The organism is Thermoflavifilum thermophilum, assembly GCF_900116565.1.
GTDB classification, from domain to species: Bacteria; Bacteroidota; Bacteroidia; order Chitinophagales; family Chitinophagaceae; genus Thermoflavifilum; species Thermoflavifilum thermophilum.
In genome coordinates this window covers 1,266,697-1,497,382 of sequence record NZ_FPCJ01000001.1, presented here as the reverse complement: position 1 = coordinate 1,497,382, position 230,686 = coordinate 1,266,697, and the positions used below count along the sequence as shown (strand labels likewise).

General features: G+C 48.4%; 189 protein-coding genes and 3 tRNA genes (2 of these 192 running past the window's edge). 82 read left to right on the top strand and 110 right to left on the bottom strand.

The window, feature by feature from the left end:
• The 9 genes from hemW to BM367_RS06315 all read right to left on the bottom strand — a co-directional run.
• Positions 1 to 564: the 5' end (the start) of a radical SAM family heme chaperone HemW gene (gene hemW / locus BM367_RS06355; protein ID WP_092460942.1), read on the bottom strand. Its footprint begins 588 nt before the window's first position; 564 of the gene's 1,152 nt are visible here — the first part of the coding sequence; the start codon lies at positions 562 to 564; the stop codon falls past the left edge of the window.
• Between the two features lie 127 nt (positions 565 to 691).
• The gene (locus BM367_RS06350; RefSeq protein ID WP_222842578.1) at positions 692 to 1,711 is read right to left on the bottom strand and encodes a glycosyl hydrolase family 18 protein; all 1,020 of its coding nucleotides are present in this window, start codon (positions 1,709 to 1,711) and stop codon (positions 692 to 694) included.
• A gap of 107 nt (positions 1,712 to 1,818) precedes the next feature.
• Entirely contained in the window at positions 1,819 to 3,606 is a 1,788-nt protein-coding gene (locus BM367_RS06345) for a glycoside hydrolase family 9 protein (protein WP_222842577.1), read from the bottom strand.
• 10 nt (positions 3,607 to 3,616) lie between these two features.
• Positions 3,617 to 5,386: an alpha-L-arabinofuranosidase gene (locus BM367_RS06340; RefSeq protein WP_092459050.1), complete on the bottom strand. Its 1,770-nt coding sequence runs from the start codon at positions 5,384 to 5,386 to the stop codon at positions 3,617 to 3,619.
• 381 nt (positions 5,387 to 5,767) lie between these two features.
• Complete coding sequence (locus BM367_RS06335; protein ID WP_143103972.1) at positions 5,768 to 6,997, bottom strand: glycan-binding surface protein; 1,230 nt, start codon at positions 6,995 to 6,997, stop codon at positions 5,768 to 5,770.
• A 21-nt stretch (positions 6,998 to 7,018) separates the two neighbouring features.
• On the bottom strand, positions 7,019 to 8,647 hold the full coding sequence (locus tag BM367_RS06330; RefSeq protein WP_092460940.1) for a RagB/SusD family nutrient uptake outer membrane protein: 1,629 nt from the start codon (positions 8,645 to 8,647) through the stop codon (positions 7,019 to 7,021).
• Positions 8,648 to 8,673: 26 nt separating this feature from the next.
• A complete protein-coding gene (locus BM367_RS06325) occupies positions 8,674 to 11,901 on the bottom strand; it encodes a SusC/RagA family TonB-linked outer membrane protein (RefSeq protein ID WP_092459046.1) in 3,228 nt (1,075 codons plus the stop codon).
• Positions 11,902 to 11,936: 35 nt separating this feature from the next.
• Positions 11,937 to 14,828 (bottom strand): TIM-barrel domain-containing protein, encoded by a 2,892-nt coding sequence (locus tag BM367_RS06320; protein ID WP_177224132.1) that lies wholly within the window; start codon positions 14,826 to 14,828, stop codon positions 11,937 to 11,939.
• Positions 14,829 to 14,963: 135 nt separating this feature from the next.
• Positions 14,964 to 19,193, bottom strand: coding sequence for a hybrid sensor histidine kinase/response regulator transcription factor (locus BM367_RS06315; RefSeq protein WP_245759919.1), 4,230 nt, complete (start codon positions 19,191 to 19,193; stop codon positions 14,964 to 14,966).
• Between the two features lie 46 nt (positions 19,194 to 19,239).
• On the opposite strand from BM367_RS06315, the gene BM367_RS06310 reads away from it, so the two are divergent.
• Positions 19,240 to 20,691: an MBL fold metallo-hydrolase RNA specificity domain-containing protein gene (locus BM367_RS06310; RefSeq protein WP_317039278.1), complete on the top strand. Its 1,452-nt coding sequence runs from the start codon at positions 19,240 to 19,242 to the stop codon at positions 20,689 to 20,691.
• A 12-nt stretch (positions 20,692 to 20,703) separates the two neighbouring features.
• Entirely contained in the window at positions 20,704 to 21,810 is a 1,107-nt protein-coding gene (locus tag BM367_RS06305; RefSeq protein WP_092459040.1) for a glycoside hydrolase family 130 protein, read from the top strand.
• Here the strand turns inward: BM367_RS06305 and uvrC are convergent.
• From uvrC to BM367_RS06285, 4 genes are all read right to left on the bottom strand, one after another.
• Positions 21,771 to 23,603, bottom strand: coding sequence for an excinuclease ABC subunit UvrC (gene uvrC / locus BM367_RS06300; protein WP_092459038.1), 1,833 nt, complete (start codon positions 23,601 to 23,603; stop codon positions 21,771 to 21,773). The genes BM367_RS06305 and uvrC overlap by 40 nt on opposite strands.
• A gap of 51 nt (positions 23,604 to 23,654) precedes the next feature.
• Entirely contained in the window at positions 23,655 to 24,161 is a 507-nt protein-coding gene (locus BM367_RS06295) for a hypothetical protein (RefSeq protein ID WP_143103971.1), read from the bottom strand.
• Between the two features lie 288 nt (positions 24,162 to 24,449).
• Positions 24,450 to 25,802 carry a hypothetical protein gene (locus BM367_RS06290; RefSeq protein WP_092459034.1) on the bottom strand — a complete coding sequence of 451 codons (1,353 nt, stop codon included), beginning with the start codon at positions 25,800 to 25,802 and terminating at the stop codon, positions 24,450 to 24,452.
• The gene (locus BM367_RS06285) at positions 25,799 to 26,386 is read right to left on the bottom strand and encodes an RNA polymerase sigma factor (protein WP_245759918.1); all 588 of its coding nucleotides are present in this window, start codon (positions 26,384 to 26,386) and stop codon (positions 25,799 to 25,801) included. Before BM367_RS06285 ends, BM367_RS06290 begins: the two co-directional genes overlap by 4 nt.
• A 197-nt stretch (positions 26,387 to 26,583) precedes the next feature.
• On the opposite strand from BM367_RS06285, the gene BM367_RS06280 reads away from it, so the two are divergent.
• The 4 genes from BM367_RS06280 (at position 26,584) to BM367_RS06265 (ending at position 29,369) form a co-directional block, all read left to right on the top strand.
• Positions 26,584 to 26,982, top strand: a complete 399-nt coding sequence (locus tag BM367_RS06280) for a DUF4783 domain-containing protein (RefSeq protein WP_177224131.1) — start codon at positions 26,584 to 26,586, stop codon at positions 26,980 to 26,982.
• Between the two features lie 30 nt (positions 26,983 to 27,012).
• Positions 27,013 to 27,975 (top strand): carboxylating nicotinate-nucleotide diphosphorylase, encoded by a 963-nt coding sequence (gene nadC / locus BM367_RS06275; protein ID WP_245759917.1) that lies wholly within the window; start codon positions 27,013 to 27,015, stop codon positions 27,973 to 27,975.
• Between the two features lie 16 nt (positions 27,976 to 27,991).
• Complete coding sequence (locus tag BM367_RS06270) at positions 27,992 to 28,924, top strand: diacylglycerol/lipid kinase family protein (RefSeq protein ID WP_092459029.1); 933 nt, start codon at positions 27,992 to 27,994, stop codon at positions 28,922 to 28,924.
• A 109-nt stretch (positions 28,925 to 29,033) separates the two neighbouring features.
• Positions 29,034 to 29,369 (top strand): translation initiation factor, encoded by a 336-nt coding sequence (locus tag BM367_RS06265; protein WP_092459027.1) that lies wholly within the window; start codon positions 29,034 to 29,036, stop codon positions 29,367 to 29,369.
• Here BM367_RS06265 and BM367_RS06260 read toward each other — a convergent pair.
• Positions 29,353 to 30,111, bottom strand: coding sequence for a biotin--[acetyl-CoA-carboxylase] ligase (locus BM367_RS06260; protein WP_092459024.1), 759 nt, complete (start codon positions 30,109 to 30,111; stop codon positions 29,353 to 29,355). The genes BM367_RS06265 and BM367_RS06260 overlap by 17 nt on opposite strands.
• A gap of 174 nt (positions 30,112 to 30,285) precedes the next feature.
• On the opposite strand from BM367_RS06260, the gene rsfS reads away from it, so the two are divergent.
• The 5 genes from rsfS to BM367_RS06235 are packed head-to-tail and all read left to right on the top strand — an operon-like array spanning position 30,286 to position 35,116.
• Positions 30,286 to 30,693, top strand: a complete 408-nt coding sequence (rsfS, locus tag BM367_RS06255) for a ribosome silencing factor (protein ID WP_092460937.1) — start codon at positions 30,286 to 30,288, stop codon at positions 30,691 to 30,693.
• A 39-nt stretch (positions 30,694 to 30,732) separates the two neighbouring features.
• The gene (ftsH, locus tag BM367_RS06250; RefSeq protein WP_092459022.1) at positions 30,733 to 32,760 is read left to right on the top strand and encodes an ATP-dependent zinc metalloprotease FtsH; all 2,028 of its coding nucleotides are present in this window, start codon (positions 30,733 to 30,735) and stop codon (positions 32,758 to 32,760) included.
• A complete protein-coding gene (locus tag BM367_RS06245; RefSeq protein ID WP_092459020.1) occupies positions 32,757 to 33,422 on the top strand; it encodes a LutC/YkgG family protein in 666 nt (221 codons plus the stop codon). Before ftsH ends, BM367_RS06245 begins: the two co-directional genes overlap by 4 nt.
• A gap of 52 nt (positions 33,423 to 33,474) precedes the next feature.
• Complete coding sequence (locus BM367_RS06240; protein ID WP_245759916.1) at positions 33,475 to 34,269, top strand: UDP-2,3-diacylglucosamine diphosphatase; 795 nt, start codon at positions 33,475 to 33,477, stop codon at positions 34,267 to 34,269.
• Between the two features lie 10 nt (positions 34,270 to 34,279).
• Positions 34,280 to 35,116, top strand: a complete 837-nt coding sequence (locus tag BM367_RS06235) for an NHL repeat-containing protein (RefSeq protein WP_092459016.1) — start codon at positions 34,280 to 34,282, stop codon at positions 35,114 to 35,116.
• Here BM367_RS06235 and recO read toward each other — a convergent pair.
• Positions 35,089 to 35,832 (bottom strand): DNA repair protein RecO, encoded by a 744-nt coding sequence (gene recO / locus BM367_RS06230; protein WP_177224130.1) that lies wholly within the window; start codon positions 35,830 to 35,832, stop codon positions 35,089 to 35,091. The two genes, BM367_RS06235 and recO, sit on opposite strands and share 28 nt — an antisense overlap.
• 91 nt (positions 35,833 to 35,923) lie before the next feature.
• Between recO and BM367_RS06225 the strand changes: the two genes are divergently transcribed.
• The 3 genes from BM367_RS06225 (at position 35,924) to BM367_RS06215 (ending at position 41,278) form a co-directional block, all read left to right on the top strand.
• Entirely contained in the window at positions 35,924 to 38,380 is a 2,457-nt protein-coding gene (locus BM367_RS06225) for an efflux RND transporter permease subunit (RefSeq protein WP_092459012.1), read from the top strand.
• 38 nt (positions 38,381 to 38,418) lie between these two features.
• Positions 38,419 to 39,873, top strand: coding sequence for an Asp-tRNA(Asn)/Glu-tRNA(Gln) amidotransferase subunit GatB (gatB, locus tag BM367_RS06220; protein WP_245759915.1), 1,455 nt, complete (start codon positions 38,419 to 38,421; stop codon positions 39,871 to 39,873).
• A gap of 247 nt (positions 39,874 to 40,120) precedes the next feature.
• Positions 40,121 to 41,278, top strand: a complete 1,158-nt coding sequence (locus BM367_RS06215) for a TlpA disulfide reductase family protein (RefSeq protein ID WP_177224129.1) — start codon at positions 40,121 to 40,123, stop codon at positions 41,276 to 41,278.
• A 246-nt stretch (positions 41,279 to 41,524) separates the two neighbouring features.
• Here the strand turns inward: BM367_RS06215 and BM367_RS06210 are convergent, their stop codons facing one another.
• Positions 41,525 to 45,184, bottom strand: a complete 3,660-nt coding sequence (locus BM367_RS06210) for a VCBS repeat-containing protein (protein WP_092459005.1) — start codon at positions 45,182 to 45,184, stop codon at positions 41,525 to 41,527.
• Positions 45,185 to 45,596: 412 nt separating this feature from the next.
• Here BM367_RS06210 and BM367_RS06205 point away from each other — a divergent pair, with 412 nt between their 5' ends.
• Both BM367_RS06205 and BM367_RS06200 read left to right on the top strand, forming a co-directional pair.
• On the top strand, positions 45,597 to 47,387 hold the full coding sequence (locus BM367_RS06205; protein ID WP_092459003.1) for a polymer-forming cytoskeletal protein: 1,791 nt from the start codon (positions 45,597 to 45,599) through the stop codon (positions 47,385 to 47,387).
• Between the two features lie 220 nt (positions 47,388 to 47,607).
• Positions 47,608 to 52,104, top strand: a complete 4,497-nt coding sequence (locus tag BM367_RS06200) for a beta strand repeat-containing protein (RefSeq protein WP_092459001.1) — start codon at positions 47,608 to 47,610, stop codon at positions 52,102 to 52,104.
• Here BM367_RS06200 and BM367_RS12105 read toward each other — a convergent pair.
• Together BM367_RS12105 and BM367_RS12100 are read right to left on the bottom strand one after the other, a co-directional pair.
• On the bottom strand, positions 52,059 to 52,433 hold the full coding sequence (locus tag BM367_RS12105; protein WP_143103969.1) for a hypothetical protein: 375 nt from the start codon (positions 52,431 to 52,433) through the stop codon (positions 52,059 to 52,061). The two genes, BM367_RS06200 and BM367_RS12105, sit on opposite strands and share 46 nt — an antisense overlap.
• Before the next feature lie 93 nt (positions 52,434 to 52,526).
• Entirely contained in the window at positions 52,527 to 52,832 is a 306-nt protein-coding gene (locus BM367_RS12100; protein ID WP_143103968.1) for a hypothetical protein, read from the bottom strand.
• On the opposite strand from BM367_RS12100, the gene BM367_RS12095 reads away from it, so the two are divergent.
• From BM367_RS12095 to BM367_RS06145, 12 genes are all read left to right on the top strand, one after another.
• Entirely contained in the window at positions 52,803 to 53,750 is a 948-nt protein-coding gene (locus tag BM367_RS12095) for a T9SS type A sorting domain-containing protein (protein WP_143103967.1), read from the top strand. The two genes, BM367_RS12100 and BM367_RS12095, sit on opposite strands and share 30 nt — an antisense overlap.
• Positions 53,751 to 53,778: 28 nt before the next feature.
• Positions 53,779 to 54,153, top strand: a complete 375-nt coding sequence (locus BM367_RS12165; protein WP_177224128.1) for a hypothetical protein — start codon at positions 53,779 to 53,781, stop codon at positions 54,151 to 54,153.
• Positions 54,101 to 54,940: an ABC transporter permease gene (locus BM367_RS06190; RefSeq protein WP_177224127.1), complete on the top strand. Its 840-nt coding sequence runs from the start codon at positions 54,101 to 54,103 to the stop codon at positions 54,938 to 54,940. The genes BM367_RS12165 and BM367_RS06190 overlap by 53 nt, the downstream gene beginning before the upstream one ends.
• A gap of 21 nt (positions 54,941 to 54,961) precedes the next feature.
• Positions 54,962 to 56,209, top strand: coding sequence for an ABC transporter ATP-binding protein (locus tag BM367_RS06185; protein ID WP_092458995.1), 1,248 nt, complete (start codon positions 54,962 to 54,964; stop codon positions 56,207 to 56,209).
• A complete protein-coding gene (locus tag BM367_RS06180; protein WP_092458993.1) occupies positions 56,199 to 59,141 on the top strand; it encodes a glycosyltransferase in 2,943 nt (980 codons plus the stop codon). The genes BM367_RS06185 and BM367_RS06180 overlap by 11 nt, the downstream gene beginning before the upstream one ends.
• On the top strand, positions 59,122 to 60,138 hold the full coding sequence (locus BM367_RS06175) for a polysaccharide deacetylase family protein (protein WP_092458991.1): 1,017 nt from the start codon (positions 59,122 to 59,124) through the stop codon (positions 60,136 to 60,138). Before BM367_RS06180 ends, BM367_RS06175 begins: the two co-directional genes overlap by 20 nt.
• Positions 60,139 to 60,186: 48 nt before the next feature.
• Positions 60,187 to 61,074, top strand: coding sequence for a glycosyltransferase family 2 protein (locus BM367_RS06170; RefSeq protein ID WP_177224126.1), 888 nt, complete (start codon positions 60,187 to 60,189; stop codon positions 61,072 to 61,074).
• Between the two features lie 6 nt (positions 61,075 to 61,080).
• Complete coding sequence (locus BM367_RS06165; RefSeq protein WP_092458987.1) at positions 61,081 to 62,079, top strand: glycosyltransferase family 2 protein; 999 nt, start codon at positions 61,081 to 61,083, stop codon at positions 62,077 to 62,079.
• Positions 62,069 to 63,064, top strand: a complete 996-nt coding sequence (locus BM367_RS06160) for a glycosyltransferase (protein WP_092458985.1) — start codon at positions 62,069 to 62,071, stop codon at positions 63,062 to 63,064. The genes BM367_RS06165 and BM367_RS06160 overlap by 11 nt, the downstream gene beginning before the upstream one ends.
• Positions 63,049 to 64,086 (top strand): glycosyltransferase, encoded by a 1,038-nt coding sequence (locus BM367_RS06155; protein WP_092458983.1) that lies wholly within the window; start codon positions 63,049 to 63,051, stop codon positions 64,084 to 64,086. The genes BM367_RS06160 and BM367_RS06155 overlap by 16 nt, the downstream gene beginning before the upstream one ends.
• 137 nt (positions 64,087 to 64,223) lie before the next feature.
• Positions 64,224 to 65,480, top strand: coding sequence for an MFS transporter (locus BM367_RS06150; protein ID WP_092458981.1), 1,257 nt, complete (start codon positions 64,224 to 64,226; stop codon positions 65,478 to 65,480).
• 47 nt (positions 65,481 to 65,527) lie between these two features.
• On the top strand, positions 65,528 to 66,721 hold the full coding sequence (locus tag BM367_RS06145; RefSeq protein WP_092458979.1) for a Gfo/Idh/MocA family protein: 1,194 nt from the start codon (positions 65,528 to 65,530) through the stop codon (positions 66,719 to 66,721).
• Between the two features lie 145 nt (positions 66,722 to 66,866).
• On the opposite strand, the gene BM367_RS06140 is transcribed toward BM367_RS06145, so the two are convergent.
• The 4 genes from BM367_RS06140 to BM367_RS06125 all read right to left on the bottom strand — a co-directional run bounded on the left by BM367_RS06140 (position 66,867) and on the right by BM367_RS06125 (position 73,694).
• Complete coding sequence (locus tag BM367_RS06140) at positions 66,867 to 70,376, bottom strand: efflux RND transporter permease subunit (protein ID WP_092458977.1); 3,510 nt, start codon at positions 70,374 to 70,376, stop codon at positions 66,867 to 66,869.
• Between the two features lie 82 nt (positions 70,377 to 70,458).
• The gene (locus BM367_RS06135) at positions 70,459 to 71,589 is read right to left on the bottom strand and encodes an efflux RND transporter periplasmic adaptor subunit (RefSeq protein ID WP_177224125.1); all 1,131 of its coding nucleotides are present in this window, start codon (positions 71,587 to 71,589) and stop codon (positions 70,459 to 70,461) included.
• Between the two features lie 33 nt (positions 71,590 to 71,622).
• Positions 71,623 to 73,029, bottom strand: a complete 1,407-nt coding sequence (locus BM367_RS06130) for a TolC family protein (RefSeq protein ID WP_092458973.1) — start codon at positions 73,027 to 73,029, stop codon at positions 71,623 to 71,625.
• Positions 73,026 to 73,694 carry a TetR/AcrR family transcriptional regulator gene (locus BM367_RS06125; RefSeq protein ID WP_092458971.1) on the bottom strand — a complete coding sequence of 223 codons (669 nt, stop codon included), beginning with the start codon at positions 73,692 to 73,694 and terminating at the stop codon, positions 73,026 to 73,028. The genes BM367_RS06130 and BM367_RS06125 overlap by 4 nt, the downstream gene beginning before the upstream one ends.
• A gap of 132 nt (positions 73,695 to 73,826) precedes the next feature.
• Here BM367_RS06125 and BM367_RS06120 point away from each other — a divergent pair, with 132 nt between their 5' ends.
• The 7 genes from BM367_RS06120 to BM367_RS06090 all read left to right on the top strand — a co-directional run bounded on the left by BM367_RS06120 (position 73,827) and on the right by BM367_RS06090 (position 81,530).
• Entirely contained in the window at positions 73,827 to 74,450 is a 624-nt protein-coding gene (locus BM367_RS06120) for a DUF502 domain-containing protein (RefSeq protein ID WP_092458969.1), read from the top strand.
• Complete coding sequence (locus BM367_RS06115) at positions 74,447 to 75,421, top strand: zinc dependent phospholipase C family protein (protein WP_143103966.1); 975 nt, start codon at positions 74,447 to 74,449, stop codon at positions 75,419 to 75,421. The genes BM367_RS06120 and BM367_RS06115 overlap by 4 nt, the downstream gene beginning before the upstream one ends.
• 215 nt (positions 75,422 to 75,636) lie before the next feature.
• A complete protein-coding gene (serC, locus tag BM367_RS06110) occupies positions 75,637 to 76,707 on the top strand; it encodes a 3-phosphoserine/phosphohydroxythreonine transaminase (protein WP_092458965.1) in 1,071 nt (356 codons plus the stop codon).
• 45 nt (positions 76,708 to 76,752) lie between these two features.
• Positions 76,753 to 78,102 (top strand): DUF1015 domain-containing protein, encoded by a 1,350-nt coding sequence (locus BM367_RS06105; RefSeq protein ID WP_092458964.1) that lies wholly within the window; start codon positions 76,753 to 76,755, stop codon positions 78,100 to 78,102.
• A gap of 135 nt (positions 78,103 to 78,237) precedes the next feature.
• Positions 78,238 to 79,287, top strand: coding sequence for a tetratricopeptide repeat protein (locus BM367_RS06100; RefSeq protein WP_177224124.1), 1,050 nt, complete (start codon positions 78,238 to 78,240; stop codon positions 79,285 to 79,287).
• 60 nt (positions 79,288 to 79,347) lie between these two features.
• Complete coding sequence (locus BM367_RS06095) at positions 79,348 to 79,629, top strand: 2TM domain-containing protein (RefSeq protein ID WP_092458960.1); 282 nt, start codon at positions 79,348 to 79,350, stop codon at positions 79,627 to 79,629.
• 116 nt (positions 79,630 to 79,745) lie between these two features.
• Complete coding sequence (locus BM367_RS06090; RefSeq protein ID WP_092460936.1) at positions 79,746 to 81,530, top strand: AMP-dependent synthetase/ligase; 1,785 nt, start codon at positions 79,746 to 79,748, stop codon at positions 81,528 to 81,530.
• A 662-nt stretch (positions 81,531 to 82,192) separates the two neighbouring features.
• Here the strand turns inward: BM367_RS06090 and porN are convergent.
• From porN to BM367_RS06045, 7 genes are all read right to left on the bottom strand, one after another.
• A complete protein-coding gene (gene porN, locus BM367_RS06075; protein WP_092458954.1) occupies positions 82,193 to 83,227 on the bottom strand; it encodes a type IX secretion system ring subunit PorN/GldN in 1,035 nt (344 codons plus the stop codon).
• Between the two features lie 22 nt (positions 83,228 to 83,249).
• Positions 83,250 to 84,782, bottom strand: coding sequence for a type IX secretion system motor protein PorM/GldM (gene porM / locus BM367_RS06070; RefSeq protein WP_092458952.1), 1,533 nt, complete (start codon positions 84,780 to 84,782; stop codon positions 83,250 to 83,252).
• A gap of 71 nt (positions 84,783 to 84,853) precedes the next feature.
• Positions 84,854 to 85,675, bottom strand: coding sequence for a type IX secretion system motor protein PorL/GldL (gene porL / locus BM367_RS06065; protein WP_092458950.1), 822 nt, complete (start codon positions 85,673 to 85,675; stop codon positions 84,854 to 84,856).
• A gap of 59 nt (positions 85,676 to 85,734) precedes the next feature.
• Positions 85,735 to 87,021, bottom strand: a complete 1,287-nt coding sequence (gene porK / locus BM367_RS06060) for a T9SS ring complex lipoprotein PorK/GldK (RefSeq protein ID WP_092458948.1) — start codon at positions 87,019 to 87,021, stop codon at positions 85,735 to 85,737.
• Positions 87,022 to 87,323: 302 nt separating this feature from the next.
• A complete protein-coding gene (locus tag BM367_RS06055) occupies positions 87,324 to 88,118 on the bottom strand; it encodes a uroporphyrinogen-III synthase (protein ID WP_092458946.1) in 795 nt (264 codons plus the stop codon).
• Between the two features lie 26 nt (positions 88,119 to 88,144).
• Complete coding sequence (locus BM367_RS06050) at positions 88,145 to 89,230, bottom strand: DUF4271 domain-containing protein (protein ID WP_092458944.1); 1,086 nt, start codon at positions 89,228 to 89,230, stop codon at positions 88,145 to 88,147.
• Positions 89,231 to 89,288: 58 nt separating this feature from the next.
• Complete coding sequence (locus BM367_RS06045; protein WP_092458942.1) at positions 89,289 to 91,121, bottom strand: BamA/TamA family outer membrane protein; 1,833 nt, start codon at positions 91,119 to 91,121, stop codon at positions 89,289 to 89,291.
• Between the two features lie 230 nt (positions 91,122 to 91,351).
• Here BM367_RS06045 and BM367_RS06040 point away from each other — a divergent pair, with 230 nt between their 5' ends.
• Entirely contained in the window at positions 91,352 to 92,689 is a 1,338-nt protein-coding gene (locus BM367_RS06040; protein WP_245759914.1) for a peptidoglycan DD-metalloendopeptidase family protein, read from the top strand.
• Between the two features lie 90 nt (positions 92,690 to 92,779).
• Here BM367_RS06040 and obgE read toward each other — a convergent pair whose 3' ends face one another.
• The 6 genes from obgE to BM367_RS06010 form a co-directional block, all read right to left on the bottom strand.
• Positions 92,780 to 93,772 carry a GTPase ObgE gene (gene obgE, locus BM367_RS06035; protein WP_092458938.1) on the bottom strand — a complete coding sequence of 331 codons (993 nt, stop codon included), beginning with the start codon at positions 93,770 to 93,772 and terminating at the stop codon, positions 92,780 to 92,782.
• 12 nt (positions 93,773 to 93,784) lie between these two features.
• Positions 93,785 to 94,405 carry an adenylate kinase gene (locus BM367_RS06030; RefSeq protein WP_245759913.1) on the bottom strand — a complete coding sequence of 207 codons (621 nt, stop codon included), beginning with the start codon at positions 94,403 to 94,405 and terminating at the stop codon, positions 93,785 to 93,787.
• Between the two features lie 118 nt (positions 94,406 to 94,523).
• Entirely contained in the window at positions 94,524 to 95,525 is a 1,002-nt protein-coding gene (gene recA, locus BM367_RS06025) for a recombinase RecA (RefSeq protein ID WP_092458936.1), read from the bottom strand.
• A 149-nt stretch (positions 95,526 to 95,674) separates the two neighbouring features.
• Complete coding sequence (locus tag BM367_RS06020) at positions 95,675 to 96,373, bottom strand: hypothetical protein (protein WP_092458934.1); 699 nt, start codon at positions 96,371 to 96,373, stop codon at positions 95,675 to 95,677.
• Between the two features lie 2 nt (positions 96,374 to 96,375).
• The gene (gene rpoN / locus BM367_RS06015) at positions 96,376 to 97,884 is read right to left on the bottom strand and encodes an RNA polymerase factor sigma-54 (protein WP_092458932.1); all 1,509 of its coding nucleotides are present in this window, start codon (positions 97,882 to 97,884) and stop codon (positions 96,376 to 96,378) included.
• Between the two features lie 67 nt (positions 97,885 to 97,951).
• Complete coding sequence (locus tag BM367_RS06010) at positions 97,952 to 98,590, bottom strand: ribonuclease HII (RefSeq protein WP_222842576.1); 639 nt, start codon at positions 98,588 to 98,590, stop codon at positions 97,952 to 97,954.
• A 67-nt stretch (positions 98,591 to 98,657) separates the two neighbouring features.
• On the opposite strand from BM367_RS06010, the gene BM367_RS06005 reads away from it, so the two are divergent.
• Positions 98,658 to 99,707 (top strand): COX15/CtaA family protein, encoded by a 1,050-nt coding sequence (locus BM367_RS06005; RefSeq protein WP_245759912.1) that lies wholly within the window; start codon positions 98,658 to 98,660, stop codon positions 99,705 to 99,707.
• Positions 99,708 to 99,846: 139 nt separating this feature from the next.
• The gene (locus BM367_RS06000) at positions 99,847 to 102,072 is read left to right on the top strand and encodes a hypothetical protein (RefSeq protein ID WP_092458928.1); all 2,226 of its coding nucleotides are present in this window, start codon (positions 99,847 to 99,849) and stop codon (positions 102,070 to 102,072) included.
• Positions 102,073 to 102,088: 16 nt separating this feature from the next.
• On the opposite strand, the gene BM367_RS05995 is transcribed toward BM367_RS06000, so the two are convergent.
• From BM367_RS05995 to BM367_RS05985, 3 genes are all read right to left on the bottom strand, one after another.
• Positions 102,089 to 103,813, bottom strand: a complete 1,725-nt coding sequence (locus tag BM367_RS05995; protein ID WP_092458926.1) for a M3 family oligoendopeptidase — start codon at positions 103,811 to 103,813, stop codon at positions 102,089 to 102,091.
• Positions 103,814 to 103,818: 5 nt separating this feature from the next.
• Positions 103,819 to 104,343 carry a DUF5606 family protein gene (locus BM367_RS05990; protein WP_092458924.1) on the bottom strand — a complete coding sequence of 175 codons (525 nt, stop codon included), beginning with the start codon at positions 104,341 to 104,343 and terminating at the stop codon, positions 103,819 to 103,821.
• Between the two features lie 100 nt (positions 104,344 to 104,443).
• Positions 104,444 to 105,286 carry a hypothetical protein gene (locus BM367_RS05985; RefSeq protein ID WP_092458922.1) on the bottom strand — a complete coding sequence of 281 codons (843 nt, stop codon included), beginning with the start codon at positions 105,284 to 105,286 and terminating at the stop codon, positions 104,444 to 104,446.
• Positions 105,287 to 105,419: 133 nt separating this feature from the next.
• Between BM367_RS05985 and uvrB the strand changes: the two genes are divergently transcribed.
• A complete protein-coding gene (uvrB, locus tag BM367_RS05980; protein ID WP_092458920.1) occupies positions 105,420 to 107,453 on the top strand; it encodes an excinuclease ABC subunit UvrB in 2,034 nt (677 codons plus the stop codon).
• A gap of 187 nt (positions 107,454 to 107,640) precedes the next feature.
• Positions 107,641 to 109,050 carry an ammonium transporter gene (locus BM367_RS05975; protein ID WP_092458918.1) on the top strand — a complete coding sequence of 470 codons (1,410 nt, stop codon included), beginning with the start codon at positions 107,641 to 107,643 and terminating at the stop codon, positions 109,048 to 109,050.
• Positions 109,051 to 109,143: 93 nt separating this feature from the next.
• Here BM367_RS05975 and BM367_RS05970 read toward each other — a convergent pair.
• The 7 genes from BM367_RS05970 to hemN all read right to left on the bottom strand — a co-directional run bounded on the left by BM367_RS05970 (position 109,144) and on the right by hemN (position 118,927).
• Positions 109,144 to 109,216: transfer RNA gene (locus BM367_RS05970), tRNA-Phe, on the bottom strand.
• A 98-nt stretch (positions 109,217 to 109,314) separates the two neighbouring features.
• Entirely contained in the window at positions 109,315 to 111,612 is a 2,298-nt protein-coding gene (gene recQ, locus BM367_RS05965; RefSeq protein ID WP_092458916.1) for a DNA helicase RecQ, read from the bottom strand.
• Between the two features lie 155 nt (positions 111,613 to 111,767).
• Positions 111,768 to 113,888 carry a ferrous iron transport protein B gene (feoB, locus tag BM367_RS05960; RefSeq protein WP_092458914.1) on the bottom strand — a complete coding sequence of 707 codons (2,121 nt, stop codon included), beginning with the start codon at positions 113,886 to 113,888 and terminating at the stop codon, positions 111,768 to 111,770.
• Positions 113,889 to 113,976: 88 nt separating this feature from the next.
• Positions 113,977 to 115,659, bottom strand: coding sequence for a PspC domain-containing protein (locus BM367_RS05955; protein WP_092458912.1), 1,683 nt, complete (start codon positions 115,657 to 115,659; stop codon positions 113,977 to 113,979).
• A gap of 35 nt (positions 115,660 to 115,694) precedes the next feature.
• Complete coding sequence (locus tag BM367_RS05950; RefSeq protein WP_092458910.1) at positions 115,695 to 116,024, bottom strand: PadR family transcriptional regulator; 330 nt, start codon at positions 116,022 to 116,024, stop codon at positions 115,695 to 115,697.
• A 139-nt stretch (positions 116,025 to 116,163) separates the two neighbouring features.
• Entirely contained in the window at positions 116,164 to 117,531 is a 1,368-nt protein-coding gene (hemG, locus tag BM367_RS05945; protein WP_177224123.1) for a protoporphyrinogen oxidase, read from the bottom strand.
• A gap of 13 nt (positions 117,532 to 117,544) precedes the next feature.
• Positions 117,545 to 118,927: an oxygen-independent coproporphyrinogen III oxidase gene (hemN, locus tag BM367_RS05940; RefSeq protein WP_092458906.1), complete on the bottom strand. Its 1,383-nt coding sequence runs from the start codon at positions 118,925 to 118,927 to the stop codon at positions 117,545 to 117,547.
• A gap of 200 nt (positions 118,928 to 119,127) precedes the next feature.
• Between hemN and BM367_RS05935 the strand changes: the two genes are divergently transcribed.
• A complete protein-coding gene (locus BM367_RS05935; RefSeq protein WP_092458904.1) occupies positions 119,128 to 121,203 on the top strand; it encodes a ComEC/Rec2 family competence protein in 2,076 nt (691 codons plus the stop codon).
• A 2-nt stretch (positions 121,204 to 121,205) separates the two neighbouring features.
• A complete protein-coding gene (purH, locus tag BM367_RS05930; protein ID WP_092458902.1) occupies positions 121,206 to 122,720 on the top strand; it encodes a bifunctional phosphoribosylaminoimidazolecarboxamide formyltransferase/IMP cyclohydrolase in 1,515 nt (504 codons plus the stop codon).
• Here the strand turns inward: purH and BM367_RS05925 are convergent.
• The 8 genes from BM367_RS05925 to mutY all read right to left on the bottom strand — a co-directional run bounded on the left by BM367_RS05925 (position 122,714) and on the right by mutY (position 130,346).
• Entirely contained in the window at positions 122,714 to 124,018 is a 1,305-nt protein-coding gene (locus BM367_RS05925; protein WP_092458900.1) for a DUF7033 domain-containing protein, read from the bottom strand. The two genes, purH and BM367_RS05925, sit on opposite strands and share 7 nt — an antisense overlap.
• 40 nt (positions 124,019 to 124,058) lie before the next feature.
• A complete protein-coding gene (locus tag BM367_RS05920; RefSeq protein ID WP_222842575.1) occupies positions 124,059 to 124,544 on the bottom strand; it encodes a DUF4399 domain-containing protein in 486 nt (161 codons plus the stop codon).
• Between the two features lie 34 nt (positions 124,545 to 124,578).
• Positions 124,579 to 125,964 (bottom strand): LutB/LldF family L-lactate oxidation iron-sulfur protein, encoded by a 1,386-nt coding sequence (locus BM367_RS05915; RefSeq protein ID WP_092458898.1) that lies wholly within the window; start codon positions 125,962 to 125,964, stop codon positions 124,579 to 124,581.
• Between the two features lie 44 nt (positions 125,965 to 126,008).
• On the bottom strand, positions 126,009 to 126,590 hold the full coding sequence (locus BM367_RS05910) for a DUF3109 family protein (RefSeq protein WP_092458896.1): 582 nt from the start codon (positions 126,588 to 126,590) through the stop codon (positions 126,009 to 126,011).
• 27 nt (positions 126,591 to 126,617) lie between these two features.
• Positions 126,618 to 127,229 (bottom strand): gliding motility lipoprotein GldD, encoded by a 612-nt coding sequence (gene gldD, locus BM367_RS05905; protein WP_245759911.1) that lies wholly within the window; start codon positions 127,227 to 127,229, stop codon positions 126,618 to 126,620.
• The gene (gldE, locus tag BM367_RS05900) at positions 127,222 to 128,610 is read right to left on the bottom strand and encodes a gliding motility-associated protein GldE (protein WP_092458894.1); all 1,389 of its coding nucleotides are present in this window, start codon (positions 128,608 to 128,610) and stop codon (positions 127,222 to 127,224) included. Before gldE ends, gldD begins: the two co-directional genes overlap by 8 nt.
• 101 nt (positions 128,611 to 128,711) lie before the next feature.
• Positions 128,712 to 129,146, bottom strand: coding sequence for a single-stranded DNA-binding protein (locus BM367_RS05895; RefSeq protein ID WP_092458892.1), 435 nt, complete (start codon positions 129,144 to 129,146; stop codon positions 128,712 to 128,714).
• A gap of 108 nt (positions 129,147 to 129,254) precedes the next feature.
• The gene (gene mutY / locus BM367_RS05890; protein ID WP_245759910.1) at positions 129,255 to 130,346 is read right to left on the bottom strand and encodes an A/G-specific adenine glycosylase; all 1,092 of its coding nucleotides are present in this window, start codon (positions 130,344 to 130,346) and stop codon (positions 129,255 to 129,257) included.
• 160 nt (positions 130,347 to 130,506) lie between these two features.
• Between mutY and BM367_RS05885 the strand changes: the two genes are divergently transcribed.
• The 4 genes from BM367_RS05885 to BM367_RS05870 all read left to right on the top strand — a co-directional run bounded on the left by BM367_RS05885 (position 130,507) and on the right by BM367_RS05870 (position 134,704).
• Positions 130,507 to 130,791, top strand: a complete 285-nt coding sequence (locus BM367_RS05885; protein WP_092458888.1) for an HU family DNA-binding protein — start codon at positions 130,507 to 130,509, stop codon at positions 130,789 to 130,791.
• A gap of 131 nt (positions 130,792 to 130,922) precedes the next feature.
• Positions 130,923 to 131,669 (top strand): tetratricopeptide repeat protein, encoded by a 747-nt coding sequence (locus tag BM367_RS05880; RefSeq protein ID WP_143103964.1) that lies wholly within the window; start codon positions 130,923 to 130,925, stop codon positions 131,667 to 131,669.
• Between the two features lie 217 nt (positions 131,670 to 131,886).
• The gene (locus tag BM367_RS05875; RefSeq protein ID WP_092458884.1) at positions 131,887 to 133,437 is read left to right on the top strand and encodes an Rne/Rng family ribonuclease; all 1,551 of its coding nucleotides are present in this window, start codon (positions 131,887 to 131,889) and stop codon (positions 133,435 to 133,437) included.
• A 22-nt stretch (positions 133,438 to 133,459) separates the two neighbouring features.
• Positions 133,460 to 134,704 carry a TlpA disulfide reductase family protein gene (locus BM367_RS05870; protein ID WP_092458882.1) on the top strand — a complete coding sequence of 415 codons (1,245 nt, stop codon included), beginning with the start codon at positions 133,460 to 133,462 and terminating at the stop codon, positions 134,702 to 134,704.
• A 64-nt stretch (positions 134,705 to 134,768) separates the two neighbouring features.
• On the opposite strand, the gene BM367_RS05865 is transcribed toward BM367_RS05870, so the two are convergent.
• The 10 genes from BM367_RS05865 to BM367_RS05820 all read right to left on the bottom strand — a co-directional run bounded on the left by BM367_RS05865 (position 134,769) and on the right by BM367_RS05820 (position 146,454).
• On the bottom strand, positions 134,769 to 135,845 hold the full coding sequence (locus tag BM367_RS05865; protein WP_092458880.1) for an outer membrane beta-barrel protein: 1,077 nt from the start codon (positions 135,843 to 135,845) through the stop codon (positions 134,769 to 134,771).
• A 58-nt stretch (positions 135,846 to 135,903) separates the two neighbouring features.
• The gene (gene nhaA, locus BM367_RS05860; RefSeq protein WP_092458878.1) at positions 135,904 to 137,127 is read right to left on the bottom strand and encodes a Na+/H+ antiporter NhaA; all 1,224 of its coding nucleotides are present in this window, start codon (positions 137,125 to 137,127) and stop codon (positions 135,904 to 135,906) included.
• Between the two features lie 98 nt (positions 137,128 to 137,225).
• Complete coding sequence (locus BM367_RS05855; protein WP_222842574.1) at positions 137,226 to 138,827, bottom strand: ammonium transporter; 1,602 nt, start codon at positions 138,825 to 138,827, stop codon at positions 137,226 to 137,228.
• Positions 138,828 to 139,164: 337 nt separating this feature from the next.
• Positions 139,165 to 141,141 carry an alpha-ketoacid dehydrogenase subunit alpha/beta gene (locus tag BM367_RS05850; protein ID WP_092458877.1) on the bottom strand — a complete coding sequence of 659 codons (1,977 nt, stop codon included), beginning with the start codon at positions 141,139 to 141,141 and terminating at the stop codon, positions 139,165 to 139,167.
• 14 nt (positions 141,142 to 141,155) lie between these two features.
• The gene (locus BM367_RS05845; RefSeq protein ID WP_222842573.1) at positions 141,156 to 141,509 is read right to left on the bottom strand and encodes a phage holin family protein; all 354 of its coding nucleotides are present in this window, start codon (positions 141,507 to 141,509) and stop codon (positions 141,156 to 141,158) included.
• Positions 141,510 to 141,608: 99 nt separating this feature from the next.
• Positions 141,609 to 142,907 (bottom strand): M16 family metallopeptidase, encoded by a 1,299-nt coding sequence (locus BM367_RS05840; RefSeq protein WP_177224122.1) that lies wholly within the window; start codon positions 142,905 to 142,907, stop codon positions 141,609 to 141,611.
• 34 nt (positions 142,908 to 142,941) lie between these two features.
• Positions 142,942 to 144,234, bottom strand: a complete 1,293-nt coding sequence (locus BM367_RS05835; protein ID WP_092458871.1) for a M16 family metallopeptidase — start codon at positions 144,232 to 144,234, stop codon at positions 142,942 to 142,944.
• Between the two features lie 44 nt (positions 144,235 to 144,278).
• Positions 144,279 to 145,226, bottom strand: a complete 948-nt coding sequence (locus BM367_RS05830; protein WP_092458869.1) for a retropepsin-like aspartic protease — start codon at positions 145,224 to 145,226, stop codon at positions 144,279 to 144,281.
• The gene (locus BM367_RS05825) at positions 145,223 to 145,780 is read right to left on the bottom strand and encodes a PDZ domain-containing protein (RefSeq protein WP_092458867.1); all 558 of its coding nucleotides are present in this window, start codon (positions 145,778 to 145,780) and stop codon (positions 145,223 to 145,225) included. The genes BM367_RS05830 and BM367_RS05825 overlap by 4 nt, the downstream gene beginning before the upstream one ends.
• Before the next feature lie 11 nt (positions 145,781 to 145,791).
• Positions 145,792 to 146,454, bottom strand: a complete 663-nt coding sequence (locus BM367_RS05820) for a retropepsin-like aspartic protease (RefSeq protein WP_092458865.1) — start codon at positions 146,452 to 146,454, stop codon at positions 145,792 to 145,794.
• 89 nt (positions 146,455 to 146,543) lie between these two features.
• On the opposite strand from BM367_RS05820, the gene mqnC reads away from it, so the two are divergent.
• Positions 146,544 to 147,665 (top strand): cyclic dehypoxanthinyl futalosine synthase, encoded by a 1,122-nt coding sequence (gene mqnC / locus BM367_RS05815; protein ID WP_092458863.1) that lies wholly within the window; start codon positions 146,544 to 146,546, stop codon positions 147,663 to 147,665.
• A gap of 28 nt (positions 147,666 to 147,693) precedes the next feature.
• On the opposite strand, the gene mnmG is transcribed toward mqnC, so the two are convergent.
• The 3 genes from mnmG to ybeY all read right to left on the bottom strand — a co-directional run bounded on the left by mnmG (position 147,694) and on the right by ybeY (position 150,817).
• Positions 147,694 to 149,556, bottom strand: coding sequence for a tRNA uridine-5-carboxymethylaminomethyl(34) synthesis enzyme MnmG (gene mnmG, locus BM367_RS05810; RefSeq protein ID WP_092458861.1), 1,863 nt, complete (start codon positions 149,554 to 149,556; stop codon positions 147,694 to 147,696).
• Between the two features lie 74 nt (positions 149,557 to 149,630).
• Entirely contained in the window at positions 149,631 to 150,278 is a 648-nt protein-coding gene (locus BM367_RS05805) for a CAP domain-containing protein (RefSeq protein ID WP_177224121.1), read from the bottom strand.
• Positions 150,279 to 150,337: 59 nt separating this feature from the next.
• The gene (gene ybeY, locus BM367_RS05800; RefSeq protein WP_222842572.1) at positions 150,338 to 150,817 is read right to left on the bottom strand and encodes an rRNA maturation RNase YbeY; all 480 of its coding nucleotides are present in this window, start codon (positions 150,815 to 150,817) and stop codon (positions 150,338 to 150,340) included.
• 53 nt (positions 150,818 to 150,870) lie between these two features.
• Here ybeY and BM367_RS05795 point away from each other — a divergent pair, with 53 nt between their 5' ends.
• Positions 150,871 to 151,119, top strand: coding sequence for a FeoA family protein (locus tag BM367_RS05795; protein WP_092458855.1), 249 nt, complete (start codon positions 150,871 to 150,873; stop codon positions 151,117 to 151,119).
• A 2-nt stretch (positions 151,120 to 151,121) separates the two neighbouring features.
• On the opposite strand, the gene BM367_RS05790 is transcribed toward BM367_RS05795, so the two are convergent.
• Positions 151,122 to 152,021 carry a helix-turn-helix domain-containing protein gene (locus BM367_RS05790; RefSeq protein ID WP_092458853.1) on the bottom strand — a complete coding sequence of 300 codons (900 nt, stop codon included), beginning with the start codon at positions 152,019 to 152,021 and terminating at the stop codon, positions 151,122 to 151,124.
• A gap of 162 nt (positions 152,022 to 152,183) precedes the next feature.
• On the opposite strand from BM367_RS05790, the gene BM367_RS05785 reads away from it, so the two are divergent.
• From BM367_RS05785 to BM367_RS05750, 8 genes are all read left to right on the top strand, one after another.
• Entirely contained in the window at positions 152,184 to 153,035 is an 852-nt protein-coding gene (locus BM367_RS05785; RefSeq protein ID WP_092460931.1) for an aldo/keto reductase, read from the top strand.
• On the top strand, positions 153,032 to 153,796 hold the full coding sequence (locus BM367_RS05780; RefSeq protein WP_092458850.1) for an SDR family NAD(P)-dependent oxidoreductase: 765 nt from the start codon (positions 153,032 to 153,034) through the stop codon (positions 153,794 to 153,796). The genes BM367_RS05785 and BM367_RS05780 overlap by 4 nt, the downstream gene beginning before the upstream one ends.
• Before the next feature lie 22 nt (positions 153,797 to 153,818).
• The gene (locus BM367_RS05775; protein WP_092458848.1) at positions 153,819 to 154,853 is read left to right on the top strand and encodes a zinc-dependent alcohol dehydrogenase family protein; all 1,035 of its coding nucleotides are present in this window, start codon (positions 153,819 to 153,821) and stop codon (positions 154,851 to 154,853) included.
• 6 nt (positions 154,854 to 154,859) lie between these two features.
• A complete protein-coding gene (locus BM367_RS05770) occupies positions 154,860 to 155,267 on the top strand; it encodes a DUF2255 family protein (RefSeq protein WP_092458846.1) in 408 nt (135 codons plus the stop codon).
• Positions 155,268 to 155,371: 104 nt separating this feature from the next.
• Entirely contained in the window at positions 155,372 to 155,770 is a 399-nt protein-coding gene (locus BM367_RS05765; RefSeq protein WP_092458844.1) for a (R)-mandelonitrile lyase, read from the top strand.
• Between the two features lie 26 nt (positions 155,771 to 155,796).
• A complete protein-coding gene (locus BM367_RS05760) occupies positions 155,797 to 156,786 on the top strand; it encodes an aldo/keto reductase (RefSeq protein WP_245759909.1) in 990 nt (329 codons plus the stop codon).
• Between the two features lie 117 nt (positions 156,787 to 156,903).
• Positions 156,904 to 157,689 (top strand): hypothetical protein, encoded by a 786-nt coding sequence (locus BM367_RS05755; RefSeq protein ID WP_092458842.1) that lies wholly within the window; start codon positions 156,904 to 156,906, stop codon positions 157,687 to 157,689.
• A 64-nt stretch (positions 157,690 to 157,753) separates the two neighbouring features.
• Positions 157,754 to 158,779, top strand: coding sequence for an SPASM domain-containing protein (locus BM367_RS05750; protein WP_092458840.1), 1,026 nt, complete (start codon positions 157,754 to 157,756; stop codon positions 158,777 to 158,779).
• Here BM367_RS05750 and BM367_RS05745 read toward each other — a convergent pair whose 3' ends face one another.
• From BM367_RS05745 to nadD, 4 genes are all read right to left on the bottom strand, one after another.
• Positions 158,780 to 159,088 carry a hypothetical protein gene (locus tag BM367_RS05745; protein WP_092458838.1) on the bottom strand — a complete coding sequence of 103 codons (309 nt, stop codon included), beginning with the start codon at positions 159,086 to 159,088 and terminating at the stop codon, positions 158,780 to 158,782.
• Between the two features lie 9 nt (positions 159,089 to 159,097).
• Positions 159,098 to 159,457 (bottom strand): phage holin family protein, encoded by a 360-nt coding sequence (locus BM367_RS05740; protein WP_092458836.1) that lies wholly within the window; start codon positions 159,455 to 159,457, stop codon positions 159,098 to 159,100.
• A 9-nt stretch (positions 159,458 to 159,466) separates the two neighbouring features.
• Complete coding sequence (locus BM367_RS05735; RefSeq protein WP_092458834.1) at positions 159,467 to 159,679, bottom strand: Z-ring associated ZapG family protein; 213 nt, start codon at positions 159,677 to 159,679, stop codon at positions 159,467 to 159,469.
• A 77-nt stretch (positions 159,680 to 159,756) separates the two neighbouring features.
• The gene (nadD, locus tag BM367_RS05730) at positions 159,757 to 160,329 is read right to left on the bottom strand and encodes a nicotinate (nicotinamide) nucleotide adenylyltransferase (protein WP_092458832.1); all 573 of its coding nucleotides are present in this window, start codon (positions 160,327 to 160,329) and stop codon (positions 159,757 to 159,759) included.
• 90 nt (positions 160,330 to 160,419) lie between these two features.
• On the opposite strand from nadD, the gene BM367_RS05725 reads away from it, so the two are divergent.
• Positions 160,420 to 160,496, top strand: a tRNA-Thr gene (locus BM367_RS05725).
• Between the two features lie 5 nt (positions 160,497 to 160,501).
• On the opposite strand, the gene BM367_RS05720 is transcribed toward BM367_RS05725, so the two are convergent.
• From BM367_RS05720 to nadA, 5 genes are all read right to left on the bottom strand, one after another.
• Complete coding sequence (locus tag BM367_RS05720; protein ID WP_092458830.1) at positions 160,502 to 161,584, bottom strand: mannose-1-phosphate guanylyltransferase; 1,083 nt, start codon at positions 161,582 to 161,584, stop codon at positions 160,502 to 160,504.
• Positions 161,585 to 161,597: 13 nt separating this feature from the next.
• Positions 161,598 to 162,599 (bottom strand): KpsF/GutQ family sugar-phosphate isomerase, encoded by a 1,002-nt coding sequence (locus BM367_RS05715; protein ID WP_092458828.1) that lies wholly within the window; start codon positions 162,597 to 162,599, stop codon positions 161,598 to 161,600.
• Positions 162,600 to 162,633: 34 nt separating this feature from the next.
• On the bottom strand, positions 162,634 to 164,205 hold the full coding sequence (locus BM367_RS05710) for a S41 family peptidase (RefSeq protein WP_177224120.1): 1,572 nt from the start codon (positions 164,203 to 164,205) through the stop codon (positions 162,634 to 162,636).
• A 98-nt stretch (positions 164,206 to 164,303) separates the two neighbouring features.
• Positions 164,304 to 165,821, bottom strand: a complete 1,518-nt coding sequence (locus BM367_RS05705; RefSeq protein ID WP_177224119.1) for a S41 family peptidase — start codon at positions 165,819 to 165,821, stop codon at positions 164,304 to 164,306.
• Between the two features lie 89 nt (positions 165,822 to 165,910).
• The gene (gene nadA / locus BM367_RS05700) at positions 165,911 to 166,900 is read right to left on the bottom strand and encodes a quinolinate synthase NadA (protein WP_092458822.1); all 990 of its coding nucleotides are present in this window, start codon (positions 166,898 to 166,900) and stop codon (positions 165,911 to 165,913) included.
• A gap of 467 nt (positions 166,901 to 167,367) precedes the next feature.
• Between nadA and BM367_RS05690 the strand changes: the two genes are divergently transcribed.
• A complete protein-coding gene (locus BM367_RS05690) occupies positions 167,368 to 169,485 on the top strand; it encodes a peptidylprolyl isomerase (RefSeq protein ID WP_092458818.1) in 2,118 nt (705 codons plus the stop codon).
• Positions 169,486 to 169,513: 28 nt separating this feature from the next.
• On the opposite strand, the gene BM367_RS05685 is transcribed toward BM367_RS05690, so the two are convergent.
• From BM367_RS05685 to rho, 8 genes are all read right to left on the bottom strand, one after another.
• The gene (locus tag BM367_RS05685) at positions 169,514 to 170,491 is read right to left on the bottom strand and encodes an ion channel (RefSeq protein ID WP_092458816.1); all 978 of its coding nucleotides are present in this window, start codon (positions 170,489 to 170,491) and stop codon (positions 169,514 to 169,516) included.
• A gap of 164 nt (positions 170,492 to 170,655) precedes the next feature.
• A complete protein-coding gene (locus BM367_RS05680; protein ID WP_092458814.1) occupies positions 170,656 to 171,231 on the bottom strand; it encodes a gluconate 2-dehydrogenase subunit 3 family protein in 576 nt (191 codons plus the stop codon).
• Between the two features lie 26 nt (positions 171,232 to 171,257).
• The gene (locus tag BM367_RS05675) at positions 171,258 to 172,961 is read right to left on the bottom strand and encodes a GMC oxidoreductase (RefSeq protein ID WP_092458812.1); all 1,704 of its coding nucleotides are present in this window, start codon (positions 172,959 to 172,961) and stop codon (positions 171,258 to 171,260) included.
• Positions 172,962 to 172,997: 36 nt separating this feature from the next.
• Positions 172,998 to 173,894 (bottom strand): hydroxypyruvate isomerase family protein, encoded by an 897-nt coding sequence (locus BM367_RS05670; protein WP_092458810.1) that lies wholly within the window; start codon positions 173,892 to 173,894, stop codon positions 172,998 to 173,000.
• 63 nt (positions 173,895 to 173,957) lie between these two features.
• On the bottom strand, positions 173,958 to 175,577 hold the full coding sequence (locus BM367_RS05665) for a carboxylesterase/lipase family protein (RefSeq protein ID WP_092458808.1): 1,620 nt from the start codon (positions 175,575 to 175,577) through the stop codon (positions 173,958 to 173,960).
• 141 nt (positions 175,578 to 175,718) lie between these two features.
• Positions 175,719 to 176,774 carry a selenide, water dikinase SelD gene (gene selD / locus BM367_RS05660; protein WP_092458806.1) on the bottom strand — a complete coding sequence of 352 codons (1,056 nt, stop codon included), beginning with the start codon at positions 176,772 to 176,774 and terminating at the stop codon, positions 175,719 to 175,721.
• A gap of 12 nt (positions 176,775 to 176,786) precedes the next feature.
• The gene (gene mnmH / locus BM367_RS05655) at positions 176,787 to 177,860 is read right to left on the bottom strand and encodes a tRNA 2-selenouridine(34) synthase MnmH (RefSeq protein ID WP_092458804.1); all 1,074 of its coding nucleotides are present in this window, start codon (positions 177,858 to 177,860) and stop codon (positions 176,787 to 176,789) included.
• Between the two features lie 14 nt (positions 177,861 to 177,874).
• Positions 177,875 to 179,485, bottom strand: a complete 1,611-nt coding sequence (gene rho, locus BM367_RS05650) for a transcription termination factor Rho (RefSeq protein WP_449649454.1) — start codon at positions 179,483 to 179,485, stop codon at positions 177,875 to 177,877.
• Between the two features lie 339 nt (positions 179,486 to 179,824).
• Here rho and asnS point away from each other — a divergent pair, with 339 nt between their 5' ends.
• Together asnS and BM367_RS05640 are read left to right on the top strand one after the other, a co-directional pair.
• A complete protein-coding gene (gene asnS / locus BM367_RS05645) occupies positions 179,825 to 181,261 on the top strand; it encodes an asparagine--tRNA ligase (RefSeq protein ID WP_092458802.1) in 1,437 nt (478 codons plus the stop codon).
• 59 nt (positions 181,262 to 181,320) lie between these two features.
• Positions 181,321 to 182,100 (top strand): hypothetical protein, encoded by a 780-nt coding sequence (locus BM367_RS05640; protein WP_092458800.1) that lies wholly within the window; start codon positions 181,321 to 181,323, stop codon positions 182,098 to 182,100.
• A gap of 4 nt (positions 182,101 to 182,104) precedes the next feature.
• Here BM367_RS05640 and BM367_RS05635 read toward each other — a convergent pair whose 3' ends face one another.
• The 6 genes from BM367_RS05635 to trmB all read right to left on the bottom strand — a co-directional run bounded on the left by BM367_RS05635 (position 182,105) and on the right by trmB (position 186,933).
• Positions 182,105 to 182,866 carry a LytR/AlgR family response regulator transcription factor gene (locus BM367_RS05635; RefSeq protein ID WP_092458798.1) on the bottom strand — a complete coding sequence of 254 codons (762 nt, stop codon included), beginning with the start codon at positions 182,864 to 182,866 and terminating at the stop codon, positions 182,105 to 182,107.
• A gap of 40 nt (positions 182,867 to 182,906) precedes the next feature.
• Positions 182,907 to 184,892: a histidine kinase gene (locus BM367_RS05630; protein ID WP_177224118.1), complete on the bottom strand. Its 1,986-nt coding sequence runs from the start codon at positions 184,890 to 184,892 to the stop codon at positions 182,907 to 182,909.
• A 219-nt stretch (positions 184,893 to 185,111) separates the two neighbouring features.
• Positions 185,112 to 185,348 carry a 4a-hydroxytetrahydrobiopterin dehydratase gene (locus BM367_RS05625; RefSeq protein ID WP_092458794.1) on the bottom strand — a complete coding sequence of 79 codons (237 nt, stop codon included), beginning with the start codon at positions 185,346 to 185,348 and terminating at the stop codon, positions 185,112 to 185,114.
• Positions 185,349 to 185,367: 19 nt separating this feature from the next.
• On the bottom strand, positions 185,368 to 185,820 hold the full coding sequence (locus tag BM367_RS05620) for an IPExxxVDY family protein (protein WP_092458792.1): 453 nt from the start codon (positions 185,818 to 185,820) through the stop codon (positions 185,368 to 185,370).
• A complete protein-coding gene (locus BM367_RS05615) occupies positions 185,817 to 186,188 on the bottom strand; it encodes an MGMT family protein (protein WP_092458790.1) in 372 nt (123 codons plus the stop codon). The genes BM367_RS05620 and BM367_RS05615 overlap by 4 nt, the downstream gene beginning before the upstream one ends.
• Positions 186,172 to 186,933 carry a tRNA (guanosine(46)-N7)-methyltransferase TrmB gene (gene trmB, locus BM367_RS05610; RefSeq protein WP_092458788.1) on the bottom strand — a complete coding sequence of 254 codons (762 nt, stop codon included), beginning with the start codon at positions 186,931 to 186,933 and terminating at the stop codon, positions 186,172 to 186,174. The genes BM367_RS05615 and trmB overlap by 17 nt, the downstream gene beginning before the upstream one ends.
• A gap of 624 nt (positions 186,934 to 187,557) precedes the next feature.
• Between trmB and BM367_RS05605 the strand changes: the two genes are divergently transcribed.
• Positions 187,558 to 188,061, top strand: a complete 504-nt coding sequence (locus tag BM367_RS05605; protein WP_092458786.1) for an Lrp/AsnC ligand binding domain-containing protein — start codon at positions 187,558 to 187,560, stop codon at positions 188,059 to 188,061.
• 8 nt (positions 188,062 to 188,069) lie between these two features.
• Here the strand turns inward: BM367_RS05605 and BM367_RS05600 are convergent, their stop codons facing one another.
• Positions 188,070 to 188,855 carry an SDR family oxidoreductase gene (locus BM367_RS05600; protein WP_092460928.1) on the bottom strand — a complete coding sequence of 262 codons (786 nt, stop codon included), beginning with the start codon at positions 188,853 to 188,855 and terminating at the stop codon, positions 188,070 to 188,072.
• A 101-nt stretch (positions 188,856 to 188,956) separates the two neighbouring features.
• Between BM367_RS05600 and BM367_RS05595 the strand changes: the two genes are divergently transcribed.
• From BM367_RS05595 to tatC, 6 genes are all read left to right on the top strand, one after another.
• Entirely contained in the window at positions 188,957 to 189,595 is a 639-nt protein-coding gene (locus tag BM367_RS05595; RefSeq protein WP_092458784.1) for a DUF4290 domain-containing protein, read from the top strand.
• A complete protein-coding gene (gene murA / locus BM367_RS05590; protein ID WP_092458782.1) occupies positions 189,592 to 190,899 on the top strand; it encodes a UDP-N-acetylglucosamine 1-carboxyvinyltransferase in 1,308 nt (435 codons plus the stop codon). Before BM367_RS05595 ends, murA begins: the two co-directional genes overlap by 4 nt.
• 5 nt (positions 190,900 to 190,904) lie before the next feature.
• Entirely contained in the window at positions 190,905 to 191,501 is a 597-nt protein-coding gene (gene gmk, locus BM367_RS05585; protein WP_092458780.1) for a guanylate kinase, read from the top strand.
• Between the two features lie 19 nt (positions 191,502 to 191,520).
• Positions 191,521 to 192,789, top strand: a complete 1,269-nt coding sequence (locus BM367_RS05580) for a hemolysin family protein (RefSeq protein ID WP_092458778.1) — start codon at positions 191,521 to 191,523, stop codon at positions 192,787 to 192,789.
• Between the two features lie 223 nt (positions 192,790 to 193,012).
• Positions 193,013 to 196,387: a trifunctional glycoside hydrolase family 18/polysaccharide deacetylase/glycosyltransferase family 2 protein gene (locus tag BM367_RS05575; RefSeq protein ID WP_092458776.1), complete on the top strand. Its 3,375-nt coding sequence runs from the start codon at positions 193,013 to 193,015 to the stop codon at positions 196,385 to 196,387.
• Between the two features lie 131 nt (positions 196,388 to 196,518).
• Positions 196,519 to 197,322: a twin-arginine translocase subunit TatC gene (gene tatC, locus BM367_RS05570; protein ID WP_245759908.1), complete on the top strand. Its 804-nt coding sequence runs from the start codon at positions 196,519 to 196,521 to the stop codon at positions 197,320 to 197,322.
• Here tatC and BM367_RS05565 read toward each other — a convergent pair.
• Positions 197,319 to 198,677 (bottom strand): sugar porter family MFS transporter, encoded by a 1,359-nt coding sequence (locus tag BM367_RS05565; RefSeq protein ID WP_092458772.1) that lies wholly within the window; start codon positions 198,675 to 198,677, stop codon positions 197,319 to 197,321. The genes tatC and BM367_RS05565 overlap by 4 nt on opposite strands.
• A gap of 213 nt (positions 198,678 to 198,890) precedes the next feature.
• On the opposite strand from BM367_RS05565, the gene BM367_RS05560 reads away from it, so the two are divergent.
• Entirely contained in the window at positions 198,891 to 199,655 is a 765-nt protein-coding gene (locus tag BM367_RS05560; protein ID WP_092458770.1) for a porin family protein, read from the top strand.
• Positions 199,656 to 199,719: 64 nt separating this feature from the next.
• On the opposite strand, the gene BM367_RS05555 is transcribed toward BM367_RS05560, so the two are convergent.
• Entirely contained in the window at positions 199,720 to 200,694 is a 975-nt protein-coding gene (locus BM367_RS05555) for a deoxyhypusine synthase family protein (RefSeq protein ID WP_092458768.1), read from the bottom strand.
• A gap of 93 nt (positions 200,695 to 200,787) precedes the next feature.
• Between BM367_RS05555 and BM367_RS05550 the strand changes: the two genes are divergently transcribed.
• The 5 genes from BM367_RS05550 (at position 200,788) to BM367_RS05530 (ending at position 205,354) form a co-directional block, all read left to right on the top strand.
• Complete coding sequence (locus tag BM367_RS05550; RefSeq protein WP_245759907.1) at positions 200,788 to 201,393, top strand: acyl carrier protein phosphodiesterase; 606 nt, start codon at positions 200,788 to 200,790, stop codon at positions 201,391 to 201,393.
• Between the two features lie 47 nt (positions 201,394 to 201,440).
• Positions 201,441 to 202,019 (top strand): DUF2911 domain-containing protein, encoded by a 579-nt coding sequence (locus tag BM367_RS05545; RefSeq protein WP_092460926.1) that lies wholly within the window; start codon positions 201,441 to 201,443, stop codon positions 202,017 to 202,019.
• 132 nt (positions 202,020 to 202,151) lie between these two features.
• Positions 202,152 to 203,573 (top strand): DUF5723 family protein, encoded by a 1,422-nt coding sequence (locus BM367_RS05540; RefSeq protein ID WP_143103963.1) that lies wholly within the window; start codon positions 202,152 to 202,154, stop codon positions 203,571 to 203,573.
• A 10-nt stretch (positions 203,574 to 203,583) separates the two neighbouring features.
• Complete coding sequence (locus BM367_RS05535; RefSeq protein WP_092458764.1) at positions 203,584 to 204,363, top strand: TIGR02757 family protein; 780 nt, start codon at positions 203,584 to 203,586, stop codon at positions 204,361 to 204,363.
• 52 nt (positions 204,364 to 204,415) lie between these two features.
• Positions 204,416 to 205,354, top strand: coding sequence for a DUF6263 family protein (locus BM367_RS05530; RefSeq protein ID WP_143103962.1), 939 nt, complete (start codon positions 204,416 to 204,418; stop codon positions 205,352 to 205,354).
• 153 nt (positions 205,355 to 205,507) lie between these two features.
• On the opposite strand, the gene BM367_RS05525 is transcribed toward BM367_RS05530, so the two are convergent.
• Complete coding sequence (locus tag BM367_RS05525; protein WP_092458760.1) at positions 205,508 to 206,872, bottom strand: efflux RND transporter periplasmic adaptor subunit; 1,365 nt, start codon at positions 206,870 to 206,872, stop codon at positions 205,508 to 205,510.
• A gap of 32 nt (positions 206,873 to 206,904) precedes the next feature.
• A complete protein-coding gene (locus BM367_RS05520) occupies positions 206,905 to 208,350 on the bottom strand; it encodes a TolC family protein (protein ID WP_177224117.1) in 1,446 nt (481 codons plus the stop codon).
• Positions 208,351 to 208,511: 161 nt separating this feature from the next.
• Between BM367_RS05520 and nadB the strand changes: the two genes are divergently transcribed.
• The 3 genes from nadB to BM367_RS05505 are packed head-to-tail and all read left to right on the top strand — an operon-like array spanning position 208,512 to position 211,610.
• Positions 208,512 to 210,107 carry an L-aspartate oxidase gene (nadB, locus tag BM367_RS05515; RefSeq protein ID WP_177224116.1) on the top strand — a complete coding sequence of 532 codons (1,596 nt, stop codon included), beginning with the start codon at positions 208,512 to 208,514 and terminating at the stop codon, positions 210,105 to 210,107.
• 12 nt (positions 210,108 to 210,119) lie between these two features.
• Positions 210,120 to 211,001, top strand: a complete 882-nt coding sequence (locus BM367_RS05510; RefSeq protein ID WP_092458756.1) for a lysophospholipid acyltransferase family protein — start codon at positions 210,120 to 210,122, stop codon at positions 210,999 to 211,001.
• Between the two features lie 33 nt (positions 211,002 to 211,034).
• A complete protein-coding gene (locus tag BM367_RS05505; protein ID WP_092458754.1) occupies positions 211,035 to 211,610 on the top strand; it encodes a DNA-3-methyladenine glycosylase I in 576 nt (191 codons plus the stop codon).
• On the opposite strand, the gene BM367_RS05500 is transcribed toward BM367_RS05505, so the two are convergent.
• The 3 genes from BM367_RS05500 to tsaB form a co-directional block, all read right to left on the bottom strand.
• On the bottom strand, positions 211,602 to 213,008 hold the full coding sequence (locus BM367_RS05500) for an MBL fold metallo-hydrolase (RefSeq protein ID WP_092458752.1): 1,407 nt from the start codon (positions 213,006 to 213,008) through the stop codon (positions 211,602 to 211,604). The genes BM367_RS05505 and BM367_RS05500 overlap by 9 nt on opposite strands.
• Positions 213,009 to 213,159: 151 nt before the next feature.
• Positions 213,160 to 213,534, bottom strand: a complete 375-nt coding sequence (locus tag BM367_RS05495; protein WP_092458750.1) for an ArsR/SmtB family transcription factor — start codon at positions 213,532 to 213,534, stop codon at positions 213,160 to 213,162.
• Positions 213,535 to 213,713: 179 nt separating this feature from the next.
• A complete protein-coding gene (gene tsaB, locus BM367_RS05490) occupies positions 213,714 to 214,397 on the bottom strand; it encodes a tRNA (adenosine(37)-N6)-threonylcarbamoyltransferase complex dimerization subunit type 1 TsaB (protein WP_092458748.1) in 684 nt (227 codons plus the stop codon).
• A gap of 134 nt (positions 214,398 to 214,531) precedes the next feature.
• On the opposite strand from tsaB, the gene BM367_RS05485 reads away from it, so the two are divergent.
• Positions 214,532 to 214,912: a RidA family protein gene (locus tag BM367_RS05485; RefSeq protein WP_092458745.1), complete on the top strand. Its 381-nt coding sequence runs from the start codon at positions 214,532 to 214,534 to the stop codon at positions 214,910 to 214,912.
• A 58-nt stretch (positions 214,913 to 214,970) separates the two neighbouring features.
• Positions 214,971 to 215,645 (top strand): DUF2461 domain-containing protein, encoded by a 675-nt coding sequence (locus BM367_RS05480; RefSeq protein WP_092458743.1) that lies wholly within the window; start codon positions 214,971 to 214,973, stop codon positions 215,643 to 215,645.
• On the opposite strand, the gene BM367_RS05475 is transcribed toward BM367_RS05480, so the two are convergent.
• Together BM367_RS05475 and BM367_RS05470 are read right to left on the bottom strand one after the other, a co-directional pair.
• Positions 215,642 to 216,634 (bottom strand): aspartate-semialdehyde dehydrogenase, encoded by a 993-nt coding sequence (locus BM367_RS05475; RefSeq protein ID WP_092458741.1) that lies wholly within the window; start codon positions 216,632 to 216,634, stop codon positions 215,642 to 215,644. The two genes, BM367_RS05480 and BM367_RS05475, sit on opposite strands and share 4 nt — an antisense overlap.
• Positions 216,635 to 216,780: 146 nt before the next feature.
• Positions 216,781 to 217,707: a PfkB family carbohydrate kinase gene (locus BM367_RS05470; RefSeq protein WP_092458738.1), complete on the bottom strand. Its 927-nt coding sequence runs from the start codon at positions 217,705 to 217,707 to the stop codon at positions 216,781 to 216,783.
• A 335-nt stretch (positions 217,708 to 218,042) separates the two neighbouring features.
• On the opposite strand from BM367_RS05470, the gene typA reads away from it, so the two are divergent.
• A complete protein-coding gene (typA, locus tag BM367_RS05465) occupies positions 218,043 to 219,851 on the top strand; it encodes a translational GTPase TypA (RefSeq protein ID WP_092458736.1) in 1,809 nt (602 codons plus the stop codon).
• Positions 219,852 to 219,984: 133 nt separating this feature from the next.
• Here typA and dnaN read toward each other — a convergent pair whose 3' ends face one another.
• The 9 genes from dnaN to BM367_RS05420 all read right to left on the bottom strand — a co-directional run bounded on the left by dnaN (position 219,985) and on the right by BM367_RS05420 (position 227,742).
• Positions 219,985 to 221,160 (bottom strand): DNA polymerase III subunit beta, encoded by a 1,176-nt coding sequence (gene dnaN, locus BM367_RS05460; protein WP_092458734.1) that lies wholly within the window; start codon positions 221,158 to 221,160, stop codon positions 219,985 to 219,987.
• 159 nt (positions 221,161 to 221,319) lie between these two features.
• A complete protein-coding gene (locus tag BM367_RS05455; RefSeq protein ID WP_092458732.1) occupies positions 221,320 to 222,060 on the bottom strand; it encodes a hypothetical protein in 741 nt (246 codons plus the stop codon).
• 23 nt (positions 222,061 to 222,083) lie between these two features.
• Complete coding sequence (locus BM367_RS05450) at positions 222,084 to 222,659, bottom strand: papain-like cysteine protease family protein (protein ID WP_177224115.1); 576 nt, start codon at positions 222,657 to 222,659, stop codon at positions 222,084 to 222,086.
• Positions 222,660 to 222,774: 115 nt separating this feature from the next.
• Positions 222,775 to 224,106, bottom strand: coding sequence for a hypothetical protein (locus BM367_RS05445; protein ID WP_092458728.1), 1,332 nt, complete (start codon positions 224,104 to 224,106; stop codon positions 222,775 to 222,777).
• Positions 224,107 to 224,328: 222 nt separating this feature from the next.
• Positions 224,329 to 224,592, bottom strand: a complete 264-nt coding sequence (locus BM367_RS05440) for a hypothetical protein (RefSeq protein WP_143103961.1) — start codon at positions 224,590 to 224,592, stop codon at positions 224,329 to 224,331.
• 28 nt (positions 224,593 to 224,620) lie between these two features.
• On the bottom strand, positions 224,621 to 224,911 hold the full coding sequence (locus tag BM367_RS05435; RefSeq protein WP_092458723.1) for a DUF1360 domain-containing protein: 291 nt from the start codon (positions 224,909 to 224,911) through the stop codon (positions 224,621 to 224,623).
• A 6-nt stretch (positions 224,912 to 224,917) separates the two neighbouring features.
• Positions 224,918 to 227,221 (bottom strand): hypothetical protein, encoded by a 2,304-nt coding sequence (locus tag BM367_RS05430; protein WP_092458721.1) that lies wholly within the window; start codon positions 227,219 to 227,221, stop codon positions 224,918 to 224,920.
• A gap of 210 nt (positions 227,222 to 227,431) precedes the next feature.
• Positions 227,432 to 227,614: a hypothetical protein gene (locus BM367_RS05425; protein WP_092458719.1), complete on the bottom strand. Its 183-nt coding sequence runs from the start codon at positions 227,612 to 227,614 to the stop codon at positions 227,432 to 227,434.
• A gap of 54 nt (positions 227,615 to 227,668) precedes the next feature.
• A tRNA-Ile gene (locus BM367_RS05420) sits at positions 227,669 to 227,742 on the bottom strand.
• Positions 227,743 to 227,895: 153 nt separating this feature from the next.
• On the opposite strand from BM367_RS05420, the gene BM367_RS05415 reads away from it, so the two are divergent.
• Positions 227,896 to 229,386 carry a hypothetical protein gene (locus tag BM367_RS05415; protein WP_143103960.1) on the top strand — a complete coding sequence of 497 codons (1,491 nt, stop codon included), beginning with the start codon at positions 227,896 to 227,898 and terminating at the stop codon, positions 229,384 to 229,386.
• Positions 229,387 to 229,498: 112 nt separating this feature from the next.
• Here the strand turns inward: BM367_RS05415 and BM367_RS05410 are convergent, their stop codons facing one another.
• Positions 229,499 to 229,756, bottom strand: coding sequence for a hypothetical protein (locus BM367_RS05410; RefSeq protein WP_092458715.1), 258 nt, complete (start codon positions 229,754 to 229,756; stop codon positions 229,499 to 229,501).
• 176 nt (positions 229,757 to 229,932) lie between these two features.
• Between BM367_RS05410 and BM367_RS05405 the strand changes: the two genes are divergently transcribed.
• Both BM367_RS05405 and nusA read left to right on the top strand, forming a co-directional pair.
• A complete protein-coding gene (locus tag BM367_RS05405; protein ID WP_092458713.1) occupies positions 229,933 to 230,397 on the top strand; it encodes a ribosome maturation factor RimP in 465 nt (154 codons plus the stop codon).
• 18 nt (positions 230,398 to 230,415) lie between these two features.
• Positions 230,416 to 230,686: the beginning of a transcription termination factor NusA gene (gene nusA, locus BM367_RS05400; RefSeq protein WP_092458711.1), read on the top strand. 983 nt of this gene lie beyond the right edge of the window; the window shows 271 of its 1,254 coding nt (coding positions 1-271); it begins with the start codon at positions 230,416 to 230,418; its stop codon lies off the right edge, out of view.

Below are 230,686 nucleotides of genomic sequence, written 5' to 3'. Positions count from 1 at the left end.
TGCATAACACGACAGATGCGGTATCTGCAGGGCAAGCAATTGCTTTATTTCATCCACCCAATAGGCATCTGTTAATCCCGGAATGCCATAAATCAGATCCGTTGAAATGTTTTCAAATCCTGCATCCAGAGCCAATTGTATGCTTGCAGTTGCTTGCTTTGCATCATGGCTGCGATGAAGTGCACGCAACAAATCGTTGGATAACGTCTGTACGCCTATGCTTAAACGATTGATACCGGCCTGTTTCCATAATCTTAGTTTATCAGAAGTCATATCATCCGGATTGGCTTCCAGAGTGATTTCGGCCTGCGGATCTATATCATAATTCGCATAAATGGTTTCCAGCAATGCATGCAAATGTTTTTCCGACAATAAGGAGGGTGTGCCCCCGCCAAAATACAGGGATTCAAAATGATGTTTGTTCCATGCAGATGCGTGCATGCGTATTTCCATCTGCATAGCCTGCACCATTTCATCCATGGCAGCAAGAGATGTACTGAAATGAAAATTGCAGTAATAACAAGCCTGCCGGCAAAAAGGAATATGCAAATAAAAACCTGCCATGCCCATTCCTTCTGTTTACGAAGATAAAAACAAGCCTTTCATGCTTTGCAGGACAATGCGTTTATGCGGATATATCATAACCCATTTATCAGCCCAACACCAGTGTTGAATGATTGAAAAGTTCGATTCAAGGATGTTGCTGATGAGATAGAAATTTCCAGATAGCCGGATCCTCGGCACCCAATACCCAGGCCGAGATGCCGCGCAGCCGATATTTCCTGGCCAGTTCCCATCTGGCTTCAAAAGCTCGGGCATCTTCAACAAACAACCAGTCAAACACGCCTCCATTTTCCCAGTAAGCCATGCTTTCTTTCTGATCCTCGAGCCATTGCGGATGCAATTGAAAACGCTGTACCAGATCCTGTACTGCTGCATAGCTGATTTCATCGCGCGTACTGCGGGACCCGTGCACCGGATCTCCTACGGGATACCAGTAATCTGAATACAAAGGCACACCCAACGAAAATTTTTCAGCGGGAATACCCAGGCTCAATACATACTGAATGATGCGTTCCATCCACGGATAACCTGCAACCGGCCCGGGTGGCGTTAATGCGGTATGTTGATCATAAGTCATGATGGATACGAAATCACTTATTGCTGCTATTGCCGGCAGATCGAAAGCACCAGACCAGTTTTCATACATATATCGTTCATACGAAGGATGTGCATTCATGGGTGTGGATTGCTCCGCTTTCACAATTGCACATGAAATTGAAAGGTTATGGGCATGAAGGCTGTCGGCCGTCTGTTGGTAAAATGAGGTATAAGCCTCGCGATCGGCAAGGGAAACATTTTCCAGATCAAATTGCCATCCGGCAAAACCAAATTGTTCAGCATACTGCAACATCAGGCGGATGGCTTCCAGTCGGGATTCCGGCCGGTTCAGCAATTCATGAATAGCATGCTGATCAAAAGAAGCAAATAGAGGAATCACACGAATATGTTTTTGCCGCGCCATATTCAAGATGCGCATATCCATTTCCCCGTATATTACGCCCAGGCTATCAATCTGATATACATCCGGACATACAACAGATATTTGATCGGCATGTTGAAAAAACGCTTGTTTGCTTTCCAGTGAATTGACCAGATAAAACAATCGTTCGCCCTGAAACGTCTGGGCAGAACTGGCATGGCAAAGCATGCAAGCAAGGCATACAGAAAAAACAATATTAAACCTCATGTTTACTTACATTCATCCGTAGCTAAGATACCATCCTTTTTCAGGAAAGCATGGAGGCTTGTATGATTTCAATGCGGTTCGGCCCGCAACATGTTTACGAGATATACCAGCGGAGCATTCCAGTTAATGGCAATTTCATTACAGGCATAAGCGCAGCTATCATCTACATAAGCCGCATCGGCTGCATGGGTGGGATAGCCATTGCAATGATCCTGCATGCCGGGGTTGGGGCCGCCTACCAGCAAGCCGGGAACAGGCTCGCGCACTCCATCCGCTATGGATGGTCTGTGATGCGGGTGCATGGGTGAGCGCGTACCAAAGCCGGTTACAAAACAATAGCCCGTGGCATTGCGCCCCAGCAGGTAATCCAGATTGCTGGCTGCAGCCTGCCGGTATGCCGGGTTGTGGGTTAATCTCCAGGCATACAGCATCACCATACCCTGATTGGCAGCCACGGCATTGCTGCCCCATACAAAATCGGATCGCCGGCCGCCCATCACCGTTGCAAAAGCAGCAAAGGGATGACGCAACAAGCTATCGGCCAGATGTAGGAATTGCTGCTGCAAACGGACATAAAAATTCGCATACTTGCCAGCATGCAAACGCTGAAACCTGAACAGGCTGAAATAAGCTAGTGTACGCACATCCGACCAGGTGGGCACGGTGGGTTGCAGATCAGCCAGGGCATACATGCGGGATTTGTAACGTTCATCTCCGGTTGTCAGCCAGAGCTCAGTAGCCGCCCAGCACCATTCATCGGTCAAATGTCGGTCGCCATAGGCGCCGGTTGTAATGGACGGATGAAAATGCTGGTTAAGCTGCTCCTGGTCATAGATCAGATCCGGATGCTGCAAAGCCCACTGCCAGGCTGTTTCGGCCGCATGCAAACAGCTGTCGGCCAGTCCCGGTAACCGGAGTTTAAAGGCCTGCAAGATGCGCGAAGCCTGCGCCATGACGGCTGCAAAGTCGAGCGTAGCAGCCGTGCTTTTGTGCACCACAAACCGGGGTGAATGATCGGCTGAAGGCATTTCAAATCCATCAAATTCGGCCGAAGTGAGTTTATGATAGACACCTCCATCTTGCGGATCCTGCATAGCCAGCATCCAGCGCAGGTTCCAGAGGATTTCATTTAAAATATCCGGTATCCCATTTCCGGTTTCGGGAATATGAGTAACAAGTGTATCCCAGTAACGGGGCATATCTTCATAAGCATCCATCAATGTGGCCATGGTGATGCCGCTGTTCACGATGTACTTGTTGTAATCACCGGCATCATACCATCCACCCGGAGCCGCTATGGTGTTCCCTACGGGCCTCCCCGCAGAAGCCGCCGAAGGATGGATGTACACCACTGTATCGGGATGGCCCGCTGCCCGTGCCCATTTCTCGGCATATTCAGGCAAAAGCGGCTCTGAACATCTCAAAAAATAATAGGCTTTTAATACCGCTGTTCCCAATTGTGCATAGGGATCTTTTGCCACCACAAAGGGCGCGGAACATCTGCCTGTGGAAAGACAAAGCCTGTATTTGCCAGCCCGATGAAAGCTGCTGAAATCAATGATTGCACAGGATTTGCCGGTGTAAATATCTGTTGCAAGCGGCCCGGAAGTTCCCTCCCAGAGCGTATCCTCCCCTTCAGCAGGAATCAGAAAAGCATGCACAGGTGATGATTTCCCCGAAACAGGTAATACCACAACAGCTATTTTCTTACCCTGCAATTCATATCCAACCTGATTGGTGCATATCAATGGCTGTAAGGTATCGGGCAGGGCTGAAGCAAAACCTGCTTGGAAAAAAACAAGCCCATACAAGGCAATAAATAACAGCATTTTGCTGGCGCAAGATTTCTTTATCATCTCTTACGTTTTATCCATGCCGGGCGGGAATCTGCAAAAAAACAACGGCTCTTGCAGGAAGCATCACCTGAATGTTGGGCGATGCGGTGGCACTGTAAGGAAGTATCTGATTGTAATTGACAGGTCCTCCTGATACGCCGGTCGGGCCATAGCCGTTGATATATACTTTTCGGGAAAATTCACCATTGTCATTGCCGCCGGTACAAGTAAACCAATAATACCGGTTAGCAGGAGCAAAATGATTGAGCAGCACCTGTACGGTTTGTGGCGTATTCCCGGTATTGATGAGCACCAATCCGGCTGCTGGCCCCTGTGCAAATGAAGAGGCATAACACAGCACATCGGGGCTACCCTGCACGGTGGAAGCCACCATGCGATCACCAAAACAGCGCTGAAAAAGCATCAGGTAATAAAATGCCGGGCGGGGATTCCATTTCGGAGCGCCGGGTTCATCACCGATATTGAATAAACCCATATCATTCCCATTGTCCCAACCGTTGGCCAGATCCCATCTGCTGGCCTCTCCAAACTGGTTTTTGATCAGTTCACCCAACACAATGGCCGCCTCTAAGCCAGCAATGTTAGATACCATTTGCATAGAACCCGTGGCAAATATGTTCCATTCGGTAAGGGCAACCGGTTTGGGTGCAACTCCATACTGGCTAAATTGCTGATTCAGATAGCGCATGATGCGACCCGGCACGGAAAGGCCACTGTCTATGATTTCAGCTGCTGAGGAATTTTTCTGATAGGGTGTAAAATAATCATGTACGATGAAGAAATCGGCGTTCTGCCCGGCTGTAGTCAACACGCCAGCATTCCAACCTTTATCGGTTTCCGTTTGCCAGGAAGCTGGAGGCGCATCCAGCAATTGGGCACCGATGTATATGGTGGCGCCTATCTCACGGGCTGCAGCCCGCATGGAATCGGCGAAGATGTTAAAATGCTGTCCATACAGCTGACCGGTGATGATAGCCGGCTGGCCATCCTGATTGGTGGCCGGATCAATTTGATAACTGGCTTCCCAGGTGCCATTGCTTTCATTGCCAATTTCCCAGAACCGGGTTCGGCCATGGTCATAACGTACCCAGTCGGCCGCCAGATGAGCGGCAGTTTGCACCGGATGAGGCCCCGTACCATAGCGGGCATACGCGTAATTGACGGTGAGAATGCCTTCATTGTGGGTTTGCTGCAACATTTGATAGTAATGATCAATGGATAAAGTCCAGCTCTGGGTATTCATGCCAAACCAATATCCGGCGGCCACTTTGTGACCACTCCCATCATACAGGCTGTCAGGCACATCGGGCGGAGGTGCAGACGACTGGTTCCAGAAATACACATCGCTGATGCTGCCGCCCGGCCCGCGAATGATATGCGGAGCCAGATCGGTGATATATTGCAGCAATACCGGTTCGTTGACCATCTGTCCCATCCAGGTATTGGCATTGTTGCCAAATACATAAGGAGATACTTTCGTGATCACCTGATTCATATCGACTTGAACCGTTACCGTGGCATTTCCTGCAGGAGCTGCCGTGTCACGGTATTGGGCAGGTACTACAAAGGTTTTGGGCTGCCAGTTGTTCAGAAACCAGCCTATGGTTGCGGCTACGGGCGGATCCACAGGTTGATAAACCGTATCAAGGGAAGTGCCTCCATTGTTGCCGCCTCCGGAGTTATTTCCGGGAGCAGGTGAGGATGATTTTTTGCAGGAAAAATATAAGACTGTGAAAACAAGGCTCGCAAATAATATCATCCAAACATTTGTCCGTTTCATGGTTACGATTTATAGAAGCATGAAATACTTGGTTTTGTATCGGCGGATGGATTTGTTTTGAGAAATATGCTCATGCTCAAGACCCTTTTGCATATCATGTGATTATATTCTATTATTTCCATGCATGCTTTTTATTGCATAAATGTGTAAATGATATCAAGCACCTGATACACAGTAAACCAGCGGGTTTATTTTTTAAAAATGAGACAATCTCTCAAAAAGATGGATGCGATATAATGGATATGATTGGCTGTTCATACAAACGGAATCACTTACTCATTTGTTACGCTAAGCAGGTAAAAATTTACCCGTTTGCTGCCCACCCCTGGCCAAGCCAGAGGTGAGCGAAACAAACAGGGTAGATGCACAGACAAAAAGATTTTATTTAACCTTTACAATTCGCACATTATCAAAAGCTGCATCGAAACCGGAAAGCGGTGTGCTGCTATCGTTGTACAGCATCAATTGCACGGCGGCTCCGGGGTTGCCGCCGGTTAAGCCACTCACCGTAGCCGGACTGTTTCCATTTCCATCTTTGATGTTGCTGAGGGGAATGCTAACGGTTATCCAGCCCGAGGTTTGAAAGGTTTTGCTGTCGGTTTGCTGCCAGGGCGCCCAGGTAGCCCAATAACTGAAATTCCCATTGATCACAATATGAATGGATCCGTTGCTCCAGGAATTTTTCACAAACACCTGAAATTTCAAAGCATAATTTGCGGGAGGATCACCAATGTTTACGTTTGTCCAGTTGGATGCAGCAATCATCACAGCCCGGTTATCGGTCCACCAGGAGCCATCGCCGGCAGGTATGGGGTTAGAAGGTTTGACTTCAATATAATTTCCCCAGTTGCCAGGGAATGCCGTGGCGTCGTTGCTGATGATACCACCCCACCATTGCCAGCCGAAATGCGGATCACCATATTCAAAATTGGCGATCATGCCCGTGGTATTGTAGAAAGCATATTTTCCAACACCACCCAGGGTGACCACGGCAAGAGAATCGGTAGCCGAAGTATCGGTGGTACTGAGGGTGTTGGGCACTACCACCTGCAACCAGCTTCCATCCTGCGGTCCGGTATACCCACTGGTTACACGCGCTCCGCCTGGAAAATCCACTTCCTGTACGGTGTACAGATAAGAACCCGTGAGGGTGATGGTATCGCCAGGTTGCGGAAATTCATTGCTCACAGCTGTGATGACCGGTGGTGGGGGAACGATGGGAATGGTATAGCTTGCCACACCATGGTTGGTAATTACTTTAACCTGATTCATATCTTGTTGTGCCACGCTATCAAAAATGATGTCGGGCACTGTTACAATGATATTTTCATTGGTCGTGAAATTGATATTGAAGCTGGCCGGAACACCGTCAAATGAAATCTGTTCGACGGTTTCCAGGTTTTTTCCCTGAATCACCACCAGTTGTCCGGGCTTCACCACTGTTAAGGTGCTATCTACATTTGAGCGATTCAGTGAACGCAAACCCGTAATAACCGGAGCAGCGGTTTCATTTTTCTTGCAAGCCTGCATGCCCATCATCAAGCCTAAGAGCAAACCGATGAAGGCTACCCCTGCATATTTTGTATGGTGAGCAACTATATGGCGTATCATAATCGTACATTTTTCAGGTGATTAATAATTGGGTAGTTTGCTGAAATCAAAAGGTACCGGCGGATCGTTCAGGCTCGGTGCATTGATGAGCTCCTGCTCGGGATAAGGCAAATACACCGTACTCGCATCAAATGAATAATGCGCCGGCGAATACGTCACGTTATATTGCCGGGGATTGCTGGTACCTGAAATATATTGTATCGTATAGGAGCCCCTATCCTGATTGGCGACATAAGCCATAGCTTTTTGCGGAGCGAAATAATACCAGCGCAGGATATCATACCAGGCCTCACCTTCCATGATGGTTTCAGCCCGTTTTTCCTGAAAGATATCATCGAATGTAATCACAGATTTGGGCGACAAACCTGCACGTTGGCGTACCGCATTGAAATATTTCAATGCCTCGGGATCGGAAGTGGAAGCATTATTGCCCAGGATGGCTTCCGCATAAATTAAATACACTTCGGCCAATCGGAGCATGTAAGTATTAATATAAGCCGCCATGAATGCACCATTGCCATTATTGTCTTTGGGTGAGCCAATCACATATTTTTTGATGTTCGAAATGCTGGTGACGGTGTAATGAAGGCCTCCATTGTCGGTTTCCAGGTCTGGATAATAATCACCATCAAACATGCAGGTGGCTTTGCGACGCAGGGAATCTTCGGGATGAGCCATGTAATAGCGCACTACGTCGGCCGATACACCCTGTGCTGCTCCCCAGCCATCGCCGGTTTCGGTGAGCTTGGGTTCAAAAGCCACATAGGCCTGGAATGAGTTGTTGACACCCCAGGGCTGGCTGAATGGCATCCATTCCAGCGAAAACAGGCTTTCAGGGTTGTTGTGTGCACTGTTGTTATTGGCACTGACAAACAGGCCATAATAGCTGGGGAAGAGCGTCATACCGCTGTTGTGAATCACATCGCCAGCCAGGATTTTTGCACTGTCCAGGTAGGTTTGATTCCGGTTACCTTCCGTGCGGCCATATCCGGCCAGGGTTAAATACATTTTGGCCAGCATGCCCTCGGCCGACCATTTGGTGATGCGCCCCTGGCCTGCTGCCTGATAAGGCAGGTACTTAACAGCATATTGAAAATCGCGGATGATGAATTGCCATACGCTTTCAATGGTGTTGCGGTGCACGCTGTCGTTGAGCTGGGCAAGGTTATCGTAAATAATGGGCACGGCGCCCCAGTTGCTCACCAGATAATAATAAGCCAGTCCCCGCATAAAATGACATTCACCCAGGGCCTCGTTACGAACTGCCTCTGATATATTGCCCTTGCTGTTATAAACGTTTTGCATGATCAAATTGCTCTGGGAAATGATTTTGTAAAACGATTTATAACCTGGCAACAGGGTACTCTGATCGGTGGCCGATACGGCAAACTGGATATAAGGTGTACGGTCATTCGACTGCAGGTTGCCGCCACGGGCCTCTCCAAAGGCCAGGAAGGCTTTGTCATTGTAGTCAAACCATACGATATTGTACAAAGCCGTTGTGGCGGCCAGTACTTCGTCGTCGTTGTTGTAAAAATTACCCGTGGTTAGCTGGTCAATCGGGGGCCGGTCCAAAAAACTTTTTTTGCAGCTGGCGCTCAGCACAGCTATCAGGATGATGCTCGAAAGCAGATGAAATATCTTTTTCATGTTTGGAATATTTTCAGGTGAAACCATTAAAAATCAGCTGTCAGGCTCACGGAATACATGCGCACGGAGGGGTAGCGCCCGGTATCCACACCCACCATCAGGGTTCCGCCATAGTTTACCATGCCCACTTCGGGGTCATACCCTTTGTAACCCGTGATGGTAAGCAGGTTTTGCACACTCACGGAAGCCCGCAACCCGGTCATGTACAAATGGGAAATCCATTTCTTAGGGAAGTTATACGATAAGGTTACATTCTTTACCCGGAGGTAAGAACCGTTTTCCACAAACCAGTTGCTCATGCGGTTATTCCCATTGGGATCACCGGGAGCTACACGGGGAATGTTATATCCTGGATTCAGCAGATACACCGAATTGCTATCAGCGGCGCTGTAGCTGCTGGGGCGGGCAAAATGGGCTACTTCTGCCAGATAGTTGCCATACACACCGCTGTTGCCGGGAATACTCAACAAATACCGGGGATAGTCGAGGATATCGTTCCCCACCGATCCCTGCATGAAAATATTCAGGTCAAAATTTTTGTAAGAAAAGCTATTGTTGAATCCGAAGGTGAATTTGGGCCAGGGGTTGCCAATGATGATCCGGTCGTTCTGGTCAATATATCCATCGCCGTTGATATCCTTGAATTTGATATCGCCGGGCCAGCTGCCTGTTGCAGGATTGATGGTGAGCTGACGGTTAGAGGTCTGAATGGCATGCGTAGCAATATCTTTGTAATCTTGAAACAGCCCTTCGGCAATGTATCCCGTAATCATGCTGGCGGGTTGGCCTACTTTGGAAATGAATTCCACTTGAGTAGCGGCCCAAACCGGATTGATGGTATTCATCAAGGATGTGATTTTATTCCGGTCGAGGGAAAAAGTCAGTCCGGTTCGCCAGCTGAAATCACGTTGATCGATGTTGACGGAGTTTACAGTCAGGTCGATACCCTTGTTCTCCATACTTCCGGCATTCACGGTAGGCCACTGGATATAGCCGGGAGAATAGGCGATATCGCCTCCGAGTGTAAAGGGATAAGTATTCACCGTAATCAGGTTGGTGCTTTTCTTGATATAGGCATCGGCCACGACTTCCAACCGGCTGTTGAACATATACAGATCGAAGCCGGCATTGAGGGTTTTATCCGTTTCCCATTTCAGGTTGGGATTGGGGAATTTCACGAGCAAAAATCCATTGCCCCAGGGAGTGGGAACAGCCTGCAGGGCAGCATATACGCCTCCGCCGCCGGCATTCCCCGATTCACCCCATTCCAGCCTGAGCTTCAGGTCGTTGATGGCACGCAGCGACTGCATGAAAGGTTCTTTGGAAATCCGCCAGGCCACCGAAACGGAAGGGAAGTAACCCCAACGGTAGTTGGGACCAAAATTGGAATTGCCATCGGCGCGATAGGTTGCCTGCAAAATGTATTTGTCGTTGTACATGTAGTTGATCCGGCCAAAATAGGATTCCTGCGCTCCGGAAGCCTTGTTACTGTTGTTGCTGATGTTGGACAGGGTACTGGCATCGCCGGCCGACAGTTCCTGGACATCGTTGGTGAGAAAGTTTTTCCGCGAACCGGATAGGGATTCATAGGTCCAGCTCTGCGCTTCATGAGCTGCCATCAGCGTAATATCGTGTTTACCTAATGCCAGATGATATTGCAGCCGGTTGTTTACTCCCCACCAATAGTTGTTGGTAGCCGTGCGGGTGGAAGTAGCATTGTCCTGGGTAACAATAAATCCGCCTGCCTGATATCCGGGATGGAAAGAGTAGTAATTGTAGTATTCGATACTGGTGTTGAATTCGTTGTGGAAGGTAAGGCCCTTGGCCAGATTCAGATCGGCATATACGCCGCCAATAATGGCCGCCCGTTTGTTGTAATCATTATAAATGCTGGCCAGCATCACGGGATTCGTAAACTGGAATTGGGTGCTGGTTGGGCCACCCCAGCTACCGTCAGGATTCTTCACCGGTACGCTCGGGTTCTGCTGCAGGGCCAACATAATGATGCCCCCATTGGTGGTGTTAACCCGCTCTTTGGTATAAGCCACATTCATGTGGGTGCCCACTTTCAGCCACTTGGTGGTTTGGTTATCCAGGTTCAGGCGCAGGGTGTAACGGGTAAAGCCCGAACCGGGGGCGATGCCTTGCTGATCAAAGTATTCACCAGACAGGTAATGCGTAGTTCGTTCGGTTCCTCCGCTGATGGAAAACTGGTGTTTTTGCAGCAGGGTGCGCCGATACAGGGCATTTTGCCAGTCAGTACCGGGTCCCAGGATGGAAGGATCGTAGAACTCGGGCTGGGTGGGCAACCCTCCGGCGCTATCCATCGCATTCCGGAACGAAGCATACTGCGGCAAGCTCATCACCGGAATGTGTTTAGGCTTATCCTGCACGGTAAACAGGGTGCTTACGGAAATTTTTGACTGGCCGGCCCTGCCCGATTTGGTGGTGATAATCACCACGCCGTTTCCGCCGGCAGCCCCATAAATAGCCGTAGCCGATGGCCCTTCCAGAATATTGATCGATTCAATATCATCTGGATTGATGGTAGAAAGCAGGTTGGAAAAACCCGTGGGATGGTTGTAAGGATCGTCGGCCGGATTTCCAGGCCTGATCTGCACCCCATCAATCACGTAGAGGGGCTGAGCATTTTGGGTGAGGGTAGCCAGTCCGCGAATAATCACGGATGGAGCTGCACCGGGCTGTCCGCTGGGCGAGGATACATACACCCCTGCTGCTCTTCCTTGCAAGGCCTGATCGAATGTGGTGTTGATGGTACGATCAATTTCGTCACTGCTCACGGTAACCTGCGAGCTGCTCAAGTCGCTTTTCTTCATTTGCCCATAACCCACAACCACCACTTGATCAAGCTGACTAAAACTTTTTGTGAGACGCACGGCCAGGCTGCTTTGCCCGGTTAAAACAACCTGCCGGGGGCTGTATCCGAGAAAAGTAAACAACAGGGTATCACCCGGGCTGGCGTGAATTACAAATTGACCCTGGGCATCACTGATCGTTCCTACGACCGTTCCTTTAACCCGAATCGTAACACCCGCCAGGGGCTCACCATTCTCCGCATCTCTGACCTGTCCGCTTATCTGATGAGCTGCCTGCTGGGCAGAAACAGGAAAGAAAAATCCCCCCAGCAACAAAAGGCCTATAGCCATGGCAAGCATGGGTATGGCAAAGGCAGGACTCCGAAATCGACCTACCTGCAAGGGGTTGTTGTGTAAATCGTACATCTGGTGTGGCATAACAAGGCGTTTTTAAGTGAAAAAATGGTGATTGATTATGAGGATGCTGATTGAGGTAAATGGAAGTTTCGGGGCATTTGTAGTTGGATGGCCCGACCGTCATACTCCACGAGTTGATCACCTTCATGTCCATACAGGTCAAACTTCCAGGTATGCGCCTGGTTTATCCATCGGATGATAAACACCCGCTTTTGCAACATCCCGGCAAAACTGCCTTCCCGCTGCCCGATGGTGAGGCGCTGGTGCTGATCATCATAGCGGATGGGAATCAGGCTGTAAGCTCCCTTCTCATAAGCATAGCTTCTCCCATCGTCTTCATACAGGGTAAATTGTGCATCCGCACCGGTATATACCTGCAACACAATTGTGTCGGCAGGCTTTTGATCGGTGTATTCCACTGCCGGTCCCAGAGGCAGAATGCTTCCTGCTTTCACAAATACCGGAATATGGTCGTAGGGAGCCCCGGCCTGGATGGTCTGGCCTCCTGTAAAGTATTTGCCGCTATAGAGGTCATACCAACCCGTATGTGCCGGCAGATACACATTTCGGCTTCTTGCCTGATAGGTATAAACCGGGTTGACCAGCAACGCCGGGCCAAACAGATATGCATCCGTGAGCTCACAGGCGGTGGAATCATCCGGAAAATCCATTGCCAATCCCCGCATCAGGGTGGAATGATGCAAATACACTTCTCCTGCAAGGGAATAGATGTAAGGTAACAGACGATAGCGGAGCCTGTCGGTAAACAAAATGGCGTTGTATGTGTCTGTGCCTGGAGCAGCGATAGTAAAGATTTCCCGATAAGGGGCCTGCCCATGCGCCCGGAACAGCGGACAGAAGGCACCAAACTGATACCATCGGGTCATGAGTTCCTGCCATTCGTGCTGAGCCGCAGTATCAGGGTGCTGGAAACGACTTTCAGTTGCAAATCCGCCAATATCCATGGTCCAATAGGGAATGCCCGACATGGAAAAGCTGACACCGGTGGCTATCTGATTTTTCATATCGGCCCAGGTAGCTCCAATATCTCCGCTCCAGGTGGCTGCTGCATAGCGCTGACTTCCACCCCAGGCCGAACGGGTTAGGATGAAAACCCGCTGATCGGGCGCCACCTGCCGTTGACCTTCGTAAAAGGCCTGTTCATTTACCAATGGATAAGCATTGAATACCTCATCCGCCGGACCGGCAGCCGTCGGGTTCATCAAAGCTTTCCGCTTGCCGATGGTAGCATTGGACAAAATATCGGGTTCGGAAGCATCGAGCCACCAGGCATCCACGCCCAGTTTAAACAACCGTTCATCTACCAGATTCCAGAATGCCTTGCGTACCCGGCCATTGAAAGCATCATAAAAGGTAGAAACATATCCTACCCAATCTTTTTGCTGATCCCAGATATTCTGCCGGTACAGCCACCCGCTGTCCCAAAACGACCGGAAAGTACTGGCTGTTTCATAAAATTTCGGCCATACCGAAATCATAAAATGCACATGATACCGGTTGTGAAGCGTGTCGATCATACCCCGTGGATCGGGATAACGCGCCGGATCGAATTGCTGGCTGCCCCACTGATCTTTTTTCCAATAAAACCAGTCTTGCACAATATTATCCAGCGGCACATGCTGCTGGCGGAAGCGCGCCACCATGTCTAGGATTTCCTGCTGCGAGGCATAGTGTTCCCGGCTTTGCCAGAAACCATAGGCCCACCGGGGAAACAAAGGAGCGCTACCGGTGAGATACCGATATCCGGTGATGAGGCTATCCGGGTTGGCTCCGTACACAAAATAATAGTCAATATTCCGGGCAGCTTCGGAAGCAAAGCGTAGCCGCTGCCGCTCGGCTTCAGAAATGGGGCGATGCCATTTGACGGAGAAAAACGACTCACTGCCATCGGGACGCCATTGAATCTTAATAGGATATGCTTCACCGGCCCTCATGTGCACTGGCATCAGCACAGAGGCCGGGTTCCAGCTTTGGCGCCACCGGTCAACCAGTAGCTTTCCATTCCACCACACCTTCAGATATCCCCCAACGGTAAACAAAAATGTATGCTCGCCGGTATAGGGTGAACGAATGGTTCCCTCCCAGGTAACCTGGGCATAGGGGTTCAGGGTAAACGCAGGGGGTAAATGTTTCAGATCGGGTAGGTAAGTATAGGCAATATGATTTTCCTGCCGGACGATAGGATCGCCCGTGCGACGGAAATCCTGCTCATAAGTGGCTGTCAGCGCACCCGGCTGCCCATCCGCATTGCGCAACTCCAGGCCATTCAGTTCACTGTAGCCGGTACAGGCTTCGGGTGAAAACAGGCTGATACCGTTGTTGTCCCAGAGCAAACCGCTATGATGGGTATTCCAGGCGAAGGGGACAAAGGCTTCGGTATTATGCTGTGCCAGCTCAATGATTTGTCCCTTGATATTTGTCAAACCCAGCTGGTTTTCTCCCAGGCCATACCAGGCATCCCGGGCTGTATCCACAAAAACCTGGCTTACCTGATAAAGCGGCTTCCCGCCAACAGTTACCGGTTTGAATTGCCGGCCTGTATAGGCTTTTTCTTCCAGCAACAACTGACCTTCGGCATCTAAGAATCGGATCTGATCCTTATCCGTATGAATCTGTACCTGCAGGGAATCTGTGGAAAAAATAACCAGAGGCGGGCGTGCCTGCACCTGACAGCGAAATGCAGCCGACGGCTGTGACACCACCATCAGGGAAGGAAAAACATCGAGCGTATCTTCAGTCGAAGCCTGCACATGGATAATGGTAGGAGAAACTGCTTCTACACGTATAACGCGTGTGGTAAAACGGGAATCTTGCAAATGAATTTCCACGCCATGAGTAAGCGGGTAGTAGGTCATACCCGATGTGCCCTGTTGCTGGGCACAGCTGCTCAGGGCAAAACCCATTACCCACATAAATGTCCATACCAAGGAGTACCTGTTCCGGCTGTGCATCTGTTAACTTTTGCCAGGCCAAAAATAGCTGCACAGCCACGGAAAGCCGGGACTCATTTCGTTACAAACAGGCTATGATTTGTTTCGACCCGGGGTATGATTTGTCTTTATTCACGGTATCATTTGATTTCCGGTGGGGGTGCTTTCAGACAGCGGTGCGGGTTGTGTGCGCATTTGTTGCTGATATTCAGAAGGAAGGATATGAAAGGCTTCCTTAAAATAACGGGTAAAATATTTGGGATTGTTGAATCCTACACTATACGCCACTTCAGCCACCGTCATCCGGGAATGGGCAAGCAGTTGCCTGGCGCGTTCCAGCCGAATTCTGCGAATAAACTCCAGCGGAGATTTTCCGGTCAGGGCTACAATTTTCTTGTACAAAGCGGCCCGGCTCATGTAGAGTTCCTGGCTGAATTTTGCAACTGAAAACTCGGGATCCTGCAAATATTTTTCAACCACTTTTCGGGCCCTGTCGAGGAACTCTTCATCTTCTGCGGGAAGTTGGACCATGGGTGGGGTGAGATCCACGGCTGGCGGGTGAAGTTTCTGCAAGCGACGCTTTTCCCGCAACAAATTGCGAATACGAGTTTGGAGGATTTCGAAATTAAATGGTTTTACCAGATAATCATTGGCGCCGGCTTCCAGGCCTTCAATTTGCTGTTCATCACCTGCTCGAGCGGTGAGTAGAATCAGGGGAATGGCTGCAGTCCTTGGATCGGCCTTTAGCTTTTTGGCCAGTGCAATGCCATCCATACCCGGCATCATCACATCACTGACAATCAAGGCAGGCTGCTCATGCAAAGCTGTTTCCCAGGCAGTCTGGCCATCGGCCGCCTCCAGAATGCGGTAGTGCAGCTGCAGGTTATCTTTCAGGTAAAACCGGAAATCTTCATTGTCTTCCACAAGCAAAATCGCAGGTTTATGCCCGCCGGATGGCGATTCGGAGGTTGCGGCAGGCAATTTCGGAGCGGGGACATGGGTAATCTGCCAACCTGCAGATGCAGCTTCCGCCGGAACTGATCGCACGGGCAGCCATACATCAAACCGGGATCCCTGCCCCGGTGTACTGCTTACCGTGATTTCCCCTCCATGCATCCGCACAAATTCCCGGGTAATGGACAGACCTATACCACTGCCTTGATTCATGATTTCCGGGGGCGCATCGTGCTGAAAAAAACGTTCGAAAATATAAGGCTGCTTTTCTTCAGGTATGCCAATGCCCGAGTCAATCACGCTCAGCAGAAAATAAGGCCGTTCATTTCCTGTTTCATCGGCACGCATCCTGTGTTCCATCCGAAGGGCTACGGTGCCTCCTGCAGGTGTAAATTTAAATGCATTGGATAGCAGGTTGAATACAATCCGCTCTAACTTATCGGCATCAAAAGCCATCAGAAGCGAGGAAAGATTGGTTTCTATGGTAAAGGCAATTTGTTTTCGATCGGCAATATCCATAAATGACATAGCAAGCTCCCGCACATAGGCCACCACATCGCCCTCGGAAAGATGCAGCGGAATGGATTGGGTCTCCAGTTTACGGAAATCAAGCAGCTGGTTGACCAGCAACATCAGCCGGCGGGCATTCCGGTAAATGAGGTGGAGTTGTTTTTGCAGCTCCGGGTAGGCATCCTGCTTGAGCAAACGTTCTAAAGGCGTTAAAATCAACGTTAAGGGTGTACGGAATTCGTGGCTTACATTGGTGAAAAAGCGAATCTTCATCATGTCCAGCTCATGCATGCGTTGGGCTTCCAGCTGTTGCTGCTGCAGCTGAAAATGCATGCGAGCCCGGTCCAGCAGTATTTTCCGGGCCAGCCAAAGACATCCGATCACAAAGGCAGCATACAGGAAATAGGCCCAGGGTGTGCGCCAGAATGGAGGTAAAATGGTAATCTCGAGGGTAGTACCCCGGGTATCCCATACACCATCATTGTTGGCTGCTATCACATGCAACACATAATGTCCGGGATTCAGATTGGTGTAAACCGCTTTGCGCTGGCTGCCGTTGGTATAAATCCAGTCTTGATTGAATCCTTCCAGTTTGTAAGCATACATGTTCCGGATGGAAGGGCTATAGCCCAGAGCTGCAAATTCAATGGAAAAATCATTGGCATTATAGGGCAATACCAGCGATCGCGTCTGGGTAAGGGCCTGTTTTAAAATCACATGACCCTTGATTTTTTCCCCCACTCCCACATCGTGGTTGAAGATCTGCAGATTGGTTAACACAATTGGCGGCGTTTCATGGCTGATCTGAATATGTGCCGGATCAAACAGGTTAAATCCATTGGGACCTCCGAAAGCCAGCAGGCCTTCCCGCAGGCGATAAGCCGCTTTTTCATTGAACTCCCGGCCCTGCAGGCCATCAAGTTCATCAAAGTTGCGGAAATGAAACTGCCATTTGCCTGCCTGGCGGCTAACCTGCAGGTTGCACAGGCCATTGGGCGTACCCATCCAGAGCTGATGGGAAGGATCTTCGAGGATGGTGAGAATGGCATTATCCGGCAACCCGTCTTTCTGATAAAAATGCCGGATATGCCCGGTGTGTGGGTCCAGCAAATTCAATCCTTCACGAGTGCCAATCCACATCCAACCTCTGCTGTCTTCACACAGGGCAATGACATTATCATTGCTCAGAGATAAGGGGTTCCCTTCCTGATAACCATAATGAGCCAGAATGCGACCGTTGTCAGGATCCATCACATCTACTCCCCCGGCCGTACCAATCCACAACCGCCCTTGCCGATCCTGCAGCAGCACGGAAATATATTTCATGGCCGTTGAAGCCGGATCGCTGAGGGGATAGTGAATGAAATGCCCGGTTCGTACATCCAGCCGATCCAGGCCCTGCCCCAGGGTACCGATCCAGAGCCGCCCCTGGCGATCCTGGAGAATATCCCACACCTTGTCGCCTGCAAGCGAATAGGGATCCCCATCCCGATGCCGGTAATGCACAAAACGATGCCCGTCAAAACAATCCAACCCGCCGTAGTAGGTGCCGATCCACAGTTTGCCCTGCTGATCGAGACACAAACTCACAATCACATTGTTGGAAAGTGAATGGGGATCATGGGGGCGATGGATATACTGCCGGAAGAGATTTTGCTTCCGGTCAAAATAAATCAACCCACCTCCGTTGGAACCGATCCATAAATTTCCTTTGGCATCTTCCACAAATCGATTTACATCATCATAGCCCAGTTCGGCCGGATGGGCAAACCAATGCTTATATAATGGAAACCGATCAAATCGTTCGTTGTAATAACAGAATCCCTTTTTGTACGTGCCCACCCAGATGATACACGATGAGTCGCGGAACAAAGCATATACGCTGTTCTGGCTCAGGCTCTTGTCGTCGTCCGGCTGATTGAGTATGTAGCTGATTTCGTAACCGGGTAAATGGATGATGTTGATTCCGCCATGATCGGTGCCTATCCAGATATTGCCCTTTCGGTCCTGGATAATGCCATACACAATGTCATTGTTTAACGGATAGCGGGGATTGCTTTTGCTGAAATGGATGAATTGCCGGTTGACTGGTTGGTAGTAAAATACACCGGCTGCATCCTGGGTGAGATATGCCCAGAGACCTCCCGAGCGATCCACAAACAGTCCGTAATTTCCGGGATGAGGAGCTGTCCCGGAAAATATATCGAGATGACGGGTTAACTGCAGGGTCTGGGCATTCACCTGCCCGATGCGTCCCTGCCAGTCAATGACCCAGATATTGCCCGCCCAATCCATTGCCATGCTGGTAATGCTATCGCTTAAAAAGCCCGATTGTGCCTGTTTTTTACCCCACACCAACCTGCTTTTGTGTGATTGCGAATCATAGCAATACAAGTTCCCCTCGGCAGGGGCATAAGCCGGATCATATAAAAACCAATAACGGCGCTGCTGATCCCTGACAATCTGGCTTATCGTGCCCGCCGGCAGCCCCAATTCATGCAGGTATTGTAAATAATCTCTGCGAAAGCGTTCGGTGCGCGGATCGTAAATATCTGCTCCGTTTCGTGTATTGATCCATAGCCTCTGATCAGGCAGCGGATAAATATTGGTGATGTAATTGTCGCTCAGGGAAGTGGTATCATTTACCTGATGCCGAAATACGGTGAAATGATAACCATCGTAACGATTTAAGCCCGACATGGTGCCAATCCACATAAAACCCTGATCATCCTTCCAGAAACAATTCACCTGGTTATGCGACAAACCTGCATCCATATCCACGCGGGAAAAGGACAACCGGGTCAATTGCGCGGGAGCAGCGAAACTACCGCCGAGGAGCACACAGCACAGCCCTATCCTGAACAGCAACATACGAGGCATAAGAGAAAAAGATTGCATGTTTTTCAAAACATGTTTTTCAAAATAGTAAGTTAATCAAAATCCTGTGAACCCAACAACGGGTTTGCCTATCTTTGACGATATGCAAATCGGTTTTCATGGCGCTGCCCGCACGGTTACGGGCAGCAAACATCTGATCACGCTCAAATCAGGCCGCCGCATTTTGCTGGACTGCGGCATGTATCAGGGCATGGGTGCCAGAGCCCGGCAACTGAATCAGGAATGGGGCTTTGATCCTTCATCTGTGGATGTACTTGTACTGAGCCATGCTCATATCGACCATTCGGGGCTTATTCCTAAACTGGTTCACGAAGGCTTCCACGGGCCGGTGTATTGCACCTCTCCCACCCGCAAGCTCACCGAGCTCCTGCTGCTTGACAGTGCTCATATCCAGCAAGAAGAGGCCGATTTTGAATATCGCAAAATCAGGCATTTTTCCCAAACCTCTGCCGATGAAAACAAACCCCTGTACACCGTTCCTGATGTAGCTCCGGCTATGGCCCTGTTCCATGAATTGCCCTATGATGAATGGCATCCCATTACGGAGGAAGCAGAACTCCTGTTTACCGATGCCGGGCATATCCTGGGCAGTGCCTGTGTGCATCTCCGCATCCGGGAAAACAATCAGACCTTTCATATCACCTTTTCCGGCGACGTGGGACGTTACCGCGATGTGATACTTCGTTCTCCAGCCACCTTTCCCCAGGCCGATTATGTGATTATGGAATCCACCTACGGCAACAGCCTGCATGAACCTGCCAGCGAGTCGGCCGACCTGCTGTTACATTGGATTCACCATACCTGTATCGAGAAAAAGGGTAAGCTAATCATCGCGGCTTTCAGCCTCGGGCGCACGCAGGAAATCCTTTATTACCTGAACCAACTGGAGCTGGAACGCCGACTGCCAGCGCTTACTTACTACCTGGACAGCCCGCTCAGCATCGAACTTACCGAAATTATCAAACAATACCCCGAATACTTTAACCCGCGTGTACAAAAACTTTTGCAACAGGATAACGACCCTTTTCTGTTTAATGGGTTGAAATATGTCAAAGAAGTGTCCGACTCGAAACTGCTGAACTTTGTGCGTGAGCCCTGTGTGATTATCAGCGCCAGCGGCATGGCCGATGCCGGACGTATCAAACACCATATCAGCAACAATATTGAAAATTCACGTAATACGATTTTGTTTACCGGCTATTGTGAACCCGAATCGCTAGGCGGCCGCTTACTGACCTATCCGAAAGAAGTACATATTTTCGGTGTGCCCCACGAAGTGCACGCCGAGATCGCGCAGTTGAAATCGATGAGTGCCCATGGCGATTATGAAGACCTGCTGCAATGGCTGGGCTGCCAGGATCCCCGACAGGTACGCCAGCTGTTTTTGGTGCACGGGGAATATGAGGTACAGCTGGCCTTCCAGCAGCGTTTGCAGCAAAAAGGCTTTCCCGAAGTGATTATTCCCGACCTGCACCAGTCTTTTTACCTGAGTCTATAAAAACTGCCTTGCATGCGCTTGCACAAAAGATGGATGCTGATAGGTATTTTCTGGTTTCGCATAGCTGCCGGACAATCTATATCCTGGCCCATGCTGCCTTTCCTGAAACAAGATAGCGTCAATCCCATCCTTCGGCCTGACAGTGCAAAAGAATGGAAAGATCCCATAAGCCGGCAGCCGGTCCGCTGGATGATGCATAATGTACTGAATCCTGCGGCCATCGTGCACGGAGGGCAAATCTGGCTGCTGTTCCGCGCCCAGGATGCATCGCCACTGGCTCCCACAGGCACTTCGCGCATCGGACTGGCTTCTTCTTCAGACGGACTGCATTTTCACATCCTTCCCGAACCCGTATTGTTTCCGGATACCGACTCCATGCACCCTTATGAATGGCCGGGTGGAATTGAAGACCCGCGGATTGTGGAACGTGAAGACGGGTTGTATGTAATGACCTATACAGCCTATGACGGCCACACCGCCCGGTTGTGCATCGCCACCTCCCGCGATCTCATCCATTGGAAAAAACAGGGACTGGCTTTTCCCCTTCAGCCCAGCCGCTGGTCAAAATCAGGTGCCATCATCACAGAATTGAAAAACGGAAAGTTAATCGCCAAAAAAATCAACGGACAATACTGGATGTACTGGGGCGACACCCATATTTTCATAGCTACATCTCCGGATCTGCTGCACTGGCACATGATGCAGGACAGCACCGGACAACCGTTGCAGCTGATGGGCCCCCGGCCTTATCATTTCGATAGTCGGCTTGTAGAGCCCGGCCCTCCGCCGATATGGACGCCCCAGGGCATCTGCTTTGTGTACAATGGAATGAATGCCCCAGACCAGCAGCGGGATCCCCGGCTACCACCCAACGCCTATGGTGTGGGACAGGCATGGATAGATCCGAATAACCCTACTCGCGTCGTCCACAGGCTATCTGCTCCTTTCCTGATTCCGGAAAAAAGTTATGAACGAATGGGACAGGTGAATCTGGTTTGTTTTGCAGAAGGATGGGTTTGGTTTTCTGGTAAATGGTATTTGTATTATGGCACGGCCGATTCGCGCATAGCCGTAGCCGTTTACTCTCCTGGCAGCGGAGCGGTGGACGCTTCGGAATGAAACCAGTTCCATATCAGCCGGGCTCTGGAGGGGCCAACTTCCCGACGCAGTTCGTCCTCACTCAGTTCCCGGATTCGCTTCACCGAGCGAAACTTCATAAGCAACTGATCAGCCGTGCGCTTTCCAATACCCGGAATGGCTTCCAGCTCGTTTTTAAACGTACCCTTGCTGCGGATCTGCCGGTGAAACTGAATCCCAAACCGATGCACCTCGTCCCGGATATACCGGATGAGCCGCAGGCTTTCGCTGTGGTAAGGCAACTTCAGGCTCTCCTTATCGCCCGGAAAGAAAATTTCCTCTTCTTGTTTGGCCAGCCCCACCACGGTCAGCTTTCCCCGGAGGCCCAAAGCCTCTATGCTTTCCAGCGCAGCATTCAGCTGGCCTTTGCCTCCATCAATGATTACCAGCTGAGGCAAAGGCTTGGCCTCGTCAAGCAGCCGCTTATAACGCCGGTACACAATTTCCCGCATCGAGGCAAAATCATCAATGCCCTGCACGGTTTTTACGTGAAAGTGCCGGTAATCCTGCTTGCTGGGCTTGCCATCCTTGAAAACCACACAGGCAGCCACCGGATAACTCCCCTGAAAATTGGAATTGTCGAAGCATTCAATATGGCGGGGAAGGTCGGGCAGCTGCAGATCTTCCTGCAGCTGGCGCAGCACCTCCATTTCATGTCCTTCGTCCTTGCGATCAAGCAACAACCTTCTTTTCTGTTCTTGCTCTTCCCGGTAAAAATGGGCATTCTTCAAGGAAAGGTCCAGCAATTTCTTCTTATCCCCCGATCGGGGCACCGTCACCTTCACCTGCGGATCCGGAAAGGCGATATGAAACGGCACAATTAACTCCGGAGCCTGACTCCGGAATGTCTCCCTCAAATGCACTATGATCCGCACCAGTAGATCGGCTGCCTCTTCTTCCACCTTGGCTTCCACCATCAGGCTCTTGCTGTCCATCACCAGGCCTTTCAGCACCCGGAGGTAATTCACATACAGATATTGTTGATCCTGAACCACCGAAAACACATCCACATCACCCACACGGGGATTTACAATGGCAGAGCGGGCCTGATAGGCTTGCAGGTCCTCGATTTTCCTTTTCCAGATTTCGGCCTGTTCAAATTCCAGCCGGGCCGCATGAGCCTGCATCTGCGCTTTGAATTCAGCAATCACCGGCGCCAGGTTACCCCGCAGGATATTCCTCACCTGTTCAATACCCCGCATGTAATCCTCCTCCGTCTGGAGTCCTTCGCAGGGCCCTTTGCAATTTCCCAGATGATATTCCAGGCAAACCCTGAATTTCTTACGCTCAATGTTCTGACGGGTCAGATGCAGGGAACAGTTACGCAACTGCACAACCGATCGGATGAAATTGAGCAATTCCCTGACTTTTCCTACCGAAGTAAAAGGACCCAGATATTCTGAACCATCATCAATCCGCCGACGGGTGAGAAATACCCGGGGGAAAGGTTCATGTTTAATGACAATGTATGGATAGGTTTTATCGTCCTTCAAGTTGATGTTAAAGCGCGGCTGGAATTCTTTGATCAGGTTGTTTTCCAGCAAAAAAGCATCTTGTTCTGAATTCACCACCGTCCATTCAATGTGCTGGATCAGCGATACCAGCCTGCGCGTCTTGTAAGCCGTTACTTGGCGAGTAAAATAGGAACTGATGCGTTTGTGCAGATCTTTTGCCTTACCCACGTAGAGCAATTCGTGGTTTGCACCATAATACCGGTACACTCCCGGCTGATGAGGAATGGTAGGTAGAATCGCCTTGAATTCTTCTGGTTTCACTGCACAGATCGTTTTAAACCAACCTGCTTGCCGACTGCATATCCCCCCATCTCAAGCTTGAGGGGCAAACAAAACCCGCACATATATGCGGCGGGGAGCAAAGAGTTGCATGTGCTCATAGGTGATGATCTCCACGCTTTTGCCGGCCTGATAAAGCAGTTGCTTGGAAGTATGATACAGAAAATTGTCGGTCATGCTTTTCACGTAAATGCTATGAATGGTGTGGGATGGATTTACCTGCAGGTAAATCTGATACGGTTTGGTTACAGCCCCCTGCGAAGTGTATATAATCGTGATTTTACCGGTCAAGCTGTCTTCAAAACTTTCAATCTGATACATACCCCGAAATGCCGGCCGGTCGATATCCATAGCCATAAAGGGCTGAAAAATCGCCATCAAATTCTGGCGGGTCACAGGCATCCAGGTGGTATCGGAATGCTGGTTCAGGCTCACCACCTTCATCAGGGAAATGCGACCGCTATCCTGCAGGAAACTATCAATCTGTTGTGTGAAATATTGCTTCAGGCTAAAATACTCCTGCTCAGGCCTGGCCTGCAAATTCCTATCTTGATGCGACCTGCAGCCCATAACTCCTGCCAGAAGCAGCCAACAAAAACCCCTGCAAAGGTTTTTCATCATTCAACAAAATTAGGTGGATTGCGGGTAGATAAAAAATAAGCCGGTGTAAACACACCGGCCGCACGCAGATAACAGTAATTAAACCTACAAAGTAAAGCCTGCGGAAAAAATGTTTGACACCAACCCAACCATGCGATGAATCGTTCTAATTATTATGACACCGAAAAGCATTGAAACGTTGCATTAGTTGCAAAAAATTTTCTTCCCTCAGGGAATGACTCCGATTTTCCAGGATACCAGATACAAATTTTCCTTCAGATTAGGCTGATGGCGATAAGCGTTCAGCAGCTGATAATGGAGGTCCGGCCCCATGAAAATTTGTCCCCGGCCTACAGGAAGGATCAGGGAACCCGACAATAATGCACTTACGTTCCATTTGCGCAGCTGGTTATCATCAGCCATGTAGCGCTGATAAGCAGGCACATACAAATATTGCTGCTGATGCAGGGCCAGATCCACACCCGCACCCCCATTTACCTGCCATTGCATCTTCCCGAATAATTTTCCGCGATAGCCCGCAAAAACAGGTAATTCTATGTTTACCTGCTGATTGACGAGCGTGGTATACTGATCGGGACTCAGCAAGGCATTAGGATTATAAGCACCGTAAACCGTGGAAAGCTGAGCCGGCCCGCCGCCGGGCACATTCATTGGGCTTGAATTTCGGGCATAGGCAGCTCCGGAAAGATTCACAGCCTGAATATGATATTGAAAAGCCAGCAGCTGCACACCTGAACCCAGAACGATTCTTTTGTGTAAGGTTGTCTGGACTTCGACTCCCGCTGTATAGGAAAAAGCCGGATCGTGGCCAAGGGCAGTAGAAGGAATATAGTTGCTAACAGACCTTCGCATCAAACTTAGGGCAGGCGAGGGGGTGGCAGCAGGTTGCTGCACCAATTGCCGGTATCCTATACCCGGAGCAAAAGCAATTCGAAAAGCTATGGCCCGAGGATGCTGGCTGGTATCTTTCGGACTTACAGAAAAGCCCCAACCAGGAGGCAATTGCAGTATAGGATGCGGATTGTGAAGCTGTTCCCGGGGTTCTGACAGACTGAAAGCAGGAAGGGATTCCAGAGGAATACGGATCTGAGTTGAATTTTGATTTTTTTCGACCGAAACCGAATCCGTCTGAGAATTGCCGCCGGATTTTACCTGCTTCCACGCGGCAGTGAAGAATTGACCGGAAGCCTGTTGGTTTCGTAGCGCGGAATTTGGTTGGGTTCTGCCAGGAGGCCAGCTTTGTTTTTTCGCGGAAGTCGTTGCAGATAAGGAGGATTGTTCTCCAGTAGCCGGGAGGTTTCTTGCGGACACACCTTGTTGCTGTACCCATGGCTGTACCCTTTCGGGGGTGCGGTGCAGCATCCACCAGGTGGCACCACCCGCGCCCAATACCAGCAGCCATGTAGCGGCTATAGCCCACCTTCTTCGGTTACGGCGCCGGCGCAATCTCCGCTCAATAGCCTGCCAGCTGCCTTCGGCAGGCGTTAGCTCGAACTCGCGGGCTACCTGCCGTAGGCGCCTCAGCCACTCCTCTTCATGGAATTCTTCCTCACTGTTCATAAGTCGTGTAGTTTTTTATTCATATGGGGCGATATCCTTTGCTGATCGGCCGAAAGCCGGGCCTGTAGCCAGGCTCGTGCCCTGGCAAACTGTGACCGGGAAGTACCTTCATCAATTCCCAGCAATGCTGCAATCTCCCGGTGTGCATAACCCTCCACTACATGAAGGTTAAAGATTGTCCGATAACCTTTGGGCATCTGCAAGATCAGCTGTATCAACTCCCGCTCTTCAGCCGTGCTTTGTACAGCCATACTGTTTACCCGCTCCGTATCCTCCTCCTTTCGGTCATCGAGCGATATCCACTTGCGGCGACGGGTGTAATTGACAGCAGCTCTTACCATGATTCGGCGAATCCAGCCTTCCAGCGATCCGGCAAAACGAAACTGATGCAAATGCAGGAATACACTGATAAAGCCTTCCTGCATCACTTCCTCTGCATCCACCCGGTTACCCACATAACGCACACACAAGCCCAACATGCGCGGTGCAAACCGCTCATAAAGGGCCTTCTGCGCTTCCCTCCTGCCCTCTAAACAGGCTTGTACCAGCGCTCGATCATCCTGATATTCCGGCTGTCCACCCAATGGTTAAGGCTAATTATTAAGACAAATTACAATTTTAAAACGTTGCACCCTACCAGGCAAAAACCAACTTAAAACTTGCTGCAAAGGATTACAAATCACAGCTCTTGATTGGGAGAAATCAAACAGACCAGCAATTGGCATGTTTTTAGCTTGTTTTGGAATAGCATTTTCCGATTTTTGTGTAAAACTTCATGGCCATGAAATATTTGCTACACCTGAGCTTCTGGATTTTACCCCTGTGGATCACTGCCTGGAATATAAAGCCTGCAGCAGATCCTTTTGATGATGTAGTGAAAGCACTGAGGGCAGGCAACGCCACTGAATTAAGCCGGTATTTCGATAACATGATCCAGATCACCTTGCTCGACCAATCCAATTCGTACAGCAAGGCGCAAGCCACCATGATTCTAAAAGATTTCTTTTCCAAAAATCCCGTCAAATCTTTTCAGCTGATTCATGAAGGCGGGCAGGATTCCCGTTTTGGTATTGGCAGGATGGTTACCACGAATGGCACCTATCGCATTACTTTTTTCCTCCGCCAGCATGGACCTGATCAATATGTGTTGCAGGAAATCCGGTTTGAGGCGCAGACATGACAAAGTCCAGCCTACCCAGAAAATAGGCTTTTGCAATCACCCTTCCTGCGGCCTGGTTTTGCCTGCTTTCCGGAAGACAGAAAATATCTTTTCTTTGTACCTCCTATGCAACAGCAGCCTGATTCATCTGTACACATTTCTTACAACGAGCGCTTGCATCATTTTATCCGGGAGGCCCTTGACGAAGACATGGGGGATGGCGATCACAGTACCCTGTGTTGCATTTCGGCTCATCAGCAAGGATCGGCATTATTGGTTAGCCAATCGTCGGGCATCCTGGCGGGTGTTCAGGTGGCCATAGCTATTTTTCAGTGGCTGGATCCCACTTGTCAAATCCTGCAATTCAAAGAGGATGGCAACCCCATACAACCCGGTGAAAAAATCTTACAGGTAACCGGCCCCATGCGCAGTATTCTTTCTGCCGAGCGGCTGGTGTTGAACTGCATGCAAAGAATGAGTGGCATTGCCACACTCACCCGAAAATATGTGGATCGCCTCGCCGGAAGCCACACCCGCCTGTTGGATACCCGAAAAACCACACCCAATTTTCGCCTGCTCGAAAAAGAAGCTGTGCGAATAGGAGGTGGCGTAAACCACCGCATGGGATTGTATGATTACATCATGCTCAAAGACAATCATATCGATGCCTGCGGAGGCATACGTGAAGCCATTCGCCGGGCTAAAGCCTATATGAAGCAACACGGGCTGCAACTACCCGTAGAGGTAGAAACCCGCAACCTGCAAGAGGTAAACGAAGCCCTTGAAGAAGGAGGTATTCAGCGCATTATGTTCGACCATTTCAGTCCAGCCCAGGTCAAACAAGCCGTTCAACTGGTAAACGGCCGTTGTGAAACGGAGGCATCAGGGAATATTGAGCTGGACAACATTGCGGCCTATGCCGCCACTGGAGTAGATTTCATCTCGGTAGGCGCCATTACGCACCAGGCCGTTAGCCTGGATATGCATCTGAAATATCTTCCCCCAGCCAGCTAATGTGTATTTTGCCTCTATGATGATGCCAGACCCCAAAGCTGTTTCCCGTATCCGGTTGATCATCAATCCTCGCGCCGGTCATCGGAAGCGCCGTTCTCTTCTCCGTGTATTGGAGGCGGCGCTGCTGAAACTACGCATAGACTATGAAATCTGCTGGACCTCCTATGCGGGTCATGGCCGCGAGCTGGCTGCCGAAGCTATTGACCGGGGACTCGCCTTTGTGGGCGTGGTGGGGGGCGATGGTTCAGTTAACGAAGTGGCAACAGCCTTTGCAGAAGCTGCATCGAAAAATGTAGGCACGCGGCTGGTTATCATTCCTGCCGGCAGCGGCAACGGGCTCGCCCGCGCGCTGAACATTCCGCTTTCACCCCGGAAAGCAATCGAACTGATCCACAGCGGCCATATCCGATGGATTGACGCCGGCATCGCCAACGGCAGATACTTTTTCAGCAACGCCGGCGTGGGATTCGATGCTCTTATCGCCCGCCGGTTTGCCGGCCATACCCTCCGCGGTATCCTGACCTATACCTGGCTGACCCTCGCCTCTTTTCAAAAATACAGGGCCAAGAAATATACGCTCATCCTTGACGGAGAAATCCTTCAGGAAAGGGCCTTTCTCGTTGCCGTGGCCAATGGCAACCAGTTTGGCTATGCCTTTAAAATTGCCCCCCACGCCAGCCCCGACGATGGCTGGCTGGAAGTGTGCATCATCCGCCCCCTGAACTGGGCATCCCTGGCCAAGCTATCCATACAGGCCCTGCGGGGTAAGCTCCAAGATTCAGAAAAACAAGTTCGTTTTTTCCGTGCCAAACAGCTCACCATCCAGCGCAAAAAAATCATCAAATGGATGCAGGTGGATGGTGAGCCTGTGGATATCCGCAACCTGGGCCAGGTAGAAGTCAGGCTCCTGCCCCGGGTTTTGCCCGTCGTAGTGCCGGGATCTGAATAGCATGGCCTGCGCCAATCATAGGCCTGCTTTTGTGTAATCCGAATTTTCTAATTTTAGGTTGTGGTAGAAAAACTCCCTATCTCAGGTTTTGCTCAAACCCAAACCACTCATGAAAAAACAGTCTTCCCGATCTGGAATTGTGTATTCCACCGATCCTGATTTCTTCAGCAAAAATGAGGATGCAGATGCTCCGCAATATCCTGCACGGGCATCCCAAATCCTGTATATCAAATTAGATAACCATCAACGGAAAGGAAAAACGGTAACCCTCATTACAGGATTTGAACTTCCGGAACATGAACTCAAGCAAATTGCCCAGGGATTGAAAACCAGCTGCGGCACGGGCGGTACCCATGATGATAACAGTGTACTGCTGCAGGGCGATTGCCGGGAAAAAGCCCGGCAGTGGCTGTTGAAAAACGGATTTGCTAAGATAAAGGTGTAGCGGGCTGATCCAGCACAAATTCCAGCTGCCCAAAAGCCCAGCTTTTTCGCCCCTCTGCCGTATCCATGATCAGATGCCCATCGGGCTGCACTTCCCGGATAATGCCCCGGAAACGCTGCCCATCGCTTTCATACCAGGCTTCCCGATCCTTGCGATATAACCACTGATGATATTCCTGGACCAGTTCCTGGGTTTTCCCGCCCTGCAAATCCCGATACCGTTTCATGATCTGATCATATACCTCTTGCAAGACATCCTGCAACTCATATTCCTTGCCGGTAATCTGAGTCAGGGAAACGGGGTTGGGCAATTCCGGCGGGAATTGTTTCTGGTTTACGTTCAACCCAATTCCCACAACAGCATATTGCCAATATTGCCCCTTCCAGGTGTTTTCAATCAGGATACCACCTGCCTTTCTGTCATTCCAGTACAAATCATTTGTCCATTTGATGTAAAAATCCTGCTGGCAAATACGGGCCACCGCTTCCCTGAGGCCTGCGGCGACGGCCATACTCAACAGAAATGGCGGCTGATGGCTGATGACTGCCGGCTTCAGGATGATGCTTACTAACAGATTGGCGCGAGGTTCACTGATCCATCCTTTATTGCGCTGGCCCCTGCCGGCATGTTGCTGCAGGGCCTGAATGACAGTACCTTCCGGCAGACCCCCATGCTGAATCCGGGCCATGGCATAATTGTTGGTGCTGTCAACTTCATCCAATCGAATCAGGACAAATTCCATAGCTAAAAACGATTGGGGTTAATCACTAAATTTATGTAAAAATAGAGAGTGGAAGCAAACGAAGAAACACAAGACATCCTAATTTCGTATAGAAATTTGTTAACTTTGTTTAGAACCGTTTTTTGCCATTTTTATTATTCATTTTGATAAAAAACTAAAAATCAGGAAAGCTTGTTGGAATCCATATCTGCAACAACCCGACAGAGACATCACAAGTCCACGCGGCTTCACAAAAACAGCAAAATCATTACATCCATTATCCGGGCTATTCAGGAAAAAAAAGGGCAGCGTATTGTTTCGCTGGATCTCAGAAAAATTCCTGAAGCCATTGCCGACTTTTTTATCATTTGCGAAGCCGACAATTCCATCCAAATCAAAGCCATTGCCGAGCATGTGGAGGAATATGTAAAACAACAGGTGGGTGAATCTCCTTATCGGCAGGAAGGCTACAGCGCCCTGAAATGGGTGTTGCTCGATTACGTAAATGTGGTAGTACACATTTTTTATCCGGAAACACGCCAGTTTTACAAGCTGGAAGAAATGTGGAGTGATGCGGAACAAACTGAGTTTCCGGATGCTTGATATTCAAATTTTTAATGGTTTGACACGAATGCATTAAATATGGAAACAGGAAACGGGCTGCAGGGAAGGGGAACACCTAAAAATCCCCGGAGAGGTCCAAAATTCAATTTTTATTGGATTTACGTGCTGATTGCCGTGCTGCTGCTGGCTATGAACTTTTTTGATTTCCGCTCCAAACCCCAGGAAATCAGTTTTCAGGATTTTGCCAAAAATTATCTGGCCGACCATGACGTGGCCCGGCTGGACGTGATCAACGGCCGCCAGGTCGAAGTCTATATCAAACAAGACCGGCTGACACAGCCCAAATTCAAGGACGTAGCCCGCAACAACCTGGGCAACCTGAATCCGGGACCTCATTATGTGTTTACCATCGGCAATATTGAAACCTTCAATCAGGAACTGGCCGCTGCCGAGAAACAATACAATATTGCTCCGGAAGAAATTGATGTTACCTACCATGACCGGGGCGACTGGTTCACCCCATTTGTGAATATTGCCATTCCGCTGCTGATTTTCGTAGCCCTGTGGATCTTCCTGATGCGCAAGATGGGTGGCAGTTCCAGCGGCGGGGGGCCGGGTGGCATCTTCAACATCGGCAAATCACGGGCTCAGCTGTTTGAAAAAGGTACTCGTGTCAACGTTACCTTCAACGATGTAGCGGGCCTGGATGAAGCCAAGCAGGAAGTCATGGAAGTGGTTGACTTCCTCAGGAACCCGAAAAAATACACGGCACTGGGCGGTAAAATTCCCAAAGGCGCTTTGCTGGTTGGCCCTCCCGGCACCGGTAAAACATTGCTGGCCAAAGCCATGGCTGGCGAAGCACAGGTGCCCTTCTTCTCCATGTCGGGATCCGATTTTGTAGAGCTGTTCGTAGGTGTGGGTGCCAGCCGAGTGCGCGATCTGTTCCGCCAGGCGCGGGAAAAAGCTCCCTGCATCATCTTCATCGATGAAATTGATGCCATTGGCAGGGCACGGGGTAAAAATGTGATGATGAGCAACGACGAAAGGGAAAATACCCTGAACCAGCTGCTGGTGGAAATGGATGGCTTCAGCTCCGACAGTGGCATCATTATCCTGGCAGCTACCAACCGGCCCGATGTGCTCGACAGTGCTTTGCTCCGTCCCGGACGTTTCGACCGCCAGATTACCATCGATAAGCCTGACCTCATCGGCCGGGAAAAGATTTTTGAGGTGCACCTGAAACCTATCAAAAAATCACCCGATCTGGATGTTAAAAAACTGGCTGCCCAGACACCCGGTTTTGTGGGCGCCGATATTGCCAACGTATGCAACGAGGCTGCTCTCATTGCTGCCCGTAAAGGAAAGGTTTGTGTGGAGATGGAGGACTTCAACGATGCTATTGACCGGGTAATTGGTGGACTGGAAAAGAAAAACAAAATCATTTCACCCGAAGAAAAAGAAGTCATTGCCTTCCATGAAGCCGGTCACGCCATCTGCGGCTGGTTCCTGGAGCATGCCAATCCCCTGGTGAAAGTGACCATTGTCCCCCGTGGCGTGGCGGCCCTGGGCTATGCACAATATCTGCCCAAAGAACAATACCTCTACAACACAGACCAGCTCATGGATGATATCTGCATGACCCTGGGCGGCCGGGCAGCAGAGGATATCATCTTTGGCAAAATATCCACCGGCGCTCAAAACGACCTGCAGGTGATTACCAAGATGGCCTATGCGATGGTTACCGTTTACGGGATGAATGAAAAAATCGGCAACGTTTCATTCTACGACCCGCAAAATGATTACACCTTCAGCAAACCTTACTCTGAAGAAACAGCCCGGATGATTGATCAGGAAGTGCGCAACCTGATCGACAAGGCTTACCAACGAACCAAGCAGCTGCTGCAAAGCCGTCGCAATGAGCTTACCATCGTGGCCAGGGAATTGCTGAAGAAAGAAGTGTTGTATCAGGCTGATCTGGAACGGCTTATTGGCAAACGACCGTTTGAAGAGAAAAAATCCCACGAGCCGGAAGTGATTGTAGCGCCTCCGGACAATGTGGAGCCCGCAGATTTGATTAAACCTTCGCCATCCGTATCAGGGTCATGAAAGTTTCGCCTGCAAAAGAAAACATCCTGAAGCGTATCCGCAATGCATTGAGCCAACCGGTGCCTCTGCCCTTCCCCCAGTCGGAGGGCAACAGCCCGGTATTTGCCACTCCTCCCGAAAACCTGGATGTACATTTTGCCGAAACGTTTGTGAACCTGAACGGAAAGTTCATTTTTTGCGAAGACATGCAGGTGTTTGGCAAACAGTTTTTTGCCCTTTGTCAGCAGCAGGGTTGGAAACAAGTGCTATGCAGGGAAAAGCATTTGCGCGAATGGCTTGCAGCGGATGCGCATGCAGGTACCGCCATCTCTTTGCTCTCTTCCCTTCCACCCGAACAGATGGATGTAGCCCTTACTGGCTGCGAATGCCTGATTGCCCGTACAGGCTCTGTTGTACTCAGTGCAGGACAAGCCTCTGGCCGTATACCCTCTGTTTTTGCTCCCATACATGTGGTTGCCGCTTTTGGCGATCAGCTGGTGTGGGATATCCGCGATGCCCTGCAGCTGATCAAAGAAAAATACGGTGACTCCTGGCCTTCAATGTGCAGCCTCCATACCGGCCCCAGCCGCACGTCCGATATCGAAAAAACACTGGTCATGGGTGCCCATGGCCCGAAGGAAATGTACGTGTTTCTCATCGATCAGCCTCTTCCCCATCCATAGCTTTGTCAGCTCTGGATTCTTGACTATCTTGCCTGCCCAAGCCCTTCAGACCGTGGAGCTCTCAATGGCATTGCCCGAAAATCAAAAAATTTACTTCGCTTCGGATTTTCACCTGGGAGCGGGAGGAAAACAACTTAGCCTGCAAAGGGAAAAACTAATCGTGCAATGGCTGGAAGAAATATCGGCCGATGCTGCCCATATTTTCCTGCTGGGCGACCTGTTTGATTTCTGGTTTGAGTACAAATCAGTTATCCCCAAAGGCTATACCCGCCTGCTGGGTAAACTGGCAGAACTCTCAGACCGGGGCATCCCGATATCCGTTTTCATTGGCAACCACGACATGTGGATGGATGGTTATTTTGAAGAAGAATTTCATATTCCGGTGTATGATAGCCCGGTTATCTTACACTGTGAAGGGAAAAGTTTTTATCTCGGACATGGTGATGGTCTGGGCCCGGGCGACAGAGGATATAAGCTGCTGAAAAAAATCTTCCGCAACCCCCTCTGCAGAAAACTCTTTGCCATGCTGCATCCTTCCTGGGGAATAGCCATTGCCGATTTTTTCAGCCGCCAAAGCCGGGCTGCCACATCTACCGAAACCTTCCTGGGAGAAGACCGGGAATGGCTGGTGCAATATTGCAAGCAGGTACTTGCAGAGAGACATATTGATTATTTCATTTTTGGCCATCGCCATCTTGCCCTGGATATCACCCTGCCAGGAGGTAGCCGTTATGTCAACCTGGGCGATTGGCTCAGGTTTTATTCCTATGCTGTATTTGACGCCAGACAGGGGCTGCAGCTGTGCTATTATCCCGCCACGGTAAAAACTTTTTCTGCCGGCAACTAATGCTATTGCCATGAAAACGTTATATTCCGGCATTCTTTGCATTTGTTGGTCTTGCTACGCCTTTTCTGCCGCCGCACAGGCACCTGGGCTTTTCTTCCGGATCACCGACAGCTTTGCATTAAAGGCCCGCCAGGTGTACACAGACCCTTCCGGCAATTTGTACTGGATTAACCAGCAGGGTGTTTTCTTCAAAAAAGATGGGCAAGCTGACAGCCTGTATCAGTATACCAACTGGAGCACTGGCATTCCCGACCAGGCTGATGTAAGCAATCCGTTGCGCATTTTGCTTTTTTATGCCCATACCGGGCGCATTTATTTTCTCTCCAGATGGCTGACCTCCCAGTATGTACTCGACCTGAAAGCAAAAGGTATCCTGCAACCTGCTGCCATGGCTCTTTCCTACGACAACCAGATCTGGGTATATGATGCAGGGAATGGAACCTTGAAAAAAATAAGTCCGGACGGTAATCTGCTTCTGCAAAGTGCTCCTTTTAACCAGCTCATGCCCGGTCTGCTGCAACCTACGCGGATCATTGACCGCCATCAACAGGTATATCTTTATGATCCGCAACGAGGTATCGCTGTGTACGATGAACTGGCCAATTTCAAAACATGGATTCCGGTTGAAAATTCCCAATCGTTTGCGGTGACAGATGAATGGCTGTATGTACTCAAAGCCGATAGCCTGTATGTATTTCAGCCTCCTTTCAGACAATGGCCCGGCATTTCTTTGCCTGCTTATATAAAGCTCCGGGATATAGCCGTCTCACCCAATAACCACCGCCTGTGGGTGCTTGGCACCCGTGCCTTGTATACACTTCAGCTATCCATTGTGTCGAACAATTGAAACAATACAGGGAGCGCATGCAGAGAAGTAAAGGCCGGTACATGCCAGCGCAGATAATCCTGATAACGCAGGATCAGTTTTCGCCTTTGAGATTGCGTCAATGCAATAGCTGCGGCTTCATCGGCCGACGAACAGGCCAGCAGTCGGGCCGTAATCTCACTTTCTGCTGCATCCAAAAAATCCGGATGGGATGGAATATGCGTCAGATATACCCCCTCCCGTAAATCCAGATAAGGTCGATCGGCATGAAAGGTACGGGGCAAGCCAATGCCCATCCCGGCAGCCAGGTGCAAGGTAAAATATAATGGCAAATTGGCCACCGGGCCTTCGGTTGTATCCAGCCATCTAAGCTGCTTTTCGGTAAAATCATACAGATCCTTGAACGGTTGAGGCAACTGAAGCAGGCGTAGCAGCAATTCCGCAATGTAGAGCATGATAGCAACCCTTACAGGCTCGGACCCTATCTTTCGATACAGATAGCCATATTGTATTTCGGATATGCGTTGCAGGCTTTTGCGCGCATGATGATAAACCACCATCTCCAGGATCATGCCCGGCTGGAAAGAAGCAGCTTTCATCCTTGCTGAACCGGCGCTGCGTACACCATTTACCAGGTAACTCTGCACGCCCAGCTCTTCCGTGAAAACAGTAGCCACCACACTGGTTTCACCGTATTTGACGGCACGCAACACAATACCTCTCGTTTTCTGAAGCACAGCAATGCAGCATATTTTCGGACAACAAAGGTAGGGAGAACCTGTTGCTCTCTCTCAAGTTTAGTAGCTTTGCAACCCTAAACCCGCGTGAATGAGCTGGCAAAGATTAGCAAGCTGGATATTGAAAAAACGACTGATTCTGCTCTACCTTTTAGGCATATTGACCTGCATCATGGCTTACTTTGCCGCTCATGTGCAACTATCTTATGATTTCATCAAATCCATCCCGCTCAACGATCCCAAATACAAGCAATACCTGGCATTTAAAAAAACTTTCGGGGAAGACGGCAACCTGATGGTCATTGGCTATCAGACCGATCATTTTTTTGACTCTTCTTTCTTTCACGATTACCAGCAGCTGGTACAGCATATTCAGCAGGTTCCTTATGTGGAGGATGTGCTGAGCATCCCCACTGCCCTGAATTTGAAAAAAGATGACAGCCTGCATCGCCTGCAGGCCACCCTTATCTTTCCATCCGATTCGCTCAACCAGCGCGAATTGGACAGCTTGAAAAACGTATTTCTGTCCCTGCCTTTTTACAACGGACTGCTTTACAATCCGGAAACCCACAGCTATCTGATGGCTGTGCACATCAATAAAGATATCCTCAACACCTCCGGCAGAACCCGGATCATTGATGCAATTGAGCAACTGGCCGACAAATTTGGCCAGCAGCATCAGATTACCTGCTACCTGAGCGGGATTCCCTACATCCGCACCGTGATTACCAATAAACTTTCCCGCGAACTGCGTATTTTTCTTATCAGTTCTGTAGTGTTGACAGCCCTGATTTTGCTGTTGTTCTTCCGCTCGTTGTCAGCCGTGTGGATGTCCATGACAGTGGTACTGATTGGCGTGATCTGGTCATTGGCCACTATTGTACTGCTGGGTTATAAACTCACCATCCTCACCGGATTGATTCCACCTTTGATAGTAGTGATCGGCATTCCAAACTGTGTTTACTTTCTGAACAAGTACCACAGTGAATATGCCCGCCATCAGAACAAGGTCCGCGCACTGGTACGCATGGTGCAACGAATGGGCATCGTTACGCTTTTCACCAATCTTACGGCTGCCATAGGCTTTGGCGTCTTCTTCTTCACCCGGAGTGCCGTGCTGAAAGAGTTCGGAATCGTGGCAGGCATCAACATCCTATGGTTGTTTGTGATTTCGCTGGTATTCCTGCCGGCTATCCTGAGCTACCTGCCGGCACCAAAAGAAAAACAAGTTGACTACCTGGATAATCCGCTGCTGAATTGGGTGCTGAAACGGCTGGAAATACTGGTTTTTCATTACCGGCCAATGGTATATGCAGGCACAGTGCTGGTGCTGGTATTTGCCATCGTAGGTATCACCCGGTTGAACAGCGTGGGATATATCCTGGACGATGTGCCGCATCGCGACAGGCTGTATACCGACCTGAAGTTTTTTGAACGGAACTTCAAAGGGGTAATGCCCCTGGAAATCCTCATTCATACACATCATCCCAATGGGGTTGTATCCCTCGATCTGATGAACCGGATTGATGCATTCAGCCGATACATTGCCCGACAACCTGATTTTGCCCGCCCTATGTCGTATGTAGAAGGCATCAAGTTCGCCCGACAGGCATACTACGGCGGCGATTCTCTCAGCTATGCCATCCCCAACCAGTTTGATCTGGTGTTTTTAGCCCCCTACCTGCAGTTCAGGCCTTCAGCTTCATCTGCCGGCAATGGTTTTGAAAGACTTTTGCATGCTTTTGTGGACAGCAGCAAACAAATAGCCCGGCTGAGCATCAACATGAAGGATGTGGGCACACGCCGCCTGCCCGTGTTGTTGCAGGCTGTGCAAAAGAAGGCCGATTCCCTTTTCCCGCCCTCGCGCTATACTTTAACCTATACGGGTACATCGGTGGTGTTTCTGGAAGGTTCCCGCTACATCATCAACGGTTTGACGGACAGCATCCTGCTGGCTTTTGTACTGATTCTGGGTTGTATGTTTTACCTGTTTCGTTCCTGGAAAGTGGTGTTCATTTCCCTGGTTCCGAATATGATTCCCCTGGCTTTTACGGCTGGCGTGATGGGCTGGCTGGGGGTGCCGCTGAAACCCTCCACAGTGCTCGTCTTCAGTGTGGCTCTCGGTATTGCCATTGATGTAACGATCCGCTTTCTGGTCAATTTCAAACAGGAAATGCAGCTGGTGCATTATCAGATGTCGGAAGCCGTTAAACGAACTATCCACGACACCGGCATCAGCATCGTGTACACGGGGTTGATTCTGTTTGCCGGGTTTATGATTTTCAGCTTCTCAGCTTTCGGGGGCACCCAGGCCCTGGGCTTGCTCACCTCTCTGACACTGATCCTGGCCATGATCAGCAACCTGACTATTCTGCCGGCCATGCTCCTCTGGCTGGAAAAATCCCTGAAACGCAAAGCCCGTCGCCATCAGCTATGGCCCGCCGTGGATGAAGAAAAGGATCTCTCGCTGGAAGAACTTGGCCTCTCGGAATTGAATCATGACACCCGGCCTTCGTCAAAGGAAAAACAACCCCATGTGAAAAACTAAGCTGCCCGCCGGAGTTTTCTTACTTTTGCTGCAAAACCATGCCTTCGATGGAGTGGGAAGCCGTGATTGGACTGGAGCTGCACGTGCAACTCCTCACCGCCAGCAAATTGTTCAGTGCCGATGCTGCAGATTTTACCACCGAACCCAATACCCATATCAGTGCGATCAGCCTGGCCCACCCCGGTACCCTGCCCCGCCTGAACCGCAAAGCCATTGAACAGGCCGTGAAACTGGGCCTGGCCTGCCATGCGGAGATCACCCGCATCAATTATTTCGACCGGAAAAACTATTTCTACCCCGATCTGCCCAAAGGCTATCAGATTACCCAACATCATACCCCCATCTGCAAGGGAGGTTATTTGACAATCTACGTAGAGCACGCCTCGGGCATGGTCCGAAAAACCATTCGCATTCACCACATGCACCTCGAAGAAGATGCCGGCAAGCTGTTGCATCGGGAACATCATGCATGGGTAGATTTCAACCGGGCCGGCGTGCCTCTGCTGGAAATAGTCACCGAACCCGACCTGCATTCACCGGAAGAGGCCGCCGCCTGCCTGACGGCCCTCAGAAGGCTGGTGCGCTACCTGGGGGTAAGTGATGGCAATATGGAAGAAGGTAGCCTGCGTTGCGATGTAAATGTATCCGTCCGCCCGGCCGGCACACAAACCCTGGGTACCAAGGTAGAAATCAAAAACCTGAACTCCGTGCGTTTTGTGCGCAAAGCCCTGGAATACGAAATCAACCGGCAGATTACAGAGCTGGAACAAGGCATCCCCATCGCCCAGCACACACGGGGATACGACGAGCAGCGCAACATCACCTACCCCCAGCGCCAAAAGGAGATGGCGCATGATTACCGATATTTTCCGGAGCCCGACCTCGCACCGTTTGTCATTACCGACTCTATGCTCGGATCCATCCACCAGCAGATGCCACCCTCCCAGGAACTGCTGATGGATACCTACCAAAATGAGCTGGGGCTTGGTTTTTCAGAGGCCTGGCAGCTCACAGAAAGCCCGGCCACCGTACAGTTTTTCACAGAAAACCTTCGCCTGCTTTCCCCGGCGGCAGCCAAAACTATTGCCAACTGGCTGCTGGGACCCATCCGGGCCTACCTGAACAGCCATCCGCTGCAGGAGCCCGCCGGCCACCTGACACCCGGGCAACTGGCAGAACTCATCCAATTGATCGAAAACGGGACAACCACCTTCACGGCTGCAGCTCAGCAATTGCTACCCCCCCTGCTGGAAGGCACCCCTCTTTCGCCTGCGCAACTGGCTGAACAGCTGGGGCTACACAACCAGCCAGACAAGCAGGAGCTGCTGGCCTGCGTGGATGAAATTCTGCATGCCATGCCCGATAAAATCAAACAATATCGCTCCGGAAAAAAGGGACTGCTGGGTTATTTCGTGGGGGAAGTCATGAAAAAAACGCAAGGGAAAGCCAATCCGCAACTCATCCATGAACTGATTCGGGAAAGACTAAAATAAAAATGGAGCTGTTAGACAACAGCTCCCTGCATAATAAGTTAACCATATCCTATGAAAAACCATTTCAAAGGTACATGCAACAGCAGTTTCGAAGCAAGGCGGGTTTAGTGAAAGCCTCATTAAGAACAGGGAATGCACGAATTTTTCCGGTAAACGTGTAATGGTAGATAGGTAAATGTTAAAAATAAACGGGCAACGTGCCGATTCAAACCGCGAATGGATAAATTGCAGGGATAAAACACCTATCATGCGGAATACTGTTTTTACTTTGCTAAGAGGTCCGTGGATTTATTTGTGGCTGGCATTGGGTCTGCTGGCTGCCTGTCATCGCACCCCTTCCCCCCGATCTTTTACCCTGAGCCTTGAATTGAGTCATCTGCCCAATCAAGGAATCGTTTACCTGGATGCCCTCGAAATCAATCAGGTAAAAACCATTGACACGCTTAATCTGTTAACAGCTTCCCAACCCCTGACCTTCACCGGCACTATTCCCGAAGAAGGCCTGTACCGCCTGCGATTCCCCAACGGTCAGTTGCTGTTTCTGGTGCTGTCGGGTGGTCACACCACCCTTTCCGGTGATTACAACCAGCTAAGCCAGGTGGGGTTTTCCGGTTCTTCCGCTTCAGTTACCTTGCAGGCGTTCCTCCATCATCTTTATCAGGAAAACCAAATCCTGACGCAGGAAACGCGCACCTACGACAGCCTGAGAAAATCTGGCCAGCTATCCGACAGCGTGCTGGCTGTGCGGAGTCAGGAAATCCAGACACGTGAGCAAGCCCTGGAAAACTATATCCTGCACTTCGCCGATACCACGCAAAGCCCGGCATGTGCCGTGTTTGCCTTAAGCATGCTGCAAAGCCGGGATGAACTGCTGCAGGCCAAACCCGTGATTGACCGGTTGCTCTCTCGTTTTCCCCATCACCAACTGGTGAAAGACCTGGTGGCTGCCTATCAGCTGATAGCGGAAGAATCTTCGGGTGCACCTCTGCCTGTAGGTTCCGTGGCTCCGAACATCAGCCTGCCCGACACAGCTGGCCACATGCTTTCGCTGCATGATTTCCGGGGAAAATATGTGCTGGTCGATTTCTGGGCCTCCTGGTGTGCCCCCTGCCGCCAGGAAAACCCTTATGTGGTGGCTGTTTACCAGCAATTCAAGGATAAAAATTTCACCGTTTTCAGCGTTTCCCTGGATAGCAAAAAGGAAAACTGGCTGAAAGCCATCCACGAAGATCATCTCAACTGGAATCATGTGAGCGATTTGAAAGGCTGGAATTCCGCTGCAGCCGATCTCTACCACGTGGAAGCTATCCCGGCCAATTTTCTGCTTGATCCGCAGGGAAAAATCATTGCCGAAAACCTCATCGGGCCGGCGCTGGAAGATACGCTGAAGAAGATTTTGCAGTAAAACCCTTTTTCCCGCCCCCATCCCCCTTTTCCCGTCCCCATCCCGAACGAAGTGAGGGACCTCCTTGAACAGCGTGCATGCGATTCAGCGGTTTCCTGCCTGCCGGCAGACAGGCCTCGCAGGTGCTCGCAGTGGCGGTATGGGTGAGGAGATCCTTCGCTGCGCTCAGGATTGGGACGAAGGGGAATGGCTTAGGATGGGGATGAGGGGGAGCGGCTTGGGACGGGGACGATGATGAGAATACCGTCATTCCGGGCTCCGGAAAGGAGCCGTCAGCGTGCGTTTTTGCCCACGGATATTGAAAATATCCACCCGATTCACCAGGCTATCCACCAGCAGGGCATGCGGCGAAGCGGAGAGAAAAGCCCCCTGCCAATATACTTCTGCCCGGCGCGACTGGCCATTTTTCAGGTATTCAATGGCCGCAGTTTCGTCGGGCTTCAGGGCTATCAATCGCAGGGGCAGGCGTGGCCGAAACAGGAGCAGCGGACCATTGTTTTGCGTAACCGCCAGACCCGGGCTGCCCTTACCTAAATCTATCCAGGCCATGGCCTTGGCATCGCCGGGCACATAAAACCCACTCTGCAGGATGCTCTGGGGCCTGAAACTCCCTTTTCCATCACCCAGCAATACCAGTCCATTCAGGGCATCGTAACGACCGGTATTGGGATCGGGACCATAATCGTTACCGCAAAGGGCCACATCCAGATTCCCATCGCCATTGAAATCGCCGGTCACCATGCCATAAACAGGCGCTACTTGCGCCTCTACCGGCAGGGGATGCATCGCAAAGCGGCCATTACCCATGTTTTCCAGGTAAACCGAATGAAACTGATTGGCCTCCAGCACCAATGCTCCTTTTAGCTGGTCGGGCGTAAGGATATCCTGAATGGTAGCCAGACCAAATCCGCGATAGGTGGGAAATTTCCGCCTTAATCCCGGAATCTGCCGGATGAGATCATCCCGCCCTTCGGTGGGATATTCTTTTTTCTTCCCGGTGGAATCGGGCATATACATGGTGGGTATGGCATCGTAGGTGCCATTGCCATCAAAATCTTTGGCATACACATGCATGGGAAAGGCCTGGCTGGCCCGGTAATAGGCATTTTCACCCAGGTTGCCCACGATATAATCCATGCGACCGTCGTTGTTGAAATCGCCCGCCACAATGCTGTTCCACCAGCCTAATTGGTTTTGTACACCCGTCCGATCGGTTACATCCCGAAAATGGCCATGATCGTTTTCCAAAAAAGTAATGGGCATCCATTCCCCAACCAGGATCAAATCGGGCCAGCCGTCGTTGTTGAAATCCGTCCAGATAGCGGCCGTTACCATGCCGATGTTTTTCAGCATGGGGGCCACCTCGCTGGTTACATCTCTGAACAGCGGATGTCCGGGTGTGCTTTCATTTTCCAGCATAAAGGAGGACACGGGTTTAGGCCAGGCGCCCGGCTCTACCCGCCCTCCTACAAACAGATCCATCTTGCCGTCCCGGTTAAAATCGGCCCCAATCACACACGATTTGCTGGTGGTGTTCACCGGGATGGCAGCCGTATCGAGTTGAAACCGGCCATGCCCCAGGTTGTGATAAAACTGATCCTGATAGGCCGATGAGCCTGCAGGCTGTTCTACACTGCCCGAGGTCAGGTACAGATCGGGTTTACCGTCGCCATCGGCATCAAAAATCAGGAGGCCCCTGTTTTCCCGCTGCCGGTCATACCGGTCGGCCATAGCCAGGAAATCTTTCTGTAGAAAATGCCCCGGCCGATCCTGTAACAGCCAGGTGGGCGTATAACCTGTAGAACCGCCTATCAGCAGGTCTTCCAGCCCATTGCCATCCACATCACCCACGGCCAGCCCCGGCCCGTATTGCGACAGCTTGTGCGGTAACAGTTTTTGGACAAAAAAATCATTGTAATCCGGATCCTGGTTTACGTAGTGAATGCCGGCTTTTGACGTAACCTGGGAAAACAGGGCAGTGGCATCTACAGCCGGACGATCATACCAATAGTGGAGCGCCTGGGTATCTTTAGCCAGGGAATGGTCGGGCAGGGCAGCATACGAAGCCGAAAGTGCCGGATAATGGGCATTGCGGATATCCACCGTCAAAAGCTGATCGGCAGGGATATGCACAAGCTTCTGGTATTCGCCATCGGGCCAGAGCACCACCAGCGAATCGACTACAGTGTGCGTCCCCAGGCCAAAGTGCTCGATAGGGTCCACACTCGATAGATAGCCCCGCACCGGCTGGTGATAGCGCATCTGCAGTTGACCGCCGGCATAGAGCAACAAGGTGGTGCCTATTGCATCGCGGTTCAGCGAGTCGCCCACCAGTTTTACCCGCAGAAAATGAGCCCGGATGTGTTTAGCATCATTCAGGGTGTTTTCAAATACAAAAGCCGGCTGATTGATGTTGTTCACCACATAGTCCAGGTCGCCATCGTTGTCTAAGTCCACATACACACCGCCGTTGGAAAAAGAAGGGATATCCATGCCCCAGGCCTTTGTCACATCCTGAAAATGCAGATTCCCCTCGTTTTCAAAAGCATAGTTGGGTATCCGGATGCTGGGGATATGGTTCAGGATATCTTGTTTGGGCATCAGGTTGGTGGCCATTTGCTGATAGGTGATGAAATCATGATCGGTTACGTCTTTCGGATAGCCATTGGTTACGATCAGGTCGAGCCGGCCGTCGTTGTTGAAGTCGGCCAGGCTGGGCGTCCAGCTCCAGTCAGTTTCCGCCACGCCGGCCAGGTAGGCCACATCGCTGAATACCGGATGTTGCACGCTGTCGCCCTCTCCCACGGCAGGTCCCTGGTTGATTTGCAATACATTGCGCCCGAACTGAATCACATACCCATAGGCAATCATATTCAGGTAGTTGAAGTAATTCTCCGCCGGCATGTTTTTCTTTTTGCGCTCATTATCGGCAGCCGCCATATCCACGCTTACCAGATCGGGCAACCCGTCGTTGTTCACATCGCCCACGTCGCTGCCCATGGCCGATTGGGCCGTGTGTTTGAAATAGGATTTGATGGCGTTGGTAAAGGTGCCGTTGTGATTGTTGATATACAGCAGGTCGTTGGTCATAAAATCGTTGTCCACATAGATATCGGGCCAGCCGTCATGATTGAAATCAGCAATATCAACAGAAAGGCCATACCCATCGTCGTGAATGCCAGCCTGTGCCGACACGTCGGTAAACACCGGATGGTGCAGCGAGTCGCTCCAGTCGTTGCGAAACAGCTTGTCGGAGTTGGTGTTCTTGAACTGATCCAGGGGTCCGTAAAAGGCGCTGTTGTTTCGCCCGGCAGGCGTGGTTTCCACCAGATACATGTCTAAATCCCCGTCGTGGTCGTAGTCAAAAAAAGCCGCCATCACGGAGTGACCCGTATCGTCGAGCCCGTATTCATGGGCTTCTTCTTTGAAGACGGGAACCCCGTTTTTATCGAGTCCCTGGTTGATGAACAGCATGTTGCGGCGCTTATTGGGGTCTTTGCTGATGGTGGCACACACATAAATGTCGGGCCAGCCGTCGTTGTTGATATCCACTACCGTGGCTCCATTGCACCAGCGCCCCTCGCCCCGCACACCGGCTTCGTCGGTTACATCCCGGAAATGCAGGTGACCTTGGTTCAAATACAACCGGTTGCCCGTCAGGCTGCCCGTGAAATACAGGTCGGGCAAGCCATCCCGGTTAAAATCGCCTACGGCCACACCCCCGCCGTTGTAGAGAAACTCCAGGTCGATGGGATTGATGGAATCATTTTCCTGCACTTCGTTGTTGAAATCAATACCCGTGCGGGAAGCCGGAAGAAGACGAAACAGGGTGGATGGACGATGCCGACAACCTAAACTCCAGGCCACGCCTATCAAAAGGCAGGCCACCAGTAGCCGATGGTTCATGGGTAAAATTTGCCTGAAAATACAAAATGCCTCCTTTCAAACAGGCTCTTGCCTGCTATTTTGAAAAATTTTTCATCTTCCCGATTTTTGCCCATGCCACAAAATATACACATCAAAATAATTGTTATTTGAGTAAAAACTACACCAGCCTTGAGTTTCGGCTATACTTCTCACAAATTCGTGTAATTCACACACGTTAGATATATTCATTTTTTTACATTATGAAAAAAATTACATAGAAAATTGTTGCATTTTTGAAAAAAACTTTTTTACTTTGCTGGTGTCTTGTGGTGATCACAGAAAAGTGCGGAGTCAGGGGTTGGATTGAGGTAGATGAAAGGATGTGCAGATAGAGAAAACCCATTCTCTATTCGTTACGTATTTTATTGTTGCCTATAAAAACCAATATCCTATGAAACTGTTCACCAATCACCACCGGGTGGCGTGTGTGGTATTTTTCGCCACCTTTTCTATTCTGGCTTCGCGCAGCTTTGCGCAGCTGAAAATCGGAAGCAATCCCACCAACATCCAGAAATCAGCCATCCTGGAATTGGAGAGCGACCGCCAGGGGCTGTTGCTGACCCGGCTGACCGATACCGTGTTGATCAACAGCATCACGCCGGCTCCACCGGATGGGATGATCATTTACCTCTCCAAGGCACCCAATCCGGGCCTTTATGTACGTCGCAATGGCTACTGGGCCCAGCTTTCGGTAGCTGCCGACGACACCACGGCTTTCTGGCGCCGCGGGGGTAACTGGGGTACCGACTCGGCCGGAAATTTCTTAGGCACCCGCGATGCCCAGCCTGTACGCATCGGTGCCAACGGCGTGGAAGCCGTACACATCACCAAGGATGGCTACCTCGAATTGCCTAACCTACCCCAAACCACCGATACCTTGCAGGTGCTGGTTATTGACCCCAGCAACGGCAATATCATCAAACGCAGGAACCTGTCTAACGCCGCTTTCCGGGATGCTATCCAGATTTTAAACGGCTTGCGCAACGAAGGCATTACCCTGAAAGCCGATAGTTCCACAACCAGTCCCAACTTTGGCTTTACGCCTAACGCTACCGACAGCACCCTTACCCTGAATGTGCCGGTCGTAAACAATACCACCCAAACGGCCGGTTTCCTGTCGTATGCCGACTACCTGAAACTGCAATATGCTGCCGCCAGCTGGAGTGCAGCGTTTTCTACCACCCCGGACAACAACGGACTAACCGTTGATAACGCAGCCAAAGTCATCACCCTGCATGCCGCCGATGCCACCCATCCCGGCGCCATCACGGCCGGCACTCAAACTTTGGGAGGGGATAAAACTTTTACCGGTAACGTGCAAATCAACCAAAACCTCGGCGTGTCGGGAAATAGTGCTGTAACAGGCAATAGTACCGTAGGGGGCACCCTACAGGTAACCGGCGACGCTACCCTCCAGAGCAACCTGACTGTCAACCAGAACAGTACGGTCAACGGCAATAGTACCGTGGGGGGCACCCTGAATGTCACCGGGGCTGCTACCTTCCAGAACAATGCCACCGTTAATGGCAACACCGTGCTGAATGGCAACTCCGGCAGCACCCTTACCCTGGCCAATATTGGCAATGCAGCCCCCACCGACGGTAATAATGTGCTCATCCGCAATTCTTCAGGCGTGGTCCTGCAAAAAACCCTCAACCAATCGGCCTTCAAACAACTGCAGGTAGGCAAAGACGCTTCCAAGCACGATATCTATATCGACAGCAGTGCGGCTGATAAAACCATCATCAACATTCCCACCGCCGCTGATACCGTTCGCGGCGTCATGGATACCCTGGCGCAAAAATTCGCCGGCACCAAGAGCTTCCGCGATTCGCTGGCCATTGGCACCACCGGCACGCCCAATTCCACCTTACAGGTACAGGGCTCTTTTTCACTGGCTATTACTACCGTGACAGCTAACTATACAGCCACCGAAAAAGACCATACCATTCTGGCTAATTGCTCGGGTGGACCTATTACCGTAACCCTTCCCAATCCTGCGGGATTAAATGGCCGTATCTATACCATCAAAAAAATTGGTAACGGAGGCATCGACAACGCCCTGACCATTACTCCTTCCAGCGGACAGATTGAGGGAGGCTCAAGCTACACCATCTACAACGACTGGACTTTTGTGACCCTCCAAACCGATGGCACCAACTGGTACATCATCCAGAAATAAGGACCGTGTGTTTGCCCCAATCTTTTGCCCTATTGCCTTTTTTGTATGATGCCCCCCACCCGTCGTCGGGGAGATCCTTCGCTGGGCTCAGGATGGGGACGAGGGGAATAGCTCCGGATGGGGTTGGGTGATGAATGGGCAGATCCGGATCCCGGAGGAGAATACTACCGGGAACAGGATGAAAAACAACGCGACAGGCGTTAACCTAAGAACCAGACCTATGAAAATAACCAGATACAAACAATGGCTTTTCCTGCTTTTTCTGCTGCTGGCCTGCCTGAGCAGCCAGGCCCAGCAACTGAAATTAGGAAACAACCCAACGACAATCGATAAAACAGCCCTGCTGGAACTGGAAAGCAACAACCAGGGCTTACTGTTGCCCCGCATCAGCGATACGAATGCCTTTCATCCGAACCCCATTCCCAATGGCATGCTCATCTACTACGTGGGCACCAGCGATAGCTGCCTCATGATCCGCAAAGATGGCCAATGGGTGAAGATCGTGGACTTTGTGAACCTCGCCAGTCGAGAAACCGACCCCGTAGCTACAGCCAAAACCGTATCCGTAACAGCTGGTAACAGCGCCATCAATGTAGCGGGCGGCACCCAACAGCTGGGCAGCAACCCCACATTCACCCTCACGGTGCCCAATACATCACCTATCTGGAATGCGGATAGCCTGCAGAACGTCAAGGTTTCTGCGACGGCGCCTACGGCCAATCAGTTTCTCATGTACAACAGCACGAGTTCGGCCTGGACACCAACGACCATGGACACGGGGTATATTTCCAATTTCTGGCAGAAGGTGAGAGGGGAGCTATCGGCGGGTACAGGGATTGGGTATAACAGTACGACGGGGCAGATCAGCAATACGGGAGTACTATCGTTCTCAGGTGGTACAACCGGGTTAACACCTTCATCGGCTACCGCAGGAGCTGTTACATTGGGCGGAGTGTTGAACATAGCCAATGGAGGCACCGGCAACACAACGGGGCAGGCACAGTCTGTTGTGGGTACACACAGCGCAGGATATGGGCTTTCGGGATCGGGGTATAATGGCTCTGCAAACGTAACCTGGCAGGCCGATACCAGTTCTGCGAATTCCTTAACCACAAAAAATTATGTCAGGAATTATTACAGTGGGAGTATGGGCATATCGGTAAACAACTCAACGGGTGTTATATCCAACACGGGGGTATTAAGTTTCAATTCAAGGACGGGCAATGTAACGCCGGCATCGGGGGACTATAACCTGTCTATGTTGGGAGATGCTACCATCAGTTCTCCATCCAATGGTCAGCTATTGCAGTATAATAGCTCTACCGGTAAATGGGTCAACTGGACACCTAACTATCTAACCGCTAACCAGACTATTACTTTTACTGCATCTGGAGATATATCCGGTTCAGCATCCGGGAGTACAGCTTTGTCCCCCACTTTAACCATAAACAATGGAGCTGTAACCTACTCTAAGATTCAGAATGTAACAGCAGGAACTTTATTAGGGAGATATTCCGCAACAAATGGGACAGTGCAGGAGATTATTTTGGGGAGCGGATTGTCGTTAAATTCATCTACAGGAGTATTAACAGCTACAGGAACAGGGGGTACAGTTACTTCTGTAGGGCTTTCGATGCCATCTGTGTTTACCGTATCAGGCTCTCCTGTAACTACTTCAGGTACTATAAGCGTAGGATTGGCTTCTCAATCGGCCAATTTAGTATTTGCATCTCCTAATGGGACAAGCGGAACTCCTTCATTCCGTGCTTTAGTTGCTAATGATTTGCCAGCATCTGGGGTTACTGCAGGAACATACGGAAGCGCAACTTCTGTTGGACAGTTTACTGTTGATGCTAAAGGTAGAATAACAGCTGCATCTAATGTATCTATAAGTTTTCCTGTTACTTCTGTAAACACTAAGACGGGGGCAGTAACCCTTAATTTATCAGATTTAGGGGATGCAAACATAACAACTCCTACTAATGGTCAGTTGCTTCAATATGACAATACATCTGGTAAATGGAAGAATTGGACACCCAATTACCTCACAGCTAACCAAACTATAACTCTATCCGGAGATGCAACAGGCAGTGGCACAACATCTATACCTGTAACTTTAGCTAATTCGGGGGTTACTGCTGGCACATACGGAGATGCTACACATGTTGGTCAATTTACCGTAGATTCCAAAGGCAGAGTAACCAGTGCATCGAATGTTTCTATTTCATTCCCCGTTACTTCTGTAAACACAAAAACAGGAGCGGTAACGCTTAATTTAGCTGATTTAGGAGATGTCAACATCACCACTCCATCCAATGGGCAATTACTCCAATATGATAACACATCCGGTAAATGGAAAAACTGGACGCCCAACTACCTGACTTCTTACACCGAAACTGACCCCGTAGCTACTGCAAAGACGGTAACCCTCAATGCTGGTTCGGGGATAAGCATAACAGGTGGGAGTCAGACAGTTGGTAGCAATCCCAGCTTTACCGTAACTGCTCAGAACACTTCTGCTATCTGGAATGCCAATCAGCTACAAGGTGTAGGCGTATCATCCACAGCACCTACCAGTGGGCAGTTGTTGCAATATAACGGAACAAACTGGGTGCCCTGGACACCCAACTATTTAACCGGCAATCAAACGATAACGCTATCAGGTGATGTTACAGGCAGTGGCACCACTTCCATCAGCACAACCTTAGCCAACTCAGGGGTAACAGCAGGTACGTATGGCAGTTCTACGCAGATCGGCCAGTTCACGGTAGATGCTAAAGGCAGGATTACATCTGCTTCCAATGTAAACATCAATTTCCCGGTAACTTCTGTGAATGGAAGCACAGGAGCTGTATCGCTTGGATTGGGGAATCTGAATAATGTTTCCCTTACAAGCCCATCCAGCGGGCAGTTATTACAATACAATGGCTCCAACTGGGTGAACTGGACGCCCAATTTCCTGCCTGCAGCTAATATATCCGGTACCACGAATTATGTTGCCAAGTTCACGGGGAGTAATACGTTGGGGAGTGGCATCATCTATGACAATGGAAAGGTAGGCATAAGCACCACGACTCCCGATAGCCTGCTCACCGTTAACGGCAGCAGCCATTTCACCGGCAACCTCAGGCTTGATAAAGGCCTTAGCCTTGCAGGGAACTACGGAACGGCCAATCAGGTCTTGACTTCAAATGGAGCGGGCAACCTGCCTTCCTGGACTTCGCTTTCCACGCTGGAAACCGATCCCACATCCTGGCATCTGACCGGCAACAGCGGCACTACACCCGGCACCAACTTCCTCGGCACTACCGATAACAACGATCTGGTGTTCAAAACCAACAATACGGAACAAATGCGGATTACTGCCGGTGGTAACGTGGGGATAGGCACCAATAATCCACTGGTGTCTTTTCAAGCCAATGGCCAGGCTGCATTTGGAACCAGTGTGACCACCACCAGATTGCAATCCGGCACACCCGGCAATTTGGGACGAACATTTAGCTTGATTGATCCGACGGCTGTGATGCGGGTATGGCGATTCACAAACAATACCGGCCAAAATCCTGCCGTGGAACTGATCTGGGGAAATAACGACGATGCAACCAACACTGCAAACATGTGGTGGGATTTCTATGTACTCGCCACCGATGCCTTTTCGATCCGGAGAAGAACAGGTGGTGTGAATCAGGATATGCTGACTATTCTCAATAACGGAAATACCGGCCTGGGAAACACGAATCCGCAACAAAGATTGGATGTAAACGGCAATATCCAGTTTTCCGGCGCTTTGATGCCGGCGGGGAATGCGGGTACAACAGGTCAGGTGCTGGTATCTCAGGGCGCCGGAGCAGCCCCTCAATGGCAGAACCTATCAACGGCACTCAATGCCTGGTCGCTGACCGGAAATGCGGGCACGAATCATTCATCCAATTTTATTGGAACTACTGATTATCAAGGACTTACATTTAAGACAAACAATCAAAATGCAGGGTATATCGGGGTAGCCGGTGGGGAGAGTGACGTGGCTTTGGGTGCCGGATCAAACGTAACTTATCGAAGTGCGGCTTTTGGAGCTAATGCAACTGCAGACAGCCAGTCTGTAGCCGTGGGATATAATGCCTCTGCAACCGGATATCTTTCTACTGCGATAGGCAATTCGGCGTCTGCCACGCAAAATAATAATATAGCTGTGGGCAGTAATGCACAAGCCACAGGATATCAAAGCGTGGCTCTTGGCAATGCGGCTACAGCAGGCGCACAAAACAGCGTAGCTATCGGCAACGGGGTGTCCACTAATCAAGCGAATGCTTTCATTTTAGGAAACAATTCCAATAACGTGGGCATTCATACCACCACCCCCCAGGCCAACCTCGATGTGAATGGCAATTTCAAATTAGGGCAACAGGGAACGGTATTAAATAATATCGTAAGCATTCCCAACGTCCAAATCTCAGACAACACCAGCTTCTGGGGAAATCACTATGTCACAGTTACACTCACTCTACCAAACGGATTTTCATTAAGCAATAATGCAACAATTATCATCAACCCGAGGAACAGGCTGGATCCCCTTTCCATTGGCTATGTAAGAGTAACAGGCACAAACCAAATCGAAGTACAATTTGTGAATACGGATAACTATACCAGTGGTGCTTACGTATATCTGGTAAATCATTCTCTTGGTACGCAATCCTTTAACATTACTATCATCCAGTAAAATTGAACGCTCGTTTTCCATATCGCCTTATCCAGATCCTCATGACAGGCCTCTACATCATAAGAGCCATGCAGGCCTGGAGTCAGTCGTACGCCACCTATGTGCCGGACAAAGGGCAATTGTTTGTTTTCCCCGACGATACGGTGTCCATCTTTTCCCCCATGATCAACCACGGCAGCCTGGGCACCATGCCCGGCGCCGTGGTTAACTTTGCCGGCACATCGTGGACCAACAGCATGCAGGCTTCGCTGCCCGACGGGAGCGCCGATGGCCATAGCGGCCAGGGCGGCCTCTTCCGCTTCCTGCCCCCGGCGGGTGGCGGCCGGCAAACGATTTTCGGCGGCTATGCCCTCACTACCGGCCAGGGCCCCGCCTTCCCCAACCTTAGCATCGCCAACCCGCAGGGCGTGCAGCTGGGCGACTTAGGCGACCTCCACGTGCGCCATGTGCTGAACTTCGAAACCGGCCGCCTCTACCTGAACGGTTGGAACCTGCTGGTGGGCGACGGCGATGCCGGCCTCATCACCGGCTACGATAACCAGCGCTATGTGGTTACCGACACCGGCGTGATTGGCGGCCTGCTGTACCGCGACCGCCTCCGCCCCACCGATAGCGCCGTAGCTTTCCCCATCGGCACCGATGCCTATAGCTATGCTCCCGCCGCCGTGATGCTCACCGCCGGCAGCGGCCGCATCGGCATGCGCGTGTTCAACCACGTGTTTGCCCATGCCATGCGTGACTCCATCAACGACCTCGACTATGTGAAAAAAACCTGGTACCTACAATCGTCCTCGCCCGGCCTGCAGTACAATGTGCTACTCCAGCACCAGGAGTCGGACGAAGGTCCACGCTTCAGCGCCTACCGCGACAGCAGCTATGTGTCGCTCTACGACCCGGTGAAGGGCCAGTGGGATATTGACCGCAGCAGCGTGGGTCGCCTATACGGCGGGCAAATTGCCTATGGCGGCATCCGCCTCACTGGTCATTACATGAACCTGCGGCAGGAGCTCAGCACATCAGCTCCCAACCCGGGCAACCCCACTGCCGGCGGGCAATACCTCTCGGTGAGCACACTCATCTACAGCGGCGATGTGTGCCCCTCCGTGCATTACAACGACCTGCTGGCCGTGCGCACCAGTCCCGACTATGTGGAGCTGTTCTGGCATAGCTACGGCGAGCGCAACATGGCCTACTACGTGGTGCAACGCCAGATACAGGGCGAAGCCGACTTTCAAGATATCGACACCATCCAGAGCCAGGCTCCCGGCGGCTTCAGCATGAATATGCTGTACTACCACCTGGACGATTACAATCCTACCGACCAGTGGACTTACTATCGTGTGAAAATGGTGGGATTGAGTGGCTGTATTCGGTACACCAGCGTCATGAAGGTGCCCTGGGCTATTCAGATCATCATCACCCCCAACCCGAACAATGGACATTTCACCGTGCACCTGCGTAATGTGAAACACCCGGTGCGCATGCAACTGGTGAACGTGCCCGGACAGGTACTCAAGCAATGGGTGGTTGCGCAGGATCAGGATATTCAGGTACATGGGCTAAGCGATGCCACCTACTTTGTGGAATTCTATGATGCCCGCGACAATCGCTACATGGGCCAGCAAAAGGTGGTGGTGATTCATTAAACCCCCTGTCTTCCCCATCCTGCGCCGTTTGATGCAGGTAATACCCACAGGTGGTGATTCACTAAACCCCCTGTCTTCCCCATCCTGCGCCACACCCCTTCGTCCCCATCCTGATTTCCCCCTTCGTCCCTATCCTGAGCGCAGCGAAGGATCTCCTCACCCATACCGCCACTGCGAGGCCTGCCGGCAGGCAGGAATCCGCCGAATCGTATGCACACTGTTGAAGGAGATCCCTCACTTCGTTCGGGATGGGAGAGAAAAAAGGGATGGGGGCGGGGAAAAGGGGTTTGGCATGGCGGCAAGCATCAGCAAGCCCATCAACCCAATCAAAAAATATCTATCTTTCCATTATGCCAACCCATTGGGAAATATCGGCCAAGCAACGATGGTGGGGATTCCCTGAAATGCCCCGACTCAGGAGAGGCTATCGCGACTTGCTGTGGCGGCTGGTGCGGCGCGACCTGCTCACCAGCTACCAGCAAACCATCTTAGGCCCCCTCTGGTTGTTGTTGCAACCCCTGCTGAGCATAGCAGCCTATACCTTTATCTTCAAGCGGGTGGCCGATTTACCCACCGATGGCTTGCCCGCTCCCTTGTTTTACCTGACCGGCATTATTGGGTGGACCTTCTTCTCGGAAAGCCTGATTGCCGTTTCGTATGCTTATCATAGCTATGCCGATATCTTCAGCAAGGTGTATTTTCCCCGCATCATCGTGCCACTGGCTGCGCTGCTGCATCATGGCATCCGCGCCGGCATCCAGAGCCTGCTGCTGATCGGACTCATGGGCTTTTACCTCCTGCATGGCGAATTGCACCTTGGATGGAAGCTTTTGCTTGCACTTCCTGTAATCATATTGATAGCCCTGCTCAGCCTGGGGCTGGGATTGATAGCGGCTGCCATCAGCGCCCGCTATCGGGATATCCAGAACCTGCTTCATTTTTTGCTGCGCCTGGGCTGGATACTTACCCCCATCATCTACCCCTTGTCGATGGTGCATTCATGGCTGCGACGCTGGCTGCTGCTCAACCCGATGAGCGCGCTGATGGAATACCTGCGCTATGCGCTTTTAGGTGCGGGATATCACCAGATAGGCGGCATGTTGTATGCTGCCCTGGCTTGCCTGGTTGTGTGTGCCATTGGCCTGATGGCCTTCCGCTGGCGCGACGGAAAAGTGATGGACATTATTTAGTTTAAACAGTATCCATGCCCCATGGGAGCACTTGCTTTATCGGTCGAACACCTTTCCAAACGCTATCGCTTGGGTAATCTGGGCACGCAGGCCAGCAGCCTGAGAGAAGCGCTACTCAGTTGGTGGAGCACGCGCTCCGGGCAAAAGAAATCATCCACACCCATCAGCTTCGTACAGGCACTCGACGATGTGAGCTTCACCGTGCAACAGGGTGAGGTATTGGGCATTGTAGGCCCCAACGGTGCCGGCAAATCTACCCTGCTCAAAATCATTTCGCGCATCACCCTGCCCGACAGGGGCAGGGTAATGGGCAGCGGCCGCATTGCCAGCCTGCTGGAAGCTGGTGTGGGCTTTCATCCGGAGCTGAGCGGTCGCGAAAACATTTTCCTGAGCGGTAATATCCTGGGCATGAGCAACCGGGAAATCCGGAGCCGTTTCGATGAGATTGTGGATTTTGCCGAAATCGGACCCTTTTTAGACACACCGGTCAAGCGATACTCTTCCGGCATGTATATCCGCCTGGCCTTTGCCATCGGGGCATTCCTGCGGCCCGAGCTGTGGATCGTGGATGAAGTGCTTTCAGTGGGTGACGCAGCTTTTCAGCACAAATGCCTGCATCGCATCCGCACAATTGCCCGCGAGGAAGGCACCACCATCCTGATGGTCAGCCACCAGCTTTCCCTTATCGGTCAGATTGCCCATCGGGCCATCTGGCTCGACTACGGAAAAATCGCCGCTGAAGGGCCTCCCCATCAGGTCATCGGCGCCTACCTCAAAGCCCAGTCAGGCCAGCTCTGGGATTGGCAGCCCAATCCTCCTTTTTGCTGGAAGCAGCTGAGCCTGACCAGAGCCCGTTTGCATCCCCGGCTGGCCAAAGGTCAGCACGTGCCGGATGTGCATACCCCGCTGCAGATCTGCCTGCAATTGCGCACGCATGCAACCGTCCACCATCTGCAGCTCAGCCTGCAATTGTTTACCCTCGTGGGAGAATGCCTGTTTGAACAGCCCAGCACACCCCTGTCGCTACCCCCGGGTCAATGGATGCTGGAATATGAAATCCCTGGCGACTTTTTAAACGAAGGCAGCTACTACCTGTCGGTTTTTCTGACTGACCTGCAGACCGGCGATCATAGCCAGGTAGATGCCTGTCTGGTCTTTGATATTGCCGGCAATGTGCACAGGGCCCCATTCCCAGAAGCGGAAAGACGCATGGGCTACGTGCGGCCACAATTTGCCATGACATGGAAACCTTCTGAAAATGCGGACTGATCAGCCCTACTGCATCCAGCATATCAACCTCGCGGCACCTCTCGCTGATCCGGAAACGTGGATTGGCTATTTTGCCGTGCCCCATCTGCTGGTGGTGTGGTGGGAAGACCTGCCGCTGGGACTGATAGATACCCGCGAATGCTCATTGCCCGTGAGCCAACCGGAATGGGAGCGACTGCTCTGGGCGTGTGCCTGGCCGGCAGTGGCCCATCGGGCGGGATGGTTGGCCACACCTCCTGCCTGGCCGGAGATGCACAGGCAAATGAAAGATTGGCTGGAGATGAGTATGCAAGACAAAGTGGTTGCAGCCCCATCTCGGCATCCATCGGTTGCGCTGGTGATTTGTACTGCAGGCAGCCGACCCGAAGCCCTCCGGGAATGCCTCCATAGCATACAAAAACTGCAACCCCAGCCCGATGAAATCGTGATGGTGAACAACACCCCCGGCCCACTTCATCTACCGGAAGAAACCCTGCCCGGCCTGCGCCTGATTGATGAGCCCCGCTGCGGACTCGACTATGCCCGTAACGCCGGCTGGCGAGCTGCTACCAGCGATATTGTCTTGTATATTGACGACGACGTGCAGGTGTACCCAACTCTCATCCGGGCAGTGAAAAACACTTTTATCGAGCATCCCGAAATCCATGCCCTCACCGGATTGGTACTGCCGGCCCGACTCGACACCCTCGCACAGCGCCTCTTTGAAGCTTACTGGAGCTTCCAGCGGGGGTTCATTCCCCAAACCTATACCGGTAATCGGCTCAACCAACAGCAGCCACTCGTCCCCGTCTGGGAAATCGGTGCCGGCGCCTGCATGGCTTTTCGCAAATCGGTGCTGGCAGGCAGCGGAGGTTTTGATCAGCGGCTCGATGCCGGAGCTGCCGGCTGCAATGGCGATTCGGAACTTTGGTATCGGTTGTTGGTCCAGGATTACGCCATTCGCTATGAGCCCGCCGCTGTCGTGTTTCATCACCACCGGACCACCCTGCCAGAGCTGCATCAACAAATTTTCTCCTACCTGCGGGGTTTCACCACGGCGCTCTGGATCAGCTATCGCCAGTTTCGGCGAAAAGCTGACTGGCAGCACCTGACCCGAACCTTACCTGCATATTATGCACAACGTTTCCGGAAAGCGCTCCGTTACCGTTTTCGGGATGCCTACCACACCTGGGCCGACGAGCTGCGGGGCTTCCTCGCCGGCTGGCTATATGCTTTCCGACACCGCCATCAGCCGCCTTATCCCGAGCCAGCAGGTCCCATCGTGTTACCACCCGCCTCTCCATCACCCCTGGTGAGCGTAGTCATCACCTGTTATCAACAGGCCCATTATTTACCTGATGCCATCCGGAGCGTGCTCGAGCAGACCTACCCCCATGTGGAATGCCTGGTGGTGGATGATGGCTCGACTGACGATACGGCCGCTGTGGCCGCACTCTTCCCCGGCGTGCGGTATGTGTATCAGGCAAACCAGGGCCTGGCAGCCGCTCGCAATACGGGTATTGGCTATGCCCGGGGAGAATGGATTATTTTCCTGGATGCGGATGATTGGCTCTATCCCGCCGCCATTGAAACCCAGCTCCGGCATGCCGCCGCCCACCCGGAGGCGGCTATCATCACCGGCCATCACGACAAAACTTCAGCGGAGGGGCGCCTGCTGCAAAACTGGGAGCCTACCGATGTGCCAGCCGACCCGGAAACCGCTCTGCTGCAGGGTAATTATATCGGCATGCATGCAGCCGTGTGCTACCGCCGCGAAGTGTTTCATTACCTGCAATTCGATACAACCCTGCGGGCCGCCGAAGATTACGACCTTTACCTGCGGGCCGCACGCCTGTTCCGAATCCATAGCCATCTGGAAAGGGTGGCTGCCTACCGCCTGCACCCGCAAAACATGTCGGGCCAGGTGGGCTGGATGCTGCATCAGGTGCTGCATGTGCTGCGCCGCCACTATGAACGCTGGCCACAGCTGAAGCAACAATCGCCCTACGCCAGTGGCAAAAAAATCTGGAAAAAATATTACGCCGGGGAATTGCTTCGCAGGCTGCAATTCCGTTATTTTTATGGAAAATATTCCCTTTCGCCGGCTGAATGGATGTTGTGTATCAGATGGAGGCCCAGGTCATTGCTGCGGGCAGGGATGCATCTGATCTATAAAAAAATACGAGCCATGATCAGCAGATTCTTCCCACGGCTACAGCGCCATTCCCGGTACAGCGAATCCTGGGTGGCAGCCTATGTACCACCCAGGGGACAAACCAGGTGGGGAGATCTCCGGCAAACCCGCCCCTTCAGTGCCCGCTTCGGCTTTGATCGGGGGAAACCGGTAGACCGCTACTACATTGAAGATTTTTTGTTTCATTATCGGCATTGCATACGGGGGCATGTACTGGAAATAGGTGACAACAGCTATACCCGACAATTCGGGGGAGATCAGGTAAGCCGCAGTGATGTACTGCATGTGCGGGCTGAACATCCGGGCGTAACGGTGGTTGGTGATCTGAACGACCATATTCCGCTGGCCGATGGCCAGCTGGATTGCATCATCCTTACCCAGACCCTGCATTTGCTGGCCTGCCCCGAAAGGGCGATTGCCGAATGCAGCCGCCTGCTGAAGCCCGGCGGGGCCCTCCTGCTCACCGTGCCGGGCATTACTCCCATTGATCACGATGAGTGGAAGGATAGCTGGCAGGGCTCTTTTACCAGTACGTCACTCAGCCGCCTGCTGCGCACATCCTTTGCGCCAGAAAACCTGAACTTGCATACCTATGGCAATGTGCTGGCAGCCACTGCGTTTTTATATGGCCTGGTCGAAGATGAGCTGACGGATGCCGAAAAAAATGATCATGACCCGCACTTCCCCGTCATCATAGCCGCCTGTGCAATTAAACATCTTACAATAAAATCAAATAACCATGCTTCACAATCTTTTTAAGAGAACCAACCGGCAGCCAGATCCTCCTGCATCCCCGTTCCGGCTGAACGCAATCGTGCTGATGTATCATCATATCGGACAGGTACATGCCTCTGATCCCTGGAATATGTGTGTGGACCGTGCCGCTTTTGAGGAACAGCTTCATTTGTTGTCCTCAGATTATGAGGTCAGGCCTCTGATGGATTTGCTGGAGCCTGCAGAACATGTGAGTGGGAAACCTATGATTTGCCTGAGCTTTGATGATGGTTATCTGGAACATTACACCGAAGTATTCCCTCTGCTGCAACGCTACCGGCTGCCGGCCACCTTTTTTATCTCGTCCGGATACCTTGCCGGTGGCCCGCATCAGGCCCGGATTTGCTGGTGGGAAGTAGTAGATCATGTTTTTCTGGACCACGATCCTATACCAGATTTGAAAGGTATTTTGCCCGGACCTGATGTATTTGATGAACAGGCCAGGATGAGCCTGCTGGTAACCCCGCAGGTGAATGATGACATGTTTGCTTATCATGCCTGGCACATGCGGATGAAGGTCAATTCAAACCGCCAGGATAAATGGGCCAAAGCTTTACTGAAAAAATGCGGCCATACTACCGACATACTTCCTGCCATGCTAACCGAAGCCCATGTGCGCGAAATGGCCCAAAGTCCCTACGTAACCATTGGTGGGCATGGTTTTTACCATCAGATACTGGGACTGCTGCCCCGACGCAAACAATGGAAAGAAATCATAGAAAACAAACAACACCTGGAAGAGCTTATCGGCAAGCCGGTCGAGGTATTTGCCTATCCGCACGGGCATTACAACGAGCTGACACCAGAACTGGTGAAAAAAGCAGGCTATAAACTGGCCTGCACCACGGCTGCCGAACTGGATAACCCTGGCATAACGGCGCATGAAATTCCGCGGCTCTGGGCACGCAGCTGGACGGCAGAGGAGCTGCATCTGCTGCTGGAAAAACTGTTTCAGCAAATCCAGGCTGCACATGCATCCTGAAGTTTGGGCTTATCGCATCCAGAAAAAATGGTGCAAAAATATTCATCCATGCCTTCAAACCCCACTGTAAGCGTTCTCATCCCGTTTTACCAGGCGGGCCGGTTTATCGGAGAGGCTATTGAAAGCGTGGTAATGCAAACTTATCGGGACTGGGAATTGCTGCTCATTGACGACGGCACGACCGATGAAAGTGCACAAATTGCCAGGCAATGGGCTGAACGCTATCCCGATCGTATTTACCTGCTCAACCATCCGGATCACAGTAACCACGGGCTGCCTGCTGCCCGCAATCTGGGGCTATCCCACGCCCGGGGCCGATATGTGGCCTTGCTGGATGCCGACGATGTGTGGTTACCGGAAAAGCTGGAAACACAAATAAGGCTTGCCCGGCGCTTTCCCGAGTGTGGCTTATTTGGCGAAGGCTCACTCTACTGGTACAGCTGGTCAGGCCAATCCAATACCGGCCAGGACGAAATCATCTATCCGGGCATCCGGTTGGACGCTCGCATAGATCCGCCCGAAGCCGCCCTCACGCTCTATCCTTTGGGAAAGGGCGCAGCTCCCTGCCCCAGCAGCCTGCTGATGAAAACAGAAACCCTGAAAAAACTGGATGGCTTTGAAACTGCCTTTTCTGGACCTTACATGGTGTTTGAAGATCAGGCCTTTCTGATGAAATTTTACTTGCAGGAACCGGTTTATTTTGCTGCGACCTGCCTGAATCGCTATCGCCAGCGACCCGATTCCCTGATGGGTAGCTGGCAGCAAAACCATCATGAATACGAAATACATCGGTACTATTTCCACTGGCTGGAACATTACCTGAAGGCCCACTTTCGGCTTCCCGACCCGCGTGTGGAAAAAGCCCTGCGACAAGCTCGATCGGAATATAGTTTCTGGAAACAAATTAAAAATCAGATTTTCAGATTTATACCCTAAACGGCTATGCCTGTCACCGTCCTGATGCCGGTATACAACGGAGAAACCTATGTGGAAGCTGCCATTCGCAGCGTGCTCGGACAGTCGTATCGCGATTTTGAATTGCTGATTATCAATGACGGCTCTACCGATCAAACACTCCCCATCTGCGAAATGTATGCTACCCAAGACAAACGCATCCGCATAGTGGATTGTGCAGAAAGGGGCGGAATAACCCGCAGGCTGAATGAGGGCATTTCGTTGGCCAAGTTTGAATGGATTGCCCGAATGGATGCGGATGATATTTGCCATCCCTGGAGATTGGCTAAACAAATAGCCTATCTGGAAGCGCATCCCCGCTGTGCAATGGTTACCAGCAGGGTGCATCTCATGGATGAACAGGGCCGATATCTGGGCACCGAAGGCATTCCTGCGGCCTATCTGTACTATACCCTTCATTTTGAGTGCTGTATTTTCCATCCGGCCATTATGTTTCATCGTCAGTCTATTGAGGCTATTGGCGGTTACCAGCTTCCTTTTGCAGAAGACTATGACTTGTTTGCCCGCATCCTGAAACGATATCTGATCGGAGGCATTGACGAACCTCTGCTCAGTTACCGCATTCATGGCAAAAGCCTTCACCGCTATCTGCACCGGGAAGAATATGCGGAAAGCCTGAAGGAAGTGAGGAAAAAACTTTGGTTGTCGGTGTATCCGGAACTGCCCCCTGAAGCTTATCAACAAGCTTTTCAGTATGACTACCAGTCACTTACCGGTGTTCAGGACATGCTGCAATGCCTGCACTGGCTGGATGTTTTTTCCCAAAGCCTGCTTCATCTGGACAATCCCAACCGGGTTGTACCTGATATCCTGTATATCTGGAAATACAAACGAAACTGGATGATTCAACAAATGGCCGCCCGGTTATCCTTCCGGCAACGCGCCCGGTTTCTGAGATCGGCTCTTTCAGGGCCGGCTTTCTGGAAACAAATGGTCTGGCAATCAATCAAACACCATGGAATCTGAATCCGTTTTTTTGCCAAGAACTCCGCAGGAGCCACCTCTGATAACGCCTTTGCATGATTACCCTCTGCGATGGTCGGTGATGATTCCCACCCACAACTGCTCGGCCTATTTGCCAAAAACGCTGGATAGCGTGCTGGCTCAGGCACTGCCTACCCATCTCATGCAAGTGGAAGTAATGGACGATGCCAGCACAGATGCCGATGTGAAAAGCCTGGTTGAGCAAATCGGCAAGGGAAGAATCAGCTTTTACCGTCAGCCCTGCCATGTGGGCAGCCTGCATAACCTCAACACGGCAATCCAAAGGGCAAAGGGTGAATATATTCATATTCTTCATGGTGATGATCTGGTATTGCCGGGGTTTTATGAGGAAATGGAAAAGCTTTTTAGTGCTTTCCCGGAAGCAGGAATGGCTTTCTGTCGGTATTTGTACATTGATGAAAATGGACATGCGCTGTATCCGGCCGAACCGGAAGCCGACAAAGCCGGGCTGCTAACAGATTGGCTGAGCCGGATAGCCAGTCGTCAGCGCATTCAGACCCCATCTGTGGTGGTGAGGAGAAAGGTTTATGAACAAATTGGAGGCTTCTATGGTGTACACTATGGAGAGGACTGGCTGATGTGGATTCGCATCACCGCCCGTTTCCCGGTAGCCTATACTCCAACTATCCGGGCGGCCTATCGCCAGCATCAGGCTTCTATATCGGGCCGTTCAGCCCTTACCGGGCAGGATATGCACGATATCAGAAAAGTGATTGTGTGGATGAAAGACTGGGTGCCGAAAGATTCATATTCTGCATGCGCCCGGCAGGCCCGTCAATTTTATGCAAGATATGCAATTCGTACTGCTTATAGGCTCTGGCACCTGAAAGCAGGCTTTAAACCCACTTTAAACCAGCTCAAACAAGCCTTCCGGCTTCACCCGAAGGCGTTGTTGTCATCACATGCAATCAAACTATATCTGAAAATCCTATGTCAGATTCATTAACTCCAGGCATATCCATCCTGATGTGCTGCCACAACAGCATATCCCGGCTGCCCCTTAGCTTCGGGCATCTGCGCTCGCTGCTCCTTCCCGAAGGATGGAACATAGAATTGCTCATTGTGGACAATGCTTCTACCGACGGCACGATGCCTTTTGCCCGGGAATATTGGCAGGGGTATGCACATGCTTTTGAGGTCAGGCCTCTGGAAGAACAACGGCTGGGCCTGTCGCATGCCCGGCTGCGGGGTATTCTGGAAGCCCGGTATCCGTATGTATTGCTTTGCGATGATGACAATGGATTGTTGCCCGATTACCTGCTCATAGCCTGCCAGATCTTAACTGCAAGAAAGGATGCGCCTCCCGGCATGCTGGGTGGACAAGGCCTTGCGGTTTTTGAAACCACCCCTCCACCCTGGGCTCCTCAGTTTCACCTGTTTGGCTGCGGCCCCCAGGCCCCACAATCGGGTCCTGCCAAACAATTGTATGGCGCCGGAAGCATTCTGTGGAAGCCAGCTTTCATGAAAATTTACCATGCCGGATTCCGCTGGCTGCTTACCGACAGGCAAGGAAATCAACTCAGCTCAGGCGGTGATTACGAACTTTGTGCAGCTCTTAAGCTGGCTGGCTATCCTTTATGGTTTGAATCGCGGATGCAATTCGTTCACTACATCGAAGCACACCGCCTGGCGCTAAACTACTACCAACGATTTATTCGCGAAGCTTCTGTTTCCGAAAACATTTTGCTGCTTTACCGTTCATTGCCGCTTCACATGGGATATTCCCGATGGCCTGTGCGCTGGATGGCTCTTCAGGAAGCCGGTTATCATATTTTCCGGATAGCTTCCATGCTCATTCGGCGATTGTTTTCCTTCCCTTCAAAGAGCCAGCAGACCGTATTCCGGCTTCGTCTCTTCTATCATGGGCTCCGCATCTATCATTTGTTGCATCTCAAAAAAATTTGCCACAACAATTGGCCCCGGCTGGTGGAATGGTATCAACACCTGCAAGATAAAGCCCGACATTGAGGCTGGAGCTACTAACTCATCCGGGCAACCTCCACAAAACCTTGCCTGATTGGCGTAAAATTTTATGTGCCGACTCCGGAAATTTTGTTATTATCGTGCCCGAAACGTTTTAACCATCGTTTAAAAAATCCACTACCATGCCGTTGAGTTTGCGTATTCGCCTCTCCCTGCTCATGTTTCTGGAATTTTTCATCTGGGGAGCCTGGTACACCACAGTGGCCGTATTCATGTCGAATCATGGCATGAAAAACATTACCCAGTGGCCTTTTACCGTGAATCCCATTGCCGCCATCATCGCGCCGTTTTTTGTGGGACTGATTGCTGACCGCTACTTTGCTACCGAACGCGTGCTGGGGGTGCTGCACCTGCTGGGCGCCTTGTTCATGTTCCTCACACCCAGAGCTGTAGCCCATCCGCTGTTGTTCATCCTGCTGCTGCTGGCCTATAATATCTGCTACATGCCCACCATGAGCCTGGCCAACAGCCTGACGTTTCACCATATCACCGATCAGGAGAAAAACTTCCCCACGATCCGGGTGTTCGGTACCATTGGCTGGATTGTGGCCGGGTTGTTCATCAGCTTCGTGGGCGTATATTTTGTGAGCAATGGCCTGCGGCCCGAACAAACGGCCATGCCGCTTTACCTCACTTCTGTTGCCAGCCTGTTGCTGGGGCTGTATAGCTTCACCTTGCCGCACACACCGCCTCCCGCTGCCGGCAAGGTGGTATCCATCCGCAGCATTGCCGGCATCGATGCCCTGAAGCAACTGGGAAGCGGACCTTTCTACATTTTCCTGCTGTGTTCCTTTTTGATTTGCATTCCCCTGGCAGCTTATTACAATTTCACCCAGCTCTTCCTGGAAGGCACGGGGTTCAAAAATATAGCCGCTACCCAAACCATTGGCCAGATGTCGGAATGGATTTTCATGTTGCTGATGCCCCTGTTTTTCCGTCGTCTCGGGGTGAAATGGATGCTGGCTATGGGCATGCTGGCCTGGACGGTGCGCTATGCCCTGTTTGCCCTCGGGGCGCCTCACGAAATCGTGTGGATGATCATTGTAGGCATAGCCCTGCATGGCATCTGCTATGATTTCTTCTTTGTAACCGGACAGATTTATGTGGATAAAAAGTCCACACCTGAAATCCGCGGACAGGCACAGGGACTGATTGTGCTGGTTACTTACGGGGTGGGTATGCTCATTGGTGCCCAGATCGCAGGTGCAGTGTACAACAGTTTCCTGGGCGGAGCTGAAAAGCTTACGCTGAACCAATGGAACCAGTTCTGGTGGATTCCCTCCATCTTCGCCTTAATTGTGCTGATTTTCTTTGTGCTTGCTTTCCGGGATAAAAAGGTGGAAGCACAGGTAGCAGCTGAACAAGCCACCGCAGGCTGAAGCTAAAATGGAAAAACTTCATTTTTTTAATTCAAAACAGTCAGTCTATGGCCGGAATTGCCATGTTGGGCTCGGGTTTCATAGCCCGCTTTTATGCCGATGCCCTGGTGAGCCATCGGCGCCCCGATCGCATTGTGAGCGTGTATTCCCGGAAAGCTGAAAGTGCCGAGCGATTTGCGCAGGATTATCGGGTGCCGGTGTGGACTACCCGGATGGAAGAAGCCATCAGCCGGCCTGAAGTGGATATTGTATGCATTTCTTTGCCCAACCATTTGCATGAAGCAGCCGTGATGGCCTGTGTGAACGCCGGCAAGGCGGTGATGATTACCAAGCCGCTGGGACGCAATGCAGCCGAAGCCCTGCGCATGCTGCAGGCCGTGGAAAAAGCCGGTATTTTTCATGGCTATCTGGAAGATCTGGTTTACACGCCCAAAAGCCTGAAAGCCCAGCAGCTCATCGGCCAGGGTGCGCTGGGCCGTATCCTTTGGGCCAAATCCCGCGAAACCCATCCGGGCCCGCACAGCGACTGGTTCTGGAACAAAGAACTGGCCGGCGGCGGCGCCATCATCGATCTGGGCTGCCATTGTGTGGAAATTGCCCGCACTTATATTGGCAAAGATATCCGGCCCCTGGAAGTCATGTGCTGGGCCGATACCCAGGTGAAACCCATTGAGGCTGAAGACCATGCCATCGGGCTGGTGCGCTATGCCAATGGCGCCATCGGCCAGTTTGAAGTGAGCTGGACCTTCCGCGGCGGCCTGGACCTGCGCGACGAAGTCATGGGCACCGAAGGCACCCTGTGGATCAACAATTTCCTGCGCACCGGATTTGAAATGTTTACTTCGGGCAAAGGTACTGGCTATACGGCCGAAAAAGCCGAAAGCGAGAGCGGCTGGCTGTTCCCCGTAGCCGATGAACTCAACGAGCTGGGCTATCAACACATGTTCACCGATATGCTCAATGCCCTGGAACAGGGCCGCCAGCCCCGGGAAACCTTTTACGATGGCTATGTGGTGAATGCCATCCTGGATGCGGCTTACCGCTCAGCACAAACCAAACAATGGGAGCCCGTACAGCTGGAAATATGGCGCGGACAAACGGAAGTACACGTAGATCGCACCCTGCCGGATTACGATGCACAATACTACCTCGTGAAAGAAGAAACCACCCACTACGGCGCCCGCAAACTGATTTTAAAGGATAAAAAAACCGGGGAAATCATAGAGCGGGTAGTGGGGTGAAAAACATTTTACCGTTTGCTTGAGAGTCCCCTTCGATGCAAGCTCTTGCCGCCCTGATTTGCATGATCAATCAGGGCGGTTATGTTCATTCCACCACAGCTTTTTACTCCAGCATGCAGGACTTTCGCGGCTTCGCTGCAGCTCTTTATCCCTGCGGAACAGGATAAGCCTTTCTGCCCCACCACCAGTAAATCAGCACCAAAAAGAAAAACAAGGGCGGGATCAATGCCGTGAATTCCACCCATTTGCCACCATAAAATCCTTTCATGCCGCTGAGCTTGTATTTAATCAAATACATCACAGGTACCAGCACCAGGGTAAGAAAGGTAGCAAAAGCCAATCCAAAGATCATGGTCCAGCACAAGGGACTCCAGAAGGCTGCACTATCACCGCCAAAGAAGATATGGGGATTTAGCTCGGTAAACATCGTGACAAAATCAATATTCATCCCAAAGGCCAGGGGAATCAAACCCAGAATAGTAGCCGAAGCTGTGAGCAATACGGGTGTCATACGCACCCGGCCGGCTTCCACCAGCGCTTCGCGGATGGGCATGCCCTGTTCGATCATCAAATCGGTAAACTCCACCAGCAAAATACCATTGCGCACCACCACACCCGCCAGCGCCACCATGCCCACACCTGACATCACGATGGAAATGTTCATCTTGAACAGCGAAACGCCAATGAGTACGCCAATCAGGCTGAAGAACACCTCACTCAATATGATCAAGGGCTTGCTCAACGAATTGAACTGGGTTACCAAAATCAGAAATATCAATCCAATAGCCACCATCATGGCCGTGGTGAGGAAGCCCATGGTTTCCTGTTGCTGTTCCTGGTCGCCGCCCATCCGTGCCGTAATACCCGGCGGGAAAGGGAACCGTTTTACGGCTTCGGCCACCTGATGCACCACCTGGTTGGCATTATATCCGGTGAGGATATTAGACGAAAGGGAGATGATGCGCTTTTGGTCCTTGCGACGGATGCCTCCGTAGGTGGTGGTGTAACGGATATCGGCAAAAGCCGACAGCGGCACCTGGCGAATAATACCCCCCAATGCCATATCCCGATAGGTAAAAGTAAGGTTGCGCAGCATATCCACATTGTCTCGCTGGTCGGGCAATAAACGCAGCTCAATGGGATAATCTTCATCAGCCCGGGGATCCCGGAACCGGCTTACTTCCGTCCCAAAAACCGCCGTTCGTAAGGTTTGTCCGATCAGCCCGGAAGAAATCCCGTTGCGGTTGGCCAGCTCCCGATCCACATCAAAGATCACTTCGGGTTTGTTGTTATGGAAATCCGACTGTAGATCCTCGATACCGCCGATATTTTGCTGCAGGATATAGGTACGCAATCGTTCTGAAACCGCAATCAGCGAATCCAGATCATCACCTGTTATTTCCACCACCAGCGGCTTGGGTAAAGGTGGACCATTGGCTTCCTTATCGGCTGTAATTTCTGCGGCTGGTATCCCTTTCACCGCCTGGCGAATCTTATCCAGATAAGTCCAGGTAGAAACCCCATGACGTTCGTTGTAGGGCACAAAAGCCACGGTTACTTTCCCCTTGTTGGGCTGGGTACCAAAAGCATCGTCGCTATTGGGATCGGCTGCACCCACGGCTACGTTGGAAATAACGGAGCTCACAACAGGATTGTATTTCCCGTGAGCTGGATCAATACCCAGTACACTGTCTACCCGACGTTCTACCTCAAGCGTAACCGCATTGGTGGTAGCCTGATCGGTGCCAATTGGCATGGTGATGTACACATACACAAAATTGGGATCGGTGCTGGGGAAAAATACGACCGAAGGTTTACGGATCGCGAAAAAAAGAACGGCCACAACAAAAAGTGCAGTAGTCCCCAACACCAGTTTCACCGGATGCACCAATGCTTTACGAAGCATACGTGTGTACCAGGCCTGAAAACGCGGCCATAAGTCATGCTGAAAATGATGAACCCAGCGCTCAATCAGCAACCTGTACAACAAATGAATGGCCAGCATGGTGAGCGTGAAATTGCCCAGCCCGAATGCGCCTCTGCTGCCGGCAAAGATAGCTGCCAGATAAAAGATCAATGCGATGGCTCCCAGGATGATGGTCGTAACCGTCATACCCCGGGTCCACTTGCCACGATGGGTGCCCGCCGGATCATGAGGCTTCATGAAATCAACTGCAAATACGGGGTTGATGATATAAGCAACAAACAAGGAAGCCAGCAAAGTGGTAATCAACGTAACCGGCAAAAAGAACATGAACGAACCCACCACACCCTTCCAGAAAGCCAGCGGAATGAAGGGTGCCAGCGTAGTGAGTGTGCCGGCCAGTACAGGCAAAAACACTTCACCCGTGGCCATCTTGGCTGCCTGCCGGATATCCATTGCTCCATTGTTGAAAATGCGATGGGTATTCTCAATCACCACGATGGCATCATCCACCACAATCCCCAATGCCAGCAAGAAAGAAAACAACACCACCATATTCAGTGTGAATCCATATACTGGCATCAGCACAAAAGCCAGGAACATAGACAATGGAACCGAAAGTCCCACGAAAATCGCATTGGTAGCCCCCATGAAAAACATGAGAATTACCGTCACCAGAATAAAACCTATGATGATGGTGTTGATTAGGTCGTGCAGGGTTGTACGAATCCTGTCGGACTGATCGCCGGTAATCACTATTTTCAGATCTTTCGGAAAATTATGCTGTTGCATATCAGCAATCGCTTCCCGTACATGATTGGAGGCATCAATCAGGTTAGCCCCGCTGCGTTTCACCACATTCAGGGTGATTACATTCTGGTTATACAAACGAGCATAACTCTCCTGTTCTTTGAATGTGTCAATTACCTGGGCAATATTTTTCAAATACACTTCACCACCGGTGGGCGTACGAATAATCAGGTTGGCAACCTGGGAGGGATTGGTAAATTCTTGTTTGACCGTCAGGTCACGATCTACCCCATCCATTTTCACATTACCGCCGGAAATAGTGTGATTTTCATTGGCGATCGCCTGCTGAATATCGCTAAACGATAGCTTGGCTGCAGCCATTTTGTTCATATCTACATTCACCTGCAGTTCCCGATCCAGTGCGCCCACTTCATCTACCCGGCTGATTTCAGGCAAGCTTTCAATTCTGTCTTTTAAGTCATCCGCAAATTTTTTCAGCTTACGCAAATCATAATTACCGGAAATATTTACATACAAAATAGGCAAATCAGACAGGTTGATATCCAATACATCTGGCGCCTGCGGCAGATCTTTCGGAAAATCAGTAGATGCCCTCGCTTTATCCACGGCATCTTTCACATCCTGCTTGGCAGTCTTAATATCTACGTCGGTATTGAATTCAATCTTCACCAGCGAAAAATCCTGAAATGAATTGCTGGTGATATGCTTCACCCCCTTGATGGTTTTGCATTGTTTTTCAATCTCCCTGGTCACCAGCTTTTCCATGTTTTCTGGCGAGGTACCCGGATAAGTAGTGGTTACATAAATCGTAGGAATCGTTATTTCCGGGAATTGTTCCTTGGGTAAATTGATGTAAGCAAATATGCCAGCCAGCGTAAGAATAATCGTAAACAAATAAATACTGGTACGATGATCAATTGCCCAACTCGAGGGTTTAAATTCCTTGAAAATATCTTTCATGTGAATATCATTTAAGCAACAAGGCGATATACAACGGGAATGCTAAAAGATTTTCCTGTATAAGAATAAATTCATCCCCATGTTATTTGACAACAACAATGGGTGTTTTATCTTCCAGATCCTGATAGCCATTGACAATGAGTGTATCTCCCGGATTTAATCCCTGTAAAATTTCCACCCGGTTATGATACATTTTCCCTATTACTACCTTTACCTGACGGGCAACATTTTGTTTTGCCACAAACACATAATCACCTGATTCCGTTTGCTGCAATACATTTACAGGTATTACTATCGCATGAGGATTGACATAATCAACCACACGAATTGCAGCCATCATATTTGGTTTGAAAATAGAATGTGCGGGTAATTTGATTTCAATTCCAAATGAACGATTATTGGGATCAATTACACTTGAGACATAATTAAGTGTGGTATGCAAAGTGTCTTCCGCATCCGGAAATATTACTTCTACAGGATCTCCCTGATGCACATGATTTATGTAATTTTCCGGTATTTGTGCTTTTACACGCAAGTCATTTAAATTCACCACCCGAATGGTATTCATGCCGGGTGAAACAGCCTGGCCTATCTTCAAATCCACTTCATCAACCCTACCATCAATAGGCGACACAAGTCGGTACAAAGCCAATTGTGATTGTACAACGGCTATTTGCTTTTGTACGTTTTCATAATTGTTTTTGGCTTGTAACAACTGCACCTCTGTGCCGATTTTTTGTGACCAGAGATTTTTCTGTCGCTCATATAAGTTTCTGGTAAAATCAAGTTGAGTTTCTAATTGTGCCAGTTGCTGGCGAATTACTTTATCATCCAACTGTGCCAGTACCTGTCCTTTCTTCACCCACTGGCCTACATGTACATAAATGCCTGTTACCACACCCGAAACTTCCGGATTCACATTCACATTTTGTTGGGCATCTACATGTCCCTGTACTTCAATATAACTTTTGAATATCTCCGGACTGAGATTGATTACCGATACTGGAACCGCTTTTTGTTGCGCAGGTGCTATGGATTGTTGAAGAGCCTGAATTTCCTGATTGATGCGATCGCGTTCCTGCAACAATTTTTGCAGTTTTTCTTCATTGGATGATTGCTTGTCTGTGCGTGCATTGCATGCAGGAAGAACCATCATAGCCAGAGCTATGCATCCGAAACCTATCAGGCTAACGGAAAATGATCTGGATATCATACCCAACATTTTTTGCGTGAAAATCATATAACATCAAAGTTTACCTACAGCTTTTAAATAATCAATTTTAGCCAGCATGGCATTGTACAGAGCAGTATAGTAATTCAGTTGTGCCTGTTGCAGATCTCCTTCTGCATTGTTAATCTCAATCGTAGAACCCACACCGGCTTCATATTTCTTTATGGTTTGCTCATAAACTTCCTGTGCCAGCTGCATGTTTTTTTCCTGTGAATTCACATTCAACAAATAATTGCTTAAGTTGGTTTTAGCTTGTTGCCATTCCAGTTGCATACTTTGATCAAGCAATTGCAACTGAAGTTGTGTTTTCTGCACATTTAGTTTAGCCTGGTCAATGCGATATTTTTTCTGCAAACCTTCAAACAACGGAACAGATAAATTCATGCCCACATAAAAAGTTTTAAACCAGGGCTGATCATGATCAAAAAAGTTAAACGAAGTTCGTGCTGCATTGATTCCATAGCTTGCATTGGCTGAAAGGTTGGGCAACCAGGCAAGCTGATAACGTTTTAAATCATATTGATTGACCCTTAACTGTGTTTGCAAAGCCTGATAGTCAATACGCTGATGCAAATCAACATCTTCCTCCTGCAATAAATCTGTTTTTACATCATCAAAGCTCAAAGAATCAGTCAATTGCAGGCTATCCTGTAAAGGCATGCCCATTTGAAATTTCAAAAGCTGATCGCTCAACGTTACCATGTTTTGCATTTCGGTTTGTTGTGCCATTAAATTATTTATTTGCACCTGCAGCCGGTCCACATCGAGTTTTTCGGCAAATCCATTCTGATACATTACACGTGTATCATGGAGTAATTTTTCCAATCGAGCAATATTATCCTGTACTACCTGCAACTGCTTGCGAGCAATCCACACATTGTAGTATGCTTTAGAAACTGTAACTTTTAAATCGCGTTCAGTGCGTTGTGTATTTTTATGCGCCAATTCCAGAATCGTTTGCCTGGCCTGCAAAGCCACAAACACACTGGGATCGAACAAAGTTTGAGAAGCCGTTACACTTGCATTCAAATTATATTGTGTACCAAATTGTACCGGTGTAAGTCCCGCTTGTGGAATAGGCTTATCCTGTGGAATCAGGTTTTCTTTTTTCAAAATGGCATATACAGCCGGTGAAAAAAAATCAGGAAACAAGGTGGTGGGAAGTTTTAAATAATCCTGAAACTGCCCGCTGGCCGTAACTCTGGGCAAAGCCAGCCCTGTAACTTCTTTTTCTTTGGCTGCCGTAATCTGGGCATCTATTTTCGTTGACTGAAGATTCAATTCATGTGCAATTGCATATGAAATACAATCCTGCAATGAAAAACGGTGAACGACAGGAAGACTATCCTGTGCATACATTGCTCGATGACATACAAGAGTTATACATAAAACCACGATCAGTCGCATAAAAATCCGGCTCATAATTTTTTGTTTGATTGCTCATCAAATTGTTGCTGATATTGTTGAATCAACTGATGTCCTTTGACGGTAGAAATGCCATACAGATAATGCAACATCAACTCATGTTGTACCTCATGCAAGAGAAACTGGTCTTTCGGAAAAATATCCTGACGAAGCGGCAACAACCCAGATTCCAGCCTGAACCTTGCAATGACTTCAATGTTTAAATCCGCCCGATAAAATCCTTCCTGGATGCCCCTTTGTAGATTATGAATGATGAGTTGCTTGATATAGGTTTGTTGATGCTGATCAAAAAGCATGAATGCATCGGGATGATAACGCTGCATTTCGGCAAATACGATGGGATTCAGGTTACGAAAGATGCCATCCAGATATTGAAACATGCGAAAAGTTTCATGAATAGCGTCGCGGGCATCCTTTCTGATTGATTCACAATTTGCCTGCATTTCTTCAATGAATTGCTTCACCACCATGCGCACCAGCTCGTTTTTATCGCGAAACAACTGGTAAAGGGTTCGCTTGGACATGCCCAGATGGCGGGCAATTTCATCTACCGTCATGGTGCGCAACCCATAGGTTTGAAACAAGCGCCTGCTCACACTTATCACCCGATCCATGGCTTCGGCATGCATATCTCGTACAGGCGGTATTTGCTTTTTAGTCATGCTTTGAATCTTGAAAAGCGGGGCAAAACTATGGAAACTTTTTAAATCAAAAAAGTTTTCTACGTACTTTCTTTAAAATTCTGCCTCGTGGCGGTCGGGCAGATGTACCTTTGTCGGATAAAATCCTCAACCATGAAACGCAGACTCACTGCAGGTGGTATTGTCAAGCACTTTTTTCAGGGGTTGCTGGTGCTGGCCCCCATTACCATCACCTTGTTTGCCTTGTATTGGATTTTTAACACCATCGATAATTTATTTCCCAAAGAGCTTGTACCCGCAGCTTATCGAATCAAAGGCCTGGGCTTTGTAATTGTGATTTTATTCATCATTCTGATGGGTTATTTAAGCTCGTCTTTCATTATCGGGCGCATCTTTGATTTATTTGATCGTTTGCTGGAGAAAACCCCGTTTATCCGATATATTTACACTTCAGTGAAGGATTTGTTCGATGCTGTGGTGGGTGAAAAACGCAAATTTGACCATCCCGTGCTGGTGAGCATTTATTCGCCCGATGTGTGGGAAATAGGTTTCATCACCCAGACTGATATGCATTTAGTTGGCATGCCAGATATGGTTGCCGTGTATGTACCTCAGTCTTATGCAGTAGCCGGTAAATTGTATGTGGTGCACAGAACACGCATCAGACCTCTGAATCAGGTAAGTGCTGGAGAAGCCATGAAATTTGCCGTATCTGGTGGGGTAGTGAACATGGAAATCGGCGAACATACTGAATCCCCATTAAATTCCCAGGCATGAAACGAAGGATGCCAGGAGTATGGCTGCTATGCGGATGGATGATGGTTATTCCGCTTCATCTGGATGGCTGGGGATTTTTCGCCCACAGCCGCATCAACTACCAGGCCGTGTTTAGCCTGCCGCCCGATATGCTGGTATTTTTCAAGCCTTATCAATCATTTCTGACGGAGCACGCCGCTGATGCTGATCGCCGGAAATTTATCCTGCGCTCGGAAGCTCCGCGGCATTATTTTGATGCCGATGCGTATGATTCCACGGCCTGGCCCTGCAGCTGGCAGCAGGCTACCCTTCGCTGGCCGGCAGAAACCCTGCATCATCAGGGTATTCTGCCCTGGAGTACCCTGCAAGTGTACAACCAGCTGGTGGAAGCTTTCCGGCAACACGATGGCAAACGCATCCTGAAACTGGCAGCAGACCTGGGCCATTACATTGCAGATGCCTGCGTGCCCCTCCATGCCTGCAGCAATTACGACGGACAATTCACGGGCCAGCACGGCATCCACGCTCTCTGGGAAACAGATGTCCCCGAACGCCTGTATCCTCATTTTCAGCTATGGGTAGGCAAAGCTCACTATTTGCCGCAACCTTCCGCCACAATCTGGCAACTCATCCGCGAAAGCGCCCGGGCTGCCGACACCGTGCTTGCCGTTGAAAAATACCTTCGCCACCATTTCCCTCGCAAAGCAAAATATAGTTACTACCTCCGCAAGGATCAATGGGTAAAAGGCTATAGCACAACTTATCTCGAAACATACGAATCCATGATGCACCAGATGGTGGAACGCCGGATGCAACAAGCCATTCAGGCCGTTGCCTCTTTCTGGTACACAGCCTGGGTCAATGCCGGTCAGCCTGACTTGCGAAACCTTACAGGCGTGCAGTTTACCCACGCCGATAGCCTGGAATGGAAGTCGCTTGAACATCTCCAATGGAATGCCAGGAAAGAACGAACAGGGTATTTTAAAGAATAAAAAAGAATTCTACCTTTACGACGCTCATTGAAAAAACCAACTTAATCTTTTTATCATTGATTTGCTGAAAGTTATACATAAATAATTGTTCATTTTCTTCGTTTAATCTTTTTCATCCGTGGAGAAAATGAAAAAAATGAAACCCATTGCTGTTAACCCTGAATCGGTACCAAATGCTGTAACCATATCTTATCATGATCAATTGATTTAAACGGATGCAAGTGCACAACTTTAATGCTGGCCCCTCGATGTTGCCCAACGAGGTGCTTTACAAAGCAAGCAAGGCGTTGATTGACTTTGATGGCCTGGGCATGTCCATCCTCGAGATTTCTCACCGCAGCGAAGCTTTTCTGCAGGTGATGGCAGAAGCCAGACAATTGGTGCGGGAACTGCTTCAGTTGGATGAGGATTTTGAAGTGCTTTTTCTGCATGGTGGAGCCAGTACCCAATTTATGCAGGTGCCTTATAACCTGTTGGATACCGGTGAAACAGCCGGTTATCTGGATACCGGCGTATGGGCCAACCGCGCATTGAAGGAAGCCCGTCTGTTTGGAAATGTGGAAGTGATTGCCAGCTCGGCCGACCGGAACTATTGCTATATTCCCAAATCATTTACCGTTCCCAAACATCTGAAGTATCTGCACATCACCACCAACAATACCATTTATGGTACGCAATGGCATCAGATTCCCGAAGTAGAGGTACCACTGGTGGCCGATATGAGCAGCGACATCTTTAGCCGGCAGCTGGACTTCAACAAGTTTGCACTCATTTATGCAGGCGCACAAAAAAATATGGGACCTGCCGGTGTAACGTTGGTGGTAGTGAGAAAAAGCATCCTGGGTAAGGTAAGCCGGTTGATTCCGACCATGCTCGATTACCGCGTGCATATCCAGCATGAATCCATCTACAACACACCTCCTGTTTTTGCGGTCTATATTTCCATGCTTACGCTGCGCTGGCTGAAAGAACAGGGAGGCATTGCTGCCATCGAAAAACGCAATGAAGAAAAGGCCGCATTGCTCTACCGGGAAATTGACGAAAATCCCTTGTTCAAAGGTACTGCCGATCCGGCCGATCGCAGCAGGATGAACGTGTGTTTTGTAATGAATGATCCTTCTCTGGAAAAAGAGTTCCTGGAATTCTGCAAAAAAGAAGATATCGTGGGCATCAAGGGACATCGGCTCGTTGGCGGCTTTCGGGCTTCCATCTATAATGCCATGCCCATTGAAAGCGTGGAATACCTGGTAGAAAGCATGCGTTATTTCGCACGTACACACGGATAATATAGACAAACACATACCAATAACATGTGAAAAACAACCTGAACCATGACAGTGATACGTCCTTTCAGAGCTATTTTACCAAATCCTGAACTGGCTGCGCGTGTGGTAGCCCGCCCTTATGATGTGTTGAGTGCACGCGAAGCCGAAAGCATAGCCCGCAACAATCCCGAATCATTTTACCACATTTCAAAACCTGAAATACATTTTCCGCAATACATAGATGCACATACTCCATTTCCGGATGAAGTGTATGAGGCCGGCGCACGCCGCCTGCGCGAATTTCTGGAGCGGGGCTTACTCATTCACGACACGGGTAACCATTATTACATTTATACCCAGCGCATGTCCCATCCGTTCGCAGCTGGACAATACATAGAACAAACGGGACTGGTTTGCCTTTCGTCTTTGAATGATTATGAAAACGGAATTATCAAAAAACATGAACTTACCCGGCCTGATAAGGAGCAGGATCGGATTCAACATATCCGGTTTACGCGTGCTCAGACGGGGAATGTGTTCCTGGCCTACAGACCTTTGCCTGTTCTGCATGCTTTAATCGAAAAATGGAAAAACACCCATCAGCCGGCCTATCATTTCCATGGTGAAGATGGCCTGGAGCATATAGTATGGAAAATCAATCACCTGACAGCGATTGCTCAGATTACCCGCATCTTTGAACTGCAGGTACCCTGCACCTATATTGCCGACGGTCATCACCGGGCAGCATCGGCAGCTCTGCTCCGCAAAGAATGGATGCAGGAAGGAAATGCCAATCCTGCTGATCCGCATCAGTTTTTCCTGACTACCCTGGTCCCGGCCGATCAATTGTTTATCATGGAATACAACCGGCTGGTGAAAGACCTGAATGGCCATGATCCCGAATCATTTCTGGAGAAGTTGAAAGCATCATTTGAAATCACTGAACCACAGGATACCGTATTCCGGCCACAGGCACCCCATCAGATGGGCATGTACCTGTGTAGGGGCCAGGCAGGCCGTCAAGGGAGCTGGTATGGCCTCACCGTAAAATCTGAACTCATCCCCGATGACGCCGTGGAATCGCTGGATGTAAGTCTGCTGCAGAACCTGGTATTGAAACCTCTGCTGGGCATTGTAAATCCCCGTACCGACGAGCGGATCGTATTTGCAGGAGGTATCCGCGGTGCCGGTTATCTGGAAAGCTGTGTGAACAGTGGAGAAATGGCCGTTGCCTTTCTGCTGCATCCGGTAACACCCGAACAATTGTTTGCCGTGGCAGATGAGGGCAAGATGATGCCTCCCAAATCCACCTGGTTTGAACCCAAATTACCCGATGGCCTGTTCATTCATTCACTTGAAGAAACAGAAATCGTACATCCCATCGAATGGTTTGAAGCTGAAAAATCACATTTCTGATCTGTCTGCCAGACAGGTCGTTTTTTTGCGGGATATTAACGCATGTTTACACCCTGATTCCCGGGCATTTGTTTAGTTTTACCGCAAAAGCGGCATATGCCATTGAAGCCGGCCATTCAAATCCTTGCCTTGTGCATGGTTGTACTGTGCAGCCCATTCCGGCATGCTGTTTCCCAATCACCTGCAGCTGATAGGGTTCCTGCCCTTTACGCCACAGCCCAGCGTTTTATGAGTGCAGGCGATTATGCCAATGCCATCATTGTATTGCAACAGGTTATCCAGCAGGATCCCACCAACCAGTTGTATCAGGAAGATCTTGCTACTGCCTATTTGATGCGCAAAGACTATCCCCGTGCGGAAGCTATCATCAATTCTCTGCTCAAAAACAAATCAGCATCCGTACGCACCTATCAGCTTGCTGCCGAGATCGCTGAAGGTCAGCAAGATGATAAAAAAGCCATCCGCCTGCTTAATGAAGGCATCCGGCAATTTCCCCACGAAGGCGCTTTGTATCATCAGCTTGGGTTGCTTTATTTCAATGAAGAAAATTACAAGCCTGCGTTGCAGAGCTGGATCAAAGGCATTCAGATGGCGCCTTCCTACGCAAATAATTACTACCAGGCCGCCCGCACCTATTATTACACAGATGATATGGTGTGGACATTGCTGTATGGTGAAATCTTCATCAATCTGGAAAGCTTTACCCTGCGTACTGCTGAGATCAAAGGCATATTGTTTGATACCTACAAGCGCCTGTTTGCCAGTGGCATACTCTCGCGCGTGCCTCTGCCACTTCCGGGATCCAGGCCGGCCAGTTTCCGGGAAGCTTTTTTGCAAACCCTGGCCAAACAAGCAGCTGTAGCCGACGCGGGCATCACACCGGAAACCCTCACCATGCTGCGCATCCGGTTTATCCTGGATTGGGAAAACCTATTTGCAGATGATTATCCTTTTGCCCTGTTTGACTATCAGGCCGAGATGATCCGTGCCGGCGTATTTGAAGCTTACAATCAATGGTTATTCGGCCCAGCCGCCGATGCAGCGGCCTTTCGCGAATGGATGAATCTTCATTCCCAGGACATGCAAAAATTCCTGATCTATCATCAGCAACATCCTCTGCAGCTCCCGGCCGGCGAGTATTACAACGACGGCCGATTTCGTTTTCAAACCGATAACCAGCCATAAACAAATTTTGGTGATGCATTAATCATGAATTGCTATCTTTGCAAAAATCTGTGACTCACGATGGAACCAAAAAGCTATGCCCGCCATCCCTATCGAGCTCCTTCCAAAGCCGCTTTCTTTGTTCACCTGGTCGTGTATGTAATTGCTATGCTTGTTTTATGGCTGGTTGTATACAGGCATCGGGATGCACAATTGCAGGGCGACGCGTATCCCTGGGAAGGTTGGTTTACAGGTACATGGTTCCTGGTAGTGGTGGCTCATTTCTGCAATACATTTTTCGACAGCAATAAAGACAATCAGGATAAATATTACCTGAAATATCTCTGGGAAAAAGAACACTGAAACTTTTTCATATCCTATAAAAACTTTTTTCTCGCTTGAAGCCGGTTACCTGCAACCGGCTTTTTTCATATCCTGAAAATAGAAAATCGTGTAACTTAAGCGAACAAACCAGTGCCATGCTTTCGCCTTCTCCTTCACGTTTGTTTGACCTGGCTTTTCAACACTTCGATCATCCATTGCCCGATATGCTGGCCGCCAAAGAAAACGGCCGATGGCGTAGCTACAGCACGCAGGCAGTGATTGAGCTTAGCCAGGCACTGGCCAGAGGCATGCAACGGGCCGGCATTTCACCAAATGATTTTACGCCCGAACATCAGGATAAAATCGGCCTGATCTCAGCCAACCGACCTGAATGGGTAATCACCGATCTGGCCTGCCAGCTATGCGGTGCTGTGCTGGTGCCGGTCTATCCGACCATCAGCCAGAACGAGCTAAGCTTTGTATTGCAGGATGCGGCCGTGAAAATCGTCTTCACAGGCGATGCACAATTGTATGAAAAAGTACAGCAAATCAAAGATCAATTACCGGCCTTGCAGGCCATTTATTGCTTTGAACAAAATCCAAAGCTCCCATACTGGAAACAATTGCTGTGTGAGGAAGGACAACAGCAGTTGGAGCAAACCATGCAGCAAATCCGCGACGATCATCTGGCTACCATCATCTACACTTCCGGGACAACCGGCATCCCCAAAGGTGTGATGCTCAGCCATCGCAATATTGTCAGCAATGTGCTCGCATGCAGGCCTATCCTCCCCCTATCGAAAAATGCCAGAGCCCTCAGTTTTTTGCCTCTCAACCATGTGTATGAGCGCATGATTACCTACCTGTATATCCACAGCCGGGTGCCCATCTATTATGCGGAAAGCATGGACAAGATTGGCGAAAACCTGAAGGAGGTGAGGCCCACCATTTTCACCACTGTACCCCGTTTGCTGGAAAAATTGTATGAACGCATCGTACAGGCTGGCATGCAGCTGCATGGTATTAAAAGAGCAATATTCTTCTGGGCATTGGGTGTAGCCAAACGTTATCAGCTGAGAAAACACCAGCCTTTGCTATATGCACTACAGCTAAAGATTGCCGACAAACTGGTATTCAGCAAATGGAGAGCAGCCCTGGGCGGCCGTATTCAGGCAGTGGTGATCGGATCGGCTCCTGCACAGATCCGACTGATGCAAATCTTTACGGCTGCCGGTATTCCCTGTCTGGAAGGATATGGACTTACGGAAACTTCACCCGTGATTAGCGTAAACCGGCTGGAAATCGAAAACCGCATGTTTGGCACCGTAGGACCCGTCATTGATGGGGTAGAAGTGAAAATTGCACCCGATGGCGAAATTCTTTGCAAGGGACCCAATGTAATGATGGGCTATTACAAACGCCCGGATCTTACCGCCGAAGTGATGGAAGATGGCTGGTTGCATACAGGCGATGTGGGTGAAATCATCAACGGAAAATTTTTAAAAATCACCGATCGCAAAAAAGAACTGCTGAAAACATCCGGCGGCAAATATGTGGCGCCTCAACCCATCGAAAACAAGCTGAAGGAATCCCGTTTCATTGAACAGGTAATGGTGGTAGGTGAAGGACGTAAATTTGTTTCTGCACTGATTGTTCCTTCTTTTGCTCATCTGAAAGACTGGTGTGTGAAAAACAATATTCCCTTTGATAAACCTGAAGATGTCATTCAGCATCCCCAGGTAAAAGCATTGTATCAATCCATTCTTGATAAATACAATCCCTTATTCAATCATGTAGAGCAAATCAAAAAATTTGTTTTGTTGCCGCATGAATGGACCATCGAAGGAGGCGAACTCACGCCTACCCTGAAACTCAAACGCAAGGCCATTGAAGCCAAATACCATGAACTTATTGAACAAATCTACCACAGTGAAAAATAACAATTAGTCGTAGCCATCGCTTCGCACAACAATTGCAAGTTTTTTAAAAAACAACCAAGGGCTACATTCGCTTAAAATGATAGGTAAGTTCATATTTTCCAATCTTTGCTGCGTAGTATCCATCTGCTCTTCGTGCAACATCATTGGATTACCGGCAATTTGATAGTCTAATTGTTGGTAGCCATTCGTATCATAATACATCCTCTGTGAGTACGATCTTGCTTGATTGCAGTAAAAAGTAGGTTGTATCTGTACGTGCGGTTCAATCACCTAAGATGCTCAAATGGAAACGAATCATAACAGTAGAATCCGCATGAAAATCAACAATTGAACAATCGGGTGATTGAATAAGAAAACGGGTATCTGTACTGGCCAATCCATTTAAGCTGCAAACAAGATGAATGGGTTGATAAGAGCAGCCTCACCTGAAAAAAGGTGTGATCATTTTTTTGACAACTTACAATAGCAAACAAACATAAGCTGAACACAACAGCAAAGCGCAGCCAATGCATGATGGCATGTTTTTGTGGAATGAAGAAAAAATACCTTACAGGAAATGGAATTCGCCTGATTGTGTGTTGCCGTGTTGCCTAAATAATTTATCTATCAGCCATAAAATGTCAAGACCGGCTGATTAGGTTAGATTATTGTTAGTCTCATCACTAATATGCCCAGAGATTTTGTTCCCAATCGAAGATTTCGTTTTTGATTTTTTCGCCTTCCAGCAAGGCACGGATTCCATTTTTCTCATAATCCTTAATAGAGCGATCGAATACATTATCTTCCTTCACCACAAAGGCATGGAAGTATCGCATTTCAAAGACATCTTCCCAGCTCATGCGCATCATGTAGTTGTTCGGATTATACACATCATAACGGGCCAGGATGGGGCGAAGATCCGGATAATAAAGCCAGAACAGGGGAGTCATGGCGCGCAGGGATCCATCGGGGTTGTAAATGGCTTTTAAGGGAGCGATACCTAAAATCCGCACATAGAGCTGAGAGGTTTGTTTATCAAATACCCAATCTTCCTTAATACGATAACGGGTTACGATGTGTGGATCAAATTCATGTTGCACGATCTGAACCGTTTCTTTGCCCGTAATGGGATCTACTACGCGAATCGTATCGGGAGCACCCACCAGCTCTTTTTTGATTTCATCGATGCTCATGGGTGTTGTGAACCGATCGTCAATGGGATTGAAAGCCACCACTTCGCTATCGAGAATAGCTTTCAGCAGGATGCTGATCAGGTCGTAGCTTCCGCCCTCGCCGGCATAAGCAAACGGGAGATTGATTTTTTCATGGACATCAATTTCTTCCCACAAACGGTGCCCCCATACGGCATCATCCTCGCGGATATACTGGTAGGCCAGAGGCGTGCGGTCCTTGATGAGATTGCGTACCACCACATTGTCATTCCGGAGTGGAGTTTTCGGATTTTCCAGATCGCCGAAAATATTATCCGGTCGCTGAGGGGTAGCCTGGGGGTGGGTTGTATCGACGGCTGGCGGATTAATCACGTTGCCTGTGGCCGGGTTCACAATGTTATTGTTTGCCGGTTGCGTCTGTACAGCGCCTGTGGTGGCCCTGCGGCGACGGGTCGTGGTCCGGGTAGCCTGGGCAGAGAGTTCGGTGGTTACCCAGCAAATCAATAGCACCCAGATAGCGAAAATCCGAACAACATGATTTTTCATATGACAGGATTTTTGAGCATGATCAATTCAGTTTAAATGAAATCGGTGGCAACAGCCGGGTGGTTCCGTCGGGGCCGCGGGCATGGATATTATCAATGAATACCCGCGTACCGGGTCTGCACCGTTGGATATATCTTTCGATTTCTTCTGTAAAATAGGCTGAATTGGAGCTGGCTTCGATATAATCAGAAAATCCGGCGCCATCAAAACCAATCGTAAAGCTGGTTACCACAAACTTGGCATCGAAATCAAAATTTTCCAATACAGCTGCCACTCCTTTCTGAACCTTAAAAACGGCCGCACTGAGCGTGCCTCCTTTGCTGCCAGCTACTTCGGCAACGGGATCAGGGATGCGTTTGGTACGGAATTCCATGCTTCCCATGGGCCGCACCTGCCCGTCAAATTCAGCACTGACATTCACGGTAACCGTACCCACAGCCGATACCCGGGCAATATATTTACCCGGCCCTGATTTGATGAGGCTTCCGGGGCCAGAAATCGTAGCACTTACTTTTTCAGCCGGCACACCCGCTACGGCCACCGAAATCGGATTGTCCACACCAATGTACAGTACATTCATTTTATCGGCTGAGACCGAAACAGCCGGTGCACCCACCATGTATTCTGCCGTAGCTGTGTAGGTTTTGATTTGTCCGCTCTGATCTTTCAGGCTGATGGCCACATTATAGGTGTGCAGGCCCACGCCCGAAGCTACCGTAGAAAATGTGCCTACGCCGTTCTGCACGGGAATGGGTTGACCATTCACGGTAATGGTGGGATTGATGGTGGAACTGTATGCGCCCAACATAATCTGGGCCTCGTACTTCTGTCCGGCTATTACATAACCAGCATTGGCTGAAATCAAGGGTTTGTAGGTATCGAACACAAATTCCTGCTGTCCGATTTTTTTAAACAAATCATCAATGACCTGCGCTTCTGAATTTTTTACATCATTCTGGATTTTGCTTAAAATGGTAATGGCCGCTATGGTGGGCACCATTTCAAAGTTTACCTGCGTCCAGGTTTTTTTGTTATCAATGGTTTTTTTAGGCATTTCGATTTTCAGGGGTAAAATCTGGGCCACCTCTTCACGCTCTACCGGATTATCGTACATGCTGAGGAGCTGCTGCCTCAGGGTTTCGATTTTTTTCTCCAGGATAGGTCCCTGCCCCTGATTTTCCATGACCCGTGAAGGAGCGTCGAGGTTTGACATGTCTTTGATTTCGCCGCTGTCGTTTAAGCCTCCGCTTTCACGGATGATGACTTTTTTCAGGCTGTCGATATACAGGTTCATCTGCTCACAAAGTATTTTCACCTGATCAGCTTTTTCCTTGATAGGCCTCACTCGTTCCGGATCAATGCTGAGTTGCTTTTCGAATTGCTGATAGACCAGGTTATTTTTTTGTGTAATGGCATTGTTCGAATTGGTGATGCTTTCATTGACGGTTTTGAAAGCATTTAGAATTTCAGCCGATACATTGAGTGCAAGCATAGCCATCAGCACCAGATACATCAGGTTTATCATCTTTTGCCGAGGCTCTTTGGGTAGTGCCATTGCATAAAACTTTTGAAGTCAGGTAAACAAACTCTCACCGGTTGCACAATCTGCCAGCGGCAGATCATGGGTCAGGCTTTTATCTGCAGTGCTGAAAGCATATTGCCATATACCTTGTTTAGCTGGGTAAGATTTTTGGCCAACAGGGCCACTTGTTCCTGGGTTTTCCGGGTATCTTCTAGGCTGTTTTCCAGGTTCTGGGAAGCACTGGCCAGTTGGGTGTAGAACTGGTTCATCACTTTCAGGTGATGATTGGTATCCTGCAATTCCAGTTCATAGATAGCATTCAACGATGACAAATTTTTGGTCATTGTCTGAATCTGTTCATGGAAGTTGCGGGTTGCTTCGGAAGCCTGGGTAAACTGGGTGGCTGCCTGAGCTGCATCGGCATAAGCCTGGCGCATGGCCGAAAGAGCTTCAGATGCCTGTTGCAGCCGTAACCCATAATCCTGCGTGGCCAGAATAACCTGCGACACATCAGCTAATTGGGATACTGTATTGCCCAAACGCTGAAACTGATCGCTGAGTCTTTTCAGGACATCGGGAGTTATTTCAGCTTCCTGCATCATCTGCTCCATTTGATTTAAAACAGGATGACCTCCTCCTCCGATAGCGATGGGAGCAAGCTTGCCATTTTGCCCCAGCTCTTCATCTTCAATATCTTCCGAGACTGCAGGGAATAACCGATCCCAATGGTATTGTTTTTCAGGCGGTACAAAAGCCATGAGCAGAAACACGAAGGTTTCTGTGATCATACCAGCTTCCAGGGCATGCCCGAGAAGGCCTCCCCAGTGTTCAATCTTGGCCAGCGCGCCAAAAATCACAATAGATGCACCTACGCTGAAGATGATGTTCAGTACGTCTCTCCCTCTTTTGGTGGCAAAAAATTGCATGTTTGTTTGTTTTAATGAATGATTAAAGCTTGTTTTTCATAGGAGATGAAGCCTCTCGCCTATTTCAATTTCCCTTTGCTGAAATCGCTCATCGAGCGACCCAGGAAGGAAATCACGCAGCGAAAGCCGATATAGCATTTGGAAGTATCCTGATATTCGTATTGCCGGGTGCTTACCTGGAGATAGTATCCGATATCTTTCCAGGATCCGCCCCGAATGACTTTGCGTTTCATTTTAGGAGGATCATTGGGTTTGGCATTGTACTGAATATCCGGATTAAAATCCATCTCGAAAGAATAGGCATCCTCAAAATAAGCGCTTGATGTCCATTCACTCACATTGCCAGCCATGTTATACAATCCATAATCATTAGGCCAGTAGGCATCGGCTCTCACAGGGTACAATCCTCCATCGGCTGCGTAATCGCCTCTGCCGGGCTTGAAGTTGGCCAGCAGACAGCCTTTTTTATTACGCAGATAAGGTCCGCCCCAGGGATAAGGCGATTCCACCCGTCCTCCCCGGGCAGCATATTCCCATTCTGCCTCTGTGGGCAGTCGGAAGTCTCCTTCAATATATTGATGATGTGCTTCCCGATAGCTGTTCCATAAATTGGTACGCCATACACAAAAGGCTGTAGCCTGATTCCAGTTTACCCCCACTACCGGATAATTATCAAATGCCGGATGGTAGAAATACATCTTGGCCATGGGTTCGTTGTATGAATAGCTGTAGTCGCGGATCCAGCACAATGTATCGGGATAAATCGGTACATCCTGCTTGACAATAAAGCTGGAACGCGGACTTTTGCCTTTGTCCATGGCGGCAGCTTTTAAATCGTAAGTCTCTTCATGATAAATCAATTTGCGTACATCAATGTCTTTTCTGCCATAGATCCGATCTTCCGGCGCATAATACATGGCTGCTAATTTTTGTTGGGTGGCGGGATCGTTGTAATTGATTTTGGCCTTCCAGTCAATATAGCTATTGCCGTCTTTGTCTTTTTTCACCTGCCCCAGCAAGGTATGAGCAATGGAATCCCTTACCCAATAAACAAACTGGCGATATTCATTGTTGGTGATCTCGGTTGCGTCCATGTAAAAGCCCGCAATGGTAATAGCCTTGTTTCTGGCCGAAAAGGCATAATTAATATCCTGATCGCTGGGCCCTTCATGGAAAAATCCCGATGGCACATAGACCATCCCATAGGGCACAGGCGGCTTGTAGTGCGGCCTGTTTTGCACACCGACCAGCTGACCCTGGGCATTTTTCGCAGCGTTTCTCCCACAACTAACCAGCAAGGAAGCCGCCACAATGCATCCCAGCAGACGAAATACCTGGTAATTCATAAGGGTATGTTTAATTTGAGCAGCTAACAATGTTAATTATTTTATGTTTTCCATTCATTGTTTTTCAACCTTTCCCCTTCCACATCACAAAGCACGGGTTTTACATAACGACAGGCCGGATCAAATATTGTTTGAAATGTATAAATTAATCTTTGAAACCCTTTAAAATTTCCATAACCCCCTCCTAAACAGGCAGATCCGGAAAACGACTCCTACAGAAAGGGTTTCAATTATCCTTATGATATTAACGTAGAAAAAAGGAAAATGGTATGCGCCTGGAGGCTGCGATTTTACAGCATTTGCTATTTTTTGGGATGGATCTTTTGCAGGTACAGATCGAGTGCCGATACCATAGAAGGAGCTTCAGGCAGAGGTGCTCGGATATCAAGCCTGAGGCCAGCCTCTTCAACGGCCTGAGAAGTTGTTGTGCCGAATGCACCTATATAGGTACCATTCTGTTCAAATTTCGGAAAGCTTTCCAGCAAGGCTTTTACTCCGACTGGACTAAAAAATACAATTACATCATAGCCTTTGGCCAGCACTTCCCTGACATCGTTGGGAACGGTACGATACAGGGTAGCCGTAGCAAACTCGCAGCGGTTTTGCTGAAAATATTCTTCGATGTCCTTTCTGTGCTGATCTGAGCAGGGAAGCAGGAATTTTTCATTTTGTTTATGCTTGGCAATCACATCCAGCAAGCTTTTGGTTGTACCATCGGCCCCGTAAAACACCTTGCGCTTCCTGTACAGGATGAATTTCTGCAGATACAGGGCTACGGCTTCCGTGATACAGAAATATTTGCAATCCTGGGAAACCTTGATCTTCAGTTCATCGCAGATACGGAAAAAATGATCTACTGCATTACGGCTGGTAAAGACAACAGCCGTATATTGCTGGATGTCAATTCTCTGCTTGCGGAATTCCTTGGCGGAAATGCCTTCTACCCGGATAAATGGATAAAAGTCAATTTCCACTCCATATTTCTTCGCGAGATCAAAATAGGGGGATTTCTCACTTTCAGGCTTGGGTTGAGAGATCAGGATACGCCGAATTTTTTTTGCTGGAACCTGGTTGGATTGCCCTGTTTTACTCGTCATAAGCTCCGTTTAATTTTGGGGTTCTCTTAAAACCCGCCATGCAGCCACTCCAGTATGATTTTAGCCATGATAAGTACCGGCGCTACTTCGAATGCGCAAAGGTAAAGAAAAAAATGGAATCTGCTGAAAACCATGTACTGCCGCACCCATGCATAGGATGAAACGTAGCGGTACACAAACAATGCAGCTATCAGCACCAGCGAAAGGTGCAAAGCTACATCCTGCATCCAGCCCGTACCAAAAGCCAGAAGCAACACAAAAGGCACCAGGGCCACACCCAATACCTTATTCACCAGCATCAGCACAAATGCATAACCTGCAGTGAGCTCCCTGACTCCGAATACCCATCCACTGAACTGAAGAATCAGATATTTTACCAGGTAAATAATCCCCACAAGTGCAGCCAGAGCCGCTACCAGCAGGTAAATCTGGTGTTGTGTCGTGTAATGTACATACCGCAGCACCAGGAAGAGATAAATACCCATGCTAAGGGCGAAAAACAGATTCATCAATAAGCCGGGAAAAGGCGTCTGCATCAATTGTTCCCGCAATTTGCGGCTGGCCATCACCGGATGCCAAAAGGCCTGAAATACATGATGAAAATAAGGATAGAACCCTGATCGGATGAATCCCAGCAAAAACAAATAACCTACGCATAAATAAAAAAGCCAGTCATCCTCCTGTTCAGCAGCAAAGTTTCTGTGTCTGAGGGGAGCAACCTGCCAAACGGGATAATCCTGATGCCGAAAAAGCTGTTGATGGGTCCATACAGAATCCAACCATTGCATATAGGCCAACTCATGATAACGAATGGCTGCCGCCGCCCGCCGGAGGCTGTCGCGCCGCAAACTGTCGGCCACTCGCCTGGCTTGCAGGCTGTCAAAAGTTGAAACAGCTCCAGGCTGGGCATGCGAAGAACTATCGGGCCGCGAAATGGATGGAATAGCATGAGCCGATAAATTAAGTGAATCAGACCTGACCATCCCAGGCCCGGGCCTTATGTGCACACTTTGGCCGGAATCGGACGGAACAAACACCTGCTGTGCTTTCCCCAATTGCACCAGCAATACCCCGTCACATACAAAAAAGAATATCAAAAACCGAAACCACATGCTTCGCAAATGTATTAAGCTCCCATCAAAGCTGCCTGTGCGGCAAATAGGTTTTTTTTCAAAAAGAATTGATATAGCTAAAGTGAATGCGCGATCGCTGGATATCAAACGGACTTCCCTTCCTTCTGCCAATCGCCCAGCTGAACCTGAAAAATCCAACCCGGGTCGGGAAAGCCATGCCCAGGCCCAATCCAGTTGGCCAATCAGAGGCGTGCAATTGCTGCGAACCCGTCATGTACTGCTGATACACATAAGCATTATCACTAAAACCGAAAACATAAGCCTCCTCACCGATCAGATAGCGATATTCCAGGCTCCACACCAGATACTGCGAAGCATATATGCTTTGTTCATCAAATCCTCTGAGCAATTCAGCTCCTCCGATCTGATACAATTCATTGAGGAACATTTTCGTGCCCCAGATACCGGCTCCCTGCCACATGCTGCGCAAGGTTGCATATCTGCCCAGGGGCCTGTAGTACACCAGCCGCAGATAAGGCTTATAGATAAAACTGCCTGATGGCAGGGCGGCATACAGGCTGGCAAAGGAAAATGACGAATCAGCCGGATCGTGCAGTTGCAGGATATCCCCGTTTGGAATGATCTTTCTTTTCCCAAACTCCGCATCTATTTCCCAGACAATGCCTTTCCGGGGATTCAGGGATCGATCGGTATGATTGCCTGTCCAGCCAAATCCCAGCAGCGTTTCCTGCTGATCCACATAGGCCGGAAGCTGATGGCTGATTTTAACGGCTTCGGTATCTACACTCAGCAAATGGGTTACGCTTTGCTGCAGATACATCCGGTAACCTGTTCCGGGAATAGGCTCGTAGGATATTCCCAAGCGGCTATTTAGCTGAAGGTAAGAACTGTCTTTTCGGAAAAGGCTGAATTGTCCGGAAAGTCCATAGGCAGTTCCCCACAAGGTTGGCACCCCTGCTGCCAGATTAAGCCTGGGGGAAGCATATTGCAATTGCTCCCAGTGCATGTCCAGCACTTCGCCTGTATGAAAACTATTGACCAGATGGAGTGTCAGCTGCCCTACCAGCCTACCCTTGCTGTTGGTGCCCGGCCCAAGAGCTGATGCATTTTGAGCGGAAGCCGGTTCGTATCCCAGCAATCCGTCAATCTGATTGGATTTTCTGGCATCCAGCGTTACATGCAGAGCCGCATGCCGCTGCCTGTATTCCAGAAACCAGGGACGCGTCTGCTGCAGAAAATTCACGCCTGCAATGCGTGCATTTATAGCCTCGAGCTTTTGCTGTCGGTAAAATTCACCAGGCTTGATGCCCAGCAAATATGCCAGATAGGATGGAGAAAGACGGGCCGTGCCTTCTTGAATAAGGGTATCGATGATAATCAAAGGGCCCGGCTCCACGTGCCAGATACCCGACAGCAAGCTATCCTGCACCTGCAGGCTGTCAATAGCCACCGTTGCAAAAGGATAGCCATTGTTTTCGTAATAGTGGAGCCATGCCTGGCGGGCGGCTTCCACCTCGTTTTCAGCGTTGCGTACGATGAGTGGCAGTCGAGCCTGTTTCCATAGAAAATCAGGGATATTGCCCTGCCTGATTTGTCCCCAGCGATAGGCCTGCCCCAGATATAACCACACAAAAAGGGTTGTGCTATCCTGCCGCACGCTATCCACAGAAGCCCCCCAGTAGCCCGATTCACGCAACCGGGTGAGCCATTCAGCGAGATATTGCCCGCGGGTGTTTGTGTCAGCAAATACCGGTATATAGGCATTTTTTATCCATCGGGCAGCGGAGCTATCCACCGGATAAACCACCAGCCGGTTTTCCTGCCCCCTGATAAAACCGGGTACCAGGAGCCAGATACTAAGCCATATACCCATTAATGGATGAAATATGCAGGATGGCTTGCTTTGCATGGAATATGATTCGAACTTCTCAGTGAAAAAGTCTCAAAAAAGAGTTTTTTAACTTTCCTTTTAAATTATTTCTCTGATGCGCCGGCGTTGTTTGCGATATTTGTGAAAAATATGCCTTTTTTCAGGCAGACCTGCCAGCCGGCAGGTATCTGTATTATTTCATGTGTGCACACAGACATACGGGTTGTACGGTTTGAACATGATTTAATAAATTTAAAACAGATTCGGGAATGAAGTTTGAGCGCAAGTCCAGTCCATTATCCCCCCGGTTTTTCTGGGTCATGATCATTGCCCTGATTGCAGGTTTAGCCATAGCCATATACGTGAACATGAAAACCCTTCACCCAGGAAAAAAATTGCCAGCAGATTCCACAGCTTTGCAACAAGTAAAGGCCGTTCCTGTGATGCGTTTTGGCCTGCCGGTAGATTCATTCCGCATTGTTTCCGCTACGATTCAGCGGAATGAATTTTTTTCCACCATCCTCAACCGTTATGGCCTTACACCCGTCCAAATCCTGGCAATCCGCCAGCAAACCGATTCCATTTTCAATCCCAGGCAAATCAGGGCTGGTGATAGCTATCAGCTCTTCTTCTCATCGGATACTACGCAGCATATTCCGCTTTATTTTGTTTACCAACCCAACCCGATTCATTACGTGGTATTGAACCTGCAGCATCCCGAACAATCTTATGCGGGCGATTTTCCGGTTACTTCCAAAATCCAGACCGTTTCGGGTGTGATTCAAAGTTCTTTGTACGAGACGCTCGACGATCAGCATGCCAGTCCGGCTCTGGCCCAGATGATGGCTGAGATTTATGCATGGACGATTGACTTTTTCAGTATCCAGCCGGGTGATTGGTTTAAAGTTGTGTATCGCGAAAATTTTGTGGAGGGTCAATCCATTGGCCCTGCCCGAATTTTATCGGCAGAATTTTATCACGGAGGAGAAAAGTTTTTTGCTTTTTACTATCCGCAGGATAGCACAGGCAAGGGCAATTATTATGATGAAAATGGCAAAAGCCTGCGAAAAGCTTTCCTGAAAGCACCGCTGAAATATTTCCGGATTACTTCACGATACTCTTTAAACAGGTTTCATCCCATTCAGCATGTCTGGAAAGCTCATCTGGGTACCGATTACGCAGCTCCGGAAGGCACACCCATTCTGGCTACCGGCGATGGTGTGGTGATTGCTTCCACCTACAGCCGCTTCAACGGCAATTATGTGAAAATCCGCCACAATGCGGAGTACACAACCCAGTATCTGCACATGAGCCGCAGGGCTGTACGTGTGGGGCAATACGTGCATCAGGGACAGGTGATTGGTTATGTGGGGCATACGGGACTGGCTACGGGCCCGCATGTTTGTTACCGGTTCTGGAAAAACGGGGTGGAAGTAGATCCGTTGAAGCAACATTTCCCGGCTGCAAACCCCGTCCCTGCAAGCGAAAAACAGGAGTTTAGCTCCTGGGTAGAAAAACAACTGGCTGTTTTAAATCAGATCAGCCTGCCCGGAGCCGACTCGGTCACTGTTACCGCTGCCGCTTCGCACTCTGTACCACAGGGATGAAGCTGATACAGCTTCAATGGGAGCAAACCATCAGGTTTTATGAGGTCATGAACCCAAGTGCAAAAGCAAATTTTCTTCTTCTGGACAGGCTTATACGTTCAATTGCTGCCAGAGCACATCTTTCAGCTCTTGCAACCCTTTTTGCTGGTGCGCCGAGATGACAACCAGCGGAATTTCAGGTGGGAACTGCTGTCTGATTTGTATTTCCTGCATCTCGCTGATCAGATCTGATTTGGAAATGGCAATCACCTTGCGTTTGTGCAATAGTTCCGGGTTGTACTTTTCCAGCTCGTGCACAAGGATCTGCCAATCGGCGAGAGGATTCGGGCTGTCAGCTGGGATGACGAACAACAAGACAGCATTTCGCTCAATATGCCTGAGGAAGCGTAAGCCCAGCCCCCGGCCCTCGGCAGCTCCTTCGATGATGCCGGGTAAATCGGCCATACAAAATGATTTGCCATCGCGATAAGCCACCATGCCCAGCTGGGGCTGCAGGGTGGTGAAGGGATAAGGGGCAATGGCAGGTTTGGCAGCCGAAAGTACAGCCAGCAGGGTTGATTTTCCTGCATTCGGGAAACCCACCAGGCCTACGTCGGCCAGGAGTTTGAGTTCCAGAATCTTCCATCCTTCCCGCCCCGGTTCACCTTTCTGTGCAAATTCAGGTGCCTGGCGAGTAGGTGTGGCAAAATGTGCATTGCCCAACCCGCCCCGGCCACCGGGGACCCAGATTAATTCCTGCCCGTCTTCCAGGATTTCGGCTTCCACCTGGCCGGTTTGTTCATCTCTGGCAATCGTACCCAAAGGCACTTCAATCACCACATCGCGTCCGTCTTTGCCTTTGCGATTATTTTTGCTGCCGGGCTCTCCATCGCCTGCCACTATATGCTTTTTCCAGCGCAGATGCAGCAAGGTCCAGAGCTGGGCATTGCCTTTCAGGATGATATGCCCGCCCCGGCCACCGTCACCGCCGTCAGGCCCACCCTTAGGCTGGTATTTCAGGCGCATAAAATGCACACATCCATCCCCGCCTTTACCCGATCGGCAATAGACCCGGATGTAATCCACAAAATTCTGCTTATCCAAAGCGGTGCAGCTTTAGGAACGTTGATCCGGAGACACCGGATGAGAGGTGAGCTCCGCAAATCGCTTGTCAATCTGTTGCCTGATGCGGTTGAAAACTTCCTCTACCGTGCCCACAGCCTGTATGGCCTGCAGTTTATGCTGCTGGGCATAGTAATCGGCCACAGGAGAGGTTTTATTGTAATATTCCGCAATCCGTGTTCGGATGATTTCTTCGCTGGCATCATCGCTTCTGCCCGAGGTTTGGCCGCGCAGCAACAAACGCTTGATGAGTTCTTCCTCTGGCACTTCCATCAGCAATACCAGATGAATGGCAGTAGATTTCAGTGCCAGCAATTTATCCAGAGCCCGGGCCTGGGCAGTAGTGCGGGGAAATCCATCGAAGATAAATCCTTTGGTACCTGTGCTGGCATCGAGCCGGGAGCTGATCATGGCAATCACCACTTCATCGGGCACCAATGCGCCACGATCCATAAACTTCTTAGCCTCCAGCCCCAGTGGCGTACGACGCTCGATTTCGCTTCTGAGCATGTCGCCCGTACTCAGATGGGTAAATTGGTAGTGATCAATAATTAACTGGCTTTGCGTGCCTTTTCCGCTCCCGGGCGGGCCAAATAAAATCAGATTAAACAGCATGTCAGTTATTCATCGTGTAAAAAAAATCCGGTCAAAAATAGTGAAGCCTGAGCAAAATAAGGCCGGAATGAGATAATTTCAAACAAAACGGTGATAATTTTAAAATTTCCAAACCCGTTTATTTGTTTTCCCCCATCGCGGCTGCGCGGATTTTTTGTTCCAGCTCGGCCATTAATTCCGGATTATCCTGCAGCAGCTGGCGCACTGCATCACGGCCCTGTCCCAGCTTGTTGCCATCATAGCTGAACCAGGAACCACTTTTTTGCAGGATATTCAATTCGGTAGCCAGGTCAATGATTTCACCGGCTTTGGAAATTCCCTGGCCGAAGATAATATCGAATTCAGCCTGTTTGAAGGGGGGAGCTACTTTGTTTTTCACCACTTTTACCTTGACCCGGTTGCCAATGGTTTCTTCGCCGTCCTTGATCTGATTGATGCGCCGGATGTCAAGGCGAACGGATGCATAAAACTTGAGGGCATTGCCCCCGGTAGTCGTTTCCGGGTTGCCGAACATGACGCCGATTTTTTCGCGCAGCTGGTTGATGAAAATGCAGCAGCTGTTTGTTTTGCTGATGGTAGCGGTTAGTTTGCGCAAAGCCTGACTCATCAGGCGGGCCTGCAGGCCCATTTTGCTATCGCCCATTTCCCCTTCCAGCTCTCCTTTGGGCACCAAGGCAGCTACCGAATCAATTACAATCACATCCACAGCGCCTGACAGAATCAGCCGGTCGGCTATTTCCAATGCCTGCTCTCCGTAATCGGGCTGGGAAATCAGCAGATTGTCCACATCTACACCCAGCCTTTGGGCATAGCTGCTGTCAAAAGCATGTTCGGCATCAATAATGGCACAGATACCGCCTTTCTTTTGGGCTTCGGCAATAGCATGAATGGCTATCGTAGTTTTCCCGGTAGCTTCCGGACCATATATTTCAATGATTCGGCCACGGGGAAATCCGCCCACACCCAATGCCAGATCGAGTCCCAGCGAGCCGGTGGAAATCACTTCTATTTGCCTGTCGGCTTTTTCACCCATCACCATCACGGCTCCCTTGCCAAAATCTTTTTCAATCTTGTCAATCGTGAGGCGCAGGGCTTTCAGTTTTTCGTTTGTTTCTGCCATGGTATTGAGGTATTATCAGGTTGTCAAAAATTTGTACGTTCCGAAATTACATAAATTGAAAGGAAAATGCATAGAAATAGCTTTTCGATGTTTCCCATGTGTATATCGCCTGCAAATTTGCAGGAGTGCTACGCAATGAAAATGCGCCCTTATCTGGACAACCAGATAACGGCCAGCATCTGGCTTATAAAGCCTGCTGCATAACCGGTATATACTTCCAGTGGCTGATGGGCATTTGCAATGAGCCTGCTGGTGAGTACCAATCCCGACAGCAACACAGCTCCCATGACGGGTAATGCTGGATTCAGGTAAGGATCTCTGCCCAACAGAATCATGACCGCCAGAATACTTCCCGCCGCCGTGGCATGGGCACTGATTTTGAAAAAAATATTGCACAAAAAAACCAGTATAATCGCGATAAAATTGCCCAGTAAAAAAGGTTGTAGAACCCTGGGAAAAGCCTGATCAAAGGCAAACACCCGATACACCCACCAGTAAAAAATCATGATGGCCATGTAGGGCACGATGCGCTCCTGCCGGCTGTGCAGCTGGATGGATTGCACAAAGCCGGTGGCCTTTAGCAACAGCAGGGTGCCCAGGGGTAAAATAAGCGTATTCACACAAATGGAACTCATCACCCGGAAATGCGTATAGGCATCGAGCTGCGGTAATTCATAACGGTGCACCCAGAGCAAAAATTCGCTCACAGCAAAAGGCATCCATAGCGGATGAAAAATAACGGAAACCACCATGGCTGCTGCGCGCAACAGGGGGGATGCCTGAAACGGCTTTTCGGGCTGTGTGTCACCGGATGAAGAAAATGGCGTCAATGCGTGTGGCTGATCCATAATTAAAGCTGCTTGCGCAAACGGGCAACCGGAATGTTGAGCTGTTCGCGGTATTTGGCTACGGTGCGGCGGGCAATGTTATATCCCTTTTCTTGCAACAGCCGCGTTAGCATTTCGTCGCTGAGGGGCTTGCGTTTGTTTTCATTTTCAATCAGGTCCAACAGGATTTTTTTCACTTCGCGGGTGGATACTTCCTCGCCGCTGTCAGTTGGCAAGGATTCTGAAAAGAAATATTTCAGCGGATAGGTGCCATATTCGGTTTGCACGTATTTGCTGTTGGCAACCCGCGATACCGTGGAAATATCCAGGCCGGTACGCTCGGCAATATCTTTCAAAATCATGGGCTTCAACTGGGTTTCATCACCGGTCAGAAAGAAATCCTGCTGATAGTCCATGATGGTTTGCATCACGGTAAGCAAGGTATGCTGGCGTTGCTTGATAGCGTCAATAAACCATTTGGCCGCATCAATTTTTTGCTTGATAAACAATATGGCTTCCCGTTGCCGTTTGTCTTTTTTGGCTCCTTTCTCATAATCCCGCAGCATGTCGCGATATTCGGAGGAGATGCGCAGATCAGGCGCATTGCGGGCATTGAGGGTAAGTTCGAGCTTGCCGTTGTTATTGAGGATGAAGAAATCCGGAACAATGTAGCTTTCGGCCTTGTTATCCGGAGCGAAGTTATTGCCCGGTTTGGGATTCAAATGGGTAATGAGTTGAATCACCGCTTTCAGCTCGTCGTCCTTCAGCCCCATTCCCCGCTGAATTTTTTCGTAATGCTTTTTGATGAAAGCATCAAAATAATCGGTTAGTATGGTTTGTGCATGCTTCACCAGCGGATCGTCGGATGGTTTTCGTTTAAGCTGAAGTAATAGGCATTCCTGGAGGTTGCGGGCACATACACCTGGTGGATCAAAACTCTGCACCATGGCAATGATTTGTTCCACCTCCTGTGCATTGGTGATGATATTCTGGGAAAACGACAGGTCGTCGGCAATGGCCGAAGCTTCCCGCCGGAGATAACCATCATCGTCAATACTGCCGATGATCTGGCGGGCTATCTGTTGCTGACGTTCATCCAGCGGTAGCATGCCCAGCTGATCGAGCAGATAATCCTGAAAGGAGGTTTCCACACGGATGGGAATGGTGCGGGTTTCATCCATTTCTGGATAATGATCATCCCGAAGGCGGTAATCTGCCACGTCATCATCATCCATCAGATATTCCGAAACATCGATATTTTCATATTCATCTTCGCTCCCGTCCGGTTCTTCTTCATACAGCTCCTGATCCTCTTCATGGATTTCGGTTTCATCTGTCAAGGGTTCGGGTTCATCCAGGGGTGTATCTTCCGCATACCCGTCATCACCAAATTCCAGAGCCGGATTTTCTTCGATTTCCTGTTTGATACGTTCTTCCAGATTGGCCGTAGGTATCTGCAGCAGTTTCATGAGCTGAATCTGCTGAGGGGAGAGTTTCTGCAATAATTTTTGCTGTTGCGTTTGTCTAAGCATAATACGGCCAATATTTATTGCCTGGCAAATTAGATCTGATAGCAGCCTGAAGCAAAAATAATAACATTCAGGATTCCTGTGGTTGCGAATCATCGGCCGCCATAAACAATTGCGGCATACAGGGAGAGAAGGTTCTGCGGTGATGGGGAGTTAAACCCAGTTGCTGAATGGCTCGCCGGTGAGCGGTTGTGGGATAGCCTTTGTTGCGGTCCCAGCCATATTCTGGATATTGTGCGTGCAGGTGCATCATCCAGGCATCACGGTAGGTTTTGGCCAATATGGATGCAGCAGCGATGGGTGCGTATCGGCTGTCGCCTTTTACTATGCAAACATGTGGTATATCCGCATAGGGTATAAAGCGGTTCCCGTCGATGAGCAGGCGCTGCGGTCGTATCCGTAGCTGATCAACAGCCAGATGCATAGCCCGGAATGAAGCCTGCAGGATGTTGATGCGGTCAATTTCTTCCGGCGACACGGCAGCCACCGCAAATGAAAGGGCATGCTTTTCGATGTACTGCCTGAGTTCTTCCCGCTGGGAAGGACGGAGTTGTTTAGAATCATTCAGCAGGGGATGATAAAAACCCGCGGGCAGGATGACGGCCGCAGCAAACACGGGACCGGCCAGGCATCCGCGACCCGCTTCATCACAGCCTGCTTCCACACCTTCGTCCTGATAACAAGGCAACAAACGAGAAGATGGATTCACACCGGCAATTTAACGGATTCAGCTGAGCATTTTACCCTGCTCACGGAGAACTCCCTATTTTTGCTGCATGTCAACAGATATGCTTGTCAATGCCCGCACCCGGCCTGTTGCTATCTGGCTGCTGGTGGGTGTGTTTATGATCATGGGGCAGGTTTGGCTGGGCGGGGTTACCCGGCTCACCGGATCGGGCCTTTCCATCACAGAATGGGATCCCATCATGGGCGCAATTCCACCGCTCTCACACGAAACCTGGGAAAAAGCTTTTCACCTATATCAGCAGACACCTCAATATCAACTGGAAAACCGTTATTTCACGCTGCAGGATTTTAAGCGAATTTATTTCTGGGAATGGCTGCATCGCCTTTGGGCAAGAGCCATGGGTGTGGTATTTATTGCTGGATTTGTGATTTTTCTGGTACAGCGCCGGTTTACCCGCGGCATGGTGGGGCCTCTGGTGATCTTGTTCCTGCTGGGAGGCCTGCAGGGATTAGTGGGCTGGATCATGGTGAAAAGCGGATTGACAGGCGAGCATACGCGCGTGAATCACATCAAGCTGGCCATTCATTTTTTGACGGCCATGGTGTTGCTGGTTTATACCTTTTGGTTCGCTCTTTTGCTGCTGGTACGCCGGCAACAATGTTTTCCGGCAAAATCACTACGAGTATGGCTGTGGGTGAGTGTAGCCGTGTTGGTTGCACAACTGGCTTACGGATCCTTCATGGCTGGCCTGCATGCAGCCATGGCTGCCCCTACCTGGCCTGATATCAACGGTTATGCTATTCCACCCGGTTTGTGGAGGGAAAAACCACCGTTTAGCAATCTGGTCAATAATGTCATTACCGTGCAATTTATTCATCGCCTGCTGGCTTATGTGCTGTTTATCCTGTTGTTGGTCATAGGCTGGAAAGCTCATAAGTCGCCAGCCGGCAGCCTTTTGCGCCGTACAAGCTGGCTGCCGTTTGGAATAGCTTGCCTGCAAATTTTGTTAGGTATATTGACGGTTACCCACAGCCATGTGCATATTCCCATAGCGTTGGCCGTCAGCCATCAGTTTGTAGGAATGCTTTTGCTGCTATCGCTGATCTGGATGTTTTTCATCAGCCAAAAACCTGCGTAGGTTTATCCGCTTGTGTATGTTAGGCAAGGGGAGCATCCCTGCCCAAACCCAAACATCTGCCAGAGAAACAGCATCGTCCAATTGATAATTTTACGCGAAAAGCATTTATATTTCTGTTTCCTGAACCACTTCCGGCAGCATGAAGAAATGGAACATAGTGTTTTATCGTTTTTTCCCTGTGCAACTCACCTTGCTGCACCTTCGTCATTATCCCTTATTGCTGCTTATCTGGGTAATGCTTTTTGCCATGGTGGGGGGAAATTTTGCGCGTTCTTTTGGCGCCCATACTTTGTTTCTCGACCCGGAATATCTTGGCCAGGTTAGCTTCTACGGATTTTTAATTCTGGGCGTCACCACAGGTACATTCATGATGTCGTGGAACATCACCACGTTCATCCTTCATAGCAAACGCTTTCGTTTTCTTGCCACTACCACACAACCCTTTTTCAAATACTGCCTGAACAATGCCTTCATACCCGTGCTGTTTTACGCCTATACTATCTGGAAAATGGTGGCGTATCAACGGTATGAAGAATTGGCCGACTGGCCCACGATTGGCTTTTTCATCGAAGGGTACACTTTAGGCATTCTGCTGGTTGTGTTTATTTCCTTTTTCTACTTTTTTAATGCTGATCGTACGATCTTAAAATCTCTCCAGCGCAGAATGGGAGGCCCGCGCAAGATTTTGGCGCAGGTACTGAAAAAAGAAGAATATCGCGATGAAGAAGCCCTGCCCGTGAAATATTATTTTAACAGCCCACTTAAAATTCGCCGGGCTCGTGATGTTTCGCATTACGACCCTTTGTTTCTGGCATCCATTTTCCGGGAGCATCATTTTGCGGCGGTGCTTTCCATCCTATTTGCTTTCGTGCTGATGATCATGCTCAGCTACCTCATCAGTTTACCGGTATTTCGCATTCCAGCCGGTAGCAGTATCCTGTTGTTTTTAACTGTATTGATGGGCATTCTGGGTGCTTTTAGCTATTTCTTTGGGAGCTGGGCATTGCCAATTGCAGCAGGGCTGCTGTTGCTGGTTAATCTGCTTATTAAACTGGATGTGATTGATACCCGCAGCAAAGCATATGGACTTGATTACCGTTATCGCAGCCTGCGCCCCGCCTATCAGTTACGAACTTTCGACAGCCTTTTCACTCCGCAAAGAGCGCAACAGGATGCAAACCTCACCTTGCAAATCCTGAACCGATGGTATCACCGGCAGGCAACCGAAAAACCGCCTCTGGTGATCATGAATGTAAGCGGTGGGGGCAGCCGGGCCGCTACCTGGGCTATGGAAGTGCTACTGCATGCGGATAGCCTGAGCAAAGGGCAGCTCATGAAACATACCGTATTCATAACCGGTGCGTCGGGGGGTATGCTGGGTGCAGCTTATTTCCGGGAGCTTTATCTGCGTGCCCGTACCAGCCATTCCGTCAATCTATACGATCACCAGTATGTGGACAATATTGCCAGAGATTTATTGAACGCCATTCTGTCCTATTATGCCGTAAATGACTATTTCTCTTTTTTTCAATTTTTCACCATCGACAGCAACCGGTACGCCAAAGACAGAGGATATGCCTTTGAACAGCAGCTGAACCTGAATACCGGAGGCGTGCTGGAGAAATCTCTGGCGGACTATGAGAAACCAGAATCCGATGGTTTGATTCCTTTGCTGCTGATTACTGCGACCATTACGGCAGACGGACGATGCCTGCTGATATCGCCTCAGCACATGAGCTACCTTTGCTATCCACGCATGCCCGCCGGCATTGATTCCTTGCACCGTGTCATTGATGCCATTGACTTTATGACTTATTTTGCCGCCCAGCATCCACAGAAATTATTATTTACCAATGCCCTGCGCATGAGTGCCACCTTCCCTTATATTTTACCCAATGTGTATTTGCCCACCCGCCCGATTATCGACGTCATGGATGCAGGATTGCGAGATAATTACGGGCAGGAAATGAGTTTGCGTTTTTTGTATGTGTTTCGCGATTGGGTCAACACCCATACCAGCCGGGTTATTTTTTTGCAAATCCGCGATAATCCACGTGATACGCTTTCACCTGTGGCACAGCAAAAAGATTTGCGCGATATGCTGCTGGAGCCACTGTTTACTGTTCAGAAAAACTGGGATCATTTTCAAGATTATTATCAAAATGACATGATCAGCTATGCCCGGCATTTTCTCACCGTGCCTTTTGAACATATCGTATTTCAATATATTCCCCAGTCTCACCAGCAATCTGCTCCGCTGAACTGGCATCTCACCACCCGTGAAAAACAGGATATCCACCAGGCTTTGTATAATAAATCCAACCAGGCGGCTTTGCGCCAACTGATGCGAGCCTTGAACGAGTGATGGATGGGTTGGATGGCTATTCAGCATACACGCTTTCCAGCTCAGCTTCCAGAAAGCTGGCAAGTGTACGGATATAGGCAGGTGAAAAATCAAAGGCGATGCCGGCCTCTCGGTACAGTTCGGGCAGCGGACGGGTATTGCCAAGGCGAAGTGCCTGTGTATATTGCAAAATAGTTTGTTTGGGATTTTGGGTAAATGCGCGCCAGAGCGCTACTGCACCCAGCTGAGCAATGCCGTATTCGATATAGTAAAAGGGCACCTCGAACAAATGCAATTGTCTTTGCCAGCTCACAGCCCGGTAATGTTCCCAGCCCGACCAGTCGACCTGCTTCGTAGAAAATCTATCCAGCACCTGCAGCCAGGCTTGCTTCCGTTCTTCACGGCTATGATGGGGGTGAGTATATATCCAATGTTGAAACGCATCGATGGTGGCAATCCAGGGCAGCAGGGTGATGATTCGTTCCAATTGCTGGCGGCGTGCACGATTTACGTCGGCAGATTGCTGAAAATACACATCCCAGGCGTGCATGGAAAACAGCTCCATGCTCATGCTGGCCAGCTCGGCTATTTCCATGGGATATTCCTTGAAAGCCTGCAGCGGCAAGTCATGTGTAAGCACCGCATGCACGGCATGGCCGGTTTCATGGATCAACGTTACCACATCCTGCCACTGGCCGGAAGCATTCATGAAAATAAAGGGCAGACCGGTTTCGGCCAGGCTGCAGTTAAATCCACCCGGAGCCTTGTTTTTCCGGCTCTCCAGGTCCAGCCGGCCGGCCTGCTGCATGGCATACAATACGCCACTGAATGATTCATCCACCCGGTCCAGGCATTGCAGGGTTTTGGCAATCAGCTCATCCGTGGTTTCAAAAGGATGTAAAGCCTCCATGCCGGGGGGCGTGGCATCCACATCCCAGGGTCGTAAAACGGAAAGGCCCAGCTCTTGCCGCTTTTTCTCCTGGATGCGGGCTACCAGCGGTAACAGATGTTTTTCCACAGCTTCATGAAAAGCCTCACAGTCTGTCGGGGTATAATCAAATCGGTTCAGCTCACGGAAGCGATAGGCGCGATAATCGGGAAAACCCGCCCGCACGGCTAGCTGGTGTCGCTTCTCGATCAGCTGGTCGAATAACTCGTCGAGCTGATCTACCACACGCAACCGGGCCCGGGCGATTTGTACAAACGCTTCTTCCCGCAAAGCCCTATCGGACTGCTCTAAAAAACGAGCCGCCTGCGGCAGCGTGAGCTCCTGCCCCTGCAGTTCTACCGTGAGGGAACCGGTATATTGTCCGTATTTTCGCTGGAGCATGGCCAGCTCCGTCTGCAAGGGAATATTTTCTGGGCGGAACAGGGCTATCGCATTGCGGGTTTGCCGCAAAAACGGTCCGAACATCCGTTCATCCAGCTGATCCACAAACGGGCAGCTGACGAGTTTTTTTCTGAACCGCTGGGCATATTCCTGCAGGATGGGAGCCATTTCCTGGTAAAATTGCCGGTAGGCCTCTTCATATTCCCGATTGGCCGTATCCTGGCTCACCCGGATCTGCCGCCAGCTGATGTCTTCGTCCACTGCGGCCTCCAACTCGCTCAGGTCGCGCAGCCATTGCTGCAGCGCATGCAGGCTATCCAAATCACGGGTTTCCAGCTCTTGCAAATAAGGCTGGATGCTGCTGAGGGCAGTCAATCGGAAATCTTTCGGCAGGTAATGCCGGGTATGAGGAGTAAGCTCCACTGGTTTCATCCGGATCAGGATTCTTTTTTCTTGCGGGAACGGGAAGTTTTGCGTGGATTTTTTTCTTCTTCGGCGGTGGATAGCGGCTGTTCAGCAGCCAGAGCCTGTGCAGCTTCCTGTGCAGCTTCTGCCTGAGCAGGTTCTGTATCAAACTGCAGTAGGCCATGGGTCCTTAACTGGGCATACCAGCGCACCATTTTTTTCAGGTCGCTGAAATAAACACGGTCGTCATCAAGTTCAGGAAATACCTGGTCGAAATAATCCCGTAATGTTTTTTCATCAGCCTTTGATCCATCCGGCACCGGATGCTTGTCTTCATGCTGCTGCATGGCTTTAAACACCTCCTGCAAAGGCACGTTGGCACCTGTGGTAAACACCTCAATGGTTTCAATGGGCGTGAACCGATGCTGCCGGGCCGACACAAAGCGGGTCGTGCGATCCTCCAGTGAACGAACGATCCCACCTTCAGCCTTGCTGGACACCATTTCGTATAATCCGGGTAAGCCACTGATGGAAACAATATCTTTATACGCCATCATTTACCTGTTTTATGTATGTTACGTTGCAAAAGTAGCACTACCCGGATGTTTCGCAAAACTTCCCGAGAAAATGAGGCTTAAAAGGTTAAGGCCAAAAAACTCAGTCCAGCGACTGTTCATCCACGTGCATGCGGCAGGAAGTGCAGCCGCCATTTTTACACATTTTATACCCCAACCCACTTTCCAGCGTACAACCCGCATCTCCTTCATCACAATGGCAATACCAGAACGAGGCGTCAATTAACTGATCAGCAGCCACGTCCGAACGCAGTTGACCACTTTGGGGCACCAGATAGGTAACCAGGCAGCCAAACAAATTGACAGCCACCTCCCGGTAAGCAGACCGACGGGAAAAATCGGGCTGAGGCCGTCCATAATTTTGTATGTTAAATTGTTCCATCGCCTGACGTACTGCCGGGATGTCAAATAACCCATTCGGCGGGTCGAATAAAGAATGGATTTCCTGCGTATCTTTCACAAAATGAATACCCTGTTTCAGGTCCACAAATCCATAAGCTTTCAGACCCGCCAGGCTGCTGCTATGTCCCGTGCAGCTGATGGTGCCAGGTTCACACTGGCTGCATCCGAAATGCCCCGGGATATAAAATACATCACATCCCTGTGTACAGGTACCCGTACAGGTATAGTCTGTCTCGGTAAGCATCCGGATCTGACCCGTAGAATCCGTTCCCACCAAATAGATCCCTTTGGGGAAATGAAAACGCACCGTGGATCCACCATTCAGGATTTCGGTAGTGGTTTGATCGGGTAAACGCAATTCCCCCAAATAAGCTCCATAAAGGACTTCAGGAATACTTCGGGTATCGAGACTGGGTGTCTGATTCTGCAGGGTTCCTTTATGACAGCCGGAGAAGGAGAAGATGAGCCCGGCAAAAAGAGGTATAAACACGTAAGGGTAAAAGGAAGATTTTAAAGTTTTCATGACAGAAGATTTTAAATTGAAGTGACTAACTATTCAAATTTAACCTATATAAAATTTTTTTAACAAAAAAATTAGTTAAAGGAGTCGCTATTTTTTACTTACCTGTGTTTTTCAGAATCCCTAATTTTACAATATGCCGTTTAAGCTGGTTTCTCCCTATCCGCCGGCCGGCGATCAACCGGAAGCCATTGCTCAGCTCACCGAAGGGATACGCAGGGGGGAAAAATTTCAAACGCTTTTAGGGGTTACGGGGTCGGGAAAAACCTATACCATTGCTCATGTCATCCAGCATGTGCAAAAACCCACCCTGGTCCTTACCCATAATAAAACCCTCGTAGCCCAGCTGTACGGCGAATTCCGGCAGTTTTTTCCCGAAAATGCTGTGGAATACTTTGTCTCCTATTACGACTATTATCAGCCTGAGGCTTATATCCCGGTTACCGATACTTATATCGAAAAAGACCTTTCGATTAATGAAGAGCTGGACAAGTTGCGGCTAAAGGCGACTTCAAGCTTGCTCTCCGGCCGGCGCGACATTATTGTGGTAGCCAGTGTGAGTTGTATTTATGGCATAGGTAACCCAGCCGAATATGAACGCAGCATTACCCGCATCCACAAAGGACAACAAATCAGCCGGAGTGCTTTTCTGCGTAACCTGGTAGAGGCATTGTATAATCGCACCACAGTAGAATTTACCCGGGGCTCGTTCCGTGTGAAAGGAGATACGGTGGAAGTTTATCCGCCCTATGCCGATTTTGGTTTGCGGATTATTTTCTTTGGAGATGAAATAGAAAGCATCGAACAATTTGACCTGCAAACTGGCAAACGCCTGCTGGACATGGAAAATGCGGCCATCTTCCCCGCCAATCTCTATCTGGCTCCGCGGGATCAGTTCCAGCAAATCCTCCAGGAAATTCAGGATGAGCTGGCTGCACAAGTGGAATATTTTAAATCCCAGGGAAAATATATTGAAGCCCAACGCCTGCAGGAACGGGTCAACTATGACCTGGAAATGATCCGGGAATTAGGTTATTGCAATGGCATTGAAAACTACTCCCGGTTTTTCGACCGCCGTGCACCCGGTACCCGTCCTTTCTGCTTGCTGGACTATTTCCCGAAAGATTATCTGATGGTGATTGATGAAAGCCACGTAACCATTCCGCAGGTAGCCGGCATGTATGGTGGCGACCGCTCCCGCAAGCTCACCTTGGTGGAATATGGATTTCGCCTGCCATCGGCACTGGACAACCGCCCGCTTAACTTCCAGGAATTCGAAAGCCTTATGAATCAGGTAATCTTCATGAGTGCCACACCCGGTGAATATGAGCTGGAAAAATGTGAAGGCGTGGTGGTGGAACAGGTGGTGCGCCCTACGGGATTGCTGGATCCTCCCATAGAAGTGCGTCCCAGCCAGAACCAGATTGATGACTTACTGGATGAAATTGACAAACGGGTAAAAAAAGGAGAACGCGTCCTGGTGGCCACGCTCACCAAACGCATGGCCGAAGAGCTGGATACTTATCTCAAGCGACTGCAAATCCGGTCCAAATATATCCACAGCGAAATTGATACCCTGGAACGGGTGGAAATCCTCCGGGAACTGCGGTTGGGAAAGATAGATGTGATTGTAGGTGTGAACCTGCTGCGGGAGGGGCTTGACCTGCCCGAGGTTTCCCTGGTGGCTATTTTAGACGCTGATAAGGAGGGTTTTCTGCGTAACCAGACTTCCCTGACCCAGACAGCAGGCCGTGCAGCACGCAATGTGAATGGGCTGGTGATTTTCTACGCCGATACCATCACGGAAAGTATGCAGAAAACCATTGACGAAACCAATCGCCGCCGAGAGAAGCAAATCCGCTATAACCAGCAACATGGCATCACCCCCCGTGGTATTCAAAAATCCGTGCGCCAGATTCTGGAACAAACCTCTGTACTGGACATCCGCGAAGATAAAACACCTGCTGATACGGAGCTTCCTGAACAAGTGCCCCTTCAGGCCGTAGCCGAACCTGAAGCAGAATATCTCTCCCCTGCCGAGCTGGAAAAACGCATCCGCACCCTTAAAAAAGCCATGGAGAAGGCCGCACGTGAACTGGATTTCATGGAAGCTGCCCGGCTGCGGGATCAGCTTTTTGCCCTCCAACAAAAACAAAACGCCCGCAAATAAGCTTCAGCTTTCGTTCATCCCTCCCACAATGTAGCCTTTGAATAAAAGGTTTCTGTATAGAAGGCTTTATTGGAAAATATATTATTAAAAAAAATATCTATTGTATTTGTTGAATAAAACAAAAATTAAAAATAGATTTGCGTAAACAAACTCAAATTTATTTTTTTCTAATTTAAAATCTTCAAGTATGCTAGAGTATGCAGAAGAAATAGCGTCCCCGTCCCGGAAAAGAGAACCTATCGTAAGCGCCCGGGGACATGAACACAGCGGACTTGCTGCTGCCATGCCTTTCCTGGTATTGGGAGCGATTGCCATCGTGGGAATTTTTATTCCCGTTGTGGCCGATTTTTCTGGGCAGCCGGCCTATCAGACGGCTGATATAGTATGGATGCTGATAGCCTCCGCACTGGTATTGCTGATGACGCCCGGATTGTCCTTTTTCTACGGTGGCATGGTGAGTAAGAAAAACGTGATTTCTACCATGTTGCAGAGCTTTATCGCCACCGGGCTGATGAGTGTGCTCTGGGTGGTGTGCGGATTTAGCCTGGCTTTTGGTACCAGCTGGCATGGCCTGATTGGCAATCCGTTGAGCTATGCTTTCTTTCATGGTATCAATGGACATGCACCCACATTGGGCGTCAACGGTCAGATTGTACTTACCATTCCGCTTTTGCTTTACGCCCTGTTTCAGATGAAGTTTGCCATCATTACACCGGCTCTGGTGGTAGGTGCCACGGCCGAGCGGATTCGGTTTACAGCCTACGTATTGTTCATGATCTTGTTTAGTTTGTTTGTATATGCACCGCTGGCACATTGGGCCTGGCACCCCGATGGCATTCTGTACAAATTAGGCGTACTGGATTTTGCCGGGGGCACAGTCGTGCATATCTCTGCAGGTTGTGCAGCGCTGGCAGGTGCTCTGGTGTTAAAACCCAGAAAAGTGCATCAGTATGGAGAGCCTACCAAGCCAGCCCGGATCACGTATGTGCTGTTGGGTACAGGATTGCTCTGGTTTGGCTGGTTTGGGTTTAATGCGGGGTCGGCACTCACCGCCAGTTCATTGGCCGTGAGCGCATTTGCCACCACCAATACAGCTTCAGCTGCTGCTGGGTTGGCCTGGATATTTTTCGATGCCATGAGGGGAAGAAAGCCTTCGGCACTGGGATTCTGCATCGGAGCCGTAGTAGGGCTGGTAGCCATCACGCCGGCAGCAGGTTATGTAGGCATTCCGCAGAGTATTTTCATCGGGTTTGCAGCAGCTGTGATTTCCAACCTGGCCGTTCACTGGAAGAGCAAAACATCCATCGACGATACCCTTGACGTGTTTCCCTGTCATGGATTAGGGGGAATTGTGGGTATGATCCTCACCGGCGTATTCGCCAGCAAAAAAATCAATCCAGCCGGCAATGACGGACTCTGGTATGGAGGCACCAGCTTTTTCCTGCATCAACTGCTGGGCATGTGTATAGCCGTTGTTTATGCTTTCTGTGTGTCCTGGCTGCTTTTTAAACTCATCAACTGGATTTATCCGTTACGGGTGAAAGAAGAAGACGAAGAAGTGGGCCTGGATATCAGTCAGCATGATGAAAGCTTGTAAAACACAAGACCTTTCATAGAAAAATGAATCCCGGCTATGATGCCGGGATTTTTTGTTAAAAAGCTAAACCAGATGGTAATACATCGGAAGATGTGGTACGGGGCGGAATCGAACCGCCGACACGAGGATTTTCAGTCCTCTGCTCTACCAACTGAGCTACCGCACCTTGTCCACAAACCGCCTGCTGATCAGACAGCTGGCGTTGCAATTGGTGGCCGCAAAAATAAGGATTTTCCTTTCCGTGCCAAGTGCTCTCCCAAATTTTTAATTTCCGTATTCACTCAGGAATTTGATCCGCATGAGTTTGAGCTGTTCCACTGTGTAGTCGCCATCACTCAAGGCTTCCCGAGCAGCTTCCAGGCTGGAAGTTTCGCAATGTTTGAAATATTCCATGATTTCTTCCTTGGCATATTCGTCCAGCTCCTCATCTATGCAGTAATCTACATTCAGCCGTGTACCACTGGCTACGATGGTTTCCATTTCGTCAAGCAGCTGGGATAAGGTTAGATCCCTTGAACGGGCAATGGTTTCCAGCGGAATTTTTTTATCAATATTCTGGATGATGAAAACCTTCAACCCGCTTTTGTTCACCACACTCTTCATCACAAAATCATCGGGCTTTTCGATATCATGTTCTTCCACATATTTCTGAATCATTTCCACAAAAGGCTTCCCGAACTTCATGGCTTTACCCTTGCTCACCCCCTGAATGCGTTCCAGTTCTTCCAGCGTGGTGGGATATTGGGTGGCCATATCTTCGAGGGAGGTTTCCAGAAATACCACGAATGGCGGGAGTCCTTTTTCTTTGGCTACTTTTTTTCTTAAATCCTTCAGCATTTCAAACAACACGGGATCTACCGCACCAGGACCTGTGGGCATATCATCCTCATCACCCTCATCTTCATCAAACTGATGGTTAAGGGAAAAATAAATGGGATAAGGATGCGACAGGAACTGCCTGCCTTTTTCCGTGATTTTTAGCAGGCCATATTCTTCAATATCTTTTTCAATCAAGCCTTCCAGCATCATCTGGCGGATGAGGGAATTCCAGAAATGCGCATCGTGTTCTTTTCCGCTGCCGAATTCAGCAAGCTCATCGTGCCGGTAGGTAGTGATCTGGGGGGTTGCCTTTCCACAAATGACATCCACGAGGTATTCGATACCAAACCGTTCGTTCAATGCCTGAATGGTTCGTAAGACAATAACTACGCGGTTCTTGACTTCAATTTTTTCTTTTGGATTCAGGCAATTATCACAATGCCCGCAGTTTTCCTCTTCAAATTGTTCTCCGAAATAGTGCAGGATAAATTTTCGCCGGCACACGGCACTTTCTGCATAAGCAACCATTTCGTTGATCAGCTGGGCCCCCATTTCTCTCTCGCTAAGGGGCTTATCGCGCATCAGCTGTTCCAGCTTGTGTATATCCCGGTGGGAATAAAAGCAAATGCATTTACCTTCCAATCCATCGCGCCCGGCCCGACCTGTTTCCTGATAATAGTTTTCGAGGCTTTTGGGAATATTATAATGAATCACATACCGGATATCGGGCTTGTCAATGCCCATACCAAAAGCAATGGTCGCCACAATCACTTCCACCTCTTCCATCAGGAACATATCCTGCCGCTGGGTGCGGGTAGCCGCATCGAGTCCGGCGTGATAGGCCACAGCTCGGATGCCGTTGGCCACCAGCATATCGGCAATTTCTTCCGTGGTTTTGCGGTTGAGGGTATAAATAATTCCACTTTTGCCCCGGTGCTGTAAGATGAAGCGGACAATTTCCTTCAGCGTCTGATCTTTTTTGCGTTTGGGACGGATTTCATAATACAGGTTTGGACGGTTGAAGGAAGAGATGAATATGTTGGGGTTTTTGAGTTCCAGGTTTTTCAAAATATCGCTCTGCACCTTGGGTGTAGCCGTGGCGGTAAGGGCAATCACGGGCAGCTGATCGTTGATGGCGTTGATCATTTCCCGCAGACGCCGGTATTCAGGCCGAAAATCATGTCCCCATTCCGAGATACAGTGGGCTTCATCCACCGCAAAAAAGGAAATTTGCAGCTCCCGGAAAAAACTGAGGTTGTCGGCCTTCGTTAGGGTTTCAGGCGCCACATAGAGCATCTTGGTTTTGCCGGATGCAAGATCGGCCTTTACTCGCCTGATTTCGGTTTTGGAAAGGGTGGAATTCAGGAAATGCGCTACATGATCCTTGCTGCTGTAGGAGCGGATCAAATCCACCTGATTCTTCATCAGGGCAATAAGTGGTGACACGATAATGGCGCAGCCCGGACTGATTAGCGCCGGAAGCTGGTAGCAAAGCGATTTGCCACCACCTGTGGGCATGATCACAAATGTATCCCTGCCCGACAAAATGCTGCGAATGATTTTTTCCTGATTGCCTTTAAAGGAATCAAAGCCAAAATGGCGTTTCAGCTGAGCATGCAGATATTCACTTGAGGTAATTTCCCGGTAATCCTGATCGGGTGAGGCTGAGGTGGAAGATGGTTTGGAAAAATCCTCTGTAACGGCTTCCTGCACGGCGTGAACTTTCACTGTTCTTTTACCCATATTCCTGTGAATTCGGATATTCCTGGAAGAATACCCAGAAACAAATTATGCTTTTTATTTATTTAAAAGCGCACACGAAGTTACAGAAATCGGCTAAAATAGTCAAGCAATTGCCTGAAAGAATATCTGAGCAAAAGCAAGTTGATTAGAAACTATCAAAAAATATGGTAGGTGATGAAGCTGGCTACATAAGCCAGGGAAGTCATGTAGGCTAGCTGTATCAAAGGAAATTTCCAGGATTTGGTTTCTCTTTTCACCACAGCCAGTGTGCTCATGCATTGCATAGCAAATACATAAAAAATCATCAGGGAGAGTCCAACCGGCAGTGTATATACTTTGGTGCCATCTGGCCGGCGAGCTTGCTCCAATTTCTGGCGAAGTGTATCACGATCGGCATCTTTGCCACCCTGCACGCTGTATAGAGTAGCCATGGTGCCTACAAACACCTCTCTGGCTGCGAAGGAGGTAATCAGAGCAATGCCGATTTTCCAGTCAAATCCCAGCGGACGAATCACGGGCTCTATGATATGTCCCAGCATGCCAGCATAGGAATGCTCCAGCCGCTGCCCCTGGTATTCTATTTCGAGTGCATCCCTTTGCTGGGGCTGCTGCTCCATGAGCCGGGTGTAATGGGTTTTTAGTTGTTCCATCTGGCGGTGGGGACCATAGGAGGCCAACATCCATAAAATCAACGAAATGACCATAATCACCTTGCCTGCATCGGTCACAAAAATCCGGGCCTTCTGGACCATGGTAATGAACACATTTTTCCACCGGGGCGACCGATAAACTGGCAATTCCAGGATAAAATAACTTTTTTCTTTCAGGTGAATGAGATGTTTCATCACCCAGGCTACTGTTAGCGCTGTAAAAAATCCGAGCAGGTACAAACCCATCATCACCAGGCCCTGCAAGCTTAAAAATCCGAGCAGGTACCGATCGGGAATGACCAGCGAAATCAGTACGATATACACGGGTAGGCGGGCGGAGCAACTCATCAGAGGTGTAACCAGAATGGTAATGAGCCTTTCCTTCTGGTTTTCAATGTTGCGGGTTGCCATAATGGCGGGTACTGCACAGGCCAAACCGCTGATAAGTGGCATGACCGACTTGCCATTCAACCCCACCTGCCGCATCAGCCGGTCGCTGAGGAAACTGACACGCGCCATGTAGCCCGTATCTTCCAGAATGGTGATGAGACCAAACAAAATCATGATCTGGGGCACAAAGACGGCAATCCCACTTAATCCGGCCACAAGGCCATTGATCAGCAAATCGCTAAACCAACCCGAAGGCAATACATCGCTGAGCCAGGTACTGACCCAGGTAAATGCCTGTTCAATCAAACCCATGGGGTACTGGGCCAACCAAAAAATGCTTTGAAACAGAAGAAACAACACGGCCAACAGGATGACATATCCCCAGAACCTGTGCAGCAATACCTGATCAATGTGTTCGGTAATTAGTTTTTTGCGGCGAGGATCATCCATTACCACGGCCTGGGTCATGATCTGGGCAATCCGCTGATAGCGTTGCATGATTTCTTCACCCTGCACCCGGGCCCGGTTAAACTGCTCTTCTGCCAGGATATTCATCAAAGCCAACCGTTGGCCACCATTCAGGAATTTGAGCTGTTCGTGATGTGCTGCCACCAGCAGAGCCGCATAATCACTCCTGACTTCCACATATTTTCGTGTTTTGCAAATTAAACCAGGAGCCAGGTCTCTGATAGGAATAAAATCTCCGGCCGGTGGTTTGTACTGACCTGCAGCTGTGAGAGCTAAGGCCTTTTTTAAGGCAGTGATTCCTTTCTCTTTTCTGGGATTCACGGGCACTACCGGCACACCCAAAGCCAGCTCCAGCGCCGGCACATCAATGCGGATACCCTTTTGCTGGGCAATATCCATCATCGTCAGGGCAATGACCACCGGAATATTCAGATCAATAATCTGGGAACAAAAAAGCAGGTTGCGTTTGATATTGGAGGCATCGGCCAGGCAAATCACGATATCTGGCCGGTCCGGATTGCGTGGATTCAGCAACACATCAAAGGTGACCCACTCATCAGCACTTCTGGGATAAATGCTATAAGTACCGGGAAGATCTACCACCTTGGCCTCCAGCCGATGGTCCAGCCGGGTATAGCCTGCTTTTTTATCAACCGTTACCCCGGGAAAATTCCCCACCTTCTGATTCAGGCCTGTAAGTGCATTAAACAGGGATGTCTTTCCGGAGTTGGGATTCCCAACCAATACTATGCTGACCGTTTCGCTCATGCCCTTTTACCAGGAATTTGCAAAGCTATGGATTATTCTTGCTGGGCATGAAGCCAATCGGAAAATTCACTGATCCAAAAAGGAAAATTTAAGAATGAGGCTGAATATTGAACAGGCTAAAAAACAAATACAGCAAGCCATCCATCCATTCAACGGAGGATGTGCTATCTTCTTGCTTCCCCCATCGGGTACCCAGGTTATTCATGGACAAATGAGCGAAAGAAAAACGATGGGTTGGCATTTGGCTAATCGTGGACGATTGTTGCGTTGTTTCTTCGTCAGAATCATTTTCCTCCCAATCATCATCCCGATCCTGCTGCCATGGGAGTTCATTCAGCAAAAAAGCCTGTTTGTTGTTGGGTACATAAATGTTGATTTCTGCCTTCTGATTGCGAAAAGGCGTTCCCTTAGGCAGGGGTACGACATCCGGGATATAGAGAACAGAATCTTCCTGCACAAAGGAAAGGTGAAACTGTTCGACATTTCTTGTAGCCTCCATACCCGTGGCTCCCCAGGCAGATTTGCGAATTTCTATCCGGAAACTGTCGTCTTCCGGCGATGGAATAATATGCACATGCACGTTGCGATAAAAAAGAGAATCGTCCCTGAGGGTTAACCAGTTGCTGATGATGGCATATGTCGTACTCCCACCTTCTTCGGATTCCTGCATTACGGGTTGAAATTTTACATACAGGGTATTGCCGGTAGGTTGATGAAATTCAGCCAGAACCTTCTCTGTTCTTTTTACCCGGAAATGATGACCTATATCCCATGCCAGATAGATCATAATCGCCAGCCCGATCAGCCAGAGAGCTGCAAGTGTGTAACCAACAGCCGCATGCATGGCGCGGGCGCCAACCAGCCTGCGAATCAAAAAGATGATGAATGCTACAACAGGTATTCCTAACACCAGCAGGATTGAAGGCCAGAATAATACTCCGGGCCACCATCCGTACCAGAAAAAGCCTTTCAGCGGAATCAGTATGGAGGAGGAACCTACCATTGCAATCAGGGCAACCCCCAGGCAGAATATAATCAGAATCCCAATGAGAACGAGTGCAATTTTGGCTATCCAGCCCACCACCCTTAGCAGCGCCAGCAAAATTTCCCTCAATGCTTCACCTATATCATTGTTTTCTTTTTTTTTAAAAACTCCAGCAGCTTCTTTGCCCAGGTCCTGAGCTTTGGTTTTTACGCCACTAAGCTCTTCCTTGACAGCCTGGGAAATATTTTGCAAATCCACCCGTTCTCCGCGCATCTCCAGTTTTTCAGCAGCCGTACGTGCCCGGGGCACAGCTATCCACAACACCAAATAAAGCAGCACTCCCGTACCGGCACCGAAAAACAGCAAAGCAAATACCAGCCGGAATATAACGGGATCTACTCCGAAATAGGCCCCCAATCCGCCGCAAACACCTCCCAGAATCTTATCGTCAGGATCGCGGTACAACCTTTTGCGCGGGCGAAGTCCGTCGGCAACTTGCGAAAAAGTAGATCGCTGCTCGCTTTCGCCACCCAGCTCTTCGGGCCGACCCATGGCAGCAATCACCGCATTCACGTCGGCATCCGTGATGCAATTGCCACCCTTTCTCAACTGTTCCTGAAAGAGTTCGCCAATGCGGGTTTCAATGTCGGACACAATTTCATCTCCGCCAACTTCCTGGCTGAAATGGCGCTGCAGGCTTTCAATGTATGCTTTCAGCAGGTCGTATGCCGTGTCTTCCATGGGAATCAGCAAACCTGCCAGATGGACGTTGATGATTTTTTTCATGTTCAGATACAATTTACAGGTATGGATGAATACATTTAATCCGTTTGCGTAAGCTGGTTCACCGCCGTTACCATTTCTTTCCAGGTTTCTTCCAACATATGATAAAATGCCTCCCCTTCCGGAGTCATGGAAAAATATTTGCGGGGTGGGCCGGATGGGCTCTCTACCCAACGATATTTCAGAAGCCCCGCATTTTTTAGCCGCGTAAGCAAAGGATACAGGGTGCCTTCAAGCACATGCAAACCGGCCGCTTTCATCTTCTCAATGATATCCGAAGGATAAGCCTCTCCCTGCCTGATAATGGCCAGGATGCAAAATTCCAGAACTCCCTTGCGCATTTGCGACTGTGTGTTGTCAATATTCATGGGTCGCTTTTTATTCAAATCACATTACAAAGCTATATAAAATTTTTAATACTATGTAATACATACTACCTTGTTAATAAAAAAAATTTTTTAAGCGGCTTATTGGCCGAATTAACGGTTGATAAAAAGGATGAAAAATTTAGCCTTTGATTTGCCCAACGATGCGTTCGGCCAGTTGACGGGCGGCCTGCAGGCAGTTGCCCACCGAGATGCCACCCCGGTAATTACCGGCCAGATATAACCCGGGAAATTGCTGTTCCAGCTGCTGAAAGGCCGAAACATGAGCCGGATAGGAAAGATCGTACTGCGGAATAGCCTCTTTCCAATACCATTGACGGGTGAATACAGGGGGTTGATGAATGTCCATGATTTTTTCAAACTCTTTCAGCATGCGGGTTGCCCACTCCTGGTGATTGGTAGTTGCAATTTCCGGATGCCGCATACCACCGGCAAACAAAGTAAAGGCAGCCTGATCGGCCGGCGCGCGACCCGGCAATATAGACGAACTCCAGATAGCCCCCAGAAAAGAAAGATTTTCCTTTGCCGGCACCAGAAAGCCAAATCCATCCAAAGACCTTCGAATGGCATCTAACGGATAAGCAGCGAAAACCACCATTACCGGAGGATATACAATAGCCTGCAGATGCGGCTTTATCCAGGCGCAATCACCCTCTGCCAGCTCAGCCAGGGCATAGGCCGGGAGGGTGGAAACCAGCACCTGGCTGGTAAAGTTATAACTATTCGCTCCCTGTCGGCAACCGACTTCAAAGCTTCCTGCCTGACAGCGAATGGAGCTCACAGACATCTCCGTCATTACCTGCTGATGCAACCTGGCATAAAGAGCATCAGGCAAAGCCTGCATACCCGATTCAAAACTGAATATTTGCCCCCTGGCCAGACCGGCGTTTTGTTTTGATTTCACCATTTGCTTCATTCCTTTCAGCAGGCTGCCGTATTCCTGCTCCAGCCTGTACAACATCGGAAAGGCGCTCGCTGCATGCAGTTGTTCCGGATCGCCGGCGAAAATTCCTGCTATAAAAGGATTTACCACATAATCCAGCCACTCCTCTCCCAGCCTGCGGCGAACAAAGCCAGCCAAACTTTCAGCAGCCTGTTCCCTGGCCGGTTTCACAAAAGGTTCCCGCAGCAACTGCATTTTGGCCCGGAAGGAAAGAAGCCGGCTAACAATCAGATCTTTCGGCTGCATCGGAAGCGGATGTAATTTACCTCCGCGAAGTATGTAACGTTTGGATGCTGCAGTCCGAGCAAAAACCTGCTGCCCCTGAAGGCCCAGCTCGTCAACCATCTGCTGTACAACCGGGTATTGAGCCTGCAGGCTGTTCGGACCAACATCTATCAGATAGGGCCCTTCTCTGAAACTGCGGATATGGCCGCCAGGGCGGACATCTTTTTCCAGAATAATAAAATCAATCCCCTGTTGCTGCAAAAAATAACCCAGTGCAAGCCCCGTGATGCCTGCACCCAGAATAAGGACTGGCTTGTGCATATCTGCAATCATTTTACAAAGAAGCTGAATAAACCGGTTTTTCTGCAGATGGCTTGTAAGCATCAAATGTGTAGGCAATCTGCCGAAGAAACAGCATGCCCAACGGTGTTACCTTTATTTTTTTATCGTCCACTTCAATAAATTCATCAGCCTGTAGTTGTTGCAAATCCTTTTCCGCAGACTGAAAATATTCATCAAAATTCAAATGAAAGGTTTCATTCCATGCTGTTTTATCCACTTCATGATGGCACATGATCTGCATAATCACGTCTCTTCTTCTTTTATCATCTTCCGTAAGCCTATATCCCCGCGCTGTGGGAATCCGGTTTGAATTAATGGCCTGGATATAAGCCTGTTCGGTTTTCTGATTCTGGGCATACGCTCCGGGTACCTGGCTAATGCCGGTAATGCCCAACCCAAACAAATGGGTCCCTGCCCGGGTACTATATCCCTGAAAATTGCGATAAAGCTGCCTGCGAGCCAAAGCTACAGCCAGTTCATCATCTGGCAGGGCAAAATGATCCAGGCCAATGAATACATATCCTGCATCTGTAAGCATATCAATGGTTTGCAACCACATCCGCATCTTTTCTGCGGGCTGAGGCAAAGTGCGCACATCAATCAGGGACTGGTGTTTTTTGATATGCGGCAGATGGGCATAATGAAAAACGGCAATCCGATTGGGTTTCAGCCGAATGATTTCCCGGATGGTATCCCGAAAGGAAGCTGCCGTCTGATAAGGCAATCCATACATCAAATCCATGTTGAGGCTCTGAAAGCCCAGATCGCGAATCCAGCCAATCACCTCTTCAGTTAATGCCAATGGTTGAATGCGGTTAACGGCTTGCTGCACCCGGGGATGAAGATCCTGCACACCCATGCTAATACGGTTGAAACCCGCTGCCTTCAAAGCTTCCACATGTGCCAGCGTAAGTCCACGTGGATCAATTTCACAGCTGATTTCTGTTTCCGGCGTAAAATCAAAATACTGACGGATGGTATCGGCCAGCATTTTCAGCTGTGAGGGTGTCAGATGGGTAGGCGTTCCCCCACCCCAGTGCATCTGATCTACCAGATGGCCATCGGGTAACCTGTCACGCCAAAGCGCAATTTCTCGGTGCAAATGATCCAGATACCGCTGTACCCTTCCGGCATGATGAGTGATGATCATATTGCATCCGCAGAAATAACAGAGCGTATCACAAAACGGCAAATGCACATACAACGACCATCGTGCATCCGGCTCGTTGTGTTCGGCTTCAGACAAAGCCTCCAGCCAGCAGTTTTCATCCCAATTCTGATCGAATACAGGCGCAGGAGGATAGCTGGTATAGCGAGGTACCGGATATTGATAGCGTTGGTATAATTCCGGACTGATATCTTGAACTGAAATCATAACTGCTGTTTTACACCGCCTCCAAATTAGCCTGCAGCCTATGTTTATCTGTCATGCCTGCGTTAGAAATGAACTCATATCCCAATAATTCACTTACTCCTGACAATTCTGGTGCGCTTGCAGGACTGTAGGGAGTGTATTAATTTTTCATCTGAATAGCTGAATCATTCAAAAATCCAACCCGCAGAAATCTCAAACCCATGCTCCCCTCCTCATTGCGCTTGCTGATTGCTTTGATAGCCGGCATCCTCCTCGAAATGTATGGGCTTGCACCATTATCCACCATCTACCTGATTTGTAGCATAGCTGTTGTGTGGGCCGTGATTTTTACTTGGATATCCGTACCTGCCACCTATTCCATTTGCCTGACGCCCATACATGGATGCATGATCTGGCTCATGTGGGTATGTGCCGGATATTTTGTATCGGCATTTCATGATTCTCGTCTGCATCAAAACTGGATAGGCAATTGTTTGAGGCCTTCTGATCAGTGGATAGGTATATGCCAATCATCAGAAGAAAAATCTTCCACTTATCAATGTGTGATGGAAGCCCGTTATCTGATTCATGCATCTGGAAAAACAGAAACTTGCACAGGCAAGGTGCTATGTTATCTGCGCAAGGCTGCTTATGCAAAATTGCCACAGGCGGGCGATTTGCTTCTAATCCGCAAAGCTCCTACACAACTTGCGCATCGCACGAATCCAGGCATGCCTGATTATGCCGGCTATAGGGAACATCAACAAATCTATCATGAAGTGTTTCTCGATAGCATGGAATGGAAATATCTCAAGCCCGGTAAAACAGGCTATTTTTCTGCTATTGCAACAGAATGGCAGCGTTTTTTCAATTATTTAAAAACCTCCTGCAAGCACAAACTCCATGACTTTCTTTTTGATCCTGATATCCGGGGCTTTGCTTATGCCATGGTTACGGGCGATCGCAGTGAAATGGATCCGGCCATTATCCAGTCATACAGAAATACGGGCACTATTCATATTCTGGCTATCTCCGGATTGCATATCGGAATCCTGTTTGGTACATGCATGTTTATCCTGGGCTTATGCAGAATTCCGACCCGCATGCGAGTACTGATAGCACTTTTGTGTACCTGGTTGTTCGTTATCTTTTCCGGCATGGCTCCTTCAGCCTGCAGAGCAGCTTTGATGATTAGTTTGATCCTGTTACCTCAATGGTTGCTGAAAAGACCTGTATCATCCATAGATGCATTGGTTTGTTCAGCTATTTTGTTGTTGATGATACATCCGGCATGGATCATGGACATTGGCTTTCAGCTTTCCTATCTGGCTGTGGCCGGCATTTTGCTGTACTATCCGTTTCTTCACCGATGCCTGCAAACTGAAAATAAAATTGTAAAAAAATGCTGGAGCATGATAGCGGTTTCTGTTGCCGCACAAGTCCTGATTCTTCCCTTGAGTATTTATTACTTTCATCAATTTCCGGTTTTGTTTTTTATTACGAATCTGGTTGCTGTTCCGCTTTCAAGCATCCTGCTGATTCTTACCTGCATATTGCTAATCATGCCCTGGCCTTCATTATCATTTTACATAGCCAAATTAATTCTTACCACGGGTTATATCCTGCAGGGAAGCATCCAATGGTTTCATGCAATGAAATGGAGCCGGGTAGAAAATCTGTTTATTTCATTTCCAGAAATGATATGGATGTTTCTTTGTTTGATCGGTATGATGGCTTTTTTCATGAACCGCACAAAAATCGCTCTTTCCATGGCTTTGCTTGGTTTTCTTGGTTTTTGGATAAACAGAGATTGTGTTTTTTTACAATCATTTACCCAACGGAAATTTATTGTATATCATATTCCGCAGGTTTCATTGCTGGAATGGGTTGAGGGGCAAAAAGCCTTCAGCTGGTTATCCGGAAATCGACATCAGCAGGATGATATAAAAGAATTATCGGTCAGCAATTCTTTGTTTCACATTCAAAGGCAAGATCTTGCAATCGATAGTTCATCTTGCACGCACGTGTTTATCTGGAATCGCACGCAGTTTATACAGCTGGATGGCAGAAAGCAGCAATCTTTGTTTATCAAAGAAGCAACATTTCCATGTTTTATTATTGTTACGCACAATGCGAAACCCGATACCACATGGCTTCAACATGTATCACCCAGGGTGGTAATAGCCGATGGCACCAATACATTTGGCACAATTGCAAAATGGAAAAATGTGTGTGAACACCTAAATTTGCATTTTCATGCTACTTCTGAAAAAGGAGCTTTTATTTTAAATCTCTGAACATGCACGATCTTCAGATTAAGCGCGCTTTGATTTCAGCTTACAACAAAGAAGGACTCGATGATATTTGTCGAAAGCTTCACCAGCTTGGTGTTGAAATTTATTCCACCGGTGGCACACAGGCTTTCATCCGGCAATTGCAAATACCTTGTCAATCTATTGAATCACTTACGGGATATCCTTCTATTCTGGGCGGAAGAGTAAAAACACTTCATCCTGCTGTATTTGGTGGAATATTAGCCAGGAGGAGTCATCCGGAAGATGAGCAGCAAATCAAAGATTATCATTTAACGCTTTTCGATCTGGTGATTGTGGATCTTTATCCCTTTGAAGAAACCGTTGCTGCTACTCAGGATGAAGCAGCTATTATCGAAAAAATAGATATTGGAGGTGTATCCCTGATCCGTGCAGCAGCCAAGAACTTTGCCGATGTGGCTGTGATAGCTTCCCGGGAAGAATACAACCAGCTATTGCAATGGCTCACAGATCAACAGGGCATCCTTCATTATGATCAACGAAAATGGCTGGCTGCTCGTGCATTTGCGCATTGCACTCATTATGATCTGGCTATAACACGTTATTTCGAACAATTTGCACCTACAAATATTTTCTTTGCTGAAGCAGCTCCGGCACATTCTCTGCGTTACGGAGAAAATCCCCATCAGTCAGCCCGCTTTTTTGGCAATCTTCATGAAATTTTCGATCAATTGCATGGCAAGGCGCTTTCCTATAATAACCTGGTTGATGTAGATGCTGCTTGTCGGTTAATGGCTGAATTTGAGGAAACCACTTTTGCTATCATCAAGCATACCAATGCATGCGGTGCAGCATCAGCAAATACCGTGTATGATGCCTGGAAAGCTGCGCTGCAAGGCGATCCGGAAAGTGCTTTTGGTGGGATTCTAATCAGCAACGCCGTGATAGATGAAGAAACAGCAGCATCTATACACGAAATATTTTTTGAAGTGTGTATAGCTCCTGACTTCACACCACCAGCACTGGAAATACTGAAGAAAAAGAAAAACCGCATCTTACTGAAACAAAAAGGTAAAATACAATCAACCACTGCCTTTAAATCAGTTTTAAATGGCGTCTTGCAGCAAGATACAGATCGATTAAGCTTCCAGTCCTGGAATGAAGTAAGTCGTCCGCTTACATCACAAGAAAAAACCGATTTGCAATTTGCCAATCTAATATGCAAGCATTTGAAATCAAATGCTATTGCATTGGTAAAAAACAAACAATTAATCGGAAAAGGTTGCGGACAAACTTCAAGAATTGATGCCCTGCGCCAGGCTATTAAAAAAGCCCGCCAATCAGGATTTGATCTGCATGGTGCTGTAATGGCCTCTGATGCTTTTTTCCCATTTGATGACTGCGTGCGCCTGGCACATGATGCCGGCATCACAGCTGTTATTCACCCGGGTGGCTCCATTCGTGATGAAGATTCCATTCGTTTCTGCCAGGAACATCAAATGGGAATGGTGATCACCGGCACGCGTCATTTTCTTCATTGACGTTGCATGATTTGCTGCACCACGTGCTGATACGCCTGGCGATACCCACAAAACCTTCCATACTCACTGAAATAATTGGGATGCAAAACCAGCATACACGTACCACCTGCTGCATGGATCTTTTCCCACATCCTCCAAACCTGTTCTGCATAAGCATCTGGTGAAGATTTTAATTGTACCACACCGGTATCCATCCAGCAAAACGGATGAATCAGCAAAGCAGTTTCTTTTTCTGCGATCAGATCATACCAAAAAAATGCATCGGCCACACCAGCCCGGAATCCCACATGGGTAGCATATCCCATGCTGTAATCATGCTGAATGCCTGCCGATAAAAGCTGACGATAACTATCCGGTATCCGGAACCGCAAATAATGAAAACGATTATGCTTCGGCTGAAAACCCGCAACAGATGCGAATATCCCAATCTCTCGTTTTATTTTCCTTTCGTTTAAAAACGAGGCATAGGATAAATGAATACCTGTGGTAAAATTTGATGATGTGGATACTATTAACTTTTTGTAAACGGGATGTGTAGGCGCTATTTGTTTGTCATATCTCCCATATTTGCCAACAGGAAAAAAATAAATCGGCTGAAGATGATGGAATTCATGAATGCCGTTTAACCATTCATACACATCATAAGGATCTTTGGTTTGATTGATAACCACTTTCCATCTGAGTGTGATTTCGGAAAAGTGCCGGTGCCAGATATCCCATACGGCTGCACCTATTTGCCTGAACAAGGGCTTGCCCCGATAGGCAAAGGCCATGTCCACATCATAGGTGGGAATCAAACGGGATACAGGCAATCGAAATTTCAGATAAGGAAATTTGCTGCTTAAAGCCTGTTGAAATGCTTGTATCCAATGATGAACAATTGGTTCATCGAGAAATTTTTGCTGATAAGCTATACTTGCAGTAGCAGGAAATCGCCCATGCTTGTCCTGTTCGGAATAAAGATATTCTTCATATCTGCTAAGCAAATAAAAAGTTGCAGCAAAGATATCAAATGGAAAATCGGCTGCTGATACACAGGGAAAAAATGCTTTTAATGAATCAAAGCTGCAAAATTCGATTTTTTGTTGCTTTATGTCTGTTTCAAACAGAAGAGAATGGGGCGTGATGTTAAAAGCATCTGCATAGGATGCATGCGTGTAGTTAATCCAGGCTTCCGAGATAAGGACTGGAGGTTGCAAAACCCATTTCACCTGCAGACCCATTTGCTGCTCTAAGATGAACTTACCTACGTATTGCAGGCGGGCAGTAAGCCGGGAAGTGAATATATGAATCTGCACAAAACAGCATTAAGCAGCTTGCGCTCGACAGGTTTATTTTTTATTTTTTAACCTGAATGGTAACGGTTGCCGCCATTTGTTGGCCGTAGGAGCGATGCATGCCATCGGCAAACTGCAAAGTCAGCTTATGTGTTCCGGGTGGCAGCTGCAGTTCCGCTTCGGTTTGTGCATTTCCAAAGTGCAGATGCGTGGAGTCTTTGGGAATTACCTCGCCTGCCGGAATGGAATCTCCATCATCAATCAATATATGATGATGTCCTGAGCCTTCCCGCACGAGTCCGGCTGAATCCACGCGCATGCCTTCCACGCCCATTTCCACCCGAACAGGATTTTGCACTACCTGTCCGTTTTTTAAATTTTTAAAAAACACTTTTGCTCCAGCCGGTACGGCGGGCATGGCCTGTACTGCGGGCTGCTCGGGTGCCTGAGCCGTATCCTCTGTTGATTGTGCCTGCCGGGTTCCATGATGACAGGCAACGAATCCCAATAAGAGCGATAAGCCACACAGAAGATAAAATCGTTTCATAACACAGCATTTTATGTGTAAGAAATAAAGATTTTCATGTTTTTCCCCCACGCCGTTGTTTCCACAATTCCTGAAAGGAATGCGGCGCAAAAACGGGTAATTCTCTTTTGTCGCCCCAGCTTTTGCGGAACAATTTCCTCAATACGAAATTCTTGGTTTTGCCACTTGCCATGTTCATCATTTTTCTGCTGAGGCTGGCCTGCTTCCAGAAGTACCACGCCAGCTTTTCACTTCCACTGGTATAGTGTGCTTCCACAGCTTCGTGCCGGTTGATGAGCAGGAGTTCATGGATATTGATGCGTACCGGACACACTTCCGTACAGTTGGCACAAAGGGAAGAAGCATAACTCAAATGCTTGAATTCCTGCATCCCTTTGAGATGCGGGGTAATAACCGCGCCGATAGGGCCGCTGTAAGTAGTGCCATAGGTATGGCCGCCTATGTTTTTATATACCGGGCATGCATTCAGGCAGGCACCACAACGAATACAATACAGGCTTTCCCTGACCTGAATATCCTGCAGAATACGCGTGCGGCCGTTATCAAGCAATATCACATACATCTCTTCCGGGCCATCGGTTTCGCCAGGCTGACGCGGGCCAGTAAGGATTGTATTGTATGCCGTAATGGTTTGTCCGGTACCAAAAGTGGCCAGCAAGGGCCAAAACAAAGCCAGATCCTGATAGGATGGCAATACCTTTTCAATTCCTACAACCGCAATATGCACGCGTGGCAATGATGTCGTAAGCCTTGCATTGCCTTCATTTTCCGTAATGGCTATTCCTCCGATATCGGCCAGAATAAAATTGGCTCCGGTAATTCCGATGTCGGCTGTTACATATTGTTCACGCAGCTGCCGGCGGGCTACCATGGTAAGCTCTTCTGCGGTCAGGCTGGCCGGCGTACCCAACTTGTTGCTGAACAAGCGGGCGATATCATCCTTGCTTTTATGCATGGCCGGCGTTACAATGTGATACGGAGGCTCACCGTCCAGCTGCTGAATATACTCGCCAAGATCAGATTCAATTGATTCAATATCATGTTCAGCCAGGAATTCATTCAAATGAATTTCCTCCGTTACCATTGATTTGCTCTTGACAACTTTCCTGGCCTGTTTTTCCTGGCAGATATGCAAAATTTCCCGGCAGGCCTGTGTGCCATCTTCAGCCCAGATTACCTTGCCACCACGACGCGTGAATTGGGCTTCAAAATTTTCCAGCAGCACATCCAGTTGTTCAATAGCCCGCCACTTCATGTTTTTGGCACGCTCACGTGCCGTCATCAGATCGGTAAATTGCGATTTCCCCTGCTGAAAAGCCTGGTTGTATTTTCCAATGTTGAAATTAATTTTTCTCCGGTGATCCAGGTCGAAAGCCTTTACTTCACTTTTGGCCAGAAATGTAGCCAGTTGTTCATTCATAGATCAGTTGTTTGAAATGCCTGACTGGTATGATATACAGGGTATCAATGCCTGTTTCGCTGAAAATATTTTTCTGCAATCTGTTCAAGAGCCTGATAAAACTCCTCTCCAAACTTACGAATCAATGCCTGTTTTACAAAACGAAATACCGGTACACCCAATTTTTTACCCAGCTCACAGGCCGGCCGACAAAGATTTTCTCTGGGCTCATACAAAACTGCGGTATGATGTGCAATCTTTCGTACCCGCAATGGATACAGATGACAGGACACCGGTTTATGGAATGATGTTTTACCATCATGAAAGGCTTTCTCAAATGCACATTTCACGATGCCATTTTCCACTATTGCATAGGCGCACATGCCATTGGGCAGCAAAGGTGTAACCATACCAAATTCCGGATCATGCACCACATGGCCTTTTTGTTCAATACAGGCCCGATGATCTTCAGGAAGATAATTTTTGACTGTTGCATAGGCCTGCCTGATCTGCTCTGCTTCCTGCGCCTCCAGCGGAGCTCCCGCATCACCATCCACACAACAACCACCCTTGCATGCCTGCAGATTGCACACAAAGCGGGCTTCCACAACATCATCTTCTACCAGCACATCATCAATCCAGATCATAATCTAACTTGAAGTTTAATGAAACCATTATCGCCAGCGCAGCGTATGAATCAGATGCCACATATCCTGTTCTACAAACCTGTTAACCGGTGCCAGCGAATCCGCATTGGGTACGGCATAGAAATAAAGTGCGCCACGTAAAAAATGAGTGGTTGAATCAGTCACAAAAAATTGCTTGGCGCTGGCCACATCACCTCCCAGGCTAAAAAATATGCCATCCACATGATATGGCGTGTGAATCCTGATTTCATCCCGGTAATCTGCCTTGTAATCATGTTGATCCGTCATCTCAAAAACCTGATTCAGCAAGGTTTGCAACGGCTGCTTTTTGCTGATAACTTTATAGGTCAGGTAAATCTTACCATTTAATCCGGGAAATACAATATTGATCCAGTAAGGATTTTCAGGTATGGTATCAAAGAAAACCGTATCCTTCACAATTTCAGCATATACCGGATATTCAAACGTGTAAGGATATCCGGGTTTATCAAACAACTGATACTTTTTCTGCGGCAAATCAATTCTGAAATATCCGCGGGGGCGTGGTGTGGGTGGATGATTGCACCCTGTCAGGATCCATACAACCCATAAACCTGTAATCCACTTCATCCCGTACAACAAAGAAAAGTCCTTATTCATCAGGAAATGGATTTTTTCTGACTTTTATTTTTTGGATGCGCATCCGGTCAATTTCCAGAACAGTAAATTCAAAATCTTTCCATTTCAATACTTCATTCACCTGAGGGAATTTTCGGGCTATTTCCAGCACCAGGCCTGCCAGTGAATCACTATCGCCTTTGATTTCATCAAAAGTATCCGGCGAAAGATCCATGATGCGGCATACATCATTGAGCATGACTTTGCCATCAAACACAAAGGTGTCTGCATCAATCTGTGCATAGAATTGATCTTCTTCATCAAATTCGTCGCGGATATCGCCTATTACTTCTTCCACAATATCTTCCAGGGTTACAATACCCGATGTACCACCAAATTCATCAACCACAACAGCAAAATGTATTTCCTGTGTTTGAAATTCATGCAATAAATCTTCAATTAGCTTGTGTTCTGGCACAAAATAAGCGGGTCGCAAAATAGCATGCCAGTCAAAATCATCACCTTTATCCAGATGCGCCAGCAAATCATGGGAATACAGCATGCCTTTAATGTGATCCAAATCTTCTTCATATACTGGAAGTCTTGCGTGATGCAAGGCGGCTACCTGTCGAATTACTTCCCGAAATGGCAAATCATAAGGTATTCCTTTCACATCAAGCCGGGCGCGCATCACCTGTCTTACGGTAATGTTGCTGAATTTGATAATTCCTTTCAGGATATTTTTTTCTTCAGCCGATGCATTTTCATCAATGGTAGCATCCACGGCTTCGTTGATTTCTTTTTCCAGAAAATCTGCTTCTCTTGTTTTTTGTAAAGTAGCTTCAATATTTTCTGATGTTTTGACGATGAAGCTGCTAGCAAAACCCAGCATGCGCTGCAACACATGAATGACACCTGCACTGGACAACACCACCCGAATGTTGTATTGCGTGGCATAGACCCGGGGAATAATTTCACCGAATAATACCACGATAATCAGAATCACCAACAGCTTGATGACATAGGAAAGAATGAGGTTTTCTTTGTAATTGATAAATAAATCAATCAGATAGTTGGCAATGAGAATCACGCAAATGTTGATCACATAATTGGCAAGCAGCAGGGTTGCTTGCAACAGTCGCGGATTTTCAAGAAGTTTAATGGCCTGTCTGGCTCCCGGCTTTTGCCTCACACGAAGCATATTGCGTTCCTTTTCTCCAATGGTAAAGAAAGCTACTTCAGCTCCTGAAATCAGGGCTGAGATAAGAATGAGCACAACCAACAGAATTGCAAAAAAGGTAATGTTTTGCATGGGCAGTTCCTGTTGATTCACCATCGCTAAATAGATACTCGCAATGGAAAGCGCGGGAATCGAAAGATGATGCAGAGAAAATTCCAAAAACAATGGGGAAATAAACATCATGTGGCTGAGATGCTATATCAGGAAAACCCGAAATCTTTCATGATCAGATTCGCAATATTACATCGATTTGAAATGCGGAAACCCGAAAACACGGAAAATTTTCATTCATTATCTTCCGGATTCAGTTCTGATTCCATCGAAGATGCAGACGATTCACCGGCTTCTTCCTGTACAGATGAGCCGTGGGATCCGACATGGCTTTCCAGTTTCTTGTCGAGCATAATCAGATTATCCCCCACCACTTCCACAGCCGATTTTTTATTTCCATCCTTATCTTCCCAGCTTCTGGTATGCAAATGTCCTTCCACATAAATCAGGCTGCCTTTTCTGAGGTATTTTTCGGCCAGCTCAGCCAAACCTCGCCACAGCACCACATTGTGCCACTCAGTTTGGGAAACCTGCTTCCCCGAACGATCTTTAAAGGTTTCCGTCGTAGCCAGCGGAAATTTTGCGACGGGAATGGTGCCATCAACCTTTTGTATTTCCGGATCTTTGCCCAGATTCCCAATCAAAATCACTTTATTGACGCCTCTCATAACTGAGATAGTTTTAGTGAGGAATGAAATCGCAAATAGCCATTTGCCTAAAATTAAATTTTTTTTATGGAACGGAAAAATTTCAGGCTGGTTCCTGCAGGGAAAAAATCACAGCAGGAGTGGCTGCTGTACGCAGTGCAGATACCTAACAATTATGCCCGGAAAAGCATACTGGTGAAGCTGTTTACCCTGTACCAGGATTTGAGGACTCAAAATCCTGGGCTCCCGGGTTGTTTCAACATAAAAGAAACGGGCGTGGATGAGCTGATGCGTAAGCTGTTGCTTCCGCTCGGTGATGCCTTTCAGCTCCCAGCAACCATCAGGCAGCAGGTTTTTCCATGCTGGATCCTCAAGCAATAATTCCTTCCCTGCCAGTCTTTCTCTTTCAATCATGGGAAATTCATATAAGCCGCACCAGATGTCTTTTTCCTCTCTTTTCCGGATAATGGTTTTATCGCCAAACCAGCAAACCAGGTAGTGGAAATATCGCTCACGAATGGTCTTGCGGGTGAGTTTTACCGGAAACTGTTCCTGCTTGCGCTGATGGAAGGCTTTGCAAAACGAATTCAATGGGCATTGCCCGCAATTGGGCGCCTGGGGTTTACAAATGGTTGCGCCCAGATCCATGATGGCCTGATTGAAAATAGCTGGCTCTTCGGGTGGAATCAGTTCATTTGCCAACCGGGTGAAATATTTTTTACCCGCTGGCGTATCGATTGGTGTATGGAGTGCAAAATACCGGGCTAAAACCCGTAGTACATTGCCATCCACAACGGCATGTGGTAAATCAAAGGCAAAAGAAGCAATAGCAGCTGCCGTATAGGGTCCAATACCTTTTAATGACAACAATTCTTCATAATTCTTCGGAAACACGCCACCATGGCTTTTCATCAGTTCCCTGGCGGTATGTAACAAATTTCTGCAACGATTGTAATAACCCAGCCCCTGCCAAAGTCGAAACACTTCTTCTTCACGGGCTGCGGCCAGGTCGGCCAGGGTAGGATAAGCCTCCACAAACCGTTCATAATACTCGCGGCCCTGTTCAACCCGGGTTTGCTGCAAAATGATCTCAGCCAGCCAGATGCGGTACGGATCCCGAATCCCTTTCCAGGGCATTTCCCTGCGGTTTTCTTTCCGATGCCAGTCCAGCAACAGCCGGGTAAATTCCTTTTGGTGGGTGAAATCCATATTGCAGTCCAAACTTCCCGATTTTTTTGTTATGAATGCAAGTGTCAACTATTTTATGATTTTACCGTTTATCTCCCGTGCTAAAAACCGTAGCTTCCGGAAATTTGCCCTGCAAATGCAATTAAATTTGAAGATTTTATTTTATATTTGATAGAACGGTAAATCCTGCCCGATGAGAAAAGCGGATCTGATTAATCATATTGCAGAGAAGACTGGTATTCCGAAAGTGGATGTGCTGGTAACAGTGGAGGCCTTACTGAAGGAAATCAAGGACTCACTGGCACGGGGTGAAAACATCTACATCCGGGGTTTCGGTAGCTTTATCACCAAAAAAAGGGCTGCAAAAATTGGCAGAGATATCAAGAAAAACATTGCCGTAGAAATTCCGGAACATTACATTCCTGCGTTTAAACCCTCCAAGGAATTCATTCAGGAAGTGAAAAAGCTGAAAACTTAGTAACTTTGCAGTCCTTTTAAGCCAGTTCCAAGGTGAAACGTGCCCAGATTGTCCTGTGTGTTCTCGCTGTTGCGGCCGTTGTGTTGTTATATGCCTTCGGCCCTACCCGTGTGCCTCCGAAAAATACGGGCATGGCATCGGCTTCCATGGCTTCGGGTCAGGGAGTTGCTCCTGCTTCGCTTCACACAGATAGCCTGATTCATCAGGCCAAACAGGGCCTACCTGCCAATGTGCTGATGCGCATTACCGAGCTGGAAAACAGTGTGGTAAGAGGAGATGTAAAAAATCAACAGATCCAGGCCTTTCGCCAGCTGGCCCATCTGTGGGACAGCCTCAGCCAACCGGATCTGGCTGCCTATTATTTTGGTAAAGCAGCTATGCTACAGGCCAATCCACAAGCCTTGCAGTTTGCCGCAGGATTGTTTCTCAACCGGGTTCAACAAACTTCGCCCGGGGCGCTGCACACCTGGCAAGCCCTGCAGGCCGACAGCCTGCTGCAACGGGCACTTCAGCTGAAGCCCGGCAATGACACCCTGCAAACTATGCTGGCTCAAGCCACCATTGAACAGGGAGCCGTGATGCAGGGCGTGCAGCAACTGCTGGCCATCGTAAAACGTGACTCCAACAATGTGCCGGCACATCTGCTGCTGGGCCGGCTCTCCATTACATCCGGCCAATACCCGAGAGCTATTGAACACCTGCAGAAGGTGGTGAGCCTGCAGCCCCAAAACGCCGAAGCTCTCTATTACCTGGGAGTGGCTTATCGTGAAACAGGACATCGCCAGGAGGCCGTTCGCTATTTCCAGGAATGCAAGGCATTGATTCGTGATCCAGATTTTGATCGCGAAATCGATAGCCTTATCCAAACCATGCCTTAAATGCTATTGCTTAACCTATAAAATTTTTGATCTATGCCCTGTGGTAGAAAAAGAAAAAGACACAAGATTGCAACACACAAAAGGAAAAAACGCCTGAGAAAAAATCGGCACAAGAAAAAATAATCCGCGGCTCTTTGCCAGAAACAATGCCCGAATATTCCTCCTGAAGGAAGATGGGCAAATGAAGATTTACACTTTAAATTAAATTTCATGATGCTTGAATAGAGAGCTCATTATAAATGCCCATGCGGGTGGAGTAGATATTGCCCTGCTGGAAGACAAAAAACTTGTTGAACTACATCATGAAAGTGGAGATAGCCAGTTTGCCGTAGGTGATATTTATCTGGGTAAGGTCAAAAAGCTGATTCCCGGACTCAACGCCGCTTTTGTGGATGTGGGATATGAAAAGGATGCTTTCCTCCACTACACGGATCTAAGCCCTTACGCCCGCTCCGTATTGAAATTCACCCAAATGGCCATACACGACAAGGAGCCGGGTGGATTTGATTTTGCTACCTTCAAAAAAGAACCGGAAATCATCAAAACCGGGAAAATCACCGATGTACTGGGAGGTAAACCCGAAATCCTGGTGCAGATCCTGAAAGAACCCATCTCATCTAAAGGCCCCCGACTAAGCTGCGAAATCTCCCTTCCCGGACGGTATGTGGTGCTCACGCCTTTCAATGAAATAGTGGCTGTTTCCAAAAAAATCCATTCCGCCGAAGAACGTCGCCGGCTGCAAAGCATTGTAGAAGCTATTCGCCCAGCCAACTTTGGGGTGATCGTGCGTACAGCTGCAGAAGGTAAGAAAACCGCTGAACTGCATGAAGACCTGCTGCAATTGGTGGACATGTGGAAAACCATCCAGCGCAACCTCTACCGTGCTCAGCCTCCGCAAAAAATCATGAGCGAACAAAACCGCACCAACAGCATATTGCGCGACCTGCTCAACGAAAGCTTCAACCGGATTGTGGTCAATGATAAGGCCTTGTATCATGAAGTGAAAACCTATATCCAGAAAATTGCACCGGAAAAACAGGATATTGTTCACCTGCATCACAACCATGTACCGGTCTTCGACCATTACGGAATAACCAAACAGGTAAAGGCTTCATTCGGGAAAACCGTCAACCTAGACAGCGGCGTATACCTGATTATCGAATCTACCGAGGCCTTGCATGTGATTGATGTCAACAGCGGATATAAAAGCAGCAGCAATAACCAGGAGCAAAATGCGTTGATGACCAACCTGGAAGCAGCAGAAGAAATTGCCCGCCAATTGCGACTGAGAGATCTGGGTGGCATCATCATTGTTGATTTCATTGACATGAAACTGCCCGAAAACAAGCGGGCTGTGCTCAAAGCCATGGAGCAATTTATGGCCAATGACCGCGCTAAACATACCATTTTGCCCATATCCAAATTCGGATTGATGCAAATTACCCGCCAGCGGGTAAGACCCGAAGTAAACATCTCCACGTCCGAGGTATGTCCGGTTTGCAGAGGCACCGGTACCATTAGCTCCACCCTGCTGATTGTCGATGAAATAGAAAAAAACATCCAGTATCTGATTGATGAAGGACACCACCATTTGAGCCTTCGCGTAAATCCGATTTTATACGGCTATCTGACGAAAGGACTGATCTCCCAACAAATCAAATGGTGGTGGAAATTCAAGCAGTGGATTCGCATTGAAAAAGACAGCAATTATTACCTGATCGAATATCATTTCTTTGACCGCAAATCCGGGGAAGAAATCAAATTGTAGTTTGAATTCAAATGTTTTCGACATGCAAGGTATAAAAACAATCGGTTACGTGCTGGTCTGGATGTGGCTGGCCGGCTGCGCCTGGTTGCAATCAGAAAAACCCATGCAGTTGCAGCCGGGCAATTACCGCGCTTATATTGAAAGACCGGATGGCATTCAGATTCCCTTTCAGCTCCAGATTGCCGATAGCGCTGGCAAAACCGTGGTTTTCATTATCAATGGCGCCGAACGCATCCGCATTGATAGCATAGTACAACAGCATCAGCATTTTCAGTTGCACATGCCCCTGTTCAACAGCGATTTTACCGGACTGGCTCTCAACGACGGAACCCTGCAGGGACAATGGATTCGACACCTGCCCGATAGTGACCAACATTTCTTTTTCCGGGCATTTCCCGATACCGCCCGATTTGATGTGCATCAACCGGCCCGATTCAACATCAGCGGCACCTGGGCCACCTACTATCTGCGTTCCGGACGAAAGGATACTTCATTCGCGGTGGGATTATTCCACCAGGAAGGAAACCAGCTTTACGGCACCTTTATGCACAGCGATGGCGACGACCGCTACCTGGCTGGTGTGGTAGATGGCGATACGTTGAAACTATCCACCTTCAACGGCGGAGATCTTTATTTGTACATAGCCCATATCGTAAACGATCATACCATTCTTGACGGACAATTTTATTCCGGTTATGCCGGCTATGCCCGCTGGTGGGCACGGAAAGATTCATCAGCCCATCTTCCCAATGCCCTATCCCTCACCACGGTTATTCCTGGAAAAGAATTACTCGATTTTCGGTTTCCCGACCTGAACGGCGATACAGTAGCTTTACGCGATTATCGTGGCAAAGTGGTGCTGGTGGAAATCATGGGCTCCTGGTGCCCCAATTGCATGGACGAAACAGCGTTTCTCAGCTCTTTGTACGACCAATATCACGCAAAGGGCCTGGAAATCATTGCCCTGGCCTACGAACGATCAGCCGATTTCGAGCAGGCCCGCAAAGCCGTGATGAGCTTTCAGCAACGTTTTCATGTGGCCTATCCTATGTTGATAACCGGCGTTACTTACAACGATCCACAAATGATTCAGAAAACATTGCCCAATATCCAGCATTTTCAGGCATTTCCCACCACCCTGTTTGTTGACAAAACGGGGCATATCCGCTATATCCATACCGGATTTGCGGGACCCGGCACGGGAATTTATTACACCCAAACCATCGAAGAATTTAAGTCGCTGATTGATACTTTGCTTCACGAATAAAACATTCCGGGCCCGATGAAGATGACCCGGAATGTTTGGGGAGAGGAAGCATGCGAATGGAATATCAAAAGGTATAGTACGCGCCAACGAGCACCCTGGCCGTGCTTTGTGTGGGAGCGCCACTGGCTTTATTAAAAATGGTTTGGTCGGCATGATCAATCCTGAATTCCGGAATCACCGTCAGCTGCCCGAGATGAATATTGCCTGACAGGGTAAACGACCAGATGTTGGCTCCGCCCGAATAGGTAACCGGATCAGCATCCGAAAAGGGAATCACGCCATCTTTATCCGTGAAATATTCCGTGCGAAGTGCCAGGCCAAAATGAGGGGTGAATGTGTAATCCAGATATAAGGCACTGCTGGTCCAATTTTGGGCTGACGTATTGGGCGCCTTGTACAAGCTGAAATATTCACACAAAACCACATTGAATTGAGGGGTTACTTGCCAGGTTAAGATGGGATCAATCTGGTTGTTGACCGTCCCGGACGAGTCTTTCCCCTCCAGATAATTCAAATACATTTTTACCGCCTGTGAGGGGGCAAACGTAACCTGGGCACCGATGTTTTTCCGGTTGTTAATCATGCCACTATATTTGTCATAAAAGCTGGTCTTGTGATCCGTAGGGTCAAACACGCCTACCATGGCCGTCCATTTTCCAAAACTCAGATCGGCCTTTAATCCGGTGTGAAAGAAAGGACCATAGGAAAAACAATAGCTCATGCTGTAGTTCACATTGCCGGTGGGATCCACCAGTTCCCAGCCCATGTGCGTAGCAAAACTGCCCATGGTGAGCATAAAATGATCGGAAAACGCATAATCGACATACAACTGCTTCACGGCAGCCACAATACCCTCATCGTTGTAGGCAAACTCCTGCTCTCTTCTGCCAAACCCCAGATCGGCCACGAATCCGGTTTTTTGATACTGCCCCTGAAATTTCACCGAGGCCATGCCCAGTTCAAATGCATTTTGCGAATTCGTGAAGCTGGTCTTGTTGTCCGTAGCATTTTGGTTGAAGTTGTACTGATAATATACATCTCCATAACCTGAAATTTGAATATGCCGTTGGGTGGAATCGGTCTGCCCAAATCCAGTCATACATAATCCGGTGGACAGTAAAACCAAAAACAAATGTTTCATAACAAAAGGTTGAAGGGTGAATAAATCAAAATTGTATTTGCAATTAAATCGGTATGATTTAAGCCACAGAAACGGCCAATTCTTCTGGTATTGCCTGATATGCAGGCTCTGCGGGTCGAGTTCCTGTCTGCCTGGCCAGGCCGTATAAATACAGATACCCTATGATGGCAGAACCAAGAGAGCCCAGCAAAATCGACAGCTTGGCAATGGCTTGGACCTCGGCTGAATGAAAAGCCAGTGAGGTGGTGAAAATCGACATCGTAAATCCGATACCACCCAGCATGCCGGCTCCTAACAACTGCGGATAGCTGGTATATGAAGGAAGCGAGGCCAGGCCCAGCCGGGTAGCAACATAAGAAGCCAGGAATATACCCAGCGGCTTGCCGACAAACAGGCCCAGCATCACGCCCATACTGATGGTGGAATGAAGAATCTCCTGACCTGAATGAGGAAAGATTACAGCCGTATTGGCCAGGGCAAAAAGCGGCAGAATCACAAAATGCACGGGCTTATGCAGGATATGTTCAACCTGCTCCAGGCGGGAAAGCGGGAGGGCAAAACCCAGTGCAACTCCCGCTATGGTGGGATGCACACCGGAATGGAATAAGCTCCACCACAAGGCAGCGCCCAGTAGAAAATAAACGCCGGCATATTTCAACCTCCACACATTACACAGAATCAATGACACGAGAAGGCCCCCACTCAGCCATAAATACTCCGCATGCATACCTGAAGCATAAAACAAGGCTATGGTAACCACCGCACCCAGATCGTCGATGATGGCCAGCGCCATGAGAAAAATCTTAAGCTGTACCGGCACCCGCTCACCCAGCAAGGAAAGTACTCCCAGGGAAAAAGCAATATCAGTTGCCATCGGAATGCCCCAGCCATGATGGTAAAAGGTATCATGGTTAAACAGGGTATAAATCAATGCCGGGAAAAGCATCCCACCAAGGGCGGCCAGTACAGGCAACAGCGAGCGCCGGATGGAAGCCAGTTCTCCCTGCAGCATTTCCCGTTTGATTTCCGCCCCCACGAAAAAGAAAAACAGGCTCATCAACACGTCGTTGATCCACCCTACCATAGTCTCCGGCAAATGGCCTGCGAAAAATTTTCCAAATGCATCACGGGTCCACCCGTTCACATAAGCCGCGCCAAGATGAGGAAGATTGGCCATGGCCAGCGAACATACAGTGCAAATAATCAGCAGCACACCGGCGGAACGACTATCTTCCAGAAAGTTTCGTAGCGGTGTAAATATGTTATGCAAATGCTTAACCATGATTTGAGATTTAAACTGTCATACCATAAAACATAAGCAGGCTTGATTAAAGCGTGACATACGGCTTTTCTCGTTCATCAGGCAATTTTGTTTCTGAATTAAAACACCGGAATCTCTACCTGGTCGCCCACATAGCCCTTAACTCCCATTTCAGGCATATCCAGGCCTTTTTCTTCCACCGCTTCACTTACCCGCAACGGCACAATCTTGTCCAGCACTTTAAAGAAGACATACATAACCCCAAATACAAACACAAAGCAGGTAACCGCGCCAATCAGTTCGGCCACGAATTGACCGGCATCGCCATAAAACAAGCCACGCACCGTGCCGGGCACTCCGTTCCACCCATCTCCATATTTTCCATCGGCAAATAAACCCAGTGCCAGCACACCCCATATTCCATTGGCTCCATGCACGGCAAAGGCGCCCACCGGATCATCAATCTTCAGCCTGCGATCTACGAAATTGGCCACTGCTACCACCAGCACGCCGGCTATAGCGCCAATAATGACGGCCGATGTGGCATTCACAAAAGCACAGGGTGCGGTAATCGCTACCAATCCGGCCAGCATGCCATTGGCCATCATGCCGGGATCGGGCTTCCCTGTTGTTTTCCAGGTGTACAACATGGCCAGGAAAGCACCGGCCGCGCTGGCCAGCATGGTATTGACGGCAATCACCGAAATCCGCAAATCGGTGCCGGCAAGAGTGGAACCCGGATTAAATCCGAACCACCCAAAAGCCAGGATAAACGTCCCGACGATGGCCATGGGAATATTGTGTCCGGGTATGGGATTGACTTTCCCGTCGCGGGTATATTTGCCCAGCCGGGGGCCAATAACCAGCGCTCCTGCCAGCGCTGCTGCTCCGCCCACCTCGTGTACGACCGAAGAACCGGCAAAATCCACATGTCCATGCCCCAGGCCTAAGTTGACACCCAGCTGCGACAGCCAGCCTCCACCCCACACCCAGTTCCCAAACAGCGGATATACAATCATGGAAATAAAAAAGCCATAAATCACAAATGGCTTAAAACGCCATCTTTCCGCCATCGCACCGGTGGGTATAGTGGCCGCAGTATCCATAAACACCATCTGGAACAAGAACAGCGTAAACACCCCCACATCATACACGCTGCTATTCAGGAAATAGCCAGCATTCCCGATCAAGCCAAAGTCTTTTCCAAACAGATGGAGGGTAATTTCATGAGTCAACCCCGCTGTACCGCCCAACGAAGCAACCGAGCCAATGCCCCCAAACATGAAAGCAAAACCACAGATCCAAAAACCCAATATACCGATTGCATAGATCATAAAATTCATAGCCATCGTATGCGCCACATTTTTGGCCTGGGTAAAGCCGGTTTCCACCATAGCAAAACCGGCCTGCATGAACATCACCAAAAAACCGGTGATCAACGTCCACACGATGTTAATGGCTATCCGATTGTGCCCTACCGCATCAGCAATCTCCTGAAAGGTAGGCTTGCCGGCTGTGGCGGCCGGCACATCACGGGCCGTACCCGTAGCAGCACCCGAAGGGTCGGGATGAGCCAGCTGAGCCCACAAAGGCATACTCATCCAGAGGAGCAGCACTAAGGTCAGGACCCATTTTTTGGCCCTTGGGTCAGAAAGTGTTTTTAGAATACGATTGACTTTTACAAACCCGCTTGTTTCAGAAGAAAAAGTACTGTTTTCCATAACGAACATTTTAAAATTTTCATTAATTATTTAATTTTAATTTTTTTAATTTGTTTGCGCATTTCAAAGATATTGAATAAAATAATAAAAAAATCAAAATATTCTGTATAAAAATTGTTTTTTGATAAAAATAAGTCTATATTTTTTTTATTAAATTAAACAATTTAAAAAATCAAATAATAAACGGTAATTACAAGCAATTATTTTAAGAAGAAACGATAAAATTAATTTTTGATAATAAAATACCCAAAAAAGTATAAATATAATTTTTTTTAAAGCAAATTTCCACAGATAGCAAATCGATTAGCCGAGGAAGCTGCTAATACACTACAGGTTTTTAATATGCCAGTAATTTGCGAAGGATGGCTTCAAAACGGGAGTTAGCGAGAAACTGTTTTTCCAGTGCAGAAGAAAAAGGCACGGGTGTGTCCAGGCTACCACAACGCATTACAGGTGCATCCAGATAAGAAAAACAATGTTCGGTGACTCGAGCTGCTATTTCAGCACCTATGCCGCCGGTAAGCGTATCTTCATGATAGATAAGCAATTTCCCGGTTTTTTTTACAGAGCGCTCTATGGTGGCCATATCCAACGGGAGCAAGCTTCGCAGATCAACAATTTCCATGTCTATTTCCGGGTGCTGCGCGGCATATTCCAAAGCCCAGTGCACCGCAGCTCCATAGGCCACTACGGTACAGGCTTCTCCTTCAGCCACCACCCGGGCTTCTCCGATAGGAATGGCATAATAACCTTCGGGCACCGGGCCGCTTACGCGGCGATACAGGGCTTTATGTTCAAAATACAGAACCGGATTGGGATCTTCAATGGCAGCAATCAGCAGACCTTTGGCATCTTCAGGTGTAGCGGGATAGACAATTTTAAGTCCGGGTACATGAAAAAACCAGGCTTCATTGCTCTGGGAATGAAAGGGGCCACCACTCAAGCCCGCACCGGTGGGCATGCGAATCACCACATTGGCATTTTGCCCCCAGCGATAGTAGATTTTGGCCAGGTTATTGACAATCTGGTGAAAGGCACAGGATACAAAATCGGCGTACTGCATTTCCACCACAGCTTTATGCCCCATCACACTTAAACCAAGAGCCACTCCTACAATGGCACTTTCACAAAGCGGGGTATTGCGCACGCGTTCTTTGCCAAATTTTTCCCACAAACCTTCCGTAACCTTAAACACACCCCCGTATTCCGCAATATCCTGGCCCATGAGAATGAGTTCGGAATGCTCTTCCATAGCCAGTTCCAGGGCTTCATGGATGGCTTCAATGAATTTTTTTTCCGAGGCCGTTCCGCCAATAGCTACCGGCATGGGCGGCTCGGGAGCATATACATCGCTTAGCTCCGTTTGTACATCCGGAGCCGGCTGATGATAGGATTGAACAAGGCGAAGCTCGTTTTCAATCTGTTGCTGAAATTCCTGACGAATGGCCTGAATATCGTCCAGACTCAGGATATTTTCCCGGATCAGATAATGGGTAAACTGTTCAACCGGATCTTTTTTCTTCCACGCTTCCATCAGTTCCGGCGGCACATAGCGTGTGCCACTGGCTTCTTCATGGCCCCGCATGCGAAAGGTGAGGCATTCAATCAGTACGGGCTTGTTTTCTGAAACACAATACCGACGTGCTTCCCGAACGGCATGGTACACCTCCAGCACATTGTTGCCATCGATGGTAAACCCCTGCATACCATAGCCTATAGCCCGGTCTGCCAGATTCCTACAACGATATTGCTCCTGTACCGGGGTAGAAATGGCGTATCCGTTGTTTTCAATTAAAAATATCACCGGCAAATCCCACACACTGGCCACATTCAGGGCTTCATGAAATTCTCCTTCGCTGGTGCCTCCTTCTCCGCTAAAGACCAGCGTGGCTTTTCCGGACCGGCTGAGTTTTTGTGCCAAAGCAATGCCATCGGCCACCGAAAGCTGCGAGCCCAGATGGGAAATCATACCGAAAATATGATGTTCCTGGCTGCCGAAATGAAATGAGCGCTCCCTTCCCTTGCTATATCCCTGCGGGAGTCCCTTCCATTGTGCAAACAACCGATGGAGCGGCATATCCCGTGCTGTAAATACACCCAGATTGCGATGCAAGGGGAGAATCCATTCATCGGCCTCCAAAGCCCGAGTAGCCCCCACCGCAATAGCCTCCTGGCCAATACCTGAAAACCATTTGCTGATCTTGTTCTGCCTCAGCAAAACCAGCATTTTCTCTTCAATCATCCGCGGCCAGAGCAAATGCCGGAATAAATGCACCAATTCATCGTCGGATAATTGCCTGCGGTCAAAATACATGTTCTGCCCTTTTCTTATGCCTCCTCTTCTGCTTGCCGGCGCTGGCTTTCAAAAAAAGAAGAAATCAGAGAAAGAATAATGCTGAACAATAAAGCCCACCAGAACCCATCAACCTGAAAGCCACTCACCAACCGGCTTGCCAGCAGAATCAAAAAAGCGTTGATGACCAGTAAAAATAAACCCAGGGAAAATACAGTGATGGGGAGTGTGAGAATAATCAATATGGGTTTGATGAATGTGTTCAAAATGGCCAGTACCACCGCTACCAGCAGAGCTGTAATGAAATCATGGATATGCACACCGGGTAACAGGTATGAAGTAATCAACACGGCTAATCCGGATACAAGAATGCGGGCTATAAATCGCACCTGATTATGATTTTGCAATAGCAAAATAAGAAAATAACCTGGTACTGTACCATCCATTTACAAACAAATCCCCGGTTTGGCTTCTCTTTTTTGTGCGTATTAAAATACGATTACTTCATAAAACACATCCGGCAACAGCCAACGCCTGGCTACATCCAGTAAATCTTCACTGGTAGCCGTTTTGAAGGTTTGGATCTGCCGGGCATAATCCTGCTCGTTTTGGTTTTTCAGTATCAGGCTGCGCCATTTTTTGATTTGCTGTACCGGTCCATCGAGCCGGCCCAACAGGCTTCCTATCAGATAGTTTTTTACCATCAGCAATTCATCTTGGGGAATGGGCTCCGCCATCAGCCGGCGGAATTCATGATATACTTCCTGTGTTGTGGCTTCGGCCACCTGGCGACCTACTTCGGCTGTCACCAGCCACGAGGCATAGTGGGCATCATTGGGATAGATGAGCGAATGAATGCCATAGGTATATCCTTTTTCTTCGCGGATATTACTCATCAGCCGGGAGCCAAAATATCCGCCCAGCACCACATTCAGCAGGCTTAGTAGATTGAAATCCTCATGTTGATATCCCGGCAGCACACGGGCAATTCGCACAGCTGCCTGCAAAGCTTCCTCATCAAGGGTGTGCTTCAATTGATGTGTGTCAGCAGGCACAGGCGGGGGAACTGTGGGCGTAGCAGGTGCATGCTGAGAAGCAGATTGACCAAAATACTGATTCAACAAATTCAACACATGATCTTCGATTTTGCCGGCCATGAAAATCTTTGCCGCAGGTAATACGTAATGTTGCTGATGAAAACTTTTCAGCATATCCCGGTGCAGGGAATCATAATCTGATTCCTGTGCAGCGCGGCCATAAGGATGGGTTTTACCAAACAAAACTTCATCTATCAGCCTGTCGGCCACTACATCGGACTTTTTCAGGTTGATGCGTAGCTGCTGTTTTTTGGTTTGCTGATACAGATGAATTTCTTCTTCCGGAAACACGGGATCTGTGAGGATTTCAAACAAAAGGGGTAGCAATGCCGTCAAATGCTTGCTAAGCATGTAAATCCCAAAGCCAGCTACCTGCGTTTCAGCATAGGCATCCAGGTAAGCACCGTAAAATTCAATGGTTTCATTGATTTCCCTGGCTGAATGTTGGGAAGTACCGCTTTTCATGAGTGCATTGGTGGCAGACGCTTCCAGCACATGCGAAGCATATATTTCACCAGCCGGAAAGACAATATCCAGGTAAATGGTTTCATAATGATCTGCCTGCAGGAAATAAACCGGCACGCCATTGTCCAGCCTGATGGATGCATAAGGTTTTAATCTTATATCAAATGAAACAGGCGAAGTAATGGAGGGGCGAAGGGTTCGGTTCACAGCAAGGGCTTCAGACATAGATGCAGGTTTTGAAAGGTTAGGGATTTGATTTTTAAGATCCGGCAACGGCATGGCTACGTTTCGATGCTGCCACATCGGTCTTATGAAGTGATTGGCTCAGATAGTGCAATACATTTGCCTTATGTGGTTGCAAAACGGTTGCCGCCACTTGTTTGACTTCTTCGGCTGTTACCATTTCAAACCTATGTATTTCTTCATTCATCCACTGCGCATTTCCCAGCCATTCAAAATAGGCCAGATTGATGGCTCTGTCCATGAGGCTGTTTTCTTCAAAAGCAAACAAGCTTTCCAGCCGGTTCTTTGCTTTTTGTAATTCCTGTTCAGGAATGCGGGTTTCCTGGATATCCCGGATAATTGCCCACACAGCATTTTCAGCCAGATCCACCGAAACATTCGGCAGTAGCTTGCCTTCAATTACCAATAAACCCGGATCTGCGCTTCCCAGAACATAGGCATGGATATGGCTGAAATATTTCTTGTCTTTTACCAGCTGCTGATGCAGCCTGGATGATTCGCCATCTCCCAGCATCTGAGCCAGCAGCTCGGTAGCATAATAAGCCGGTTCTGTACGTCCGCACATGGGGAATGCCAGATACAGGGCATCGGCAGGTACATCACGATACACTGTAAGCATGCGTTTTTCCTGTTGAGCGGGTTCCTGTGGCAATCGGCGATCATACGGCTCTCCGGGCGGAATATCGCCAAACCATTTTTCAATGAGTGGTTTTACCTCCTGATAGCGAATGCCACCGGCTACTACGAGAATGGCCTGATTGGGCCTGTAATGCCGGTAAAAAAATGCCTTCACATCCTCCAGCCGGGCCTGTTCAATATGAGAAAGCTCCTTGCCAATGGTCATCCAGCGATAGGGATGCACCTGATAAGCCAATTCCCGAATAATTTTCCAGACATCTCCGTAGGGTTTGTTCAGGTAATGTTCTTTGAATTCTTCAGAAACCACTTTGCGCTGCACATCCAGGCTTTTTTCACTGAAATTCAGCTCCAGCATGCGGTCGCTTTCCAGCCAGAGCGCTGTTTCAATGTTAACTGCAGGGAGTTTAATGAAATAATCCGTGATATCATTTGAAGTAAAGGCATTGTTTTCCCCGCCGGCCATCTGCACTTCCTGATCGTAATCTGGAATGTGCTTGGACCCACCAAACATGAGATGTTCAAACAAGTGTGCAAAGCCTGTTTTATCGGGATCTTCATCGCGGGCGCCTACGTTGTACAATACATTCACTACCGCATATGCCGTGTGGGGATCTTCGTGGACGAGTACTCTCAGGCCATTGGATAGGGTAAATCTTTCAAACTGCACCATGGGAAGCGATTGAGAATGAACTTGCAATTTAGCAAACATCGCGTTTATCGCCCAAACTGTTTGTTGGGCTCAAGATACAATTCGTGCTGCGAGAGATTGAATATCAGATTGAATTGCCGCCACACCTCATTGCCTATGGCGCCCGCAATTTCCCGCTCCGGATTTCCATCATCCACATCGGGTGAATAACTTCCCGGTACATTGCGCAGATGATATTGGCCAATGATCAGCGCAGTCAGCACACCGTTAAAATAATCAATGGTTTTCAGCATATCCTTTACCGGCCATTCTCCAGTACGCTGCAGAAAAGCCTCATCAACCCGATATTTACGGACATAGGGATAATTAAACATTACGCCATAGTTACCGCCCAAGGTTATGTGATATGTGCCTTTCAGGGTGTTGCCGTTGGCAAAAGGCAAGGATGCCTGAATCACAGGCGTATAAAAATTTAAATCCATCCGCAACACCTGGCCCTTTTTGCTATAGGGAAACGGGCCAGGCCGATAAAGCAAAAGCCGGTGATGGTCAAAATCCACCATAACCGTATAAACGGCTAATAAAGGATACCCCAAAATGCCATCCACGGGGGTCGAAGGCGTATTTAATTCTTTCAGGTCTTCGAGATAAAACGAAGGCTTTTCGAGATGCGCATCGCCCAGCTGCAATTCTGCCATATCCAATACCGGCAGATAGGTCATGCCATCAGCAAGCCCACTGATGCCTGCTTTTTTCACGGCCGTCAATTTCCAAAGAGCAGCATAACTGGCATCGAGAATATTCATTTCACAACCGCTATCAAAAATAAAATTCAGGGTGTCTTTATCATAGGGATGGATAACACCTTTGATAAAAATATGCAACCCATCGTAGCTGAAAGGCAATACACTAACAGGCCGGATGGTGTGCTGTGCTTGAGCCCATGCCGTTTGCAAGCATCCGCAAATCAGCCAACAGATGCCTGCCAAGTAATTGCGAAGGGGAAGGTTCATAAAAAGCTTTTGATGCGCAAATATTTAACGATCAATTCATGATCCCGCATGATAATAATTCGCACATGCGTGCCCGGGTTTTTCAACAGCTGAATATACTCCTGAATATTTCCACTAAAATTATTTCCAATTGCAATAATTACATCTCCCGGCCGAAAACCAGCCTTGTCGGCCGGTGAGCCGGGGATAACATTGGTAACCCGAATTTTTCCGTCCAATAAATAAAAAGATAGACCCGTATAAGAATAATCAAACGGATCATGCAGGTGCTTGTTGGGAGAAAGAAAAATTTCCTTTGCCGGGTAATTCAAGACAATATTAAACCGGCGCAGCAGTTCATTCCCAATAATGCCGCCCGCAAATGGATAATTGGTAATATTGGAAATATCGTCAAACAACAATGCGGGCACATTCCGAAAACTATAATCACCGATCCGCAATTCCTTCATCGTGGTGATCCGCATTTCCATTTTACCCAGCAGTCCCTGGGCCTCGGTGCGAAAAATCTTTTTCCTTTTGCTGCGCTTTTGAGGCAGCAGATCAAAGTCTTTCACAAACTGATTGTTCAGCAGCAGGCAAAGACCGGCTCCGGTATCGAAAAAAAAAAGCTTTTTACTTGTTGACGATTGCTGGCCAATGTTTCATGAATGATGGGAATGCCGGCAAATAAAGGTTTCAGCAAAAATCCTTTTTCCGGATAGGCAAACTGACCGGGCGTATAAATCCAGATTTTTTGCTGATCGTAATCGATGCGCACAATGTATTGACTCAAAAAACTGTATCCAATAATGCCATCAATATGGATGCCATACAGCGCGCTGATCATATCGTAATTGTTCACATGAAAATTGAGATGATCTACCCGAAGATGAGGCAACAACAAACTCATGTCATACACAAAAGGCACCGTACGCGAGCCGCCAATTCCATGAATCACTACATCACTCGGGGAAAGCGGCAAATGCAATTCTGCAGCAGTAGTAGAGTCAATGGATATACCCCCGCTTCCCGTATCCAGGATAAAATTCAGGGTGTCTTTTGCAAGCGTGGTATCATCATGGAGTGCAATGCTGGCACGCACCAGCAATACGCCATCCACAAACTGATGAAAAGGAAGAGTGGTCACCAGCCGGGCCGGAAGCACAGTATCCTGCTGCTTATATAAGCCCGCCTTACCATGAGCTGCGATGGAAAGAATAAGCGATATGAATAGAGGAAAACGGTTCATCTATGGGTAAATTACAATTTTCTGTTTATTCTCCAACAGTCCCTCGAAAAAACAAGCATTGCTTTAATTTTGTTAAAGAAAAAAGCGTCATGCATTTTCACACACTTTATGATAAGGCTTTGCGAGGTGAGTTCCTTTCTCTTGAAGAAGGGGTATTTTTATTTGAACATGCTCCTCTGGCCGAATTGATGCTGGTGGCCGATGAAATGCGCCGCCAGCGCGTGCCCCATGGCAAGGTTACCTGGCAGATCGATCGGAATGTGAACACCACCAATGTATGCGTGGCCAACTGCAAATTCTGCAATTTCTACCGGGTGCCGGGTCATCCTGAAGCCTACATCACCGATATGGACACTTACCGGCGAAAAATCCGCGAAACCATCCGCTGGGGCGGCGATCAGCTGTTACTGCAGGGGGGCCATCATCCGGAACTGGGGCTGAAATTCTATACCAGCCTGTTTCGTCAGATTAAGCAGGAATTTCCCAACATCCGGCTGCATGCCCTGGGCCCTCCCGAAGTAGCTCATATCTGCAAGCTGGAAAAAATGAGCCATCGGGAAGTGCTGATGGCCCTGCGGGAAGCCGGACTGGATTCTTTGCCGGGCGCCGGGGCCGAAATCCTGGTCGATCGCGTGCGCCGACTGATCTCCAAAGGCAAATGCAGCGCCCAGGAATGGCTCGATATCATGGCCGAAGCCCATCAGCTGCGCATTACCACATCGGCAACCATGATGTTCGGCCATGTGGAAACGATTGAAGAACGCTTTGAGCATCTGGTGAAAATCCGGGACCTTCAAGCCCGCAAACCCGCCGACGCAAAAGGATTTCTGGCCTTCATTCCCTGGACCTTTCAGGATGTGGATACCTTACTGGCCAAAATCCGCGGGGTGCACAATCTCACCACCGGGGAGGAATATGTGCGGATGATTGCCATGAGTCGCATCATGCTGCCCAACATCCCCAACATTCAGGCATCCTGGCTCACGGTGGGGAAAAAAATCGCCCAGATCTGCCTGCATGCCGGTGCCAACGATTTTGGTTCTATCATGCTGGAAGAAAATGTGGTGAGTGCTGCCGGCGCATCCCATCGATTTACGTATCGCACCATCCAGGAAGCCATTCGGGAAGCCGGGTTTGAACCCCAGCTGCGCAATCAGGAATATGAATGGCGGCAAATTCCGGAAGACATTGAAGAGCAGGTGCTAAATTGATATAGCTTTAGCTTTCTGCAGGTCTCCTTTACCTGCCCATGTACACCATCAACACCTGAATATCGCTGGGGTTGACTCCGCTGATGCGGCTGGCCTGGCCTAATGTGCGGGGTTTATATTTCATGAGCTTCTGGCGGGCTTCGGTTGACAGCGCCTGAAGTTTTTCATAGTTAAACTGTTCCGGGATAGGCACATCTTCCAACTGGCGCATTTTACGCGAGAGCTCTTTTTCTTTTTCGATATAGGCCGCATATTTCAGCTGAATCTCGGTTTGCTCTATTGCCTCTTGGGTGTACGTTTTTGCTTTCTGCTGCAATTCCGGAATCCATGCCATCAGTTGGCGAACAGAAATTTCCGGCCGGAGCAGCAATTTCGCTGCCCGTTGTTTCTCCTTAAGCAAGGGAGCCCCCATAGCTTCCAGGTGCGTGTTCACCTGTTCCGGAGAAATGGGAAATTCTTCGAGAATAGCGGTAAATTGCTTGATTTGGTGCAGTTTGTTTTCCACTCTTTCCATCCGTTCCTGCGAAGCAAGCCCTATGCGGTGAGCAAGCGGCGTAAGCCGTAGGTCGGCATTATCCTGCCTGAGCAGGGTGCGAAATTCTGCCCGGGAAGTGAACATCCGGTAAGGCTCAATGGTGCCCTTGTGCACCAGGTCGTCGATCAGCACCCCGATATAAGCTTCGTCGCGACGCAAGATCAGCGGCTCTTCTCCCCGCACCTTCCGATGGGCATTGATGCCAGCCATCAAGCCCTGACAGGCGGCTTCTTCATAACCTGTGGTGCCATTGATTTGACCGGCAAAAAACAAATTTTCAATCAACCGTGTTTCCAGCGACAGATACAGCTGCGTGGGCGGAAAGAAGTCATATTCAATCGCATATCCCGGGCGGAACATTTTGCAATGCTCGAAACCGGGGATTTTTTGCAACGCTTTGTATTGCACCTCTTCCGGAAGAGAGGTGGAAAAACCATTTACATACACTTCGATGGTATGCCAGCCTTCGGGTTCTACAAAGATCTGGTGGCGTTCCTTATCGGCGAAACGGTTGATTTTGTCTTCGATACTGGGGCAATAGCGTGGTCCCACGCCCTGGATGCGGCCCTGAAACATAGGCGAACGGTCGAAGCCGGTTTTCAGGATTTCATGTACTTCGCGGTTGGTGTAGGTAATCCAGCAGCTTTTCTGCTGAGCAGGCTTCGGAGTATCCAAAAAAGAGAATCCGGTAATTTCTTCATCGCCTTTTTGTTCTTCCATGCGGCTATAGTCGAGCGTTCGCCCATCCACCCGGGGAGGAGTGCCTGTTTTGAGCCGGCCACTTTCAAAGCCCAATTCCACCAGCTGTTCTGTGATACCGGTAGCTGCCCGTTCCGCTACCCTTCCACCGCCAAAATGTTTTTCTCCGATATGGATCACGCCGTTGAGGAAGGTACCATTGGTCAGCACTACAGCATCCGCTTCAATGCGATGCCCCAGCTGGGTAACTACGCCAAAGCACCTGCCGTCGCGCACCAGCAGGCCTTTCACCATATCCTGATAAAAATCGATTCGCGGAGTTTGCTCTAATCGAAGTCGCCAGGTCCAGGAAAACTGCATACGATCGTTCTGCGCCCGGGGGCTCCACATGGCAGGGCCTTTGGAGCGGTTCAACATGCGAAACTGAATGGTTGTCAGATCGGTCACAATGCCCGAATACCCACCCATAGCATCAATTTCCCGAATGATTTGCCCTTTGGCCACTCCCCCCATGGCCGGATTGCAACTCATCTGGGCCATGTTTTGCATATTCATGGTGATCAGCAGCACGGAAGACCCCAGATTGGCGGCTGCAGCAGCTGCTTCACATCCGGCATGACCGGCCCCTACCACAATCACGTTGTATTTCGGGAACATAGATTTAATATTTGACCCGCAAAATTACCAAAATGCAGGCTCCGGGAGGAATCCTTCCTGTTCCACGTGAAACATCAGGGTTCACACCCGAAATCTTCCACCACCCAAATTTGTCCGGCTTTATTTCTCAACACCACAATCCCTGTGCTCCGGTATTGGGGATTCAACAAATTATGCCGATGGCCAAAATCGGGTACACCTTCATCAATCAGCCAATCAGCCAGCACTTCTTCCGGTGTCCGGTTCAGCCCGGTATACAGATTTTCAGCCCCACAAGCTATTCCGGCCTGCCGGAACCTGGCCGCAAAATCCATCCCGTTGCTCATGGTATGGGAAAGCCGGCCGTGCTGATGGTTGACAATATCGTTAGCGAGTAAAAAAGCGGTACGCCGCAGGCGATCATCCGAACGGAAAGAGGGCAAAGGGGGGCAATGCAGGATTTCTTTCCGGAGAGAATTCACATATTTGGCTGTCACATGGATGGCAGTTTCCTGCCGGAGATAGGGCTCAACCACCTGGCGGTAAAACCGGGGAGGATCAGCCCGAAGCTGATTGACCAGATCCAGCAAGGCTTGCTCCATGGCTTCATCTCTGGATATATCTTCCTCCGGAATAACAGGTGGGTAAAGATTTTCGGCTGGCCTCGTGGGTATAGGTGCAAAAGCAAGCACAATAAACAAGGAGAGAACCCCCCAAAACCTGAGAATAGGAAAAACCTGCATAAGAAACCTTTTACCGGAAAGCTTGTTATCAAATTTCATGCTGTTTCACGTGAAACATTTCATGAAGCAACAATCAATTGATGCCAAAACTCAAGATAAACATCTTCCCTGGCCCGCATGCGATAGCGATCTGCTTCCTTATGATCATCATACCCACACAAATGCAGCGCTCCATGAAAAATGACGCGAATAAGCTCGTCTTCAAAGGGCACTCCAAACTGTTGAGCATTCTCCCGCACCCTTTCCACGCTGATGTAAATTTCCGCCTCAATAGGATCACCGGGAAATGGAGTGAGATCAAAAGTCAAAATATCTGTATAGGTATCGTGCTGGAGATACTGCTGATTCAGCTCCCACAAAAAGGCGTCGCGGCAAAACACATATAAAAGCCTGCGCAAAGGTTTTTGCTCCTGATCAAATAGATAAGAAAGCGCCTGCCGGACGCGATTCTTTGTCAGCGGCGGGTGAAAAGGATTTTTTACTTCATTCACGGCAAATGAAATGCGGGGAGTTGCCATTCGTCCACGAGTATAAACCATGTGAGTACAAAAGTCTGGTTTTTCCTGTAGATTTGTCCCGAATTTCATTGCACATGATCCGGTTATCTGCCCTCGGCATTGGAAAAAAAGCCATTATCCGCTCCTTTGAAGAAGACGATATTTACCTGAAACTCATGGAGATGGGCTGTGTACCTGGCGAATTGGTGGAAGTCCAAAAAATTGCCCTTTTCGGAGATCCGATTTCTATTTCGGTGGCGGGCTATCACCTGAGCCTCCGTAAAAAAGAAGCGGATCATATCTGGGTTGAAGAAATCCTGGAAAAACAAACTTCCCAATATTGATTTTAATTCAGATTCCGGAATTCAGAGGGAGAAAGTCCTACCTTTTGTTTGAACAAACGCGTGAAATGCTGGGGATAGCGAAAACCCAATTCATACGCTACCTCGCCAACCGACTTGCTGTAATCAAATAATTTTTCCTTAGCGGCTTCGATAAGCTTTGACTGGATATATTCCTGGGCAGTTACGCCTGTTTCTTTTTTCACCAAATCCCCGAAATAATTGGGGGATAGATGCAGCAACCCGGCAAATTGCGCCACAGTAGGAATACCTTCTTCTGCAATCTTGCCGGAATACAGGTATTCATGCAACAGCGCCTCAAAGCGTTCCAGAATGCCCCGGTTCGCCTGCTCGCGGGTAATGAACTGCCTGTCATAAAACCGCACGCAATAATTGAGAAACAACTCAATGTTAGACACAATTAAGGTGCGGCTGTGTTTATCCACTGGTCGCAAGAGTTCCTCCTGAATTTTGGTAAAACAGCCTATGACAATTTCCCGTTCTCGTTCTGAGATGTGCAATGCTTCGTTGGACTGATATCCAAAAAAGGTATATTCATGCATATGCTTGCCGAGAGGTGTGCCATGAATCAGATCGGGATGGAAGGCCAAAGCATAGCCTTTTGGCTGCACATCGGGACTTCGGTTCACCCCCACCACCTGCCCCGGGGCAATAAATACCAGGGTTCCTTCCTGATAATCATAAGTAGCTCGGCCATACGTCAGGTCACCGCATTTAACGTCTTTGAGAAAAATCACATAAAACCCAAAATACAGCTTTGATCCCTGCCTGGCTGGACTGGGTGCTCTGGATAAATCAATCACCGTCACCAGCGGATGCAGGGTTTCCTGCTGATAAGCCTGATTATACTGGGCAATGGTTTCAAAACGAATCAAAGGTTCCATGAGCTTATATTTTCGTTATCCAAATTTACGGCCTCTTTGCGGGTTCCTTTTGTATGAACGCCGGAAAACCGGAATATGGGTAAAGAAATCCGGAATGTATATACCTGCATTAAAATCCGGCTAAGGAATTTTGCGTCGGGAAACAGTTCAAATACAGGACAAATGGAAATGATTACCTTGAATAACGGGGTCAAAATGCCTATCTTGGGATTCGGGGTCTTTCAGATCTCAGACCTTGAAGTGTGCGAAAGAAGTGTTCTTCATGCTTTGCAAACAGGCTACCGGCTCATCGATACGGCAGCGGCATATATGAACGAAGAAGCGGTGGGCAGGGCTATCCGTAAAAGCGGAGTGCCCAGAGAAGAATTATTTATCACCACCAAACTCTGGATCCAGGATGCCGGCTATGAAAAAGCCAAACTGGCTTTCCGGAGATCGTTGAAAAAACTCCAATTGGACTATCTGGATCTTTACTTGATTCATCAGCCTTTCAACGATGTGTACGGCGCCTGGCGGGCGATGGAAGAACTATACCGGGAAGGCAAAATCCGCGCTATTGGTGTGAGCAACTTTTTGCCCGACCGATTGATGGACTTGATTTGTTACAATGACATTACCCCAGCGGTAAATCAGGTGGAAACACATCCATTCCACCAGCAGGTAGAAAATCAACGATTTATGGAATCGCTTAGGGTGCAAATCGAATCCTGGGCACCTTTTGCAGAAGGGAAAAACCAGATTTTTGAAAACCCCGTCCTGGTGTCGATTGCCCGAAAACACCAGAAATCGGTTGCCCAGGTGATCCTGCGCTGGCTCATCCAGCGACGCGTGGTCGTGATTCCTAAATCCGTTCACCCGGAAAGAATAGAAGAAAACTTTCGGGTCTTTGATTTTACGCTGGATGAGGAGGATATGCAGGCCATTCGGCAACTGGACACCCATCAGAGCTTGTTTCTGGATCATCGCGATCCGGAAAGAGTGAAATGGTTCAGCACCTTGAAATTTCCTTTATGAAGCATGGCAAAACCATATGGATCACGGGGTCGTCCGACGGATTGGGCATGCTGGCTGCCCGTGAGCTGGTGCAGGCCGGTCACCGCGTCGTGTTGCATGCCCGCAACCCCGAACGGGCCCGACGGGCCATGCAACAGGTGCCGGGTGCCGTTGATGTGCTGGTGGGAGATTTGACTCAACCAGAAGAAGTGAAACGCCTGGCAGAAGCCGCCAACCAAATCGGCCGCTTTGATGTGGTGATTCACAATGCCTGGGTCTATCGGGCTTCGTCGCGAGACCTTTTCATGGTTAATGTGCTGGCTCCCTATATGCTGACCAGCCTGATGCTTAAGCCCGAACGATTGATTTACCTGAGTTCCGACATGCACTGGCAAGGAAAAGCGCAGCTTAACCTGGATCCAGACCGGGTTAGTTATGCCGATTCCAAGCTCTATGTGCTCATGCTATGCCTGGCCGTAGCTCGCTTGTGGCCCGACGTACTGGCCAATGCGGTAAACCCAGGCTGGGTACCCACAAAAATGGGCGGTGCCCATGCTCCGGATGACCTGGAAAAAGGTCATCAAACCCAGGTCTGGCTGGCTGTCAGCAATGAAAGCGAAGCGAGGGTTTCCGGTAAATATTTTTTTCACCAACAACCCCAGCCCTTTCATCCGGAAGCGTCTAACGAAAAGCTGCAGGACCACTTGCTGAAGCAATGCCAAAAACTATCGGGAGTGGTTTTTCCAAAAAACACTCCTGCCAACAGAGAGCATTATTACTAACCCAATCAAAACTGATATTGATATGCGTGCCACAATGATGTATGGAGCCAAAGAAGTCCGGGTAGAACAGGTGCCCGATGCTCGGATTGAACAACCTACAGATGCGCTGGTCCGCGTGGTGCGGGCCTGTATTTGCGGAAGCGACTTATGGCCTTACCGGGATCCGCAACGCAAGGAAACCGGATGGCAAATTGGGCATGAAGCCATTGGCATTGTGGAAGATGTAGGCCGGGAAGTGAGCACGGTGAAGCGAGGTGATTTTGTGATTATGCCTTTCGCTTATTCCGATGGGCATTGTGAATTCTGTGCAGAGGGCTTGCATACCGCCTGCGTGCACGGAGGCTTTTTTGGAACAGGCCAGGTGGCCGGCGCTCAAGCTGAGGCCGTGCGCGTTCCCCTGGCCGATGGGACGTTGTACCGGCTACCCACAGTTCCCCACGAAGCCTTATTGGGCTCCCTGCTTACGCTGTCTGATGTGATGGGCACCGGCCATCATGCCGCCGTGGTTGCCCGGGTGAGCCCGGGTAAACGGGTGGCCGTGGTGGGCGGAGGTGCTGTGGGATTGTGCGGCGTCCTGGCAGCCAAACGCCTGGGTGCTGAACAGATCATCTTGCTGGACCGCCATCCGGACCGGATCGAGCTGGGGAAAGCCTTTGGTGCTACCGATGTGGTCACGGAACGGGGAGAGGCCGCTGTAGAACGGGTGATGTCGCTCACCGGCGGGCGAGGCGTGCACTCCGTACTGGAATGTGTGGGTACTGAAGAAGCGATGCATACCAGCATACTGATTACCCGACCGGGTGGCGCTATTGGCCGGGTGGGCGTGCCTCATTATGAAACAATCCCTGCTTCCGGGCCGGCATTCTACAAAAACATCACGGTGGGCGGCGGACCCGCACCAGCCCGGGCATATATCGATGTATTGCTTCCCGATGTGCTGGAAGGCCGTATTGAACCTGGTCGGGTCTTCGACCGAATCATCGGACTGGACGAAGTACCAGAAGGATATCGCGCCATGGATCAACGCCAGGCCATCAAAGTCATGATTAAACCCTAACAAACCATGGAAAAAACATCGTGGACAAAAGATGTGTTACGTCAGATCGTAGAGGCCGATGATTTGCATATTTCCCCTCTACGCGAAGATGGCATCACTTACGGCACCCCCACGTGGATCTGGTGCGTGGCAGTAGAAGGAGAACTCTATGTGAGGGCCTACCATGGCCTACAATCCAGCTGGTACCGGGCAGCCGTTCGCCAACAGGCCGGACGAATCCGTGCTGCCGGCCAAACCTGGCAGGTGCGTTTCGAACCGGTGAATGATTCCTCCCTATTGGACCGGATTGATGAGGCTTACCGGATAAAATACAAAGGCAGTCCTTATTTGAACCCTATGATTGGTACCAGCGCCCGGGCTGCCACCGTACGCATCATCCCGGATCTGGCAGACATATCAACCTATTCCTCCTGAACCGAAACGCATAAAAAAACCCGGCTACCAGCAGATATGAACCGGGAGCAGAAAACGGCGTATGCATGGAAAATTTTTTGTTCACTTAAAAACTTACAACCGCTATGGACATCATCAGAATAGGCACACAAGCGTCCCGGAAGGGACCGGCCGACTGGTTCACCGGAGATGTGCGGATTGATCCGTTATTCGATCCCAACGAAGCCCGGCGAGCTGCTGCATCGCTGGTTACATTCGAACCAGGCGCCCGAACAGCCTGGCACACCCATCCGTTGGGACAAACACTGATTATCGTGAGTGGATGCGGATGGGTGCAAAAGGAAGGTGGTCCCCGCGAAGAAGTACATCCGGGCGATATCGTGTGGTTTGCCCCCAATGAAAAGCACTGGCACGGCGCCACCGCTACTACCGCCATGTCGCACATTGCCATTCAGGAAAACCTGAACGGACAGGTAGTGACCTGGCTGGAAAAAGTAAGCGACGAACAATATTTAAACTCTTGATTTTTTCATCTTAAAAAACGAATTAAATGATGCAACAAAGAAGCTTAGGAAACAGCGGCTTGCAGGTCTCGGCTATGGGGCTGGGCTGCATGGGCATGAGCTTCAGCTATCCGCCCTTTCCGCCAAAAAGCGAAATGATTCGCCTGATTCGTACAGCCGTGGATGAAGGCATCACGTTCTTCGATACGGCCGAAGTCTATGGCCCTTATGCTAATGAAGAGCTGGTGGGAGAAGCGCTGGAGCCTGTACGCCGGCAGGTGGTGATTGCCACCAAATTTGGCTTTGAGATTCAGGACGGGAAAATGGTGGGGCTCAACAGCCGGCCGGAACACATTCGCAAGGCTGTGGAAGGGTCGTTAAAAAGACTTCGCACCGACGTCATTGACTTGCTTTACCAGCACCGGGTGGACCCACAGGTGCCTATTGAAGACGTGGCCGGCACGGTAAAGGATTTGATTCAGGAAGGCAAAGTCCGTTATTTTGGCCTTTCAGAAGCCGGCGTAAAAACCATTCGCAGGGCACATGCCGTTCAACCCGTCGCTGCCTTGCAAAGCGAATATTCGCTGTGGTGGCGGGAACCGGAAATTGAAATCCTTCCTGTGCTCGAGGAGCTGGGCATTGGTTTCGTTCCTTTTAGCCCTCTTGGAAAAGGATTTTTGACCGGCGCTATCAAGGAAGATACGCCATTGGATCCGAATGATTTCCGAAACACCATTCCTCGTTTTAAAGAAGAAAACCGCAAGGCCAACTTAGCACTGGTAGCACTTCTGGAGCAAATAGCCCGTGAAAAGCAAGCCACGCCGGCCCAAATTGCCCTGGCCTGGCTATTGGCGCAAAAACCCTGGATTGTACCCATTCCCGGCACGACCAAGCTCCACCGCCTGCGGGAAAATATCGGCGCAGTAAACATCCAGTTGTCTGCCGAAGACCTCCGGCAAATCCGGGAAGCCCTCAGTAAAATCCCCATACAAGGCGAACGTTACGGCGAAGCTCAGCAAAAACAAATCGACCGCTAAGCCCTTTATTGCTCAGATGTATTCATTTTCCTGTTTCTGTTCCGGCTGTTGTACCTGAGAAAGGTGCACGGCCGGAAAAGGGAAATGATTGCCAGAACCGCTCAAAAACATTGCATCATGCATATCAAACATTGGTTTTGGATATCTCTTTTCAGCACCGGATCCTTTTCAGCTTTTTCCCAGACGAACGATAGCACCAAAAAGCTGTATCATTTTTCCGGATCGGCAACGGTTACCAACAATGGCATTTCGCTGGTGCCGAATTTTTCATTGAACCGGCCAGCAGCCATTTTCCTGCTTTCCTATGGTGGGAAAAGATTCTCGATAGATCCGGATATCCGTTTTTCACTCGATGCCAAACCCTGGATCATGCTCTTCTGGGCGCGATATCAGATGATACCAGAAGGAAAATTTCAGCTGCGTGCAGGGGCCCATCTGGGTTTGAATTTTCAAATCAGCAACTTGCCAGTAAACGGAACACCTACGGAACTCAATGTAGTCAGAAGATATTTGGGAACAGAACTGGTCCCTTTGTATCGTATATCTCCCAGGATGCGCGTAGGCGCGTATTATCTGTATGCCCGCGGATTAGACCCGGGTACAGTAGGCAATACTCAGTTTGTCTCACTCCAAACCAACCTGAATCTTATGTCACTCACAAAGCGATTCTATTTGAATGTTACGCCTCAGCTTTATTACCTAAACCAGGATGGCCTGTCAGGCGAATATCTGAATGTGAATATCCAGATGGGAATGCATCGTTTTCCTCTTTCGCTATCTTCCACGTTGAATCAAAAATGGCATTCCCAGATTGCAGGGAAAGGTCTGATCTGGAACTTCAGCATAGTGTATACATTCAACCAAATCTTGACTATCCCATCTGTTCGGGGGGGTACAGAATAAGTTGACCATACAGGCAAGCGTTCCACTAAAAATATTACCTTCGAAATGGCTGAACCCCAACACGATGAACCGAGCCGAATGGCACGATGCCATACGATTCCTGAAAAAGGGCACAGCCCGGCGATATTTGAACGCTGCCCGGGTGCTAAGCAGTTATTTTCTAAGCAAATGGACGCACCGGCCCATCCAGTGGGGCATGCCCATTGCCTTGTCAATCGAGCCCACCACAGCCTGCAACCTTCGCTGTCCGGAATGTCCCAGCGGACTGCGGGCTTTTACCCGGGCAACGGGAAAAATCAATCCCGCATTTTTCAAAACCGTGATCGATGAATTGCACAAGGAGTTGTGGTATCTGATCTTTTATTTTCAAGGGGAACCTTATCTTCATCCCCAGTTGCTGGAAATGGTTGCTTATGCGCATCAGAAGGGTATTTACACAGCCACTTCCACCAATGCGCATTTTCTGGATGCTATGCATGCCCGGCAAACCGTAGAAAGTGGGCTCGATCGGTTAATCATTTCCATTGACGGCACCACGCAGGATGTCTATCAGCAATATCGCCGGGGTGGTCATCTGGACAAGGTGCTGGCGGGAGCCCGGGAAATTGTGAAATGGAAACAGCAATTGCACTCCCCTACCCCGTATGTATTTTTCCAGTTTTTGGTGGTAAAACCCAATCAGCATCAAATTCCCGAAATCAAAAAGCTGGCCCGCGAAATCGGAGTGGATGGCGTGCGATTCAAAACCGCCCAAATTTATGATTACCAGAACGGACACCCCCTGATCCCGGATCTGGAGCATTATTCCCGGTACAAAAAGATGCCCGACGGAACTTATCGAATAAAAAACAAATTATCCAACCAATGCTGGAAGCTCTGGCATTCGCCGGTTGTAACCTGGGATGGCTGGGTGGTTCCCTGTTGCTTCGATAAGGACGCCCAGCACAAAATGGGAAGCCTGAAAGAAAATTCCTTTCGGGAAATCTGGCATAACGAAACCTACACCCATTTTAGGCAACAACTGCTCAAGGGGCGCAAACACATTGATATATGCCAGAACTGCAGCGAGGGGACACGTGTGTGGGGATAATCAGGTCTTTGCCTGATGGGATTTTTGCTTTTCCCTCCAGTCTGCAATTTTTTTCAGCAGCCACAACTGCGCTATGGAAAAAAGAAATGTATATATCCCCGACGAGCGTCCCTTTTTTCTGAACAACACCTGCAGCAAACTTTTACCCAGGCCTTTGCTGGTATCCAAAACAGTATTCCAGATCAGCTCTCCGCTATGGTTGTACACATACACCCATTGGCGGGCGAGTGCTTCTTCCTGTTCTGCACAGGCTTTTCGCAATCTGCGGTATTCAGCCTTTAATTCTTCAAAAGCATCTTTGGATGGCATACATGCAGTTTAATGTTCCTCGTTTTCGTCCAGGAAAGTATGAATCACCAGATTGGCGATAGGACGCAAAAAAAGCTGCCTGCGGAATATATAAATCAGGATAAAAAGCAGGATATAGAGCGCGGCCACCATCAGGAAACCCAATGCATAGCTGCCCATCCATGCTCCCAGCCAATATCCCAGGGCTATTCCCAGAAAAATCACCACCAGCAGCACGATAAAGCCGGCAAGCAGCACGCCGAGAATCAGGCTGATGGCTTTTACCAATCGTATCAACAGCCGGGTTCGCACAAGGGCAATGCGCGTCTGAACATATTGTAACAACAGCTTGCGCAATTCCTCCAAAACAGTAAACAAATTCTCGTTCATATACTCGGCTTATGATGCATCTTCCTGTGAGGTCATTTCCTGCAGCCAGGAAGCCCCTTTATCCAGCTGATCTTCGATATCGGCTCGCCACTTGTTCAGTTTTGCTTTCATTTCATCTACAATTTCATCTACCTTTTCGGAATGCAGGAAATAGCCAATAATAGCGCCCACAGCGACCCCCAGCAAAAAAGCGCTGGTATCTTTCCATTTCGAATCTGCCATATGTCTGAAATTTTACAAAGGTTTGTGTAGCTCAAATTACGCAAAACCTTCTTTATCAACAATTGTGCATGAGGTTTTCATCTGTAATAATGGCTGTTTTCGATTTCCCGTGCTACGGAATCTGGTACCAGATAGCGGATGGGCTTACCTTCCCGGATGCGTCTCCGGATCAGGGAAGCTGAAATATCCAGCAAAGGAGCCTGAACGATTTGGCCTTGTGGAGGTAAATCTTCTGGTTTTACCGGAAAACCCGCGCGCGGATAAATGTAAAAACCCACGTGTGCCTGAATCCAGCCTGCATTTTTCCACCTGGGAAAATTCTGCAGGCTGTCGCTTCCCATAATCAAGGCAAACTGGTGGTGGGGATATTTTTCAAACAAATAAGCCAAGGTATCGGCGGTATAGGAAGGTTTGGGCAGGGAAAATTCCACGGCAGAGGCTTCCAGCCGGGGATCGCCGTCCACAGCCAGCTGTACGAGATGCAGGCGCTGATATTCATTTAGCAGGGAACCTGTGGGTTTAAACGGATTTTGCGGGCTCACCATTAGCCAGACCTTATCCAGATCGGTTTCATAAGCCATATAGCTGGCTATGATCAGGTGCCCGTGATGGATGGGATTAAATGAGCCAAAGAAAAGTCCAATTTTCATGTTGACAAGCCGGAGTATGGAGGTTTGCCGACAAAATTGCGGAAATTCTGTAGGTTTGCAGCCGAAAAACTTCTGCCTGCAGGCAGAAAAGCCTCCTTAGCTCAGCTGGTTAGAGCGGCTGTTTCGTAAATAGCAGGTCGTGGGTTCAAATCCCATGGGAGGCTCCAGTTGTTTATAGGTATTTTTCTCCTATATTTCGTTTGACTTCCGCGACATATTCTTTGATCTCCTGTTCGTGGTCTTTCTTGCAAATGAGTAACACATCGGGCGTGTCTACCACGATGAAATCATCCAGTCCCTGCAGTACCAGCAGGCGCTGGCCACTGCTGTGCACCATGCAACGGGTAGCATCTACAATCAACACATCGCGGGCAGCCACCGCATTTTCCAAATAATCGCGGGGCATGTTTTCATAAGCCGAATTCCAGGTGCCCAGGTCGCTCCATCCGAAATCGGAAGGGATGACATACACATTTTCAGCTTTTTCCATGATGGCATAATCAATGGAAATATTGGTGCATTGTGCATAAGTCATCTCCATCACTTCCGGTTCTTCGGGCGTGAGCATCGCTTCAGAAGCCGCTGAAAAAAGCTCATACATCTCCGGCTGCAGCCGCTGAAAGGCTTCCAGGATTTTTCGCACATCCCAGGCAAATATCCCGGCATTCCAGAGGAAATCGCCGCTTTTCAGAAATGTCTTGGCCAGTTCCAGATCGGGTTTTTCGGTGAAAGTTTTGACTTTGAAAATATGGTCAATGTTTTTCTGGGGTTCATATTGAATATACCCATAACCGGTATCGGGCCTCGTGGGCTTAATGCCAAAGGTGAGCAATGCATCCCGGCCATTCACAAACTGGAACGCTTCCAGGCAGGTTTTGGTGAAACTGGTTTCTTCCAGAATCAGGTGATCGGCCGGTGCAAAAAGCAAATTGGCATGCGGATCCTGTTTGTGAATCCTGAATGAAGCATAAGCGATGCAGGGAGCTGTGTTTTTGCGCGAGGGTTCGGCCAGGATATTTTCTTCCGGCAAATCAGGTAATTGCTCTTTGACAAGTGGGACATACTGATGATGGGTAATGACCAGGATATTTTCCGGTCGCATGAAACGAAGAAAACGGTCGTAGGTGTGCTGAATCAAAGTTTTTCCTGTGTTCAGGATGTCGAGAAACTGCTTGGGCTTATCGGCCCGGCTTACTGGCCAAAACCGGCTTCCAATGCCACCAGCCATAATGATCACATAAGCATGTTTATTCATGACAGAAGTTTCTTTATATCAATCCTTCCCGGATCAGATCATGCAGATGGATGATGCCATCGTATCGACCGTTGGAGTCCAGCACCACCACCTGGGTAATATTGTGCTGACGCATCAGCTGCAGGGCTTCCACGGCCAGTGCATCCCGGTGAATGGTTTTCGGTTGCATGGTCATCACATCGCGGGCCTTGAGTTGCTGAAATTGTTCATATTTTTCCATCATGCGCCTTAAATCCCCGTCGGTAATCACCCCCACCAGTTTATCCTGATGCACCACAGCCGTAATGCCCAGCCTGCCGCCTGTCATCTCCAGAATGACTTCCCGAATGGAAGTATCCGGGCTGACGCTGGGTTTGGCGTTGTGCACAGAAAGATCCCTGACCCGCAAATACAATTTTTTTCCCAGGGTGCCTCCTGGATGAAATTTAGCAAAATCTTCCGCACTAAAACCCTTAAGGCGAATCAATGCCGTAGCCAGCGCATCGCCCATGGCCAGCTGCGCTGTGGTGCTGGAAGTAGGTGCCAGGTTGTTGGGGCAGGCTTCCTGGCTTACGGTGGTGTTGAGTACAAAATCAGCCTGTCGGGCTAAAGAAGATTGCATATTGCCCACAATGGCAATAACCGGGGTACGAAAGTTTTTAATCAGTGGCAAAAGCACTTTGATTTCCGGCGATTCTCCGCTTTTGGAAAGCATGATAACCACGTCTTCTGGCTGAATCATACCCAAATCGCCATGAATAGCATCGGCTGCATGCATGAATATGGCCGGCGTACCGGTTGAGTTAAAGGTGGCAACAATTTTCTGAGCAATAATGGCACTTTTACCGATACCGGTAATCACTACTTTCCCCGGACAGGAAGCAATCAACCGTACAGATTGAATAAAGGCATCGTCCAGATAGGCAATTATTTGCTGCAGGGCTTCTGCTTCTTTGGCAAGTGTGTTCCGGGCGATATCCAGAATTTCTGCATCCGTCAACGCAGGCAAATCCGTATGCCGGGAGGGGTGGGCCATAACGGTTGCGAAATTCGGATAATTCTATCAGTTTTTATTTCACCCGCCAGCTGTTCTGACCCGATTGAAACAAAACCATTCCTTTGAAACGGTACGCCCCTGATGGAAGCTGCATGTCTGTCCCGGAGGAAGAAATCCGGGCATATGCTCCGGATGCCGTGACTGAGCGGAACAAGGATGCCGACTGGCGGAAGCTTCCGGAAAGAATATAATTCTGTATGGCCTGCAAATTCGCATCCCGCAAATCGCCCCAATTTAGGTCAATATAATCGGGTTGCAGGCTGTTGGGTGGAATTCCCTGGAAATAATTGCCTTCACCGTTGGCATTTTGTGTTTGGAAATTCACATCATACAAATCAGCCAGGTGTTGTACCCGGCCCAGGGAATCATAATCGCTGATGGACCATTGAAAAAAGCCAACGGGTTTTCCGTAGGTAGTATCGCCCACCGTGAGTACAGACATATACGGCTTCAGGTTGTTAAAGGTTAATTCGCTGGCTGAAACGGTATTGCGGCTGGTAATGAAAAACACATGATCCAGCTGAAGTCCGCCAGTTGCATTTCCAAAATATACTTTCTGCGGAAATCCATTCAGTTGATCCAGATAGGTAGTAATCCGGTCGTTATACACATAGCTGTACATAAGCTTACCGGCTGCACTGGTCGGCGCCAGTAGGCTGTCCAAATAAGCAACCGTGGTTACCGAACCGCCCGTATTGTATCGTTCATCCACAATCACATCTTTTACCCCGGCAGATTTGAATTGGGTGAAGACTCGATCCAGTTCATTTTTGGTTTCGGTGGGATTGCCATTGGCATCGTACACATCAATGAATTGATTGAACACAAAATAGCCCACAGGCTTGCTTCCAAAATAAAATACCGTATCAAAAAGCACCGGCGTCAGGGTGTAATTGGTAGCCGTGATGGTGAGGGTGGTGCTGGTGCCATCTGGTTTTTTAAAGGTAAACTGGGCCGAATTGCTGTTGTAGAGTGCATTGGAAAGTGTTGTGGTACTGAAGTTGGTAGCTCCATTCACGGCTGTCAGTTGCCAGCCGCGCTGTACGCCCTGCTGACCGGCAGAAGAATTTTTATACACATACAGCACAAACCAGTAAATCTGATTATTAGCCTGTGCCGGGGCTACTTCAAAACCCATATCCCCGTTGGTGGTTCCCGATGAAAGCGGTATTCCCGGCGAAAATCCAAGTCCGCTCTGCCCGTTTTGAATCTGGCTGGAAATCTGTCCGGTGCGATCCAGAAAACTGTAACGATCTGATGGGTTTTGAGGGAAACTGATGATATAGTTCAGCAAGTCTTCTGCTTTAGGAAACGACGCACTAAAAGGATCAATGTTCGTAGGCACCGCTTTGTACCAGAGGTATTGCGGGATTTTGGTTACTGTATCTGCTCCCTCGGTAATGGTGACCAGCATGAGCCGGTGGATATAATATTTCAGGGAATCTTCATCGCGGGAACCCAGAACAGAAGATCCGGAGTTTTGCTGAGATGTATCGGTAGCTGGTTGTGCGTCCTGGTGTTTGCGGCAACCTGTCTGCCATACAGCAGTACCAAGCAGCAACAAGCTACAAGCAAAAACTGGCAACCAATCGCTTATCCGGATCTTTTTTGTTTTTCGGATCAAATGGCGGAGGGGCATAGGAAAAATACAACGTCAAAAAAATGAAACATCTTTTGAATGCACTACCTGAGATAAGGCTTAAACATACCAGCAGCCCGGTAATTTACCATCCCTTCAAAACGCTTCAGGGGCAAACTTCCTTGAATTACCCGGTATTGTTGTGGCTGACTTGCTAACCGGGCAGCGGATGTGGTTCGGTAATTGCCAGTGGTCAGATAATTGAACACATCCTGCAGATTGGGATCATTGGGGTCTCCCCAGTTGTAACCTATGTAGTCGTATTCCAGTTTATTCGGCACCATTCCGGTGAAATAATCCCCATATCCTGTGGCATTTTTTGTCTGAAAATTCACGGAATATAGATCGGCAACATGTTTTTGCGTTCCGGCGGAATCATACTCAATAGGCCATCCAAAAAAGCCCACAGGCTTCCCATAAGTAGTATCACCTACCAGTTGCACATCCATGTAAGGCTTCAGGTTGTTAATCGTAAGCTCACTGGCCGATACAGTATTGCGTGAGACAATAAAAAACACATGTTCCAAATTGAAGGAGCCTGTATTCTGAAAATTAATATTAATGGGTAATTGGAGATCACTCGCATGAGCTGTGAGCCGATCATTGTACACATAAGTATACATAATCTTTCCATTGGCGCTGGCTGGAGCCAATGTGTTGTCAATGTATTCAGCCGTTGAAACAGCTCCTCCGCCATTGTAACGTTCATCTATGACGATGCTGCTAACAGCTGAATCTTTAAATTTTTGAAAAACAGCATCCAATTCATTCTTCGTTTCAGTAGGATTGTTATTGGAATCGTATATGTCAATAAATTGGTTAAATACAAAATAGCCCACTTTTTTCCCATTGGACAAAGTATACACCGTATCAAACAACACCGGATTTACTTGATACTGTGTGGCCTGGATGGTGAGGGTAACAGACGAACCATCCCGCTTTTTGAAAGTAAATTGTGCACTTTGTGAATTGTAGAGTGCATTCACCACCAGGTTTTGATCTGAAATATTGGTATTTCCATTGATGGCTGTAATCTCCCATCCCCGTTGTACGCCCTGCTGACCGGCAGAAGAATTCTTATACACATACAACACCACGAGATGAAGTTGATTATTATTATCGTAAGCATAAGCCGGCTGAAAACCCATATCTCCCGTGATTCCCCCTTGAATCAAACCAGAAACCGCACCCTGCCTGTCCAGAAAACTATAACGATCAATAGCTTTTCCTGTTTGCGGATTTATAGGATAACTAATGATGGCATTTAATAAATCTTCTCCCTTGGGATATTTAGTATCATCGAAAGGATTGATGGTGCTGGTGGGCACCTGATGATACCACAGGTACAATGGCAAAGAATCATGATAATAAGCCATTGCTCCATCGTCGAATGTAACGAGCATGTAGTGATAAATGTAGTATTTCAGGGAATCTTCTTCAGAGATCGTGTTGGATGTAGGAGGATTGTTGTTATGATTTTTTTTGCAACCCGCACCAGCAGCCAATATCAATCCCAATAACAAAGAACTTAATACATTTCGAGAAAAAAAAGATCTTTTCATAGGTGGATGCATTTATTTCACAATCATGAACGTAAAAAAGGCTAAAAAGGTTGTGAATATACAAGACAAATTACAAAAAATATTAAAATTTACCCGGCAGAAATTTCCAGCATGCGGGCCAGAGGACGATAGGCTCTTTGACGCAAATCTTCATCCAGCACAATTTCCGGTTGTTCATATTTCAGGCAGAGATACAGTTTTTCGAGGGTATTCAGCTTCATGTGTGGACAGTTATTGCAGGCGCAATTATTCTCTGGGGGTGCTGGGATAAAAGTTTTATCTGGATAATGCTTTTCCATCTGATGCAGAATACCAGCCTCTGTAGCCACAATATAGGTGTTAGCTGTATCCCTTCCCACAAAATTCAACAATCCCGTGGTGCTTCCAATATAATCAGCCATACTAAGCACAGCTTCCTCACATTCCGGGTGGGCAATCAATTTGGCATCCGGATAGCGCATTTTGAGTCGGGTGATTTTTTCAACGGAAAATATTTCATGCACCATACAGGAACCATTCCACAGAAGCATATCCCGGCCGGTCTTTTTAATCAAATATTTTCCGAGATTTTTATCCGGTGCAAAAATGATAGGCTTTTCCGGCGGTACACTGCGGATGATTTTTTCAGCGTTGGATGATGTGCAAATGATATCGCTCAGGGCTTTCACTTCGGCTGAACAATTGATATAGGAAATCACCACATGATCGGGATATTGTTCTCGAAACCTCCGGAAAGCATCGGCAGGTGCACTATCAGCCAACGAACATCCGGCCTTCAGGTCAGGCAAAACCACTTTTTTATCGGGACAAATGATTTTAGCCACCTCTGCCATAAAATGTACCCCGGCAAACACAATCATCCGCGCATCCGTACGAGCCGCTTCCTGAGACAATCCCAGGCTATCACCAATATAATCAGCCAGGTCCTGAATTTCAGACTCCTGATAATAATGCGCCAGAATGACGGCATTTTTTTCCCGCTTTAAAGCCTGGATTTCTTCAACCAGATTCAGATACGGATCAACAGGTCGTTGCAAGTATCCATAGGTTGCTAATTCATTTTCCACAGTTGTAATCATGGTGATAATAATTGATATTGGAAAGTTATTTTAAAAAGCCTATTACTATTAACCTTGTGGATATGTGGAGAAAAATTTAACGATCTGCTTGCAAAATTAGATATTCATCATGTGTGGAGGTTTATTTCACTTGATTTCCACACGTGGAATTTCATAACAGCAAAGCAATTTTTTGGTTTTTCACGGAAAGTGGAAAACCGGGTAGTGGATAAAATGCTTTTACCGATTGAGTGGAAAACCGCTTTTTTAAAAGGAACAGATCGGGTAAAAAATCAGAGCGTAGAAGCAGAATGAGGGTAAAAACGCATCCGCGGGATGGTTTTTCCTGGTTTATACTCAACTCATCCACAACAGTTGAACGGTTTTTTAAGCTTTAATTCACATGCAATGGCTGTGTGTTGGGTTTTGCCGGTACAGGTATTTTATTCTATTTTTGCTTGCCTCAAAATAGAAATTAAATTTTTAATATGTCGGTTATTCAGAAGATTCGGGAGAAATACGCTACCCTGATGGTGGTGGCCATCTGTGTAAGCTTGATTGCTTTCTTGTTGATGGATGCCTTTGTGGGTCCGCGCTCTTTTTTTCATCACAGCAATGATGTAGCGGTCATCAACGGAGAGGGAATTCCTATCACGGAATTCAGTAATATGGAGCAGGAAGCCGAGAATGCTGCCCGCCAGCAGAATCCAAACCTCACGGAGGATGCCCGCCAGCAGATCCGGGAACAGATATGGAACCAGCTGTTGAGCGATGTGATTTTGGGTGATGAATATCAAAAGCTGGGCATTATGGTTACCAATGAAGAAATTGTGGATCGGACGGCTACACCCGATGCAGATCCGCAGATTCAAGCCATTCCGATTTTCAAAAATCCGCAGACAGGCGAATTCGATCCGGGTCGGGTGGTACAGTTCATCCGCAATATGGATCAAGATCAGACAGGCCAGGCCCGGCAATTCTGGAATCAGATACAGCAGTATTTGTTGCGTTCCATTCCCCAACGCAAATTTTATGATCTGGTCAGGCAATCCATTTATTATCCCAAGTGGCTTGCCCAGGTAGATCTGCAGGACCGCAGTACAAATGCCACGGTTCATTATGTGTCTGTTCCCTATTCCACGATTCCCGATAGTGCCGTGAAATATACAGACCAGGAGCTTCAGCAGTATCTTGATACACATCAGGCATTATTTAAACAAGAAGCCAGTCGCGGTATTGAATATGTGTCTTTTGATGTGATTCCCACGCCGGCTGACAGTGCACAGATTTTAAAACAACTGAACACCCTGAAAACAGACTTTCAGCAAACCACGCTTCAAAACCTGCCAGGTTTCATCAACCGCAATTCTGATATTCCTTTTTACGATGGTTATCAACCCCAAGATCGGCTGATGACTTCCCAGCGCGAGGAAGTGTTTGCGCTGGCGCCTGGACAAATAATGGGTCCTTATCTGGATAATGGAAGTTATACCATTGCCAGGATGATAGACAAGAAAGTATTACCCGATACAATGGAAGTTCGGTTGATATTGATCAGTACTCAATCCACCCCCGACTCTATAGCCAAACAGCGGATTGACAGCATAGCAACAGCCATCGAACACGGAGCTTCATTTGATCAGTTAGCTTTGCGATATTCAGATGATCCAGGCAGCCGTCAGCAGGGTGGGCATTATACCTTCAGTGCAGAACAGGTGCAGGATCCTAATTTCAGTCCGGAAGTCAGGCAGTTTATTTTGTTTGATGGAAAAAAAGGAAGTCATGAAGTGGTGAAAAGCAGCCTGGGATATTTTTACATTCAAATTCTGGATCAGCGCCATTTTCAACCCATGGCCAAGGTGGCCTTTTTATCAAAACAAATTGTACCCAGTCAGCAAACAGATAATGAAGTATTCAGCCAAGCCAGCCAGTTTGCCGGAATGAGCCAGACGCGCGAAGCCTTTGAACAAAACGCGCGCAAGCAAGGATTAACTGTACGTCAAGCCGCGGAAGTATATCCCACTGATTATGTGATTCCAGGGATCGGTCAGGCGCGCGCACTCATTCAGTGGATGTACAATGACGCCAAACTCAATCAGGTGTCGAATGTATTCAGCCTGAACAATCGCTATGTGGTGGCCGTGTTAACCCAGATCCGCAAAAAAGGCGTGGCTCCGCTGGCAGAAGTCAGGCCGCAAATAGCTGCTGAAATCATCCGACAGAAAAAAGCTAAGATGATAGCAGAAAAAGTTGGCAAACCCGCTTCACTGGATAGCCTTGCTTCCCAATGGAAGTTTTCGGTACAGGAAGCCCAGCACGTCAATTTCACAGCTCCTTATGTGCCGGGTGCAGGATTTGAACCGAAGGTGATCGGTTATGTGTTTTATCGTCAGCTTAAGCCTCACACAATTTCGCCGGCAATTCCAGGTAACAATGGGGTGTATTATCTGCAGGTAGATTCGCTTTATCAGGAAGCGCCAGGCATTTCTGCAGAAAGCCTGCGCCAAAATATGGAATCCACTCGCCAGTCCGATATCATCGCCCAGTTGTTCGATATGCTAAAAGAAAACAGCCACATCGTAGATAATCGAATCAAATATCAGTAAACCCGGGCGTGAAAATAGGGATATATTCTTATGAATCTGAGAATGGCGGCAAATGTACGCGTTCATACGCATCCAGTTTATCTACATCGAGGATGGTAGTCGATTGATCGGCAGATTCGTGGTACATGGGCACGAAGCGAGCGCCAAATATGATTTCATCGAAGGTATAAGAGGTTTTTTGAACTACCGTTGTAGAGAAAACTTCATCAAAGCCAGAAACCTGTACATAAAGCTCTGCTTCGGCATGTGCAAGGTCTTCTGTGGTGAAGCCGCGCAGCGGGCTATTTTCATTGATTGGATGCACCACCGTCCAGTTCATGTTCAGGGTATCAATGCGATATCTTTCTAAATTCAAAGCATAGAATTTGTACACTTGTTTGCCTTGCTCTTCTATGTTCAGCCCCAGATTTACCCGCACCGAGGCATCGATTAAATTGTGTTTGTCTTTATAGCATACCATGCGAAACATTAAGCCCACGCCTTCCTGATAGGGCGCGATAAGTGCGTGTTTGCTGAAGCGCAGGTATGCACGCGGGCGGGCAAAACGTCCATACACCAATCCCGTTACAATGGCAAAAGTCATCAACCCACATAACGCTTCAAAAGAAGCCGTAAGGCTGGTCCAGAATCCAACGGGACTGACGTGTCCATAACCCACTGTGGTGAGGGTTTGTGCGCTAAAGAAAAAGGTTTCTGAAAATCGTCCCGCAAAATCACGGGAAACCACGCCATTCAGGTGCTCGGTACCCAGTGCGATATATAGCAGGGCAAACAAAAAATTAATGGCGATGAAAAAAAGCATGATGATGCCAATAAACGCCCACAGTGGCATGGCAATCAGACTTTGAAACACGCTGATGCGCGTGAAGAAAGGAACGCCGCGCTTGATGAGGTTGTAAGATCCATCTTTGTTCAAAAATCGTCCGCCATAACTGGAGGGATTGGTGCCGAAACCAGTATCGGGGTTTGGCGTGGAGCGTGGATTGATGCGTTTGCGCAATGCCATATTGAAAATTTGGAAAAATTATGAATCTAAACAACAAGGTAGATATTAAACGGCTTTGCGTGCACACAAAAGAAGGGTGGAATATTAGATCTGTCGCAAACAAAAACCCCGATGAGGCTTTTGCGACATCGGGGTACAATGAAAATATTTGAATTGTAGATTATTCACATTGCCCAGGCGTGCTGGCCAGGCTTCAGCGGGATACAACCCTCATATTTTCCGGGTATGGGCACATAAACCAATGCTTTTGTGGCGCCGGGTTCGGAAGTAAAGAATCCAAGCAGGGTAAGCTCCTTAAAAGTGCGATAGAAATAGGAAACCGGATCATGGGAGTCTTTTGTGTTTTGCTCACCCAATACGTGTTTTTCCACGGTAGTCAGATATTCCTTTTGCTGAGCTGGCGAGCAATTGGGGAATAACTTTCCATATTGCTGTTCACATTGATGGTTGAATGCATTTAAGCCTTCCAGGAATTGGCTACGCTCATCATCCGGATAGCATTCGTTGATCATCATCACCACAAAATCCGGGACGCCTGCATCCAGGGCTCCAGGCGTATCAGTCCGTGGCAAAATCAGGTCGGCAAGCGCGGTAATGGTTTGCTTGTGGGTATCGGTAAAATGATCGGTAATGTTTTCCGGTTCATGGTGGCAACTGTCGAGCACAATGCTCAGGGTACCAGCCGAAAGGGCGCCACCCATGAGCAAGGCAACCTGGCGAATAGCTTCACGACGATTCATGGTGGAAGAATTTTAAGGATGAACAATCAGATATTTCCTTTTTTCAGTTCTCGCACAGCATAATCGGCGGCTCTGGCCGTAAGCGCCATATAGGTTAACGATGGGTTTTGGCAGGCAGACGAGGTCATACATGAGCCGTCGGTGATGAATACGTTTTTGACATCGTGCATCTGGTTGAAAGCATTCAGCACAGAAGTTTTGGGATCGCGACCCATGCGGGCGGTGCCCATTTCGTGAATAGCCATGCCCGGCCAGGAGCCAGCATCGAAGGTCTTTACGTTTTTGCAACCGGCGGCTTCCAGCATTTCAGCGGCATCGTTCATCATATCTTGCCGCATCTTTTTTTCGTTTTCGCGGAACTCACAGTCGATGTTCAGGACTGGCAGGCCCCATTTGTCTTTCTTGCTGTAGTCGAGCGTCACTTTATTTTCGTAGTAGGGTAATGTTTCGCCGAAGCCACCCAGCCCCATCGTCCAAATACCCGGTTTGGAGATTTCTTCCTTGAAATCAGCACCAAAGCCCATTTCGGCCACACCCCTTTGCCAGTTTTCCCGGCTGGCACCGCCCTGGTACCCAAAGCCCCGGATATAATCGCGCTTTTCTTTTCCAATGTTGCGGAAGCGGGGAATGTAAATGCCATTGGCTCTACGCCCGAAATAATATTGGTCTTCAAATCCTTCCATTTCACCGGAGGCACCGCAACGGAAATGGTGATCCATGAGATTATGACCTACCTGGCCGCTGCTATTGCCCAGTCCGTTGGGAAATGCATCGGAAGTGGAATGAAGCAGGATCCAGGTTGTGCCCAGGGTAGATGCATTCAGGAAGATGATGCGGGCATAAAACTCATAGGTCTGCATGGTTTCCGCATCCAGCACACGCACGCCGGTGGCACGTTTTTTATCCTTGTCGTACATCACTTCGGTGACAATGGAGTAAGGTCGAAGCGTGAGGTTGCCGGTGGCCATGGCTGCCGGCAGCGTGGCTGATTGGGTGCTGAAATAGGCGCCGTATGGACAACCGCGGCTGCATAGATTTCGGTACTGGCAATTGCTGCGCCCATTGTGGGGAACCGTGAGGTTGGCACAGCGGCCTATGATCATGCGGCGTGGCGTGTTTTTAAACTTTTCATTGATGCGCTGCGCCACCACTTTTTCCACACAATTCATTTCCATTGGAGGCAGAAATTTTCCGTCCGGCAGCTGGGGCAGGCCATCGCGATTGCCGCTGATGCCTGCGAAAGATTCCACGTAATCATACCAGGGAGCAAGGTCTTTATAGCGAATAGGCCAATCCACACCCACACCATCCCGGAGATTGGCTTCAAAATCCAGATCACTCCAGCGATAGCTCTGTCGGCCCCACATCAGCGAGCGGCCGCCCACATGATATCCGCGAAACCAATCAAACCGTTTGGTTTCGATATAAGGATTTTCAAGATCGTTTACCCAGAAATCCGGATTGAATTCACTGTAAGGATAGTCGCGCGACTGAACAGGATGGGTGCGACGCATTTCATTTGTCAGACGCCCACGATGTTTGAATTCCCAGGGCGCTTTCATGGCCGTGGTGTAGTCAACAACGTGTCTGATGTTACGGCCACGTTCCAGGAGTAAAGTCTTTAATCCTTTTTCGGTAAGTTCTTTGGCTGCCCAGCCACCGCTGATGCCACTGCCCACCACAATGGCATCGTAGGTGTTTTGTTTGACGGCTTCGGTATTCAGGTTCATATACACATAGGTTTTGGGTAATAAAAAGTCTGGTTTTTATACATCACAAATCTGGATACATTTTTTCAAGGCCGATAATTTACCGGCCGAGTCATGGGCTGTGGGGATAAATTCTTGAGCCACATGCCCCTGAAAGCCAGTCTCTGCAATGGCCCGCATGATTGCCGGGTAATACAACTCCTGCGTATCATCAATTTCATGCCGGCCGGGAACGCCTCCAGTATGGTAATGAGCAATATAGGCATGGTTTTCTCGGATGGTTCGAATGATATCGCCTTCCATGATTTGCATGTGGTAGATATCAAACAGCAATTTGAAATATTCAGAATCCAGCCTCTTGCACAATTCCACGCCCCATGCCGTATGATCGCACATATAGTCGTGATGGTCCACCTTGCTGTTCAGCAGTTCCATGACCATCGTAACCTTGTATTTTTCGGCAATCGGTAAAATTCGTTTCAAGCCCAGTACGCAATTTTGAAGGCCGGTTTCATCGTCCATGCCGTTTCGGTTTCCGGAAAAACAAATCACGTTTTTGAATCCGTATTTGGCAATTACGGGTATGTTTTCGCTGTAATTTTTTACCAGCTGGTCGTGCAGGTCAGGATTGTTCCATCCACGCGGGATACCCAGATCGCCACCGTAACACATGCTTACTTCCAGGCCGTGGTTTTTGGCAATTTCAAACTGGTTGGGTTGAAGCAGATCAATAGCAGCAAGCCCCATCTGTCGGAGAGCTGCGCAGAAATCATCAAGGGGAATGCTCTGGTAGCACCAGTAACAGGCTGAATGATGGATGCGGCCGTTCCAGCAAGGGTTTCCGATCTGATCAGGCTCCGGCAGGAAAGCATTTACCGCGGAGGGAGCTGCCATCCAGGCCGATCCCAGTACAATTGTTTTTATGACATCTCTGCGGGTAGTGGGCGTAGACATGTTTTAAAGCAATACAGCGCGTGTAAAATATCACTTTTTCAATAGCTACCCAAAAAATATTGATCAATGAGTTTTGTACCACTGATCCAGAAACATAAACTGCGCTCGTTGCCGGGGAGTTTCGGGCATAGCACCGCTTCGGACGTCAATATGCATGTAATAAACCGGTTTGCCGGGTCTATTGGCTGGCCATTCGGGAAGGCCTTGGCCGTTGGGGTTCCCGGTTTTGATAAACTGTGCGAAATAATTTTCCATCATGCGGGACACCTGGTAGTCTTCGGGAGTCCAGGCATACACCGGATTGGTTGCCAGGTTGCCAAGGGCATATTCAATTTCCCAGGAGTGACCGGCTCCTTTGAGGGGAGGCGGATTGGGAGATTGCGTTTGCGGCTGGGGATGGGTTTCAGCGGGTCGGGGATGGGAGAAAATGTATTCATACACAGGCTGCTGGCTTGTTGTGCGATGCAGCTGGGCCCACTTCCAGGTGCTGTACACAATAAACCGATCGCTGGCCAGTTCTGTGGCAGAGCGCACAACTTCCTCTTCCGTATGACCCGGGAAAACGCGCATAGCTTCATCGGCCTCTGCTCCAAACAATTCGTGGAGGATAGAAGCGTAATTTTCAGGCATGGGGGCTTTCCCTTGCATCAAGGCCACGTATGGGACTTCGGTGGAGTTCCAGCCCACCAGCAGGGGAACATGGGCTTGTTGACCGGCAGCAAAAATGGAATCGGGCGTTTGCGGAAAGAAATAACCATCCACACAGGGCATTACCCGAAATGCACCCGGTTGAGAGGCTTCATCCAGCAGCTTTTCAGCCGGGATGGCGCGCAGCTCCTGCAGGCTATGAGCCCCCACGCGTTCGGCAAAACGCAGCCCCTCTGCTTCGGCCTCAGCCAGAGGCACGGCTGGAATGGTGGGCTTAATCATAGCTCCGCTCTCCCCAATAGCGCCCGCAATCAAATGTTTTGACAGAGGCGAAGCCATCTGGGCACAAACAGATACAGAACCAGCCGATTCTCCTGCAATTGTGACTCTTTTCGGGTCGCCCCCAAAGGCGGCAATATTGTCGTGTACCCATTGCAGGGCCGCTTGTTGATCCAGCAAGCCATAATTACCCGAAGCATGATGGGGTGATTCGCGGGTAAGTTCCGGATGGGCAAAAAATCCAAATATACCCAGGCGATAATTTACGGTTACCACCACAATTCCCTTTTGTGCCAAACTGGCCCCGTCGTAACGCCATTCCGATCCATCGCCGGCTATAAATCCACCGCCGTAAAAATAAACCAGCACAGGCAAAGGCGATTTTCCCGGATGGGCGGGAGCCCATACATTCAGATACAAGCAATCTTCACTCGTCGTATCGGACCGAAAACGCATGTCGCCAAAAATGCGCTTTTGCATAGGTCGGTGGCCAAAATGGATACAGGATTTCACCCCATTCCAGGGCTTTACCGGCTGAGGTTCACGCCAGCGCAACTCGCCCACCGGAGGGGCCGCATAGGGTATGCCCAGAAAAATATGCAGCTGATGTTTCGGATCCGATATGCCTGCAATCATCCCGCCTGTGACCCGCACCACGGGGGCCTGAGCTGCAGCAGATTGGCTTTGGGCATGGGCGGCTGGTAAGGAAATCAAGAGTGTCGCAGTGATGTAAATTGACTTTCGAAAAGATAACATATCCGGAAAATTTGCCCCAAAATAGCGTTTGCTTCCGGATAAGTCAATAAAATACCGGAGGACTGAAATTTTTTATTTCCGCAGAGGATGCGGCCTTCAATGGTTTTCTTTTCGAATAGTAGGCAAAAGGGCTTGAGATGCTTACCTAACAATCACGCTTTTTTCACCCATTTTTATGATTTGTCCGATTTCATAAGGAATCATTTCCGGAAAAACCAATTTCAGTTCGTGTATCAACGCTGCAGCAGCATCGGGTTTTACCGTAAACAGCAGCCCCCCGCTTGTCTGGGGGTCGGCCAGCAAAGGCATCCATTGCATGTTGGCCAGCGAAACCAGGTGTCCGTAGCTATCCCAGTTGCGTTGGGTACCACCCGGCACGGCTCCGGCCGAAATATAATCCCAGAGGGCTTCCGTAAGCAGGGGGACGCGTGCAATATCCAGAATTGCGGAACAATCGCTGCCATCCACCATTTCCAGAAGATGCCCCAGCAGGCCAAAGCCCGTAACATCTGTCATAGCCGTAACTGCCGGTTGTGTGCCCAGCCAGCTGCCGGCTTTATTAAGCGTAGTCATCCATTTCGTAGCAAGCGCCTGATGATCGGTGCGCAGCAATCCCTTCTTTTGGGCAGTGGTCAAAATACCGATGCCGATGGGTTTAGTAAGAAAAATGATATTGCCAGCTTGCACGGTATTATTTCTCCGGATGTGAGCCAATGGAGCCATGCCATTCACACACAAGCCAAAGATGGGCTCCGGAGCGTCGATGCTATGTCCACCCGCCAGTGGAATTCGGGCTTCATGGCAGATGGCCCTTGCGCCCTCTATCACTTCATGAGCCAGCGAGGCGGGCAGTTTGTTTACTGGCCAGCCCAGGATGGCCAGAGCCATAACGGGTTCGCCGCCCATGGCATACACATCGCTCAAGGCATTGGTAGCAGCGATACGACCAAAATCATACGCATCATCCACAATTGGCATGAAAAAATCGGTGGTGGCAATCAGGGCTTGTCCGTTACCCAGATCAAGAACGGCTGCATCGTCGCGGTGTTCATAGCCTACCAACAGGCCGGGGAACATGCTCTGCGGGCCGGAACGGTGTAGAATCTGTTCCAGCACGGCCGGTGAAATTTTACAACCACAGCCGGCTCCGTGTGCATATTGGGTCAGGCGAAATGCTGTTGTCGAAGGATTGTCCATGTGATGCTTTTTTTACGAAAACCAGGAAACACCTGCCTGTTTCAGGCATGCGATGATATGTTGCTCTGATGCATTTTCCACGGGAATCGGATGTACCGGAACAGATGGGTCGCGTTGATGGAGTGATTTCAGATAAAGCTTATCGTAATAATGCAGCAAGATCTCAAAGCAAGCTTTTATTTGCCGGGCATGCAGATAATCCAGTGCCTGTTGGGTAGCTGCTCCGCCCAGTCGTTTGCTGATGCGCAGGATAGCAGCTTCAATCAACCCCCGGTCATAAATCCCATATTCGGCTACGATTTGTTGCAGGCGTTGTTCGAAAGGTACTTCCAGAAAATACAAAGGTGCTTTTCGCATCTGTTGCCACAGTGCGGGGGGAATCACCAGATCGCCAATGCGCTGGCTTTCATCTTCCATCCAGATACCCGTTTCCCGGATACCAGGGTGCTGCAGCAGGCGGAAGATTTCCGTGGCTAACAGGTTTTCAAACATTTCCTGGGTGGGTTGCAGCGGCATGCCTAAGTCGCCAAAAGCTGATCCACGATGATGGGCAAGGTCTTCCAGCGAGATAACCGGAATTCCTTGTTCCCGGAGTTTATGCAGCATACGGGTTTTCCCGGATCCGGTGTAACCGCCCATCAGCCTGATAGGCAAAGGACGGGAAAAACCCTGCAATACGGCGTTGCGAAAAGCTTTATATCCGCCCTGCAGCAGGTAAACGGAATATCCCATAAGGTCGAGCAGCCATGCAATGGCCTTACTGCGCATGCCTCCCCGCCAGCAATACAAACAAACGGATTGTTGATCAGGATGGTATTTCTTTAAAATGCTTTCAGCCTGCTCTGTGATGTTTCGCATTTTCGGCCCGAAGAAATCCAGCCCGGCGCGGATAGCTGCTTGCTTGCCCTCCCGGTGATAGATGGTACCCACGATAGCCCGCTGCTCATCGGAAAACAGGGGCAGGTGATGTGCTCCCGGAACATGGGCATGGTTAAATTCGGCAGGAGAGCGTACATCTATCACTGGCAAATGCCCAGCAGCAACCCATTGCAAAAACTCTTCAACCGATATTGTGTGAATGGGCATGATTCATTTCAGAATCAGCTATTCATGGAAATCAAAAATTCCTCATTGCTCTTCGTACCTTTCATGTGATCCAGCAGGAAGGTCATGGCCTCTTCGGTTGTCATATCGGCCAGGTGTTTGCGCAGAATCCACATGCGCTGGAGTACGTCTTTTTCCAGCAGCAAATCTTCTCTTCGGGTGGAGGATGCGTTCAGATCGATGGCCGGGAAAATGCGTTTATTGGCCAGGCGACGATCGAGCTGAAGCTCCATATTTCCAGTGCCCTTGAATTCTTCAAAAATCACTTCATCCATCTTGGAACCCGTATCGATGAGGGCCGTAGCCAGAATGGTGAGTGAGCCACCGTTTTCAATTTTGCGGGCTGCCCCGAAAAATTGTTTGGGTTTGTGCAGGGCATTGGCTTCCACGCCGCCGCTAAGCACTTTTCCCGAAGCCGGCATCACGGTATTGTGGGCGCGGGCCAGGCGGGTGATGGAATCGAGCAGAATGACCACATCGTGTCCGCATTCAACCAGGCGTTTGGCCTTTTGCAGTACGATGGATGAGACTTTTACATGTTTTTCGGCTGGTTCATCGAAAGTAGAAGCAATGACTTCAGCGCGCACGCTTCGTTCCATATCCGTAACCTCTTCCGGGCGTTCATCAATCAGCAACACCATGAGATACACTTCCGGATGGTTAGCGGCAATGGCGTTGGCCACCTCTTTCAGCAGCATGGTTTTCCCGGTTTTGGGCTGCGCCACAATCAGCCCCCGTTGGCCTTTTCCAATAGGAGTAAACAGGTCCATGATGCGGGTGGAATAATTGGTGGCACTGGTAACCAGGTTTAGTTTTTCGTGGGGGAACAAAGGGGTGAGATAATCAAACGGCACCCGATCGCGCACTTCTTCTGGTTTTCGGCCATTTATGGTTTCCACCTTCAGCAGGGCAAAATATTTTTCTCCTTCCTTGGGCGGCCTGACAGCACCCTGCACGGTATCGCCGGTTTTCAGTCCGAACAACTTGATTTGAGAAGGCGATACGTAAATATCATCCGGGGAGCTCAGGTAGTTGTAGTCAGATGAGCGAAGGAAACCATAGCCGTCGGGCATCATTTCCAGCACGCCTTCGCTGATGATCACCCCGTCAAATTCAATATTGAAATGCACATCGCGGGGCGACACGTGGGTTTTTTCTTCTTCAGCGGGTTCTTCGATAATGGGCTCTTCTTCCGGAACCTCAACGGTTACGTCGTTATCCACATCCGAACTGAGCAGCAAGGAATCTTCGTCCAAAGGAGGAGCGATTGGTTCTGGCTGTTGCGATGCAGCTGATTTTCTGCCCCTGCGCGTTGTGCGTTTCGATTCTTCGGCAGATTCTTCAGTTGCTTCAGCCGGGGATGGAGCAGCGGTTTCTTCCGGTGCCGGCTGTTGCTTGCGGGCAATGCGTTTGCGTCGGGGTTTTCTGGTTTCCTCGGCAGCCGCCTCTACTCCATTCACGGCGTGTTGTTCAGCCTGAGCATCCAGAATGCGGTGAATGAGCTCTTCACGGCTTAACTTGTTAGCATCGGGGATATTGAATTGAGCTGCAATATCCATCAACTCGACATCAAGCATGTCGTTCAGTTGCGAAAATTGATACATCATGTAACAATGAGTTAGTTAACCAAAATACGTATGTCATGAAAATCCTTTGCGTTTACGATCGGCACGTTAATTCATGTGTTCTATCCATCATTCAAAACCAATGAGCACTGTTTTCAGGCTTATGGTCGTTCTCAGAAAATGATTTGAGTTAATCAAGGAGAAGAATGCGTAAGACTTGAACAGTCAAACCAAGCTGGTGCAAGATTACAACAAGTTTTGATTATATCAAAATTTTTCGGGTTTCCGTTGTTTGCTGATTTTTCGTGCTGGCTGGATGAAGTTTAATATTTTTGCCCGGCGCGTGTGTAATGATTGTAAGTTCTTATTTTCAGCTTGTCTATGCCAGATCATATTCGTATTCAGGAAGTCTTGCAGATGGAGCCACCCAGGCCTTCGTTGACCATCAAAGGCTGGGTGCGAACCTTCCGGAATGATCAGTTTATTGCGGTAAACGATGGTTCGTGTCATGAGAATCTGCAGGTAGTTATTGATCCCGCTCAGTTCGATGCCACAACTTTAAAACGCATTACCACGGGAGCCGCCATCATGGCCCGTGGCGAGCTGGTAGCTTCCATAGGCCGCGGGCAAAAGGTAGAGCTTAAAGCAAGCCAGATCGAAATTTTAGGAGATTGTGATCCGGAAACCTATCCCCTGCAGCCCAAAAAACACAGCCTGGAATTTCTGCGCGAACACGCCCATCTTCGCATGCGCACGCAAACCTTCGGTGCCGTATTCCGCATCCGTCACAGCCTGGCTTATGCCATTCATCATTTCTTTCATCAACGAGGGTTCATTTACCTGCACACACCTATCATAACGGCCAGCGATGCAGAAGGCGCGGGGGAACTGTTTCAGGTAACCACACTCGATTTGCAGCATGTTCCCCTGAATGAACGGGGCGAAGTAGATTATTCTCAGGATTTTTTTGGGCGCAAAGCCAATCTTACCGTATCCGGTCAGCTGGAAGGCGAACTGGGTGCATTGGCTTTTAGCCGGATTTACACTTTCGGTCCCACCTTCCGGGCCGAAAATTCCAATACCACCCGCCACCTGGCCGAGTTCTGGATGATTGAACCGGAAATGGCTTTTTATGATTTGAACGATAACATGGATCTGGCAGAGGAATTTATCAAGTATATCATCCGGTTTGTACTGGAGCAGCATCCTGCAGACCTGCAATGGCTTGCTGCCCGCTTGAAAGAGGAAGAAAGCAAAAAACCCCAGCAGGAAAGGTTTGAAATGGAATTGTTGGAAAAATTGCATTTCGTGGTGGAAAATCCTTTTGAACGGATTACCTATACAGATGCTTTTGAGATTTTGAAAAACAGTCCGCATAACAAAAAGAAAAAGTTTCAATTTCCGGTTGAACAATGGGGCATGGACCTGCAAAGTGAGCACGAGCGGTATCTGGTAGAAAAATATTTCAAAAAACCGGTGATTATTACGGATTATCCGAAAGAAATCAAAGCTTTTTACATGCGCCAGAATGATGATGGCCGCACGGTAAGGGCTATGGACATTCTGTTTCCAGGTATTGGTGAGATTGTGGGTGGCTCACAGCGTGAAGAACGCTATGACAGGCTGTTGCAGCGGATGCAGGAGTTGCATATTTCTCCGCAGGAATTGTATTGGTATCTTGATAGCAGAAGATTTGGAGGTTGCCCGCATTCCGGATTTGGGTTGGGTTTTGAGCGAATGGTACAATTTGTGACTGGCATGAACAATATCCGCGATGTGATTCCATTTCCCAGAACACCCAAAAATATTGCGTTTTAAAAGAAAATATTCTGCAGTGGAATGACGTTTACATGATGGCTCAATAAAACCAATTTGCCGTGAAAGCATTTGTTTTCATCAGTTGCCTGGCTTTGCTGGCGCTGGCATTTTATACCGGCTGTAAAAAAGAGCTGTCATTGGAATTACGCAGCCCTGTTGACAGTATCGATACCACCGGTGGTTCACAACCAGTGGATACCACACAGGATAGCCTCAATTATCAGCCTACATCGGCAGGCTCGTATTGGTACTATTATCCTTCCAACAATCCCAACCAATTGTTTTTAAGTGTGATTTCAAGCAATAGAGATACTTCCTTTCACGGCCACAACTACCATATTTTTACATTTAATTTTGGTGGTAGCAGCCCAGAAGGCTATATGAGACGCGAAGGGAATGCCTATTATGCAGCAGGTGGATTATTTTCAGCTGCATCGTTTGTTTCTTCAGTTTCCGGTTCTTTGCCCCAACCCTTACTTGATTCTCTGCAATACGCGGAAGTATTGTATTTACGATCAGATTTGCCGGATGGCAGCAGCTGGACGCAAACGCAAGATTTTACTTATCAAAGTGCAAATGTGAACGTGGAATTGAAACTCAACTTCAACTTTGCGATTCAATCTCACACGGCCAATATGCTTTTACAGGGGCAGGTGTTTTCAAAGGTAATCACAGAAGAAATGACAGTCAATGCGCAGGTGCTCGTAAATGGTGTTACCTTATACAATCAGTCATATACATCTACCCTGCTCGTGGCCAACAAAGTGGGTATCATATCTTTCACCAGCCTGGATGGCACCGGGCAGGAGATCGATTTGTATACCTATCAGATTAACTGAATATTCAGAATTTGGGAACAGCTTGCAGCAAAGTTTGTAATTTATGTGCAGCAACGGGAAGCACAGTGCCATTGTTCATCATTACTTCCCCACGAATGGCATCTATTTCTGCTACGCAATTCAGTTGCACCAGATGCATGGGATGAATGTGTAAAAATCCTGTCAGCTTGATGAACAACCGCAAATAGTCATCGAATGATTTTTCTGCAAGAAGCCGCGTATTTTTCAGCCCCAGCAGAGCGAGTCCATCCTGTTGACTGATATGCACAATATCATGAATTGAAACACCCATCCAGCGCAGCTGAACGGGTACAGCCAGCATCGGCGGGGCATCTGTTTGTGTGATGTTGTGTTTGAGTGTCGCAAGCCGAACGTGTTTTTCGTGATAAGGCCGGTGAATCAGCATATCCTGTAGCACATCCATCAATGTCTTTTTATTCAGGGGTTTCAGCATCAAATGTATTTCACTGAAAGCAAGTATTTGTGCGGTATTGCGTTCGTGTGCGGTAATGAAGGTCAATTCTGCTTCATCCAAATCATTCATGCGTTCTGCAACAGAAAAACCATGTGTTTCTGTAAGGTCTAAATCTACAATGATCCAGTCAGGATGCCAGATGTGCATCAATAATTCAGCCTGAAACAAATCGGCAGCATACAGGCAGGTTTCAACCGGATATAAATCCTGCCGGGAAAGCATCATGGAAATGATAGCATGACTATCGGGCTCATCATCTACCACTAATACGCGAAGTGGATGCAGGTGCATGTGATCATGTTTTGGGGGTTAAACAAAACACTCCAAATTATTAGGTCTGTGGAACCCAAATGCGTACCAGTGTACCCGACATATCGCCATATTTTTCTTCTTTATCAATCACTTCAATCCGAATCTCGGTATGAAATATTTTATTTATCCACTCAGCACGCATCTTGCTTAATTCCATGCCAGCCATCAAATGTTTTCTGAAGTTATCCATTCCGAGTTCTCTTGTACGTTTAATACCCATGCCATTATCTTCAATGCTGCAAACCAGGATGTCGTTTTTATCTTCAAAATGAATCAAAATTTTGCCCTTATGTCGGGGATGATTGATACCGTGTTTCACGGCGTTCTCCACATAAGGCTGTAATAACATGGTTGGTATTTCTGTACGATCTGGATCTATTTTCGGATCTATTCTGATTTCATAATCCATTCTTTCCTCAAAGCGCATTTTTTCCAGCCTTAAATAGGTTTGTAGATACTGAATCTCTTCCTCGAGGGATACAAAATTCAGCCTGGACATTTCCAGGGTTTGCCGGATAAGCAATGAAAAGTCAGATAGGTATTCCTGAGCAAGCTCATCATGTTTTTGCATGATAAAAAGCTGAATGGAATTCAGGCAATTAAAAATAAAATGTGGATTCATCTGTGCCCGGATGGCCTTAAGCTCAAGCTCGTTCAGCTTTAACTGATATTCTGCTTCCAACTTCATTCGGCGAAGCTCATATAATTCTTTTTCGATTGATTCAATTTGTTGTTTTTTCTTTACATTGAATTCCACCTGTTGCTGGAGTTCATTGTTTAATGTTTGAATTTGTTCGCTCATTTTCTGAATTAATTGTTGCTGCCGTATAATGGTTTTTATTTGCACCTTTTTCTCATGATGTGCGGCACTCATCAGAAAACAAAGCATGCTGGCTACGCTTCCTATCATCAATATTTTCAAAGAAAATGCGTTCATACCATAAGAAGGGAGAGATGCTGTAAACAAAATGCCTGCATGAAAACAAATCACACCTGTTAAAATTAATATCCAGGAACCTATCAGGAAATATTGTATTGATTTGTTTTTTCGGTGCGGATGTAACCACCACAAAAAGGCTACGGTAGGAAGCAGCGAAAAATAAAAAAATAGAATGTATATCATTCTGGCCGCATGAAAATGCCTTGTTGCTATGAAGATTGCTTGTAAAATTATAATTGCAGAAATGAAAATAAATACATACTGAAATATGCGTTGCAGCTTTTTTGATGAAAGATTCATGTCAGCCATATATTTACATAAGCCAGCAAATGGAAGATAAAAGCATACAACGGGTCCCGAAATATAAAGTACATATTGCACAACTGGCCAGAAAGCAAACAAGGAAAACTGAAAAGGATAAGCACCCAGCTGGGCAAACAGGTACAACATCACCGCAAAGGAGAACACGCTCACCCATACATAAATTGACTCATGCGATCTTTTATATCCGATGAAAGCCAGCACGCCTATTAAGGTTAATAAACCCGCTATAAAAAACACCCACCTGCTCAAGGGTGTGAACAGTAAGTTTTGTTGCAGGGCAAATGCGTTCCATGCGTCGGCAGGATAAAGTTTTGAGTAAAGTGGATTTTCAATATCATACTTATTGATGATATGTAAATAAAATACACTTGTGGTATTAGCCGGAAGATGCAGAAGAAAAGCAAAGCGATTCCATTTGTTCCAGCCGCTCCCTTTTTCCATTAAACCAGCACTTGCAGTGAGGCCATAGGAACCATCGGGTTGCTGGGAATAAAAATAAGCATGGTCAGGATATCCTACATACCAGTATATATCATCGCGCTGGACACCCGGATTGAAGATGGTTATCTTTAGCCAGAAATCGTGAACAGAAGAATTAATCCAGGGCAAATCATGAAAATTGCTGGGAGAAAGAAAATATTGATGAATAATCTTTTCAATAGAATATGCTCCTTTAGGGTCGTTCAATATGGATGTATAGGATCTAATATCAACAACGCGATCGGGCAGAGATTCTGACAAAACAAAAGTATCAGCCTGAAAAGTTTCAGTCGTTCCGGCTTTGACAGGTAGCCATAAGGCTGACAGCAAGCAAAGCAGAAGTATTTTTCTTTTTTTCAAAATAAAATATTTCATTTACCAGTGCTGAACGATATCAGCGATTTTTATGAATCGCCTTACGGCGGATGACCGGTAACCTCATTTCAGGTACAAAGTACCATCTGTTGTGCGAAAAACATGCTATGATTTCACCAATTCATCGATAGCACGGGCCAACTGCCTGTCTTTTTCCGTAATCGTATTGCCGGCATCGTGTGTGGTCAGGTAAATGGTAACTTTATTATACACATTTTCCCAGTAGGGATGATGATCCATTTTCTCGGCGAGCATGGCCACACGCGTCATGAAAGCAAATGCTTCTGAAAAATCACGAAATACAAAAGTTCTGACCAGTTGATTGTCTTTTTCTTCCCACATGATTATCAATTTTTTGATTTTACAAAATCAGATTCCTGCGGTTCTTTAGCTCTTGCTGAGATAATTCAACTGCCATTCTGATGTAGGGAAGCTGTTTCAGATCCAATAACAATCCTTCCCTCTCATTTGTTGTAAAATAAGGCCCTTTGATTAGCCAGATATAGTTGAGGTGTTTTACTTCCGGAAGCAAGGCCATTCCCTGTTTGTGATTGTTATAGAGATAATGTACGTTCAGCAGCCGTGTATCCAGGTATTCGAATACAGTAAAAAAGTAGGTTCTTCTGTTTTGTTTCCATGCAATTTCCAGATCAAGGTTAACCCGGAAATTCATGTTCAGGTCCTGATTCAGATGCCAGCAGAGTTCATAATCCGGCAGATCAGATAGCAGGCCTATCAGCTGGGTTGATTCAAAGAACTGTTCAACAAGTTGTTGTTCATCCAGTTTTAATATTTTCGGTTGAGTGGTTTTCATGTGTGCTTGAGTTGTTGATGTGGACGCGGATCCCAGAATACCTGTTCAAAATTTACGACCTGATCATGGATTACTTTTACACCTTCCTGTTCGAGCAATTCCTGCATCAGGGTAGGTGTGGCAAAATGATGTTTGCCCGTCAGCAGTCCTTTGCGGTTTACTACCCGATGGGCTGGCACGGGTGGTAATACCCGATGCGATTGGTTCATAGCCCATCCCACCATTCGGGCTGATATTCTCATGCCACAAGCTTCGGCAATAGCACCATAGGTGGTTACCCGCCCCCGTGGCACTTTGCGCACCAGTGCATAGACCCGGTCCAGAAAATTGGGCGTAGCTTCGGATGAAGATTTAGTTTGCCTTTTCATGTTTCATAGGATTTGCCAGGGGTATGTGATTTGTATGAAATAATCCCTGCTGTTGTGCCGCTATGGCTGAACGGGTGGCTTTGCTCCAGGGTTCAAATGCTTCAGGGTCATCAGGAAGAGTAAAAGAAATGTAATGAATTTTTCTCCCTTCGGCCCGATGCAGGCGTTCGTAGTAAGTTTGAATGCCCAGCTCTGCTTCAGCATTTTCCGGCACATCTTCATGCATGGAAACAATTTTACAACCCGTTTCAGTCAACACTTCCCGTGTATAATCGAAAAGCTCTCTTGAATCTGTTTTCAAATGAATCAACCCTCCCGGTTGCAAAATTTGCTGGTATTGCCAAAGAAACCGGGGATGGGTGAGCCTTTTTTTCGCTCTTGATTTTCTTGGATGCGGATCCGGAAACGGAATCCAGATGGCAGCAACTTCGCCTTTGGCAAAATACATAACCAGCTGCTCAATTTGAATACGCAGGAAAGCTACCCGATTCAACTGCTCATCCAGCGCTGTGCGGGCGCCTTTCCAGATCCGGTTTCCTTTTACATCCACCCCGATGGCGTTTAGGTTATCATACATGCGCACCAATCCCAGGCTATATTCTCCCTTGCCGCAACCCAGTTCCAGCACAATCGGAAAATCATTCTTAAAAAATGCATGCCATCTCCCTGCCATGCCTTCCGGGAAACTCAATACGTTGGGAAAGTGTTTGATTTCTTCAAACCGAATCAGCTTCTTGTGCGCCATGCCACAAAGCTACATCAGCTCTTCCAACCGAGGTAAAAAGAAGGGCTGTTAGACAACAGCCCTCTGCTCAAATAACTTAACCATATCCTATGAAAAACCTATTCAAATTTAAAAGGCGTTTGTATTTTCATTCTGTGAAAATCAGTGAACGGGATAATTTATCTGGTAAGCGAGTAAAATACAAGTTTTAATGTATATGAAAATACCGCTAAGCAAATTATATTTACAAAACAAGTGAAGCGAAATTATGTATCAGCCAGGCCTGCTGACAAGGAGTATTTCAAATCTGAATGGTAAAAAGCCACCGCAGCCGCAGTGGCGGAGGAAGAGCTGTAGAGGGAGGATTCGAACCTCCACGGGGCAGTTAGCTCCGGCACATAAGAAGTTTAGTGGTCAACCCCATCCCGGACAAGCCGGGATTATGCCGGGTTTATCCTGTACTCCCCACCCCCGAGACAAGAGGGCATGTCTGCCAGTTTCATCACTCTACAGTGTGGTAGTAACTGATGCAAATTTAAATACTTTTCCTTTTTGTTGCAATTTTTTTAATGTAAATTTCAATATTTTTGATTGTATTTAATTAAATGAATAATCATTAACTATTATCTAAAACAGATTTTCAAAATGGCCAGCTCATTGAATATCGACAAACTTGACCTGAAAATCATCAATGAAATGATGCATGATGCGGGCATCTCCTATGCCGATCTGGGCAAAAAATTATTTGTCTCGGGTGGCACCATCCACGTCCGCATGAAAAAGCTACAGGAACTGGGTGTTGTGAAAGGTACCCGCCTGCAGGTGGATCTGAAAAAAATCGGATACGACGTAACAGCTTTTGTGGGCATTTATCTGGAAAAAAGTTCGCTGTACGACAGTGTGGTAAAGGAATTAAAAAGAATACCTGAAATTGTACGGGTAAATTACACAACCGGCAACTACAGCATATTTGCCGAGGTGGTATGCCGGGATATTCAGCAACTCAGGCGGGTATTGCACGATGAATTGCAGAAAGTAAAAGGCATTGAGCGTACCGAAACCTTCATTTCCCTGGAAGAAAGCTTCAGCCGCAGCGTTTCCATAGATACGGAAGAACCTGCTGTGCCCTTGAAAAACGGAAAGGAATAATTATCCGATTATCCAACAGGTGTTTTTCCTCCGTCAACCTGCAAATACACGCCGGTAATATAAGCTGCGGCCGGACTTGCCAGAAAAGCAACGGCCTGGGCGATTTCTGCTGGTGTAGCAAAGCGTTTCATGGGGATTTCCTCCTGCGCCCGCTGTTTAACTTTTTCAACGGGCAGTTGCTGACGATGGGCAGTATCTTCGAATAATTGTTCCAGCCTGCCGGTAAGGGTAGAACCAGGCAATATGCAGTTAACTGTAATGCCAAACGGCGCCAGCTCTGTAGCCAGCACTTTGGCCCATCCGGCCATAGCCCAGCGAATGGTTGTGGATACGCCCAGGCCGGCAATGGGAGCTTTAACGGAGGTGGACAAAATATTGATGATACGACCGTAGCCACGTGCCCGCATTCCCGGAACGAAAGCCTGAACCAGCAACTGGCTGGCAATGAGATGTTCCCGGAAAGCAGACTCGAAAGCTTGTGTCGGCGCTTCTACCAATGGACCGGGAGCCGGGCCGCCGCTGTTGTTCACCAGAATCTCAACGGGGCCTTGTGTGGCAAGCATTTCGGCAATGGTCTTCACCCGATTGGTATTGCCCAAATCCACAGAAACATAGCGATGTTGCTGCCCTGCTGATACATCCAGTTGTCCCATAGCTTCCTGCAGCCGTTTCTCATTCCTCGATAACAATATGCAACTGGCTCCCAGTCGGGATAAAGCCATAGCCGTGGCCAGCCCAATACCCTGTGATGCGCCGCCGATGCAAGCCGTTTTACCTTTTAAAGAAAGTTCCATCACCCAAAAAGATTCAGCTCCAAAATTATCATATTCTGCCCGACTGTCCTGGTTAGTTGGAGCTGTAAAAGAATTCGTGTAGGTTTGCAAAAAGCTTCTGCATGGAATACAATACCACCCGCAACCCGTTGGTGATTCGGGAATATGGGCGGAATATTCAGAAGATGATTGAATACCTGCTCACCATTGAAGATAAGGAAAAACGCCAGCGCAATGCTTTAGCAGTTATTGAGCTGATGGGCACTCTCAACCCACATCTGCGCAATGTGGAAGATTTCCGCCACAAGCTATGGGATCATTTGTTCCTGATTTCTGATTTTAAACTGGATGTTGATTCGCCTTATCCCAAACCCACCCGGGAATCCCTGAAGCCCAAACCGGCGCCCCTGCCTTATCCTAAGAGGCATCCGCGATACAGCCACCTGGGTAAAAATCTGGAATTATTGATTGAAAAAGCCTTGCGTGAACCGGATCCCGAGAAAAAGGCTGCTTTTGCGCAGGTAATTGGCAATTACATGAAACTCGCCTATAACAACTGGCATAAGGAAAATGTACACGACGACATGATTCGCAGCGAACTGGCTGCCATCACCCATAACCAGCTGGATTATCAACCTGGTGTGCCCGTAATCCAGACAGGCGAATCTTACAGAAATACCAAACGCCGTTACAATAAATACAACGGCAAGGGAGGTTCTTTCAACAAGTATTACAACAAATATAAAAACCGCAACAAGTGAGTGCTGTCCTTGAAGTCACCGGTGGAACGGCGCTTCATGGAACGATTGTACCGCAGGGAGCCAAAAATGAAGCTCTGCAGGTAATAGCCGCTACTTTGCTTACCGAAGAGCCTGTTACCATCCACAATATTCCGGATATAGCCGATGTAAACCTGCTCATTGAAATTTTAGCGGATCTTGGGGTTTCAGTTCAGCGACATGATCGCCATAGTTGTACATTTCAGGCGAAGACCATTGATTTTGATTATCTGAAAACACAGGAGTTCCGTAAAAAATCATCCCGCCTCAGAGGTATCGTATTGCTGGCAGGCCCCTTGCTGGCCCGTTGGAAACGGGCAATCATGCCCAGCCCAGGTGGAGATAAAATTGGTCGTCGCCGGCTGGATACCCATTTGCTGGGTTTGCAACAGTTGGGGGCGACTTTTCAGTACGAGAATTTTTATTACTTGCTGGAAACAAAGGAATTGAAGGGCAATTATGTATTGCTCGATGAGCCTTCTGTGACGGGAACGGCCAACCTGATTATGGCGGCTGTATATGCCAAAGGCAGTACCACCCTATATCATGCTGCCTGTGAGCCCTACGTGCAGCAACTATGCCATATGCTGGTACGGATGGGTGCAAAAATTTCCGGCATTGGTTCCAATTTGCTGACCATTGAGGGCGTGGATCAATTGGGAGGCTGTACGCATCATATCCTGCCCGACATGATTGAAATCGGATCTTTTATCGGGATGGCTGCCATGACCCGCGGAGAGATCCGAATTCAGCAGGCAGGTGTAAAACACCTGGGACAGATTCCGCAGAAATTTCGCCAGCTGGGTATTCAGGTGGTTATAGAAGGCGATGATATTATTGTTCCCCGCCAGGAACATTATCAGATTCAGCATTTTCTGGACGGGTCAATACCTACCATTTACGACCACCCCTGGCCGGGATTTACGCCCGACCTGCTTAGCATTATGCTGGTAGTAGCCACTCAGGCAAGGGGAAGTGTGCTGATTCACCAGAAAATGTTTGAAAGCAGGTTGTTTTTTGTGGATAAGCTGCTCGACATGGGTGCCCGCATCATCTTATGTGATCCGCACCGGGCTGTGGTGATAGGGTTAGATTGGGAATACATGCTCAGGGGGATTACCATGAGCTCACCCGATATCCGGGCCGGAGTAGCCCTGCTGATAGCCGCTTTAAGTGCGGAAGGTACCAGTATTATCCAGAATGTGGAGCAAATAGACCGTGGCTATGAGTCCATTGATCAGCGCCTGCGAGCCCTGGGCGCCCATATCCGAAGAATAGAGGTATAATGGACATGGATCAACAGAGATTTCAACCGTTGGTTATTATTACCGCGCCATCCGGATCGGGAAAAACCACTATTGTGCATCATTTGCTGAAACGCTTTCCTGAGCTGGATTTTTCTGTATCGGCCTGTACCCGCCCGCCCCGCCAGCATGAAGTCAATGGCCGCGATTACTATTTTCTGACACCCGAAGCCTTTCAGGAAAAAATCAGACAGGGAGCCTTTGCAGAATATGAAATGGTGTATGAGGGCAAATATTATGGCACCCTGATCAGCGAGCTGGAACGCATCTGGCACAACCATCAGATTCCGCTGGTGGATATCGATGTACGCGGGGCTATGCACCTGCTGGAAAAATATCCTCAATCCCTTTCCTTGTTTATTCAGCCACCCTCTCTGGATGTGCTCCGAGAGAGGCTCATTAAGCGGGGTTCCGAAACATCCGTTTCTCTGGAAGAAAGGCTGCGCAAGACCGCTGAGGAGTTAAGTTATGCTTCCCGTTTTCATCATATCATCTACAACGATACCCTGGAGCATGCCCTCTCCCAGGCTGAGGCCGCTGTGGCACCCTTTATTGCCCGTATGCTGAACAAAGAAATTCACTAATTTTGGTAGGATCCCTCTTATGGATACGTATCAGACTTCTGGTCTTGTTGTTATCATCCTGCTTCTGTTGACTGCCTTTTTCACCGGAATTGAAACAGCTTTTTTTTCGGCCAATAAGCTGAGTATCGAAGTCCGAAAAAAGCAGGGGAAATGGATAGGTCGGATTTTAAATCATTTTATCCAGAACCCTGATCAGCTGGTAGGTACCTGCATTGTAGGGGTCAACATCATGCTTGTCATTTATGGTACGGTCGTTTTTACCGCACTTCAGCCATTCTGGGAAAATTTGCTGCTCAGGGGTGCTTTGAACAATCCTTATCTGAAACTTATCGTAGAAATTCTGCTTTCAAGCTTTTTGATTCTGGCCTTTGGTGAATTTTTGCCCCGCATTCTGTTCAAAGCCAGGGCCGATTTCATGCTAAAGATTTTTCTGATTCCGTTTTATGGATTTTACACGCTCTTTCAGCCGCTGGTCAATGCACTGATTGGTACGGCCGAATGGATTTTGATTTATCTGTTTAATGCACGCCTTTCTGATCGCAAGCTGGTGTTCAGCAAAATGGAGTTACACCAGTTTATGCACGAAAACCATTATTCTGTTTTCCACAAAGAGTTAAATACAAAATGGTTTGAAAATGCCCTGGCACTGGTGCATGTACGCATCCGGGAATGCATGGTGCCGCGCAATGAAATAGTGGCCATTCCCCTGGATAGTACGCTTGAAGAAGCCCGTCAGAAGTGCATTGCAACCCGATTGTCTAAGATTATCGTGTACGAAGATTCCATTGACCAGATCTGCGGATACATTCACCAGCTCGATTTCTTTTCCAATCCTGCCCATCTAAAGGATATCCTGCATAGTATCCCGGCGGTACCGGAAACCATGCGGGCTGTAGATCTGATTACCAAATTTTCGGAAACCCGCAAAACCATAGCCTGGGTGGTAGATGAATTCGGGGGTACGGCAGGAATCGTAACCATGGAAGATGTATTGGAAGAAATCTTCGGAGAATTCAAGGACGAACACGATCAGAAAGGCCTGGTGGAGCAACAGATTGCGGAGCGTGAATATCTGTTTTCCGGCAGGCTGGAAATTGATTATTTGAATGAAAAATACCAGCTGGGCTTGCCCAAGAAAGACAGTGAAACTTTATCCGGGTTGATTATTGCGCATCACGAAACCATTCCTAGGGAAAAAGAGCGGATCATCATTGATCAGTTTGAATTTGAAATCATCAGTGTGTCCGAAACCCGCATTGAAACGGTGAAATTAAGGGTGCTGGAATGAGAGGGTCATACTTCCCAGTGTTGATTGATTGTTAAACTTTTATTTTCTGGTGGATATTTGCTGTTCTGGCGCTAACTTTGCGTTGTTATTGGAAAACAAGATTTGCTTTTATTCAGAATATTTCTTTATTTCACGAAAGTTTTTGGGGTTAACAAACAATGGATGAAAGGCCTGCTCTTGAGTCTTCTTGAGCGGGCTAATTTTTTATCCCTGATCCATCCGTATGGAAACGAGCTATCGGCAAATATTTCAAACCAGTAATCCCGGGAGGTGGAATAGGGTGAAATGGTCCCTGCGGGTGATCATTGCTTTGGCTGTTTTCTTTCTGGTTGTGTTTTTCATCGCCCTGATAAATGCTACCAATCCTTCGCTTCCCCGCCTGCGCGACAAGAACGAGGTGTACAAGAAAATCTTAAATCCCAATGATCCTACCACCTTCATCACCCGGAAAAATTTGCGTTTCCAGAGTTTTCAGCAGTTCATTCAGCATCATCGCTTGCAAAAGTCCGGATATGCGAGTCATAAACCTAAACTTCCGTTTTCCGGCAGCCAGATCCGGGCAGCATTTTATGTACCCTGGGATGCCCAATCGTTTTTCTCGCTGAAGAGCAATGCGGGTAAACTAAACATGATTTTTCCGGAATGGATCTTTCTGACGCCAGGAGATTCCCTGCAAACCCGCATCGATCCGGCTGCTTTGAAAATTATGCGCGACAGTGGGGTGCGTATTCTGCCCATTTTTTCCAACCATTTCAGTGATGATTTTGATGGCCGGTCGGTTCATCGGATGCTCCATCATCCTGTCATTGCGCATCGCATCATCCATCAACTGAAAGAACTGTTGATCAGCCATCATTTTGCCGGCGTAAACGTGGATCTGGAGAATCTGATAGAAAAAAATAATGATGCGCTGGTGGCCTTCCAGCGCGAGTTGTATGATTCTTTGCACAGGGCCGGTTTGTTGGTAACCATTGATGTGCCTCCGTTTAATGAGGATTATGATTATGGTCGGCTCGCGCGGGCGGCAGATTATCTGGTGGTAATGGCCTATGATGAACATGACGATCAGAGTGTACCGGGTCCTATCAGCGATCAGCACTGGGTGGAAGGCGCTATCAGTGCAATCGAGAACCAGGTCCCTTCTCAAAAAATCATTCTGGGACTGGCAGCGTATGGATATGATTGGCCCGAGCAGGCTGAGGCCGCCAATCTCACCTATCAGGAAGCCTTGAGCCTGGCCAAAGAATATCATGCCCGCATTGAATTCAACGACGACAGTTACAATCTGCATTACAGTTATTACGACGATGACTCGGTGAAACATGATGTTTATTTCACGGATGCCGCTACCAATTTCAATACCATGCGATTTGCTGCAGAGGATGGCATGGCTGGGGTTTGTTTCTGGCGGCTGGGTTCGGAAGACAATCGGCTGTGGAGCTTTTATGATCAGGATTTAAGCGATTCCGCTCTTGCCCGTAAACCGGTGGACTTTAGCAAATTTTCCACCGTGAGCCTTTCCAACGATGTGGATTATCTGGGAGAAGGTGAAGTACTGGATGTGCTGGCTACGCCAGAACCAGGCAAAATAGCGCTGGAGCTCGATACAGGGGATATGCTTATTGCTGAACAGCACTATGAGAGCCTACCTTCGACTTTTGTGATCCGGCAATTTGGAGCGGCAAAGAAAAAGCTGGTACTTACCTTTGATGATGGCCCCGATCCGCGTTATACACCCCGCATTCTCGATATCCTCGAAAAGGAACATGTGCCCGCAACCTTTTTCCTGATAGGCATCAATGCAGAAAACAATATTCCGCTGGTAAAACGGGAATTCAAGGATGGATTTGAAATTGGCGACCATACGTTTACCCATCCCAATATTGCTGCGCTTCCGCCTCGCCTGGCCATCTATGAAATCCAGGCCACCCGGCTTCTGATTGAATGTATCACCGGACATTCCACCATTCTGTTCCGTGCTCCTTATAATGCGGATTCAGAGCCCCACCTGATGGTAGAGCTGATACCTGTGGCGCTTGCCCGCAAACTAAATTATTACACCATTGGTGAAAACATTGATCCGGAAGATTGGGATGTGGACGACGGGGTAAATGCCGATAGCATTTTCAACCGCGTAGTGCGTATGCAAGACCGGGGTAACATCATTTTGCTGCATGATGCAGGGGGTAATCGCGAAGCTACCGTGCAGGCATTGCCCCGTATCATTCATTATTTCCGAGACCATGGTTATCAGTTTACCACCGTTGGCGACCTGATGGGCAAAACACGGGATGAACTGATGCCGCCGATTAAAAACAAAAAAGATTATTTCCTCATCAAGCTCAATTATTTTTTCGCCACCTGCACCTATTGGATAAATAATCTGCTCTGGGCCTTATTCATGGTAGGCATTGCTCTTTCCCTGGGCAGGATGTTGCTGATGGCTGTGCTGGCCTGGAAAGAAAACAGAAGACAGGCCAGGCAAACAAAAGAGCCCTCAAACGCAGCCGTACAGCCTTTGGTGAGCGTGGTTATACCCGCTTACAATGAAGAAGTGAATATTGTGCGTACCATCCGTACCATCCTGGAAAACGATTATCGCCCGCTGGAAGTCATCTGTGTGGATGATGGTTCATCAGATCACACTTTGGAAGCTATGGAAAAAGCCTATGGCAGCCATCCGCTGGTGCATATCTTTACCAAACCCAATGGAGGCAAGGCCTCTGCGCTGAACTACGGTATTGCACGAGCTGCAGGTGAATTTGTGGTTTGCATTGATGCGGATACCCAGCTGAAGTCGGATGCCATCACGCAACTGATGCGCATGTTTGACGATGAATCGGTAGGAGCTGTGGCAGGCAATGTAAAGGTGGGCAACGAAGTGAATATTCTGACCCGCTGGCAGTCCATAGAATATATCACCAGCCAGAATTTTGACCGCAGGGCATTCGACTTGCTGAATTGTATAACCGTAGTGCCCGGTGCCATTGGAGCTTTCCGCAAATCGGCCATTCTGGATGCAGGGGAATTTACTTCGGATACGCTTGCTGAGGATTGTGACCTGACGATTCGCATTCTAAGAAAAGGATATCGCATCAGGCATTGCCCACAGGCTATTTCCTATACCGAAGCACCGGAAACCTGGAAAATGCTGTTTAAGCAGCGTTTCCGCTGGTGTTTCGGCATTATGCAAAGTTTCTGGAAAAACCGCGACGCCTGCTTCAACAGCCAATACGGGACGCTCGGTTGGGTGGCTTTGCCTAATATCCTCATTTTTCAAATATTGCTTCCCCTCTTGGCTCCCCTGGCCGATATTATCCTGGTGTTTGGATTGGCTTTTTTAAACATGGAAAGCAAAATCCATATTCTTTCCTATTATCTCATCTTTCTGTTGATTGATGCCGGGGCGGCCTTGCTGGCATTTGCCTTTGAAAAGGCGGATTACAAAAAGCTAATCTGGGTAATCCCCCAAAGACTCGTGTATCGGGTGTTTATGTATGTGGTGGTGCTGAAGGCAGTGAAAAAAGCTATCAAAGGGGAATTGCAACACTGGGGAGCTCTGAAACGCACGGGCAATGTGCAGGCAGTTCCGGCCTGAGACTTTAGCCAGATTCTGAAAGTCTATCTTATCAGAGGCAATTGGGAAAGCCCATTTCCTGTAAATTTGCGCAGCCTCAAAAAATATCCATGTTCCGGCAGCTGTTCAAAAATAATCCAGATAAGGCGGAAATGTCGTTTTTCGATCATCTGGAGGAATTACGCTGGCATATTATCCGATCGCTGATTGCTGTGTTGATAGCTGCCACGCTGGTGTTTATTTTCATTCACCAGATTTACAACGATATTATCATGGGCCCTACCCATCCGGAGTTTATTACCTATCGCATTCTTTGCCAGATTGATCGGGCCCTGCATCTGGGCAATAAACTTTGCTTGCAGTCACTCGATATTCATTTTCAAAATCTGGAAGTGTCGGGGCAATTCATGCTAAGTCTTACTTCTTCCGTAGTCATGGGCGTGATTGTATCCGTTCCGTATATCTTGTGGGAGTTCTGGCGATTCATCAAGCCGGCACTTACGCCCCAGGAAATCCGCTATGCCCGGGGGATTGTGTTCTGGACATCCCTGTTGTTTTTTTTGGGTGTATCATTCGGATATTTTCTGATTGCTCCGTATGCGCTCACCTTTTTTGCTAATTACAAAATTTCCAATCAGTTTGAGAACATCTTCACCGTGCAGAGCTATCTGAGCATGCTGTCGCAACTGGTCATTGGATTGGGATGTATTTTTGAACTTCCTATTCTGGTTTATTTTCTTACCAAAATCGGATTGGTTACCCCCAGATTTTTGAAAACTTATCGCCGGCATGCCATTCTGGTCATTGTGATATTGGCAGCTTTCATTGCACCACCCGATATCACCAGCCAGCTCATCATAGCCTTTCCGCTGTATTTGCTGTATGAATTAAGCATCACCATTTCGGCTCGTGTATTGAAACAGGAAAAGGAAAAAGCCGTGGAGGAATGGTCTTAAGCCGAAACGGCCGACGGGGCGACGTCAATATGCAGGGCGGCCTGAATTTCTTCCAGTGATTTTCCTTTGGTTTCGGGCAAAAATTGCCATACAAAAATCAGTTGGAGGACCATCATCCCGGAAAATATCAGGAAACTGGTTCCACCGCCCAGAGTAGCTGCCATCCAGGGGAACAGCCAGGATATAAGGATATCCATGGTCCAGTGAGTGGTGCTACCAATGGCCTGCCCTTTTGAACGGACTCTGTTGGGGAAAATTTCAGAAATAAACACCCAAATCACGGCTCCCTGCGAAAATGCAAAGAATGCAATAAAGCCAATCAGATATCCCATAACCGCAAATCCCCCATGCACCTGATGAAAGAAAGCCACGGAAGTGAGAGCTAAAAACACAATCATTCCAATGGAACCAATGATTAACAGGGTTTTCCTTCCAAAGCGATCGATAAGCGACATGGCTATAAGTGTAAAAATCAGGTTGGTGATACCCACGCACATGGCTTGAAGAAAGGCCACATCGGCCCTGATGCCAGTCATTTCAAAAATACGGGGCGCATAATACAAAATGGCATTGATGCCGGAAAGCTGGTTAAACATAGCCAGCAGCATAGCAAACGCAATGGGACGGGCGTATTTTTTCTGCCAGAGCTTTTCCTTCACCAGATTCTCTTGATGCTGGAGGGAATTTTTAATCTGCGCCAGGGCTTCATCTACCTGTTCGGTTTGTAGCAACAACAAAACTTTCCGGGCTTGCTGAAGGCGATCATGCCCCACGAGCCATCGCGGGCTTTCCGGTATGGCAAAAACCAGTGCAAAAAAGATCAGAGCCGGCACAGCCTGTACGCCCAGCATCCAGCGCCAGGAGCCGGGTCCGAGGTATTTCATCAGAAAATAATTCGATAAAAAGGCAACCAGAATGCCCACTACTACATTCAACTGGAAAAAGCCCACCAGTCGTCCCCGCAGCCGGGCAGGTGAAATCTCGGAAATGTACATGGGCCCTACCACAGAAGATGCCCCCACAGCCAATCCGCCTAAAAACCGGAATACAATAAAATCAATCCAGTGATGGCTTAAGGCTGTGGCAATGGAAGTGAAGGCATACAGGAAACCGATTACCTGCAGCATCTTTTTGCGGCCAAACCGCTCGGCAGGACGACCCGCAAACAGGGCACCGAAAGCCGTTCCAAAGAGGGCTGCCGAAACCGTAAATCCATGCCAGAGATCGCTGAGTTGCCACAGCTGCTGAATGGTTTTTTCCACTCCGGAAATCACGGCTGTATCGAAGCCAAACAAAAATCCGCCCAACGCTGCAATCAAGGCATATCCAATCGCTTTGCGATGTGTAGCAAACATAGGTAAAGGGAATTAAAGGATACGAGAAGGAAAACTACGTCTTTTACACAGAAAATAAAAATGCTACGCCCCTACCTTCAGCTGTAATTTCGACAATATAGCGACAGAAAACTGGTTGTGAATCAGTAACTTTGGTAGGTTTTTACACCCGGCCATTCTTTAAGCCCGGATGCTTGTATAACAGATTTAATTCACCATTTAAAATCATCTATCATGCGTGCTTATGCTTCTACTGGGTTTGCTTTCTTTTTTGTAGTAGCAAGCCTTATCAGCTCAGCCCAGAAAAACGATGTATATTTTGGTGTGCAGGGTGGATTAAGTATTCCCAACCTGGAGGCTGGATCGGGAGCCAGCCCCATCAGCAAGGGATATTCTTCCCGGCTGGGGCCTGATTTCGGCATATTTGCCGATATCCATTTTAGCTCTTTGTTTTCCCTGCAACCCGAAATTGATTATTCTTCGCAGGGGGGTAAGAAAAATGGCCAGCAGGCTATTGCTGCCAGTCAATTCAATCCACAGGCACCGCCTGATGCATACGTGTATGCCAATTACAAAAGTGAAGCCAAGCTAAATTACTTGCAAATACCAGTACTTGCGAAGTTTGGCTGGGATTTTGGCAAAAAGAAAAACTGGCGTTTTGCCGTAAATGTAGGCCCCTACGTAGGATTTCTGGTATATGCCAAAAATGTGACTTCGGGATCCAGTCCGGTATATGCTGATCCGCAGGAAACCCAGCAGATTGCTCCTACGCAGTCTTTTGATGCAAATGAAGACATCAAAGATCAGCTTCACAAAGCCAATGTCGGCGTGCAAGGAGGGATAGGTCTTCAACTCGATATTCACCGGCAAGGCTATGTATTTCTGCATGCAGGTGGCAACTATGGTTTTCTCAATATTCAGAAGTATGAACAGGATGGGAAAAATCACACCGGAGCTGCCACTATCCTTGTAGGATATGCTATTCGCTTGAACGGATAAATCATTTTATTCAAACAAAAATCCCTCAACCCTGCAAAAAGCGGTTGAGGGATTTTTCATGTGTTTACCAGCCCAGCACCCAGGCAAAAATCAGGGGTGCTACAATGGTGGCATCGGATTCAATGATAAATTTGGGTGTATCGATGCCCAGTTTTCCCCAGGTGATTTTTTCATTGGGCACAGCTCCGGAATAAGAGCCGTAGGAAGTAGTGGAATCGGATATCTGGCAGAAATAGCTCCAAAAGGGCACATCTTTCCAGCCCAGATCCTGATACATCATCGGGACCACGCAGATCGGGAAATCGCCTGCAATACCGCCTCCGATCTGGAAAAAGCCCACGCCTTTCCCGGAGGAGTTATGCCGATACCAGTCGGCCAGATACATCATGTATTCAATGCCCGTTTTCATGATTGCGGGCTGAAGCTCACCTTTGATGCAATAAGAAGCGAAAATGTTGCCCAGCGTACTATCTTCCCAGCCGGGCACTACAATTGGCAGGTTTTTTTCCGCGGCGGCCAGCATCCAGCTATCTTTCGGGTCAATTTCATAATCAGCTTCCATCACTTTGCTTAGCAGCAGCTGGTACATGAATTCATGCGGGAAATAGCGTTCTCCCCGTTCCTGGGCTTGTTTCCAGATTTTTTCAATATGATGCTGGATACGCCGGAAGGCTTCTTCTTCCGGTATGCAGGTATCAGTCACCCGGTTATATCCCTGCTGCAGCAGTTCCCATTCTTCCCGGGGAGTTAAGTCACGATAATGAGGCACCCGTTTGTAATGGTTGTGTGCCACCAAATTCATGATATCTTCCTCCAGATTGGCGCCCGTGCAGCTGATGATATGCACTTTGTCCTGGCGGATCATTTCAGCCAGGGAAATACCCAGTTCGGCCGTACTCATGGCTCCGGCCAGGGTAATCATCATTTTACCGCCGGCCTGCAAATGGGCTTCATAAGCTTTTGCAGCATCCACCAATGAGGCTGCATTGAAATGCCGGTAGTGATGTTCGATAAATTGAGAAACAGGACCCTTGGCCATCTTGTCAGAATTTTGATGCGCAGCAAAAATAATGATTTATCGGCCAAGACACGAAAAGCGCGACAGATACAGATTTGCTTCGCAAGAGAAAAAATGATAAATTCACAGATGAATTTTCTCGCACATGCATATCTGTCTTTTTACAATCCACCTTTGCTGGTGGGCAATATGATTGCTGATTTTGTAAAAGGGAAAAAATCCTTAAACCGGTTTCCGGAAGCCATTCAGGCAGGCATTGTGTTGCATCGTGCCATAGATGAATTCACCGATACCCATCCTGTTACTCATCAGGTGCGGGATATGTTTCGTTTGCATTACGGATTATGCGCAGCACTTTTTGCGGATGTGATTTATGATTATTTCCTGGCCAACGACAGCCGTATTTTTAATAAACATTCCCTGCAAACATTTGCACAATACACTTATCAGACGTTGCATGCCTACCGGCAGTGGTGGCCGGATGATTTTGATCGTGTATTCATGTATATGGAAACCCAGAATTGGTTATGGAATTATCGTACGGAATCCGGGTTGTTCCGCAGTATGGAGAGCCTCATTCGGCGATTTCATTTGGCACAGGGTATTCAGCCGGCTATGGATGATTTTCACACGCATTATGAAAAGTTGCAGGGCTGCTATCAGCGGTTCTTTCCGGCGTTGCAATCATTTGTCCGGAATTTTCACCCACTTCACGCATGAACATTTATATTTGTTACCTATTTCCATCATCTGAAAACTGCAATGCCATGAAAAAAGTCCTTCTCCTCATCTTCCTGCTTGCCTGCTGCACATGGGCAACCCAAAAAGGTTATGCCCAGCAGGAACAAGTTAAATTTCCCCCATTGGATGTAAGTCCTATGGATATGTCGTATTATCCGCCCAATTATCCGGCGGCCAAACTGCGTGGCAATGCCGGCCAGCTCATCATGCGGGTTATTTACAGCCGGCCGCAGAAAAAGGGTCGGACCATTTTTGGCGGATTGGAGCCATTTGGCAAAGTCGATCGTTTGGGTGCCAATGAAGCAGATGAATTGGATGTATTTTCACCTGTGACCATTGGCGGTAAAACCCTGCAGCCCGGGAGATATACTTTTTATGCCATTTTTCAACCTGATAAGTGGACATTTATCGTGAATTCTGAAACCGATACCTGGGGCGCTTTTGGCTATGATCCCCAAAAAGATATTGTGCGGGTGGATGTGCCAGTACAGCATTTGAGCGAGCCTGTAGAAGCCCTGAGTATGGTATTTCAGAAAACCGAAAAAGGCGCTGATCTGGTAATTGGCTGGGATACTACGATGGTGCGCGTGCCTTTTACGTTCTGAGAACCTTTTCGCGGATAAAAGGATATACCCATTCCATACGATATGGAATGGGTTTTTCGTTTTTATTTCAAAAATTAACCTATTGCATCAGATCAAAATCAGGGAATATTGTTTTATTCTACACAGCATCCTATGAAAAAAATCATCCTGTGCGCGCTGTTCCTGGCGGGCGTGCAACACTTGTGTGCCCAACATTTGTATGGCATACGGGGATCTTCTTACGGAGGCAGCCTGAACATGCTGCACAATCCGGCTTCTATTGTCAATACTCCCTTTCCGTGGGATCTTACGCTTTTAGGTTATCAGCAGCTGCAAAGTACCAATGCTGTGTATTTGCTGAATGGCAGCTTGTTGGGCTGGCCCGATACGTTTCACTATCGCTATACCGAAGGGCACTTCAAAAGATATGCATTGGTGCAAGGCGATGTGAATTTGCTGAATGCACGCATTGCGCTCGATCGCAAAAGAGCCATAGGTTTTGGGATCAGTGCGCATGCCTATGGATGGGCACACACCAGTCCACTTACAGTATCAGATACGGTTGGCAGCTTGCGAAGCTTTCTCAATATCCAGCAAGAACGCGATTTCAGTGGTAAGCTAACTTCATCCGGTTGGTTGGAGATCCATGCTACCTACGCACAAACATGGATTGACAATGCTGTTGCCAGGCTCAATGGTGGCTTCACCATAAAAGTGATGCGGGGTGTAAGCGGCGCATTTGCCCGTGTAGATGAATTGCAGGTGCGCGAACGCACGCTTCCCCAGGGCAATGTATATCAGTTCCCTCAACTCAGCATGAAATATGGTTATTCTTCTAATTACGATCAGCAGGTGGCAGACAATACGTATGATTTTTTAAATCATTCACAGGGAAGCATAGCTGTTGACATGGGTGTGGAATATCTGATTAAAAAACAGGAACCGGTCAATTATTATGCGCCTGACCCGTATTATGATTACTGGTGGAAAATAGGCATCAGCTTGCTGGACATCGGGCACAATCGTTTCAAATATGGGCAACAAAGCCGGATGGTTAATCAGGTACAAAATTTTGTTACGGATTCTATTGTAGAACAAAAATTAACCAACATTTCATCATTGCAGGCATTCAATGATAGCATTCAGAACCTGGTTGTGCAGATCAATAGTCTCAATGGGATGTTTTCCATCAGCAATCCCACCCGATTGATCATAGATGTGGATCATGCATTTCAGGATCATTTTTATTTCAATGCATCTGTTTGTTTGCCTGTTTCTGTGCTGACGCATGGCAGTGCAGGTGAAATCAGAAGCAATGAATGGCTGATGTTTACCCCGCGCTGGGAAAAGAAGCGACTGGGCGTATATATGCCTTTGCAATACACGGTAGAACAGCGGTTCTGGATTGGCCTTGCTGTGCGGGCAGGACCTTTGCTAATGGGTATTCATCATTTGCCCGGGTTATTTTCATCCAGACAAATCACCCAAAGCGGAGGGTATATAGCCATTACCATTCGGCCTGATCAGCTCACACCGGTACATCGGGATAAACGCTTGAACTGTCCGAGGTTTTAATCATCAGGTTATGAACAGACAGTTGCATGCTATCAAAAAATTTCTCGATGAAAAATTTGCTTTGTATCATCATCCGGATTTCATTGCTCATGATCCGATTTCTGTTCCTCATCGTTTTACCCAATTACAAGACATCGAAATATCTGGATTTTTTACGGCGTTGATGGCCTGGGGAAGCCGCACCAGCATTATCAATAGCGCCAATCGCCTGATGCAGCTCATGGATGATGCACCTTATGAATTTATTACCCAACATCAGCCAGCCGATCTGAAACGTTTTTTATCATTTTCCCATCGTACATTCCAGCCAACAGATTTATTGTTTTTTATTTCTTTTTTGCGGGAATATTATCAACATTTTATATCGCTGGAGTCGGCCTTCGCAGCCTATCTTAGCCCTAATAGCGAAACAGTGGAAGCTGCATTGAATGGCTTTTACCAAACTGTGTTTTCTGATGAATATCCCGAGCGAACAAAAAAGCATCTGCCTGCACCTTTTCGCGGTTCATCGTGCAAACGGCTGAACATGTTTTTACGATGGATGGTACGACGCGATGATATGGGTATTGATTTTGGCTGCTGGAAGCAGATCAACCCGCATCAGCTGATATGCCCGATGGATGTACATGTGGTGCGGGTTGCTCGCAGGTTGGGCCTGATCGATAGCCAAACGGTAAATTGGAAAACTGCCTGCCTGCTCACCCAAAAATTGCGTACTTTCGATGCAGATGATCCGGTGAAATATGATTTTGCATTGTTTGGTCTTGGAGTCATTGAAAAATGGGTATGATCTTCGCTTAGGATATGTATAAGCTGAATGAAAATAATTTCATATGTCCCTCATGCAAAAAACATGGATTTTTGTTTTGCTGATCAGTTGTTTGCCTGTTGCCTTATCTGCACAATCGGTGCAGCTGCAGTATGTATTTCAGCAAGGGAATGTGTTTGAGCTTCGTGTACAGGACAGATCCGAAACCTATCTTACCATTCAGGATGAACATCAGCGTACTTCCACACAGGGCCATTATACTTTAAAGCTGAAAGTGGTAAACACAATGCCTGCCACATCTTCAGCACTCATTGAAGCCAGGTATGAAAAAATTTTTCTGACAGCATCATCCCAGGACGTAACCAATACCATTAATACAGAAGGCAGCGAGCAGGATGCATTGAATCTGGTATTCCGCCGTATCACCGAACGGCCGTTTTATTTCACCATTCAAAGCAATGGCACCATTCAAGACATGGAAGGGATAGATAGCCTGATTCATTATGCCGTTGGTGCAATTCCGGCAAAAACTTCCAAATCAGACCGGCAGGCCATTATCAATTTTGTGCGGGAACAATTTGATGCAGATGCATTTCGCAATCAGTTTATCAGTCTGTTTCCCCGATATGCTGATCATGCTGTGCAGGTGGGTGATGGCTGGACAGACATTGTACAGCTGGCCGGGCGGTTGGGTGGAAGTCTCACAACAGCCTGGAAACTGGATTACGGGGATAAATTCGGGTTGAAAGTATCCGCACAGGGGAATATGATAAGCAATCAATTCGCTGTCATTGATTTGGGAGGTGGTATCATGGGCAATGTAGATGTGCGTGGCAATACACAATCATCTTATCTGATAAGTGCTGAAAACGGCTGGCCTACGCGCAGTGTACAACATACTGAAATCAGTGGAGAATATATATACCGTGCAGCTTACAACAAAAAAATAAAACAGGATATTCATGTGCCAATAAGATATGTACATGATTTGCAGTATGAATTGATTCACTGATGCTTTGTCAGGAGTGTTTTTATTATGCTTTTAATTTTGCAGGTATCCCTTTTTCTCAGGCAGAAGAGAGAAAGGCGAAAAGGGTGTTTGTAAAAATAACAACAGGCAACCTTCAAGTTGCCTGTTGTTTTGATGTCGAATAGTCGCTATGATTTATTTTGGAGCCGTAGTTGTTACTTCAAAAAGTTGTTGATGGGGCACTACTTTCACCTTTGTACTATCGTTCAATGTTTTGGAAACAGCATTATAGGGAGCGGAAACCACCACATCGCCAGCCTGTAATCCGGAATCAATTTCAATAAAATTATCGTCCTGAATGCCTGTTTTCACGGGCACCATACGCACCAGGTTCTGACCGGTTAGTTTAAACACCACTTCCTGTTGATCAGTGTTGTTGCTAAATGTAGCATGATTCTGATTTTTATTTGAAGATATATTGCGCAATGCAACGGCATTGATGGGAACTGCCAGTACGTGATGGCGTGTTTCAGTTTGTATGTTTACACTGGCGCTCATGCCCGGCCGCAGCGGAAAGAAACGGGGTCTTTTGGGATCAAACAAATCGGCATAGCTACTGCGTAGGATACGGATATGCACGGTATAGTTGGCCACCTGATCGGCGGATGATGAAAGGGTTGCTGCCGTAGATGTTTGCTGAGCTACGGCCTGGCTTGAGGGGGCTACCTGCGTAACGAGGCCTTTAAATTTGCGATCATTGTAGGCATCTACTTCAATGATAGCGGTATCACCCAGTTGTACTTTTGGAATATCATTTTCGCCCACATCCACCCGTACTTCCATGACGTTCATATCGGCAATGCGCATGATTTCGGTACCAGCCATTTGGGCGGTACCCACTACGCGTTCGCCTTTTTTCACGTCGAGCACAGACACAATGCCATCCATCGGAGCTGTAATGGTTGTGCGGTACAGGTTATCTTGCGCCTGTTTCAAATCGGCTTGTGCTGATTGCACGGCAAACTGTGCACTCTTTACTTGTTGCTGTGCGGCTTCATAATCTGCAAGTGCTGAATAATAAGCACTTTCAGCCTGTTCAAATTCACTTTGTGCAATTACTTTTTGTTGCAATAATTGTTTGTCTCGATCGTAGGTATATTTGGCCTGATCCAGGCGGGCCTTGTATGCGCCCAGAGCAGCCTGTGCATTGGCCAGTTGTGCTTGCGCCTGTTTTAACGTAGCTTCAGAACGTTGCACGATTGAACTATAAATATCAGCATAAACACGCGCCACCACCTGGCCTTTATGTACGGAATCGCCTTCGGCCACCGGCAAATCCACAATTTCACCCGATACATCCGAACTTACCCGCACTTCTGTTTCGGGATAAATTTTTCCGCTGGCGGTGACTACTTGTGTGATGTCTCGATAAGTAGCCGTATCTACAGCCACTTGCACCGCATCGCTACCGCCAATCACACCTTTTGATTTTAGTACAAGCAATATAATTACTCCTACAACCAGCAGTCCAATTATCAGGTATAAAGTTCTTTTTTTCATATGCTATGAGTTATATTGTTTTTCCGATGAAATTAAAATTGAACATGCAATGTTTGATAAAATTCTAACACTTTTACTCTGAAGATATAATTGTATTTTGCAGTTAGCATATTAACAGTTGCCTTGAATAAATTATTCTGGCTGGTTAGATAATCTACTGCATTCAATAATCCCAGTTCATAGCGTTGGGTTGCATAATCATAGGCTATGCGCGCAGCTTCGAGTGCTCGTATGGTTGCCCGATATTGTTCTCTGGCTCCTTTTGCATCTGCATAAGCCTGAAAAATATCCTGTCTTAATGTGATTTTGTTTTGCTCTGCGGTAAGTTGTTGATTTAACAAATTCAGTTGTGCACGTTTTACATTCGTGCGGGCGGTATATCCATTAAAGATGGGAATATTCACTCCAATGCCGATTGATTGATTGAAATTATTGTTGAGCTGGCTGCCCAGCGGACTTTTGTAAGATCGATATACCGGTTCAGTTTGCGGTAAAGAATTTACTTTATAATCCACACCATTGATATTAACCGTGCCGATCTGAACGGGTGGTACCATGATGGTATCAACATAATATTGCGAGAACGTGCTGGCATAATTGGTACCTAAGCTACCGGATAAATAAACGGTAGGATACAGAGCGCCCTTTGCTGCTGCCAGTTGTTTTTTATCGGCCAGCAAAGTAAGCGAATCAGCCAGGACCTGCGGTTGTATGCCCACGGCCTGTTCATAAATTTGCTCAGGCGTGATTGCATCCAGATTCATGACCGGAATAGCATCTACATTCATTTGCGTATCAACAGCAAAAGGCGCATCGGAAGGCAGGTTTAGAATAGCCTTCATTTGCAGGATGGATAAAGTGAGGTTGTTTTCGGCCGTGATGAGTGAAGCGCTATCAGATGCCACCTGGGCTTGTATATCGGCCAGATTGCTTTCCGGTAATGCGCCAGCAATTACCTGTTTACGCGTATTTTCCAGCTGGGCAATCGATAAATTCAATTGTTGCCGGGTGGCTTTTAGTTGTTCCGTGTTCAGCAGAATCTGCAAATAAGCGGTAGCTACATTCAAGGCCACATCATTTTCCATTTTTCTTTCCAGCTGCTCGCTTGCTGCCAATGTATATTTGTTGGCCTGAATGGTATGTGTTTTCTGTAAACCACTGAATAGGTTCAGACTCATATTCACACTACCACCCAGATAATACAATTGATTGTTGACAAACTGATTGGTGGTGGGGTCAATGGATCGCCCGAAGTTAAATCCATTGTTGATTCCGGCATTGAGACTGGGCAATCGGGAAAGGCGGCTCTGCTGAAGAATAAGCTCATTCAGCCGTTTTTGAATGTCTGCCTGTTTAATTTGAATATTATGCTCAAGGGCATAATCAACACATCGCTGCAATGACCAGGTTTCCTGCGCAAACAAGGCAGGAGAATAGATGAGCAAAACCATCAGGCATCCTGTGAATAAATATCGCATAGCAGATATAGATGAAGGCATTTTTAGCAAATATATCATACCCTATCAGGAATGAAATTTAAATTTGGGATAAACGGGCTTTTTTCTTCAGGAATGGCAATTTTACCCCATTTCATTTAAGAAGGCAATGTCCTGTAACTTTGAGCCAATTTTCTTGCATCATGTACACCGATTTTCTGGTTATTGGCTCTGGCATTGCAGGATTAACCTACGCACTTAAGATTGCCCGGCATTTTCCGCAAAGGCAGGTTACCGTGCTTACCAAAACCCGGGAAGATGAAACCAATACCAAATACGCCCAGGGAGGAGTGGCCGTAGTCAATGATCTGGAACACGATAGTTTTGAACGCCACATTGAAGATACGCTGATCGCAGGAGATGGGCTTTGCAACGAAGAGATTGTGAAAATAGTGGTCAGGGAAGGGCCTGAAAGAGTGAATGAAATCATGGCATGGGGGGCGCGGTTTGACCGGGATGCATTGGGTGAATTTTCCCGCGGCCGCGAGGGAGGCCATTCCCGCCATCGGGTGCTGCATCATAAAGACAGCACAGGACGCGAAATGGAAAGAGCCTTGCTTGAAGCCGTGCACCAGCAGCCTAATATTCAGTTGCTGAGCCATTGTTTTGTCGTGGATCTGATTACCCAGCATCACCTGGGATATCTGGTTACCAAATCTACGCCCGATATTACCTGTTTTGGGGTATATGTGCTGAACCTTCATACCCAGCAAATTGAAAAGCTACTGGCGCCCATCACGCTGCTGGCTACCGGTGGTTGCGGAAGAGTGTATCGCACCACCACCAATCCGCCTATTGCCACGGGCGACGGCGTGGCCATGGTGTATCGTGCCAAGGGGCGCATTGAAAACATGGAATTCATCCAGTTTCATCCCACAGCCCTTTATCAACCCGGGAAAAGTTCCACTTTTTTAATTTCAGAAGCCGTGAGGGGCGAAGGCGCCATATTGCGCAATCACGCCGGCGAAGCTTTTATGGAACGTTATGATGCGCGCAAGGAACTCGCTCCCCGCGATATCGTGGCCCGTGCCATTGACAATGAAATGAAGCGCACAGGTACTGAATTTGTGTACCTGGATTGTACAACAATTCCCGAAGATCGCTTCCGCAGCCATTTTCCGAATATCTATAAAAAATGCAGGGAATTAAATATCGATGTACGGCACGACTGGATTCCTGTAGCACCTGCCGCTCATTACAGCTGCGGCGGCATTAAGACCGATGCCTGGGGGCGCACTTCCATCCGCCGCCTGTATGCATGTGGTGAATGCGCCTCTACCGGCCTGCACGGCGCCAATCGGCTGGCATCCAATTCCCTGCTTGAAGCCATGGTATTTGCCCATCGCTGTTATCTGGATAGTGTGGAGCTTATCCAGCAACCCTTTCAACTGCCCAATGTGCCCGATTGGGATGCGGCCGGTACCACTGCTCCCAAAGAAATGATTTTAATTACCCAAAGCTTAAAAGAATTGCAACAAGTAATGAGTGATTATGTGGGCATTGTACGCTCCAATACCAGATTGCAACGAGCTATGAGAAGGCTCGATCTGCTTTTCGAAGAAACGGAAGAATTGTATGAGTCCACTGTTCTGTCGCCCCAGTTATGTGAATTGCGAAATATGATTACAGTGGCTTATCTGATTGTGAAATGCGCCATGTTCCGGAAAGAAAGCCGTGGCCTGCATTTCAATACGGATTATCCGGAAAAAAGCAACATCATACAAAATATTGTTCTGTAAAGCATTTCAGGCATGGGGTATTATTTGTTGTTTGCAGCCTGCTATCTCATTTCCCTGCTTCCTTTTCCGATTCTGTATATCCTGTCAGATGTGTTGTATGGGTGCGTTTATTACCTCATCGGATATCGGAAAAGGCTTGTACGAGCGCATTTGGCCCAGGCTTTTCCCGAATCAGATGCTGTGGAGTTACGAAAAATCGAAAAAGCATATTATCATGATTTGTGCGATATGGTGGTGGAAACCATCAAAATGATGACCCTTTCACCGAAAACCCTCCAACGCAGATTTCGATGCGATTTAAGCCTGTTGCACCGGCTGGCGGCAGAAGGCAAAAGCTGCCAGATTCAATTAGGGCATCGGTTTAACTGGGAGTGGGCCAATCTGTATTTCAAACTTGGTACCACTGTTCCATTTCTGGTGGTGTATATGCCGATCAGCAATCCGAATGTGGAACGGCTGATGAATTACATTCGCCGGCGGTTTGGTACGGTGCTGATTCCGGCCGATCGGGTATTGGAAGCCATGAAACCCTGGCAATCGCAACCACATATCACCATTCTAGTGGCCGATCAAAACCCTTCCAGTGCCCGGAGATGCTATTGGGAAAATTTTCTGAACCGACCCACGGCTTTTTACAAAGGACCCGAGCTTATTGCACGCCGCTTTGGAGAAGTGGTGATATTTGGCGATATTCAGAAAATCAAACGAGGATATTACCACGCCATCATTCAGGAAGCATTTCCTGATCCTGCGCGTACGGCAGAAGGGCAAATCAGCCATGCCTTCAGCCGGTTTCTGGAACAAAAAATCCATGAACAACCGCACAATTGGCTATGGAGCCACAGGCGATGGAAACACCAGCCTCCGCCCGGTTGGGCTGGCGCAGAAAAATAATTCCATTAACTTGTGGATGAAAAACACAGCTCCATGAACCGATGCCTCTGGCCGGCCGAAGACCCGCTCATGATTCAGTATCACGATACCGAATGGGGCGTGCCATTGCACGATGACCGCAAATTGTTTGAATTTCTGGTGCTGGATGCTTTTCAGGCCGGTCTGAGCTGGCGAACCATCCTCTACAAAAGAGAACAGTTTCGCAAAGCTTTTGATGCATTCGATCCGGAGTGTATAGCTAAATATGATGCCCGAAAGATTCAACAACTGATGCACAATGCGAATATCATCCGCAACAGAATGAAGATTGAAGCCACGGTGGAAAATGCCCGCCGGTTTTTGGAAATCTGCTCCCGTTACGGAAGCTTTGATCAGTTCATCTGGCAGTTTACCAATTACCAGACAATCCATCATCATCTCCAACCGGGTCAGCCGGCGCCTGCCACCTCAGCCGAGTCGGATGCTATGAGCAAAGCTTTACGGGCAGCAGGATTCAAATTTGTGGGGTCCACCATTTGTTATGCATTCATGCAGGCCGCGGGCATGATCAATGATCATGTGGTAACCTGTTTCCGGTACAGCGCCTTACAAGAAAATTCATCAGTTTAATACGTTCTTTTCTTCTACAATTTCAATTTGCGGTTGCTGGCGGATTTCCCGAAAACCACCGGCAATATTGCGCAGGTTGTGGATACCTTGTTGTTTCAGCAGGGAGCATGCTATCACGCTCCGGTAGCCGGTTTCACAATGCACATACAGGTTATGATGGTCTTCTATGTGCATGAGGCTCACCGGATCCCGCATATCTTCCAGCGGAATATTGATGGAGCCTCTCACATGCGCCTGGGCGTGTTCGGTTTCGTGACGTACGTCCAGAATTACCATCCGTTGATCGTAAGGGATATCCAGGGCAAACTCTTCGGGGTCGACAGTGATGATCATGTCTCTGGGTTCACCTGCTTCCAACCACGCTTGAAACCCGCCCTGCAGATAACCCATCACGCTGTCAAATCCTACACGCGCCAGTCTTGTAATGGCTTCTTCTTCCTTGCCCGGATCGGTTACCAGCAAAATGGGTCGATGATAGGGCAACAGGCGCCCGGCCCATTCAGCAAAACGACCGCGCAATCCGATGTTTAAAAAGCCGGGAATAAACCCTTCCACAAAGGTTTCCGGAGCACGGGTATCCACACATAGTACCTGTTCCCTCCGCATGTGTTGCTTAAACTCAGTTACTGTAAATCCCACCAGGCTCCGTTCCAGCACCCGATGGAGCTGTTCGTATCCTTTTTGGTTTATGCGAGCATTGATATGAAAGTAGGGGGGTGCCTGTGAAAGGCCATGAGTCACTTTTTCGATAAATGTTTGTCGGTCGTCTGCAAGCAGGGCATAATTGCTTTGTTTTTGCTCGCCCAGGGTACTGAAGGTTTCCTTTCCGATCTGTTTCCCGCAGGCCGAGCCTGGCCCATGCGCCGGATAAATAATGAGATCGTCGGGCAGAGGCTTGATTTTTTGCTGCAGGGAGTCAAACAAATATCCCGCAAGCTCTTCGGCAGAGAATCCCCCACTGGAAAGATCAGGCCGGCCTACGTCGCCCACAAACAGGGTGTCGCCGGTAAACAAACAATACGGTTTGCCCGACTCGTCGTACAACAAATAGCAACTCGATTCAATGGTATGGCCCGGTGTGTGCAACAGCTGCAGCTTGATTTTCCCCAGCTGAAATTCTTCTCCATCCCGGGCAATATGCACACGATATTCCGTGGCAGCCTGCGGGCCAAACACAATCTGTGCACCCGTTTTTTCGGCCAGGTCCAAATGGCCGGATACAAAATCGGCGTGAAAATGTGTTTCGAAAATATATCGGATCACCGAACCCGTTTGGGCTGCCATTTCCAGATAGGCTTCCGTATCCCGTAACGGATCAATAACAGCGGCTTCTCCCTCTGATGCAATGAAGTAAGCCGCTTCCGAAAGGCAACCCGTGTACATCTGCTTTATCAACATGGCTATAATTCGCTTCTTTTCAAAATTACAGTATTTCAGGGTAGTATAGGCAGAAAAAAAGCTGCCGAAAAAGCAGCTTTTTCAACCTGGTAGCCAACTGCGGCAAAACATTCTTGCTCGCAGATCACATGGATAACGGAAATGAAATGAATCATTTTTCCGGTTTCAGGGCATATAGTTCATCCACCACCCGGGCAATGGTTTCCAGCGCTTCGGTATCCAGAGAATAGTAGATGAATTTCCCATCCCGCTCATATTTCACGATATGATTTCTCCGCAAAATGGAAAGATGCTGCGACGCTACTGATTGTTCCAGGCGAAGCTTTACATAAATTTCAGTAACCGTCATCCGCTTATGTTCCTCCAGCAGCTTGATGATCTGTTGCCTGAGTTTGTGGTTGATAGCCCGAAGCACATGCGCTGCAATCCGAACATGATAATAGTCCAACTTGATCACATCCTCTGGCCCGGTTCCCTTGGAAATGGTCAGGGTATAAGATGAGGTGGGCATAATGGTTTTTTCCATGTTATATGATTTAAAACTGAAAATCGGTTTTCCGGATATGTTTTTGTACTTGCATATTGATTACAAAAATATCTTATATCTTTAAATTGAAGAAATCTTTATGCATAGCTTCGTAAGCTGTTTGTCACAAGATAATAGGTTTTTTAAGAATTTAACAGAATGTTGATGAGGCTTGTTCATTATTTTCCTACGTAGGTGGGTTTCAGGTAAAAAGGCTCGGCATAAGCCAGGTCAGCAAATTGTCCGGAGCAGAAAGCGCGCTCAGCCAGTTCGGCCATGTGGGAGGCATGGAGCTGATAGGTGGTATCCAAGGCAATTTTAACTGACAGAGGCTGAAGTTTGTTGATTATCCGATCAGCACCTTCACCGAAAACATGCATGGGCAGGTAGTTTCGCCAGGTTGAAAAATCTTCTTCGTCCAGCTGCACAGGTCTGGCAGGCTCAATGGTTGTGCCGTCGGTCTTGTACAAGGCAGCATAAACTTCATTTTTTCGGGATTTTAACACGGGTACCAGAAAGCCTGGTTCATGGATTTCCGGATGCAATTGCCGGTAGCCGGCAGCCATAATTTCCATTGTGGGTAGCAATATCAGCTGGCAATTCCAGGCATAGCACAATCCTTTTGCAGTGGAAAGTCCTACCCGCAGGCCGGTATACGATCCTGGCCCGGCACTCACAGCGATAGCGTCTATGGCTGTACCATTCAGCTGCAATTGGCTAAGCCCGCGATATACATAGTCGGCAATGTAAGCCGCATGATCTTCGGCCTGGCTATGTCCAAAAGAAGCCACCACCCGGCCTTCTTCAGCGAAGCTAACAGAGCCTGCCGCTGTTGCGGTATCAATCAGAATCAACCTGGCCATGTCTTATCCTGTAAGTGCGTTTGCAAAGGTACAACCATCTGGTACTATGGAAAATGTTTCTGTCCACTAACCTGAATTGGCTTATTTTTACCTCGATTTTGTAACCAACCTCAAAAACAAATTGCGATTGATTTATGGAAAAAACTGTACTACAAACCCCTCACGCTCCCTCCCCCATTGGCCCTTACAGCCAGGCCATCCAGGCAAATAATCTGGTATTTATTTCCGGCCAGATTGCCATTGACCCGGCTACCGATCAGATGATCAAGGGTGATATCGTAGAAGAGACCCATCGGGTGATGCAAAACCTGAAAGCCATATTGGCTGCGGCTGGTATGGATTTTCAACATGTAGTTAAGACTACGATCTTTATTCTGGACATGCAAGACTTTTCAGCTGTGAACGAAGTATATGGCAAATACTTTCAGGAAAGTTTTCCTGCCCGTGAAACCGTACAGGTAGCGGGATTGCCCCGGGGTGCACGTGTGGAAATCGCCATGATTGCGGCCAAATAAAAGCTCAGGAGTTTATGCGAATCCTTGGTTTGTTTTACCCTTGAATTTGTTCCACCTAATGGCATACACGATTCAGCCTTCCACGTTGGGTTTTCTGCGCCAGCTCAGGCAACACAATCATCGGGCCTGGTTTGAGCAGCATCGGGATGAATACCTGCTGGCCCGGGCCGATGTGGAGCAGCTGGTAGCCGGGGTAATTGAGAAATTCAGCCAGATAGATTCTGCCATAGCCGGTTTAGAGCCCAAAGATTGCCTTTTCAGAATTTACCGAGACACCCGTTTTTCAAAAGATAAAACGCCTTACAAGACCCACCTGGCAGCCAGTTTTCATCGCAATGGCAAAAAGGTACATGCGCCCGGTTATTATCTGCATCTGGAGCCCGGAGGTAAAAGCTTCATTGGTGGGGGCATCTGGCATCCTTTCCCGGAAGATTTGAAAAAAATCCGCCAGGAAATAGACTATAACCTCGAAGAATTTGAGCAAATCCTTCACCAACCTGCCTTTCGGCGTCGTTTTGGGCAACTGACCGATGAGGAAGCCTTGCAACGCCCTCCCAAGGGCTATGCGGCTGATCATCCCGGTATAGCCTATCTGAAGATGCGAAATTTTGTCGTCGGACACGAAATAAGCGATGAAGAAGTACTATCACCAAAGCTACTGAACCAAATCGTTAGCAGCTTTGCTTTGATGAAACCTTTTATTGATTTTCTTTCCCGCGCGCTCGACGATTAAGCCAACCAGCCTTGCCGGTAGAGGTATTCGGCGATTTGCACGGCATTGGTAGCCGCCCCTTTGCGGAGGTTATCGGCCACAATCCACAGATTCAGGCTTTTGGGTTGCGATTCATCCCGACGGATGCGGCCCACAAATACTTCATCTTTTTCATGCGCACAAATTGGCATGGGATATTTTGACTGAGCCGGATCGTCTATCACCACCACGCCGGGCGTATGTTCCAGCAGCTGACGCACTTCTTGCAGCTCATATTCGTTTTCAAATTCCACGTTTACCGATTCACTATGGCCACCTATCACAGGAATGCGCACCGTTGTGGCAGTAACCCGGATGGTATCGTCGCGCATGATTTTTTTGGTTTCATTGACCATTTTCATTTCCTCCTTGGTATAACCATTTTCGAGAAACACATCGATCTGAGGAATTACATTCAGATCAATGGGATGGGGATATACTTTCTGGGCTTCGCGGCCGGCACGTTCGTCCATCAGTTGCTGTACGGCTTTAGCACCCGTTCCGGTGACAGACTGATAGGTGGATACCACCACACGTTTTACCCGGTAAGCCTTGTGCAGCGGGTTGAGCACCATCACCATCTGAATCGTGGAGCAGTTGGGGTTGGCAATGATTTTGTCTTCGGGCGTGAGTACATCGGCGTTGATTTCCGGAACCACCAATTTTTTGGTCGGATCCATTCGCCAGGCCGATGAGTTATCTACCACGGTGGTGCCCACTTCGGCAAAGCGGGGTGCCCAGGTGAGTGAAGTGGAGCCACCTGCCGAAAACAATGCCAGTGCAGGTTTGGCCTGGATAGCTGTTTCTGCATCCACAACCCGAAATGCCTCACCCCGGAAGGAAACCGTTTTGCCTACCGATTTTGCAGAAGCCACAGGAATCAGTTCCGTAACCGGAAATTTACGTTCTTCCAGTACCTGCAGCATTTTGGTGCCAACCAGCCCCGTGGCACCTACAACAGCAACTTTCATCTGTAATTGTTTACTTGTAAAAAGTTATAAAAAAGATAACCGGCGGCAAAGATAGAACAGATGAATGGAAAAATAGGGAGGCCTTTGTCAAATATCCATAAAAATACAACTTGATAATTTGGATAATTTCCAAAAAACAACCCAACCTATTGAACAAGATCAATATCAAAATGCATCAGATCCACAAACTGGCGAATGCGCGTTTCGATGTCTTCCTGCGAAATTTCTTTCAGTCGTTGTACACCGAATTTTTCCACGCAAAAAGAAGCCAAGGCTGAACCCACTACCACAGCCGTTTTCATGTTTTCGAATGAGAGATCTTGGGTATGAGCAATATATCCCATGAATCCGCCAGCGAAGGTATCGCCTGCTCCGGTGGGGTCGAAAACTTCTTCCAGAGGCAATGCCGGAGCAAAGAAAGCATGATTCTTGTAGAACAGCAGGGCCCCGTGTTCGCCTTTTTTGATGACCAGATAACGGGGTCCCATCCGGTGAATGGCTCGGGCAGCTTTTACCAGCGAGTATTCGCCACTGAGCTGGCGAGCTTCGGCGTCGTTAATCAGCAAGGCATCTACCTTGGTCAGCACTTTTTTCAGCTCTTCCATCTGGGTATTCATCCAGAAATTCATGGTATCCATGGCAATGAGCCGGGGCCGATGCCGCAATTGCTCAATGACGTTCATCTGTACCACGGGAGAAAGATTGCCTAACATCACATATTCGGCCGATTGAAAACTTTCCGGAACTACCGGCTGAAAATCGGCCAACACATTGAGCTCTGTAACCAAAGTGTCCCGGCTGTTCATATCCAGATGATACCGGCCTGCCCAATAAAAACTTTTCTGATCCTTTTTAACCTGCACGCCGCCCAGATCCACTCCTCTGGCTTGCAGCTCTTTTAGTTCCTGCTCCGGGAAATCGCCACCCACCACCGAGATTTGCTGCACCGGTTGCACAAAGCAGGATGCTGCCCAGGCAATGTATGTAGCTGCACCTCCTACGATACGATCGGTTTTCCCGAATGGTGTCTCAATTGAATCAAAGGCCATGGAGCCAACCACGAGTAATGACATATCCGTTGGTATGAAAACCCTGTAAAGGTAATGAGATCCTCATTTTATGAAAGAGAATTCTTCCTATTCCCTTGATTTCTATCAGGATATGCTTATCTTTATCTGCCAGTTGCTCCTGATTCCCGCTGTACTCACCCCGTTTAACCCCGGTTGCTGTTCATGAAGGACAACCCTATAACTGAATTTTTTCATTTTTTTCACTTGCAGTTATTTTGCGTATTTTTTACACATCAAAGCCTGTTTATGTTGTCAATCCGGCTCTGCAGGCCGGATTGACTTTTCTATCCTTGGCTTGCTGAGCTTTTCCCTACCTTTGCAGGCTGAATTTGCAAGTCATGGAAATTCGCAATGTTGCCATCATCGCTCATGTGGATCACGGGAAAACTACGCTGGTAGATAACATGATTTACCAGACCCATGTGTTGCGCGAAAATCAGGAAATGGGAAGCCTCATTCTGGATCAGAATGATCTGGAGCGGGAAAGAGGGATTACCATTTTTTCCAAAAACATCAGCATTTTTTACAAGGGAGTAAAAATCAATATCATTGATACACCAGGGCATGCCGATTTTGGAGGGGAAGTGGAGCGGGTATTGCGCATGGCCGACGGGGTTTTGCTTCTGGTGGATGCCTTTGAAGGCCCGATGCCGCAAACCCGGTTTGTATTGCAAAAAGCCCTGCAACTGCAACTGGTACCTATTGTGGTGATCAACAAGGTTGACAAGCCCAACTGCCGTCCTGAAGAAGTGCACGAAGCCGTGTTTGAATTGTTTTTCCAGTTAGATGCCACTGAAGAGCAGCTCAATTTCCCCACCTATTACGGCTCCGGAAAGCAAGGATGGTTTAATCAATCTTTGCAGCCCAGCCAGGATATCACACCCCTGCTGGATGGCATTATTTCCCATATTCCGGCTCCGCAGGTAAGTGAAGGACCATTGCAACTGCAGATCACTTCCTTGGATTATTCTTCTTTTCTGGGAAGAATTGCTATCGGTAAGGTACAGCGGGGCAAAATCTGCGTCAATCAGCCTGTATGCCTGGTTGCTGCAGATGGTAGTGTGCGGCAGGCCAAGGTGAAAGAACTCTATGTGTTTGAAGGGCTGGGTAAACGGAATGCCACAACCGTTGAGGCTGGCGATATTGCTGCTATTGTGGGATTGGAAGATTTTGCCATTGGCGACACCGTTGCCGACATACAGCATCCCGAACCTTTACCGCCTCTGGAAGTGGAGCAACCCACCATGCACATGCTGTTTGGCATCAACAATTCTCCCTTTTTTGGAAGAGATGGAAAATATGTAACCTCACGGCATTTGCGGGAAAGATTGATGAAAGAAACCGAAAAAAACCTGGCTCTTCGGGTAGAAGAAACCGAAAGCCCGGATAGCTTTCTGGTGTATGGCCGGGGAGTGATGCATCTGGGGGTATTGATTGAAACCATGCGTCGCGAAGGATACGAGTTAACGGTGGGACAGCCGCAAGTACAAGTGAAAATAATTGACGGGCAGCGTTGTGAGCCGTATGAAGAACTGGTGGTGGATGTGCCGATGGATTGCGCCAGCAAAGTGATTGACCTGGTTACCCGCCGGAAAGGCACACTTTTAAACATGCATACCAAGGGGCACATGCAGCGTCTGGAGTTTGAAATTCCCTCGCGCGGACTTATTGGGCTGCGTACCCAGCTGCTAACAGCCACTTCCGGAGAAGCCATCATGGCCCATCGTTTTGTGGCCTATAAACCCTGGAAAGGTGCTATTCCTTCCCGTATCAACGGGGTACTGGTGGCCAAGGAAACCGGCACCGTTACGGCCTATGCATTGGATAAGTTGCAGGACCGGGGCATATTCTTCGTAGAACCGGGAGAAGAAGTGTATGGGGGGATGATTGTGGGTGAAAACAACAAACCCGGTGATCTGGTGGTCAATACCAATGAAGGGAAAAAACTCACCAACATGCGCGCCAGCGGCAGTGATGCAGCCGCGCAAATCATACCCAAACGCCGTATGTCGCTGGAAGAATGCATGGAGTACATCCAGCAGGATGAATGTATTGAAGTTACACCTTCGCATATTCGCATGCGCAAAGTGATCCTCGATGCCGAACAACGCAAAAAACAGCAAAAAATCATGGCCCCTTCCGAATAAGCTGGAATCGTTCGGCTTTTCTATTGAAATGCATTTAAATCCTTAACCGACCCTTTCCAATAACCCGATTGAGTCGGCCATGAAATGCAACTTTCATCAGGTAAAAGCTGCTTGTGCAGCCCAGGATGGAAGATTAAGCTACAGGTTCCGTAATCATCAATGGCATGATGAGCATCAGCAAATCTTCATCCTCAGCCTGAGATGCCGGTTGCAGAATAGCTGCCCGGGAAGGGGTTGACAGGTCAAATCGAACCTCATCGGCATCTATGACGGCCAACATTTCCAGCAGGAAACGGGCATTGAAGGAAATGCGCATATCCTCGCCTTCATACTGGCAACTGAGGCGTTCACTCCCCTCAAAAGAATAATCAATATCCTGAGCCGATAATTCCAAAGTACTCCCCTGTAGGGTGAAAATCACCTGATTGGTAGCCTTGTTGGCAAACACACTGATTCTTCGCAGGGCCTGTTGCAGATCCGTACGGGAAATCACCAGATGATAGGGACTATCCACCGGAATGACCACCCGATAGTCCGGGAACCGTGCATCAATCAACCGGCAGGCAATTTCCATGGCATCTGTCTGCAAGAACAGGTGGCTTTTGCTTAATGAGGCCTGGATGGTGACCTCGTCGTCGAACAACCCTTTCAACAGGTTAAGCGGCTTTCTGGGTACGATAAAACTAACCGGTTTGCCCGCGGCCAGAGTGGATGCACCTTCTGCAAGCCCCCCTTTTTTCACGTATTTTACCAGGCGGTGAGAATCTGTAGCCACAAAAGTAGCTCCGTCAGCATCCAGTTCAAACAGCATACCGGTCATGGCAGGCCGCATATCATTGGTACTGATGGCAAATATGCCTTTCTGAATAGCTGTGAGTAAAGTTTTGCCGGAAAGGGAAAAAGTTTGTTCTACAGAATCAGGCTTCGGTTCACGGGGAAAGTTTTCTGCTTTTTCTCCCATGATTTTATATCGGCCGTTGTCTGAAATGATTTCCACCACACCGGTATCGGGATGCACGTGAAAAGTCAGCGGCTGATCGGGCAGATTTTTCAGGATTTCCATCAATACCTTGGCCGGAATGCATATTTCACCTGCCTGATTGGACTCTACAGGGATGTTGATTTTCAAAGATGTTTCCAGATCCGTAGCGGCAGCCGTAAGGCGACCCTCCTTTGAACCTTGCCTGCCGGCAGGCAGGATTTGCAGGAAAAAATCTTCCAGCACGGGCAAAGAGGCATTGGTGCCTACTACCCCGTAAATCAGCTGCAAATGCTTAAACAAAGCATGAGAGGAAACAATGAACTTCATGCGGTTCCGGTTTGTATATCAAAAATGGATGATGATTACTATCTGCTCCGCTCGCAAAAGAGCCGGTGAGCAAATATAGAAATTATTGCATCAAGCGTACATGCAAAAACGGATACCGCATGAAAGAATCTTGCTCTTCCCCTCCATCTGTGAACTGGCCTATTCCGTTAATTTTTGCTTCTTAAGCTGCTCTCCATATTCCCGTTGAAACTGCACCGCATCCCGATGCAAAACCGACATCAGGGTTGATACCGGCACGGGTTCTCGTAGTGAAAATCCGGCATAGCGAGCAAATACCCATTCCTGCGGGCCCAATCGTTCGCCCTGCGGGTTCGCACGCACCACAAAAAGCTTGGCTTGCAGGTTGGGCACTTCAATCAATTGTATCTGTGCACCCTGTCCGATACCAGCATAGCGGGGCATGATCTGATAAATCACCTGAAGGTCGTCGGTCAGCGCTTTCCCGGCAAGCGCAGCCACCTTCCATTGTTGATCCTGATGGCTGAGCTCAACTATGGTGACCAGCTGCCCATCGGTTACCAGCGGCACAATGGTATTAGCCTCCTCTTTCGGAAAATCCGAGAGACTATTTGCCGAGTCGATCTGTAATAAACGTTGGAAGTCGAGCACATAATGCATCACGGGGTTGCCGGGAACGGCTTTCGCTAGCAAGGTGGTATCGGTAATGCCATATGTATCGCCGGAATGCATCCGCAGGATAGCGAGAAGGTCCTTTTGACCCTGGGCAGCTGCTTCCTGGGGAGAAGAAAAACCTGGCGATGATGTATCGGGTGTCTGCTGGCCGGGCTCGGAAGCGGGAGATGAGGAGGGATTGCATGCCGATAAGACAGGCAACAGGCATAATCCCCATCGGTAAATCATATTTTTTACGTGTTTCATGTCATACAAGTTTGAGATGAGACTTATTTCTTGGCTAAATCATAAAAAGTATCCCAATGCGTGGCCGTTCCGGCAGGATCTGCATATTCCGCATAGGTGATGAGTCGTTCGCTGCCATTGCAGGGCGACCAGGGATCATTCAATACCAGATAATGGGTATTGCCTACGGTGACATATCCTTTGATGACCAGCACATGGCCCACCACACCGGGCGTGCCATAGGCATATCCCATGGGCTTTTTGCTGCAATAAATCTGCCGTTGCAGGTTTTCCCAGCTCAGGGCCGTAGCGCTTTCTTTGAAACTCAGGCCCACGTAATCAAGCTCGGGCCATCCCGGCCGGTTACAGGAATCGGTTTTCGGACAATCGCCTGTGCAACAGTCGGTTCGTCCGAAACGATGGTTGGCCAGATCACATTGGTTAACCGAGATGTCGAAATGCTGGGCCAGCATCTGGGTGGTGGCCGCCCAGCACCAGTTATTGGTTTGTTGCGGGCGTAGCATATTGGGTACACTGCCAATCAGTTCGGGCTTGCAACAGCCACTTAAATACACGATCAGCAAGAATCCCAGGCTCTTGAAAATCCATTTGCGTTTCATGGGTATTGTTTTTAGGTGAACAAAAGGATAGAATAGATCCATGATGAATCGGGATGATGAACTGCGGAACGATAACCTATGCTCTGGTTTACCGCATTCACCATCCCGGAATGGATTATGAAGGGTTCTGTGCTGGCGGAGGTGGGCAGCAGCGATATTCCTGTGATTTTTCCAATAACTCAATCTGCCGCCTCAACAGGTCGTTTTCCAGTTGCATCCGTTCTTTGGCCAGTGGTTCACAGATATCGCATTCGTCCATGGAGCCTTTCACGATGATGCCGGCCGTAGGCAAGGAAAAGGTGGCTTCGAAGCGGATTTGTTTTTGCAATTCGGGTGATACCAATCGGTTCGGTCCAAGCAATCCCTGGGCGAGCAATTCCTTATCCACCACTTCGAGAGCGGCTTTGCGGATGTCGGGGGCGATGGGATGACTCGTACCTTCGGCTGTCGGCGCCTGCGCAAAAGCATTGAACCGTAGCAAAGGAGTGGCTTGTGATGCGCCCGAGCTGGCCGTAAGCAATTCGCCGTCGGTGACCACTTTTTTCTGTGTGGCAGCTACATCCTGAGGCACAAAGGCGATAGCCGATTTGGCTACTACCGGCGTGAAAGGCCGGCGCACGGGCGCAGCAGGATCTTTAATCCGGCGTTCGATGGCTTCCAGCTCATATTCCACCCGTTGCTTTTTATTAAGCCGGTAAAAAATAAAGGTGACGGCATGGCAACGATTGGGATTCGAGAATTCACGTGAAGCTGCCTCAAAATGGTCTTCCGACTCGCCTTCGGTGTGGGTTCGTGTAGATACTTCTCCCACCGAAATGGAATGCGCCTTATGCGTTTCACCCACCGCCTGCGTGGCCGATGCCTGTGCATGCGAGCGCTGCTCATGCAAATAATCGAGCACCGAGCTGCTGTTGTGCGAACCATTGGCATTGGTACTGGCATCAGCCGAGCCGCCAAACAGACCTAAACCCACACTGCCATGGGCATCGCCATGAAAATTCCAGTCGCTGCTGTTGCTGTCAGACACCTTGCCCGACTGACTGTTGGCCCCGTCGGCCAGGTAATGCTGGAACGCCGTCATGTAATACTGCTCTTCTGCTATCTGTTCGCTCCGATAGCTAAGCTTGCTTTCGCTATCAAATGTAAACCGGCTGCGCCGATCGGTGGTAGCCAGCCTGACCTTTTCGCCCGGCAACAGGGTGGTAGAATACACCGGATCACCCAGGGTTAATCCCAAGGTGCATCGCCGAAATCGGAAATGCAAAATCACCTCCGCTATCAAACTCATGCGCTGATCGCGAATGGTGAAACTCACCGGATAGGTGAGGATGCGTTTGAAATGAAAGACATCGCAATGATCGTCTTTCAGCAGCTCGGGTACGCAGGGAATGCTTGCTTCGCTGGCCTGTACGTCAGGAACTGCTTTTTGCTTTTTTTGTTGGGGCATAGTGAAACGTTTTGTACACCGGAAAAGCATCTCGGTGCGGGGTTAACGAATAAATGGATAAAACATATCTTGCTGCTGCTTGTTCTGCACAGAGAAAACAAGGGCTGTTTTTGCTTTCGACCTGATTCAAAGAACAAGCCTCATGCGTCATTGTTTATCCTAATACCAGAAACATGGCTTACGTGCAGCATAGCCTGGCTTTCGCCTTGCCGATGGCGCCTTTCAAGAAAAGATAACCCGCAACAAAGGCTCACCCGACATGGCAGATGCATCCCGGGAATCTATCATCTGGGTGTCGCCCCTGAAACGAAAGCGATACTTTTTTCCGGTTACCGCGCCGATAAAAATAGCCGCCATCTGTCCTTCATATCGGAAAACAATGTTCGGCCGACTATAGCCGGAAGCTGCAGCCTGCTCATCGATGGCTGCCTGATTGGATGACCGACTGCTTGTTAAGGCCTGTCTTTTCCGACCACAACATGGCATTTGATCAGGGTTTAAGATGAATAATATTTTAGGTTTCTTTTTCAAATCTGTTAGTAACCTTTTCCAGCAAACAAGCCGCCCCCGATAAAGCCAGCCACCACAATAGTTTTTCTTTCACGGTTGAGCCTTCTCCCCATGCAAAAGGCAGCGCCACCCAGATGCTCAGGCAATAGAAACAATCGAGCAGACTTCCCCAGAAGCCTTGTCCGAGTTGTTTGCGTAATTTAAAGATCATATCCCAAGGGCCATCTTCTTTCGCCAGTAAATGGGTGATACGCCATACCGCCAGACTTGTGATGCCAAACAGAAACGCCTGCATGGTTGGTCACGCCTTTCTTTCAATGGCAAAGGAAAAGGTATGGTAATAACAATAAGCACAACTATATCCCGAATTATATCCATTTGTCTCCCTCTTGACAGCCACAAGACTACCTGAAACAACCACATAAGATTCTTCGGGTCGCAGCCAGCCCCCTTCGGAAGCCGAAGGTTGCACGATCACATTCACATAGCCGGAGGTCGCAAAATCCTGCAAGGTACCCCGGTAACCAGGACAGGAAGGTGAATGGGCGTCGGTATTCCCGGCATTTTCTCCATGGGCCAATATGCCATTGGTAACCGTACCGATCAGTGAGGGTGGGGAAGTGATATCCAGTGAAATGGAGTTCGGGCATTTGCCAATGGTAAGCGTATAATGGTCAATAAATCCCCAGGCATCGCTGGCTTTGAATTGGATCTCCAGCGGGGTATTCATCTGGGCGCTGGTCATTCGATACAGGCCACAGGCAATATATTCTATCGAAGGATCAGTAAATTCGATGCTGCCCAGGCCAAAATTGAGCGGCTTATTGTTGATGAATAAAGCAATGAGGTCGGTGGCCCCCGGAACAGGCTTACCCTGCTCGTCATAACCGTCTATGCGAAAATAAACTGTCCCCGGGTTGCCATTTTCATAAATACCCGTTTGCAGTTGCATATACCGATCCAGATTGGTGAATTCCCAGTCTTCCCCATCAAAAAAGGTGCGTGCCTGGATGTTGATATAAGCTGGGACATGTTGCAGAGGGCCCCCGTCAACATGAAGATCGGTCGGGAACGGCCCCACCATGTCACCATGATAATGGGGTATAAACCGTTTAGAAAATCGGGGATGGAGGTAGGTTTCATTTACATATTGCCAGGAACCGCCGGGCTTCATAAAGCGGATCGTATAATAGCGAACAATGGGATCGCCTTTCTTTCTCTGTAAATTAAACAGACAGCCTTTCACATCTACCGTTCCCGACCAGCAGGCACAATCCACACCGAAGCCTGCCATGGCATTGTGTACGGTAATCACACCATCGGCATGGAGGTGATTATTATACCCGTTGCGATCTAACGCTGCTACGGAAAAACTTCCCGACGTGTTCTGGCTGCCTCCAATGAATATATTGCCCAGACTTCCTACCATATTGCCGTTAAAACACAGGGAATCGGTAACCGGAATCAGTGAAGCCGGCAAACAGAAATCGATCCTTTTCAGATGGGCCACATTGTAATACGGTGCACTTTCAAACAAGGTAACCGAGGGATGGAAAGTATCTTTGATTTTGACAATGATGTCGGGAAGCCATTGGACAAACACATTTTCTCCTGCACCCACGTCCTGCAGGATTTCATTGATCAGTTCCGAAAAGGTTTGTTTGAATCGAAAGATATAATTTCCGTTTGAATCGGTAACGGCACTGCCCAGCGTCGTGCGGTTGCCCAGTCCGGTATAATTTCCTCCGGCCAGCTCGGAAGTGGTACGATCGTATTCTTCAAAATTCAGGGTGATCTGTTTGCCGGGTTCTGTGGTACAATGCCACCGGATCTGATCTATGATTTTAGCTACCTGGATACGTTCGGAGGTTACGACGGGGCGTATATTTTCAGAAAACGATTGGCTGGCAACGGTCACCTGTTTTTGAAAAGAAAAATGTGATAAAGCCATTTCGTTTTTCTCTTCGCCCTTTTTAGGCGAAACGGCTTCCGAACGGCGTTGAAAAATATTAGCCTTGGGCGGAGGAATTTGCGATTCCTCCACCAGATGAATCATCATAGGTGTAAAATCGGGTGCCGGATCAGGAGGGTTGGGCGTGATGCGAAGCGGCGGAATGCGCTCGGGATAATATTGTTTAATGATTTCCTTGAGATGCGGTATGTCAAGTAATTTGATCAGCTGAGGATAAGTGTCGATCACCAGCCAGTTGCGATAACAGGGATTGAAAAGGCAATCTCCGCTGTACAGCGTTACATGGCCATAAATGATAAAATCATCAATCAGAGCGGGCGTAGAACAGGTAAGAATCAAATCGTTGAAATCCTGATCACCACCGGCATCGTTAGATTCAATATCGAATCGATATTCACCGCCCTGTAATATGGGCGTTTTCAGTCGCGTCTCCGACAGCTGAAAACCCGTACCCGGATCATTCAATATAGCGATGGTCCATTGCTCACCTGTAACCTGTACGGGCTTCATGCCAACGGCGGCATCGTATATGCCGTTGCCGGTATCGGCACTGCTGACCTTGAATCGTTGGGGAAAAGAGGCGCTGATCGATTTGACCGAAATCGTCCAATTTCCCTGCATGGAAATGAACATGGCGAGAAGTTTTGGACACCGGAAAAACACTCCGGTGCGGGGTTAACAAATCATGAAATAAAAAACACATATCCGCCCATGAAACGCCGGATATGTGTCACAAGATAGAGAAATACCGTTCAGCCGGTTAGGTATTAAGTGAATATTTTTTTATCGGGCTTTGCCCGATATTGATCGGTTGAAAAACAACAATAAGTGGAAGCCATCGCATCATGACTGCTCTTCTTCCAGCGGCTGGGGAGGATATTTGTCCTGGCCCACATAACGCAGGCAAACAATCACCGCTATAAACAACAGCACAATAAGGATGATAGCCAAGTAATACCCCACATCATTTCCCACCTTATAGAAGGTAGATTCATTGGGAGCGATAAGCAGCAATCGGTTTATCATGACTTGAGCTTTAGCTTATTTCATTCATTTATGGGTAAAAAATTCTCATTTATGTGGTCCCAGCAGGGCTTGAACCTGCGACACCCTGATTATGAGTCAGGTGCTCTAACCAGCTGAGCTATAGGACCATAGCCGCCTTTTCTTTGGCGAACAAGGCAGCAATGATTGACACGCAAAGCTAAAGATTTCCTGTTATCCAATCTAACACCCCTGAAAACAGGGGGTTGACATCTTTGCATTGGCCGGTTATTTTTCGTTCCATTTTTAAAACCCTTTGAAAAATGAAACAACCCTATCTTATCTGCCAGGCATCAAGCCTGTGCATAAGCCTATTGGCTCTCTGCTGCCTTGTTTCTTGCTCCCGCTCTTCGGACCACCACGAAGTGGACATGCAAATCCATCGGGTGTATTTCAAAGTCTCCGGCTTTGAAAGCCAGATCGCGCCTCTGGCGGGTCTTTTGCCGGGTATAAGCAAGCCGGGCAATATAGCCTGGCCAGCGGACAGGTATGGAGCTTTTTGGCGAACGCAGGAGCAATACCTCTACTACTGGTCCTTTAATGATTCCAGCCTCGCCCCGGATATTGCCCTGAATGCCGGAGCGGCTATCATCTGCAACCAGGGACAGGCTTCCACCAGTTTTGCGACTGGATTTGCAAAGGATTCTTTTCCGGCTGGCCTGTCGCTGAGCATCCGCGGACTGGAATCGGTGGTTATTCAGATGCCATTACAAAAAGTGGGTGCCATTACATCTTTTGGCTTCGATATCAGTTCTTCCAACACCGGGCCGAAAGATTTCGCCATCCTGTATTCCAACGATGACGGAGCCTCCTATCATACGCTTTCTGATTCCAATCCCTTTCTGAATATGGGCAGCCAGGCCAGGAATAGTTTTTCTTTCCGGCTGGATACGCTGCCGTTGGATTTGCATCGGTCTCTTTATATCAAATTCTTGCCGAAAGCCGGTGATCGCACCCAGGTGAGTGACTACAATCCCGCAACCGGAATTACCCGGCTCGACAATGTGTATCTGTCGGGAATCGCAGATAGCACGCCGGCTTTTGCCTACCAAAAGCTCGATTATTTCATCTTTCGGGAGAGTGACAGCCTGCTATTTGCCCATGGCTCCTTTGATTTGGCGCAGCAGAATCCCGAGTTCCAGTTGAGCCTTCCTTCTGGAAGATATCTGGCTCACCTCGTGGCCAGTTTTTCACAGCAGCCATTGATATGGTCAGACACCATTGTCCCAGCGTCCCAACATTTTCTTGCACTTCAGCCTGCTGACTATCTGGCGGCTGTTTATGGCTTTGCCGATACTTTTTCGGTGTATGGAGATCAGGTTATTCAGGCTGTATTAAAACGGTATTACAGCCAGATTCAATTCCAGTTTACCGACGCGCAGGGATTGGAGCAAATTAACCGAATAGTTGTGGAGCCCCTGCATCCTGTTTGGTGGTTTGCCCCCTTCAATCCACAGCTTGCTCAGCCGCCTGCAGTGAACAATCTGGAAGGCCAGACCTTTGAGCTTGCCTTTGACCCCAGCACAAAAGGATTTACTTTCCATCAGTTTTTGGGAAATGTAGCCCAGCCGGTGCTTTTGCGATATCGGATATATCTGTATGGCAAACCCGGCCTCCTACGGCAATTTGAAGTCAGCCAGGCCATTGTAAACAATGTAAAACTCACTTTTAAGGGAAGAGCATTGGGTTATGGGACAAACTTTGGAATCCTGTTGGATGAACAATGGCAAAGCGAGCAGGAATCAGATTTTTGAGGCATTATCACCGGAAACCCAATGCTTGCGTGCGATGGAATGAAGTTTCTGGATGAAAAGTGAACTGGATTGCAGTGCTTCTGCCGGGATGGCGGATGGATTAAATTACGTACTATTTCCCAGTGGAAGGGCTATCTTTTATTTCTTCAAAATCAATGTATTCGCCTTCCGGCTGGCGAGCTGAGTGCCGGGATGACCGAGACGAAGAATAAAATTCGGAATGAGAAGCCGTATGTGTATCTTGCGTGGATTTGATGCGCCTTTGCACTTCGCGTCCGATCTGAAACACTGGAATCACGAATTCGGTCACAAACTTATACAGCAACCAAATCACAAAAATATCGATTGCCAGGTCAATCAGTTTAAGCATGTTTCAAAGGTAGCAAAAATCATGTGGGATATCCAGATTTGGAATAGGGTTTTATCTTTTTCTTAACTGCAGCCAATTTTTCGGAAAACAGGAAAAAGTCTTAATTTTGCGCTGGTATGTAGTTCATGAGCAAGGGGACAAGTTGTTGTCCCCTTCTTTTTTAGCCGATTTACACCATGAAAAGTGTGGACGATATCAGACAGGTCATTGAACAACTGCTTGAGCAGGAACTGAAGTTGCATCCGGATTGTTTTCTGGTGGATTTGCTGGTCAGCCAGGACCAGGCTGTGCGGGTGTTTATTGACAGTGATCAGGGAGTATCTATTGACCAGCTGGCCCAGATCAATCGCTCGCTCAGCAAAGCGATGCACGAAAACCATGTTTTTCCGGACGATGATTTTTCGCTGGAAGTATCATCGCCTGGCATTGATACACCCCTGAAACTATACCGCCAGTATCCAAAGAATATTGGCCGTACGGTGGTGGTTACACTGAAAGACCAGCAAATCCGGGAAGGAGTCTTGCAGGAAGTGCATCCCGATTTCATTGTGCTGGATGTGAAAAAAAGCAAGAAAGAACATCAGGTATTAAAAATTCCTTTTGTTGATATCCAATTTACCCGAGTACAAATTCGTTTTTAAAACTTTATTCTGTTTCATATGGCAAGCATTAATTTAATCGAATCTTTTACAGAATTCAAAGAGGCGGAAAACATTGACCGCCCTACACTGATGAAGGTGCTGGAAGATGTGTTCAAAACCCTGCTGCGCAAAAAATATGGCACCGATGAAAATTTTGACGTGATTGTGAATACGGAAAAAGGTGACCTGGAAATTATTCGTCGCAGGCTGATTGTGGAAGATGGCCAGGTTACCGATGAAAATACACAAATTGCTTATTCGGATGCCATCAAGATTGAACCTGATTACG

Bases quoted from the DNA above. Each gene is read 5' to 3' on its own strand.
- BM367_RS06350 (WP_222842578.1), bottom strand. From the start codon at position 1,711: ATGCTTTGCCATGCCAGTTCTGCCCAGACGTTTCAGGGCGAACGATTG.
- BM367_RS06345 (WP_222842577.1), bottom strand. From the start codon at position 3,606: ATGATAAAGAAATCTTGCGCCAGCAAAATGCTGTTATTTATTGCCTTG.
- BM367_RS06340 (WP_092459050.1), bottom strand. From the start codon at position 5,386: ATGAAACGGACAAATGTTTGGATGATATTATTTGCGAGCCTTGTTTTC.
- BM367_RS06335 (WP_143103972.1), bottom strand. From the start codon at position 6,997: ATGATACGCCATATAGTTGCTCACCATACAAAATATGCAGGGGTAGCC.
- BM367_RS06330 (WP_092460940.1), bottom strand. From the start codon at position 8,647: ATGAAAAAGATATTTCATCTGCTTTCGAGCATCATCCTGATAGCTGTG.
- BM367_RS06325 (WP_092459046.1), bottom strand. From the start codon at position 11,901: ATGCCACACCAGATGTACGATTTACACAACAACCCCTTGCAGGTAGGT.
- BM367_RS06315 (WP_245759919.1), bottom strand. From the start codon at position 19,193: ATGCAATCTTTTTCTCTTATGCCTCGTATGTTGCTGTTCAGGATAGGG.
- BM367_RS06305 (WP_092459040.1), top strand. From the start codon at position 20,704: ATGCGCTTGCACAAAAGATGGATGCTGATAGGTATTTTCTGGTTTCGC.
- BM367_RS06290 (WP_092459034.1), bottom strand. From the start codon at position 25,802: ATGAACAGTGAGGAAGAATTCCATGAAGAGGAGTGGCTGAGGCGCCTA.
- BM367_RS06280 (WP_177224131.1), top strand. From the start codon at position 26,584: ATGAAATATTTGCTACACCTGAGCTTCTGGATTTTACCCCTGTGGATC.
- BM367_RS06270 (WP_092459029.1), top strand. From the start codon at position 27,992: ATGATGATGCCAGACCCCAAAGCTGTTTCCCGTATCCGGTTGATCATC.
- BM367_RS06265 (WP_092459027.1), top strand. From the start codon at position 29,034: ATGAAAAAACAGTCTTCCCGATCTGGAATTGTGTATTCCACCGATCCT.
- BM367_RS06260 (WP_092459024.1), bottom strand. From the start codon at position 30,111: ATGGAATTTGTCCTGATTCGATTGGATGAAGTTGACAGCACCAACAAT.
- ftsH (WP_092459022.1), top strand. From the start codon at position 30,733: ATGGAAACAGGAAACGGGCTGCAGGGAAGGGGAACACCTAAAAATCCC.
- BM367_RS06245 (WP_092459020.1), top strand. From the start codon at position 32,757: ATGAAAGTTTCGCCTGCAAAAGAAAACATCCTGAAGCGTATCCGCAAT.
- BM367_RS06235 (WP_092459016.1), top strand. From the start codon at position 34,280: ATGAAAACGTTATATTCCGGCATTCTTTGCATTTGTTGGTCTTGCTAC.
- BM367_RS06225 (WP_092459012.1), top strand. From the start codon at position 35,924: ATGAGCTGGCAAAGATTAGCAAGCTGGATATTGAAAAAACGACTGATT.
- gatB (WP_245759915.1), top strand. From the start codon at position 38,419: ATGCCTTCGATGGAGTGGGAAGCCGTGATTGGACTGGAGCTGCACGTG.
- BM367_RS06215 (WP_177224129.1), top strand. From the start codon at position 40,121: ATGCGGAATACTGTTTTTACTTTGCTAAGAGGTCCGTGGATTTATTTG.
- BM367_RS06210 (WP_092459005.1), bottom strand. From the start codon at position 45,184: ATGAACCATCGGCTACTGGTGGCCTGCCTTTTGATAGGCGTGGCCTGG.
- BM367_RS06205 (WP_092459003.1), top strand. From the start codon at position 45,597: ATGAAACTGTTCACCAATCACCACCGGGTGGCGTGTGTGGTATTTTTC.
- BM367_RS06200 (WP_092459001.1), top strand. From the start codon at position 47,608: ATGAAAATAACCAGATACAAACAATGGCTTTTCCTGCTTTTTCTGCTG.
- BM367_RS12095 (WP_143103967.1), top strand. From the start codon at position 52,803: ATGCGCGTGTTCAACCACGTGTTTGCCCATGCCATGCGTGACTCCATC.
- BM367_RS12100 (WP_143103968.1), bottom strand. From the start codon at position 52,832: ATGGGCAAACACGTGGTTGAACACGCGCATGCCGATGCGGCCGCTGCC.
- BM367_RS06190 (WP_177224127.1), top strand. From the start codon at position 54,101: ATGCCAACCCATTGGGAAATATCGGCCAAGCAACGATGGTGGGGATTC.
- BM367_RS06185 (WP_092458995.1), top strand. From the start codon at position 54,962: ATGGGAGCACTTGCTTTATCGGTCGAACACCTTTCCAAACGCTATCGC.
- BM367_RS06180 (WP_092458993.1), top strand. From the start codon at position 56,199: ATGCGGACTGATCAGCCCTACTGCATCCAGCATATCAACCTCGCGGCA.
- BM367_RS06175 (WP_092458991.1), top strand. From the start codon at position 59,122: ATGCTTCACAATCTTTTTAAGAGAACCAACCGGCAGCCAGATCCTCCT.
- BM367_RS06170 (WP_177224126.1), top strand. From the start codon at position 60,187: ATGCCTTCAAACCCCACTGTAAGCGTTCTCATCCCGTTTTACCAGGCG.
- BM367_RS06165 (WP_092458987.1), top strand. From the start codon at position 61,081: ATGCCTGTCACCGTCCTGATGCCGGTATACAACGGAGAAACCTATGTG.
- BM367_RS06160 (WP_092458985.1), top strand. From the start codon at position 62,069: ATGGAATCTGAATCCGTTTTTTTGCCAAGAACTCCGCAGGAGCCACCT.
- BM367_RS06155 (WP_092458983.1), top strand. From the start codon at position 63,049: ATGTCAGATTCATTAACTCCAGGCATATCCATCCTGATGTGCTGCCAC.
- BM367_RS06150 (WP_092458981.1), top strand. From the start codon at position 64,224: ATGCCGTTGAGTTTGCGTATTCGCCTCTCCCTGCTCATGTTTCTGGAA.
- BM367_RS06145 (WP_092458979.1), top strand. From the start codon at position 65,528: ATGGCCGGAATTGCCATGTTGGGCTCGGGTTTCATAGCCCGCTTTTAT.
- BM367_RS06140 (WP_092458977.1), bottom strand. From the start codon at position 70,376: ATGAAAGATATTTTCAAGGAATTTAAACCCTCGAGTTGGGCAATTGAT.
- BM367_RS06135 (WP_177224125.1), bottom strand. From the start codon at position 71,589: ATGATATCCAGATCATTTTCCGTTAGCCTGATAGGTTTCGGATGCATA.
- BM367_RS06130 (WP_092458973.1), bottom strand. From the start codon at position 73,029: ATGAGCCGGATTTTTATGCGACTGATCGTGGTTTTATGTATAACTCTT.
- BM367_RS06125 (WP_092458971.1), bottom strand. From the start codon at position 73,694: ATGACTAAAAAGCAAATACCGCCTGTACGAGATATGCATGCCGAAGCC.
- BM367_RS06120 (WP_092458969.1), top strand. From the start codon at position 73,827: ATGAAACGCAGACTCACTGCAGGTGGTATTGTCAAGCACTTTTTTCAG.
- BM367_RS06115 (WP_143103966.1), top strand. From the start codon at position 74,447: ATGAAACGAAGGATGCCAGGAGTATGGCTGCTATGCGGATGGATGATG.
- serC (WP_092458965.1), top strand. From the start codon at position 75,637: ATGCAAGTGCACAACTTTAATGCTGGCCCCTCGATGTTGCCCAACGAG.
- BM367_RS06105 (WP_092458964.1), top strand. From the start codon at position 76,753: ATGACAGTGATACGTCCTTTCAGAGCTATTTTACCAAATCCTGAACTG.
- BM367_RS06100 (WP_177224124.1), top strand. From the start codon at position 78,238: ATGGTTGTACTGTGCAGCCCATTCCGGCATGCTGTTTCCCAATCACCT.
- BM367_RS06095 (WP_092458960.1), top strand. From the start codon at position 79,348: ATGGAACCAAAAAGCTATGCCCGCCATCCCTATCGAGCTCCTTCCAAA.
- BM367_RS06090 (WP_092460936.1), top strand. From the start codon at position 79,746: ATGCTTTCGCCTTCTCCTTCACGTTTGTTTGACCTGGCTTTTCAACAC.
- porN (WP_092458954.1), bottom strand. From the start codon at position 83,227: ATGAAAAATCATGTTGTTCGGATTTTCGCTATCTGGGTGCTATTGATT.
- porM (WP_092458952.1), bottom strand. From the start codon at position 84,782: ATGGCACTACCCAAAGAGCCTCGGCAAAAGATGATAAACCTGATGTAT.
- porL (WP_092458950.1), bottom strand. From the start codon at position 85,675: ATGCAATTTTTTGCCACCAAAAGAGGGAGAGACGTACTGAACATCATC.
- porK (WP_092458948.1), bottom strand. From the start codon at position 87,021: ATGAATTACCAGGTATTTCGTCTGCTGGGATGCATTGTGGCGGCTTCC.
- BM367_RS06055 (WP_092458946.1), bottom strand. From the start codon at position 88,118: ATGACGAGTAAAACAGGGCAATCCAACCAGGTTCCAGCAAAAAAAATT.
- BM367_RS06050 (WP_092458944.1), bottom strand. From the start codon at position 89,230: ATGTGGTTTCGGTTTTTGATATTCTTTTTTGTATGTGACGGGGTATTG.
- BM367_RS06045 (WP_092458942.1), bottom strand. From the start codon at position 91,121: ATGCAAAGCAAGCCATCCTGCATATTTCATCCATTAATGGGTATATGG.
- BM367_RS06040 (WP_245759914.1), top strand. From the start codon at position 91,352: ATGAAGTTTGAGCGCAAGTCCAGTCCATTATCCCCCCGGTTTTTCTGG.
- BM367_RS06030 (WP_245759913.1), bottom strand. From the start codon at position 94,405: ATGCTGTTTAATCTGATTTTATTTGGCCCGCCCGGGAGCGGAAAAGGC.
- recA (WP_092458936.1), bottom strand. From the start codon at position 95,525: ATGGCAGAAACAAACGAAAAACTGAAAGCCCTGCGCCTCACGATTGAC.
- BM367_RS06020 (WP_092458934.1), bottom strand. From the start codon at position 96,373: ATGGATCAGCCACACGCATTGACGCCATTTTCTTCATCCGGTGACACA.
- rpoN (WP_092458932.1), bottom strand. From the start codon at position 97,884: ATGCTTAGACAAACGCAACAGCAAAAATTATTGCAGAAACTCTCCCCT.
- BM367_RS06005 (WP_245759912.1), top strand. From the start codon at position 98,658: ATGTCAACAGATATGCTTGTCAATGCCCGCACCCGGCCTGTTGCTATC.
- BM367_RS06000 (WP_092458928.1), top strand. From the start codon at position 99,847: ATGAAGAAATGGAACATAGTGTTTTATCGTTTTTTCCCTGTGCAACTC.
- BM367_RS05995 (WP_092458926.1), bottom strand. From the start codon at position 103,813: ATGAAACCAGTGGAGCTTACTCCTCATACCCGGCATTACCTGCCGAAA.
- BM367_RS05990 (WP_092458924.1), bottom strand. From the start codon at position 104,343: ATGATGGCGTATAAAGATATTGTTTCCATCAGTGGCTTACCCGGATTA.
- BM367_RS05985 (WP_092458922.1), bottom strand. From the start codon at position 105,286: ATGAAAACTTTAAAATCTTCCTTTTACCCTTACGTGTTTATACCTCTT.
- uvrB (WP_092458920.1), top strand. From the start codon at position 105,420: ATGCCGTTTAAGCTGGTTTCTCCCTATCCGCCGGCCGGCGATCAACCG.
- BM367_RS05975 (WP_092458918.1), top strand. From the start codon at position 107,641: ATGCTAGAGTATGCAGAAGAAATAGCGTCCCCGTCCCGGAAAAGAGAA.
- recQ (WP_092458916.1), bottom strand. From the start codon at position 111,612: ATGGGTAAAAGAACAGTGAAAGTTCACGCCGTGCAGGAAGCCGTTACA.
- feoB (WP_092458914.1), bottom strand. From the start codon at position 113,888: ATGAGCGAAACGGTCAGCATAGTATTGGTTGGGAATCCCAACTCCGGA.
- BM367_RS05955 (WP_092458912.1), bottom strand. From the start codon at position 115,659: ATGAAAAAAATCATCAACGTCCATCTGGCAGGTTTGCTGATTCCCATG.
- BM367_RS05950 (WP_092458910.1), bottom strand. From the start codon at position 116,024: ATGAATATTGACAACACACAGTCGCAAATGCGCAAGGGAGTTCTGGAA.
- hemG (WP_177224123.1), bottom strand. From the start codon at position 117,531: ATGCACAAGCCAGTCCTTATTCTGGGTGCAGGCATCACGGGGCTTGCA.
- hemN (WP_092458906.1), bottom strand. From the start codon at position 118,927: ATGATTTCAGTTCAAGATATCAGTCCGGAATTATACCAACGCTATCAA.
- BM367_RS05935 (WP_092458904.1), top strand. From the start codon at position 119,128: ATGCTCCCCTCCTCATTGCGCTTGCTGATTGCTTTGATAGCCGGCATC.
- purH (WP_092458902.1), top strand. From the start codon at position 121,206: ATGCACGATCTTCAGATTAAGCGCGCTTTGATTTCAGCTTACAACAAA.
- BM367_RS05920 (WP_222842575.1), bottom strand. From the start codon at position 124,544: ATGAAACGATTTTATCTTCTGTGTGGCTTATCGCTCTTATTGGGATTC.
- BM367_RS05915 (WP_092458898.1), bottom strand. From the start codon at position 125,964: ATGAATGAACAACTGGCTACATTTCTGGCCAAAAGTGAAGTAAAGGCT.
- BM367_RS05910 (WP_092458896.1), bottom strand. From the start codon at position 126,590: ATGATCTGGATTGATGATGTGCTGGTAGAAGATGATGTTGTGGAAGCC.
- gldD (WP_245759911.1), bottom strand. From the start codon at position 127,229: ATGAATAAGGACTTTTCTTTGTTGTACGGGATGAAGTGGATTACAGGT.
- gldE (WP_092458894.1), bottom strand. From the start codon at position 128,610: ATGATGTTTATTTCCCCATTGTTTTTGGAATTTTCTCTGCATCATCTT.
- BM367_RS05895 (WP_092458892.1), bottom strand. From the start codon at position 129,146: ATGAGAGGCGTCAATAAAGTGATTTTGATTGGGAATCTGGGCAAAGAT.
- BM367_RS05885 (WP_092458888.1), top strand. From the start codon at position 130,507: ATGAGAAAAGCGGATCTGATTAATCATATTGCAGAGAAGACTGGTATT.
- BM367_RS05880 (WP_143103964.1), top strand. From the start codon at position 130,923: ATGGCATCGGCTTCCATGGCTTCGGGTCAGGGAGTTGCTCCTGCTTCG.
- BM367_RS05870 (WP_092458882.1), top strand. From the start codon at position 133,460: ATGCAAGGTATAAAAACAATCGGTTACGTGCTGGTCTGGATGTGGCTG.
- BM367_RS05865 (WP_092458880.1), bottom strand. From the start codon at position 135,845: ATGAAACATTTGTTTTTGGTTTTACTGTCCACCGGATTATGTATGACT.
- nhaA (WP_092458878.1), bottom strand. From the start codon at position 137,127: ATGGTTAAGCATTTGCATAACATATTTACACCGCTACGAAACTTTCTG.
- BM367_RS05855 (WP_222842574.1), bottom strand. From the start codon at position 138,827: ATGGAAAACAGTACTTTTTCTTCTGAAACAAGCGGGTTTGTAAAAGTC.
- BM367_RS05850 (WP_092458877.1), bottom strand. From the start codon at position 141,141: ATGTATTTTGACCGCAGGCAATTATCCGACGATGAATTGGTGCATTTA.
- BM367_RS05840 (WP_177224122.1), bottom strand. From the start codon at position 142,907: ATGTCTGAAGCCCTTGCTGTGAACCGAACCCTTCGCCCCTCCATTACT.
- BM367_RS05835 (WP_092458871.1), bottom strand. From the start codon at position 144,234: ATGGTGCAGTTTGAAAGATTTACCCTATCCAATGGCCTGAGAGTACTC.
- BM367_RS05830 (WP_092458869.1), bottom strand. From the start codon at position 145,226: ATGAACCTTCCCCTTCGCAATTACTTGGCAGGCATCTGTTGGCTGATT.
- BM367_RS05820 (WP_092458865.1), bottom strand. From the start codon at position 146,454: ATGAACCGTTTTCCTCTATTCATATCGCTTATTCTTTCCATCGCAGCT.
- mqnC (WP_092458863.1), top strand. From the start codon at position 146,544: ATGCATTTTCACACACTTTATGATAAGGCTTTGCGAGGTGAGTTCCTT.
- mnmG (WP_092458861.1), bottom strand. From the start codon at position 149,556: ATGTTCCCGAAATACAACGTGATTGTGGTAGGGGCCGGTCATGCCGGA.
- BM367_RS05805 (WP_177224121.1), bottom strand. From the start codon at position 150,278: ATGCAGGTTTTTCCTATTCTCAGGTTTTGGGGGGTTCTCTCCTTGTTT.
- ybeY (WP_222842572.1), bottom strand. From the start codon at position 150,817: ATGGTTTATACTCGTGGACGAATGGCAACTCCCCGCATTTCATTTGCC.
- BM367_RS05795 (WP_092458855.1), top strand. From the start codon at position 150,871: ATGATCCGGTTATCTGCCCTCGGCATTGGAAAAAAAGCCATTATCCGC.
- BM367_RS05790 (WP_092458853.1), bottom strand. From the start codon at position 152,021: ATGGAACCTTTGATTCGTTTTGAAACCATTGCCCAGTATAATCAGGCT.
- BM367_RS05785 (WP_092460931.1), top strand. From the start codon at position 152,184: ATGGAAATGATTACCTTGAATAACGGGGTCAAAATGCCTATCTTGGGA.
- BM367_RS05780 (WP_092458850.1), top strand. From the start codon at position 153,032: ATGAAGCATGGCAAAACCATATGGATCACGGGGTCGTCCGACGGATTG.
- BM367_RS05775 (WP_092458848.1), top strand. From the start codon at position 153,819: ATGCGTGCCACAATGATGTATGGAGCCAAAGAAGTCCGGGTAGAACAG.
- BM367_RS05770 (WP_092458846.1), top strand. From the start codon at position 154,860: ATGGAAAAAACATCGTGGACAAAAGATGTGTTACGTCAGATCGTAGAG.
- BM367_RS05765 (WP_092458844.1), top strand. From the start codon at position 155,372: ATGGACATCATCAGAATAGGCACACAAGCGTCCCGGAAGGGACCGGCC.
- BM367_RS05760 (WP_245759909.1), top strand. From the start codon at position 155,797: ATGATGCAACAAAGAAGCTTAGGAAACAGCGGCTTGCAGGTCTCGGCT.
- BM367_RS05755 (WP_092458842.1), top strand. From the start codon at position 156,904: ATGCATATCAAACATTGGTTTTGGATATCTCTTTTCAGCACCGGATCC.
- BM367_RS05750 (WP_092458840.1), top strand. From the start codon at position 157,754: ATGAACCGAGCCGAATGGCACGATGCCATACGATTCCTGAAAAAGGGC.
- BM367_RS05745 (WP_092458838.1), bottom strand. From the start codon at position 159,088: ATGCCATCCAAAGATGCTTTTGAAGAATTAAAGGCTGAATACCGCAGA.
- BM367_RS05740 (WP_092458836.1), bottom strand. From the start codon at position 159,457: ATGAACGAGAATTTGTTTACTGTTTTGGAGGAATTGCGCAAGCTGTTG.
- BM367_RS05735 (WP_092458834.1), bottom strand. From the start codon at position 159,679: ATGGCAGATTCGAAATGGAAAGATACCAGCGCTTTTTTGCTGGGGGTC.
- nadD (WP_092458832.1), bottom strand. From the start codon at position 160,329: ATGAAAATTGGACTTTTCTTTGGCTCATTTAATCCCATCCATCACGGG.
- BM367_RS05720 (WP_092458830.1), bottom strand. From the start codon at position 161,584: ATGAATAAACATGCTTATGTGATCATTATGGCTGGTGGCATTGGAAGC.
- BM367_RS05715 (WP_092458828.1), bottom strand. From the start codon at position 162,599: ATGGCCCACCCCTCCCGGCATACGGATTTGCCTGCGTTGACGGATGCA.
- BM367_RS05705 (WP_177224119.1), bottom strand. From the start codon at position 165,821: ATGAAAAGATCTTTTTTTTCTCGAAATGTATTAAGTTCTTTGTTATTG.
- nadA (WP_092458822.1), bottom strand. From the start codon at position 166,900: ATGATTACAACTGTGGAAAATGAATTAGCAACCTATGGATACTTGCAA.
- BM367_RS05690 (WP_092458818.1), top strand. From the start codon at position 167,368: ATGTCGGTTATTCAGAAGATTCGGGAGAAATACGCTACCCTGATGGTG.
- BM367_RS05685 (WP_092458816.1), bottom strand. From the start codon at position 170,491: ATGGCATTGCGCAAACGCATCAATCCACGCTCCACGCCAAACCCCGAT.
- BM367_RS05680 (WP_092458814.1), bottom strand. From the start codon at position 171,231: ATGAATCGTCGTGAAGCTATTCGCCAGGTTGCCTTGCTCATGGGTGGC.
- BM367_RS05675 (WP_092458812.1), bottom strand. From the start codon at position 172,961: ATGAACCTGAATACCGAAGCCGTCAAACAAAACACCTACGATGCCATT.
- BM367_RS05670 (WP_092458810.1), bottom strand. From the start codon at position 173,894: ATGTCTACGCCCACTACCCGCAGAGATGTCATAAAAACAATTGTACTG.
- BM367_RS05665 (WP_092458808.1), bottom strand. From the start codon at position 175,577: ATGTTATCTTTTCGAAAGTCAATTTACATCACTGCGACACTCTTGATT.
- selD (WP_092458806.1), bottom strand. From the start codon at position 176,774: ATGGACAATCCTTCGACAACAGCATTTCGCCTGACCCAATATGCACAC.
- mnmH (WP_092458804.1), bottom strand. From the start codon at position 177,860: ATGCCCATTCACACAATATCGGTTGAAGAGTTTTTGCAATGGGTTGCT.
- rho (WP_449649454.1), bottom strand. From the start codon at position 179,485: ATGATGTATCAATTTTCGCAACTGAACGACATGCTTGATGTCGAGTTG.
- asnS (WP_092458802.1), top strand. From the start codon at position 179,825: ATGCCAGATCATATTCGTATTCAGGAAGTCTTGCAGATGGAGCCACCC.
- BM367_RS05635 (WP_092458798.1), bottom strand. From the start codon at position 182,866: ATGCACCTGCATCCACTTCGCGTATTAGTGGTAGATGATGAGCCCGAT.
- BM367_RS05625 (WP_092458794.1), bottom strand. From the start codon at position 185,348: ATGTGGGAAGAAAAAGACAATCAACTGGTCAGAACTTTTGTATTTCGT.
- BM367_RS05620 (WP_092458792.1), bottom strand. From the start codon at position 185,820: ATGAAAACCACTCAACCGAAAATATTAAAACTGGATGAACAACAACTT.
- BM367_RS05615 (WP_092458790.1), bottom strand. From the start codon at position 186,188: ATGAAAAGGCAAACTAAATCTTCATCCGAAGCTACGCCCAATTTTCTG.
- trmB (WP_092458788.1), bottom strand. From the start codon at position 186,933: ATGGCGCACAAGAAGCTGATTCGGTTTGAAGAAATCAAACACTTTCCC.
- BM367_RS05605 (WP_092458786.1), top strand. From the start codon at position 187,558: ATGGCCAGCTCATTGAATATCGACAAACTTGACCTGAAAATCATCAAT.
- BM367_RS05600 (WP_092460928.1), bottom strand. From the start codon at position 188,855: ATGGAACTTTCTTTAAAAGGTAAAACGGCTTGCATCGGCGGCGCATCA.
- BM367_RS05595 (WP_092458784.1), top strand. From the start codon at position 188,957: ATGGAATACAATACCACCCGCAACCCGTTGGTGATTCGGGAATATGGG.
- gmk (WP_092458780.1), top strand. From the start codon at position 190,905: ATGGATCAACAGAGATTTCAACCGTTGGTTATTATTACCGCGCCATCC.
- BM367_RS05580 (WP_092458778.1), top strand. From the start codon at position 191,521: ATGGATACGTATCAGACTTCTGGTCTTGTTGTTATCATCCTGCTTCTG.
- BM367_RS05575 (WP_092458776.1), top strand. From the start codon at position 193,013: ATGGAAACGAGCTATCGGCAAATATTTCAAACCAGTAATCCCGGGAGG.
- tatC (WP_245759908.1), top strand. From the start codon at position 196,519: ATGTCGTTTTTCGATCATCTGGAGGAATTACGCTGGCATATTATCCGA.
- BM367_RS05565 (WP_092458772.1), bottom strand. From the start codon at position 198,677: ATGTTTGCTACACATCGCAAAGCGATTGGATATGCCTTGATTGCAGCG.
- BM367_RS05560 (WP_092458770.1), top strand. From the start codon at position 198,891: ATGCGTGCTTATGCTTCTACTGGGTTTGCTTTCTTTTTTGTAGTAGCA.
- BM367_RS05555 (WP_092458768.1), bottom strand. From the start codon at position 200,694: ATGGCCAAGGGTCCTGTTTCTCAATTTATCGAACATCACTACCGGCAT.
- BM367_RS05550 (WP_245759907.1), top strand. From the start codon at position 200,788: ATGATAAATTCACAGATGAATTTTCTCGCACATGCATATCTGTCTTTT.
- BM367_RS05545 (WP_092460926.1), top strand. From the start codon at position 201,441: ATGAAAAAAGTCCTTCTCCTCATCTTCCTGCTTGCCTGCTGCACATGG.
- BM367_RS05540 (WP_143103963.1), top strand. From the start codon at position 202,152: ATGAAAAAAATCATCCTGTGCGCGCTGTTCCTGGCGGGCGTGCAACAC.
- BM367_RS05535 (WP_092458764.1), top strand. From the start codon at position 203,584: ATGAACAGACAGTTGCATGCTATCAAAAAATTTCTCGATGAAAAATTT.
- BM367_RS05530 (WP_143103962.1), top strand. From the start codon at position 204,416: ATGCAAAAAACATGGATTTTTGTTTTGCTGATCAGTTGTTTGCCTGTT.
- BM367_RS05525 (WP_092458760.1), bottom strand. From the start codon at position 206,872: ATGAAAAAAAGAACTTTATACCTGATAATTGGACTGCTGGTTGTAGGA.
- BM367_RS05520 (WP_177224117.1), bottom strand. From the start codon at position 208,350: ATGCGATATTTATTCACAGGATGCCTGATGGTTTTGCTCATCTATTCT.
- nadB (WP_177224116.1), top strand. From the start codon at position 208,512: ATGTACACCGATTTTCTGGTTATTGGCTCTGGCATTGCAGGATTAACC.
- BM367_RS05510 (WP_092458756.1), top strand. From the start codon at position 210,120: ATGGGGTATTATTTGTTGTTTGCAGCCTGCTATCTCATTTCCCTGCTT.
- BM367_RS05505 (WP_092458754.1), top strand. From the start codon at position 211,035: ATGAACCGATGCCTCTGGCCGGCCGAAGACCCGCTCATGATTCAGTAT.
- BM367_RS05500 (WP_092458752.1), bottom strand. From the start codon at position 213,008: ATGTTGATAAAGCAGATGTACACGGGTTGCCTTTCGGAAGCGGCTTAC.
- BM367_RS05495 (WP_092458750.1), bottom strand. From the start codon at position 213,534: ATGGAAAAAACCATTATGCCCACCTCATCTTATACCCTGACCATTTCC.
- tsaB (WP_092458748.1), bottom strand. From the start codon at position 214,397: ATGGCCAGGTTGATTCTGATTGATACCGCAACAGCGGCAGGCTCTGTT.
- BM367_RS05485 (WP_092458745.1), top strand. From the start codon at position 214,532: ATGGAAAAAACTGTACTACAAACCCCTCACGCTCCCTCCCCCATTGGC.
- BM367_RS05480 (WP_092458743.1), top strand. From the start codon at position 214,971: ATGGCATACACGATTCAGCCTTCCACGTTGGGTTTTCTGCGCCAGCTC.
- BM367_RS05475 (WP_092458741.1), bottom strand. From the start codon at position 216,634: ATGAAAGTTGCTGTTGTAGGTGCCACGGGGCTGGTTGGCACCAAAATG.
- BM367_RS05470 (WP_092458738.1), bottom strand. From the start codon at position 217,707: ATGTCATTACTCGTGGTTGGCTCCATGGCCTTTGATTCAATTGAGACA.
- typA (WP_092458736.1), top strand. From the start codon at position 218,043: ATGGAAATTCGCAATGTTGCCATCATCGCTCATGTGGATCACGGGAAA.
- dnaN (WP_092458734.1), bottom strand. From the start codon at position 221,160: ATGAAGTTCATTGTTTCCTCTCATGCTTTGTTTAAGCATTTGCAGCTG.
- BM367_RS05455 (WP_092458732.1), bottom strand. From the start codon at position 222,060: ATGAAACACGTAAAAAATATGATTTACCGATGGGGATTATGCCTGTTG.
- BM367_RS05450 (WP_177224115.1), bottom strand. From the start codon at position 222,659: ATGAAACGCAAATGGATTTTCAAGAGCCTGGGATTCTTGCTGATCGTG.
- BM367_RS05445 (WP_092458728.1), bottom strand. From the start codon at position 224,106: ATGCCCCAACAAAAAAAGCAAAAAGCAGTTCCTGACGTACAGGCCAGC.
- BM367_RS05440 (WP_143103961.1), bottom strand. From the start codon at position 224,592: ATGCCATGTTGTGGTCGGAAAAGACAGGCCTTAACAAGCAGTCGGTCA.
- BM367_RS05435 (WP_092458723.1), bottom strand. From the start codon at position 224,911: ATGCAGGCGTTTCTGTTTGGCATCACAAGTCTGGCGGTATGGCGTATC.
- BM367_RS05430 (WP_092458721.1), bottom strand. From the start codon at position 227,221: ATGTTCATTTCCATGCAGGGAAATTGGACGATTTCGGTCAAATCGATC.
- BM367_RS05425 (WP_092458719.1), bottom strand. From the start codon at position 227,614: ATGATAAACCGATTGCTGCTTATCGCTCCCAATGAATCTACCTTCTAT.
- BM367_RS05415 (WP_143103960.1), top strand. From the start codon at position 227,896: ATGAAACAACCCTATCTTATCTGCCAGGCATCAAGCCTGTGCATAAGC.
- BM367_RS05410 (WP_092458715.1), bottom strand. From the start codon at position 229,756: ATGCTTAAACTGATTGACCTGGCAATCGATATTTTTGTGATTTGGTTG.
- BM367_RS05405 (WP_092458713.1), top strand. From the start codon at position 229,933: ATGAAAAGTGTGGACGATATCAGACAGGTCATTGAACAACTGCTTGAG.